Consider the following 162,315-nt stretch of genomic DNA (forward strand, 5'->3'; position numbering starts at 1 on the left):
GCCTCTGCCTCTGCCTCTGGCAAAGTATTGACCAGCGGGTGGCTGGTGGACGGCTGCGATGCCTCCACCACAGGTGAATCCCCACCACGCACGATCGGGGGCTGTGTCACCGCCTGCTCTTGCAGGGCAGGCTGCACCGTAGAAGCAGACATAGGAGCCGTGGTGAGCGGCATTTCCTCCAGTGCCTGCGTGGCATCAAACACTTCTTGACAACGCCCGCAGCGCACCCACCCTTCGGAGATGCGCAATTGATCGGCCACCACACGAAATTTGGTGCCGCAAGAAGGACAGCAGGTAATGAGGCTCATCGAGCGTCGATTGTAGGAGGAGCGGCAAGCAGCCAGTGCGTGCATCGACAGTTTCGACACACGCTGGGCTGCCCGCTACCTGCAGTGTTAGGCCTTGTGGGCCGTCATCAAAATCCAGCCGTCTTCGCTGTCGGCTACATCCAGCTTGATGTAGGGGGCATAGGCTTCTTTGAGCTCATCGGCCTGGCGCTCCAAAATGCCTGCCAGCACCAGATGGCCACCGGCTTGCACATGGCTTACCAGCAGCGGTGCCAGCATTTTCAGTGGCGTTGCCAAAATATTGGCCAGTACGGTCTGGTACTCGCCCACCGCCTTATCTGGCAAACCGGCCTTGAGCGTCACTTCATTGGCCTGCGCATTGAGCTCACACGATGTCACCGCATCTGGGTCGATGTCCACCGCATCAATATCGACGGCGCCGAACTTGGCAGCACCAATGGCCAAAATGCCCGAGCCACAGCCATAGTCCAGCGTGCGTCCCAGCGAACCTTGGGGCTGACGCGCAATCCAGCGCAAGCACATGCGGGTCGTGGGGTGGGTACCCGTACCAAAGGCCAGGCCAGGGTCCAAACGAATGCTGATCTTTGCGCCTTCAGGCAGCTCATGCCAGGTGGGCACGATCCAGAATTCGGGGGTGATGTCCACCGGCTGAAACTGCGACTGAGTCAAACGCACCCAGTCTTGAGGCTCTACCTCTTGAACGCCCAGCACCTGACAACCTTCGAAAAAGTCCTGCAATTGCAGCAAAGCTTGGGCTTGGCTGGCAGCTTCTTCGTTAGGAAATAGCGCCACGATGCGGCTGCGGTTCCAGCCTTCTTTGGGAGCAGACATGCCAGGCTCGCCGAACAACGGCTGCTCGGACTCGGTTTGTGCATCCATGTCCTCGACCGACACGCTCAGCGCATCCAGTGCATCGAGCGCATCGCTCACATCTTCCACCCGCTCTTCCGGGCACATTAGGCTGAGCTCATGCATGAGGCAGTTCCTTCAAGCTTTTAAAAACGAAATGCTGGCCCCCGTTTCCAAGGGCCAGCATAGCTGGTCAACAACGTCCGGAGATTAGCGCTTTTTGCGCTGTTCCAGCCAGTGTTCCAGATAGTGAATATTGGTGCCGCCTTCAGCAAAAGCGGCATCCACCATCAAGTCTTGGTGCAAAGGCACATTGGTCTTGATACCTTCGATCACCACTTCCGACAGCGCAGTGCGCATGCGGGCCAGCGCCTGCTCACGGGTGTCGCCGTGCACGATCAGCTTACCGATCATGGAGTCGTAGTTCGGTGGCACAAAGTAATTGCTGTACACGTGGGAATCTACGCGCACGCCGGGGCCACCAGGCATGTGCCACATATTCACGCGGCCAGGCGAAGGCATGAAGTTGTAGGGATCTTCCGCGTTGATACGGCACTCGATGGCGTGACCGCGCATCTGGTTGTTGATTTCACGCTGGGTGAAAGGCAGCTTCTCGCCCGCCGCAACCATGATCTGGGTGCGCACGATATCGACCCCGGTGATCATTTCGGTCACAGGGTGCTCCACCTGCACACGGGTGTTCATTTCAATGAAATAGAACTCGCCGTTTTCGTACAAGAACTCAAACGTGCCCGCACCGCGGTAATTGATCTTCTTGCAAGCAGCCACGCAACGCTCGCCCACCTTCTCCACCAAACGGCGAGGAATACCAGGCGCAGGTGCTTCTTCGATCACCTTCTGGTGGCGACGCTGCATGGAGCAGTCACGCTCGCCCAGATACACGGCGTTCTTGTGCGTATCAGCCAGCACTTGGATTTCGACGTGGCGGGGGTTCTGGAGGAACTTCTCCATGTACACCGCAGGATTGCCGAAAGCCGCACCAGCTTCTGCCTTGGTCATCTGCACAGCATTGACCAGCGCCGCTTCGGTGTGCACCACGCGCATGCCGCGTCCACCGCCACCGCCTGCGGCCTTGATGATCACAGGGTAGCCAATCGCCTTGGCAATGCGCTTGATTTGTGCGGGATCGTCGGGCAACTCGCCGTCCGAGCCGGGCACGCAAGGCACGCCAGCCTTGATCATCGCTTGCTTGGCCGATACCTTGTCACCCATGATGCGGATGGACTCAGCGGTCGGGCCAATGAACTTGAAGCCACTTTGCTCCACACGCTCGGCAAAGTCGGCGTTTTCCGACAGGAAACCGTAGCCGGGGTGGATGGCTTCTGCATCGGTTACCTCAGCTGCCGAGATGATGGCAGGCATGTTCAGGTAGCTCAAAGGCGAAGCTGCAGGGCCAATACACACGGCCTCATCGGCCAGTTTGACGTACTTGGCGTCACGGTCTGCCTCGGAGTAGACCATTACGGCCTTGATGCCCATCTCGCGGCAAGCGCGCTGGATGCGCAGAGCAATTTCGCCCCGGTTGGCAACCAAAATTTTCTTAAACATGGAAGTCCTCGTTGTTCACCGCCTCTGACGAGGCGAATCGTTCAATCTGAAAGCCCTTGTGCTATCGCAGGGGCTTGACCAGATATCACTCGATCACGAACAGCGGTTGGCCGTATTCCACGGCTTGGCCGTTGTCGGCCAGAATGCGGGTGACGGTGCCCGACTTATCAGCCTCGATCTCGTTCAAGATCTTCATGGCTTCGATAATGCACAGCGTGTCGCCTTCCTTCACGGTGTCACCCACCTCAACGAAAGGCTTGGCTCCAGGGCTGGCAGCGCGGTAGAAACTGCCCACCATGGGCGACTTCACTTGGTGACCGGAAGCTGCAGCAGCGGCGGCAGATGCGGCTGCTTGTTCTGCAGGGGTTGCAGCAACAGCAGGGGCAGCGGCGGCTTGCACGGGAGCAGCTTGCATGGGTGCAGCAACAAACTGCTGTACCACATTACCACCGCTCTTGACGATGCGGACTTTGCCCTCTGCCTCGGTGATTTCGAGTTCCGACACATTCGATTCGGACACCAAGTCGATAAGGGTCTTGAGTTTACGCAGATCCATGGAAGCTCCAACGGCTAAAACTAAATAAGGGCGCGAATTTACCCTAAATTCGCCCTTCTGCGCGCTTTGTGAGATATTTTTCGCTATCACTAAAGCGGTTTTTTGATCCAGCCCCTGGCTTTAGCGTTCCATGCGCTAGGCAAATGATGCCCATTGCGCAAGATCTTGCTCGGAAAGTTCGCCGATTTTACGCTGTTGCACTTGTCCCTGGGCATCGAACAAGATCGTGAACGGCAAGCCACCGCTGATGTTACCCAGCGTTCGCGTCATGCTGACGCCCCCTGCACCAGCCAGCACCACGGGAAATGCCAAGGGCTGGCGCGCGATCCAGCGGTTAACGTTGGCCGCTTGGTCCACAGCAATCCCCAGCACTTGCACCGCATGCGTGCCACGCGCGGCCTGGCTTTGGGCAAACTGGTTGAGAAGCGGCATTTCGCGCACGCAAGGCGGGCACCAGGTGGCCCAAAAATTCACCAGCACAGGCTTGCCGCGCAGTGGCGACAGCGCCATCTGCCCGCCATCGGGCTGCATCAGTTGCAAATCCCAAAACACTTGCAGCGCCTCATCATTGGTAGCCATGTCCCGGGTTTGCTCCCAAGCCACCCAAGCACCTGAGGCTGCAGCAGCCAACGCCACCCCACCCGCCAACCAGCGGCGGCGCTCGGCAGACATGGTGGAGTCGGTCATTGCGCATCCTCCATCTGCAACAGCTGGCGCAAGGCTTGGGTATCACCACGCTGAGTACGGCCTTGCGCGTCAGCCTTCAAAGCGCCACGTAGATCGTCATAGTCGTACACCATCAGGTGTACGCCAATGGTTTCACCCAGAGGTTGGCACAAGCTGCTGATACTCAAGGCATCCACCACTTCCCCGTTAAACCCCACCACCTCGGTCACGTCGTATTGCACGTTGTGGTTGATCAGGGCAATTTCGGCCGATTTGGAATCATCACAAAACAGCCCTATATAAATATCTGACATGCGCGTGGCCGTGCCGCGCCACACAGCGCCAGACAGGTGAGGGCGAAACTCCTGCAAACGCTCCATCCACGTCAGGGCCAACTCCCTCAAGGCGCGCAGCTCCTGCGGCTGGGTTTCAGCACAAAAAATTTCGATGTACTCCCGCACCGCCGCCTCCACAGCCTCGTTATCCGGCAGCGATGTGCGGGCGGGCAAGCCCAATTGTTTGACGGCGCGGCGCTTGGCCGGGCCCCACTCCAGCCCCTCCTCCACCACCATGCGGGCGGCGGTCTGAGCGATTTCCTGGGTCACAGACGATGGATACATGCCTTGTTCTAGCTTGAGCTCACAAGCCGCCATTATGGGAAAGATGGGCAGTGCAAGGCTTTTCCCAAAACCTGCCTGCGTACAGACTATTGCATTCATATAAAAACAAGAGCATTTAGCGCTCAATCACCAAAGTTTTGGCATACAAAAGTATTGCAAATACTTATAAATAAAGCGCAAAGCGCTCCTTTTATAGAGGCAAACGTGCTTTTGCACATACTCGCATCCCCCAGCCATGCCAACGCCAGCCACCGCCGTAGAATGCCCAGCCATGCATATTCATATCTTGGGCATTTGCGGCACGTTCATGGGCGGTGTCGCTGCGCTGGCACGCGAGGCGGGCCATACCGTGACTGGCTGCGATGCTGGCGTATACCCCCCGATGAGTGACCAGCTGCGCGCCCTGGGCATTGAGCTGATCGAAGGCTTTGGCGTGGAGCAACTGGCGCTCAAGCCCGATATGTTTGTGATTGGCAACGTGGTCAGCCGCCAGCACCTGGAAGACGGCAGCCCCAAGTTCCCCTTGATGGAAGCGATTCTTGATCAAGGCCTGCCCTACACCAGCGGCCCTCAGTGGCTGAGCGAGCATGTGCTGCAAGGCCGCCATGTACTGGCCGTGGCCGGCACGCACGGCAAAACCACCACCACCTCCATGCTGGCGTGGATTCTGGAATGCGCGGGTTTGACGCCCGGCTTCTTGGTGGGCGGCGTGCCCCTGGACTTTGGCGTCTCCGCCCGCCTGGGGGCAAAAGCCCCAGAGCAAGAACGCCCACTGTTTGTGATTGAGGCCGACGAATACGACACCGCCTTTTTCGACAAGCGCAGCAAGTTTGTGCACTACCGCCCACGCACGGCGGTGTTAAACAACCTGGAGTTCGATCACGCAGACATCTTCCCTGATCTCGCGGCGATTGAGCGCCAATTCCACCACCTGGTGCGCACCGTGCCTGCATCGGGCCGCGTGGTCATCAATGGTTTGGAAGAAGCCCTGAGCCGCGTGCTGCACCAAGGCTGCTGGAGCGAGCAGCGCACATTCGGCGCCGCTGTGAGCGACTTCACCGCCGTGGGCGAACACCATGCTTTTGACGTGCTGCAGCAAGGCCGCAAGGTTGGCCGCGTGGAGTGGGAGCTCAGTGGCGAGCACAACCGGCTCAATGCCTTGGCAGCGATTGCCGCGGCAGAACATGTGGGCGTTGCGCCTGCTGTGGCTGCGCAGGCGCTGGGCAGCTTTCACAACGTCAAGCGCCGCATGGAGCTGCGCGGCACTGTCGTTGGCATTACCGTGTACGACGACTTCGCCCACCACCCCACAGCGATCCGCACCACCCTGGACGGACTGCGCCAGCGCGTGGGCCAGCAGCAGCGCATCCTGGCCGTGTTTGAGCCGCGCAGCAACACCATGAAACTGGGCACCATGAAAGCGCAACTGCCCTGGTCGCTCAAGGAAGCCGACCTGGCTTTTTGCCACACTGCCGGACTGGACTGGAACGCGGCCGAAGCCTTGGAAGCCTTGGGCGATGCAGCCTTCACCACGGACAACATCGACACTTTGGTTCGCCAAGTTTTGGCCCATGTCCGCCCCGGCGATCACATCGTGTGCATGAGCAATGGTGGCTTTGGCGGCATCCACGGCAAGCTGCTCACGGCGTTGCAAGACCAATTTGCCACCACCTAAAGGCGGCCCCCATACCCCCATAAAAAAGCCGACTGCATACAGTCGGCTTTTTTGATAGTACTGCTGGCGTTGAAGGGCTGCCTACCAAGCCAACCCTTACCAGCCACTTTGCACGTGGCGATGCGCTCAGTAGCTCACCGTCATGGCGGCCACATCCACCTTGATCACGGGACGCCCCAGCACCGCATGCGCTGCGCGCGCATAGGTCTGAAACCAGGTTTCATCAGACAAACGGCGTTCACCCGCTTCACGCGCCACCACCAGCACCTTGTCAGCCAGCAATACCTTGCCACTGGGGCGCAAAGGCTCACACTCCAGCGCGGTGAACTGCTCATCAAGCCACCGGCGTGCCTCTTCATTGCCCATGGGCGCGAGCCGATCGACCGCAGCGCGGAATTGCTGTTCAGTACTCAATTGCACAATGACTTCACTGATCATGTTGGGCCTTTCGGGATAGCAAGCAATGCAAGAAAAACATGGCTACAGCTTAGCGACAGCAAGCCCCCGCGTTAAGAGGTGATGTACCTGAATCACCACATAAATCAGTGAAAAAATAAGAGCTACTCACGCAATGCCCATAAGCCCTGGAGGCAAAAGTCACCCCAAAGACATTTGTTGCCTGGTGGCGGGTCCTCTGACCCGCCCCAACCCAGGCTTACGCCACTGCTTCGGTCTGCAAGGCACCCGCCAGAGTGCGGCGCGCCTGCACTGCGCCTGACAGTTGTTCCAGCACATCCAGCGTGTCGTTCCAGCCGATGCATGCATCGGTAATACTCTGGCCGTAGTTCAAACCGCAGATGTCATCCTTGCCGGGCGTGAACTTTTGCGCGCCGGCTACCAAGTGGCTCTCCAGCATCACGCCAAAGATACGCTGCGAACCCGACGCGATTTGCGCCGCAATATCAGCTACCACCTGCTTTTGGCGTTCATGCTGCTTCAGGCTATTGGCATGGCTGCAGTCCACCATCAAACTGGCTGGCAAGCCCGCCTTCTCCAAATCAGCGCATGCGGCTTCCACACTGGCTGCGTCGTAGTTGGGCGCTTTACCGCCACGCAAAATCACATGGCAATCAGGGTTGCCCGTGGTGTGCACGATGGCCACTTGGCCGTTTTTATGGACCGACAAGAAGTGGTGCCCGTGGCTGGCCGACTGGATGGCGTCGGTCGCAATGCGGATATTGCCGTCTGTGCCGTTCTTGAAGCCAATCGGTGCCGAGATGCCGGAAGCCAACTCGCGGTGAATCTGGCTTTCGGTGGTGCGCGCACCAATAGCGCCCCAGCTGATCAAATCACCGATGTACTGGGGCGAGATCACATCCAAAAATTCGCTGGCAGCGGGCACGCCCAAGCGGTTGATGTCGATCAGCAACTGGCGCGCAATGCGCAGACCTTCATCAATGCGGTAGCTGCCATCCAGGTAGGGATCGTTGATCAGCCCCTTCCAGCCCACCGTGGTGCGGGGCTTTTCGAAGTACACGCGCATCACCACCTCCAGCGTGTCTTTGTACTGCTCACGCACATCAGCCAGACGGCGCGCATAGTCCAGCGCTGCCGCAGGGTCGTGAATGGAGCAAGGCCCGACAATCACCAGCAGGCGGTCATCACCACGGCCATGCATGACGTTGCGGATGGCACTGCGGGTTTGGGCAACCAGCGTTTCAACGGCTGTCGCATGGATGGGGAAAAAGCGGATGAGGTGTTCGGGAGGGGGCAGCACGGTGGTTTCCTGGATACGTTCGTCGTCGGTATGTCCTGTTTTGTGGTTGACCGAGCTGCGATACCAAGCTTCGCCATAGTTGTGTGCTGTCATGTCTGCCTCTTTGTGAGTGTGAAATCGTTGGGTATAAAAAAACCGCCGGGCTTTTCAGCTTCGGCGGTTTTTTGAAGAGGGTTTGTTCGTGTGTGCGAGCTATTGCCTCTCATCCGCCATGGACCGAGAACCAAAAGTAAAAATAGAAAGCGCTACGAACTTGCATAGCGAATGACTTTAACACCGTACATCTTGCACCGCAACACAGCACAACAACCTGCATTCAGGAAAATTCCAAAATAACCCACAAAAAAGGCTGATTCAAAAACATGAATCAGCCTTTTTCAATTTAAAAGCAAAATTCCTGCAAAACAAATCAATTTAAGCAGTACCACCGACCGTAAGCCCATCGATACGCATGGTGGGCTGGCCCACGCCCACAGGCACGCTCTGGCCTTCCTTGCCGCAAGTACCCACACCGCTGTCCAAACGCATGTCATTGCCAATCAGGCTGACTTTTTTCATGCACTCGGGGCCATTGCCGACCAAGGTAGCACCCTTGACGGGATATTGAATCTTGCCGTTTTCCACCCAGTACGCCTGGCTGGCCGAGAAGACAAACTTGCCGCTGGTGATATCTACCTGCCCGCCGCCAAAGTTGGTAGCGTACAAGCCCTTTTTGATAGAGGCGATGATTTCCTGCGGGTCTTTATCGCCACCCAGCATGTAGGTGTTGGTCATGCGCGGCATGGGCAAGCTGGCGTAGCTTTCACGGCGGCCATTGCCGGTGGGCTTCACGCCCATCAAACGTGCATTGAGCGCGTCTTGGATGTAGCCCTTCAAAATGCCATCTTCAATCAGCACATTGGCCTGGGTGGCGCAACCTTCGTCATCCACATTGAGCGAACCACGGCGATCTGGCAAGGTGCCATCATCCAAGATGGTGACGCCCTTGGCCGCTACGCGCTCGCCAATGCGGCCGCTGAAAGCGCTGGAGCCCTTGCGGTTAAAGTCCCCTTCCAAGCCATGTCCTACAGCTTCGTGCAGCAGCACACCGGGCCAACCGGGGCCCAGTACCACGGTCATTTCACCTGCTGGGGCCGGGCGCGAATCCAGGTTGATCAAGGCTTGCTCCACGGCCTCGTTCACGTATTCATTGATTTGCGCATCGCTGAAATAAGCCAAGCCAAATCGGCCACCACCACCGGATGAACCCACCTCACGGCGATCACCTTGCTCGGCAATCACGGTCACCGACAGGCGCACCAAGGGGCGCACGTCAGCCGCCAGCGTGCCATCGGCACGCGCCACCATCACCACGTCGTACTCACTGGCCAAACCAGCCATCACTTGCACGATGCGCGGGTCTTTGGCACGCGCCAGCGTTTCCACCTTGCCCAGCAGCTCGACTTTTTCCGTGCTGTTGAGCGTGGCAATCGGGTCTACGCCGGGGTACAGCGTGCGCGAAGGCGCAATAGTGGTCTTGGGAATGCGCACCTTGTGTTGCTGCTGCGCACCGGAGATGGCACGCACCGCGCGGGCGGCATCCAGCAAAGAAGCCTCGGAAATATCGTCGGAATAAGCGAAGGCGGTTTTCTCGCCGCTGACGGCACGCACGCCCACCCCTTGGTCGATGGAGAACGAGCCTGTCTTGACGATGCCTTCTTCCAAGCTCCAGCCTTCGGCACGGGTGTATTGGAAGTACAAGTCAGCATCGTCCACCTGGTTGGCGCGGATTTCCGCCAGCGCACGCGACAGGTGGGATTCATCCAAGCCAAAAGGCTCAAGCAGCAGTTGCCGGGCCGTGGCCAAGCGCTCGATGGTGGGTTCGCGAGAGATCATGGCAGCAATTGTAGGCACGCTGCCATGACCTCACCGCGCACTGGCTTGAGTGATAGCTGGATTTAGATAGCTGGATTTATTTAGCTGGCAGCGCTTTGGTCGTCCAGCACGGCGTCTGCTGCGTTTTTCATCACCGAAGCAACACCGTTGTCGCGTGCGGCCACCGAAGAATACATTTCGCTGTGACCAACGATGTGGCCATTGCCCGCTTTGAGGGTGAAGTAAGGCGAGCCGTCTTTGGCAACAAGCTTGTCAAAGTTGGTTTCGACCACGCCGCTCTTGCGTACCGACGCAATTCCATCCAAAGCATTCTGTACAGCGTCATACATTTCGCTGGTCAGAATGGGCTGCCCATTGGATGCCTGCAGATTGAAAAAGAATTTGCCGTTTTTGGCTTTTTTGAGCACGTACTTCGCTGCCATCACACACTCCTTGAAAAAATGAGGGGCAGACACAGCCTTCGCACTGAGCATTCGCACTGGCGCTGTGCCTACCCCCATTGTTCAGCGGATGTGCATCCAAAAACAACGCGTATTGATGGCTATCACCAATATTTACAAAGTATGTTTGGGCTCGGCAAGCGACTGCCGTTGCGAGCGCGCCACCGACATCAACACGCCCAGCGCCAGCCCCAGCGTCACCATGGCGGTGCCGCCATAGCTGATGAACGGCAAGGGCACGCCGACCACCGGCAAGATACCGCTGACCATGCCCATATTCACGAAGGCGTAGGTAAAGAAAATCATGGCCACCGCGCAGGCCATCAAGCGGCCAAACAAGGTTTGCGACTTGGCGGCAATGGCCAGGCCACGCCACACCAGCAGCAAGAATCCAACGATCAGGGCGAGATTGCCCAGCAGCCCAAACTCTTCGGAATAGGCGGCAAAGATAAAGTCGGTGGTGCGCTCAGGAATGAACTCCAGGTGGGTTTGCGTGCCGGCCATAAAGCCCTTGCCCCATACGCCACCCGAGCCAATCGCAATCATCCCCTGGATGATGTGAAAACCGCGGCCCAACGGATCACGCATGGGGTCCAGCAGCGTGCAGACCCGGGTGCGCTGGTAGTCGTGCAACAAGTACCAGCTTTGCCCATCCACGCACAGCCAGGGCTCGTTCCAGATCAGCCAGGTAATGCCCACCACGGCCAGCACCACCGGTGGCACCACCAGCTTCCAGGGCAGGCCGGCAAAAAAGATCACCGACAACCCCGCCGCCAGCACCAGCAGTGAGGTGCCCAAGTCCGGCTGCTTCATGATCAGCGCCACGGGCAAGGCCAGCAGCACAAAGGCGATCACAAAATCCATCGCGCGCAACGCCCCTTCACGGCGGTGAAACCACCAGGCCAGAATCAGCGGCGCCGCAATTTTCAAGATCTCCGAAGGCTGGATAACCACCCCCACATTCACCCAGCGCGTTGCCCCTTTTTTGGTAATGCCAAACAGCAACACCGCCACCAGCAGCGCCACGCCCAGGGCATACAAAGGCACGGCCACCATCATGAATTTTTGCGGCGGAATCTGCGCCACCACAAACAAAATGGCGGCGGCCAGCAGCATGTTGCGTCCGTGATCGACAAAACGTGTGCCGTGGTCATATCCTGCGGAATACATGGCCAGCAGCCCAATCCCCGCCAGCCAGGCAATGACGAGCAGCAAAATAGGATCAAAGCCGCGAAACATCGGCAAGATACGTTGAAGAATGTTGGGCTTATCAAATTCTGCGGGCATAGCGCGCAATTATCTGCTGAGCGCTGTGTCTGCCGAATGCGACCCATCTCCTGCCCCCGAAGTTTGTGAGGAACCCCACCACCATGCCCACCACCCACTTGTTGTATTTGCACGGCTTTCGCTCATCGCCACAATCCAACAAGGCCCGCACCATGGCGCACTACGTGCAGACCCAGCACCCCAATGTGACGTGGTGGTGCCCCCAGCTGCCGCCCTCCCCCAAAGCCGCCATGGAGATGGTGATGGACACCGTGCAAGCCTGGCCCAGCGCGCACATGGCGGTGGTGGGTTCATCGCTGGGCGGCTACTACGCCACGTGGGTGGCCCAGCACAAGCAATGCAAAGCCGTGTTGCTCAACCCCGCCGTGTTCCCCGACCAGACGCTGGAGCAATACATTGGCGAGCAAACCAGCTGGCACAACCCCGAGGAAGCATTTTTCTTTCGGCCTGAATACATCCAAGAGCTGCGCGACCTAAGGGCTGCATCCGATGTTGCCCCTGCGCCGCAACTGGGCATTTTTGCCAAAGGCGATGAATTGCTGGACTGGCGCCAGATGGTGGCGCGCTATCCGGAGGCCGAGCACGTGATTTTGGAAGGCAGCGACCACGCCCTCAGCGATTTTGAAACCCATATTTCGCGCGTGCTGGATTTTTTGGATTTGGCTTGAGCTGCGCACCCACCCCCAACCAGCACTCAAAAACAAGAGCTGCTAGCGCTTGATATTCATAGATTTCAAGCGTTTTATATATTCAAACCCTTATTGAACCTGCGCTAGCAGCTACATCTTTTAAACACCCCACCCTGTGCTGCGCGCTGGAGGCAAACACCTCCGGGGGAAATACGCGGCATGGGACAATCACCCCCCTATGCACGCATTGTTTGAAGATGCCGGTAAATTTTTGGCCGGCCGTATCCTGTCTGAGGCCGATGCCTCCTCCCAAATCGAGCTGGCCTCTGGCAAGCGCGTCAAGGTCAAGGCCGCCCACATCCTGCTCAAGTTTGACAAGCCCGAACCCGCAGAACTGATCGCCAAGGCCGAAGCCATTGCCGCCAGCATTGAGCTGGATTTGGCCTGGGAGTTCGCGCCTGACGAAGAATTTGGCTTTGCCGACATTGCGCGCGACTATTTCTCTGAGTCCGCCCCGCTGAGCGAGCAGGCCGGCATGCTGTTTGCGCTGTACGGCGCCCCCCACTATTTCCGCCGCGCGGGCAAGGGCCGCTTCAAAAAAGCACCCGCTGAAATCCTGCAGCAGGCCCTGGTGGCGATTGAGAAGAAAAAGCAGCTGCAGGCGCAGATTGACGCCTGGGCGCAAGAGCTGGTCGCAGGCGTCACGCCCCAGGCCATCCGCGACGAGCTGTACAAAATCCTGTTCAAGCCCGACAAGAACGCGCCCGAATACAAGGCCGTGGTCGAAGCCAGCCGCAGCGCCCAAAAAGCGCCGCTGGAGCTGCTGCAAGCCGCAGGCGCCATCGACTCGGCCTACCAGTTCCACTGGAAGCGTTTCCTGTTTGAGAACTTCCCCAAGGGCACCCGCTTCCCGGACGTGACCGCACCCCAGCCACCGGACGATTTGCCGTTGGCCGATGTGCAGGCCTACTCCATCGACGACTCCATGACCACGGAAATCGACGATGCGCTGTCCGTGCAAGGCCTGGGCACCGGCACTGTCACCGTGGGCATTCACATTGCCGCGCCCGGCTTGGCGATCACGCCCGGCTCTGAGCTGGACAAGCTGGGCCGCACCCGCCTGTCCACCGTCTACATGCCCGGCTACAAAATCACCATGCTGCCCGACGAGGTGGTGCAGATTTATACGCTGGACGAAGGCCGCGCCAACCCCGCCGTGTCGCTGTACGTGACCTATGACGAGGCTACGCTGGAAGTCAAAAACAAGGTCACCAAACTAGAGCGTGTGCCCGTGGCCGTGAACTTCCGCCACGACAAGCTGGACCACATCGTCACCGAAGAATGGCTGCACACCCCTTCGCTGCACGTGGAAGGCACGCCCCCGGAGCTGCAAGAACGCCGCAGCGAGCTGATGTTTTTGCACCGCCTGGCGCAGCAACTCAAAGCCGACCGCGAACAGGTGCGCGGCAAGCCCGAGAACTTCTCGCGCCCGGACTACACCTTCCGCCTGGAAGGCAATGACGGTGAAGAGCCGCAAGGCAACGAGATTGTCAGCATCACCACGCGTAAGCGCGGCGCGCCGCTGGATTTGATCGTGGCCGAAGCCGCCATCGTCGCCAACAGCACCTGGGGTGGGTGGCTGGCCGAGCTGGGCGTGCCCGGCATCTACCGCAGCCAGGCCAGCATGGCGCCCGGCGTGAAGGTGCGCATGTCCACCAAGGCCCTGCCCCACGCGGGCATGGGCGTCAAGAGCTATTCGTGGGCCACCTCGCCCCTGCGCCGTTATGTGGACCTGGTGAACCAATGGCAAATCATTGCCTGTGCGCGCCACGGTGCCACCGCTGCGCTGGCAGCGCCCTTCAAACCCAAGGATGCGGAGCTGTTTGGCATCATCAGCAGCTTTGACGGCGCCTACAGCGCCTACAACGGCTACCAGCAGGGCATGGAGCGTTTCTGGACGCTGAAGTATCTGGAGCAAAACGCCATCACCGAGCTGGACGGCGCCGTCATCAAAGACAACGGCCCCAACGGCGTGCTGGTGCGTGCCGACACGCTGCCGCTGGTCATCAGCGTGGCGGGCACCGCCGTGCCGCGTGGCGCCCGCGTGCGGGTGAAACTGGGTGATATTGATGAAATCACGTTGGATATTCACGGCACCGTGACCGAGCGGCTGGACGATCCCGACGATGCCAGCGATGATGCTCCGCTTGACGATGCAGCAGACGACGAGGAGGAAGGCGTGGCCGGCCCCATCGCGATTGCAGTAGATGTCAACGAAGCCGATAGCACCAGCGCTGATAATTCCAACCCGTGAAACTTCCTGCCGCGTTCCGCTCCATGTCCACCCTCACCCTCACCTTGGGGGTGTCGATTGCCATTCACGCCGTTTTGCTGACCGTGCGCTTTGTTGCGCCCGAGCAGTTCAACCGCGTCTTCCAAGACACGCCGCTGGAGGTGATCTTGGTGAATGCACACACGCAGGAGCGACCGGAAAAAGCGCAGGCCATTGCCCAGGCGGCCTTGGCCGGCGGCGGCGATGCCGCCCAGGGCCGCGCCACCAGCCCGCTGCCCTATTCGGCCCTCACCGCCATTGGCGATGATTTTGAAGAGCGGCAAAAAAAGCTGGATGCGCTGCAAGAGCAGCAAGCCGTCATGCTGACGCAGCTGCGCAAGCAAATCTCCACCATGCCGCAGTTTGATCCGCGCGAGCAATCGGCCCAGCAAGACCGCGAGCAGCAAGAGCAAAAGCGCAAGCAGCTCATCAAGCTGCTGGCCGAGATTGAAAAGCGCATCAACGAAGAAAATGCCCGCCCCAAAAAACGCTACATCAGCCCCGCTACGCGCGAGGAGGTGTATGCCGTCTACTACGACGGCCTGCGCCGTAAGGTGGAAGACAAGGGCACGGAGAACTTTCCAGAGCACAAAGGCCAAAAGCTCTATGGCGAGCTGGTCATGGTGCTGACCGTGAACCACGATGGCCGCGTGCTGGAGACCGAAATCGTGCAAGGCTCTGGCAACCGCCAGCTCGACACCCGCGCCCAGGCGATTGCGCGCGCGGCCGGGCCTTTCGGCCATTTTGGCCCGGCCATGCGCGCCAAGGCCGACCAGATTGCTGTGGTCTCGCGCTTTAACTTCACCCGTGAGCAGACGCTGGAGACCAACGTCCGCTAAGGCTTTCACCGCCCTCACGCCGCAGCCTGCGGCGTTTTGCTTTTACGACATGCCAAGTAACGCCACCGATTTGTACTGCGTCATGGGCAACCCCGTGGCCCACAGCCGCTCCCCGTGGATCCACGCCCGCTTTGCGCAGCTGACGCAGCAGCCGCTGATCTACCAGCGCCGTCTGGTGCCGCTGAACGGTTTTGCCGCAGACCTGCAGCAGTTGCTGCAGGCTGGCGGCAAAGGCTGCAACATCACCGTGCCTTTCAAGCTGGATGCCGCCCAGGCGGCGCACAGCCGCAGCCCGCGCGCGGCCTTGGCCGGTGCCGCCAACACCTTGGTGATTGGCGCAGATGGCCATATCCATGCGGACAACACCGATGGTCTGGGGCTGGTGGCCGACATCACCCGCAACGCAGGGGTAGCGATTGCTGGTAAAGCCATTTTGCTGGTGGGTGCCGGGGGCGCCGCCGCTGGCGTGCTGGGCCCGCTGCTGGAGCAGCAGCCGCGCCAAGTGGTGGTGTGCAACCGCACCTTCCACAAGGCGCAGGCCTTGGTGGATGCGCATGCCGCCCTCGCCCAATCACAAAAAGTAGAGCTGCTAGCGCAAGAGCAGCAAGGCTTGAGTGGCAATTTTGACATCATCATCAACGGCACCGCCGCCAGCTTGCAAGGCGCGGGCATTCCGGTGCCTGCCAGCGTCTTGCGCCCCGGCTCTCTGGCCTACGACATGATGTACGGCCACGCCGCACAGCCTTTTTTGGACTGGGCCCAGCAGCATGGCGCGGTCGGCCGTGATGGCTTGGGCATGCTGGTGGAGCAGGCTGCGGAATCGTTTGCGCTGTGGCGTGGCGTGCGCCCGCCCTCGCAGCAAGTGCTGCAGGAACTGCGCGCCGTGCTGGCCCAAGAAGCGCTGGCATGAAAGCCCTGGAGCGCTGGCTGCTGTTGGTGCTGTGCGCAGCCTTGGCGCTGCAGCTGTTTTTTGTGCTGCGCATTGCGCTGGCTGCGTGGTGGGACCCGCAATCGACCAGCTTGCAACGCTCTGAGATGTGGCGTATCTGGCAGCAAAGCGGCCTGCAACGCCCGTGGCAGCAGCAATGGGTGGATTACGCCCAGATCTCCCCCCACCTCAAGCGCGCCGTACTGACGGCCGAGGACGACGGCTTTGTGGAGCACGACGGCGTGCAGTGGGAAGCGATTGAACGCGCCTGGGAGCGCAACCAGAAAGCCCAGGAAAAAGCCCAGGCCCGCCCCAATGCCAAGCCACCCAAGATTTACGGCGGCTCCACCATCACCCAGCAACTGGCCAAAAATCTGCTGCTGTCGGGCGAGCGCAGCTTTTTGCGCAAGGGGCAAGAGCTGCTGCTGGCACGTACGCTGGAAGCGTTTTTGAGCAAGCAGCGGATTTTGGAGATTTACCTCAACAACGTGGAATGGGGCGAAGGCATTTTTGGTGCGCAAGCCGCAGCGCGCCACTACTTTCGCAAAAATGCCGCGCAGCTCACCCCAGCCGAGGCGGCACGCCTAGCCGTGATGCTGCCACGCCCGCGCTACTACGAGGTCAACCCCCAATCACGCTATTTGCAATCACGCACCCAGGCGATCGTGCGGCGCATGGCGGCAACCCCATTGCCATGACCTGGCGGCGCCCCTTGCCGCACTCCACGCCAAGCGGCGTATCATGGCCTGCCCACCCTGGGCTTGAGGCGTAGTGATGACCAGCCTTATTGCCCCCTAACGCTTATACAGACTGCGCAAGCAGCTCATTTTTTCTTCATGCGAATTCTTGGTATAGACCCTGGCTTGCAGACCACTGGCTTTGGCATCATTGAGCGTGATGGCCAGCAACTGCGCTATGTGGCCAGCGGCACCATTTGCACCACGCGCACCGAAGGGGTGGAGCTGGGCAATCTGCCGGCGCGCTTGAAGATTTTGTACGAGGGCATCAGCGAAGTCGTGGCACGCTACGAGCCGCAGGTGGCAGCCGTTGAAATCGTGTTTGTGAACGTGAACCCGCAGTCCACCCTGCTGCTGGGGCAAGCGCGTGGCGCAGCACTGACGGCTTTGGTCACCAAGGATTTGCCGGTGGCTGAATACACGGCGCTGCAGATGAAAAAAGCCATCACCGGCCATGGCCGTGCCGCCAAGTCGCAAATCCAGGAAATGGTCAAACGCATGCTCAGCCTGCCGGGCCTGCCGGGCACCGACGCGGCCGATGCCCTGGGCATGGCCATCACGCATGCGCACGCGGGCTCCATCCTGAGCAAGCTGGCAGCAGAATCCACGCTGCAACGCAGACAGCACGCCATGCTCAAAGGCGGGCGGGTGTATTGAGCAAGTTGCCACGGCGCATGCACACGCACGTACAGATGCATACGCCAACCAGTAAAAAACGCCTCTGACGAGGCGTTTTTTACTGCTGCACAGAGGCCTTGTGCGCTTCTATTTTGTGAGCTTGCAGCGCTTGATATTTATAGATTTCAGATATAAAACCATCTGAAACCATGAATCTAAAAGCGCTAGCAGCTCTGCTTTTTAACGCACTCCGTTGATGATGAGCTGCGTAATCACACCGGAAGCGATGGCCACCAGCATGTAGTCGCCGCCATACTGCACCCATTGGTAGCCACGCGGCGGCTGGTGCAAACGGTGACCTCGCCAGTTATGCACCACATAGCGGGGCGCGCGGTACTGCGGCGGCAAATAAGAGCCCCGCACCCAGTTATGCCGCGGGCCAGCGCCGCGGTAATGGTGCACGGCGGGCGGTGGTGGCCGGTGGCCGTAATACCCATGCGGCTGAGGGCGCGGACGCGGGCCATGCTGCCAGCCGGAGTGTGGGCCATGCTGCGGGCCTTGCGCATGCGGCGGTGGCCCATGGTGGCGCGGCCCGCCATGAGGCTGCGCTTGCGCCACAGCGCTAGCACCCAAGGTCAGGGCAGTCACCATGGCGATGGAAGAAGTGAGGCGTTGTAGTCGCATAGCGGCATCCTTTCTAAGAAACCCAGCAGCAATTTCTGCAGCTGATGGCCGTGATGATGCGAGATAAAAACGGCCCAAACACCCGAAAGCGCCCGGCTTTACCGTACTTTGCGCAAGCACGCCGCGCACTTTGCACCAGCTTTACAGATGCAATAACTTGCAGTGCGAACGGGCTAAATCATCAAAAAGCGCGACAGCCCCAGAACCGCAAAAAATGCCAGCCCGGCAATCACTGCCCACTTCAAGATCAGAAAACCCCAGTATTTGTAGTGGGGCCTGCCTGTACCCAGAAAGAAGACAAAGCACAATGCCGAGGCAATCAGCAAAATAAAAAGCAGCCAGCGAAAAATCAGCATGGCTGCTTTATACCGTGATTCAAGCCGGGCAAGGCCTGCTGCCTATTACCAAGCGAGTGCCGTCTGTGCAAAGCCTGCGGGTGCTTTGCGCTCATTTTCAAAAGTGACAAATTCCCAGTTGGCATCCTCTGCCAGGACGGCGCGAATCAACTGGTTGTTCATGCCGTGACCGGAGCGAAAAGCACTGTAGGCGCCCAAGATCGGGTGACCGATGACGTACAGGTCGCCAATCGCATCCAGAATTTTGTGCTTCACAAACTCATCGTCGTAGCGCAGGCCGTCGCTGTTGAGCACCTTGTAGTCATCCATGACGATGGCGTTGTCCAGCCCACCACCCAGCGCCAAGCCATTGGTGCGCAGCATCTCCACGTCTTTGGTAAAGCCAAAGGTGCGGGCGCGGGCAATATCGCGCATGTAGTTGCCCTCTCCCATATCGAACTCAAACGACTGGCCTGTGGAGTCCACCGCGGGGTGCGAGAAGTCGATATCAAACTTCAACTTAAAGCCATGGTAGGGGTCAAAGCGCGCCCATTTAAGGCTCTTGCCTTCGCCTTCACGCACTTCCACGGACTGCTTGATGCGGATAAATTTCTTGGCGGCGTTTTGCAGCTCAATGCCAGCACTTTGCAGCAAGAACACGAACGAGGAAGAAGATCCGTCCAAAATCGGCACTTCTTCGGCGGTGATATCTACGTACAAGTTATCAATACCCAAGCCGTACAGGGCCGACATCAGGTGCTCGATGGTGTGCACCTTGGCATTGCCCACACCAATGGTGGACGCCATGCGCGTGTCCACAATCGCTTGGGCATGGATGGGCATATCCACAGGCTCTGGCAAGTCCACGCGACGAAACACAATGCCCGTATCAGGCTGCGCAGGGCGCAGTGTCATCTCGACACGTTGGCCGCTGTGCAGGCCCATGCCGACGGCACGGGTGATGGTCTTGATGGTACGTTGCTGAAGCATGGCGTGATTTTACTGGTGAGGGGCTGTTTGCTGCCCTTAGAAGGTCTTGGAAATATCTATAACGCCGATTGCTAGAGACCGTTGACCCCTGCTTAGGCTGGTCTGTCACACATAAAAAAACCGGGCCACTAGGCCCGGTTTTTAGGCAGATTCGCTCAGCGCTTAATCGGCTTGCTTGCGCAAGAATGCGGGGATTTCCAGATCATCCATGCCGCCCGAAGACAAGGCATCCACGCGCGCAGCCGCTTGCGTGCGGTTGGTGCGCCACACGCTGGGCACGCTCACATCGCCGTAGCCACCGCCCATGCCTCCCGTGGCTGCACCCATGGTGGGCGCAACACCTGCAGCGCCCATGGTCACACCACCCATTGCATTGGTGGGCGAGCCTGCATAGGCGAAGTCGCCATCGGTACCGGTACGCAAACCACCTTGCACCACCGACATGGCCTGGCGTCGTGCCATGGGGCGTGACAAGCCGGTTGCCACCACGGTCACGCGGATGTCATCACCCAACGAGTCGTCGTAAGCCGCACCATAAATCACATGCGCTTCAGGCGAAGCGTAGGCATTGATGGTGGACATGGCCAGGCGCGATTCGGCCAGCTTGAGGCTGCCCTTGGCGGCCGTCACCAGTACCAGCACACCCTTGGCACCCGACAGGTCAATGCCTTCCAGCAAGGGGCAGGCCACGGCTTGCTCCGCAGCGATGCGGGCACGGTCAGGACCGGAAGCGCGGGCTGTCCCCATCATGGCCTTGCCAGGCTCACCCATCACAGTGCGAACGTCTTCAAAGTCGACGTTCACATGGCCGTATTCGTTGATGATTTCAGCGATACCGCCCACGGCGTTTTTCAGCACATCGTTGGCTTGCGCGAAAGCTTCTTCCTGGGTGATGTCATCGCCCAGCACTTCCAGCAGCTTTTCGTTGAGCACCACGATCAGCGAATCGACATTCGCCTCCAACTCGGCCAGGCCCCCATCAGCATTGGTCATGCGGCGGCCACCTTCCCATTCGAAAGGCTTGGTCACCACACCCACGGTCAAAATGCCCATGTCCTTGGCCACGCGCGCAATCACGGGCGCAGCGCCCGTGCCTGTGCCACCGCCCATGCCGGCGGTGATAAACAACATGTGCGCGCCTTCAATAGCAGCGCGAATGTCGTCCACCGCAGCTTCTGCAGCTTCACGCCCCTTGTCAGGCTTGCTACCAGCACCCAAACCACTTTGACCCAGTTGAATCGTGCGGTGTGCATTGCTGCGAATCAGCGCCTGTGCATCCGTGTTAGCGCTGACAAACTCAACGCCTTGAACGTTGCAGGCAATCATGTGTTCGACGGCGTTGCTGCCGCCGCCGCCGACACCGATCACCTTGATCTGTGTGCCCTGATTGAATGTTTCGGCTTCGATCATTTCGATGGTCATGTTGGTGCTCCTGGAAATTTTTTAACTGGGTTCGCTATAGCTGTATGGGGGGCTTCTCTTCGGCGTCGGTATCGAAAATCAGTGGGAGGACCCGTGATGCGCATGCGTCGAGAGCACATAGTTAGAAGTTTCCCACAATGAAGTCTTTAAATCGACCAAAAGCAGTCTTCACAGACCCACTCTTTTGTGCCACCTTGAAACCGCGCAACCTTCCTTGTCGCGCTTCTTCTAACAAGCCCATGACTGTGGCAGAACGGGGCTGCGCCACCATATCGGCCAATGCACTGGAATACTTGGGAACGCCACGGCGCACGGGCTTGAGGAAAATGTCTTCCCCCAACTCCACCATGCCCGGCATCACAGCACTGCCACCGGTGAGCACGATGCCCGAAGAGAGCACCTCTTCGTAGCCCGACTCACGAATGACTTGCTGCACCAACGAGAAAATTTCTTCCACGCGGGGCTCAATCACACCCGCCAGCGCCTGCTTGCTGATCATGCGTGGGCCACGGTCGCCCAAGCCAGGCACTTCCACCTGGCTATCGGGATCGGCCAGCATCTGCTTGGCATAGCCGCTTTCCACCTTGATGTCTTCGGCATCTTTGGTGGGGGTGCGCAGGGCCATGGCGATGTCGCTGGTGATCAGGTCGCCGGCGATCGGAATCACGGCGGTATGGCGGATTGCGCCACCGGTGAAGATGGCGACGTCGGTAGTGCCGGCGCCGATGTCGACCAAGGCCACGCCCAGGTCGCGCTCATCGTCGGTCAGCACAGCCTGGCTGGCTGCCAGCGGGTTCAGCAACAATTGCTCCACTTCCAAGCCGCAGCGGCGTACGCATTTGATGATGTTCTCCGCTGCACTTTGTGCGCCGGTCACGATGTGCACCTTGGCTTCCAAGCGAATACCGCTCATGCCCACAGGTTCACGCACATCCTGGCCATCAATCACAAACTCTTGCGGCTCCACCAACAGCAGTCGCTGGTCCGAAGAGATGCTCACGGCCTTGGCCGTTTCAATCACGCGCGCCACATCGGTGGGTGTGACTTCCTTGTCCTTGATCGCCACCATGCCGCTTTGGTTCAAGCCGCGAATGTGGCTGCCGGTGATACCGGTATAGACACGCTGGATCTTGCAATCCGCCATCAGCTCGGCTTCTTTCAGCGCTTGCTGGATGCTTTGCACGGTGGCTTCAATATTGACCACCACGCCGCGCTTGAGGCCATTGCTCGGCGCCACGCCAAGACCTGCCAGCTTGAGCTCGCCGCTGGGCATGACTTCGGCGACCACGGCCATGACCTTGGCAGTGCCAATGTCCAAACCGACGACGACGTCTTTGTACTCTCTTGCCATATCAGTGTCTGCCCTCAGTAGGTCGTGTTTTTTTACTATCCTGTTGTTGCGCTGCAGCTTGGCGACGCGCCATCTCCAGCGCCTTCTCGCGTGACACCGTCGTCACACCACGCAGTCGCAAGGCATAGCCATCGGGGTAGCGCAAATCCGCGTACTCCAAAGCTTCTGTTGTCCGTTGGTACTGCTGGGTAATTTGCGGCAAAGTGCGTACAAAGCGCTGAATGCGCTGCAGCACGTCTTGCTCCTTGCCGCCACCCAATTCAATCTGCGCACCATTGTCCAGTTGCACCAGCCAGCTGCCGCCATCGCGCAGCGTCAGGGCATCAATCGGTGGTGCGCCCATGTCTTTGAACGCAGGCTCCAGGGCATAGAACATGCGCAGCACATCCGCAGCCGAGCCCTGAGGACCAGAAAGGCGAGGTAAGCCTTCCCGCTCTACCTCGCCGACATTGGCCTCAAAAACTTCGCCCATGGTGTTCACCATGGAGGTGCCCGTGTCAGGCCCCCAATAGGCCTGGGCTTCATGCTCAAGCAAGATCACCCGCAGGCTGTTGGGGTACTCACGGCGTACCTCTGCTTGGCGTACCCAAGGTACCTGCTCGAAGGCCTCGCGCGCCTCTTTGAGATTGATGGTGAAGAAATTACCGGTGAGGTGCGGCGCCACATTCGCCCGCAAAGTCACGGCATTGTTGTGCACCAGCTCACCCTCTACGACGATGCGTGCAATCGAAAAAGCCGGGTGGCGCAGTGCCCACCAACTCACCACGGCCAGCAACAAGACGGCCACGCCCGCGAACATGGCCGTAGCGGTCACGTTCATGAGTTTGACGTCAAAAGGTGCTGACATGGAGTAGCTCATCAGATTGCGCGCTCCTGATGTAAATCGCTATCCAGCGATGCTTGCGCCACCAGATGCAGGCACAACTGCTCGTAGCTCATGCCTTGCGCGCGCGCAGCCATCGGCACCAGCGAGTGGCCGGTCATCCCTGGAGAGGTGTTGATTTCAAGCAAAAACGGCTGGCGATCGCTTTGGCGAATCATCACGTCTGCACGGCCCCAGCCACGGCAGCCCAGCGTGCGGAATGCTTTTTCCACGATCTGCTGAATGCGCAGCTCTTCCTCTGCAGGCAGGCCACTGGGGCAGTGGTACTGCGTGACATCGTTGAAGTATTTGTTCTGGTAATCGTAGTTACCATCGGGCGCCTCTATCCGAATCACCGGCAAAGCCTTGGCGAAACGGCCTTCGCCCAGCACCGCGCACGTGGTTTCTTCACCGGCAATGAACTGCTCACACAGCACTTCATCGTCGTATTTGGCCGCCAAGGCATAGGCTGCAGCGCACTGGCTGGCATCGGTCACCTTGGTCAAGCCCATGCTGGAGCCATCACGCGCAGGCTTGACAATCATGGGCGCACCCAAGGCAGCAAAGGCCTCGCAGGTTTCATCAGCGCTGGCCACCATGCGCCAGTCCGGCGTGGGCAAGCCTTCAAAGCGCCAGATACGCTTGGTCATGACCTTGTCCATCGCCATGCTTGAAGCCATCACACCAGAGCCGGTGTAGGGAATGCCCAGCAATTCCAAAGCACCTTGCACGGTACCGTCTTCACCAAAACGGCCGTGCAAAGCAATGAAACAGCGGTCAAAACCTTGGAGCTTCAAGGCGCCCAGCTCTTGCTCGGCGGGGTCAAATGCATGGGCATCCACCCCTTGCGAGCGCAAGGCGTCCAGCACCCCTTGCCCGGACATGAGCGAGACTTCGCGCTCGGACGAACGGCCTCCCATCAGCACCGCGACCTTACCCAAAGCGTGCACGTCGATATTTTTCATGTTTTTGCTCATAACGCAGACCCCTTCTGCGCTTGCAGCTCTTTTTTCTCTAGCATTTCAACCAGTTGCGCAGGCACAGCGCCAATCGATCCAGCGCCCATACACAGCACCACATCACCCGATCGCGCATTGTCCGCGATGACTTGGGGCAAATCGCTTATTTTCTCAATAAAAATGGGCTCTACGCGGCCCGCGACACGCACCGCGCGCGCCAAAGCACGGCCATCGGCAGCCACCACCGGCGCTTCGCCAGCTGCATACACCTCATTGAGCAGCACCACGTCCGCCTCTCCCACCACTTTGACAAAGTCTTCAAAGCAATCCCGCGTGCGGGTGTAGCGGTGCGGCTGGAACGCCAGCACCAGGCGTCGCCCTGGGAATGCACCCCGTGCAGCGGCCAGTGTGGCGGCCATTTCCACGGGATGGTGCCCGTAGTCATCAATCACGGTGAATGTGCCGCCTTGTGCGCACGGCAGATCGCCATAGCTTTGGAAACGGCGCCCCACGCCCTTGAAGCCCTCCAGGGCGCGCAACAAGGCGTCGTCCTCGATCTCCAACTCCATGGCGATTGCCACAGCCGCCAAGGCATTGAGTACGTTGTGCTCGCCCGCCAAACTCAATCGCACATCCAGAGCGGGATAGGTTTGGCCGTTTTGGCGCAGCACCTTAAAACACATCTGGCCGTTTTCAGCACGCACATCTACCGCACGCACTTGCACATCTTCGGCAAAACCGTAGGTGGTCACCGGACGTGCCAGCACGGGCAAAATATCGCGTACCGCAGGGCTTTCCGCGCACACAATCGCACGCCCATAGAAAGGCATGCGGTGCAGAAAATCGACAAAGGCTTGCTTGAGCTTGCCAAAGTCGTGCCCGTAGGTTTCCATGTGATCCGCATCAATATTGGTAATCACAGCCATCACGGGCAGCAAGTTCAAAAACGATGCATCGGATTCATCCGCTTCCACCACGATGTAGTCGCCATGGCCCAGCTTGGCGTTCGCACCCGCGCTGTTGAGTTTGCCGCCGATCACAAATGTGGGGTCCAGACCCGCTTCCGCCAAAACGCTGGTCACCAAGCTGGTGGTGGTAGTTTTGCCGTGGGCACCCGCAATCGCAATCCCTTGCTTAAAGCGCATCAACTCCGCCAGCATCAGCGCGCGCGGCACCACGGGAATTTTGCGCACACGGGCTTGCAGCACTTCAGGGTTATCCGCTTGCACGGCCGTGGAAGTGACCACCACGTCCGCTGCTTGCACGTGCGCTGCATCGTGCCCCACGAAAGTCTGAATACCCAGTGTCTGCAGCCGCTGCAAAGTGGCGCTTTGTGCCAAGTCAGAGCCGGAGACGGTATAGCCGAGGTTGTGCAAGACCTCAGCAATACCACTCATCCCAGAGCCACCCAGGCCCACAAAATGGATGTTTTGAATGGCGTGTTTCATGCGGCGAGCTCCTCGCACGCAGCAACCACTTCACGGGTTGCGTAAATCTTCTGCATCGTTTTAGCTTTAAGAGCAACGTTCAAGAGCGTTGGACGCTGCATATTCTGTAGCATTTCTGCCAGTTTTTGTGCATTCAGTGCAGGTTGTTGCAATAACCACCCACCGCCGGCTTCTACGATGAAGTTGGCGTTCGAGGTCTGGTGGTCATCCACCGCATGTGGAAAAGGCACATAAATGGCTGCAGCACCTACCGCAGCGATCTCTGTAACGGTGCTGGCACCTGCCCGGCAGATCACCACATCGGCGTCGGCAAATGCCTGCGCCGTGTCGTCAATAAAAGGGGTCAGTTCTGCTTGCACGCCGGCGGCTGCATAGTTCGCCCGCAAGGCCTCAATCTGCTTGGCGCCACTTTGGTGCACAACGCTGGGGCGCGATGCCTCTGGAATCAAGGCCAAGGCTTGGGGCACCACATCATTCAGCGCCTTGGCACCCAAGCTGCCCCCCACCACCAGCACCTTGAGCGGCCCTGTCCTGCCCTCAAAGCGCTGGATCGGATCGGGTTGCCGCAAAAATGCTTCACGCAGCGGGTTACCCACCCACTGCGCTTGCTTCAAGGCACCGGGGAATGCGCTAAAGACGCGATCCGCCACCGCAGCAAGCACTTTGTTAGCAGCACCTGCCACCGAGTTTTGCTCATGCAGCACGAGTTTTTTACCCGCCAGCACGCCCATCATGCCGCCGGGGAAGGTGATGTAGCCGCCAAAACCCACCAGCACATCGGGTTTGACGCGGCGTACCACCGCGAGCGCCTGCCAGAAAGCTTTGAGCAAACGCAGCGGCAGCAACGCCAGCGTCATCATGCCTTTGCCGCGTACGCCACCAAACTCAATGGTTTCCAGTGGGAAACCCTGCGGTGGCACCAGCCGCGACTCCATGCTCTCAGGCGCGCCCAACCAGTGCACGCGCCAGCCTTGCTCACGCAATGCTTGGGCCACAGCCAAGCCCGGGAAGATGTGCCCCCCCGTGCCACCGGCCATGATCAAAGCGACTTTATCTTTCATTACTTTCTCATCCTCGGGCTAAGCAACTTGTTTTCGTAGTCAACGCGCAGCACCACGGCAATCGCCACCAAATTCATCAAAATGGCCGACCCCCCAAAACTCATCAACGGCAAGGTCAGGCCCTTGGTGGGCAAGGCCCCCAGGTTCACCCCCATGTTGATAAAGGCTTGAAAGCCGAACCACAACGCCACCCCTTGCGCGACCAAGCCTGCAAACACCCGATCCAGTGCAATGGCTTCACGGCCAATCTCTGTAATGCGCCGGGTCAGCCATACAAAGGCGATGATCAAAGTGAGAATGCCGATAAAGCCAAACTCCTCGCCGATCACCGACAGCAAAAAGTCGGTATGCGCTTCAGGCAACCAGTGCAGCTTTTCCACACTGCGCCCCAGGCCCACGCCAAACATCTCGCCACGGCCAATCGCAATCAACGCGTGCGACAGCTGGTAGCCCTTGCCCAGCGCGTGATCGGCCGAAAAAGGATCCAGGTATGCAAAGATGCGCTCTCGCCGCCACGGGGAGAACGCAATCATCAACATGAAAGCGCCCACCACCAGCGCAGCCATCAGGAAGAACATGCGGGCGTTCACACCACCCAGAAACAGAATGCCCATGGAGATCACCACAATCACCATGAAAGCGCCCATATCTGGCTCTGCCAGCAACAGCACACCAACAAAGAAGACCGCCGCCGCCATGGGCAGCACAGCGCGAAAGAAGCGCTCTTTCACATCCATGCGGCGCACCATGTAGTCCGCGGCATAGACCAGCACCGCAAACTTGGCCAGCTCTGAGGGCTGGAAATTCATGATGCCCAGTGGCAACCAGCGCCGCGCACCATTGACCACCAGGCCAACCCCGGGCACCAGCACCATGACCAGCAAAAACAGCGCCAGCAAAAACATGGGGATCGCCAGGCGCTCCCAGGTCTTCATCGATATCTGAAACGCCAGTAACGCCGCCACAAAGCCCACGCCGAGCGCCAGCGCATGGCGCAGCAAGAAGTGGTAGTGCTCAATCTTGCCAAAGCGGGGGTTGTCCGGCATGGCAATCGATGCGGAATACACCATCACCAGGCCCCACGCCAGCAAGCCGATGACGACCCAGATCAGCGATTGATCCAAGCCCAGCGCCGTCGGGGGTAGCGCACGGGTTTTGCGGTATTCCGTGCCGCCCACGCGCACGGGCAAAACGTCCACGGGCTTGTCCACCGTTCCGCGGAACCAGCCTTGCACACGCTCGCGCACTTGGATCAGCTTGGCGTTCATCCCGCGTGGCCCTCCAGCACTTGGCCAGCGTCATCGGCCAGCGCTTGTACCGCACCGATAAAAGCCTGGGCACGATGGGCGTAGTCACGGTACATGTCCATGCTGGCGCAGGCAGGGCTCATAAGCACGGCATCACCTTCTTTGGCGTGGGCTGTGGCCAACTGCACGGCTTGCGCCATGTCGGCGGCATGGAGCAGGGGCACCCCCTCGCCTTGCAGCGCTTGCTGGATCAGGGGTGCATCGCGGCCAATCAGCACCACGGCGCGCACGTAGCGCGCCACCGGTGCGGCCAGCGGGGCAAAGTCCTGACCTTTGCCCAGTCCGCCCAAAATCAGCACGATGCGGCGGTCAGCGCCCAGCCCGGTAAGCGCGGCCACGGTAGCGCCCACGTTCGTGCCTTTGCTGTCGTCAAAGTACTCCACGCCGTTGACCATGCCGATGGGCTCGACCCGGTGCGGCTCGCCACGGTATTCACGCAAGCCATACAGCATGGGCGCCAAGGGCGCCCCTGCGGCCTGCGCCAAGGCCAGCGCCGCCAGTGCATTCGTGGCATTGTGGCGACCGCGAATGCGCAGCGCATCGGCAGGCAGCAAGCGCTGAATGACCAGGTCTTCCTGGGGATCACGGGATTTGCGGCCCGCGTTGTCCACATCCATGGCACGCACCAGCCAAGCCATTCCTGCGACCACTTCAATGCCAAAGTCACCGGGGTTGCGCGGCAGGTCTGCACCGAAGGTCAGGTGCGCACGCAACTGCGGCTTGTGTAGCTTGACCTTCACGGGTGGAGGCAGCATCTCCATCACCACACGGTCGTCGCGGTTGAGCACCATCAAGCCAGTCTCACCAAAAATGCGCGCCTTGGCTGCGGCATAGGCCTGCATGCTGCCATGCCAGTCCAGGTGGTCTTGGGTAATGTTGAGCACCACAGCCGCCGTGGGCTCAAAGCCCTGCACACCGTCGAGCTGAAAGCTGGACAACTCCAGCACCCAGGCCTGGGGCAAATCGTGCGCATCAATCCGGGCGCTCAGCGTATCGAGCAAGGTGGGGCCAATATTGCCTGCCACGGCCACGCTGATGCCCGCGTGTTCCAGCAATTTGCCGGTCAGCGATGTGACGGTGGTTTTGCCGTTGGTGCCGGTAATTGCCAGCACCTTGGGTGCGTAGCCGTGGGCCGAGGCCATGCCTTGCAAGGCAGCGGCAAACAAATCCAGCTCCCCGCCCACAGGCAGGCCGATGGCACGGGCCGCATCCACCACGGGCGCCATCACCTCAGGGGACAAGCCGGGTGAGCGGTAAACCGATGTCAGGTTCTGCCCCTGCACCAACGCCACCGACAGCGCACCACCGACAAAGTGTGCGTCAGGCATTTCGGCGTGCAGCGCGGCCAGTTGTGGCGGCGCTTCGCGTGTATCTGCAACCGTGACGTGCGCGCCCGCGCGTGTGCACCAGCGGGCCATGGCCATGCCCGATGCGCCCAATCCCACAATCAGCACACGCTGACCTTGCAGGTGCTGCGCCTGGCCCAGCGGCCATTGCGCAGGCACGGGGGGCAGCTCTACCTGGGGTTCTTGCGGCACCGCTTGCGCCGCAGTGACCGGTGCATCGGCCCCATCCGAAACACTGGGGTCGGTAAAAATTTGCGCCACGAAAGCCGCTGCGTCTTTGGCCGCACTCAAGGTGGCTACATCAGGCACTGGTGCGGCCCAGACTGCAGAAACTTCAGTTTTAGGAGCATCTTGCGCTTGCTCTTCCTTACCTTCAGCATCATTTAGACCTGAAACCAATGATTCTTCAGCGCTAGCAGCTCCTAAATTTTCAGCCTGCAACAGCGCTGCATCCGCGGCTGCCGCAGGCAGGTCTGCCAGTGGCATCTGGGGTGGGAAGTCTTCGGTCTGCATGGTGCTTACCTCAGCTTCAGTGTGGACAGGCCAATCAGGCACAGCAGCATGGTGATGATCCAGAAACGGATCACCACCTGCGTTTCCTTCCAGCCACTCTTTTCAAAGTGGTGGTGCAGCGGCGCCATCTTCAGCAAGCGGCGGCCTTCGCCGTAGCGCTTTTTGGTGTACTTGAACCACACCACCTGCAGCATCACCGAGACCGCCTCGGCCACAAAAATACCGCCCATGATGGCCAGCACAATCTCCTGGCGCACGATCACGGCAATCGTGCCCAGCGCGCCGCCCAGCGCCAGCGCTCCCACGTCACCCATGAAAATTTGCGCGGGGTGGGCGTTGAACCACAGAAAAGCCAGACCGGCACCGGCCATGGCACCGCAGAAAATCATCAGCTCGCCCGTGCCGGGAATGCTGGGGAAGTGCAGGTATTTGGCGTAATTGGCGTTGCCGGTCACATAGGCAAAAATGCCCAGCGCCGTGCCCACCATGATGACTGGCATGATGGCCAGGCCATCCAGTCCATCCGTCAGATTCACCGCGTTGCTGGCACCGACGATGACCAAGTAGGTCAGGATCACAAAGCCCAGCACGCCCAATGGGTAGCTGATCTCCTTGAAGAACGGCACTTGCAAACCGGCTTGGGGCGGCAAATCCATCGAAAAACCCGACTGCACCCAGGTCACAAACAGTTCAAACGCACGGCTGTTGGAGTTTTCCGAGATGCTGAAGACCAGTGCCACGGCGGCAATCAGGCCAATCACCGACTGCCAGAAGTACTTCTCGCGCGAGGGCATGCCTTCGGGATCTTTGTTGACCACTTTGCGCCAGTCGTCCACCCAGCCGATGGCACCAAAGCCCATGGTGACGATCATCACAATCCAGACAAAACGGTTGGACAGGTCAAACCACAGCAGGGTAGATGTGGCAATCGCAAACAGGATCAGCACGCCACCCATGGTCGGTGTGCCGTTTTTGACCAGGTGCGTCTGCATGGCATAGCCGCGCACGGGCTGGCCCATCTTCAGCGCCGTCAGCATGCGGATAGCCTTGGGGCCCACATACAAACCGATGGCCAGTGCCGTCACCGCAGCCATCACCGCACGGAAGGTGATGTACTGCACCACCCGCAAAAAACTAAAGTCAGCCGACAGAGACTGCAACCATTCCGCCAAGATCAGCAGCATGCTGCGCCCTCCCCACAAGCACGCTCCAGCGCCTGCACCACTTGTTCCATCTTCATACTTCTCGAACCTTTAACCAGCACACTGCCGGTTTGCCCCATATGGGCTTGCACCGCTGCGATCAACGCTGCCATATCTTCAAATTGTGTAGCACCCTGCCCAAATGCAGCAACGGCATGCTGCATTTGCGGGCCTAAGGCCATAAAAGTTTCAATACCCGCTTGCTGGGCACTGGCGCCGACTTCGGCGTGAAAGGCAGGGCCTTGGTCGCCCACCTCGCCCATATCACCCAGCACCAGCAGATGCGGCGCAGGCAACTCTGCCAGCACTGCAATGGCGGCTTGCACCGAGTCAGGGTTGGCGTTGTAGGTGTCATCCACCACATCAATGCGCCGACCCGCGCAGACCACCGAGGTCGAGCGCGAGCGACCTTTGACAGGGCTGAATGCACTCAAACCCCGCGCAATCGCCGCCAAGGGCACACCTGCAGCCAAGCCACACGCCGTAGCGGCCAGCGCATTGCGCACGTTGTGGCGGCCTGCGATGTGCAGCGCGCAGTCAAAACTGCCTTGTGGCGTTTGCACCTGCACCTGCCATGCGCTATCGGCCCATTGCGCCTTGGTGCTGCGCACGTCGGCCGCTTCGCCGCCAAAGGTCAGCACCTTGCGGCCTGCGGCCAGCTTGTGCCACAGCGGGGTAAATGCTTCATCGGCAGGAAAAACGGCCACGCCATCCTTGGGCAAAAAGCCCAAGACGCTACCGTTCTCTTCCGCCACCGCCTGCACGGTGTGCATGAACTCTTGGTGTTCACGCTGGGCGTTGTTCACCAGCGCCACCGTCGGCTGAGCAATGCGTGCCAGCTCGGCAATTTCGCCTGGGTGGTTCATGCCCAGCTCCACCACCCCCAGCTGGTGCGCGGCACTCAGGCGAAACAGGGTCAGCGGCACGCCAATCGCATTGTTGAAATTGCCTTGGGTGGCAAACGCCGCATCACCCGCTTGCGCGTGCAAGATGCTGGCAATCATTTGCGTGACCGTGGTTTTGCCATTGCTACCGGTCACGGCAATCAACGGCAGGCCAAACATGCTGCGCCAACCTGCGGCCAAAGCACCCAAGGCTTGGGTGGTGTCTGGCACTTCAATGCCAGGCAAACCTAAAGCGTCCAAACCGCCATGTGCCAACGCAGCCGCAGCCAAGCCCTGCGCCTTGACCTGGGGCAAAAATGCATGGGCATCCATGCGCTCGCCTTGGAGCGCCACAAACAAGTCACCACTTTGCAAAGTGCGGCTGTCCGTATGCACACGCAGCACGGGCGTAGCGCCATCCCCCACCAGCCGCGCCTGCGGCTGGAAGGCCTGGATCCACTGCCATGCCTGTTGCAAAGTCATCATTGCGTCTGTCCTTCTCGCTGGGCCAAGGCTTGGGACGCCTTGTCCATGTCAGAAAACGGGTGCTTCACACCCTGAATTTCCTGATAGTCTTCATGCCCCTTGCCTGCCAGCAGCACAACATCACGGTGTCCTGCCAGGGCAATAGCTTGCTCAATGGCCTGGGCGCGATCCACCACCACATGCACGCCCTGCAGCTGCATACCGGCTGTGATGTCTGCGACGATGGCCGCAGGCACCTCACCCCGGGGGTTGTCACTGGTGACCCAGACCACATCGGCTTGCCGCTGCGCGGCCTGGCCCATCAAGGGGCGCTTGGTGGCATCGCGGTTACCGCCGCAGCCAAACACGCAATGCAACTGGCCGCCCCGCGCTTGCGCTACGGGTTGCAAGCCTTTCAAGGCTTGCTCCAAAGCGTCCGGTGTATGGGCGTAGTCCACCACCACCAACGGCTGCTGTGCTTGGGCAATTTGCTGCATCCGACCGGGCACCGGATCCAAATCCATGCAGATGCTCACGGCATCTGCCAAGCTCACGCCCAGGGTGCGCAAGGTGGCAAGTACGCCCAGCATATTGCTCACGTTGTACTGGCCAATCAGCCCGGTTTCCATCGTGAAAACTTGGGTGCCTTCTTGCACTTCAAAGCTCAAGCCCCGCAAGCCATGGCGCACATGACGTGCTTGCAGACGTGCGGGGTTCTCTACCGCCACCGTCCACACATCCAAGTGGCTTTCAGCTTGCAGTTGGGCGGCCAAACCTAGGCCGTGCGCATCATCAACATTGATCACCGCTGCTTTCAAGCCTTGCCATGCAAACAACTTGGCCTTGGCTTGCCAGTAGGCCTGCATGCTGCCGTGGTAGTCCAAGTGGTCTTGGGTGAAATTGGTAAATATGGCTGTGTGAATCTGTGTGCCATCGAGGCGGTGTTCTTCTACACCAATTGAAGAAGCCTCGATCGCACACGCAGCGATGCCTTGCTGCACGTAGTCTGCAAAAGCGTACTGCAGGCACACCGGGTCAGGCGTGGTCATGCCCGTACTCACTACCATCGGCGGCACGCCAATGCCTAGGGTGCCCACCATGGCGCAGCCCTTGCGCGCTCCCTGCTGGTAGTGCGCCAAAGCATGCGCCAGCCACCATGCCGTCGATGTTTTACCGTTGGTTCCCGTCACGGCCAGCACTTGCAGCTGCGCCGAGGGATGATTGCACCAGAGGGCTGCGATCTCCGCCGTGGCAGCTTTCAAACCTAAAAAGCTAGCTACGGGCCCTTGCAAATCAAAGGCTTCCATGCCTTTGTGCTCTACCAGACATGCCACTGCACCACGTGCCAATGCAGATGCCACGTGCTCACGCCCATCCGTCACACCTCCGGGCCAGGCAATAAACCCGTCACCAGGCTGCACCAGGCGGCTGTCTGTACGCAGTTGCCCTGTCACGCGGGCACGCAGCCAAGCATGGGCTTGCTGCAGGTCATTTAATAATTCAGGCACGCTGCTCACAGCGACTCCTCCACAGGGTTGGCAACAATTTGGGGCTGTACCGCCATGTCAGGAGCCACACCCAAAAGTCGCAAACTCTGCTGAACCACCGTGCTAAAAACAGGCGCAGCCACAGCACCACCGTAGATGGTGCCGTTGCTGGGCTCATCGACCATCACCGCCACAATCACACGCGGATTCTCGATCGGCGCCATGCCGGTAAACCAAGCGCGGTATTTTCCTGCGGCATAGCTCTTGCCGACCTGCTTGCGAGCGGTACCCGACTTGCCACCGACGGAATAACCGACCGTCTGCGCGCGTTGTCCCGTACCACCGGGTCCTGTCGCCAAAGCCAGCATCTTGCGCACTTGCTCTGCCGTGCGCTCCGAAAAGACCGGCACGCCCACTGGCGGCTTGTCCAACTTCAGCATGGTGGCCGGAATGACGTGACCGCCATTGGAGAACACGGTGTAGGAGCGCGCCATCTGCAGCAAGCTGGCCGACAAGCCATAGCCATACGACATGGTGGCCTGTTCTACAGGGCGCCACGTCTTATAGGGGCGTAAACGGCCACTGGCCGCACCGGGGAAAGAAATTTGCGGCTTTTGACCAAAACCCACCGCAGAGAAAGTCTCCCACATCTCTTTGGCCGTCAGTTGCTGCGAAATTTTGGTGGTACCCACGTTGGATGACTTCTGAATCACCCCTTCCACGGTCAGCAGGCCGTAGTTTTTGGTGTCAGAGATGGTGGAGCCCGTGACATTGATGCGACCTGGCGAGGTGTCGATCGTCGTCGTTGGTCGCACCTTGCCGCTTTCCAGCGCTACACCCACAGTGATGGGCTTGATGGTGGAGCCCGGCTCAAACACATCCGTAATCGCACGGTTTCGCAATTGCTCACCCGTCAAGCGTTTGCGGTTGGAGGGGTTAAAGCTCGGGTAATTGGCCAGCGCCAAAAGTTCGCCAGTTTTGGCGTCCATCACCACCACCGTACCGCCCACGGCCTTGTGCGCAATCACTTGCTCTTTGAGCTTTTGATACGCAAAAAACTGGATTTTGCTGTCGATGGAAAGCTGAATATCGCGGCCATCAATCGGAGGAATTTCTTCCCCCACACCTTCTACCACGCGCCCCATGCGGTCCTTGATCACACGGCGTGAGCCAACCTTGCCTGCCAGGTCTTTTTCAAAGGCCAGCTCCATGCCTTCCTGGCCTTTGTCTTCCACATTGGTAAAGCCAACGATGTGCGCAGCAGCCTCACCTTCAGGGTACTGGCGCTTGTATTCACGAGACTGGTAAATGCCCTTGATGCCCAAGGCCTTGATCTGCATGCCCACGTCCCAGTCCAGCTGGCGCTTGATCCAAACAAAGCTCTTGTCCTCCGCCAACTTTTTCTTGAGTTGGTCCAAAGGCATATCCATCAACTTCGCCAGCTGGGGCAACTTGGCCAAATCTTCGGGCGAATTCTTCTCTACGTCTTCGGGGATCGACCAGATACTGGCGGCAGGCACGCTGGATGCCAGGATCAAGCCATTGCGATCCAAAATACGGCCGCGATTCGCGGACAGCTCCAAGGTGCGCGCAAAACGCACCTCACCTTGGCGCAAGAAAAAGTCGTTATCAATCACCTGCACCCAGGCCGCGCGTGCAGCCAAACCGACGAATGCAAACACCACGCAAGCCATCACAAACTTGCTGCGCCAAGCGGGCGTTTTGCTGGCCAGCAAAGGGCTGGATGCGTAATTCATGCCGCGCCTCACTGCACACCCCCAACTTGCTGGGTGTCATGCACATAGTGCGTGATAGCGGGCGAAGCGCCTTGCAAGCCCTGTGCAACCGCCAATGCTTCGATGCGTGAGGGCGAAGACTGGGCACGCAACTCCACCTGGAGACGCTGGTACTCCGTCTCCAAATTACGGGATTCATTGGTGGCGCGGTGCAGCTCTGTAAAAAGTCGGCGCGACTCATACTGGGTTTGCACCAGATAGAGCGCACTCAACATCACGGAGACCAGCAACAAGAAGTTCAGGCGCAGCATGCCACCCTCCTTGTCTGGCGCAGCCGTACACGGGTTGTCATGCAGGCACCTCGGTACGTTCAGCCACACGCATCACAGCACTGCGAGAACGCGGGTTGGCATCGACCTCCGCCTTGCTGGGCTTGATACGCTCCAGCGCCTTCAAGCGCATGGGCTTGGGTTCTGCAAATGGTGTGCGGCGGTCATACACCTCTTTGGAGTGCTCCGCGATGAACTGCTTGACGATGCGGTCTTCCAGCGAGTGAAAGCTAATGACCGCCAAACGCCCGCCCGGTTTGAGCACGCGCAAGCTGGCCGCCAGCGCCTCTTCCAGCTCCACCAACTCCGCATTGATGAAAATGCGCAGTGCCTGGAAAGTACGTGTGGCGGGGTTTTGACCATCGCGGCTTTTCACCACCTTGCCTACCAACTGCGCCAATTCAGTGGTGGTTTGCAAAGGGCCATGGGCCTCGCGGTGCGCCACAATGGCCTTGGCCACGGGGTAAGCGAGACGTTCTTCACCGTAATCACGGATGACATCCGTGATCTGCTGCACCTCGGCATCTGCCAGCCACTCGGCCACGCTTTGGCCCCGGGTGGTGTCCATGCGCATATCCAAAGGGCCGTCAAAGCGAAAACTGAAACCGCGATCAGCTTGGTCGATCTGGGGGGAACTTACCCCCAAATCCATCAAGATGCCATCTGCACTGGCATCTGGCAATTCGCTGATATTGCGAAACCCTTGGTGACGAATAGAAAAACGGGCGTCTTGGATACGCCCGGCTTCTGCAATCGCCAGCGGGTCTTTGTCAAACGCAATCAGCCGCCCCTGCGGGCTCAGCCTAGAGAGGATGAGCCGCGAGTGACCTCCACGGCCAAAAGTGCCATCGACATAAGTGCCATACGCAGCAGACGGATCATTTCCCAGCAAGGCGTCTACCGCCTCGTTCAGTAAAACTGTGATGTGTTGGAGGGGCTGATTCAAAGCGCACCCTTTAGAAAGCGAAATCTTGAAATACGTCGGGCATGGGCGCTTGCATGGCTTGCGCCTCATGGGCTTCATAAGTGGCTTTGTTCCAAAGCTCGAAGTGATTGCCCATGCCAAGCAAGATCACCTCTCGATCCAGGCCTACTGCTTGGCGCAACTCTGGCGAGACCAGCACGCGGCCCGTGCCGTCCATGTCCACATCCATGGCATTGCCCAAGAAGATGCGCTTCCACCACTGCGCCGACATGGGCAATTGGCCAATGCGCTCACGAAACAGCAGCCATTCAGAACGCGGAAAGAGCATCAGACATCCGTGGGGATGTTTGGTGATGGTGATCTGGCCTTGTGCTTGGGAAATCAGGGCGTCACGATGCCGGGTCGGTATAGATAACCGGCCCTTGCCATCGAGATTCAGCGAAGAAGCCCCTTGAAACACGATCGATCACACCCCGTTTACTTGGGCCTTGAGCGCCCTTCACAGGGCGTTTCAGGCAATTTGCACCACTTAATTGCACTTTTTTGCACTGTAGCAGCAAATTCAGGCCACGCTATTAGGGCCTTCACAAACATTTGCAATGAAATCAATGAGTTAGAAAGTTAAAAATCAACCAAAAAACCAAAAAGTCTTTTACTTTCAATCACTTAACCACTCATCAGCAGAACAATGCTGTCCTACAGCCCTTTTACGTTCTTTATCAAAACAAATCCCCCTTGGTGACAAGACGTCGCCAAGGGGGATGTGCGGGCAATGATTTGGTTACAGGATGTATCTCGACAAGTCTTCATCCTGGCTCAGCATTTGCAGTCGTGCATCCACATAGGCTGCATCAATCGTGACGGTCTGCCCTGCCAATTTGACGGCATCAAAACTCACCTCATCGAGCAAACGCTCCATTACCGTCGACAAACGGCGCGCGCCGATATTTTCCGTGCGCTCGTTCACGGTAAAAGCGGTGTAGGCCAAACGGGTAATGCCATCCGGGGTGAAGTGCAGTTGCACCCCCTCGGTCTCCAGCAGCGCTTGGTACTGCTTGGTCAGCGATGCATGGGTTTGCGTCAGGATGGCCTCAAAGTCTTGCACCGACAGCGATTGCAACTCCACGCGGATCGGAAAGCGCCCTTGCAACTCCGGAATCAAATCACTGGGCTTGGACAGGTGGAAGGCCCCCGAAGCAATGAACAAGATATGGTCAGTCTTGACCATGCCGTACTTGGTGGACACCGTCGTTCCTTCCACCAGCGGCAGCAAATCGCGCTGCACGCCTTGGCGTGAGATATCAGAGCCACTGGCTTCCTGGCGCGTCGCCACCTTGTCAATCTCATCGATAAAGACAATGCCGTTTTGCTCCAAGTTGGCAAGGGCGCGGGCCTTGGTCTCTTCTTCGTTAACCAGTTTGGCGGCTTCTTCGTCCACCAGTTGCCTCAAGGCATCTTTGATCTTGAGCTTGCGTGTTTTGCGGCGCTCTTGGCCCAGTTGGCTGAACATGCCGCGCAACTGCTCGGTCATCTCTTCCATGCCCTGAGGGCCCATGATCTCCAGCTGGGGCTTGGCTTCCGCCAAGTCGATTTCGATTTCTTTATCGTCCAACTGCCCCTCACGCAGCTTTTTGCGAAAGATCTGGCGCGTGCTGTTGTCTTCCACGGGTGCATCGCCCGTGCGCGCGGGGGGCAGCAGCACATCCAGCACACGGTCTTCGGCCGCATCTTCCGCCCGCATGCGCAGCTTTTTCATTTCGCTCTCGCGCGCTTGCTTGACGGCAATTTCCGCCAAGTCGCGAATGATCGAGTCCACGTCCTTGCCCACATAGCCCACCTCGGTGAACTTGGTGGCCTCCACCTTGATGAAAGGTGCATCGGCCAAACGTGCCAGACGGCGGGCAATCTCGGTCTTGCCTACGCCAGTGGGGCCAATCATCAAAATGTTTTTGGGCGTGATCTCTTGGCGCAGGCCATCCGCCACCTGCTGACGACGCCAGCGGTTGCGCAAGGCAATGGCCACGGCACGCTTGGCCGCTGACTGGCCCACGATGTGGTTGTCCAGCTCGGAAACAATTTCCTGGGGGGTCATGGAGGGCATAAGCAAATATCAGTCAAATCAGGCTCTAGCGCTTATGCAGCAAGCGCTAGCAGCTATTAATATTTCGCAGCCAATCAGCGCGGCGTGGTGGGCAACACCTCTAGGGTATGGTTCATGTTCGTGTAGATGCACAGCTCGCCCGCAATTTCCAGCGACTTTTTCACGATCTCCTCTGCGGACAAGTCGGTGTTATTGAGCAAGGCTTTGGCCGCCGAGTGGGCATACGCACCGCCCGAGCCAATCGCCACAATGCCTTGTTCGGGCTCCAGCACATCGCCGTTGCCCGTGATGATGAGCGAGGCGGAGTGGTCGGCCACGGCCAGCATGGCTTCCAGTTTGCGCAGCACACGGTCGGTGCGCCATTCTTTGGTCAGCTCAATGGCTGCGCGGGTCAGGTGGCCTTGGTGTTTTTCAAGCTTGGCTTCAAAACGCTCAAACAGGGTGAACGCATCGGCGGTAGCGCCGGCAAACCCTGCCAGTACCTTGCCGTGGTAGAGCTTGCGCACCTTGCGCGCGGTGCCCTTGACCACAATGTGCCCCAGAGTGACTTGGCCATCGCCGCCAATGGCGACTTGCACGCCCTCGGGGGTTTCGCGACGGATGCTGATGATGGTGGTGCCGTGATACTGTTCCATAGCCAATGCAGATAAGGGCTGCGCCTGTGAATACAAGCGCCCATTCTGCATTTTTTAGGCACTCAGGCGAGCGTCGCCTGCACGGTGGCGTGCTCGTGAATCCCAATCACGTGAAAAAACACCGCAACCAGCTGGTGCAACTGCGTAAAGCGCAGGATATAGCCTTGGTTTTGCATCTCTGCCGCCCAGTTGAGCAAACCACCAGCGGCCACAAAATCCAGGCGGATCAAGTTGTCGCACGCCACTTCCAGCACCTGGCCGGGCTTGGCCTGCGCAGTCAAGGCATCCAGCCACACTTGTGGGTCGCCTTCAATCACGCCTGCCAGCCCCTGCATGGCCGAAGCCACCGGAACGGGGACCAGACCTTTGGCCTGTCCATGGGCAGAGTGCAGCGAGGCCTCTTGCAAGATGGAGACATCCGCCTCCCCCTCTTCCTGCACCACACAATGGCATTGCGGCTTGGCCCATGATGGAGGAGACACCTCGTAGGTCACGCAATAATCCAGCGCCACCTGCTCGTAATCGTCCATGCGATCCATCATCCGCAGCACTGCCATGCGCAATGTCCACCACGCAGCGCAGATGGCGGCATTCCCCACAGGCGTGTGCCGCTCCAGCAGTTGCAAGAGTTTGCCCGCATCAGACAAGACGAACTGCCCTTCGCCGTCGGACCAAGCATTCAGCAATTGGGTCAACGGCGTCAGTGCAGCCTCATCCACGGACTGCAAGCGCAGCCACGACATGCTCCAGGGCTGCGGAGCCTCTGCCTGCGCCGCACGCAACGCCGTGACCGAGCCCACCGTCAACATCGAAGGGCAAGACCATTGGAACTGTCGTTTGAGCGCATGGGGCCGTGCCGCGCCATGCAAAGCAGGCAAGCCCATTCGCTCAGGAATCGACGACCACAGCGGGGCCGAACGCCCAAAATGCTCCGCATAGTCAATGGCCAGCGGCTCAAAAGCCTCTTCATCACCGGTCGCGCGGCACAAGTCCAGCACGGCATGCCACAGCACAGCGGCTTTGTCTTCATCCACCGCCTCCGTACTGAGCACCTGCACCAACTGCTCGAGCAAACGGGTGCGCGCACCGTCCATATCGCCATGGGCAAACAAGATGGCGGCTTCTTCCAAGTCGGGATGGGGCTGAAAAACGGGCAATGCAGCGGCAGGCGCTGCGGGCATAGGCACCGACGCATGCGAGGGCAGTGCAAGCGGCGCAGAGGCTGCGGGCTGCACCACGCTGTCCTCACCCAGCACGGGAATGTCACCCAGCGGGCGCGCCGGGGAAGGTCGCGGAGTGGCAGTTTTTTCTACCTTGGCGGCAGTTTGCGCAGAACTGCGCCACCACTGACCAGACATTTGTGCCTCAATGGCATCAATTTTTTGCAGGGTTTCGGTACTGCGGGTTTCCTGACCGAGCAGGGATGACAGTGCATCATCTTTGGCGGCTTGGCTGGCACTGACTTGCCCCCCGACTTCATTGCGCTGGCGCAGCAAGCGCAGCTGGGCAAACTCATGCAGGCGTATGGCCTCATTGCGGCGCTTGCGCACCATCGACTCTTGCAGCACTTCACGTGCACTCAGACTGTCGGGATCGATAGATGAAGCACTGGCAGCGGGGGTGCCGCGCACCATGTGCATCACCTTGTTGAAAAAACCACCTGATTTTCCGCTGTCTGGATGCATGTGCAGTTTTCAAAGCCGTGCAAATAGCACGGCACTCCCTCAATCGCCGAACATTTTTTGTTTGAGCTCACGGCGCTGCTGCGCTTCCAGCGACAGTGTCGCTGTCGGGCGTGCCAGCAAACGTGGCACACCGATGGGCTCACCCGTCTCATCGCAGTAACCATAGTCACCTGCGTCGATTCGAGCAATGGATTGTTCGATTTTTTTCAAAAGCTTACGTTCGCGGTCGCGCGTACGCAACTCCAGCGCATGCTCTTCTTCAATGGTGGCGCGGTCTGCGGGATCGGGCACCACCACGGTGTCTTCGCGCAGGTTTTCGGCGGTTTCACCCGCGTTTTGATGCATGTCTTGCTTGAGCTTGACGAGCTTGGCACGGAAGTACGCCATCTGTACATCGTTCATGTATTCGTCGTCAGGCATCGCAATGATTTCCGCATCGGTCAGCTCTTCCAAAGGCTTGGTCTTCCAGTTGTTAGCCAGCTTGGGGTCGCGTTTGGTCACAGAGGAAGTAGGCACAGAAGTTGTCGTTGGCATGGTGTTGTTTGAAACGGCCTTGGTAACTGCTGCTGGTGCAGCAGCGGCCTTGGTGGGTTCATGGGTCACAGCGCGGGATTTGCTGCCCGCTGTGGTTTTGGCGGCAGCAGCGCTGGGCTTGGCTGCAGTTTTTTCGCCTGCGGGCTTGCCCTTCTGCTCGGCGGTGGCGGCAACCACTTTAGGTGCGGCTTTTTTCTTGCTCGTCTCGACTGCTGTCACTTCCTGTCTCCTCACAGTACTAGCACGGCCCAGTCGGTTCACCCATTAGGTATGAAGTACCGGGTTCTTATCAGGGGCGCGATTGTATCGGTCAGACACGGCTTAACCCCTAAAGTTGTACATAACGCACAAGCTTGTCTGGTTTAACCCTGATTTGCGCAATGCTTTTCAGGGCCTCACCCCCTTATACCAAGCACTGATCCAGACCTTGGCGCAAGATATCTTGCGGCAAATCAATCCCGATGAAGACCATCTTGCTCTGACGCTTTTCGCCCTCTGCCCAGTCTGGACCCAAATCACTGCCCATCAACTGGTGAACGCCCTGGAAGATGACCTTGCGGTTCGTACCCTGCATGTGCAGCACGCCTTTGTAGCGCAGCATCTTTGGGCCGTAGATGTTCACGATGGCACCCAGAAAGTCTTCCAACTTGGCGGGATCGAAGGCTTTGTCCGCACGGTAAACAAAGCTTTTCACATCGTCGTCATGGTGGTGGTGATGCGGATGGTTGCAGTGTTCACCGTGCGCATGGTCATGGCCGCAGTCGTGGCCGTGTGCATGCTCGTGGTCGTGACCGCGGTCATGCCCTTCATGGCTGCAATGGCCGTGGTCATGGTCGCAGTGGCTGTGATCGTGGTCATGACCGTGGTCGTCCTCCTTGAGGAAGTCGGGGTCGATGTCCAGCTTGGCGTTGAGGTTGAAGCCACGCAGGTCAAACACCTCGTTCAGGGCCACATCGCCAAAGTGCACGGCCTTGATGGGGGCACGGGGGTTCATGTGCTTGAGGCGGTGAATCAGCGCGTCTTTTTCTGCTTCGGTCACCAGATCGGTCTTGGACAGGAAGATCTGGTCGGCAAAGCCGACCTGGCGGCGCGCTTCCTGGCGGTCGTCCAGTTGCTGGTTGGCGTGTTTGGCATCCACCAGGGTCAAGATGGAGTCGATCAGGTAGGTTTCCGCAATCTCATCGTCCATGAAGAAGGTTTGCGCCACGGGGCCGGGGTCGGCCAAACCGGTGGTTTCGATCACGATCCGGTCAAATTCCACCAGGCCCTTGCGGCGCTTGGCGGCCAGCAGTTGCAGCGCTTCGCGCAGGTCTTCGCGGATGGTGCAGCAGATGCAGCCGTTGCTCATCTGCAGGATTTGCTCGGTGGACTCGGTGCGCAGAATGTCGGTGTCGATGTTTTCTTCACCAAACTCGTTTTCAATCACAGCGATCTTCATGCCGTGCGACTCGCTGAGCACGCGCTTGAGCAGCGTGGTCTTGCCCGCGCCCAAAAAGCCGGTGAGGATGCTGACGGGAATGAGTGCCATGGAAGTACAACCTTGTCGCAATGTGCAAACTGCAGCCGTGCAGCTTGCTGATTAATCAAAGCCCAAGCGCTCAGCCGACGATGGCTGCGCGCCAGAGGCCGAAAGTGTAGCCAGTGCAGCAAGCACATGGCCCCAGCAGGGATGTGCCAGTTCTTGGTGTTTTAAGGCTCTAGCGCTTATAAATAAAGCGCTGACAGCTATCAATATTAATACACCCTCAGGCAACCACACGGTTTTCCAGCAGGCTGGCCATGGAGGCCAGGTTCAAGTCCCCCACCAAAACACCGGTAAAGCGCCCGCTGGTGCCGTACATCGGCACGGCAATGGTCAGGCAAAAGTCTTCGGTGGCGCTGGACAGGTAAATGGGGGAGACAAAAGCCTGCCCACTGTCTCGCACATGGGCAAAGTAGGACTGGCCGCTGCGGTTGGCCCCGGCACCGCCTGCGCGAATGCGGCCGTACATGGCGGGGTTGATCCAGTTGGCACAGGTTTGCACGCCCTGGGCATCCAGCTCAAACAGCACCTCAAAAAACGGGTAGGCCTTGAAGACATGGTCCAGCGCGCGGGCATCGCGCCCACGCGGCTCTTGCAGCAGGCGCTGCAAGATGTCGAGTACATGCGCCTCCCAGCCCGACATGTTGTCGCCTAGGGCTTCGGGGTGAATCACGCGCGGCGTTTGCGCCTCCACCACAATCACATTGCCGCCCGCGTTTTTGCCCACTTTTTTCAGTTTGGCCGCGCGTGCCGAGGCTTCCACACAGTCTTGCGGCATGCCGGTGCTGCCGTTTACGCACGACACCGACATGCTGGCCACGGGGTGGCTTTCCCCATCTTCGGTCACAAAATAGCCACGCTGCAGGTCCTCGGTGTCGTACAGGTGCTGCGCCAAGGTATGAAACTGCGCCATGGCGCGTTGCAGTTGGGGAATGAGCAAGGGGTCGGGCTGGTCAAACAGCACGATGAAATCGTCACCCCCAATGTGCCCGAGCATGCACTCCGTGCTCATCGCGAACACGTGGCGCAAAATTTCTGCCAGCGTGCGGATCATGGCGTCGCCGCGCACAAAACCATAGCGGTCGTTGAAGGCCTTGAAATGATCCAGGTCGATATAGACCAGCTCCAGATACCCATGCTTGCGGGCAATGCGCATTTCAATCGCCTGGCGCAGCGTGGGCCCGGTGGGCAACTGTGACAGCGGGTGCAGGCTGGCGCCATGCGCTTGCCGCGCCAGCAGGTGAGAGACCAGCATCATTGGCTCCAGCGTGCCGATGTAGCAGCCGTGCTCATCCACCACCGCCCAGGGCGTGCTCTCCATGCGCTCCAGGTACAGGCTGCGCGCCAAAGCCGTCAGGCCCATATTGAACGGCAGCATGCGCTGCAGCGGCTGCGCGCCCTGCGCCACCGTGCGGGTGTGCCGCGCCAGCGCACGCCCACGGGGCAACACGGCCACGGGGCGGCCTCCATCGGTCAGCATGCACCACGGCAGCTCTGGCGATTCCCGAAACGCTTGGCGCACCAGCGTCAGCGGGGCCTGGATATCAAATGCCGGCGGCGACTCGATCACATCGGTGATGCAAAAGCGGTCCACGCGCTGCACGGGCACACTTTTTTCGGCAGCGGGCACCCCCAGCTTGCCCGTTAATGGTGCATAACTGGGGCGCGCCAGCAAATAGCCTTGCACCAAATGAATGCCCAGCGAGCGGCAAAACGCCACATCTTCGGTGCGCTCCAAGCCCTCGGCAATCACGGTTGCGCCCAAGCGCTCGGCCATCGACACCAGCGCTTCCAGCAGCACCGAGCGCACCCGGCTGCCCCGCGCTTCGTGCACCAGCCCCCGGTCGACCTTGATGTAGTCAGAGCGCACCATGCCCAGCACCGACAGGCAGTTAAAGCCTGCGCCCATATCGTCCAGCGCAATGCGCAGCCCCTGACGGCGCAGGTCATCACAGCGCTGTGCCAGCCCGGCAGGGTCGACTTTTTCACTCTCCACCACTTCAATCACCAACTCCTGGTGGCCAATGCCCCAGTCACTCAGCCACTGCACAAACTGCGCGGGCCAGTGGGGCTGCATGAGCGTGGACGGCAGCACGTTCAAGAACAAGGTCATGCCCGGCTCCAAATCTGCGGCCTTGCGCTGCAAGGCTTTTTGCTGCAACGCAATATCCAGCGCATCCAGCCGCCCCAGGTGGCGCGCCAAGGTGAAGGTTTCATAGCCACTGAGCAATGCCCCGTCCGGGGTGCGCAAGCGGCACAGCGCCTCTTGGGCATGGATGCGCCCGCCATCCGCCAAATCGATGATGGGCTGAAAGTGCACGTCCACATATTTTTCGATGCCGCTTTGCAGCCACGGGTAGCGCAGGCGCGTCAACAGCACCATGAACGGCACGGCGTTATCCAGCAGCAGGGCGGGCGACTGCTGCGCGGCCACCTGCACTATGGCCACCAGCGTCAAGGCCAGCACTTGCTCGTCCACGTCTTGCGCCAGTTGCTGCATCAGCGCCAGCACAGCGTCTGGGTGTGGCAGCTTGAACACCCACACATTACGCCCCATGCGCATGCCCTGCAAACACTCCCAGCCAGGGGGAATGTGGTGTCCTTCGTATTTGAGCAATAACTCCATGGTGCTTGTCCCGCTCATTCGCTTGTATAAAAAAGTAACAAGCAATAAGCACACCATATCGCTGCACAAAAACAAGAGCGGCTAGCGTTGGATAAACAGGCTTTTCAGCACTAAAACAGTTTGAAAATATTTGCTGATCTGCGCTAGCCGCTCTTCTTTCAGAAGCAAGCAGCGTTCAAGGTTTTTTGCGTGCCCGGGGGTGGGCCTGCTCATAGGCCTGGGCCAAGTGCTGAAAATCCAACCGCGTATAGATTTGCGTGGTGGAGATGTTGGCGTGCCCCAGCAGCTCTTGCACCGCACGCAAATCGCCACTGGACTGCAGCACATGGCTGGCAAACGAATGGCGCAGCACGTGCGGGTGCACGGCCACCGGCAGGCCCGCTTGCTGGCTGCGCTGGCGCAAACGCAGCCACACCATCTGCGGCGTAATGCGCGCACCGCGCGCGCCCACAAACAGCGCAGGCTCGGCCCACTGCACGCCAAACCGGCTGGCGCGCAACGCCAACCAGCGTTGCAGCGCAGCTTTGGCGGGCGCCCCCACGGGCACACTGCGGCGCTTGCCGCCTTTGCCTGTCACATGCACCAAACCCGCCTGCAGATCCAGCCAGCCCAGCCCAGAGCCCGCTTGCACGTCCAGATGGGCCAACTCACTCACGCGCAAGCCACTGCTGTAGAGCAGCTCGGTCATGGCGGCATCGCGCGCTTCTTCCCACGGGTCTGCCGCAGCATTCACAAATGCGGCCAGCTGCACGGCCGCGTCCACACCCAGGGCTTTGGGCAAGGGTTTGGAAGTTTTCGGGGCGCGAATGCCCTCCACCGGATTGCGCTCTACCCAGCCCTGCCACGCCGCCCATTTAAAAAAACCACGCCAACACGACAGCCACAGCGCAATACTGCGCCCGTGGCGGCCTTTGGCATGCAAAGCAGCCACAAAACGGCGTATCTGCGGAGGTTGCAGAGCCAGCACCTCGTGCCCGGCTTGCGCAGCCATGGCCTGCAATTGCTGCAGGCCTTCGGTGTAGATGGCCACCGTGCGCGGGGCCAAGCGCCGCTCACTGGCGACATGCTGCAGATAGGCCTGCAGCTGTGGCGCAAGTGCAACCGCGTCTGGCATGTCAATGCTCGCGCCTAAGCGCCCATTAATTGCCCGAGGGCATCACGCGCAGACGCCCCAGCGCGGCGCTGGCCTGCTCGGCAATGCGCGAGAGGAATTCCGTGCCCATGGTGGCATCAAAACGCAGCGGATCGGGCGAGCCCAACACCAGCAGACCGAAAGCGGGGCTTTGGCTGTCGTTGGGGCCTTCGCGCAGCGTCAGCAGTGCCATGGACTGCACTTCGTTGGGGTTGGGCAGCCACGCGGTGGGCTCAAAACCGAGGTTGGGGCCGCAAAACGGCATGGTCAGCGAGGTGGCAAACGACTTGGCATCTTCGCTCACGCCCATGGTGAACAACTGGCCCACATAAGGCCCAGCCACATCCCACACACGGATGCCGACTTGCGGCACATCGAATTCTTTTTGAATGCCTTCAGCAATGGCGCGGGGCAGTTGGCGCACGTCTTGCACCGCAGCCAAATTGCAGCTCCAGCGGTGGATTTTGTGTGCAATGGCGGAGTTTTCACTGCTGTTGCGCACCATTTCCATGATGCGGCCTTCCAGGCCCTTGATTTTGTCGCGCAGCATTTCTGCCTGGCGCTCTTGCAAGCTCACAGCGCGCTGGCCGTGACCGCTGCTCAGGTGCACGGCCGTCAGCATTTCTGCATGGCGCTCAAAAAACTCTGGATGTTGCAGCAGGTACTCGGCAATGCTGGCTTCATTCATGGCGGGTGTTTCAATGCTGTTCATAGTTCTTCGGGAATGTGTATCTGACCTTCAAACACCGTGGTGGCAGGCCCCGTCATCATGACAGCGTCTTGCGCGCCCCCCGTCCATTCAATGGTCAGCAGACCCCCGCAAGTATGCACGTCTACGCGGTGGTCCAGCACCCCCAAAAGGATACCGGCAACCACTGCCGCGCATGCTCCCGTGCCGCAGGCCAGTGTTTCACCGGCGCCGCGCTCGTACACGCGCAGCTTGACTGCAGTGCGCGAGAGCACCTGCATAAAGCCTGCATTCACGCGCTGTGGAAAGCGTAGATGGTGCTCGATCTGTGGGCCGACGATGGCCACAGGGGCTGCTTCCACATCCTCCACCAGTTGCACCGCATGCGGGTTGCCCATGGACACGGCCACCACCTGCACCTGGTCGAGCGGCGCAGGGCCTTGCAAGGCCAAGGGCCACACCAGCGCTTGGGACTGGCGCTGTTGCGGCAGGCCCGATGCATCAAACGGCACGCGCGCTGGCTCCAGCACGGGCGCTCCCATGTTCACCGTGACGCGGCCATCCGCGGTGAGCTGGGGGGCAATCACCCCCGCTTGGGTCTGTACGCGAATCTCGGTCTTGGGCGTCAAGCCTTTGTCATGCACATAACGTGCAAAACAGCGTGCGCCGTTGCCGCACTGCTCCACCTCACCGCCATCGGCGTTGTGGATGACATATTCAAAATCCACCCCTGGCGCGGGGGAAGGGCGCACCGTCAAAATTTGGTCGGCCCCCACCCCAAAGTGGCGATCCGCCAGAAAACGGTAGTGCGCAGGCGTCAGGCCCAAGCGCCCCTGGGTCTCGTCCAGCACGACAAAGTCGTTGCCAGCGCCTTGCATTTTGGTGAATCGAACTTGCATAAGCAGTGCACAAAGAGCAAAGCCCAAAGCTTAGACCTTTTTTCCACGCTGCCGCACAAACTGGTGCTGCCTGTGTGCCCCGTGCGCAGATATTTTCTGCGGTGACACAGCAGCACTAAAAAATAAAAGCATAGCTAACAGCGCTTGATAAGTCTGCCTCAAACGCTTATTTGACACTGATAAAAAAAGACCGGCAGATGCCGGTCTTTGCACACAAACCTTGGAGCGATGCGCTATTTACATATTGATCTTGCTGATCTTGCTGCCATTGACCGAGACGCCGGCCTCCAGGCCCGTGTTATTCAACACATAGCTGCTGACGGGGGCATTGGCTGTGGTGGTGTCAATCGTGCCATTGGCGCCAGCCCTGCCCACCGCCACGTTGGCATCGGCACCTACCGACCAGCCATCGCTCTTGACGAATTTGTCATACGCATCTTGCGCGCTGAACACATAAATCACCGCTTTGGATTGACCGCCAGCCTGCCAGCCAATCGACGCTGCGGTGGTGCTGTAGTAGCCACGTGTGGTGCCGTTGGAGCGCAGCACGCACTTGCCGTGTTCTGCGCCAATCACAAAGCTGCCGCCGATCACCGCAGGGCACACCAGCACGCCCCTGGACTTGGCCACCAGCTCACGGGTGCCAGGCATGGCGCTGTACAAACGGTTCAGCGCTGCGGTCGACTGCGACTCCAGTTCAGCGCGGCTGCTGGGTGCCGAGCCCTTGCCCTGGGTGTTGCCAGTCGAAGTGCAGCCCGCCATCACCAGTGCAGCGGCCACCGCGCCAGAAGCCCAAACCACAGAACGCACAGAGAAAGTCTTTTGCATAGTCAGAACCCTCGAAAAAGTATGAATAAGCACATGCACAAGCTGCAAGACAGCAGCTGTGGCGCGTGGCTGAAAATCATCCTAGAGGGCTTGTCCACCCACGCCAACCCTGTTCAAACAGGTCTGGCCCCAGACCTACAGCAAACGTCAGATGCGCCTGCCCTCTGCATGCGCCGGTGCCCCACAAGCCAGTGGACTGCAACCGTTTCTCCCTGTTTTCCCACGGATTGAAAAAGCATTTTTTGTTTTACCCTGTGGCCTTATGAGCTTCTGGAAACACTTCTACCATCCCCATGCGGCCATGGTGCTGCTGCGCGTCACCTTGGCAGTGCTGATGCTGTTTCACGGCTGGGCCAAGATCACCAACGGTATCGGTGGCATTGAGAGCATGCTGATCAAAGCAGGCTTGCCCGGCTTTTTGGCCTATGCGGTGTTTCTGGGCGAAGTGGTGGCTCCGCTGTTTTTGCTGGTGGGGCTGTATGTGGTGCCTGCGGCACTGGTCGTGGCCATGAACATGCTGGTGGCCTTGGTGCTGGTGCACACCAATCACTTTTTGCAGCTGAGCAAATCGGGCGGCTGGGCGCTGGAGTTGCAGGCTTTTTTCTTGGTGACGGCCTTGGTCGTTGCCATGGGACACAGCAAGAGCAAATAGCCCCCAGCAGCTTCTGCGGCACCCGGCGCATGCATGCCCTAAGAAATGAAACATGAAAAAAGGCGCGAATTCCGCGCCTTTTTTCGTGGGGGCACAAGGCGCCTACAACCAGGTACGCCCCGCACTCGGACAATCAAGCGTTGCTTAAAAGCGCTCCCAAGGCATGAGGTAGCGCCACTGGCCTTCATCCAGTTTGGCCATGGAGATACGTCCCACGCGCAGGCGCTTGAGGCCCACCAGCTTCAACCCCACACCCCGGCACATAGCATCAATCTCTTCGGGGAAGATGCCTTTGAGGGCAAAACGCAGGCGGTTATCGCTTTGCCAGCTCACCTTGGTGCGTGGCAGGCGCTTGCCCGCGATGGCCGTGCCGTTGCACAGGCACTCCAACCCCTCCGCATCCAGACTGCCTTGCACATGGGCGATGCACTCCTGCTCGATATACAGCGCATCGTCTGTCAGCTTGCGCGCAATCCGGCGGTCTTGGGTCAGCACTGTCAGGCCGCTGGCGGGCACAGGCAGTGGCTCCAGGCACTCCAGATTCTGAAAATGCTTTTGCAGCATGCGAATCGGGGCCGGCGTATCGCCTTGGTGCCAGTTCTCGGGGGTGAGTAAATCCAAAGCATTGAGCTTGCCTGCGGCTTGCACCGAGTAGCCCGCAGGCTTGTGCAGCAAGATGGTGACAGGCGGAACATGCTCGGCCTTGGCACCTGCGGCCACGGTAATTACTTGCTGGGGCAGCACGCGGGCACCAGGGTGTTCCACGGTCACGCCGTCTATTTGGACGGCGCCGTTTTCAATATACAGCTCTGCTTCGGCGCGCGAGCAGGCCAGTTGCTCCGCCAGTCGCTTGGAGAGACGGACGCTGTTGTCGTTGTTCTTGGGGTGTTCAGTCGGTGACATGCAGCAAGCCTAAAGCACGAATGCGTTCCACGTGCGCAATCAGGCTTCTTTCCGCCAGTTTCCACAGGTTTTGCGGCGTGTCGGCATAAGCCAGCGCCACCCAGTCTTGCGGGCTGCCATCCGGCTGCGCCCGCATGGCTGCCATCACCTTGGCCTCGCGCGCCAACCGGTGGGCTTTGAGCTTGGCAATCACCTGGCGTGCATGGCCCAGCACATAGCCATGGGCGGGCAGGACAAACTCCACCCCTTCGGCGTGGCACAAGGTAGCCAGTTTGTCGAGGCTGTCAATGTAGTCACGCATATTGCCGTCGGGCGTGTCGATGATGGGGGTGCTGCCGTTCAAGATGTGGTCGCCACTGAACAGCAGCGCATCTTCTTGCAGCAGCAGGCACAGGTGGTTGGCTGCATGCCCCGGCGTGTATATGGCGCGCAAGGTGTGCGTCACATTCACAATGTTTTCGGCCTCTAGGGCTTGTGCAGCAAGCGTCAGTTGCTCTCCATCTTGAAGCACCACATCCGGCACAAAGTGGCTGTTGGCCCGCGCCGTGGGGGCCGAAGGCAGGCCATAAATCAGCGGCTTGGGCAAACCGCGCTGCACACACAGCGCCTGCAGCAAGAAAGCGCCGGGGGAATGGTCCGCGTGCGAGTGCGTGCAGACAATGTGGCGCACATCACCGCCTGCCGCTTCCAGCAGCCGCGCCACATGGCCGGCATCGGCAGGGCCGGGGTCGATGGCGATATAGCCCGTGGCAGGCTCACCCACCAAATAGCTGTTGGTGCCGGGGCCGGTCATGACGTTGGCGTTTGGTGCGGTCAGACGCAGCACGTTCTTGCGCAGCGGCACAGCGCGCTCGGTTTGCCACGCCAGCTCGTGCACCACCTGCCCATCGGGGCTGACCATGGCCGCCTCACCGTAGGCCGCATCGCTGTCGAGCAAGGAGCGCTCCTTGCCGTTTTCCAGCGCAAAGCGCGGCGCAAACTTCCACAGCGGGCCTTGGGCAACCGCCGCCAAAATGGCATCCACACTGGGGAACTGGGCCAAATACGTCAACGTGCGCACGGTGGGCAGCATCATGGGCATTTGCCGGGCTTTGTGCGCTGCCAGTGCCTGTTGCGGCTCTACCCAGACGGCTTCAAACTGCTCGCTGTTATCGGGCTCCGGCGTTTGCCCGTGCGGCATGCGGGCCACAAAAAACGGCACGGCAAAACGTTTGGGCAAATGCGGTGGGGCGGTGAAATGCCCCACTTGCCACAGCGCCGCCGCATCCAGCTTGAGCCCCTGGGCTGCCAGCTGGGGCCACAAGGCCGTGCTGCGGTCCAGCCCCTGCACCGCCGCAGGATCTACGGCTGCACCCTGCGCGTTCACCGCCAGCAGCACGCCCATCTCCTCCAGCGTTTCGCGCAAGGCTGCCACCGCGGCCGTGCGCATTGTGTCGTCCATATCGGCACGAAACTGCACCACATCGTGGCCTGCTGCGGCATCCTGGGCCTCAATCCCGCCACCGGGGAAGACATACATGCCAGGCGCGAAGCTGGCGCGCTCGGAGCGCCGAGAGATCAGCACTTCCCACCCGCCTGGTGCGCGGTCACGCAACAGCAGCAAAGTGGCCGCCAGCAAGGGCTGGGGCGGTGTGCACTGGGGATACAGGTATTGGTCAGAACGCAGCATGGGCCGCATTATTAATGCAGCCTTTGCCATCCTGCTGTCGCATCGGAGCAGGGCGCTGCCCATAAAAAAGGCTGGGTGCACGCACCCAGCCTTGGAAAGGCTGTAAGTGTGAAGTTCGCCGATAAGCCGGATTCTGTGCACAGCGGTTGCCCGCTGCGTGACTGCCATTACTCTGGGCCAGGAGTCGCCCCACTGGCTCGATGCTACCTACCCGCACACTCCGGGGGCCCCGTCAACGTGTGCCTACTTGGTATTGCTGCGCGTAGAGATTGCCCGTTTCACCCTGTCCGGTCTACCCTTGCGGGCACTCCTGACAGACTACGTCTCTGTTGCTCTGATCCTCACCTCACGGTGGACAGCTGTTAGCTGCTACGCTGCCCTATGCAGTCCGGACGTTCCTCCAGTGCCGTGTTTCCACGATCGCACCAGCGGCAGTCTGGCGAACTTCACGGGCGCAATTATCGTCCATGCCCCCGCAGTTTTCAGCGAAGTTCGGAAAGAACCCGAATGTCGTAGACGATCACGGCCATCAAGCCCAGCACTCCCAGCATCATGAGCACACCGCCAAAACGCGAGTCGCGGTACGAAAAGCCCACCAGCAAGGCCACGCACACGGCCGTCATGGCAGCCATATTGAAGTGCAAAAGTGACATAAAGAACTTCCCTTCTCTTTGAATTCTGTTTTGGAATGCATCAAAGTATCAACGATCACTGCCGCCATTTGAAGCAGCCCACAATGGCCCAATGAAACACTGCGCTTATCCGTGCCGTCCATATGCATATGGCGATACGTTGGAACAAGTGCGACAAAATGCCACCATCCGCACTCATTTCCGCCAAGGAGACGCCATGAAATTTGACAACGTCCTGCAGACCATTGGTAACACCCCCATCATCCGCATGAACCGCATTTTTGGCGCGGGCGCCAATGTCTGGATCAAGTCCGAACGCGGCAATCCCGGCGGCTCCATCAAAGACCGGATTGCCCTGTCGATGGTCGAAGCCGCTGAAAAGTCGGGCGCCCTGAAACCCGGCGGCGTCATCATTGAGCCCACCAGCGGCAACACCGGCGTAGGCCTGGCACTGGTGGCTGCCGTCAAAGGCTACCAACTGATTTTGGTGATGCCCGAAAGCATGTCGATCGAGCGCCGCCGCCTGATGCTGGCCTACGGCGCGAAATTCGATTTAACACCCAAAGAAAAAGGCATGAAGGGCGCGATTGCCCGCGCCGAAGAGCTGGCCGCGCAAACGCCCGGCGCCTGGGTGCCGCAGCAGTTTGAAAATCCCGCCAACGTGGCGGTGCATGAGGCCACTACGGCGCAAGAAATTCTGGCCGACTTCCCCGACGGGCTGGACGTGCTGATCACCGGCGTAGGCACGGGTGGCCACCTGTCGGGCGTGGCCAAGGTGCTCAAGTCCCAGTTCCCGCACCTGAAGGTGTATGCGGTAGAGCCTGCCGCTTCGCCCGTGATTTCAGGCGGCGCCCCGGCGCCCCACCCTATCCAAGGCATTGGTGCAGGCTTTATTCCCAAGAATTTGGATGTGAGTTTGCTGGACGGCGTGATTCAGGTGGAAGGCGAGCCCGCGCGCGAATATGCACGCCGCGCGGCCGCGCAAGAAGGGCTGCTGGTGGGTATTTCCTCCGGCGCGACGTTGGCAGCCATTGCGCAAAAACTGCCCGAGCTGCCCCCCGGTGCCAAGGTGCTGGGCTTTGCCTACGACACGGGCGAGCGCTATTTGTCGGTGGAAGGCTTTTTGCCCGGCGCTTAAACCGCTAGCCGCCCCACGCCCAGCCGCTGCGCGCAAGCCCAGCGGCTTTTTATTTGCAGCGCGAACTGCGCTTGCGCAACACCCTGATGGGGCAACCGCGCCATGCGGGCCCGCCGATAAAAAGCAACAAAACACCTTCTAACCCTTATCAGTATTGCGCCAACAGCTATCAATTTAAGCACCTATTGCCCGCGCTGCGCACAGGTCATGCCACTGGCCTACCATCGCCAGGGCAAGGAGAGTTGCCATCTTGTTTCGCTTTTTTGAAAACCGTATCCCCCCCTACCCTGCGGCCGAGCCCCAACAGCCCCCCGCAGGTTTTGCTGCTTTTTTGTGGTCCTGTACGCGCGGCATGCGCGGCTGGATTGTGCTGCTGACGCTAACCAGCGCCGCCCTGTCCGTCTACGAAGCATTTTTGTTTGCCGTGATGAGCCAGGTCGTGGACTGGCTGGCTACCACGCCCGTGGCGGACTTCTGGCAGCAGCAACGCGGCAGCATGCTCGGTATAGCGGCCATCTTGCTGGGCAGCATTGGGCTGCTGGCCCTGCACACCATGGTCATGCACCAGGTGCTGGCCATCAATTTTCCGATGCGCATGCGCTGGGTGTTCCACCGCCTCATGCTGGGGCAAAGCATGTCGTTTTATGCGGACGAATTTGCGGGCCGCATCACCACCAAAATCATGCAAACCGCACTGGCCGTGCGCGAGGTGATTTTCATTGTGGTGGATGTGCTGGTCGGCGTGGCCGTGTACTTCATCAGCATCTTGCTGCTGGCCGGCAGTTTTGATGCCTATTTGCTGCTGCCCTTTGGCATTTGGCTGCTGTGCTACGCCGCAGCATGCTGGTATTTTGTGCCGCGCCTGGGAGCGATTGGCAAAGCGCAGGCCGATGCGCGCTCGCTGATGACGGGCCGCGTCACCGATGCCTATACCAACATCACCACCGTCAAACTGTTTGCCCACACCCGCCGCGAAGCCGAATACGCACGCAGTGCGATGGACGACTTTAAAAAAACGGGCTATGCGCAAATGCGCCTGGTCAGCCTGTTTGAGCTGAGCAACCACACCCTCATCACCTTGCTGATACTGAGCAGCGCCAGCACCGCCTTGTGGCTGTGGACGCAAGGCCAGGTGGGCGCCGGCGTGGTGGCTGCCGTGATTGCCATGGCACTGCGCATTGCGGGCTACTCGCACTGGGTGATGTGGCAGATGACGGGCTTGTTCGAGAACGTGGGCACCATCCAGGACGGCATTACCACGCTGACCAAGCCGCGCACTATTACCGACGCCCCCAACGCCCAGCCTTTGCGCGTCACGCAAGGGGCGATTGCCTTTGAAAACCTGAGCTTTGGCTACAAAGACGGTGGCAAAAAAGTCATCGATGGGCTGAACCTGCAGATTCGCCCGGGCGAGCGCATTGGCCTGATTGGCCGCTCAGGCGCCGGCAAATCCACCCTGGTGAACCTGCTGCTGCGCTTTCATGAGCTGCAAAGCGGGCGCATCACCATCGACGGGCAAGACATCACCCAGGTCACGCAAGACAGCCTGCGCGGCGCCATTGGCATGGTGACGCAGGACACCTCGCTGCTGCACCGCAGCATGCGCGAGAACATCTTGTATGGCCGACCCGACGCCACCGAGGAGCAAATGCGTGCCGCCGCCGAACGCGCCGAGGCGGCCGAGTTCATCGACAGCCTGACTGACCGCCATGGCCGCAGCGGCTACGACGCCCAGGTGGGCGAGCGCGGTGTCAAGCTGTCGGGCGGCCAGCGCCAGCGCGTAGCGATTGCGCGTGTAATGCTCAAAGACGCGCCCATCTTGCTGCTGGACGAAGCCACCAGCGCGCTGGACAGCGAGGTCGAAGCTGCCATCCAGCACAGCCTGGACAGCTTGATGCAAGGCAAGACCGTGATTGCGATTGCCCACCGCCTGTCCACCATCGCAGCCATGGATCGCCTGATCGTGATGGACAAGGGCCACATCGTGGAAGAAGGCAGCCACCAGCAACTGCTGCAACTGGGCGGCATCTACGCCAAGCTGTGGGCGCACCAAAGCGGCGGTTTTTTGAGTGAACCCGGCGAGGGTCTGCTCTAAGCCCATGCGGGGATTGATGCAACGCAAACACTGCATCAATCCCTGTTGCGTGGCCGATAAACGGCACATTGCTTAGACCCGGTCTACCTAGCATGTGAGTCCGTTTGCGTGGGGCCTATCGCCGCCACGCAGACACAAGGACTCATACCTAGGAAGCCCTATGCACGCCACCATCGAACGCCCGCAGGCATCACACACCAGCGTTCCCGCGCAGCGCACCACGCCCTCCACACCCCGCACCCCACCGCCTTCCCCAGCTGCTTTCACACCAGCACAGCGCAGCATTGCGCCCCCGCCCATGGAGGCCTTGCGCGATGAGGAGTTTGTGGTGCCTGAGAGCGAATTGCTCATGTCCACCACGGACCAGGCAGGCCGCATCACCCACTGCAACGCCGCTTTCATCCACGTCAGCGGCTTCAGCACGGAGGAGTTGATGGACCAGCCCCACAACATCGTGCGCCACCCGGATATGCCTGCCGAAGCATTCAAGGATTTGTGGGCCACGATTGGCCACGGCCGCGCCTGGTCGGGCCTGGTCAAAAACCGCCGTAAAGATGGGCGCTACTACTGGGTGCGCGCCTACGTCACGCCCATCATGGAGGGGCGCAAACCCATTGGCTATATGTCGGTGCGCGTTAAGCCCTCCGAAGGCGAAGTACGTGCAGCCAGTGCGCTGTATGAAAGTTTGCGCAACGGCACCCAAGGCAATAAGTACCTGCATGCCGGAAGGGTGCGCCAACGGGGGCTGATGAACCAGCTGGGCAAGCTGCAACGCGCCTGCTTCACACAACGGCTGATGGCCTTGCTGGCACCGTTGTTGTTAGTAGCGCTGCTGTTTCCGCTGATGGGCTGGCATGCAGGCTGGCAAATCGGTGTGCAAGCAGCGCTACTGTTGGCTTTAACAGGCTTGGTGCTGTATCGCCAGCATATCCGCGTGACCCACCCCTTCCAGGACGTAGCTGCATTGGCGCGTGATATTGCAGGCTGCAAGCTTGACGGCCCTTTGCCTGCCTATTTAGGCCGCCACCCCATGGCGTTTTTGCTGGAGCGGCTCAAGCAAGTGCACATCAATTTGCGTGCGGTGGTGGGCGATGCACGGCATGAAATTGAAGGCTTTGCGATGCTGTCGCGCAACCTCACGCAAGGCGCGATCAATCTGGCAAGCCGCACCGACCGGCAAGCCCAGGATTTGCAGGAAACCGCCGCAGCCCTGGAAGAAATTTCCGCCACCGTCGCCAATGCCCAGCAAGCCACAGAAGAGGTGAAAAACCACAGCGAACAAAGCGCACAGCTGGCCGTGCAAGGCGGCAGGGCGATGGAAGAAGTCAGCACCTTGGTGCAAGATATGCACCAGTCATCGCAGCAAATGGGGCAAATTGTCTCGACGATTGAAAGCATCGCTTTTCAGACCAACATCTTGGCGCTCAATGCCGCCGTGGAAGCTGCGCGAGCCGGTGAGCAGGGCCGTGGCTTTGCCGTGGTGGCCGGCGAAGTGCGCACCCTGGCGCAAAACAGCGCCAAAGCCGCAGGTGAAATCCGCAACCTGATTGCCGCCACCAGCAACCAGATGGACCAAAGCGCACGCCACATGCAGCACGCCGGGGAGACCATCAAGCAAGCCGTTTCCTCGGTCACCCAGGTCAGCGCATTGATCCACAGCGTTGTCACCGCCACGCGGGAGCAAACCGTGGGCGTGGCCCAGGTCAATGATGCGCTGAACGATTTGGATGCCGTCACGCAGGACAACGCCCGCCTGGCCGAAGAGTCGGCCCACTCGGCCCAGGACATGAACACCAATGCAGGCATCTTGCGCCGCACCTTGGAAGTGTTTCGCATGTGATGCCGCCCCAGCCCAGCTTTAAAGCAAGCCACCTGCGGGTGGCTTTTTTGATAGCTGCCTGCGCTTGTTTTATCTAGGCTTCAGATAGAAAAGCATTCGAAATTCAAACAGAACAAGCGCAAGCAGCTCTTATTTTTTGATGCAGCCATGAGCGGCATCCAGCGCCACGCCTTAGCTTGCAAGGCAGATCTGCGCAGTTGTTGATGGACAGGCTAGACAAAACCGCGTGCCGCTTTTTAAGGTCGCTGCCTTCACTTCACTTTGTGCAGCATTTATGAACGCCACCACCACCTTGCCCGAGTACCTGATGATCTTTGGCGAAGAAGGCCCTGTGACCGTGGAAGTCCACGGCACCGACGGCCCCCTGGCCTTGCCAGCACGCCGCATCTGCGCCGAAGACATTGCCTGGCTGGTCAGCCTGGATGGCCAGCACCTGCGCACCGAGATGGCTTTTGACAGCCACATCCGGACATTGCTGCGCTGTGAGCTGCTTCCCGCACAGCAATGCATTCGGCTGCACGTGCAGTAAGCAGCCTTATTCCAGCCCAATGCCCTGCACAATGTCTTTTTCTTGCGCAAACGCCTGTTTGGCAAAGGCCGCATAGGCTTGGTGATCGCGGTAATCCGTGCGAATGCCGTAATTGCGCACCACCTGCTGAAAGGCCGGGTCTTGCATGGCGGTTTTGATGGCCTGGTCCAACTTTTTCACCACATCCAAGGGCATGCCCTTGGGCCCAGCAATGCCCAACGGCGAAGGCACATCAAATTCATAGCCCGCTTCGCGGAAGGTAGGCACATTGGCAAAGGCTTCGGGGCGGCGATCAGCCGCCGTGGCCAGCGCACGCACCTTGCCCGCTTGCACCTGCGGCAAGATGCTGTTGGCAAAAATAGCGGAAGTGATGTGCCCACCCGACAGCGCATTGATGGCCTCGGCATCCCCCTTGAAGGGAGCGTGGTTGAGTGTGATGCCGGTCTTTTTCTCCAGCAACGCCATCGCCACATGGTTGGCGGTGAATTTACCCGGCGTGCCGTAGCTCATCTGCCCCGGATTTTTCTTGGCCCACGCCACATAGTCTTGCACCGTCTGAATCGACGAATCGCTGGGCACCGTCAAAATAAAGTCGTAGGTCATGAAGGTGGCGATATAGGTCAAATCGCGCACCGGGTCATAAGCCACTTTCTGGATGTAGGGCTGGCGGAAAATGCCCACGGGCGCCAGCGTCAGGCGATAGCCATCGGGCCTGGCCGTCAGCATATCGACCACGCCCATTGCACCGGCCGCACCCGCCTTGTTTTCCACCACCACGTTTTGCCCCAAAGCTTTCCCCATACCCAGCCCCAAGGCACGCGCAATCACATCGGTCACCCCGCCGGGGCCATACGGCACGATGAGCGTGATGGGTTTGTTCGGGAAGGTTTCGCTTTGGGCGTGCACAGCGCCTGCTGCCAGGCTCGCCGCCATCGCCACCACGCCCCACATCCAAGCACGTCGCTGCATATCTGCCTCCTGATGTTTACCGTTGCACAGAGCTTCAATCTAAAAGGCATTGCACCGACCGCACTGCGGGTCTGCCCCCATATGTGCGCGATTTAGGGCAAACCACATCGTGCACCGCAACACAGACCCCCAAGGCGGCATGCCACGGGGCTTTGCACTGCATGCACCGGCTGCCGGCCTCTGCCGTCTAGCGCCCAATGCGTCATGCAGGAGACAGCTGGCGCACAGCGCATTGCGCCCAAGGGCCACCTGTTGCCAGGTCATCACCTGGCCCACGGCCTCGCTAAGATGCTTGTTTGGTTTTGAATTTTCGGTCTCAGCAGATCCCGTATGCGCATCCTCCACACCTCTGACTGGCACCTTGGCCAGAACTTCATGAACCACAGCCGCGAGCGCGAGCATGCTGTCTTGATCGACTGGGTGCTGGAGCAGGTCGAGGCACATGCGGTGGATGCCGTGCTGATTGCAGGTGATATTTTTGACACCGGCACCCCGCCCAGCTACGCCCGCGCCTTGTACTACCGCTTGATTGCGCAACTGCACCAGCTCAAAGTGGCCTTGCTGCTGCTGGGCGGCAACCACGACTCCGTCAGCGTGCTCAGCGAGAGCTTGCCCCTGCTGCACCACTTGAACACCTCCGTCATCGCTGCCACCGGTGACGCGGCCCAGCATGTGATCACCTTGCCAGTAAGAGGCAGCACGCAGCCCGGTTGCATTGTGTGTGCACTGCCTTTTATCCGGCCACGCGATGTGCTCACCAGCCAGGCCGGGCAAAGCGCTGAAGACAAACAGCGCAACCTACAAAGTGCCATCCAAGACACCTACGCCCAAGTGTTTGCGGCAGCGCAAGCCCTGCAAGCGCAGCTCCAAACAGCGCATGGCACACGCGTACCGATTGTGGTCACCGGCCACCTGACCACGGTAGGTGCCAGCAGCAACGAATCCGTGCGAGAAATTTATGTGGGTGCGCTGGAAGCCTTCCCGACCTCTGCCTTCCCGCCTGCGGACTACATCGCCTTGGGCCACATCCACAAACCACAGAAAGTGGGTGGACTGGAACACATCCGTTACTGCGGCTCACCGATTGCACTGGGGTTTGATGAAGCCAAGCAAACCAAAGAAGTACTGCTGGTCGACTTGAATGCGCACGGCCTGCAAGCCCTCACCCCTTTGGCTACGCCTGTGTGCCAAATTTTGGCTTCGCTCACCGGCAATCTGGCCAGTCTGCCCGTACAGCTGCAGGCCTTGGCAGCACAAAGCAGCGCAGAACACCCTGCGTGGCTGGAAGTGACGGTGCAAGAAGACGACTACCTGCCCGATGTGGCAGCGCGCATCGACGCCATGGCGCAAGGGCTGCCCTTGCAGGTGCTGCGCGTCAAACGCCAGCGCGGCACGGCGATGCCCCAGCTTTTTACCGAGCATGGTGAATCTTTGGAGGCCCTCACCCCCAGCGACGTGTTTGCGCGCAGATTGGCCCAAGAGACGGTGTCTGCCGATGTCCACCAAGCTCTGCACCTCCGCTACCAAGAGGTGCTGGCCAGCGTGCACGCAGGAGATGCCGCATGAAAATTCTGAGCCTGCGCCTGAAGAATCTGAACGCCCTCAAAGGCGAATGGACGATCGATTTTCGCCAGCCACCTTTCCTCGATAACGGCCTGTTTGCCATCACCGGCCCTACGGGGGCTGGTAAATCCACGTTGCTGGATGCCATCTGCTTGGCACTGTACCACCAGACACCGCGCTTAAGCAGTGTGGGCGGTGCCAGCAATGACCTGATGACACGCCATACCGCTGATTGCTTGGCCGAGGTGGAGTTTGAGGTCAAAGGCATTACCTACCGCGCGTTTTGGAGCCAGCGCCGCGCGCGCGACAAAGTCGATGGGGCTTTGCAATCCCCCAAGGTGGAACTGGCCCAGGTGGAGGCGGCCAGTGGTGAAGGGCACATCCTCACCACACACAGCAATGAAAAAATCAAACGCATCGCCGCCATCACAGGGCTAGACTTTGGCCGCTTCACCAAGTCCATGCTGTTGGCACAAGGTGGCTTTGCGGCATTTTTGAATGCCAGCGCCAACGACCGCGCGGAATTGCTGGAAGAGCTGACGGGCACCGAAATCTACGGGCAGATCTCTCAGGCGGTATTTGAGCGTGCACGCGATGCACGCCAAGCGCTGGAAAAGCAGCAAGCGCAGGCCCAGGGCATGCAATTGCTGGATGCCGCCACACGTATGGATCTGGCAACGCAGGCCCACCAGTTGCAAGCGACGCTGGCAGATCTGCAGCAGCAACATGTGCAGTTGCAAGCGATCCACCACTGGCAAAGCCAAACCGCGCGCACCCGCACCGAGGTAGCACAGGCACAGAACGCGCGTTCTGCAGCGCAAGAGGCCTTGGCGCAGGCCAGCGCTGATCTGCAGCGCCTGCAAGCCCACGCCCCCGCCCAAGCGATAGCACCGCTGCATAGCCAATGGCTGCAGGTGCAGCGAGAACATGCCTTGCAGCAAGTGCAAACGCAGCAGTTGCACACGGATGTATTGCAGCACCACTGCCTACATTGGCAGTTGCACGAACACGCCCAGCAACTGAGTGCCCAAACCCAAGATACAGCCCGCAGTGACTGGCAAGCGGCGGTGGATGCACACACTGCAACACAGCACTGGCTGCAAACCCATGCCAGCTACGCGCAGCTGGGGGCAGCCCTCAGTGGCTGGCAGGCGCAGTTGCAGCAGCAACAACAGCTGCAACAACAATGCGCTGTGGCCGTGCAAGAGCTTGCCACCCTGGAGAGCCGAACCCAGCAGTTGCAAGAGCAAGCCCACGTGCAAGCGCAGGCGGCCCAGCAAAGCCAAGCCCAAGTCGATCTCGCTGCCCAACAGCACGCTGCTGTACTGTATGCACAGCAGCAACGCTTGGCCAACCATGGTGGCCAGATACAGCCTCTGCGTGACCACTGGCAAGCCGCACAAGGCAAGCGGCAACACTGGCAGCACTTGCTGGAGCATGCGCAATTGCGCACTCCCTTGTCACAGCAACACACCCAGTGCGCACAGGCCTTGAATGAACGCCAGCAGCGCCTCCCCACGCTGGAACAACAGCTCACCAGCCTGCGCCAGCAGTACGTCGTGCTGCAAGAGCGCGTAAAAGACAAGCAAACCTTGCTGGCGCAAGAGCAGCGCATTCAAAGCCTGCAAGACCATCGCTACGCCCTGCAACCGGGCCACGCGTGCCCGCTGTGTGGATCGCTAGAGCACCCTGCAGTCAGCGCTTATGCGGCGCTGGATATATCCGCTACAGAAATGGCGTTGCGCGACTCCATCGCGCAACGGGATGCCCTGCAGCGCCAGGGTGAGCAGTTGAATGCCGAACTCGCGGGCTTACACGCCGAACTGCGCACGCTGCAAACACAGCACGAAGCGATTGCCCAAGACATTGACCGTTGGGAACAGCGCTGGAACGCACTGCGCAGCGCCAGCAGCACGCCGGTGCTCCCTGAAGCTTGGCAGGATTTGCGCAGCTTGGCGGATGCCCAGCACCATGCCGAACAAGCGGAGCAAGAGCTGCAGCGGATGCTGCATGCCGCCGAAGAAGGCGAGCGACAACTACAAGCCAGCCAAGCCGCATGGCAAGCTGCAATCTTGGCGCAACAACAAGCAGCGTTTGCCCACAGCAGTAGCGTGCAGGCCCTGCAAGCCCTACAAACCGAACATGAGCGCACGACCACGTCACTGGAGGCCTTGCAGCAGCAAGCCCAAGCGCTAGAACACCGTTTGCAAGCCAGCTTGCATGCTTTGGGCTATGCACTGCCCGCAAATGCAGCCACCGACAGTTGGCTGCAAGCACGCCAGCAAGAGGTGCAGCAATGGGCGCAGCAACAGCAGCAACTGCAAACCTTGGAGCGCCGCGTGGAGGTGCTGCGCACCCAGCATGCACAAGCCAATGAAGCAGCCGCGCACTGGCAAGCATGTGCGAAGGCTTTGCCAACCCTGCCCGCCAATGCCCCGTCCAGCCAGGTTCCACCCCCGCACAATTTGGAGGACTGCGCTACGCGCATTGCAGCCACCGCCCAAACCATCTCCCGCTTGCAAGGACAAATCACGCAAGCCGAGCAGCGCGGCTTGCAGCTGCAGCACGCCGTGCAAGAAGCTGAACAGGCATGGCAGCAGGCCTTACAGGCCAGTCCGTTTGCCCATGCAGAAGATTTTGCGGCGGCACTGCTGCCGCAGGAGACGTTCCAGCGCTTGCAAGCGCTCAGCGAACAGTTGCACGCACAGGTGCAGCGTGCGGATACGGTGCTGACCGATGCGCAGCAGCGCTTGGCCACCCTGCAAGCCCAGGCACTGTCCGATGCCACGCCCGAGGCTGTCGTGGCGCACATTGCCCAGATAGACGCCGAGCGTGCGCAATGCACGGAGCAGTTGGGCGCACACCGCGCCCGCTTGCAAGACGATGCGCAACACCGGGCCACACAGCAAGCGTTGCTCGCACAGATGGAGCAGCAAGCCCAAGACAGCGAAATCTGGCAACGTCTGGACGGCCTGATTGGTTCCGCCAAAGGCGACAAATTCCGCAAATTTGCCCAAGGTCTGACGCTGGACCACCTGCTTCATCTGGCCAATCAACACCTGCTGCGCCTGCATGGCCGCTACAGCTTGCAGCGCAAAGCCACGGGGGAGTTGGAGCTGGACATCGTGGACAGCTGGCAAGGCGATGCGGCGCGCGACACGCGCACCCTGTCTGGGGGGGAGTCGTTCTTGGTCAGTCTGGCACTGGCTTTGGCGCTGTCGGACTTGGTCAGCCGCAAAACCTCCATCGACTCGCTGTTCCTCGACGAAGGCTTTGGCACCTTGGATGGTGACACGCTCGAAACCGCTTTGGCGGCCCTCGACAGCTTGAATGCCAGCGGCAAGATGATTGGCATCATCAGCCATGTGGAAGCACTCAAAGAGCGCATTCCCGTGCAAATTCGCGTGGACAAGGCCGGTGGCGTGGGCCACTCCAAGCTGTCTTACTGATCGCGCTGGCGCGCCCAGGTGCGCTCGTGTTTGAGCCACTGCTTCAAGGTGTCGGGATCGTCTTCCAGCGCTTGCAGCAGCTGGCGCAAATAATCCACACCGGCTTGCAGTTGCTGCAGCCGCTCGCGCACCTGCGCCATCAGCTTGGCGGGCTGCAAGCGCTTGGTGGTATCCAGACCAAACTCCCGCGCAAACGATTGGGTACGCGCTTGCACATCGCGCTGCAGGTCGTTCCATTGCTCTTCCAGCATGCGGTTGTAAGGGGCCAAACGTGCATCGCTCAGCTGTGCGAGCTTGGCGGGGTCCATCTGCTCGGCTTCCCACTGCAGCTCCAGCAACTCCATCAAGCGACTGGCTTCATAGGCGATGTTGACCCGCTGCATCAGCGCCGTTTTGCGTGCGCGTTCCACCGGGTCTTGCTCGCGATCGGGGTGCAAGCGGCTGGCCAAACGGCGGTACACCTCCCGCAATGACTGGTTGGCCAATTCAGCCGCCGTCGGCCCCTTGGCTTTTTGGGCTTGCTGCGCTTTGCGTTGCTGGCGCTTGGCGTGGTGCTGCGCTCGGGCTCGCTCGGCCTGTGCCGCTGCAGCTTGCTCTTGGGCTTCCAAGAACTGCGCGACGGCTTCCGAGTCTTGCCAGTCAATGTCGTCACTGGCATTGGCAGCTTGCTCAGCGCTGGGCGCAGCCTGCGCCGCATCGTCTTCGGGCTCCTCGTCCTCTTCAGGGGCGTAGCGGCGTACCAGCTCTTCCATGGCGGCACGCTGTGCCGGTGTATCACTCAGATCGGCCACTTGCTGCGCGGACTCCAGCAAGCAGTTTTCCAGCAACTGGCGCTCCAACTTGGACAGCTTGCGGGCACTTTGCTGGTCCAGGTACAACGCCAAGGCCGCTTGTAGATCCAGGTACCGGGTGCGCAAAGGAACACCATCGCGTGCAAAGCGGGTGCGGCAGGCTTGTACGGCCTCATCCCAGGCCAGCAGCCAAGCTCGCTGCTCCGCAATGCGTTGTACCCAAGCGTTGAAAAGTTGCTGCTGCGCACTGAGAGGTGCTTGGTCAGCGGCTGCGTCGATGCTCAGCAAAGAAGTGGCCACAGTGGGCAAGCAAGAAGAGGCAATCACCGCGCCATTGTGCAGCATGGCTGCTTTCACCGTGCACCACAAGGTGTTGCTTTTTATAAGCGAAATTAGCATCTAGCCCTTATGCAGATTGCGCTGATAGCTCCTGAATTTAAATCCGTGAACACAGCCCCAGCACCCCTGCTACACACTGCGCGATGGGCCGGTTCCCGCTACGATCAGCGGCTTCTTATTGCTTGATCACTACAAGCCATGATTCGCCTCGCAGAACTCAAACTCCCTCTCTCGGCGCTGGAATACCACCCCGAGAACCACACCGAATTCCTTCCCGAAGCCCGTTTGCGCGCTTTGGCCGCAGAACGTCTGGGTATCGCCACCGACGCGATCGCGCAGTTGCACGTGTTCAAGCGCAGCTTTGACGCCCGCCAAAAAGCCGAATTGCTGGCGGTTTACATCGTCGACATCCGCTTGGCCGATGAAAGCCAAGAAGCCGCCTTGCTGGCGCAGTTTGCCGACCACTCGCACGTCAATCCCACGCCCGACATGACTTGGACGCCGGTAGGCCACGCGCCTGCGGATCTGAAACACCGTCCCGTCGTGGTGGGTTTTGGCCCTTGCGGCATGTTTGCTGCGCTGGTGTTGGCACAGATGGGCTTCAAGCCCATCGTGCTGGAGCGCGGCAAAACCGTGCGTGAACGCACCAAAGACACATGGCGCCTGTGGCGCAAGCGCGAACTGACACCCGAATCCAACGTGCAGTTTGGCGAAGGCGGCGCAGGGACGTTCTCGGACGGCAAGCTGTACAGCCAGATCAAAGACCCGCGCTACCTGGGCCGCAAGGTGCTGACCGAATTTGTGACCTATGGTGCGCCCGAAGAAATTTTGTATGCCGCCCACCCCCACATTGGTACGTTCAAGCTGGTCAAGCTGGTGGAAGGCATTCGCGAGGAAATCTGCCGTTTAGGCGGTGAGATTCGCTTTGAGTCCAAGGTGACCGACATCACCATCGAGGGCGAAGGCGATGCGCGCAAGGTGTCTGCGCTGCAGGTCTTGAACCAAGCCACCGGCGACAGCTACACGCTGACGACCGATCAGGTGGTGATGGCACTGGGGCACAGCGCACGCGACACCTTCACCATGTTCTACGAACGTGGCGTGTACATGGAAGCCAAACCGTTTTCGATTGGCTTTCGCATCGAGCATCCGCAAAGCGTGATCGACCAAGCCCGCTGGGGCAAGCATGCAGGCCACCCCTTGTTGGGAGCGGCCGATTACAAGCTGGTGCACCACGCCAAGAATGGCCGCGCGGTCTACAGCTTTTGCATGTGCCCTGGCGGCACCGTGGTGGCAGCGACCAGCGAGCCCGAACGCGTCGTCACCAACGGCATGAGCCAGTACTCGCGTGCCGAGCGCAATGCCAACGCGGGCATGGTGTGTGCGATTGAGCCATCGGACTATCCGCAAGACGCCAAATCGTTTGCATGGGCTTTTGACGGCAAAACTTTCGGCGTGGAAAACCAAGCCCCTGGCAGCTACCACCCGCTGTCAGGCGTGGTGTTCCAGCGCCAGCTGGAGTCCAAAGCCTATCTGCTGGGCGGGCGCAACTACAACGCCCCCGGACAACTGGTGGGCGACTTTGTAGCGGGCAATCCATCGGCCGATGTCGGCGGGGTGCCGCCTTCGTATAAGCCGGGCATCACCTGGGGCAATCTGCACCACGCACTGCCCGCTTTTGCAATTGAAGCCATGCGCGAAGCCCTGCCCGCCTTTGGCAAAAAGATTCGCGGCTACGACATGCACGATGCCGTGCTGACGGGGGTGGAAACTCGCACTTCTTCACCCGTGAAAATTGCGCGCGGCGCCAACTTCCAAAGCGTCAACACCCGAGGCCTCTATCCCGCCGGTGAAGGTGCCAGCTACGCGGGTGGCATTTTGTCTGCGGGTGTAGATGGCATCAAAGTGGGCGAGGCCGTGGCTGCCGCCATCTTGGGGGTGGAAGTGCCCTCTTCGGGCATGCGCAACTCTGGCGCTTACTAAAACGCAAAACGCAAGCACGCACAAGTACGGTGATGCATTACCCCCTCCCCCATCCCTCCCAAGTCTCTGTGGCCGTGCTGGCCATGGGACTGGTGGTGCTGTCGTCCAACATCTTGGTGCAATTTGCCATCAACGACTGGTTAACATGGGGCGCCATCACCTACCCTTTTGCGTTTTTGGTGACCGAACTGGTCAATCGCGCTTTTGGCCCGGCGCAGGCACGCCGCGTGGCATGGTTTGGCTTTGCGGTGGCGGTGGCGGCCTCTGCGGTGCTGGCCCCCGCGCGCATTGCAGCGGCTTCAGGGCTGGCCTTTTTGCTGTCGCAAATGCTGGACATCACCGTGTTTGACCGCCTGCGCCAAAGCCGCTGGTGGCGCGCACCACTGGTGGCCACCGTGCTGGCCGCCATTTTGGACACTTGCGTGTTCTGGGGCGTGGGCTTTGCGGGCGAAGATGTGCCGTGGGTGACTTGGGCGCTGGGCGATCTGGGCGTCAAGCTGGTCATGGCCGTATGCCTGCTGCTGCCTTTTCGGCTGCTGATTGGCAAGCGGGCTACCACCAACGCCCTGCCTCACGCCTAGCTGCGAGCGTTTTTTGACCCTGCAGCCCGGGCACGGAGAGATCAGTACTAACCCGCAACCGCTGCTGCCCAACGCTGGGCTTGCACTGTACAGGTCACAACTGTCATGACTTTTGGCATGGTTGCCTGCAAGCCATTTGCAAGCCTGCGTGAAAAAAAATCCCCATCATGACTGTCTACGCACATGCCATGCTCCAGCAGTTGCTGGCCTGCTGGCGTGACTCACCATGACCGGAGACCAACGTTGACCCCCTCCTCCAACCCGCGCTTGCATATTGCAGTGCTGGGCTGTGGCCTGATGGGCCTGCCCATGGCACGTCGTCTTTTGGCCGCCGGCCATGAGGTGCATGTCTGGAACCGCACCCGCAGCAAGGCCGAGCCTTTGCTGACCGAAGGTGCCTACGTGCATGACACGCCCCGCCAAGCCTGCATCAAGGCGGATTACGTCATCAGCATGCTAGAAAACGGCAAGATCGTGGGCGAAGTGCTGTTCGGCATGGGCCAGGACGCAGCCATCCACGGCATGCGGGAAGGCACGCTGGTGATCGACATGGCCTCCATCCAGCCGCGCGAAGCGCGCGATCACGCGGCCCGCCTTTCCGAGTGCCAATTGCGCCACCTGGATGCACCGGTGTCTGGTGGCACCGTGGGTGCAGAAGCCGGCACCCTGGCCATCATGGTGGGCGGCAAGGCCGAAGATTTTGAAGCCGCCCACCCTATTTTTGCCCCGCTGGGCCGCGCCACCCATGTCGGCCCCCACGGCGCAGGCCAGTTGGCCAAATTGGCCAACCAAATGATTGTGGGCATCAGCATTGGTGCCGTGGCCGAGGCGTTATTGCTGTGCGCCAAAGGCGGCGCTGACCCCGCCAAGGTGCGCGAAGCCATCACCGGCGGGTTTGCCGACAGCCGCATCCTGCAACTGCACGGTCAGCGCATGGTCGAGCGCGACTTCGCGGCGCGCGGCAAGATGACGGTGCAACTCAAAGACATGCGCAATGCCTTGGCGACGGCGCAGGAAATCGGTTTTGACGCCCCCATCACCGCGTTGTTCGAGCAGTTGTATGCCGATGGTGTGGCGCACGGCTTGGGTGAGTTGGACCACAGTGGCCTGTTTGTGGAGCTGGCCAGCCGCAACGCCATGCAATAAAAACCTGTAGCTGCACCCAGGAAAAAGCACGTACTTTCCCGTAGGCCGGAAAAAATTGGTGCATAATTGCGGCTTCGCTTCGTTGCAAGCGACAAAAAGTGGGCTCTTAGCTCAGTTGGTAGAGCAGCGGACTCTTAATCCGTTGGTCGAGTGTTCGAATCACTCAGGGCCCACCACTTTTTTGCTGGTTTGTTTTTCAACAAATTGGCACTTCGGAAACTTCCGAAGGGCTCTTAGCTCAGTTGGTAGAGCAGCGGACTCTTAATCCGTTGGTCGAGTGTTCGAATCACTCAGGGCCCACCAAATTTTCTTTCACTGCGTTGTGCATTGATTTTCCCGTTCAAGGGCTCTTAGCTCAGCTGGTAGAGCAGCGGACTCTTAATCCGTTGGTCGAGTGTTCGAATCACTCAGGGCCCACCACACAAAACCCGTCTTGGTAACAAGGCGGGTTTTTTTTGCCTGTACGCACCAAAAACAATAGCTGGCAGCGCTTGATCAACAACACATTCCCATAGGAAAGCACTGGAAATCATTAACAGAAAAGCGCCAGCAGCTATATTTTTCAATAACCCCATGCGCGACAGACACAAAAAAACCGGCATAAAGCCGGTTTTTTTGTGAGGCACCTGCAGCCTTTTCAGACTGCTGGAATGCCGTGCTTAACGGTCGCGCGAGAAGGTCTTGCGACGCTCGCCACCGAAGCCGCCGCGTTCGTCACGGCCACCCAAAGGCTTGGCTTCACGACGAGGTGCACCACCGAAACCGCCGCGATCGCCACGGTCTTCGAAGCGAGGACGATCACCACCGCCGCCGAAGCTGCGGGCTTCGCGCTGGGGGCGGTCACCACCACCAAAGCTGCGCTGCTCACGCTCGCCGCCACCGAAGCGGGGACGGTCACCACCGCCAAAGCCACCGCGCTCGGGACGATCACCAAACGCAGGCTTGCGATCCGCAAAACCACCTTCGCGACGCTGACCACCAAACACTGGGCGGTCACCACCGCGATCTTCAAAGCGGGGACGATCACCACCGAAACCACCGCGCTCAGGACGGTCACCACCACCAAAGCGAGGGCGATCACCACCAAAGCCACCGCCTTCGCGACGCTGGCCACCACCAAAGCCACCACGGTCGCCAAAGCCAGGCTTGCGGCCATAGCCTTCACCACCACGGCCACCACCACCGCCGCCGCCGAAGCTGCGACCACCACCGCCACCACCACGGCGGCCATCGCGCTCGCCGGCTGCGGGGAAGCGCTGCTGGGGTTCCAGACCAGGAATCACTTCGGAAGTGAATTGCTGGCGTGTGTAGGCTTCGATATCGAAGATGCGACGACGGTCACGGAACTCACCGAAAGTCACAGCGATACCGCTGCGGCCTGCACGACCGGTACGGCCGATACGGTGGGTGTAGTCTTCGGCCTTCATGGGCAAGCCGTAGTTGAACACGTGGGTGATCGTAGGCACGTCAATACCACGGGCTGCCACGTCAGTCGCCACCAACACTTGGATTTGGCCATTGCGCAGCGCCATCAGGCGGCGGTTACGCAAACCTTGGCTCAGCGCGCCGTGCAAAGCAGCAGCCGAGAAGCCTGCTTCTTGCAGATCTGTCGCCAAACCATCGCACTCGACCTGGGTCGAAGCAAACACAATGGCTTGGTTGATAGTTTCGTCACGCAACCAGTGATCCAACATCTTGCGCTTGTGCTGGGCGTTGTCGGCCCAGAACAGCACTTGCTTGATGTTGTTGTGCTTTTCCTGAGGGGTATCAACGGTCACCTTCTTCACGCCAGCACCGTTGTCATGCATCACACGCATGGCCAACTGCTGAACGCGGGGAGCGAAGGTGGCGCTGAACATCATGGTTTGCTTGCGCTGCGAAGTCATTTGGTTAACTTCAGCCAAGTCGTCCGAGAAGCCCAGGTCCAACATACGGTCGGCTTCGTCCACCACCAGGAACTGAACCTTGTCCAGCTTGATTTGCATGGAGCGCTGCAGATCCAGCAGACGGCCAGGTGTGGCCACGACCAGGTCAGCGTTTTGCAGCTTGGCGATTTGCAACTGGTAAGGGATACCGCCGACCACGTTGGCTACGCGCAGACCACGGCAGTGCTTGACCAGCTCGATCGCGTCGTGCGCAACCTGTTGGGCCAATTCACGCGTGGGGCACAAGATCAGGGCACCAGGTACGGCAGCCTTGAAGTTGCGGGCGTTGGTGGGATCCTTGCGCTTGGCGCGCTTGGGCAGGGGCTCACCCTTGGCCGCGGCTTCGGCGCACAGGCGGTCAAATTCCGCCTTGGCTTCAGCATCAGCCACAGCGCGTTGCTGGAGGATGGTGTTCAGCACGGGCAGCAAGAAAGCTGCAGTCTTGCCGGAACCGGTTTGGCTGGACACCAACAGGTCGATAAAACCGTTTTCGTCAGCGCCTTCGCCCATGGCTAAAGGAATGGCCTTCTTTTGCACAGCGGTAGGCTGGGTGTAACCCAGATCCGCCACAGCTTGCACCAGCTCAGGTGCCAGACCCAGCTCTACAAAGCCGTTCGGTTGTTCTTCAACAGCAGCTTCTTGCTCAACAGCAACAGCGTCAATAGATTCATCAATTACTGCCTCAGCAGCAACATTCAAAGTGGAAGCGTCCAAAGCAGTATCCGCAGCGGCCAGTTGGCCCTGCTCATTCAAAAAGTCGTTCATGTTTTCTCACGCGAAAAGCGGCCCAGCAAAGCAGGCATCGCTTTTTTGACGGTTATGGAAACATCAACCGTCAAACGATTCCAGCGGCGCGCACAGGGCTGCTGGTGGGCCATTCATTGCTACGGCGCTGTCGAAAACTTGAAGTTATCGTTGCAGCGGGTGGCGGGCCCGGTGAGTGATGGGAGATGCACAAGTGTTGCATCGCTACGCAAGCGCTAATCGCTTGAAACGTGCAAGACCGCAATTATCACACGTTCTGGATTTTTCCGCTCAACTGCAAGGTCAATGCCGCTACGTGCGGTATGCAAACCCATCGCCACAGAGGGATGGATGCTCTTGCGCACCACGCTGGGCGCAAGAGCGCACGCGCTTCACACTTAAGCCTGTGTCGCAGCCGCCGTAAGTTCTTCCTGCGCCGCAGGCAATGCCAGGAAATGCGCGCGGTAATGCTGCAACTCGTCAATGGACTCCAGCACATCGGCCAGCGCGGTATGGCGCTGCGCTTTCTTGAAGCTCGTGACCACCTCCGGCTTCCAGCGGCGTGCCAATTCTTTGAGGGTGCTGACATCCACATTGCGGTAATGCAGATAAGCCTCCAACTTGGGCATGTACCGCGCCAAAAAGCGGCGGTCTTGGCCAATGCTGTTGCCACACAAAGGCACCTTGCCCTTGGGCACGTACTTTTGCAGGAAAGCAATCAGCTGCGCCTCGGCCTGCGCCTCGGTCACTTCGGACGCTTTCACGCGCTCAACCAAACCGCTGCGCCCGTGCGTGCCTTTGTTCCATGCATCCATGCCTGCGAGCAACTCGTCGCTTTGGTGAATGGCAAATACCGGCCCTTGCACACGAATGTCCAGATGGGCATTCGTCACCACCACTGCAATTTCAATAATGCGGTCATGTTCAGGGTTCAATCCTGTCATTTCACAGTCAAGCCACACGAGGTTGAAATCTGACTTGGGTAACACAGGGGTTTCAGGGGCAGAGGCAAGAGACATCCTTAAATTGTCGCCTACACTCGCCGCCAATGCCCACAACAAATGCTCTTTCCCCCTCACTGGTGCTGACTCTGGCCTTTGCCGCAGCCTTGGCACTGCAGCTGCTGGTGCAGCTTTGGCTGAACACGCGCCAAGTGCGCCATGTAGCCCAACACCGCGACCAGGTGCCCGGCATATTTGCCAACCACATTTCTTTGGCGGCCCACCAGAAAGCGGCCGATTACACCTTGGCCAAAGCACGCCTCGGTTTGGCCCACATGGCCTGGGGTGCATTGATTTTGCTGGGCTGGACGTTGTTGGGCGGGCTCAACGCCTTGCAAACGGCGCTACTGCAATTCATGGCGCCGGGGATGGCGCAGCAACTGGTGTTGCTGGCAGCGTTTGCGTTGATCTCCGGTTTGCTGGATCTGCCTTTTTCGCTCTACCAAACCTTTGTGCTGGAGGCCCGCTTTGGGTTCAACAAAAGCACACCCGCGATCTGGCTGGGCGACCTGCTCAAGTCCACGGTGCTGGCCGCTGTGATTGGCCTTCCGATTACCTGGGTGATTCTGTGGTTTATGGGCGCCGCAGGCAGCCTGTGGTGGCTGTGGGCCTGGGGCATCTGGACGGGGTTTCAGCTGCTGCTGATGTGGATCTTCCCGACTTTTATCGCCCCTTGGTTCAACAAGTTTGAACCGCTGGCCGATGAAACTCTCAAAGCCCGCGTCACCCGCTTGATGCAACGCTGCGGCTTTGCGGCCAAAGGGCTGTTTGTCATCGATGGCAGCCGCCGCTCGGCCCACGCCAATGCCTACTTCACAGGCTTTGGTGCCAGCAAGCGCGTGGTGTTTTATGACACCTTGCTCCAGCAGCTCAACGCGGATGAGGTGGAGGCCGTGCTCGCGCACGAGCTGGGCCACTTCAAACACAAGCACATCACCAAACGCATGCTGGGCATGTTTGCACTGAGCTTGGCTGGATTTGCCGTATTGGGCTGGCTGTCGCAGCAAGTGTGGTTCTTCACCGGCCTGGGCGTTACCCCCAGCACCGCCATGGTGTTTGGCCAGCCCGCATACGACAATGCTTTGGCTTTGTTGCTATTCATGCTGGCCATGCCCGTGTTTACGTTTTGGGCTTCCCCGCTGTTGGCACACTTTTCGCGCCGCGATGAATTCGAGGCCGATGCCTACGCCATGCAGCAAGCCCAAGGCAGTGCCTTGGCCAGCGCCTTGCTCAAACTGTATGAGGACAACGCCTCCACCCTTACCCCAGACCCCGTCTATGCGCGCTACTACTACTCGCACCCGCCGGCAGTCGAGCGCCTTGCGCGCATGCCGGCCCCTGCAACCCCTCATTCAGCGAGTGCCGCATGAGCCGCAGACATAGCAAATCCGCAGCGGCATCTGCTGCCGCATCGACCGAAGGCTTGGTCGTCGGCAGCCATGGCCGCCATTGCATCGTGGAAACAGCGGACGGCGAGCGCCGCATCTGCCACCCGCGCGGCAAGAAAAGCCAGGCCGTCGTAGGTGACCGCGTGCTGTGGCAAGCAGCGCCACCCGGCCAAGGCGAAGAAGGCACGATCGAGCAAGTGCTGGCGCGCAGCAATTTGCTGTACCGCCAGGATGAAATACGCACCAAAACCTTTGCCGCCAACCTCGACCAGGTGCTGATCGTGATTGCCGCAGAGCCTGTGTTCTCGGAAAGCCAGTTGGCCCGCGCCTTAATTGCCGCGGAGGACGCCGGCATAACCCCCATCATTGCGCTGAACAAGTTTGACTTGGAAGAAGCCTTTGCCATGGCTTGGCAGCGGCTCGAGGCCTATCGCAGCATCCTCAATGCCGACGGCAGCGAGCGCTACCCCATCATTCCGCTGAACCTGACCAGCGATGACCCGGAGCAAAAAGCCGCCTTGATGGAGTTGCTGGCTGGCAAACGCACCTTTGTGCTGGGCCCCTCCGGCGTGGGCAAAAGCACACTGATCAACCTGCTGGTGCCCGGCGCGCAAGCTGCCACCAACGAAATCTCGCGGGTCCTCAATACTGGCAAGCACACCACCACCACCACCAGCTGGTACTGGATGGACGAAGCACGCACCACCGCCATCATTGACTCACCTGGCTTTCAGGAGTTTGGCCTGTACCACATCAAAGCGACGGACCTGCCCCGGTGCATGCCCGATATTGGCGCGCTGGCCGATCAGTGCAAGTTCTACAACTGCACCCACTTGCATGAGCCAGGCTGCGCCGTGATGGCCGAGGTAGACAACGAGTGCAGCCCGCACTACATCCACCCCAACCGTTACCGCATCTACACCGAGTTGTTTGAAGAGTTGAATGCGGGCTACAAGTACTAGGTCAACACTTTCGCCCACCCCAAAAAGCAAAAGCCTGCAGTTTTCACCGCAGGCTTTTTTATGTATCAAATATAGCTCTAGCGCTTATCCAGAAATCGCTAGCAGCTATCAAAACCATACTACCCGAGCAACCGCGCCAAGCTCAGTAGCGCCAGCAGCAGCATCCACACCACCACGCTGCGCCACACCAAGCCCACCACAGAGCGCAGGTGTCCCATCTCCGCCTCCCGGCCAGGCGTGACGCCCGGCTCTTGCCATGCGTCTTCATCGTCGTAAATCGGAGCTGTGGTGAGCTCTTCGCGCATCTTCAAGCCGCTGCCACCCAAACGCACATTGATGGCACCTGCCGTTGCAGCCAAGATCACACCATCGTTGTCATTGGGAAAGTGCTTGGTATGAAAGCGCCAGCCATCAATCGCCTCTTCAAAGCTTCCCACCACCGCAAAACCCAGCGCCGTCATCCGCGCAGGCAACCAGTCAATCACCAGCCACGCTTGCTTGGCCGACTGCTGCAGCCGCTCGCTCACCGGCGCGGCCCCAGCAATCGCGTTGCGCGACCAGTAACGCGACAGGTACTCTGCCACACGGTAGAGCACCGCCCCCGCAGGCCCCAGGCCCACGGCTGCGAGCAGCGCAAACCAAAACAGCACCCCAAACACATGGCGGTGCGCACTGATGACCGAATACTCAATCACATGCCGCACCACCTCGCTGCGCGGCACCTCGGCGGTCTCAACCTGGCGCCACTCGGCCAGTGCTTCGCGGGCCGCATGCTCATCGCCACTGTCGAGCGCATCACGGATGCGCGTGAAATGGTGGCTGAACTGGCGAAAGCCCAGCGTCACATAAAGCACCGCCACATTCCAGAGCATGGCGGCAGGCCAACCCACCCAGCGCATGAGCAGCCAGTACACCCCGACCACCAGCAGCACAGGCGGCACCACCGCCAACCCCCAGGCTACCCAGCCATGGTGCTCTCGCCCCGCATCAAAATTGCGGCGCACAGACACAGACCAAGCCCGAATACCTGCGTGCACCGGATTCTCGCGTGACAGCGGTCGGGCTTGCTCCAACAACAGGGCAAGCAAGATGGCAAAGAAACTCATAGGCTGATGATACTGGCAAGCATTCTCAACGCCACCCCAAACCCTTGCACTTTGGTTTAAGCAGCCATAAAACGGTAAAAGTTGCGCAACATCCCCGCAGTCGCACCCCAGATATAGCGCTCGTGCCCGCCATCGTCATAAGGCATGGACCACCATTCACGCTCCATGCCTTGCCAGTGCAGGCGATGCCGCTGATGGTGGGCCGGATCCAGCAAAAAGCGTAGCGGCACTTCAAACACCTCAGCCACTTCGTAGGGATTGGGCTTCAAAGCCACATCAGGCCGCACCAGGGCCACCACCGGCGTCACGATAAAAGCTGTCCCCGTTTCATATACCGGCAAACTGCCCAGCACTTCGGCTTGCGCCGCCTCCAAGCCGACTTCCTCATGGGCTTCACGCAATGCAGTAGCTACGGCATCCTGATCTTCCGGGTCTTGCTTGCCCCCAGGGAAAGCTACCTGCCCCGAATGGGTGGACAAATGCTGGGTGCGTTGCGTCAGCAACACCATCAACTCATCACGCACCACCAGAGGCACCAGCACGGCTGCCTGTGCAGGTACGCGATCTGCAAAGCGTGCTTCAGCGCGCACTTCAGGTTGCCACTGCGGCGGCCGCGCAAAGCGTGCGCGCAGGGCCTGCGGGGTTTGCGCAGCCCTGGGCACTGCCGGCAAATGCGCATCCACCCCCACCACGGGAACGGCGCGGGGATCAAAGTGCGGAATGCGTGCGGTCAAAGAACCCAACAACGGGGCCGCAGAACGGGAAGACGAAGGCAAGAATGCATCTCCAACAGGCATAAAAAAAGCCGCCACAGCGAACTGTAGCGGCTTTTGCCTGAAAGGCTTGACGCGTATTACGCAGCTGCGACAGCAGCCTTCTTGACGCGTTGTGGCAGCTTTTCCTTGATACGTGCCGACTTACCGCTGCGGTCACGCAGGTAGTACAGCTTGGCACGGCGCACGTCACCACGGCGCTTGACTTCAACACCAGCGATGATGGGCGAGTAAGTCTGGAATGTACGCTCCACACCTTCACCGGAGGAGATCTTGCGCACTGTGAAGGCGCTGTTCAAACCACGGTTACGCTTAGCGATCACCACGCCTTCGAAAGCCTGCACACGCTTGCGTGCGCCTTCCACCACGTTCACGGACACGATCACAGTGTCGCCAGGTGCGAAGGAAGGAATGGTCTTGTTCAGGCGAGCAATTTCTTCTTGCTCAAGAGTCTGGATCAGATTCATGATTTCATCCAACTCGATCGTGTCCGCGCCAGGATTGGCAAGCCTCGGGATTGAGGCGATGGCTGCATTCAAACCGATGCAGCGGCCGGATAGAGGATCGAAGAGCCGATGATTATAGCTTGGCTGCGTTTTTTGCCAAAAACCCTTCGTCTTTGGCGTTCAGCAGCCCTTGTGCGCGAGCTTGCTCCACCAATTCGGGGCGGTGTTGGGCCGTAATACGCAATCGCTGGTCTCGGCGCCAGCGTTCAATATTGCCGTGGTGGCCAGACAGCAGCGCTGCAGGCACTGCTTGCCCTTCCCACACTTCGGGACGGGTGTAGTGGGGGCAGTCCAGCATGCCGTCCAGCACCGGATTAAAACTGTCTTGCTGAAAACTGCCTTCGTCATTAAGCACCCCGGGCTGCAACCGGGTGATGGCATCCAGCAGCACCATGGCTGCTAGCTCGCCGCCCGACAACACAAAATCCCCCAGGCTCAATTGGTGGGTCACGTGCTTGTCGATAAAGCGTTGGTCAATACCTTCATAACGACCACACAGCAGCACCGCACCCTGGCTGCCTCCCCACTGCGCCACCACGTCATGCTTGAGGGTGGTGCCAATCGGTGAAAACAGCAGCACCGGAGCGGGTTGCTCCTCCCCCTGGGCTGCGCGCGCCGCTCGGATGGCATCGAGGCAGTGCTGCAATGGCTGCGCCATCATCACCATGCCAGGGCCACCGCCAAAAGGGCGATCATCCACGCGCCGGTAGTTCCCCTCGGCGTAGTCACGCGGGTTCCACAAATGCACCGCCACCTGCCCCGAGCCATATGCTCGCCTTGTCACGCCGCTTTCCAGGAAAGGGGCAAACATTTCAGGGAACAAAGTGATGATGTCAAAACGCATGGTGCTTGCCGCCAAAGTCAGCTTAGTAATCAGGCTGCCAGTCCGCAGTGATGGTTTTGCCAGGCAAATCCACATGGTCGATATAGGCATCGACAAACGGAATCATGCGCTCGCGCTCCTTACCACCTTCTTCGTAGCCCATCACCAAAGTGGTTTGCGGACCGGTCGCCAGCAAGTCTTTGACCATCCCCAAATCCACGCCTTCGCGGTTGACTACCCTCAACCCCATGAGGTCAACCCAGTAGTACTCACCATCATCGGTTTTGGGAAAATGTTCGCGCGCCACAAAAATGCGGGCACCGCGCAATGCTTCGGCCGCATTGCGATCTGGCACGGACGGCGACGTTGCCACAATCGTGTCCGAGTGCGGGCGCACCTGTTGGATGGGCAGCAGCACGGTGCCTGCAAAATTCTTGGCACCTTTTTCCGCGGGCAACAAAAACCACTGCTTGGCTGTGAACAAGGCCTCGGGGGCTGCGCTGTAAGCAATGACCTTGAACCAGCCTTTGATGCCCCAGGCATCGGCAATACGCCCCACTTCCACCGCGTCTTCAGGCAGTGCAACGGACTTTAGTTCAGGCATGTGACTCATGGTGATCTTGGCAAAGACGAGGAAAAGAAAAAACGGGTTCCGTCAGACTAGCCAACGGAACCCGTTTTCAATGGGGGTGCTAATTAAGCAGCAGCCTTAGCAGCGGCTTGCTTGACCAGGCGCTCAGCGGTGTCGCTGATTTGTGCGCCAACGCTCTTCCAGTAAGCCACGCGATCCAGGGCAACGCGCAGGCTTTCTTCAGCGCCACGTGCGGTAGGGTTGTAGAAACCCAGACGCTCAATGCACTCGCCATCACGGCGGGTACGCTTGTCAGTAGCGATGATGTTGAAAAACGGACGAGCCTTGGAGCCGCCACGGGAGAGTCGAATAACGACCATGATTTATCCTTCGGGTGGTTGCAGCAAATTGCTGCAATAGTTTTTCAGGCGTTTGAGACACGCGACATAGCCACCCGGCCAGCGACACGCCCAAAAGTAGACATTATATAGCGTTCTAATTTTCATGCCCACCATTCGCGCCAGCCACCCCTTGGATCTGCCTGTCATTACGGCCATTTACCGCCACCACGTGTTGTACGGCACAGGCACTTTTGAAAATGAACCGCCTTCGCTGACCGAGATGTCCGCGCGCCGCGACGATGTTCTGCGCAAAAACCTGCCCTGGCTGGTAGCCGAAGCTGAGGACGGCAGCATCGTGGGCTACGCCTATGCCAATTGGTTCAAACCCCGTCCGGCCTACCGCTTTTCCGCCGAAGACTCCATTTATGTTGCCAACCAGGCCCGCGGCCAAGGTATTGGCCGTTTGCTGCTGGATGCGCTGTGCCGCGAATGCGAAGCTTGTGGCGTGCGCAAAATGATTGCCGTGATTGGCGACAGCAGCAATGTCGGCTCGGTGGGCGTACACCGCGCTGCGGGTTTTGAACATGTGGGCACGCTGCGCAGCGTGGGCTGGAAATTTGGGCGCTGGCTGGATGTGGTGATGATGGAGAAGTCCCTAGGTGCAGGAGACACCACCTCGCCCGAATAATGGTCGGATGAAAAACAAGACTGCTGCGGCATGGCTGGCCTTTGTGGGCGGCCCTCTGGGTTTGCACCGTTTTTACCTGCATGGCTTGGGCGACACCTTGGGCTGGTTGCTACCCGTGCCCACCGCGCTGGGGCTGTACGGCATTCAGCGGGTGCAGCAGTGGGGTCAGGATGACCAACTCAGCTGGCTGCTGATTCCACTGCTGGGGTTCACCATCGCCGCCTGCGCCTTGGTCGCCATCTTGTACGGCTTGAGCAGCCCTGAAAAATGGAACGCCCGCTACAACCCGCACAGTGCCGACAGCGCTGCACCAGGCCAAACCAACTGGCTCACGATTGCTGCGATTGCCTTGGCCCTGATGGTGGGCGCGGCCGTGCTGATGGCCAGTTTGGCCTATAGCTTTCAGCATTACTTTGAATACCAGATTGAGGAAGCGCGCAAGATTTCGCAATGACCTTTCTGGCTGCCAAGCCGCACTGCCGCATACAGAAAAAAGATGAGCTGCTTGCGCACCAAACAAAAGGACTTCAAAGCAGTTTCACTTTGAAGTCCTTATTCTTACTGCGCTACACGCTCTCTTTTACATAGAGCGGACAGCGGCTATGCGGGCGAAGGCTTAGTACAGCTGCAAGCTCACCCAGTACGCAATCGCAGCCACAAAAGCGCTGGCAGGAATGGTCAAAATCCACGCCCACACAATATTGCCAGCAACACCCCAGCGCACAGCGCTCATGCGCTGAGTAGAGCCCACACCCACAATCGCCCCAGTGATGGTGTGCGTGGTCGACACCGGCACGCCCAGCATCGTGGCCGTGAACAGCGTGATTGCACCGCCGGTTTCTGCGCAGAACCCCCCTACAGGCTTGAGCTTGGTGATCTTCTGCCCCATGGTTTTCACAATGCGCCAGCCACCAAACATGGTGCCCATGCCGATGGCGGCGTAGCAGCTCACAATCACCCACAGCGGCGGCGAAGTGTCGCTGCTAGACATATAGCCCGTGGCCAGCAACAGCAGCCAGACGATACCAATCGTCTTTTGCGCATCATTGCCACCGTGGCCCAGCGAGTAGGCACCCGCAGAAACCAGTTGCAGACGGCGGAACCATTTGTCCACCTTGCTGGGGCGCGAGCGGCGAAACATCCACGCCACGATCACCATCAGCAGGGAGCCAAACAAAAAGCCCAGCATTGGCGAAATAAAGATAAACGCCACCACCTTCAAAATGCCGGTTGCCACCAGGGGAGCCGTGCCCGCCTTGGCCACCACCGCACCCACGATACCGCCGATCAGCGCATGCGAAGAGCTCGATGGGATGCCGTAGTACCAAGTGATCAGGTTCCACGCAATGGCACCTGCCAAGGCGCCAAACACCACGTGGGTGTCCACAATGTCAGGGGTCACAATGCCCTTGCCCACGGTGGCCGCCACACTCAGGTGGAACACAAAAATAGCAACGAAGTTAAAAAAGGCTGCAAACACCACGGCCTGCGTGGGCTTGAGCACGCCGGTGGAAACAACGGTCGCAATCGAGTTCGCCGCATCATGAAAACCATTCATGAAGTCGAACACCAGCGCCATTGCCACCAGCAAAATGACCACCCACAGGGCAGCTTGTACGGTTTCCATGGTCAGGATTTCCTGTGCTGATCGATCAGGAGTTCTCGAGGACGATGCCCTCAATCGTGTTGGCCACGTCTTCGCACTTGTCGGTGATGGTTTCCATCAACTCGTACACGGCCTTGAGCTTGATCAGCTCGCGCACATCTGCTTCTTCGCGGAACAGCTTGCTCATCGCGGCACGCAGCACGCGGTCAGCGTCGGACTCCAGGCGGTCGATTTCCTCGCATGTCTTGAGCGCTGCTTCCGCAGTGCCTGCGTCGGCAATGTGGCTCAGCATCTTGACGGCGTCACGCAGGCGCTCGCAGCACTTCAGACTCAGGTCCGCCAGGCGGTGGATTTCGTCCGTCATGCTGCGGATGTCGTACAGCGACATCGCTTCGGCCGAGTCCTGAATCAGGTCGGCCACGTCATCCATGCCATTGATCAGGCTGTGGATGTGTTCACGGTCGATCGGGGTGATGAAGGTCTGGTGCAGCGTCTTGCTCACTTCATGCGTTACACGGTCAGCAGCACGCTCGGCGTTGTCGACATCGCTGTAGTACTTTTCACGCAGGAGCGGGTCGCTGTAGTTCGACACCAACTGCGAAAAAGCACGTGCGGCTTCCACAATGCGGTCAGCATGTTGGTTGAACATTTCGAAAAAATTGCCTTCGCGGGGCAAGAGCTTGCCAAACAGCATGAGCGCTCCTTCAATGGGAGAGGGTTTGAATGGTCAACAGCCTACGCAGAACACTGCGCAGGCTGTAAAAATTTGGGATGAGCGGCAATACCGCCTGTGCCGCTCACTGCAGCCAGACCGCTTGCTACGCAACACTTTGCCAAAGGCAAAAAAGCACCGTCACCACCCTGGGCAACCGTGCATTTCCGGGAATTGTCCATGACAACGCCATGAAGATTTAATTAAATTTTTATGACAGTTGTGTGACATATCTTGTAAAAAACCACCGGACGTGAGCGCACGCTCTTTTCTTCAGGCTTTGGCTGTCTACGCCTGTGAAAAAACCGAAAAATGACGGCTATCACCCCTATTTTTGTTGCACTGCAACAACAAAATGCACCAAAAAGGGGACGTCAGGGTTTGCGCTTTTCTGCGGCCTCTGCATTGAGTTGCTGCAAATGCGCCAGCTTTTCCCCAATTTTGATCTCCAGGCCGCGCGGCACAGGCTGGTAGAAGTGGGGGTTGTCCATACCTTCCGGAAAGTAGTCCTCCCCGGCCGCAAAGCCGCCCTCTTCATCGTGCGCATAACGATAGCCTTTGCCCCAATCCAGATCTTTCATCATTTTGGTGGGCGCGTTGCGCAAATGCATGGGAATGGGGCGCGTGCCTTCGGTTTTGACCAAGGCCTTCATTTGGTTGTAGGCCTTGTAGCCGGCATTACTCTTGGGGGCCATGGCCAGGTAAATCACCGCCTGCGCCAGCGCCAGCTCGCCCTCGGGGCTGCCCAGGCGCTCGTACGTGGCTGCCGCGTCGTTGGCGATCTGCAAGCCGCGCGGGTCGGCCAGGCCAATGTCTTCCCAGGCCATGCGCACAATGCGCCGCGCCATGTAACGCGGATCGGCACCGCCATCGAGCATGCGTACCAGCCAGTACAGCGCGGCATCGGGATCAGAGCCGCGCACCGACTTGTGCAGCGCACTGATGGTGTCGTAGAACTGCTCGCCCCCCTTGTCATAGCGGCGCATGCGTTCGCCCAGCACTTGCAGCAACCAGGCATCGGTGATGGTGCCGATCTGCGCCTGCTCGGCCGTGATGGACAGCGTCTCCAGCGTGTTGAGCAAGCGCCGCGCATCGCCATCGGCATAGGCAATCAAGCGCTCCAGCGCTTCATCTTCCATAGCTGGAACCGCTTGCACCGCTTGGGCTTTGGCCACAATTTGCTTCAGATCCTCAGCCGTGAGGCTTTGCAGCACATATACGGCTGCACGACTGAGCAGCGCAGAGTTCACCTCGAAGGACGGGTTCTCCGTGGTCGCCCCGATGAAGGTAAACAAGCCGCTTTCCACGTGCGGCAAAAACGCGTCTTGCTGGCTTTTGTTGAAGCGGTGCACCTCATCCACAAACACGATGGTGCGCTGCGGCATCAGCCCACTGCGCGCCGCTTCGGCCTTCTCTACGGCTTCTCGAATGTCCTTGACCCCGCCCAGAACGGCACTGATGGCAATGAACTGCGCATCAAACGCATCGGCCATCAGCCGGGCGATGGTGGTTTTGCCCACGCCCGGTGGCCCCCACAAGATGCAGCTGTGCGGACGGCCTGACTCAAACGCCAGCCGCAGCGGCATGCCCGCGCCCAGCACCTGCTGCTGACCCACCACCTCCCCCAGCGTGCGCGGGCGCAAACGCTCTGGCAAAGGCTGGTGCAGTGCGGGGTGGTGACCACCGCCTTTGCGCTGGGACAAATCAACATCAGCCTGAGGGGTTGTTTTTGGAATAGCCATATAACAGAACTTTATCTGCATCAAAATAGGTGATTCAGCGGATCACTACACGCAATGCACGATGCTTACCAGCGCCGTTCATACCGCCTGTAGCTCTCTGTACCGAAGCCACAAGCTTAATCGGCACGGGAACCCTTCACCACTTGCGGCCACTGCAACCCTTGGTCAGCAAGCGCCTTGCCCCTGAGCGCGTCGACATCCGGCCCTCAGCGTATCCGCACGGAATCCGCATTCGTCGTTTGCAACAAAGTCTGTCTGCCCCTGTGCAGCAGCTTTCTGGTTTTAGGTTTTCCCATGACAACTCTCAAGACGCGGGACATTTTTGCCCTCGGCTTCATGACATTTGCGCTCTTTTTGGGCGCTGGCAACATCATCTTCCCACCCAGCGTGGGTCTGGCGGCTGGCGAATTCCAGTGGTCTGCAGCTTTGGGCTTTTTGCTGACCGGCGTGGGCCTGCCTTTGCTGGGCGTGGTGGCACTGGCCCGTGTCGGCGGTGGCTTGGACACACTGACCAGCCCCATCGGCAAAGCGGCAGGCACCCTGATGGGCCTGTCCATTTACCTGACGATTGGCCCCTTCTTTGCCACCCCGCGCACCGCGACGGTGTCGTTTGAAGTGGGCATGGCGCCGTTTACCGGCAACACGCCGCAAGCGCTGCTGATCTTCACGATTGCCTACTTTGCGCTGGTGATGGTGCTGTCGCTGTTCCCCGGCAAGCTGATGGACAACATCGGCAAGATCATCACCCCCGCATTGATTGTGGTGCTGGCCATCTTGGGCATTGCAGCGTTTGCGGCCCCCGCCGGCGAGATCGTAGCCACGCCCGCAGCGGAATATGCCTCAGCAGGCAAGGCACTGGCCCAAGGCTTTTTGCAGGGCTACCAGACCATGGATGCGCTGGCATCGCTGGTCTTCGGCATCATCATTGTGGCAGCCATCAAGGCCGCTGGCGTGACAGACACCCGCTTGCACACCCGCTACACCATTTATGCCGGCTTGATTGCCGCCACCGGCCTGGGGCTGGTGTATGTCTCGCTGGTCTATCTGGGCGGCATGAGCGGCACCGTGGTGGAAGCCGGCGCCAGTGGCGTCAACATCTTGAACCACTATGTGGACAGCACCTTTGGCACGGCAGGCATCTTCCTGCTGGCAGCCGTCATCTTGCTGGCCTGCCTGACCACCGGCGTGGGCCTGGTCAGCTCCTGCTCGGCCTACTTCAGCGAACTGCTGGGCATCCCATACCGCACGGTGGTGGTCATCATGTCGATCTTCAGCGCCGCCGTGGCCAACCAAGGCCTGGCGCAGCTGATTGCCGTGGCTGTGCCCGTGCTGGTGGGTATCTACCCGGTAGCGATGGCACTGATTGCACTGGGCCTGATGTCCAAGCTGTTCCACCACAAAGCCCGGGTCTTCATCCCCGTGATGGGCGTGGCCTTGGTCTTTGGCATTGTGGACGCCATCAAAGCTGCCGGCTTTGGCTCCCTCATCCCCACCGTGCTGGACAGCCTGCCCGGCAGCGCACTGGGGCTGGGTTGGTTGCTGCCTGTGACGGCCGTGCTGGTGGTGGCCACCGTGGCAGACCGCGTCCGCGCAGCCCACTAAAACCCCATTCACCGCCTGGGCGCCGCGTTTGCAAGGCGCCCACAAAAAAGCCCTGCGGCCATCAGCTGCAGGGCTTTTTTCATGGCGAAGGAAGCAGCGGTAAAGCGCAGTGCAGCGCCTTATTCATCAAAAAAAGAAGCTGCCAGCGCTTTATCTATCAAGCATTCAAGCACTTAAATGCCTGAAACCATTGATTGACCAGCGCTGCCAGCTATCCAATTCACCTTAAGCCACTCTGCAACATTACTGCTGCATGATGTCCGCGCCCACGGGCACTTCAAACTTGAAGTGGCTTGCGGGCAAAGAAGGCAACACCTTCAGCTGGTTGAAGCGAATCAGCGAGCGCTGACCAAAGCCATCCAAGATGTCCATGGCCGCCAAGGTGTCGCCCTGAAAACCCACGCGCACATTTTTCAGCTGACCATCGGCCGTCTTGGGCTTGGCTTCCACCCACTGCAAGCCATCGGCATCGGGCACAGACTTGAGCACAAAGTCTTTTTGCAGCCCCGCCAGATCATTGGCCGAGGCCAAAATCGCCGCAGGCGTGCTGCCCAGCGCATCGGCCTGCTTGCGCTGCGTGACCTGGTTCAAATCCACGTCATACAGCCACACGGTTTTGCCATCGGCGATGATGGTTTGCTCAAACGGCTTGGTGTAGACAAACTTGAACTGGCCCGGGCGCTGAAACTCAAACGTCCCGCTGCTGGTCTTGCTGCGGGCGTTTTGCCCTTCCTTGGCAGGCGCCGTCACCGTCTGCGTGAACTGGGCCTGCCCGGCCTTGGCGGTGCGCATAAAGTTTTCCAGGCTTTGTAGCCCATCAGCCCAGACCGCAACCGGCAAAGTGGCCAACGCAGCCAGCGCCAACAAAGACTTTTTCATCCATTTTCCTTTCGCCTTGCAGCCAAGGCTGCAAGGAATTACTCAGGGCGCGCAGGGACCAGCACTTCACGCTGACCACTGCTGGTGAGACTGCTCACCAAGCCCGCCTGCTCCATCTGCTCCAGCAGATTGGCCGAGCGGTTGTAGCCAATGCGCAGCTTGCGCTGCACGTACGAAATACTGGCCTTGCGGTCCTTCAAAACAATTTCCACGGCTTGGTCGTACATGGGGTCTTTTTCACCGCCTTCGCCACCTTCACCGTCCACACCACCGTCTTCCGAGGTGGCAGCCTCCAACACCCCTTCGAGGTAATCGGGCTCGCCTTGTTCCTTCAAATAACTCACCACACGGTGTACTTCATCGTCTGACACGAACGCGCCGTGCACCCGAATGGGCAGGCCGGTACCGCTGGCCATGTAGAGCATGTCGCCCATGCCCAGCAAGCTTTCGGCACCCATCTGGTCTAGAACGGTTCGGCTATCAATTTTGGATGACACCTGAAACGCAATACGTGTCGGAATGTTGGCCTTGATCAGGCCCGTGATCACATCCACACTGGGGCGCTGGGTGGCCAAAATCAGGTGGATGCCGGCTGCACGCGCCTTTTGCGCCAGGCGAGCAATCAGCTCTTCAATCTTTTTGCCCACCACCATCATCAGGTCGGCCAACTCATCGATCACGATGACGATGTGCGGCAGACGATCCAGGGGCTCGGGCGACTCCGGCGTCAAGCTGAAGGGGTTACCAATGATTTCGCCCTTTGCCTTGGCTTCACCAATCTTGACGTTGTAGCCCGCCAGATTGCGCACGCCCAGCTTGCTCATCAGTTTGTAGCGGCGCTCCATCTCGGCCACGCACCAGTTCAGGCCGTTGGCGGCCATCTTCATGTCGGTCACCACAGGCGCCAGCAGGTGCGGAATGCCTTCGTAGACCGACATTTCCAGCATCTTGGGGTCAATCATCAGCAGGCGCACGTCCTTGGCCTCCGCCTTGTACAGCAGCGACAAGATCATGGCGTTGATACCCACCGACTTGCCCGAGCCGGTGGTGCCAGCCACCAACACGTGCGGCATCTTGGCCAGATCGGCAACCACGGGCTTGCCCTCGATGTCCTTGCCCAGACCCATGGTCAGCAGGCTCTTGGCCTCGTGGTAGACCTGTGAGCCCAGCACCTCGGACAGGCGGATCGACTGGCGCTTGGCGTTGGGCAACTCCAGCGCCATGAAGTTCTTGCCGGGGATAGTCTCGATCACGCGAATCGACACCAGCGACAGCGAACGTGCCAAGTCTTTGCCCAGGTTCACCACCTGCGAGCCCTTCACACCGGTGGCGGGCTCAATCTCGTAGCGTGTGACCACGGGGCCCGGCGTGGCCTGCACCACGCGTACTTCCACGCCAAAGTCCTTGAGCTTTTTCTCAATCAGGCGGCTGGTCATCTCCAGCGTCTCGGGCGAGACGGTTTCTTGCTTGGCCGGTGCGGCATCCAGCAAATCCACCTGTGGCAACCCGGCTTCGGGCATTTGCGAATCCTTGAACAACGCATGCTGGCGCTCTTTGGCCACGCGTTCGCTGGGCACCGCAGGCGGCGCTTGCGGGGTAATGATCAGCACCGGCTCATGGTGACTGTCTTCGTGCTCAAAACGCTCTTCTTCCAACACCTTGGCGCGCTCTTGCGCCGCTTTACGGCCCTCGGCCACATCCTTGCCTTTTTCGCGTTTTTGCTGCCTCAGGCGTATCACACCTTCGATAAGCGCTCCTAATTTTTCAGCCGAGCGCCCCCAAGAGAAGCGAAACACCAGCCCCAAGGCCACCACCAGCAGCACAATGCCAATCAGGCCCGAGCCCGTAAAACCCAGCCAGCGCACCCCGGTCAGCCCCAGCGAATAGCCAATCACCCCGCCTGCATGGCCGGGCAATACATTTTCAAACCGGTACAGGCGCGACCACTCCAGTGCACAGCTCACGCCCACCAGCAAGAACACGCCAGCCCACCACTGCAAACGCTCTGCCACCGGCACATCCAGCATGCTTTGGCCGCGAATCCAACGCAACGCCGAGCGTGCCAGGGTATAGGCGGCAGTCACCACCAGCCACCACACCGACATGCCAAAGCCAAAGTAGCAAGCGTCGGCCACCAAGGCCCCCAAGCGCCCCATCCAGTTATTGACCAGCCCGCCATCACTGCTGCCCGAGGTGGACCAAGCAGGGTCAACGATGGAGTAGCTCACCATCGCCAGCAGCCAAAAAAACAGGCCTAACGACCCTGCGATCAAACAAATCTCGTGACCAAAGAGCGCCAGACCATTTCGGGGCGCGGTTTTGCTGGAATTTGCGTTCAATGCATTGGAGGAATAAGTCATACGCAGGCGGGAGCTTACCCTAGGCGCGCAGTGCCTTACACAAACGGTTGCAACACCAGTGCAAGCACTTGCAACAACCGCAGCCAGACGCCCCCGAATGCTCCACGCTGGCAGCAGCGTGGGTGAACGCTGCACGCGTCAGCTACCCATTCGCTACCCATTAGCTGCAAGCTATGGGCCTGTTTATAGATACGCATCCCAAGGACAACGCCAGCTTTCTACAATGCAAGACTGTCCTGCGCAAGCTGTCACGCCTGCCCAGCGGCTGCTTGAGTGTTCAACGGTGTTGCGCGCTGCGCGCTGCAACCATCTCTTCGAAAAGCAACATGTCCACTAACCAACACGCCAAAGTTTTGATTCTGGGCTCCGGCCCTGCCGGTTACACCGCAGCCATCTACGCTGCGCGCGCCAACCTCAACCCCATGTTGGTGACGGGCATGGCCCAAGGCGGCCAGCTGATGACCACCACCGAAGTGGACAACTGGCCTGCCGACGTCAACGGCGTGCAAGGCCCCGAGCTGATGCAGCGTTTCATGGAGCACGCCGAGCGCTTCAAGGCCCAGATGGTGTTTGACCACATCCACAGCGTGGATCTGTCCCAGCGCCCCTTCACCCTGACCGGCGACAGCGGCACCTACACCTGCGACAGCCTGATCATCGCCACCGGCGCATCGGCCAAATACCTGGGACTGCCTTCGGAACAAGCATTTATGGGCCGCGGCGTCTCCGGTTGCGCCACCTGCGACGGTTTCTTCTACCGTGACCAGCCTGTGTGCGTGGTGGGCGGCGGCAACACCGCCGTGGAAGAAGCGCTGTACCTGTCCAATATTGCCTCCAAAGTCACCGTCATCCACCGCCGCGACAAGTTCACGGCAGAGCCCATCCTCGTGGACAAGATGATGGAAAAGGTCAAGGAAGGCAAGATTGAGCTCAAGACCCACTTCACGCTGGATGAAGTCTTGGGCGACCAGTCTGGCGTGACTGGCATCCGCGTCAAGAGCACACAAGACGGCACCACCGAAGACATCGCCCTGCAAGGCTGCTTCATCGCCATCGGTCACTCGCCCAATACCGACATCTTCAAGGGCCAGCTGGAGATGGAAAACGGCTACATCGTCACGCAAGGCGGCCGCAAGGGCTACGCCACCCAGACCAGCGTGCCCGGCGTGTTCGCCGCCGGTGACGTGCAAGACGATGTCTACCGCCAGGCCATCACCAGCGCCGGCACGGGCTGCATGGCGGCCCTGGATGCCCAGCGCTTCCTGGACCAATAAACCACGCGCCGTATCGGGCATTGCAGGCATAAAACCCTGTTGGGCCACGCAATTTTTCACATAGCCCGTATAATCGCTGGCTTTGCTGCATTTAGCACTGGTGCCTGCCAGTTGCGGAGTGTGACAAATTTGGGCCACCGCCACCCTTTAACTGGCGAGGTGAGGCCTTCGACCCAGCTTTGCTGCCGCAAAGCGCTCGAGTCGCAGGCCGTTTCAACTATCGGAGTGTCCAAATGGCACGCGTATGTGAAGTTACGGGCAAGAAGCCCATGGTGGGCAACAACGTTTCCCACGCCAACAACAAGACCAAGCGTCGTTTCCTGCCCAACCTGCAGTACCGTCGTTTCTGGGTTGAAACAGAAAACCGTTGGGTGCGTTTGCGCGTTTCCAGCGCTGCTCTGCGTCTGATCGACAAGAACGGCATCGACTCCGTGCTCGCAGACATGCGCGCCCGTGGCCAAGCTTAATTTCCACTGAAGGAGAATCAACATGGCTTCCAAAGGCGGACGCGAAAAGATCAAGCTGGCTTCGACTGCTGGCACAGGTCACTTCTACACGACCACAAAGAACAAGAAGACGATGCCTGAAAAGATGTCGATCATGAAGTTCGACCCCAAGGCTCGCAAGCACGTCGAGTACAAGGAAACCAAGCTGAAGTAATTCAGCCGTTTCTTCGGACAAGAAACCGCCACAGCGCAAGCTGCAGGCGGTTTTTTGTTGCCTGCGCGACGTGTACGGACAAGCAGGCTGCCTACAATTGCCTTTGTCGCTTGCACTGCGTGCTGGCGACATACGTTCTCAGGGCGGGGTGTAATTCCCCACCGGCGGTAAGCTGCCTTGGCTGCAAGCCCGCGAGCGCTTGGGCAGCTGCGCCGCCCAAGGTCAGCAGATCTGGTGCAACTCCAGAGCCGACGGTCACAGTCCGGATGAAAGAGATACGTGAAGACCTGCCTTCCAGCCTGCCGCTGGGTCGGGGTGTGCCTGCCTTGGTGCAAGTGCGCTCAGGCCCTTGCACAGGTTGCATCTGCCTTCGCGCGCCCTGATTCATTGCTTGCACGTCTTGGAAAGACACACATGAATCAGACTTTGACCCCCTCCCAATCCCACAGCGCCACCCAGGCTGCACTGGCCACGGCCCGCATTGCCATCGTCAGCGCCAACTGGCACAGCGACGTGGTGCACCAGGCCCGCGACGCCTGTGCCCAGCGCCTGCAACACCTGGGCGCCGCCCCCGCGCGCATTCACTCCGTGGAAGTGCCCGGTGCGTTTGAGATCCCGCTCATGGCCCAAAAGCTCGCACAGTCCGGCCAATTTGATGCGGTGATTGGCTGCGCCGTGATTGTCAATGGCGGCATCTACCACCACGAATTTGTTTCCACCGCCGTGGTGGATGGCCTGATGCGCGTGCAACTGGACACCGGCGTGCCCGTGTTCTCCGTGGCACTGACGCCCTACAACTTCCAGCCTTCCGAAGACCTGCAGGGCTTTTTCCGCACGCACTTTGTGAAAAAGGGCGAAGAAGCGGCCAATGCCTGCGCCGAAACCTTGGCCGCGCATGCTGCGGTGGATGCGCTGCTGGGTGAAGCGGTCACTGCTTAAAGTTATGGGTGTTTGATGGCTCTAGCGCTTATGGATATTGCGCTGGCAGCTATCCAAACTATCTACTTCCCCCACGCTGCGCAAAACCCCTTGTCGTGAAGGACGGCTGCCGGGAGTTCACCCCAGTGGGCGCGTTGCTTGCTTGCCCGTGGTCAGCAAGCTCACTGCGCGATTTGACGTGAAACGGAACCCATCGCGCGCAGCAATCTGGCTGAGAGGCAAAGCAGCGCGCCTGCCGTAGTGCAAGGGCGCGCGGCGCTGCATCCAAACTGAAAAGCGTTTTGCGGAAGTTTTCCGCCAACGCTTCTTGCCTGCCCATGAAATTTCAGCCAAATCGGCTGCTAACGCTTACCCAGCCAGCGCAAGCAGCTATAAAAAGCAAAAGCCTGTTGCCCGCCATCCTGCAACAGGCTTTTCTGTTTTCAGCGCCATGACTGCTCAGAATCACCGCCCTTGCACCCAAGGAGCGCTTTATCGTTCATCCGTTCCACGGTGCTTTGGGTGCAGTGAGGTGCCAACGCGGTAGAGCCAGTAGACGGCCCCCACGCTGATCACCACCCAGGGCAGGTACTGGGACAAAGCGACAAATTTCCACAGTGCGCCTTCGCCCACGTACCCCGGGCTGTGCCGAATGGAGAGGTGCAATAGCAACGATGCGACCGTTGCGCCCCCGATGGCGGCAAGCATCATTTTTTCCGCCCAAGGCTTGAGGGCGTAGTGCAGGGCAACCACGGCAAAGAGCAGGTAAAAGCACAGTGACACCCAGGCCAACACCTCAAAGGCGGCAGAGTCCACAGGTGCTATGGCGTGTGCCCAAGCTGTGAAGGGGGCAAGGGCTGAGGTTGAATCAACGTGGGCTAGCGGCATACCGGCAGGAGGTTGTTGCGCAAAAAACTCTCCGCGAAGAGGAGTACAGGACTTGCTTGTCAGCGACCAGCACCAGCTTAGAAATCAGCGTCAAATCACCCTCTAACGCAATCCCAGCAAGCGCCAGCAGCTATCAAATCAATCAAACAAGCCCTTGGGCTTTTTGTCTTTTTTGTGCTCCAGCGGATTGGCCAGCAACCAATTGGCCGGATACGCCCGCATAAACTCGCGCGCTTTTTCTTGGCGGGTAGTCAGCCAGGCGTCGTAGGTGCCCTCACCCAAAATGGCGGGCATGCGGCGCTCCGCACCCTGCGGGCCATAGCGGCGCATCAGCGCGTGGCTGTTGGCGTTGAGGGTCAAGATGGCGTAGCTCAGCAACTCCACGCCCGTTTCCGGATCCGTCCAACGGCTCCAGACGCCCGCCGCGCCCATGGGCTGGCCGTCCACGCGGGCGATGCGTGTGGGAATGGCCTTGCCGGTGCGCACATCGTCCACATAAAACGCCTGCATGGGGATGATGCAGCGCTGCCCTGCCAGCCACGCATCGCGAAAGGCCTGTGTGGTGCTCACGGTTTCATTCAGCGCCACCAGTAACTTGGGGGCGCGCAGGTTGGCGTCTTTGACGGACTTGGCCTGCGGGGGAATAAACCCCCACTGGGCAGGCACCCATTCGCGCGCCACTTGGGGTGCGGTTTTTTTGCTGGGGGCAGGCACTGGTGCGCTGCCATCGCTTGCCGCTTCAGGGGCGGGCGCAGGTGCAGGGGCTGCAAGCTCCGGCGCTTGCGCAGCAGGCAATACCGTGCCGCGGATAAAGCCGGACATGCGGCGTGCGCGCATCTGGCGCTCTGCGGGCAGTTCGGCAGGGGTAACTTTGAAAAAGTCGTTCCACAGCTCGAGTGTGGCGAGGTTTTCGTATTGGGTGGTCATAATTGAATATCTAACTTTATCCGAACAAAAGTTAGCAGTTTTTTAATACAGAAAAGAGCGAAATGACTTATTCAGATTCAAGAGAAAAAACAACGATGACTCGTGCAGAAAGAGCGATGCAAGTTTGGCAAGTGTTGATTAGCGCAGCTCAAAATCGTCAAACACTCACCTACAAAATGCTCGCGAACCACCTTGAATTTGAGGGTGCTGGAGTATTTGCACATATTCTTGGAAGAGTCATGGTTTTCTGTGAGTCCAATGATTTACCTCCTCTTACTTGCCTTGTAGTAAATCAGACAACGGGGCTACCTGGAGCAGGTTTGACCACTATTGAAGACCTCCCGAAAGACAGAGAAGCTGTATACAACCACAATTGGTTTTCAATATTTCCTGTGCAAATTAGTGACTTTGAAGAACGCTAATCACTTCCGGTCGAATAAAAAATCCCCGCCGACTAAAAATTGGCAGGGATTTTTTTATGTACCAGTTTTCACAAACTAGTAACATTCATAACTTACTTTCGCTCCCACACCGCCGCAAAGAAGCCATCGGTTTGGTGGGTGTGCGGCCACAGGCGCACATAGCGCGTGCCGGTTTCACCCCCAGCGCACAGCCCTTCGGCGTGCTCTACCTTGAGCTTGGCCAAGGTTTCGCCTGCATCCAGCGGCACAAAGTCAGGGTGTGCCTTTTGGAAGGCTTCGGCAATGTGCTCGTTTTCTTCGGGCAGCACCGAGCAGGTGGCGTAGACCAGGCGCCCGCCCGACTTCACCATGCGCGCGGCGCTGGTCAGGATGGAGAGTTGCTTTTCATTCAACTCGGCCACGGCCTTTTCATCCTGGCGCCACTTCAGATCGGGGTTGCGACGCAAGGTGCCCAAGCCCGAGCAGGGTGCATCGACCAGCACGCGGTCAATCTTGCCCGCCAGGCGCTTGACGCGTTCATCGCGCTCATGGGCCAGCGCTGCGGGGTGCACGTTGGACAAACCGCTGCGCGCCAGACGGGGCTTCAAGGCTTCCAGACGGTGGGCCGATACGTCAAACGCGTACAGGCGGCCGGTGTTGCGCATCTGCGCGCCAATGGCCAGGGTTTTGCCGCCGGCACCGGCGCAAAAGTCCACCACCATCTCGCCGCGTTTGGCGTCCAGCAGCAGGGCCAGCAGTTGCGAGCCTTCGTCTTGCACTTCCAGGCGGCCTTCTTGGAAGGCGGCCAGCTTGGTCAGCGCAGGCTTGTCTTGCACGCGCAGGCCCCAGGGGGAATACGGCGTGGCAACCGCCTTGATGCCCGCTTGGGCCAGCTCTTTTTGCACCGCGTCGCGCTTGGCGTTCAGGGTGTTGACGCGCAGGTCCAGCGGTGCGGGCTCCAGCATGCTGGCGGCCAGGGCTTCAAACTGGTCACCCACCTGGGCTTGCAGAGCGTCTGCCATCCACTGGGGCAGGTTGTGGCGATGCTGGGCCATCAACTCTTCGGGCTGGATGGCGTCGCACTGCTGCAGCCACTTGATTTCTTGGTCGCTCAGCGCTGCCTGCAAGAAATTGCGCGGTGCGTGAAAGCCCAAAATGGCCAAGCGGCGCTCTTTGGGGCCGCTGCCACTGCGCGCCATGGCTTCAAACAAGGTTTTCTTGCGCAGCACGGTGTAGGCGGTTTCAGCCAGGGTGGCGCGCTCGCGCGGCCCCAGGTTGCGGTGGTCGCGGAAATAGCGGGACACCACGGCGTCGGCGGGGTGTTGGAATTGGAGGGTCAGCTTGACCAGTTCGGCGCAAGCGTCGAGAAGGGCTTTGGGATGCATAGCCCGTATTGTCCCACTGCCGCCAAATCCCGGTGGCGCGCTGGCTGCTGCAGCTGGGTACGATGGCGCTATGCCACGGCTGCAGGTTGACGTATTTCAAGCCTTTTAGGGATTAAACCCTTATGCAACCTACGCTAGCAGCTCTTATTTTGATAGATTGTTATGCACAACGACCACCTGCCCCCGCTGATCGTCACCCCGCCCGGCCAGTACCGCCACTACAAAGGCATGCTGTATGAAGTGATCGACACCGTGCGCCACAGCGAAACCCTGGAGCCGATGACGCTGTACCGCGCCCTGTATGGCGAGCGCGGCCTGTGGGTGCGCCCAGCGGCCATGTTCAATGAGACCGTGGTGATCGATGGCGTGCCGCAGCCACGCTTTACGCGGGTGGAAGCCACCAGCTAACTGGCCCCGCATGGCCGCGATGCTGCATCGTGGTGTGCCGTTTGTTTGTTTGGAGATGCCCATGTACATTCCCCCCGATTTTCAGGTGCAAGACCCTGAGCAGGCGCTGGCGCTGATCCGCGCGCACCCGCTGGGCATGCTGGTGCATGTGCACGCCGGTGGGCTGGATGCCAACCACATTCCGTGGGAGTTGGAGACGCTGGCGCCAGAAGACGGCGGCACCCGGCTGATTGGCCATGCGGCCCGGGCCAACCCGTTGGCACAGCAACTGTGCGATGGCGATGCGGTGCTGGTGGTGTTCCGGGCAGAGCATGCCTACATCTCGCCCAACTGGTACCCCAGCAAACACGACACCCATTTGCTGGTGCCCACCTGGAATTACCGCGTGGTGCACGTGCATGGCCGCGTGCGTGTGCATACCGACCAGCGTTTTTTGCTGCGCGTGCTGGGCAAGCTCTCGCGCACGCAGGAAAACCGCATCCACGAACAGATGCCCGACCCTGCCGGGCCTTGGGGCCCCAAGCACATGCCGCACGATGCCTTGATGGAACGGCTGCAGCACATCGTCGGGCTGGAGATTGCGGTGGAGCGGCTGGAGGCCAAGTTCAAGCTCAGCCAAAACCGCAGTGATGCAGACCGCTTGGCAGCGGCACAGAAAGTCAGCGCCGCAGGCGCGCCGGAGTTGGGCAGCGCCATGGCCGGCAGCCCAGCGCAGACATAGCGCAGCGTGCAGCTTTTATTTCGCACCACTCATCCTGCGTGGCGCGAAGCCGCGCCGCAGACATGGCTGCAGCAAGGCAAGGCGGAAGTGGCAGAGTGATGAAAGACTGAGCGCCCTGGAATCAGGCGGTAGCTGACGTGGCTTGCAGCAGGGCCGCTACGGCACGCGGGTAAATGATGTGCTCTTGCGTGAGTACGCGCGCGGCCAGCGTCTCGGCCGTGTCATCGGGCAGCACGGGCACAACGGCCTGCTCCAAAATGGGGCCGACATCCAGCTCCGCCGTCACACCATGCACGGTGCAGCCGGCAAACTTGCAGCCCGCATCAATGGCGCGCTGGTGGGTGTGCAAGCCGGTGAAGGCGGGCAGCAGCGAGGGGTGGATGTTGACCATGCGCCCCGCAAAATGCTGCACAAAGCCGGGCGTCAGAATGCGCATAAAGCCCGCCAGCACCACCACACTGGGGGTGTAGCGGTCAATCACTTGCGCCAACTGCGCATCAAAGGCTTCGCGGCTGTCAAACTGCTTGTGGTCCAGCACCTCGGTGGCGATGCCGTGCTCTTTGGCAAAAATCAGCCCTTTGGCATCGGCCTTGTTGCTGACAACCGCTGCCACGCGGGCACCATAACGGCGCTCCCAGTTCTGCTGCTTGGCTGCCTTCACAATGGCAGCCATATTGGATCCGCCGCCCGAGATCAAAATCACGATGTTTTTCATTGCGCCGCAATTATCCCTGCCATGACCTTCGACCATCAGAACCAGCCCCTGTCCCCGACTGAAGCACGTGTGCTTGCCACCCTCATGGAAAAAGCGCGCACCGTGCCCGACAGCTATCCGCTCACGCTCAACAGCCTGGCCAGCGGCTGCAACCAGAAAACCAGCCGCGAGCCAGTCATGAACCTGAGCGAGGCCGACATCCTCAGCGCCCTCGACAGCCTGCGCGACCGCCATTTGGTGATTGAAGTCAGCGGCCAGCGCGCCATGCGCTGGGAGCACAACTTTGAGCGCGTGCTGGGCGTGCCCAGCCAGGCCAGCGCCCTGCTGGGCTTGCTGATGCTGCGTGGCCCGCAAACGGCGGCCGAACTGCGCACGAATGCCGAGCGCTGGCACCGCTTTGCTGACACCGGATCGGTAGAGGCCTTTTTGGAAGAGCTGCAAGACCGAAGCGCAGACAAAGGTGGCGCGCTGGTGCAACTGCTGCCCAAAGCCCCGGGCGCACGCGAAGCGCGCTGGGCCCACCTGCTGTGCGGCGCACCCAGCTTGTCCGTACCAGGCGGCGCCAGCAGTGACCACAGCGCCCCAGCCCTCGACTGCGTCGATGCCCGCCGCATTGAAGCCCTGGAAGCCCGGGTGGAAATGCTAGAAGCCCAGGTACAGCGCTTGTGCGCTGCGTTAGGGGAGTAATCCCCCTACCGATCCAGGCAAGGCGTGCCGCGCCTGCGCAAGGCACGCCCTTTTACCCGCAGCAGCGACTCAGGCCTGCGTCAAAGCGTAGGCAGCGCCTGCATCGGTCGGTGGCTTGGCGCGGGCCACACTCACGCTGCCTCCGGCATCTTCCAACTTGAAGGCGGCCACCGCTTGCACCAGTTGCCGGGCTTGCTGGTTCAGGCTGTCTGCCGCCGAGGCGGACTCTTCCACCAAGGCCGCATTTTGCTGGGTGACTTGATCGAGCTGCATGACGGCATGACTGACCTGTTCAATCCCGGCCGTTTGTTCTGTGGCCGCCTCATTGATGTCGGAGATCAAGGTGCTGACTTGTTGCGCCTGGGTCACGATGTCCCGCATGGTGGTTCCGGCTTCGCCCACCAACTTACCGCCCGCCTCGACCTTTTGCACGCTGTCGCCAATCAAGGTTTTGATTTCCTTGGCGGCTTCCGCACTGCGCTGCGCCAAAGTACGCACCTCTCCAGCCACCACCGCAAAACCGCGCCCTTGCTCGCCCGCACGCGCAGCTTCCACCGCAGCATTCAAGGCCAAGATATTGGTTTGGAACGCAATGCCATCAATCACCCCGATGATGTCGGAGATCTTGCGTGAGGACGTATTGATGTCGTCCATCATGTCCACCACCTGCTCCACCACAGCGCCACCCTTGACCGCAACCTCGCTGGCGGACTTGGCCAGTTGCGCTGCATGCTGTGCCGTTTCCGCATTGATGCGCACGGTGCTGGACAACTCCTCCATCGAAGCGGCGGTTTCTTCCAGGTTGCTGGCTTGCTCTTCGGTGCGCTGTGACAGATCGGCATTGCCCATGGAGATTTGATTTGCACCCGTTGCAATGCTGTCGCTGCTGCTGCGCACGGCGCCCACCACTTGCCGCAGCGAGGCTTGCATCTGCTGCATGGCAAACACCACACTGCCTGGCTGAGCGCGGGACGTATCAATGGTGGTAGACAGATCGCCATCGGCAATCGCCGTCGCCGTGGCGGCCACGTCCACCGGCTCGCCGCCCAACTGCTTGGACAAGCCCCGGGTCAGCAAGACGCCAATCGCAATCCCCGCCAGCACACCCAGCACCGTCACACTGATCAGCAAAAAGCGAATGTCTGCATACACCTGGTCGGTTTGGGCACTCAATCTGGCGGCATTGTCTTTCTTGCGTGCCATCAGCTCCGACATCATGTCGTCGGCCTTGTCCGTGACGGGGCGCAGCTGCGTGAACACCATCTCGGTGGAATCGCGTTTATCGCTCAGCCCCTCCGTTTGCAGCTTGTCCAGCAACGTTTGCGTCATCGCATCAAAGGCTTGTACGGCTTTGAAGGCTTCATTCACCTGCGCTTTGCCGGCAGCGGTCACAAACAGTTTTTCTGCTTGCTGCAGCTTCGCATACACCTGCCCCACACGTTCCTTATAGACCTTGAGGCTGTAATTTCGCTCATCTGCCGTGTACGCCAAAATGGCATTGCGGGTAGCACGGCTGGCCGACACCAGTTGCACATTCGCTTCGGCGACATGACTGAGCCCCACCACCTCGTTGTCGTACATGGTCGACGCCATCTCACTGATTTGTGCCGACTTCAGAATCCCGAGCGTGCCAATCACAGCACCGATCGCAGCCACCACCAGAAAGCCGCCGATGAGCTTGACGCCCACCCGCAGGTTTGTAAACCAACTCATTTTTCGTCCTAAAAAATAGCTCTGAAAGCGCCGAATTTCGCTTTACAGCACCCAAATCCGTGTGATTTATGACCCGTGGAAGAAGCCTGCCTGCACCGTGAACAGCGTCCGCCATGCACCTCGGGGTCTGCACCTTGGATGCGACCTTTCACTGCGCTGGTTCCTGCTCCACCCCACATGTTTCAAATTGTATGCAACTGATACAAAGCATGCGCCTGCCGTCATACATGGGCTTAGGGGAATCCGCCGTTTTCAGCACTCCCCTCCAATGAGTGTCTTGAGCTGCGCGCACTGCAGGGGGGATAGGCATCTATCTACCGTCCTAGCGTCACTTCCTGAGATGCCCCCCTCGGCCATGCGCCATGCAGCACCTTGGTGACAGCTTCTGCGTATTCCCCCTGTTGCCGCAGCGCAGCAAAAGGCCCACGCTCGGTGGCATGGTGGGCCTTGTGTCCACCTTGCTACACAAGGAGAGCATTTGCATGGACTTGGCATACACGCCCGAAGAATTGGCCTTCCGCGAAGAAGTTCGCGCCTGGCTCAAAGACAACCTCAACCCCGCGCTGGCTGACAAGGTACGCAATGACCTGCGCCTGAGCCGCGAAGACATCCAAGGCTGGGCCAAGGTGCTGGGTAAAAAGGGCTGGCTGGCCAGCGGCTGGCCCAAAGAATTTGGCGGCCCCGGCTGGACCGCCGTGCAAAAACACCTGTTTGCCGAAGAATGCGCCCGCGCCTGCGCACCCGCTGTGGTGCCTTTTGGCCCGGTGATGGTGGCCCCGGTCATCATGGCCTATGGCACGCCCGAACAGCAGCAGCGCTTTTTGCCCGGCATTGCCAGCGGTGAAGTGTGGTGGAGCCAAGGCTATTCCGAACCCGGCTCCGGCTCTGACCTGGCCAGCGTCAAAACCCGTGCCGAACGCGTGGGTGACCATTACATCGTCAACGGCCAAAAAACCTGGACCACGCTGGGCCAGCACGGCGACTGGATGTTCAATCTGGTGCGCACCAGCAACGAAGGCAAGCCCCAGACTGGCATCAGTTTCCTGCTGGTGGACATGAAGAGCCCGGGCGTTACCGTGCGCCCCATCAAGCTGCTGGACGGCGAGTGCGAAGTCAATGAGGTGTTCTTTGACAACGTGAAAGTGCCCGCCGACCAGCTGATTGGTGAGGAAAACAAGGGCTGGACTTACGCCAAGCACCTGCTGGCACACGAGCGCACCAACATCGCCGATGTGAACCGCTCCAAGCGCGAGTTGGAGCGCCTCAAGCGCATCGCCAAGCAGGAAGGCGTCTGGGAAGACCACCGCTTCCGCGACCAGAACGCCCTGCTGGAGGTGGACATCATTGCGCTGGAAATGCTGGTGCTGCGCGTGCTGTCGGCCGAGAAAAGCGGCAAGAACTCGCTGGACATTGCGGGCCTGCTCAAGATCAAGGGCAGCGAGATTCAGCAGCGCTACACCGAGCTGATGATGCTGGCCGCAGGCCCCTACAGCCTGCCGTTCATTGAAGAAGCCATGGAAGCGGGCTGGCAAGGCAACTTCCCCGGCGGCACCGTGGGCAACGCACCGCTGGCCGGGGCCTACTTCAACTTCCGTAAGACCACCATTTACGGTGGCAGCAATGAAGTGCAACGCAACATCGTCGCTCAGACGCTGCTGGGCTAAGACTGGGAGAGACACATGGATTTCGATTTTTCTGACGACCAGCAACAACTGCGCGATGCCGCCCGCCGCTGGGTGGACAAGGCCTACACCTTTGAACACCGCCGCGCGGCAGTGGAAGCTGGCGGATTCAGCCGTGACACCTACCACGCCTTGGCCGAGCTGGGCCTGACGGCGCTGAACGTGCCAGAAGCCCACGGTGGCATGGGCATGGGCGCCGTAGAAGCGATGGTGGTGATGGAAGAAATGGGCCGTGGCATAGTGCTGGAGCCCTTGGCGCAAAGCTTTATGGCGGCCAAGGTGCTGAGCCACTACGCCCCCGAAGCAGTACAGGCCCACTGGCTGCCCCGCATTGCCAGCGGTGAAGCGCTGGTGGTGCTGGCCCACCAAGAGCGACGCGCTCGCTACCGTTTGGACAAATGTGAGTCAAAAGCGGCTCAAACGTCCAATGGATATACGCTGACAGCTCATAAAAGCATAGTTCCTGCAGGCGACCAAGCCGATGCCTTCCTCGTGCCCGCCCTCCTGGATGGCCAGCAAGCCCTGTTCTTGCTGGAGCGCAACGCCCCTGGCGTGACCACCCGGGGCTATATCACCCAAGACGGCAGCCGCGCCGCCGAGGTGGAAGCCGAGCACAGCCCGGCCACGCTGGTGACCACCGAAGGCCTGGCCGCGCTGGAACTGGCCGTGGACACGGGCAGCGCCGCCGTCTGCGCCGAGGCCGTGGGGGTGATGGACCAGGTACTGCGCATCACGGCCGACTACCTGAACCAGCGCAAGCAGTTTGGCGTGGCCATCGCCAGCTTCCAGGCCCTGCGCCACCGTTTGGCCGACATGAAGATGCAATTGGAGCTGGCACGCTCCATGAGCTACTACGCCAGCCTGCAACTGGACACGCCCGCCGAGCAACGTCGCCGCGCCATCGCACGCGCCCGCGTGCAACTGAGCCAGGCCATGCGCTTTGTGGGCCAGCAAGCGGTGCAGTTGCATGGCGGCATTGGCGTGACTGATGAATACATCGTCTCGCACCAGTTCAAAAAACTGACGCAACTGGAGATGACCTACGGTGACGGCCTGCACCATTTGGGTGAGGTCTCATCTCGCATGCAGGAAACCGCTGGCGTGGGCGACGCATAAAGCCATCGCGCGGATGGTCTGCGAAGCGGGTGCCTGGGAGTGTTCTCCCTGCGCACACGCCCCAGCATGAAGCAGGCACACCCGCGAAAGCACAAGGCCACCTCTGCGGTGGCCTTTTCTTTTGCTGCCTGCTATACGCTTGCAACAGGCAGCACGCGTTATGTGAGCTTGCTGTGTACCGGCTGCATGGGAGCGGGGATTTCCGTATCCCCGAGCAAATGCAGCAAATTCATCTCCATGCTGCGGCACATGGCATCCAGCGGCAAGTCATTGTTGTCGGTGCCAAAAGGCTCTTCCAGCTCGTCGCCCAAAGCATCCAGACCAAAGAAGGTGTAGGCCACAATCGCCACCACAAACGGGGTCATGAAGCCCGTTACGTCCACCAAACCAAATGGCAGCAAAAAGCAATACAGGTGCGCGGTGCGGTGCAGCAGCAAGGTGTAGGAAAACGGCATGGGCGTGTGACGCAGACGCTCGCACGAAGCCGCTGCAAACGTCATAAAAGTGAGCGTCTCGTCCATCTTGTTGTAGTTGATGGGATCAATACGCCCTTCGCGCATGCAATGCGCCAGATCGTTGGCGTTGGCTTGAACAATCGCATCGCCCCGGTAGTCCAGCGTCAGATTGCGCACCTTGTCCCAATCTTGCGCAGTGAGCCAGCGCTGCACCGCCCGGTCATCCATGTGGTTGCGCAGCTGCGCGCGCAGGGCATGCGCATGAGCCAGCGTGCGGTGCACCACGCGCACGCGCACATCGCCATCGCGGTTGTTCGGATCCAGGGGCTGCTCGGTGTGAATCAGGCTCAGGCACTGCCGTGCCATCACGCGGGCGCGGATATTCAAATCCCCCCACAGCTTGCGGCCTTCCCAGTAGCGGTCGTACGCGGTGTTGTTGCGAAAGCCCAGGAAAATCGCCAACGGCAGCCCAATCAGCGTAAAGGGAATGGGCGTCACGGTGATCTTGATGTCAAACAGATAACCGTGGGCAAATGTGACCAGCAGCGCCAGCAAGATGTTCAAGCAAAGCTTGCCACGGATGCGCTGCAAGATAGACCCCCTCAGCATGACAAAAAGGGTCAGCCCGTTGGGGCGCTCGTGAACAATCATGGCGGCAGGTGTAAAGGGTAAACCCTAGATTTCACCATGCCGCAAATGGCCAATTCAGGTATTGCTGCAATATTCAAACTCTGCCGCATGGTCTTTGGACATGGCCAACCGTGACGTCTTGGGCACATGCATGCGCAGAAACTCCATTTGGTCCGCCAAGATGCGGCGGTTGCGCAAAATAAAGTCTTCCCAGATGCTGGGCACATACGGTGCATACAGCAAGGGCATACGGGCTTGCTCTGGCGTGCGCGGGCCTTTGCGATGGTTGCAGGGCTTGCAGGCTGTGACCACATTCATCCATGTGTTCTGGCCTTTTTGGCAAACGGGCAGGATGTGTTCACGGGTGAGTGCATCGGCCTCAAAGCTTTTGCCGCAGTACGCGCACACATTGCAGTCACGGGCAAACAGCTTGGCGTTGGTCAGCCCCGGTTTCAAATCATGCGGGCTGACCCGAGGCACGCCGCGCGTACCAATGATGCTATGCACCTCGATGCACGATTGCAGACCGGTGGTTGCGTTGTGGCCGCCGCGAAACAGGGCCACCGAGGCGCCCAGGGTCCAGCGCACATCGTCCGCCGCATAGTGCAGCACAGCCTCTTCCAGCGTGATCCATGACTGGGGCAAGCCATGGGCGGACAGCTTCAAAACTCTCACGTTCGGCCTCCTTCCACGGGATGGGCAACTGCCTGAGCGCCCACCGTCGGGCTTGGTTCGCCGTCCATCTGCAGCACAATATACTTGCTTTCGGTGACAAACTGCTACCACAGCACATACAGCAGGTTTTACAAGCTATAAAAACCAAAGCACACAATGAAGATTTTTCGCGGATTCAAGCACCCCGGATTGGCTCCCCATTGCGCCGTCACGATTGGCAACTTTGACGGCGTGCACCGCGGGCACCAAGCCATGCTGGCGCTGCTGTCCGCCGAAGCCTCCCAGCGCCACATTCCTACGTGCGTGCTGACGTTTGAGCCCCACCCGCGGGACTACTTTGCGGAAAAATTCAAAAAGCCAGAGCTTGCCCCTGCGCGCGTAGGTACGCTGCGCGACAAGCTCTCGCAGCTGAAGCTGTGTGGCGTTGACCAGGTCATCGTGCTGCCCTTCAACGAAAAACTGGCCAGCCAGTCGCCAGACACGTTTATCCAAGAAGTCCTGCTCGATGGTTTGGGGGCGCAATATGTGCTGGTGGGCGATGACTTCAAATTTGGTGCCCAGCGCGCGGGCGACTACGCGATGCTGGACGCGGCAGGGCAGGCACAAGGCTTTGACGTGGCGCGCATGAACAGCTACGAGGTGCATGGCGAGCGCGTCTCCAGCACCACCGTGCGTGCGGCACTGGCACGGGGCGATATGGCGCTGGCCGCGCAGATGCTGGGCCACCCCTACACCATCTCCGGCCATGTGGTGCATGGCCGCAAGCTGGGCCGCCAATTGGCGGAATCCACCCCCGGTGCACAGGACGGTTTTCGCACCTTGAATCTGCGCTTTAACCACTGGAAACCAGCCGCCAGCGGCATCTTTGCCGTGCTGGTGCATGGCCTGGGCGCGCAGCCGCTGCGCGGTGTGGCCAACCTGGGCGTGCGCCCCTCGCTGGACCCCAACGACGTCAATGGCGGGCGTGTGCTGCTAGAGACGCACTGCCTGGATTGGCCGCTTCCACTCGGTGGCGAAGATGCCTACGGTAAAATCATCCGTGTGGAACTTTTGCACAAACTGCACGACGAGCTCAAATACGACAGTCTGGCGGCCCTCACTACGGGTATTGCCAAGGACTGCGATGACGCGCGCGCGTTATTCGCCTCGTACACCGAAACCCGTCGCCAAACCACGCGCGACCGAATTTGACGCTCGCTCCTGTCAGCTCGGGCGCCGGCATTGCGCTCGGTGCTCCATCCCCGCTTTTTACGCCCGGCCGATAAAGCCCGGTAAGTCCTCAAGGTTCCCCCATGTCTGAACAGAAATCGAACAAGCCCGAAGCGTCCGCCTACCGCGCCACGCTGAATATGCCCGACACCCCCTTCCCCATGCGCGGCGACCTGCCCAAGCGCGAGCCCGCCTGGGCCAAGGAGTGGGATGAGCAGGGCATTTACAAGAAGCTGCGCGATGCCCGCAGTGGGGCACCCAAGTTCATCCTGCACGACGGCCCGCCCTACGCGAATGGCAAGTTGCACATCGGCCATGCGGTGAACAAGATTTTGAAGGACATGATCGTCAAGAGCCGCCAGCTCGAAGGCTTTGACGCGCTGTACGCCCCCGGCTGGGACTGCCACGGCCTACCAATTGAAAACGCCATCGAAAAACTGCATGGCCGCAACCTGCCCCGCGACGAAATGCAGGCCAAGAGCCGTGCCTTTGCCACCGAGCAGATCGCACAGCAGATGGCGGACTTCAAGCGCCTGGGCGTGCTGGGTGACTGGGATCACCCCTACAAGACCATGAACTACGCGAACGAAGCCAACGAGCTGCGTGCGCTCAAAAAGGTCATGGAGCGCGGTTTTGTCTACCGCGGCCTCAAGCCCGTGTACTGGTGCTTTGACTGCGCCTCCTCGCTGGCCGAGTTTGAAATCGAATACGCCGACAAGCAGTCGCAGACGCTGGACGTGATGTTCCCTGCCGCCGACCCGGCCAAGCTGGCAGCGGCCTTTGGCCTGCCATCGCTGAACAAAGAAGCGTTTGTGGTGATCTGGACCACCACGGCGTGGACCATTCCCGCCAACCAAGCGCTGAACGTCAACCCCGATCTGGAATACAGCCTGGTCGATACCGAGCGCGGTCTGCTGGTGCTGGCTTCGGCACTGGTCGAAAAGTGCCTGGCACGCTGGAAGATTGAAGGCACCGTGGTCGCCACCGCCCAGGGCAAACAGCTCGACCACATGCCCTTCAAGCACCCGCTGGCGCACGTGGACAAGGGCTATGACCGCATCTCGCCCGTGTACCTGGCCGAATACGCCACCGCTGAAGACGGTACCGGTATCGTGCACTCGTCGCCTGCATACGGGGTGGACGACTTCAACTCCTGCGTGGCCAACGGGCTGGACTACAAGGACATCCTGAACCCCGTGACCGGCAACGGCGTGTATGCGGCTGATCTGCCCCTGTTTGGCGGCCAGCACATCTGGAAGGCTGTGCCCGTGATTCTGGACGCCCTGAAGGTGGCCAATCGCCTGATGGATACCACCGGCCTGACCCACAGCTACCCGCACTGCTGGCGCCACAAAACGCCCGTCATCTACCGTGCCGCCGCCCAGTGGTTCATTCGCATGGACGAGGGCGAAGGCGTGTTCACCGACCCTGCGCAAAAGCCCGAAAAAACCCTGCGCCAGATCGCGCTGGAGGCCATTGAAGCCACCAACTTCTACCCCGAAAACGGCAAGGACCGCCTACGCGCCATGATCGCGGGCCGCCCGGACTGGTGCATCTCGCGCCAGCGTTCGTGGGGTGTGCCCATCCCCTTCTTCCTGCATGTGGACACGGGCGCGCTGCACCCGCGCACCATGGAGATCATCGACCAGGCCGCTGCCATGATCGAGCAAGGCGGTATCGAGGCTTGGAGCCGCGTGACCACCGAGGAAATCCTGGGCGCTGAAGAAGCCAAGCTCTACACCAAGAGCACCGACATTCTGGAAGTGTGGTTCGACTCCGGCTCCACCTTCTGGCACGTGCTGCGCGGCTCGCACACCGGCCACCACCATGACCACGGCCCCGAGGCCGATCTGTACCTGGAAGGGCACGATCAGCACCGCGGCTGGTTCCACTCTTCGCTGCTGCTGGCCAGCGCCATCTTTGGCCGCGCGCCGTACCGCGGCCTGCTGACCCACGGCTTCACCGTGGACGGCCAGGGCAAGAAGATGTCCAAGTCGCTGGGCAACACCGTGGCGCCGCAGGACGTCTCCAGCAAAATGGGCGCAGAAATCATCCGCCTGTGGGTGGCCTCGACCGACTACTCGGGCGACCTGGGTATTGACGACAAGATCCTGGCCCGCGTCGTGGATGCCTACCGCCGCATCCGCAACACGCTGCGCTTTTTGCTGGCCAACACCAGCGACTTTGACGTTGCCACCGATGCCGTGGCTTACGACGACCTGCTGGAAATCGACCAGTACGCGCTGGCGCGTGCGGCCCAGCTGCAACAAGACATTCTGGGCCACTACAAGGTCTACGAATTCCACCCCGTGGTCGCCAAGATCCAGCTGTTCTGCTCGGAAGACCTGGGGGGCTTTTACCTGGACGTGTTGAAAGACCGCCTGTACACCAGCGCGCCTAAGAGTCTGGCGCGCCGCTCGGCACAGACTGCGCTGCACCAGATCACCCATGCGCTGCTGCGCTGGATGGCGCCCTTCCTGTCGTTCACGGCCGAAGAAGCGTGGAAGATCGTGGGCCACAGCGAATCCATTTTCCTGGAGCAGTTCACCACGCTGCCCGCTGGCGACGAAGCGCTGCTGGCCAAGTGGAACCGCATCTGCGAAATCCGCAACCAGGTCAACAAGGACATCGAAGTGGTGCGCGGCACCGGCGCCGTGGGCTCATCCCTGCAGGCCGAAGTCACGCTGACCGCCGAGCCCGAAGATCTGGCCCTGCTGCAGTCGTTGGGCGAGGACCTGAAGTTTGTCTTCATCACCTCGGCCGCGCAGGCGGTCGCCGGTGAGGCGCTGGCCACCAGCGTCCAGGCCAGCGAACACGCCAAGTGCGAGCGCTGCTGGCACTACCGTGACGACGTGGGCGTCAACCCCGCGCACCCCACCCTCTGCGGCCGCTGCGACAGCAATCTGCACGGCGAAGGTGAAGTGCGCACCAAGGCCTAAGCCTTGTGTGGGCTGCGGCGCTCTTTCAAAAAGGGAGCGCCTAGCGCTTGTATTTATTAGGTTTCAATATGTTTTTATATGAAAAGCCAATGGATACAAGCGCGATCAGCTATATTTTTCTGCCCTTACCTCTCAAAGGCACGCCATGCGTTCTCCGGCTTCTATCTCCCCTGGTATGACCCGCAAGCCTGCTTATTGGCCCTGGCTGGTCTGGGCAGCCCTGCTGGTGGGGCTCGACCAATTCACCAAACAGTGGATTTTGAGTTTCTTTGAATACGGTGACTGGACCCCGGTCACCAGCTTCTTCAACATCGTGCGTGCGCACAATACCGGTGCGGCGTTCAGCTTCTTGGCCGACCACGGCGGCTGGCAGCGCTGGCTGTTTGTGGGCATTGGCGCTGTAGCCACCGTGCTCATCATCTGGCAGCTGCGCAAACACCCGCAGCAAAAGTTTTTCTGCTTCTCGATTGCCAGCATTTTGGGCGGCGCCCTGGGCAATGTGATCGACCGCCTGCAGCACGGCTATGTGGTGGATTTCCTGGATTTTCACTGGCGCGGCGCCCACTACCCAGCCTTCAACGTGGCCGATATTGCCATTTGCATTGGCGCAGCCAGCCTGATCCTGGATGAAATTTTGCGTGCCCGCCGCGCCAAACAATAAGCACCCAAACATGTTTACATAGCCCGCTACTGCGGGCTTTTTTGCGCCTCGCCGTAAGACGCCCCACCGATTACGAAATATTTCAGTTTTGATACAAAGTGCCGAAATGCATTCAGGCCTGCTGCATACACATGTAGCAAGCTGAGTGCGCGCCGCATTGCGGCGATGTGGTTGCAACTTTCACGCAAGAGGTTCTCCCCCATGACTATGGGAATCAATACCAATCTTGCCTCGATCAATGCACAGAGGATGCTGAGCAGCAGTCAAAGCAGCTTAGCGACTTCCATGCAAAGGCTTTCTAGCGGGTTACGTGTGAACTCCGCCAAAGACGATGCTGCAGGCCTAGCCATCGCGGAGAGAATGAACAGCCAAATTCGAGGCATGAATCAGGCAGCAAGAAATGCCAACGATGGCATTTCACTGCTCCAAACAGCTGAAGGCGCCAGCAGCAAAATCACTGACATGCTGCAGCGTATGCGTGAAATTGCGGTGCAATCTGCCAATGCCACCAACTCGGCGCAAGACCGCAAGGCCCTGCAAGCTGAAGTATCTCAACTCAAACAAGAAATTGACCGGGTAGGTCTTACCACTAAGTTCAATGGACTGAAGGTGTTTGACCAAAGCCGCTCCCCTGTGGCTGGAGGCAATCCCGATGCGTATGTGGTGATGCAAAAACTCCGGGATGGCTGGCTGGCTCATGCCGAACAGTTAGTCAAAGACCGCTACGGGATTGAAGCCCCTGCGGGCGAAGGCATGCGCGTCAACCTGACCACTTTCACCGACGGCAAGTACAACGTGCTCGCCTCGGTAGGGTCTGCGGTTCCAACCAGTGGCCCTGGCAACAGCATTACGCTCAACATCGATTTGGCAGATTTCAAAGACATCGATGAAACCGAGGCTATCCAGACCATTGCCCACGAAATGGTGCATGCCGTCATGGCCAAAGGACAGAGCTGGGGCTCGCTCAAAGCAGGTAACAATACATGGCTGACCGAAGGGGTCGCTGAATTTGTCTACGGCGCTGACAGCCGCGTTCAAGGCATTGTGCAAAGTCCGGGGGGGTGGAACAACATCTCCAGCAAAAGCATCGCCGACACATGGGGCAGTGATAACAACAGCTATGGCTTTGGCTACATCGCCACCCGTGTGCTGCACGAAGAGCTCAAAGCCAATGGTGTCAGCGATGGTATTGCAGGGTTGCTGCAACAGTTACAGAACACCAACCACGTAACACTGGAGGCTGCGGTCCAGGCCACCATCTCATCGGCCAGTGGCACCACCTCCACCTACTCACTGACCACAGATCTGCAAGGAAAAATCACCGCCTTGTTTGCCGACCCAGTGGCCAGAGATGCATTGCTCAACCTCAGCAATGCAGACACTGGTGGCATCGGTGGCGCAGATGCAGATGGCGGCACGGTCAGAGCTGGGGCTAACAGCGTGGCGCCTGACTCTACGCTGAGCAGCAACACCATGAACCGGTTTGCAGCCAACTGGGAAAGCATTCCTTCAGGCACCAGCCTGGGGCAAGTCATGGGCTTCCAGGTAGGAGCAAATGCTGGCGACTTTGTCTACACCAATGTGGGCAGCATGAATTTGGGTTCTCTAGGGATTGAGTCCTTGGACGTAAGCACTGCCAGTAGCTCCAGATCCGCCATGGTGCTTCTGGACAATGCGATTGACTATGTCAGCAGCCAGCGCGGTTCGATGGGTGCCTTGATGTCTCGCTTTGAAAACATCATTGCTACCCTCGATATCAGTAGCGAAAACGCATCCGCCAGCCGCAGCAGAATCATGGATGCAGACTTTGCCGTTGAAACAGCCAACCTCAGCCGTACGCAAATCCTGCAACAAGCAGGAACGGCCATGGTTGCGCAAGCTAATCAACTCCCACAGCAAGTGCTTTCGTTATTGCGCTAACTGCGCTCCCATAAAAAAAGCAGGCACAAAGCCTGCTTTTTTTATGCCTACAGGAACACCCTGTATACAAATCGCACCCTGTCGTGCGTTATTGCATCTGAATCGCACTACGTTGCTGTATGCGGCGTATATTCCCAAGCTCCTTTGTCGAGCATCCATGAAGCATTTACTGAATCTTTTAGCCGCTATTGCCCTCTTGGTTTGGGGCACCCAACTGGTCCGCACCGGCGTTTTGCGCGTTTTCGGGGCGAATTTGCGCCAATTTATTTCGCGTGGGGTAAGCAACCGGCTCAAAGCAGTGCTTTCAGGGATCGGGGTCACTGCCATCGTGCAGTCCAGCACGGCAACGGCGCTGATCGTCTCGTCGTTTGTGGGCCAGGGCATGGTCTCCCTCACTGCGGCGCTGGCCGTGATGCTGGGCGCGGATGTGGGCACCAGCGTGATGGCTGTGGTTTTCTCGCTGGATTTGTCGTGGCTGTCACCGCTGTTTATTTTTGTGGGCGTGGTGATGTTCATCTCACGCCAGGACACCACCGCAGGGCGTGTAGGTCGTGTTTTTATTGGCCTGGGCTTGATGCTGCTGGCGCTGCGCCTGATCACTGAATCCACCACCGTCCTGACCCAAAGCCCCACCATGCTGACGCTGCTGGAGGCTTTGACCAGTGACATCACCATGGAGGTGCTCACTGGCGCCATCATCTCCATCATTTCTTATTCCAGCTTGGCCACCGTGCTGCTGGTGGCCACATTGGCCGCCTCAGGCGGTATTCCGGTGGATGTGGCCCTGGGGCTGGTGATTGGTGCCAACCTGGGCAGCGGTTTGCTGGCGGTGCTGACCACGCTGAAGGCCAATGTCCAAACCCGCCAAGTGCCCTTGGGCAATCTGATGTTCAAGATGGTGGGCGTGGTGCTGATGATCCCCCTGATTGGCCCCTGGCATACGTACATGCGCGCCGTGGCCCCCGATGTGGGCACCTTGGTGGTGCTGTTCCACCTGGCATTCAATACGGTGGTGGCCATGGTGTGCATTTTGCTCACCGGGCGCATCGCCTTCATCGTGGAAAAAATCTTGCCCGTGCAGGTGGCGTCGCCCTCTACCAGCCGCCCCCACCATCTGGATGCATCGGCGCTGAGCACCCCATCGCTGGCCATCTCGTGCGCGGCCCGTGAAGCACTGCACCAGGCCGACGTGGTCGAATCCATGCTGCTGGGCCTCAAGCGCGTGTGGCAAACCGATGACCAGAAGCTGGCTGAAGACCTGCGCAAGCTCGATGATGAAGTGGACGATTTGTACTCCGCCATCAAGTACTACATGACCAAAATTTCGCGTGCCGAACTGGACGAGAAGGAAGGCCGCCGCTGGACCGACATCATCAGCTTCACGATCAATATGGAGCAGGTGGGCGACTTGGTGGAGCGCGTGCTGCAGGACGTGGAAGACAAGAAGATCAAAAAGGGGCGCCAGTTTTCCCAAGCGGGGCTGGAAGAGATCAACCGCATGCACGACCACCTAGTGGCTAACTTGCGTCTGGCCATGAGCGTGTTCTTGAACGGTAATGTGCGCGACGCACAAAAACTGCTGGAAGAAAAGGCGCGCTTCCGTGATCTGGAGCTGGCCTACTCTGCCACCCACCTGGATCGCCTGTCGGACAACACGGTACAAAGCATTGAGACCAGCTCGCTGCACATTGACTTGATCAGTGACCTCAAGCGCATCAACTCACTGCTGTGCTCGGTGGCCTACCCGATTTTGGAATCCGCTGGCGCGCTGGCACCCAGCCGCCTGCGTGAGCCTTTGGAGCACCGTTAAACCCTCTCCGAGCAGCGCTTGCCCGCATGCGCTGCCACCAAAAAAGCCGCTGAATCAGCGGCTTTTTTTATGACGGCCAGGGCCGGCCGTGCAAGCAGCGTCACAAATCCAGATAGTCGGCCAGCACCAAGGTGGCTTCCGGGGTGAACAGGCCTTGCTCCAGCCACTGCATCAGGGTGGGCAGGTCAATGCACTGAAATTGCTGTACTTCACCATCTTGGTTGCGGGGCTCCAGGCCATCCGGCACCACAGCGCTGAACCAGTCAATGCGCTCACGCATGTAAGCCACGCCCCCTTTGACTTCATCGCTGGGGCAAGCAAACGCCACATGGCCGCCATGCCGCAATTGCTGCAGCTGCGCCACATCCAGGCCCGCCTCCTCATAGGTTTCGCGCGCCAGCGCTTGCTCCAGCGTGTCAGCGGCCGACACCATGCCGCCCATCAGCGTGTCCCATTTGTTGGGGTGGTTGGGCTTTTTTTTGCTGCGCTGCTGCACCCACATGCGCCCGTCAGCGGTCAAGCCCACCAGATGCACGGCATGCGTGCTCACACCCAGCACCCGCACGGCACCACGCTCGACGGTAGCCACGCGCTGCCCCTGGGGCGTGCAAACTGCAATTTGCTCATCGCGCCACGGGCCGCTGCGCCCTTTTTCACGCAGCAGCTGGGCCAAGGCGTTGAGGCCAAAACTGGCATCGGGTGCGACGAAGCTCCACGCCTCGCCCAGCCCGGGGGTTTTCTTGTGGGTGAAAGTAATGCGTTGCCCGCGCAGAAAATCTACGTCCACACTTTCCAAAAAGCCTTGCGCCACCGTGCCGATAACCTGCCCATTCCACAGCAGTGGCATGCGCGGCTGGGCCGGGGAGCGTTGGGCATCATCACGTAGTTTTTCCAACCAATTCATCATCTCTCCTGTGCTGACTCACACGGTCAAAATCGTGGAACCCGTGGTTTGCCGTGCCTCGAGTGCCTGGTGCGCAGCGCGCACCTCCTGCAAGGCGTAACGCTGCGCAATATGGATGTTGACCTTACCGCTGGATACAACTTCAAACAATTGGTCGGCCATGGCCTGTGTGGTTTCGCGGCTATGGGCATAGACAAACACGCTCGGGCGTGTCAGGTACAGACCCTTGGGCGCCAACGCGGCCACGCTAATCGGCGGCACCGGCCCCGATGCGTTGCCAAACGACACCATCAACCCAAAACGGCGCAGGCAAGCCAGCGAGCCTTCCCAGGTGTCTTTGCCCACGCTGTCATACACCACCTTCACGCCTTGCCCACCGGTAATTTCTTGCACCCTGGCGGCAAAGTCTTGCGTTCTGTAATTGATAGCGTGTGACGCGCCACTGAGTAAGGCCAACTGGCATTTTTCATCAGATCCGGCAGTGGCAATCAGCTTCAGGCCCAGTGCCTTGGCCCACTGGCAGGCAATCAGCCCGACACCGCCTGCCGCCGCGTGGAACAGCACATGGTCACCTGCCTGCAGCCCTTCCACCGGAATGCATTGCTTGAGCAGGTACTGCACCGTCAAGCCCTTGAGCATCATGGCGGCGCCGGTCTCAAAGCTGATGTGGTCGGGCAGCTTGCACACATGGGTGGCGGGCATGACGCGGCGCTCGCAATAGCTGCCCGGAGGGTTGCTGGCATACGCCACACGGTCACCTTTTTGAAGATGGGTCACGCCGTCACCCACGGCCTCCACCACCCCTGCGCCTTCCATGCCCAGCGCCAAAGGCAGGGGCAAAGCGTACAGGCCAGAGCGCTGGTACACGTCAATAAAGTTCAGCCCGATGGCGTGATGGCGCAACAAGATTTCTCCTGCGGCAGGTTGCCCCACTGCACGCTCTACCAGCTCTAGAACTTCCGCACCGCCATAGCGTGTGATTTGGACGGTTTTACTCACGGTGGCTGTCATATTGGTCTGTCTCCTTGTGGCTCTGATGCGCTGATCCGCTGGCTATCGTGCCAGGTTCATGTCACACCACGATGACACATGCGCGCTACCATTCCGAGAATGAGTTCCCCATTGACATTCAGCACGGTTGCCATGCTGACCTTGGCACCCCTGCTTTGGGCGGGCAATGCCATTGTTGGCCGCTTGGTGCATGACCTGATTTCCCCCTTTACGCTCAACCTGATCCGCTGGTGCCTGGCCTTTGTGGTGCTGCTGCCCGTGGCTGGTTACGTACTACGCAAAAACAGTGCCATGTGGCAATGCTGGAAGCAGTACGCCTGGCTGGGCATGCTGGGCATTGGCAGCTACAACGGCCTGCTGTATCTGGCGCTGAAAACCTCCTCGCCCATCAACGTCACGCTGGTCAGCTCCAGCATGCCGATTTGGATGCTGGTGATTGGGCGCGTTTGGTTTGGCATCACCGTCAACAGCCGCCAGATCACGGGCGCGCTGCTGTCGGTGCTGGGGGTGGCCGTGGTGCTCAGCCGGGGCGATGCGCAGCAGTTGCTGGGCTTGCACCTGGTGCCCGGCGACTGGTTCATGCTGCTGGCCACGATTGTCTGGTCCATCTACAGCTGGCTGCTGGCGCGCAGTGGCCAGACCATGCCCGGGCAAGCAGACATTCGCGGCAACTGGGCGGCGTTTTTGATGGCCCAGATGGTGTTTGGGATTGGCTGGTCGGCCGTGCTGGTCGGGGGCGAAGCTGCTGCGGGTGATTTTGTCTTTACCCCCAACGGGACGCTGGCCGCAGCCCTGCTGTTCATTGTGCTGGGGCCGGCGATTGCGGCTTACCGCTTCTGGGGCGAAGGCGTCAAACGCGCGGGCCCAGCCACGGCGGGTTTTTTTGGCAACCTGATTCCCCTGTTCACGGCCCTGCTGTCCATCGCAGTACTGGGGGAAGCGCCCCAGCTCTACCATGCGCTGGCGTTTGCACTGATTGTGGGCGGCATCATCGTCTCCTCGCGCCGCTGACAGCGGTGCACCAACGCGTTGGCATGGAAAAAGCCCCGCATTGCGGGGCTTTTTTCACCACAGTTGGTGGTGGCGGTAAGGCACCGCCAACTTCGCACCGGGTTTAGTAAGTACCGGGGTACAAACCGCCATCGGGCAAGATGTTCTGGCCTGTCATATAGCCTGCATGCACGCTGCACAGGAAGGCACAGATCGCCCCGAACTCTTCGGCCGTACCAAAACGCTTGGCAGGAATTTGTGCCGCCTGCGCAGCACGGATGGCATCCACCGCTTGGCCGGTCTTGCTGGCTGCAGCCTGGTGGGTGGCCACCAGACGGTCAGTATCAAACTTGCCGGGCAAGATGCTGTTGATGGTCACACCCTTGGCGGCAATGCCCGAGCGCGCCAGGCCCGCCACAAAGCCGGTCAAACCGCTGCGCGCGCCGTTGGACAAACCCAAAATATCAATCGGCGCCTTCACCGCGCTGGAGGTGATGTTGACGATGCGACCAAAACCGCGCGCCGCCATGCCGTCCACGGTGGCTTTGATCAGTTCGATGGGAGTGAGCATGTTCGCGTCCACCGCCTTGATCCAGGCCTCGCGGTCCCAATCGCGGAAATCACCGGGGGCCGGGCCACCGGCGTTGGTCACCACAATGTCGAAATCCTTGCCCGGGCCACCGGGGACGCTGAACACAGCATCGCGCCCCTCGGGGCTGGTGATGTCACAAGCCACGGCCAGCACTTGCGAAGGTTTTTGGCCTTTAGCGCTTGCCACGTCTGCGCTGATAGCTCGCAATTTTGCAGCTGCTTCTTGCAAGGCAGCCTCGGTGCGGGCGTTGATGACCACGTTCACACCGTCTTCCACCAAGGCCTTGGCACAGCCAAAACCCAGCCCCTTGCTGGCGCCACATACCAACGCCCACTTACCGGCAATTCCTAAATCCATGCGGATGCTCCTTCAATGTCACGGGTTGCGCGAAACGCCGGGCTTTTGGGCCCAGCGCGTAAATACAAAAATCCCCACCATCACCAAGCAGGTGCCTGCCACCATGAAGGCGTTGAGCTGCTCGTCCAGCAGCCACACGCCCATCAAGATGGTGGACAGCGGGCCAATCATGCCGGTCTGCGCTGTCATGCCGGGGCCAATGCGCTCAATCGCCATCATCACCATGAGCACAGGGGCGACGGTGCAGGCCGTGGAATTGAGCAGCGACAGCCACAGCACCTGCGGCGCCACCTGCATGGCCGACAGCGGGTGGGTCAGCAGAAACTGTGCAATGCAGAAGCAACACGCCACGCTGGATGCCAGCCCCACCAGGCGCAGGGCACCCAGGCGTTTCACCATCTCACCGCTGTACACCAAGTAAATGGCGTAGCTCACTGCACTGCCCAGCACCAGCAGCGCCCCCCAAACGGCATGCTTGCCCTGGGCGCCCACCTCATGGCCAAACACCAGCAGCACGCCGCAGTAGCTCAGCAGCATGGCGGCAAACTGCCCCCAGGTAATGCCGCGCCGGTAAACCACCCAGCCAAAGAGGACAACCAGCGTCGGGTTGAGGTAGAGAATCAGGCGCTCCAGCGCTGCAGAGATGTAGGCTAGCCCGGCAAAGTCCAGATAGCTGGCCAGGTAGTAGCCCGAAAAGCCCAGACCGATCACGCCCAGCACATCCTTGCGCGACAGCGGCGGCTGTCCCCGCCCGGCCCACCAGGCCATCAGCAAAAAGATGGGCAAGGCAAACAGCATGCGGTACATCAGCAGCGTGACGGCATCCACCCCATAGCGGTAAGCCAGCTTCACGATGATGGCCTTGCCGCTGAAAGCCATCGACCCCAGCACCGCCAAGGTCAGCCCCAGCGCTATGCCTTTGTTAGCTGCTTGCGCAGGCTTTTCCTTCACTTCAGACACTTTTCCATCTCAAACCATTGAAACACAAGCGCCAAACGCTCTTGTTTTTATATCTTTCTTCGCACCACCGACCGCACCCACACATCGCAGCGTTGCGCTGGAAACAAGGCCAGAGCAAAGGTGGTGTGTGCGGGTCTTAATGCTTGGAGCCAAACAATTTGTGGTGCAAACGGCGCAGCGACCACCACACACTGAACGCCACCACCGGGATGGCAATCGCTGCCGTGATTTCGGGCGACAGCGGCCAGCCCATTTTTTGTGCGCCCTTGGTCAGGTAGGTGATCAAGCCGGTGATGTAGTAGGTAATGGCCGCCACCGACAGCCCCTCCACCGTGGACTGCAGTTTCAGCTGCATGCCCTGGCGGTCATTCATCGTGGCCAGAATTTCCTGGTTGCTTTGGTGCTGCTCGATTTCCACGCGTGTGCGCAGCAAATTACTCATCCGCGACACCCGCTGCGACAGCGCGTTCTGGCGGTGCACGGCCCACTCACAGGTGCTGCGCGCGGGCGAGAGGCGCCGCTCCATGAACTCCTGGATGGTCAGCAGCCCCGACAAGCGCTCCTCGCGCAAATCGTGAATGCGTTTGTCCACCAGCTCAAAGTAGGCCTTGCTGGCCGAAAAGCGCGAGTGGGTGGCCGCGTATTCGCTCTCCACCTGCCCCGCCAGACGCGTCAGCCGATCCAGCAACTCGGGCTCGTCATCGCTCTTGGCCTCACGAATCGCTTGCGCCAGATCTGCCAGCTCTCGCTCGGCCGTCCCCAGCACCACCGCCGCCTTGCGTGCGGCGGGCAGGCCCAGCAGCGCCGCCATGCGGTAGGTTTCAATCTCCAGCACCCGTTGCACCAGGCGCCCCAGACGGCGGGCGCTGATGCTGTCCGAAGGTTTGACCAAGATGCGCGAATAGCCATCCGCATGGATGGCGAAATCGGTACACACCTCGGTATGCCCCATGTGCACGGCAGCACCGGCCAAGGTGTCGTCGTTGAGCATGTGCTTGACCACATGTCGCATGCCCTGACCATCGGATTGCGCATCTTTCAAGATCCACAGATGCACGCTGCTCAAACACTGCCCGGGCAAATCTTTGAGCCATTGCTGCGGCACTTCTTCAATCGCCGTCGAAGGGTTGCGTGCATTCAAGGGGGCGTCCGCAGCCAGCGGCACCATGAACGTCCAGCAGACAAACTCGGTGTGCAACTCCCAGCGCAGGCGGAATGCGCCAAAGTCCACCCGCAGGTGGGTGCAGTCGGCATCCGGCCCGGTGCGGTGGTGGTCATGCATCAAAGCCGACAGGTGCGCGCGGCTGGCCTCCCGCTGGGCGGGGTCCGTCAGCATCACCAAGTGGGTGATGGCGGCCGGGCCGCTCACCGGCTCCGCAGGGCGGGCATGCACTTCGTTGTGCAGCAAGGCACGCAATGGATGTTGGGTAGGCTGGGGCAAGACAGGCATAGGCGATGCAAAAGAGACAACGGCAAACAGTTGCTTATTGTGGGGCTTTCCCTGTGCAGCGAGACCGCACAAACAAAGTAGCCCCGCATCGCGGGGCTACGCAGCAGGGTGCCTGCACCACGCCGGGCACTTCCAGCGCCTGGCATGGTGCAGGCCTTAAAAGGTTTCCCAATCGTCTTCACTTTGCGCAGCAGCGGTGCGAGCAGGCTGCTTGGCGGGCAAACTGGGCGCATGCATCACGCGTTGCTTGGACTTTGCCGCCGCCGTTTTAGGTGACGGTGCGGGGGCTGTCGCAGAGGATGCGGCGGTTTGCCTAACGGCTGCGGCCCCCTGGGGCACAGTTGCACGGTCCGGCGCGCGGGCCACGGTATTGCTCACTGCCTGGGCGCCCACATTGAACGCAGCCATGGCTTGTAGCAAGCGCTGGGCTTGCGCATCCATCGCGTCGGCGGCTGCGCTCGACTCCTCAACCAGTGCCGCATTTTGCTGCGTCATTTGATCCAGATTGCTCACCGCCTGATTCACCTGGGCAAAGCCATCGCGCTGCTCACTCGAAGCGGCCGTGATCTCGCCAATCAAATCGGTCACGCGGCGCACACTGGCCACAATTTCCTGCATGCTGGCACCCGCTTGCCCCACTTGGGCAGAGCCAGCTTCCACATTGCTCACGCTGGCTTCAATCAATCCCTTGATTTCTTTGGCTGCTTCCGCGCTGCGCTGTGCCAGGGTGCGCACCTCACCGGCCACCACGGCAAAACCACGGCCTTGCTCCCCGGCACGCGCTGCTTCCACCGCAGCGTTCAAGGCCAGGATGTTGGTCTGGAATGCGATGCTGTCGATCACACCGATGATGTCGCTGATCTTGCTGCTAGAGCTATGGATTTGCGCCATGCTGTGCACCACCTGATCCACCACATTACCGCCACGCTCTGCGGCCTGCACCGCGGTCGTGGCCAATTGGGCCGCCTGGCGCGAGGTATCTGCAGACTGGTGCACGGTGGCAGTCAGCTGTTCAATGCTGGCGGCGGTTTCTTCCAAGTTGGCCGCCGTTTGTTCGGTGCGTGCAGACAGGTCTTGATTGCCACGGGCAATTTCTGAAGCCGCAGAGGACACTTCGTTCACACCACCGCGCACATCGACCACCACATCCCGCAGCCGCTGTGCCATGGCGTTGAGCGCCTGCAGCAGGTGACCAAACTCATCTTTGCGCTGGGTGTGGATCTGCACCGTCAAATCTCCCCCGCCAATGGCCTGGGTCAGCTGCACCGCTTGCAGCAGCGGACGCGTGATGGTGACCACCAGCCAGCGCGCCATCAGCACACCCGTCAGCAACAGCACAATGGTGACTACCCAGCCCACGAGAGCGCTAAGTTGGCGTTTTTCGGCAGCTTGTTTGAGCACCACATCCAGCTGGTTCACTTGGTACTGCATAAAGTCATCAAACGCTTGGGAATACTGCATACCCAAGGCGGCATATTCACCAAACGCAAAATTAGCGCGTGCGTTGTAATCGTCCAGATCCAGATTGCGCTCTGCCTCGGCACGGCGACCTTGGACCTTCGCACGGGCTTGCAACACGCGTTCAAACTGCGCACGGTCTTCTTCCGTTTGCAAGGCTTCCTGCATGGCATTCAACGCAGCAGTGGAGTTTTGTTGGCGCTGCTGAAAGCGCTTTTCCAGCTCAAGCTGCAAGCGGTTTTCATTGGTCGCAAACTGGGCAATCCCCAGCTCCAGCCCTGTCATGGCTGCGCCGCGCATATTCTGGGCCAGCGCAATCTTGCGCTCGATCTGCTGCACGTCTTCACGCGCCTGTTCCAGCGCCTGCTCGGTATTGCTGCGCACCCACAGATTGGACAGCAGCATCACGCTCAGCAAACCCAAAATAGTTACCCATAGCTTGGGAGCAACACGCATGTTGTGTAAATTCATAGTCTTGGTTTCTTTGGTGCCCATGCCCTCGCCCATGAGGGAGGTACTTCGGGGTTAAGCCAAGAGCTCACCACGCCAAACAACCATTGCAGTTGTTCGCAGTTATGTGGTGCAAATTGGTCTGCGCCAATCTCTAAGGTGTCTGTCTCGTGGCCCATGTCGCGACGCAAGCGCAGCAGGCCAATCACTTGGATGCACCTGGTTTTCAACCAGCAAGCTCTCAAAGCTGCAATTATCGTGTAACTATTTTTTACAAAGTGTGCCGCCGCGAATACCGTATGGCACATCGGGATAAAAAAAGCGCCCCGAAGGGCGCTTTTTTGCACGATGAGGGCGGAAGCTTATTCTTCAACGAAAGCTTCTTCGCGCTTGTTCTTCACTGCGGGCAGTGTCACGACGACCAGCAAAATCACCGCCAGCACCAGCATGGTGGCAGAGATAGGACGTGTCACAAACACCGACCAGTCACCGCGCGACAGCAGCAGAGCACGACGCAGGTTTTCTTCCATCATCGGGCCCAAGATAAAGCCCAGCAGCAGCGGTGCAGGCTCGGTACCCAGCTTGTAGAACAGATAGCCCACAAAACCGAAGATGCCCACCAACCACACGTCAAACTCAGAGTTCTTGGTGCCATACACACCCACCGCACAGAACAGCACGATGGCAGGGAACAACCAGCGATAAGGCACGGACAGCAGCTTGATCCACATGCCGATCATGGGCAGGTTCAAGATGATCAGCATCGCATTACCGATCCACATCGAGGCAATCAGACCCCAGAACAACTCAGGGTTGCTGGTCATCACTTGAGGACCAGGCTGGATGTTGTGGATGGTCATCGCACCCACCATCAGCGCCATCACAGCGTTGGGAGGGATACCCAGAGTCAGCAGCGGAATGAACGAAGTCTGCGAACCGGCATTGTTGGCCGATTCAGGTGCCGTCACGCCACGGATATTGCCTTGGCCGAAAGGTACTTCACCGGGCTTGAGCTTGGTCTTCTTTTCGATGGTGTACGAAGCAAAAGCCGACAACATCGCACCACCACCAGGCAAGATACCCAGGGCAGAGCCCAGCACAGTCCCGCGCACCATGGCAGGGAACATCAGCTTCAAGTCTTGCTTGGTGGGCATCAGGCCCTTGACCTTGGCCGTGAAGATTTCACGTTCGTCTTCAGGCTTGGACAGGTTGGCGATAATTTCACCGTAGCCAAACACACCCATGGCGATCACGACGAAGTCGATGCCGTCGGTCATTTCAGGGATGTCGAAGCTGTAACGCGCCACACCGGAGTTCACGTCGGTGCCGACCATGCCCAACAGCAGGCCCAGCACGATCATGCCCACGGCCTTCAGCAGCGAGCCGGAAGCCAGCACCACAGCACCGATCAGGCCCAGCACCATCAGCGAGAAGTATTCCGCTGGGCCAAACATGAAGGCCACTTCGGTCAGTGGAGGTGCAAAGGCGGCCAAGATGATGGTACCCACGCAACCCGCAAAGAAAGAGCCAATACCAGCAGCAGCCAGCGCAGGCCCTGCCCGCCCCTTCCGTGCCATCTGGTAGCCGTCAATCATCGTCACCACCGACGAGGACTCGCCCGGCAAGTTAACCAAAATCGCCGTGGTGGAGCCACCGTATTGTGCGCCGTAATAAATACCGGCCAGCATGATCAGCGCAGCCACAGGGGGCAGCGCATAGGTTGCGGGCAGCAACATCGCAATCGTGGCCACCGGGCCCAGGCCCGGCAAGATGCCAATCAGCGTACCCAAGATACAGCCGATCAAGCAGTACATCAGGTTCTGGGCGGTGAAAGCCACCCCAAAACCCAAGGACAAGTGTTCAATCAATTCCATGATTCAAATCTCCTGGTGGCGTTAACCAACGATGAAGGATGGCCACACAGGGAACTGCAAGTTCAGCGCCCAAACGAACACCGCATAGCTACCAATTGCCAACACAGTTGCCAACACCAAGCTTTCCTTGAAGTTCACTTCCTTGCGGCCGTAGCTAGCGATCAGCACCAGTGCATAAATGGCGACGATCAGGCCAAAACCGGGGATCCCAAGTGCAGGCACACCAACCAGCAAAATACCGAACGAGAAGTTGGCAGCCAGAACAAAGAAGATAGGACGCCATGCCCACTTGCCTATGGGGTCACCATCGCCAGGGCCAGCAACCGTAGCCTTGAAGGAAATCACTACACCGATGAAGGCCAGCAAGATACCCAAGATCATTGGGAAATAGCCAGGACCCATGCGCGCAGCAGTACCGACGTTGTACCCATAGGCGCCAATGGCAAAAGCGCCACCAACGACGAGATACATCAGACCTGCAAAAAAGTCTTTTTGACTCTTGATTTTCACGAAACGTCTCCCATGAGAGGATTTACGACCGATGGAATTCTGTAAGCAAAGTTAAAGCAAATTCATGTGGATTCCACCTACAAAAATGCCAATCGATGCGCCGACCTTTGACATTTGATAGGCGTTTACCCTTGAAAATGCGCAATGCAAGCGTTTACACACCCTTTGCTTGCCCGGCTTTCTGCCCAGAAAATGCGAATCCGCGCGATGGATTGCTGGATAGCAGGTAAGGGTGGCTGCGCTATCAACGCAGTGGTGGCGTGGCAGCCATGACCTCGGCCAAGGTCGTTACCCCCTCAGCCACGCGCAACGCACCTGACAGCCGCAGAGGGCGCATGCCGTCTTGCATGGCCTGCCGGCGCAGCGCCTCCATAGATGGACTGTGATTAATCTGCTGCTGCAAACTGTCGCTGCCCACCAGCAACTCATACAGGCCCATACGGCCCTTGAATCCCGTCATGCGACAGGCTTCACAGCCCACGGGCCGATAGGGTTTGAATGCACCCTGGAATTTCCAAGGGCTCATCACCTGAGCCAGTGCATCGGCGCCCAATTCGGCATCCGGCTGCTTGCACTGCGGGCACAGCACACGCACCAAGCGCTGTGCCAGCACCCCCAGCAATGTGGCATTGAGCAAGTAAGGGGGAATGCCCAGTTCCATCAGGCGACTGACTGCGCTGGGGGCATCGTTGGTGTGCAGCGTGGAAAACACCAAATGCCCCGTCAACGCTGCTTGCACTGCCATCTCAGCGGTGGCGGTATCTCGAATTTCCCCCACCATGATGATGTCGGGATCCTGGCGCATCAGCGCACGCAAGCCTTCGGTGAAGCCAAAATCCAGCTGGGGCTGTACCTGGGTTTGGTTAAAGGCAGGCTCAATCATCTCGATGGGGTCTTCCACCGTGCTGACATTGACCTCTTCCGTGGCCACCCGCTTGAGGGTGGAATACAGCGTGGTGGTTTTGCCCGAGCCTGTCGGCCCGGTGACCAAAATAATGCCGTGCGGACGCTGCACCAGTTGCTCCCAGCGCTGCGCGTCATGCGGCATAAAGCCCAGTTGATCAAGCTGTTTGACGGTGTTGTCCGGGTCAAAAATGCGCATCACCATCTTCTCGCCAAAGGCGGTGGGCAAGGTCGAGAGGCGCATCTCAATTTCTTCGCCGCGCGGATTGCGGGTTTTGATGCGGCCATCCAAGGGGCGGCGCTTTTCCACCACATCCATGCGCCCCAGCAATTTGATGCGCGCAATCATGGCGTTGAGCACCCCCATGGGCATGCGATAGACGCTGTGCAGCACGCCATCGATGCGGAAGCGAATCACCCCTTGCTCGCGCCGGGGCTCTAGGTGAATGTCGCTGGCCCGTTGGTCAAACGCGTACTGCCACAGCCAGTCCACCACGCGGATCACCCCCGTGTCATTGGCATCCAGCTGCTTGTTCGTGCGCCCCAACTCCACCAGCTGCTCAAAGCTGGCAGCCCCCGACGCGCCACCCAGCTTTTGGGCAGAACGCACCGAATTGGCCAAGGCAAAAAACTCGGCCGTGTAACGCTGAATCTCGAGTGGGTTGGCCATCACCCGACGCACCGACTTGCGCGTCTGGCGCTCAATTTCTGCCACCCAGTGCTGCACAAAAGGCTCTGCGGTCGCGATGACAATTTCGCTGTTGCCCACTTGCAGCGGCAGCACCTTGTGTCGCTGCGCATATTGGGCACTCATGGTATCCCCCACGCGGCCCACGTCCACCTTGAGCGGGTCAATCCGCTGGTAGCCCATACCCGTGGCAGATGCCACAAAAGCGGTCAGCGCCTCAATGTCCAAAGGCAGGCCATCGCTGGCACGCGCCACCCCCACACTGGCCAGACGTACCAAGGGGTGCTGCGTACTTTGTGCCACCGAACAACGGGCACGAATACGCTGTGCCTCGGCATCATCCACCACACCTTGGTCGTGCAGCCACTGCAGCACTTGCGCCCAGTCCAGCGCACGCTCGGGCTGGGGGTCTACCTTGGCTGCAGGGTTAGGGGTTCTGATGGGGTGCATAACGGGCAACAAAGAGTTCAAATGGCCCAGCTATTGTGCCGCCGGACGCCGTGCACGCTTTGTGCCCTCTCAGACATAGTTGGCCTAACCATGCCTGCCTGCTGGCGCACACACCAACAAAGCGCCCTGCACAAGCCTGCGCACAGTGCCGCTGCTAAGAGCCGGTGCCAGGCTCCACCTGTTTGAACACCTTGAGCCACTTGGTGGCAGGCAAGCCCCAACGGGCTTGCACCGCCTCTGCACGGGATTGGAGTTCCTCGCGCGACAAAGGCGTTGCCACGCGCTGCGCCAGCACAATCGTGTTGCCTTCCCGCGTGGGTTTAAAGGCCCAGACATTGCTGGCGCCAAAAGCGGCGCTGATTTTGTCCAGACTGCGCTGGTAACTGGAAGCTCGGCCAAACAGATTCACCGTCATTACCCCCTCTGGGGTGAGCATGTTGCGGCAATCGGCATAGAACTCCGCACTGTCGAGCACCGGCGCTGCAGCATTGTGGTCATACAAATCCACCTGCAGCGCATCCACCGCGCCTTGCCAGCGAGGTTTCAAAATTTCCAAGGAGGCATCGCCCAACACCACTTCCAGCATGTCGTTATCGGGCGGCAACTTGAACCAGTTGCGGCAGATATTGACGACCAGCGGGTTGATCTCAATCGCCGTGGTGTGCATCTTGAGTTTTTTGTAGTGGAACTTGGTCAGCGCGGCAGCGCCCAAACCTAGCTGCACTGCGGTGCGCTCGGCAATGCTGTCGGGCTCTGCAAACAGCAGCCACGCCATCATGCGCTGCACATACTCCAGGTCAATCTCAAACGGTTCTTTGAGCTTCATGGAGCCCTGCACCCAAGGCGTGCCCAAATGCAGGTAGCGCGAGATACCGTCGTCAGACACGCTGACTTGAGGCAGGTCTTCTTCGGTTGCGGTGCTGGAAATTCTCTTGCGTGCTGCCACGGCTTACTCTTTCTCTGTCTGAATGCCTGTGTGTACCAGGCCTGCGGCCTGCATCACTTCACGCCATGCGGTGAGTTTGCGCTCCCAACTCCATCCGGCATTGGCCGGACTGGTCGATGGCAACTTGTACACCGCCAGGCCCAATCCTGCGAGTTTGGCTGCGTGTTTAAAACTCTCTGCCCCGTTGTGGGCCACGGCCTGCAACTGCGGGCAACGCTGCTTTAACGCGGCAAAGTCATTGACTTGGGGAATGCGAATGGCGCTGTCCAGACTCCCTTGGCGCTCACAGCTGTCATACACATCCCACAGCCCCAGCCCTCGCTGCAGCAGCCATTCACAGCGTGCGGCGTAGTCCGCCCGGTCGGGCTGCTGCACCTGCGGCCACAAAGCCGCCAAGATGGGCCACAACTTGTTGTGCGGATGCGCGTAGTACTGCTGCGCCTGCAAAGACGCAACGCCGGGAAAGCTGCCCAAAATCAGCAAGCGCGTGCGCGCATCCGCCACAGGAGGCAGCCCTTGCAAACGCAGCAAAGCAGAATCCAAAGCCACTGTCATGGCTGGGCATTGTGCGTGCAAATCAATGCCGCTTGCCACGGATAGAGTTTTACAAGTTCATAGCTACCAGCGCTTACCAGATAAGCGCTAGAGCACTAAAAGGCTTTGAATGCAGGCAAACCCCGCAATGCCTTGCGCGCATTCTGGCTGGTCGCCTCGGCCAGTGCCTGCACGTCCATGCCGCGCAAATCGGCCACGGTGGCGGCTATGCTTGGTAGCTCGCCGGGGCTGTTGCGCCCTTGCGCCTGACCTTGGGCGCGTTGCTCTGCCGTGGTGTAGCACCAATGGGGGGGAATGTCGGGGGCATCGGTTTCCATGACGATGCTCTCTAGCGGCAACTGGCGCGCCAACTCACGCAACTTGAGCGCACGCTCATACGTCACCGCGCCCCCAAACCCCAGTTTGAAACCAAGCGCTATGAACGTCTGTGCCTGCTGCCAGCTGCCATTGAAAGCATGGGCAATCCCGCCCTCCACCGGGTAGGCACGCAAGGTTTTCAGCAAGCGGTCACTGCTTTTGCGCACATGCAAAATCACGGGCAAGCCAAATTCACGGGCCAGCAGTACCTGCTGCTCATAAAACCAAATTTGCCGCTGTGCATCCAAGCCCGGCACAAAAAAGTCCAGACCAATTTCTCCCACGGCGACCAAGTGCGGATCGCCCTGCACATCCTGCAGCAAGGTGCGCAGCGCGGCGACATCACCTTCTTGCGCCTGCGGTGTGTACAGGGGGTGAATGCCCAGCGCATAGCTGTCGCCGTGGCGGTGGGCCAGTGCCATCACGGCGCGCCAGTCGCTGCGTTGCACGGCTGGAATAACCAGATGCCCCACACCCGCTGCCCTGGCTGCAGCGCGCACGGCATCGCGGTCCGACTGAAATTCTGCGGCGTCCAGGTGGCAGTGGGTGTCAATCCAGAGGGTCACGGTCACCTCGGCTGTGCGTCGGCCCACTGCTGCAGCACGCGCTGCATATCACTCAGCACCTGCTGCAGGCCAAAGACCCGGGCATAGTCCAGTGCCACCCTGCCATCCACCATCAGACGCAACACCGGCAGGCTGAACACTCCGTGCTGGGCACAGGCCGCAGGCGCCTGCGCACAATCCACGCTGTACAGCGGCAGCTGCGGGAAATGCGCAGCCACCTGCTGCGCCAGCCGTGGCTTGATTGCCTGGCAGACACCGCAATGCGCCCCGCCCCAAAGCACCAGGGCCAGGGGCTGTTGCAATACCTGCTGCAAGGCGGCCCCATCAGCCACCGGCTGCCAGGATGGCGCGCTGGCAGCCCGCATCAGGCCAGCTGCCCTTTGACCAGCCGCACCATGCGGTCGCATTTGGCGGCCAGACTTTCGTCGTGCGTCACCATCACAAACGCCGTGCCTTGGGTACGCGCCAGCTCCAGCATCAGGGCGAACACCCCGTCGGCCGTGGAACGGTCGAGGTTGCCCGTGGGCTCGTCGGCCAATACACAGGCTGGCTGCGTGACCAAAGCGCGGGCAATCGCCACACGCTGACGCTCGCCACCCGACAGCTCTGCCGGGCGGTGCGCCATGCGCTCTTTCAGGCCCACGGCCTCCAGCATGCGCGCCGCTTGTGCTAGCGCGTGCTCTTGGGGATCACGGCGAATGCGCAGCGGCATGGCTACGTTGTCCTGCGCGCTGAACTCGGGCAGCAGGTGGTGAAACTGGTAGATAAAGCCCAGGTGCTGGTTGCGCAGCTCTCCCTGCTTTTTGGGGCTGAGCGTATGCAGCGGCTGCCCCATCAAATGCACTCTGCCCTCGCTGGGGCTGTCCAGCCCGCCCAGCAAATGCAGCAGCGTGCTTTTGCCCGAGCCCGAGGCACCGACAATCGCCAGCGTCTCACCGGCATGCACCTGCAAATTCACATCCTGCAGCACCTGCACATTCAGGTGCCCATCTTCAAAGCGCTTGGACAGGTGGCGCGCATCCAGAACAACTTGGTTACTCATAACGCAGCGCCTCCGCAGGGTTCACGCGGCTGGCGCGCCAGCTGGGGTAAATGGTGGCGACGAAGGCCAGAATCAAAGAAATGATGGCAATCGGCATGATGTCGCTGCTTTGTGGCTCGCTGGGCATCTTGCTGATCAGGTAAATGTCTTTGGGCAAGAAACTGGCCCCCAGTGCCTGCTCAATCGCCGGCACGATCACATCAATATTGCACGCCACCAGCAGCCCCAGCGCCAGCCCGGCAAACGTGCCAATCACGCCCACCATGGCGCCTTGCACCATGAAGATGCCCATGATGGAAGCGGGCGATGCGCCCAGCGTGCGCAAGATGGCAATGTCGGCGCGCTTGTCTGTCACGGTCATCACCAGCGTGGAGACCAGATTGAATGCCGCCACCGCCACGATCAGCGTGAGGATGATGAACATCATGCGTTTTTCCACCTGCACGGCGGCAAACCAGGTTTTGTTTTGCTGCGTCCAGTCACGCAGGTACAAAAACTCGGTAATCATGCCGGACAGCTCTTGCACCACCCGCGGTGCTTCGTGCAGATTTTTGAGCTTCAAACGAATGCCCGTCGGGCCTTCCAGGCGAAAGATGCGCTGGGCATCTTCATGGTGCAGCATGACCATGGCCGAGTCGTACTCATAGTGGCCCGAGTCAAACGTGCCCGCCACCGTCATCTGCTTGAGGCGCGGCACGACGCCCGCTGGTGTGACTTGTCCGCTGGGCGCAATCAGCGTCACGGTGTCGCCCACCTGCACGCCCATCTGGTGTGCCAGCTCCTGCCCCAGCACGATGTTGAACGAGCCCGGCGTGAGCTGCTGCAGCACCTGCGCATTGGCAGCGGCCAGATCGGTCACTTCGCCTTCGCGCTCCGGGTCAATCCCACGCACGATGACGCCTTTCATGTCTTCACCACGGGCAATTAAGCCTTGGGCCGCCACAAAAGGCGCGGCGCCTATTACCTCGGGGTGCTGCTTGGCCTGCCGCATGGTGGTGTCCACATCCTGCATGGCCTGCCCGTTGGGCGCAAAAATCTCCACATGCGACACCACGCTGAGCATGCGGTCACGCACTTCCTTCTGAAAGCCATTCATCACACTGAGCACGATGATGAGCGCGGCCACACCCAGCGCAATGCCCAGCATGGACACCCCAGAAATAAAAGAAATAAAACCGTTGCGCCGCGTGGCGCGGCCTGCACGCGTGTAGCGCCAGCCTAAAGCGAGTTCGTAGGGAATTTGCATACGTGGGCAGCATTGTGGCATTGCCATAAAAGCTGGCGTGTCATACGGGTCTGACGCAGCGGCCGTGGTTTAGGGACAATAGGCTGCTATGTCGCCTTCTGCCTTGCCTGTTTTGCCACTGCCGTTTGCTGCTCCGCCCCTGCAGACACGTGCCCGCCATATGCACCTGATCTTGCCGTATGCGGCCATGCCCTCGGACAGCTGTCAGCACGTCCTCCAAAATTTGGCACTGCCGCAGCTCGATCAGTTGCTGGCCATGCTGGACCCTGCCCACGCTGACGAAGGTACAGAAGACCACCCCATCCCCCCGCATGAACGCGCCGTCGCACGCGCCTGGGGGCTGAACCCTGATGCCCCTGCTTGGGCCGCCGTGGCACAGCCCCAGGCCTTGCCCGCGGCCAGCGCATGGATGACGCTGTGTCACTGGAGCGCTGGTGCCGACCAGGTGCGCATGGATGACCCCGCCAGCCTGCCCATCACGCAGGAAGATGCCCACGCCCTGCACGCAGTGCTGCAGCCGTGGTTTGCCGAAGATGGCATGCAACTGCAGGTCGTCGACCCCGGCCGCTGGCTGGTTACGGGCGCGCCCCTGCAAGATTTGCCCACCGCATCGCTGGACCGCGTGCTGCTGCGTGACGTCAGCACCTGGCTGCCGCACAGCAGCCACAGCCGCATGCTGCACCGCCTGCACAGCGAAGTGCAAATGCTGCTGTACAACCACGCTTTCAACGCCCAGCGGGCCCAGCGCGGGCTGCCGCCCATCAATGCATTTTGGCTGCACGGTGCGGGGCCGCTCAGCCCTGACAGCCTGCAGGCTGCGCACACCTTGCAAAAAGTCACCCCGATCTTGCTGGTAGACAGCCTGCGCCAAGCCGCACTGCGCCAAGACTGGCCCGCCTGGAAGGCGGCCTGGCTGGCCGCTGAAGCGGGCCCCATCGGCCAGGTGCTGGCCCATGTGCAGCTGGGTGGCACGGCCACCGTCACGTTCTGTGGCGAGCGCCATGCCCGCAGCTATACCAGCACCCACCGTAACTGGCTGGGCAAAATCAAGAACAATTTCAGCCCCCAGCGCTTTGCTGGCTTTCACCAAGCGCTATGAAGATTATTGAACGCGAGATTCCTGACGCCACCGTCCAAACGCTGGTGCAATCGGGCATCAACCCTTTGCTGGCCCGCCTGTATGTGGCGCGCGGCGTGCAGTCCATGGATGAGCTGGACACCGGGCTGGGCAAGTTGTTGCCGCCCTCAGGACTGCGGGGCATTCAAGAGGCGGCCTGCGTCTTGGCCGATGCGATTGCCCAGCAGCGGCGCATCTGCATCGTGGCCGACTATGACTGCGACGGCGCCACCGCCTGCGCCGTGGGCGTGCGCGGCCTGCGCATGCTGGGCGCCCAGCATGTCACATACGAGGTGCCCGACCGCATCAACGATGGCTATGGCCTGTCAGCGCCCATCGCCCGCCGCGTGCACGCCAAAGGGCATGAGTTGCTGCTCACGGTGGACAACGGCATTGGCAGCGTGGAGGGGGTGGCCGAAGCCATGCAGCTGGGCCTGACCGTGGTGGTCACCGACCACCACCTGCCCGGCGAGACACTGCCCACGCCCCACGCCATGGTCAACCCCAACCAGCCCGGCTGCACCTTTGCCAGCAAGCACCTGGCAGGTGTGGGCGTGATGTTTTACGTGCTGCTGGTGCTGCGCGCCGAGTTGCGCACACGGGGCATTTTCAACGCACAAAACCAGCCCAAGCTCGACACCCTGCTGCCGCTGGTGGCACTGGGCACGGTGGCCGATGTGGTCAAGCTCGATGCCAACAACCGCCGCCTGGTGGCCCAGGGCCTGCAGCGCATACGCAAAGGCCATATGCAAGCGGGCATACGCGGCTTGTACGAAGCGGCGGGCAAAACCTACGCACAGGCCACCACGTCAGACTTTGGTTTTGCCCTGGGCCCGCGCATCAACGCCGCCGGGCGCTTGGCTGACATGACGATTGGCATTGAATGCCTGCTGACCGACGACGACTCCAGAGCCCTGGAGCTGGCCCACGTCCTCACCCGCATCAACCGCGATAGGCAGGAGATGGAGTCCGGCATGCGCATGCAAGCCTTTGCGCTGGCCGATGAATTGTGGGAAGACGGCAGCACACCGCCTGCCGCCATCAGCGTGTTTGACCCCGATTTTCACGAAGGCGTGGTGGGCATCGTGGCCTCGCGCGTCAAAGACCGGCTGCACCGCCCCACCTTTGTGTTTGCGGCCAGCCAGGCCGAGGGCAAGGCGCACGAGCTCAAAGGCTCGGGCCGCTCCATACCCGGCTTTCACCTGCGCGATGCGCTGGACCTGGTGGCCAAACGCCACCCCGGCGTGCTGCTGCGTTTTGGCGGCCACGCAATGGCTGCAGGCTGCACGCTGGTGGAAGACCAGTTTCACACCTTTGAGCGCGCCTTTGCACAAGTCGCCCAGGAGTGGCTGGACGCCAAAACCCTCACGCGCTGCGTGGAAACCGATGGCCCGCTGGACCCCGCTTTCCGCCAGGCCGATGTGGTGGAGCGGCTGAATCTGGAAGTGTGGGGCCAGGGCTTTGCCGCCCCCACGTTCAGCGAAGATGTGGAGGTCATCTCCCAGCGCTTGGTCGCGGAAAAGCACCTGAAGCTGCAGCTGCGCCACCGGGGGGATGTGGTCGACGGCATCTGGTTTGGCCGCACCGCCCCGCTGCCCGACTGGGTACACATGGCATTTCGCCTCGACATCAACGAGTTCCGGGGCGAGCGCAAGGTGCAGTTTTTGGTGGAAGGCACCGAGGGCTGAAAAGCCCTTTGCATCAAAACCATAGCTGGCAGCGCTTTTGAATAATCCACTTCAAGGCGTTTTTATACGCGAATCCTTGCTTGACAAACGCTGGCAGCTATCAAAATAAAGAGTTAGAAAAACAACAAGGCCTGCATTGCAGGCCTTGTTGTTGGGGTGGCTACTGCCGCTGGCTGGCGAAAACCTCAGAAGCTTTCCCAGTCATCTTCCGCACCTGCTGCTACTGCAGGTGCGGTCTTGGACGCAGCCGTCAATTTGGGTGTGACCGTAGCCTTGGGCGCAGAGGCAGCCACAGGTGTTGATGCAGCAGGTGCCGACGCTCGCACAGAAGGCGGGCGCTTGGCAGCCTGCGCAGCAGGCGTTTGCGGTTTTTGAGCGGTCCGCGCAGCGGCCGCAGGCACGCTGGCCTGCGCTGCGCGCGTTGCAGCACCCAAAGGCGCTGGCATGGTTTGGGATGCGCCAGTGCCCACATTGAACACCGCCACCACCTCGGCCAAGCGCTGGGCTTGCTCATTCATGGACAGGGCTGCAGCGCTGGACTCTTCCACCAAGGCCGCGTTTTGCTGGGTCATCTGGTCAAGATTGCTCACCGCTTGGTTGACCTGTGCAAAACCATCGTGCTGTTCGTTGGCTGCGGCGCTCAGCTCGCCAATCAAGTCCGTCACGCGGCGCACGCTGGCCACAATTTCCTGCATGCTCTCGCCGGCCTGCGCTACCTGGCCTGTGCCGATGTCCACGTTGTGCACACTGGCGGTAATCAAGGCCTTGATTTCTTTGGCAGCCTCTGCACTGCGGCCCGCCAGGCTGCGCACCTCTCCGGCCACCACCGCAAAGCCACGGCCTTGCTCACCCGCCCGCGCCGCTTCTACAGCGGCATTGAGCGCCAAGATATTGGTCTGGAAAGCAATACCATCAATCACCCCGATGATGTCGCTGATCTTGCGGCTGGAGCTGTTGATCTGCTCCATGCTTTGCACCACCTGCTGCACCACGGCACCGCCACGCTCGGCCGCTTGCACTGCGGTGCTGGCCAGTTGATTGGCCTGGCGTGAAGTGTCGGTAGATTGCGTCACCGTGGCGGTCAACTCCTCCAGGCTGGCAGCAGTCTCTTCCAGGTTGGCGGCCGTTTGCTCGGTGCGCGATGACAAGTCCTGGTTGCCGGTTGCAATCTGGCCCGCCGCCGCAGAGACAGACTCCACGCCGCTGCGCACCTGGCCCACCACAGCACGCAGCTTCTCTGTCATTTCGTTCAGGCTGCGCAGCAAATGGCCCAGCTCATCTTTGCGATCGTCATGCACATCCACGGTCAAATCACCGGAGGCGATGGTGTCTGCCAAATGCACCGCTCGGTCCAGAGGACGTGTGATGGAGCGCACGATCATGCCCGCCAAGGCCATGCCAACCAGCACCACGGCCAAACAAATGGCGCCTACCCACCAGTAGGATTGGTGGCGCTGCGCTATGGCCTGCTCACGCATTTCCGTGCGCATCTGCTCTTGCATGCGCAGCAAATCGGCCTGCGACTTCACATACACCGCGATGGCAGGGCGCAGCTCGTTGGTAGCGGCTTGCGTGGCTTGCAACACATCCCCGGCTTCGCGGGCCTGGTTGATTTTGGCCACGGCTTCCAACGATTTGGCGCGATTCGCGGCGACGGTGCGCAGCTGTGTTTTCTCGGCCTCTGTCTCCACCAGGGCTTCAACCTGTTTTTGCAGCTCGGTGATCTGCGCAATTCCCTGGCTTGCCAGCGTCTTCATCTCTTGCACCAGCGGTGCTTCTGAAGACATGGCACTGACCACCACGCGCTCGACCGTAATCTGCGTCATGCCCATCCAGCGCATGGTGGCAGCAATACGCTGATCTGCCTGCTCCGTTTTGGCGTTCATGGCAATGGCCCGCTGCTCTGCCACCCATGTCAGCACGAATGCCAGCGACAGCATCGACACCATGGACCCCAGCACCACCCCCCACAGCTTGTACGCGACAGGCAGATTATTCAAACGCATGATGGCTCCCTCGAACTTATTGTGCTTGCTGTGTGCAGCAAGCTATGTGATTGCATAGCACCGTCTTGCCGTGGAGGTTCCACCATGCAAAACACCCTTTGGGTGAGATACACCAAAAGGGTGTTTTATTTTTTCACTGCCGGTCGTCGGAGACAGTGCTCGCTAACCCTGATGCGGATTGCGTATGCGGCATAAGGCGTGGCAAGCACCCGCCGGACCGGCAGCGTGGTCGCGCAGACAACGCAACCACGCAGTCAGCAGGCGATGGCGGCCTAAAAGCGCTCCCAGTCATCTTCCGCTGCAGTCACTGGCTGCTTTGCTGCAGGCGCCTCTCGCTCCTCTGCTGCGGCCACTGCTGCTGATCTTTGCTTCGGTGCGCGTGCAGAAGGCTTGGCGGCAGGCGGTAAGGCCTTGGCTGAGGCTGCCCCCGTTTTCACCCTCGCACCCGGCGCAGCCAAGGACTTGGCTACTAACATTCCCTCTTGTTGCCCTACGTTGAACACCGATACCACCTGTGCCAAACGCTGCGCCTGTTCGTTCATGGCCAGTGCGGCAGCGCTGGACTCTTCCACCAAGGCCGCGTTTTGCTGGGTCATTTGATCGAGGTTGCTCACTGCCTGATTCACCTGCGCGAAGCCATCGTGCTGCTCATTGGCGGCGGCACTGATCTCACCAATCAAGTCCGTCACGCGGCGTACGCTGGAGACAATCGCTTGCATGCTCTCGCCCGCTTGCGCCACCTGCGCCGATCCGGTGTCTACATTGCTCACACTGGCGGATATCAGCGCTTTGATCTCTTTGGCCGCCTCTGCGCTGCGCTGGGCCAGCGAACGCACCTCGCCCGCCACCACGGCAAAGCCACGGCCTTGCTCACCGGCACGGGCGGCTTCCACCGCTGCATTGAGCGCCAAGATATTGGTTTGAAACGCAATGCCATCGATCACACCGATGATGTCGGCGATTTTGTGGCTGCTGCTGGTGATTTGCTGCATGCTGCTCACCACCTGCTCCACCACATGGCCGCCACGTTCGGCCGCTTGCACGGCCGTGCTGGCCAGTTGATTGGCTTGGCGTGCGGTATCTGCAGACTGCGACACCGTGGCCGTCAGCTCTTCAATGCTGGCAGCGGTTTCTTCCAGGTTGGCGGCGGTTTGCTCCGTGCGCCCAGATAGATCTTGGTTGCCTGTGGCGATCTGTGACGCTGCGGAAGAAACCGAGTCAACGCCATTGCGCACTTCGGACACCACGGAGCGCAAGCGCTGGGTCATCGTATGCAAGCTGCGCAGCAATTTACCCAGCTCATCGCGGCGGTCATCATGCACATCTACCGTCAGATCCCCAGCAGCGATGGTGTCTGCCAGTGCCACCGCCCGATCCAGCGGCGCCGTGATCTGCCGCACCACCACCATTGACAGCAGCAACCCCATCACCACCACCAGCGCCACCGCTCCACCGCCCAGCCACATTGCCATGTCACGGGCCTGCTGCCCTTCAGCCAAAGACTGATCGCGCATGCGCTCTTGCAAGCTCACCAGATCCGTCTGGGTTTGGTTGTAGACCGATACGGCAGGCAACAACTGCGCCTCTAAGAAACTGCGTGCCTGCGCCATATCGCCGGCAGCACGCAATTTGCCGATGGCTGCCGTCGCCTCCAGCACTTGTGCTCGCGCTTGGGCAATTTTTTCGAGCTGCTGTCGGCCTTGCGGGTTGGTCAGCTCGCGCTCCATCGTTTGCTGCAGTGCAGTGGCGGCAGCGATCCCTTCCTGGGTCTTGCCCTGCGCATACGTACTTAGCGCTTCCTCACTCGACATTGCGCCCACCACCACATGGGATACCGCAACATCTGTCACACCGCGCCACTGCACGGCTTGGCGAATGCGGTTGTCATAGTCTTGCACCTCGACACGCTCTACCGCCTCCAAACGGCTGAGGTAGGCGGTCATGGCGAGACCTGCCACCAAAGTCAGCGCCATCACCCCCAGCAGCAAGCCCCAGATTTTTTTAGCCACCGATAAGTTTTTTAATTCCATACCCTCCCCTTTCATTTTTTCAGCGCCATACGGCGCCCATCACAACAACCCACTACAACCACTTCAGCACCTCACGGAGTATGGGTAAGTGCTAAAAAAATGCGTGTACAGACCTGATGCTCCTTGCGGAATCTCAAACACCGTTAACAATCTATACACCACCGCTTTGATTTTTTGTGCTGCATGCCACAGTGCTTGCACCCCTACTTTTTTATGCAACGTCCTTTCCATGCTGATCTGCACTGCCACTCCACTTTTTCGGACGGCACGCTCTCGCCCTCCGCCTTGGCACAGCGTGCCCAAGCCAACGGGGTGACGCTGTGGGCATTGACCGACCATGACGAAGTGGCGGGATTGCCTCAAGCGCAATCTGCAGCGCACGCGTGCGGGCTGGATTTTTTAACGGGTGTTGAAATCTCGGTCAGCTTTGCCAACACCACGGTGCACATCGTCGGACTGGGGTTTGAGCCAGACAACCCAAGCTTGCAACAAGGCCTGCATGCCTTGCGCAACAGCCGGGGACCACGCGCCCAGGAGATGGGCTTGCAACTGGCTGCGGCCGGCATTCCCAACGCGTATGAAGGCGCACTCAAGTACGTGGGAAATCCTGCACTGATTTCACGCACCCACTTTGCGCGCTACCTGGTGGAAGCCGGTGTTTGCCGAGACACCTACGAAGTCTTTAAGCACTACCTGGTCGAAGGCAAGCCGGGCTATGCGCCACAACGCTGGGCCTCCTTGGAGGAGGCAGTGGGCTGGATCACCCATGCACACGGAGTGGCCGTCATTGCCCACCCTGCGCGTTATGGTTTCAGTCACGCTGAGGAATACGCTTTTTTCAGCAGTTTCAAAAACTATGGCGGCCAGGCGCTAGAGGCCGTCACAGGCAGTCATGCAGCACACGAGTTCTCGCGTTACGCCCATTGGGCCAAAGAATTTGGCTTTGCCATTTCACGGGGCAGCGATTTTCACAGCCCGCAAGAATCGAAAATCGACCTGGGCACGCTGCCCTCTGACCCGGCGGGGGTTGCAGGCGTTTGGGAGTTGCTGGCAGACCGCATACACAGGGCCGGCACCACCGCCCCCTAGCCACACTCGCATGCGCGCACAATCCCATCTTGCGCAAGACAAAGGACACTCCCCATGGCACAGTACTTTGAGATTCACCCCGACAACCCACAGCCCCGCTTGCTCAAACAGGCGGTGGCCATTTTGCAAAAAGGTGGGGTGCTGGCTCTGCCTACTGACTCCAGCTACACACTGGTCTGCCAGCTGGACGACAAAAACGCCGTGGATCGTCTGCGCCGCATTCGCCAGGTCAATGACAAGCACCTCCTGACCTTGCTCTGCCGCGATCTGTCAGAGCTGGCCAATTACGCGGTGGTGGACAACCGCCAATACCGGCTGATGAAGCTGGGCACACCAGGACCCTACACCTTCATTTTGGACGCCACCAAAGAGGTTCCCCGGCGTGTCAGCCACCCCTCACGCAAAACCATTGGCTTGCGCGTGCCTGATCGCAAAGGCACCCAGATGCTGCTGGAATTGATGGGAGCACCTTTGCTGGCCACCACCTTGATTGCCCCCGGAGAAACCGAGCCCATGAATGACCCGCAGGCCATTCGCGAGCGTTTCGAACATGCCGTGGATGCCGTGGTCGATGCGGGCGCCTGTCCCTTAGAGCCCACCACCGTTTTGGATTTAACTCCCATGGCTGGCGGTGGAGACCCGGTGGTCATGCGCCAAGGTGCAGGGAGCTTGCAAGCGATTGGCTTGTAGCGTCGCCCCGGCGCAAGACAGCCTCAGCGATGTTTGCGACAATCGCTGCGTGCAAGAACTCATCCAAACCGTCCTCATCTATGCCCTGCCCGTGCTGTTTGCCATCACGGTGCACGAGGCAGCCCACGGCTATGCCGCTCGTTACTTTGGCGACCACACAGCGTCCATGCTCGGGCGCATCACACTCAACCCCATCAAGCACATCGACCCTATTGGCACCGTCTTGATGCCTTTGCTGCTGTACTTCTCCACCTCCGGTGCCTTCCTGTTTGGTTATGCCAAACCGGTACCTGTGAACTTTGGCAATCTGCGCCACCCCAAGCGCGACATGATCTGGGTGGCCTTGGCAGGTCCAGCGTCCAACTTCATCCAGGCGATTGGCTGGGCGGTGGCACTGGTCATCTTGGTGGCGATGGGCGTGCAAGAGCGCTTTTTCATGGAAATGGCCCGCGCAGGCATCTTGGTCAACCTGGTGATGTGGGCCTTCAATCTGTTTCCGCTGCCACCGCTGGATGGTGGCCGCATCCTGGTCGGCCTGCTGCCCACCAAGCAAGCCATCGCGGTCTCGCGCATTGAGCCTTACGGCTTTTTCATCGTGCTGGGCCTGGTGTTGCTCGGGGTGGTGGGCACCTACTGGCTGCGCCCGCTCATGAATGTGGGCTACGAGGTGATTGACTTGCTCATCACCCCCCTGCTGGCCCTGCTGCGCTAACCCTTTTGGCTGGCAGTGATGGCACTGCAAGCCCTGACTTTGAACTTGATAGAGCTATGAGCACCACCCGTTTCCTGACTGGCATTACCCCTTCCGGCACCCCGCACCTGGGCAACTACGCGGGTGCTATACGCCCCGCCGTGACCGCCAGCAGACAGCCCGGCGCAGACAATTTTTATTTTCTGGCGGACTACCATGCGCTGATCAAGTGCCAAGACCCGGCCCGTATCCACCGCTCTACCTTGGAAATTGCCGCCAGCTGGCTCGCTTGCGGCCTCAACCCGGAGCACGTGGTTTTTTACCGCCAATCCGATGTGCCAGAAATTCCAGAGCTGAACTGGTTTCTCACCTGTGTGACAGGCAAGGGGGTACTCAATCGCGCCCACGCCTACAAGGCATCCCAGGATAAAAATGCCGAAGCGGGCAAGGATCTGGACGACGGCGTCACGGCAGGGCTGTTCATGTACCCCGTGCTGATGGCCGCCGACATCTTGATGTTCAACGCCCACAGAGTCCCCGTGGGCCGTGACCAAATCCAGCACATTGAAATGGCACGCGACATGGCGTCCAGCTTCAACCACCTGTATGGCGAGCACTTCGTACTGCCCGAGGCGGCTATCGAAGAAAGCGTGGCCACCTTGCCTGGCCTCGATGGTCGCAAGATGAGCAAAAGCTACGACAACACCATCCCGTTGTTTGCGCCCCGCAATGAACTCAAGAAGCTGATCAGCAGCATCGTCACCGACTCGCGCGCGCCCGGTGAGCCCAAGGAGACCGAAGGCTCGGCACTGTTCCAGCTCTACCAGGCTTTTGCCACCCCTGAAGAAACCGAAACCATGCGCCAGGCTTTTGCCAACGGCATTGCTTGGGGTGAGGCCAAGACCATGCTGTTTGAGCGCATTGATGCCGAGCTGAGCCCCATGCGCGAGCGCTATGAAGACCTGATGGCCCACCCCGAGAAAGTGGAAGCCGCGTTGCAAATCGGTGCCGAGCGTGCCCGCGCACTGAGCCGTCCTTTTATTGCCAAGCTGCGTGCCGCCGTCGGCCTGCGCAGCCTGGCCAGCCAAGACGGCGGCTCTCACAAAGCCAAAGCGGCTAAAGTTGCCCTGCCCAGCTTCAAGCAATACCGCGAATCTGACGGCAAGTTCTACTTCAAGTTCATGGCGGCAGATGGTCAATTGCTGCTGCAAAGCACAGGTTTTGAACAGCCCAAGCAGGCGGGACAAAGCATCGCGCAGTTGCAGCAGCAAGGTGCTGACGCCTTGACGGTGCTGGCGCCCATGCTGAAATGGGCTGACGGCGTGACGCACAGCGACGTAGCGCAAGCGCTGCACAAACTGCAAGAGGCGGCAAAGGCTTAAAACACCGGCGCCGACCAACACAGACACAGAGGGGAGCATCTGCATGCGTATTGCTGTTTTGGATGATGATCGTCTGCTGCTCGAGATGATGGAGCGTGTGATCCAAGAAATGGGCAACACCTACCAGCTCTATGAGACAGGGCAAGCCTGTTTGCAGGACCTGCGCCGGGAAACGTTTGACATGCTGATCGTGGACTGGGAGCTGCCCGACACCAGCGGCCCCGAAGTCATTCGCTGGGCACGGCAACACCTGGATGCCTCCCTGCCTATCCTGTTCATCACGCACCGCAGCGAGGAGCGCGACATTGTTGAAGGCCTGCAATGCGGGGCGGATGACTTCATGACCAAACCCGTGCGGGTGGCAGAACTCAAAGCCCGCATGCATGCGCTGCTGCGCCGGGCGTACCCGGAATGCACCGATGATGTGCAAACCTTTGGCCCCTACACCTTCACACGCTCTTCGTTGAGCGTGACTTTTGGTGGCAAAGAGGTGGTGCTGACCTACCGTGAATTTGCCCTGGCGTTGCTGCTGTTTCAAAACGCTGGCCGCCTGATGTCACGCGATCATTTGCGCGAAGTCGTTTGGGGGCAGAACTCCGAGGTCCTGTCGCGCACGCTGGACACGCATGTATCGCGTCTGCGCCAGGTGCTGCAACTGCGCCCGGGCAACCGCTATTCGATTGCAGCCGTCTACGGCTTGGGCTACCGCTTGGACAGCCACGAGATCTAGCTTCGCCCTCACACCGATTGCCCCATGCACGCCTTCGCAACCCTATTTGTCCGACCGGCCAGTCTCGTTGCCTTGGCATGCACAGCCGCCGTATTTGCTGCCGCTGCACAAAACAACACCCCATTACTGCGCAGCAGCACCATCCAGCACAAGGTGCTGCAGGGGGACACGCTGGAACATCTGGCGCTGCGCTACTTGGGTGATGCCTCCTTATGGCCTGCTTTGCAAAGCCACAATCGCGTTGTCAGCCCCTACCGGCTGCAGCCCGGCTCGATACTGGAAATTCCCCGTCAGTTGCTGCGCGCGGCCACAGCGTCGGTGGACTATGTGCATGGCGATGCCCACGTGCAGCGCAGCGGCGCCACGGCCTCTGTGACACGCGGTATGGCCCTGCAAGAAGGCGACCGCATTACGCTGGCGCCGAATGCGTTTGTTGCAGTCAAGCTGGCCGATGGCAGCACCGTGCGCGTGCAGTCTGCCTCGCAGCTGGCACTGAGCCAGCTGCGCCGCCGTGGCCGTGCGGGCAGCCTGCAATCGGTGCTGGAGGTACAAAGCGGGGGCGTTGAAATCCAGGTTCCCGGCAAGCCTGACGCACAGCGGCAGCTTGAAGTCATCACCCCCGTGGCCGCCACCAGCGTGCGCGGCACGGTGTTTGATGTGCAGCTGTCGACGGAGGGCCGCACGACGGCAGCCGTGCTGCAAGGGCGCGTAGCGGTGCAGGCGCTGGCCGATGCCGGGCACCCCACACCGACTACGCTGCACAAGCACAGCGGCATTGCGGTGTCGGCCAATGGCCAAGCAGGCAGTGTCACCACGCTGCTGCCTGCGCCTTCTGCCCAAGACTTGCCAACGCTGAATGAAGATGCGCAATGGCTCCACCTTCCCATGCCGGCATGGGCACCCGCCAAGGGCTGGCGTGTCAGCGTCAGCCAGGACGCCCTAGGCCAGCATGTGCTGCGCAGCGGGCAATTTAGCGGCCCGCTGGCGCGTTTTGCGGCGCTGGAAGATGGCGATTATTTCTTGCATGTGCGCGCCATCGATGCGCAGGGCATCAGCGGCATTCCCGCCACGGTGCCGTTGCGCGTCAAGGCACACCCGGTACCGCCTTTGGTGCAAACACCCGCGCCCGCAGGTGTGCTGGCACAAGGCGAAGCCCAGCTGCAATGCACACCCGTAGATGGGGCCGTGCAATACCGCCACCAAGTCATTGCAATTGACAGCGTGCAATCTGCCGCGCCTGCCGCCGCATTTGCCCAGCCGTTGCTGCGCGGCCAGAGCGACGCCGAGTGCGCGATGGATTTGCGCAACCTGCCCGCAGGCAACTACGCTTGGCGCGCCGCCAGCGTGCGCATGGTCAAGGGCCGCGAAGACCAAGGCCCTTGGGCAGCGGCCCACACCTTTCAGATTGCAGCCAGGCCCCAGGCGCCTTCCTTGCAAGCGCTGCAGGTGCAGACGCAAGCGGGTATTTCCACCATCCACTGGCCTGCCGAACCAGGTCAGCGTTTCCGCCTGCAGGCTTTTGCCAGCACCGACAGCAACAGCCTGCCTGCCCTGGACACCGTGCTGGAGCAACCCCACTGGACCGCTGCCGACCTGCCCGCAGGTACATGGCATATCCGCATCCAGGTGCAAGACCCATCGGGCTTGCGCAGCGCCTTCTCGCCCCTGCGCAGCGTGCAAGTGCTGCCGCTGGTGCGCGCTGGCTTCGGCGCACCCGTCAGCTCTGGCACAGGGCTGGGGATTACGCACCAGTGATTATTCTTAAAAGAGAGCATGTAGCGCGCATGCAGAAAGGCTTTTCTATGCATTTTATATGGAAAGCTTTATTTATCGAGCGCCAGCAGCTCTCTTTTTCTTAGCAACACCCCCTGCGCATGCAACGTTCACTGTCTCTGGAGTGGCTCTGCATGGCCTCCGCCTTGCTGGCACTGACACTGTGGCTGTCTGGGCCGCAGCAGCTCGTGCGTGCCAACCTGTGGTTGCAAGACCTGTCACTGCGCCTGCACCAGCCTCCAGCCTCCCCCGACGTGGTGCTAGTTCTGGTGGATGAGCGCAGCCTGGCCAGCATTGGCCGCTGGCCCTGGCGCCGTGCTTTGCATGCCCATGTGATCCAGCACATCAACGCGGGGCAGCCCCAATCCATCGGGCTGGATTTTTTGCTGGCAGAGCCTGATCTCGACTACCCCGAAGACGATCTGGTGCTGGCCGAAAGCATGGCCCACAGCGGCCGCGTGGTACTTCCCGTGGTACGCGGCCTGGACGAGCACAGCGCCACCTTGCCACTGCCACTCTTTACCCAAGCCGCTGCGCGCCTGGGCCATGTGCATGTGCCACTGGACGAAGATGGCGGTGTGCGCCGCTTTTATGCCCGCGAAGGCCTGGGCCCCCAGCCGTGGTTGTATCTGGGGCTGTCCATGCTCTGCGTGACGGCGCCTGAGCGGCCAGATTGCCAGGCCACGCAGCACAAAGCCCCCGCCGAACCCGCACCCTGGCAACGCCAGGGACTGACGCACATTGCTTTGGCCCAAGGCCAGCCGCCATTTGCCATGTACGCCTACATCGATGTGTTGCGCGGCCAGATTCCTGCCTCGGCCTTTCGCAACAAACATGTGGTCATTGGCACGGCCGCCGCAGGCATGGGCACGGCGCTGGCTACGCCAAGCGGCCCCGACACCGCATCCGCCTACCACGCGCAGCTGCTGGGCCACATCCTCAGCGGTGCACAGCAAAACCAGCACACCACCAGCGCCAGCCTATGGGCCAACCGCTGGTTGAACATGGTGCCTGTCGCCCTGGGTTTGGTGGCACTGTGGGTGCTGGGCCCCTCGGCAGCCTTGCTCACCTGTGCAGGGCTGGCGCTGCTGACCTTGCTGGTTCACATGGCCGCGCCTGCGCTGTGGCACACCAGCTTTAGCCCCGCCGCCGCACTGCTTGCGCTGACGCTGGCCTACCCGCTGTGGAGCTGGCGCCGCCTGAACGCGGCCGCCCGCTTTTTGAACCAGGAGATGCAAGGGCTGCGCCTGCAGGGCCTGGGCACCCCCAGCCCGGCCGCCATCAGCGGTGACTTTTTGCAGCACCGCATTGCGGCAGTGGAACAAGCCTCCCAGCAATTGCGCCAGCTGCACCAGTTTGTGACCGAGACCTTGCTGCAACTGCCATCGCCCACCCTGGCCTGCAACCCGCAGGGAGCCATTGTGCTGGCCAACAGCGCCGCGCACCGCTATGCGCACAGCCTGGGCCGCACGCTGCAAGTGCAGCAGCCGATTGCAGACTTGCTGGAGGGCGCCATGGAGCGCGGCAGCCTGCTGCCCCTGTGGGACCGCAATGCACCACCACCGCTGACACAAACCATCCAGCGCGAAGGCATGGATGTGCGCCAAAACAGCCTGCTCATGCTGGCGCAGCCCTTTACCGTGACAGGGGAGAGGGGCTGGCTTGTCAGCTTGGTCGACATCAGCGCTTTGCGCCAGGCCATGGCACAGCGCGACCAGGCCATGCACTTTATCTCGCACGACATCCGCGCCCCTATCAGCGCCATCCTGACGGTCATCGAGATGGAGCAGCACTTTGGCGAACAACGCAGTGACACCCTATCCCCCCCCTTGCTGGAGCGCATCCAGCGCTACGCCCGCAGCGGCCTAGCACTGGCCGACGACTTTGTGCACCTTGCACGCGCCCAAAACACCACCGCACAGCGTGCCCCTGTGGAGCTGGGCGCCATCATTGACCAAGCGCTGGATGACACCTGGGCGGCGGCACATGAACGCTTGATAGAGCTGGACTGGATGCCCCAGGAAGAAGAAGCCTGGGTGCTGGGCGATGCCAGCATGCTGCGCCGCGCGTGTGTGAACCTGCTGAGCAATGCCATCAAATACGGCCCCATCGAAGGCACGGTATCTTGCAGCTTGGCGCTGGAAGGCAGTGACTGGTGCATCACCGTGCGCGATCAAGGCGAAGGCATCAGCCCCAGCGAGCAAGAGCGGCTGTTTGCGCCTTTCACCCGCCAAGCCCAGCATGAAAGCAGCAGCACTCCTGGTATCGGCTTGGGTTTAGCCTATGTACATACCGTGGCCGTGCAGCACGGCGGCAGCATTCACGTGCACAGCACAGTAGGCCACGGCACCAGCTTTACGCTGCGCCTGCCCCAGGCCAGCACTGCGGCCTGATACCCAGCGCTCAGCCTCGCACCGGGCTGATAAGGGCGGCACCAACGAAAAAGCCTCAGAACTTTGCAGTTCTGAGGCTTGTCGTTTTGGTGCGGCTGGCAGGAATCGAACCCACGACCCCTTGGTTCGTAGCCAAGTACTCTATCCAGCTGAGCTACAGCCGCGTAAGCCATGATTATAGGCACGTTTTTGGAATGCTTTTTCCAAAACCATGAAATTCCTTGAATTCTTGAGCGGCATGGCGAATACCACTGTACTCCCATACAGTTTTTAGCCATCAAAAGCACTCCCAAGCCTTAGAATTCGAGCGTTGCATGCTATCGGCCTACTAGCAGACAGCGGCCCCATTGCATGTTCCATGGCTACGCGTAAGAAGAAATCTCCCCCTCCTGTGACTTGGCTGCGCCGACTGCGCCAGCGCCTGACCAGCCGTATGGCTTGCTTTGTCTGTGGTGCGATTTTTGGCAATGCCATTTTGAGTCAGCCCATCCAGCCGCTGAATCTGATTCTGGAGCCGCCAGAAAACATGCTCAGCGCGGCATCTCGCCAGTGGCTGGATGCGCTGCGAGCGGGGATTCGCTCACTCAGCACCACCTTCACCGGCACCGCCGTGCAAGTGCTGCGCGAGCAAGCGACCGAGCTCATGCCTGCTGCCGCACCACCGGCCACGCCCCCTACCACCGCCCCCCAAGGCGAATTCGCAGCCTGTGCCGACCAGTTCCCCGCGCAGCGCCCGCTGCAAGTCTCCGCCATCAGCATGCAATGGGCACCGCTGGCCCTGTGCTCCGATGCTTTTGCCGTGCTGTACTCCGGGCTTACCAAAACCCCCATGGTAGTGGTCGAAAAGCTCAGCCGTTCGCGCCTGCTCCAGGCGGCCAGCATTGCGCGCAGCGACCAGTTCTACGCCGACAGCCGCATTCCGCAGGCATGGCGCGCCACTTTGAGTGACTACCAAAGTAGCGGCTTTGACCGGGGACACCTGTCCGCCGCCGCCAACCAGCCTTCGCAGGCTGCCATGGCGCAATCGTTTGCCCTGAGCAATATGGTGCCCCAAGACCCGACGCACAACCGCAAGCTGTGGTCCAAACTGGAGGCAGACACCCGCAAGTACGCGCTGCGCGCTGCTGGCAATGTGTATGTATTTTCCGGCCCCCTGCACGAAGGCAGCACCCAAACCGTGGGAAGCAACGCAGTGTGGATACCCAGCCACTTGTTCAAGCTGGTCTACGACGAAGCCGGGCAACGCGCCTGGGCCTACGTCTTGCCCAACCGGGCCGATGCCCAGATCACCCGCCCCATGGACTATGCCAGTTTTGTGCAGCGCACACGCTGGTCCTTGCTGGACGGTTTGCCGGTGACAGGCAGCTTGCGATAAAGCCCATGCAAAGGCTTGCAGGCACAAAAAAGCGCCTCGGTAGAGGCGCTTTTTAATAAGAATCCGGGGAAAGTAGCACGCTTGCGTCTGCAGCCTTTGGGAGCTGGCTTATGCCGCACCGCCTTGCAACTCCTGCGCGCTGCGGATGCGCACATGCATCCAAAACCCGCGGGGCTCCCCTTGTTTGACCAACCGCGTTTCCAGTTTGATGCGATTGAGCAGCGGCGTTGGAATTTCATACAGCGATGGGGTGCGCAAGATGGCTTCCTGGGAAGGCATCTTCCAGTATTGGTCGTAGCCCGCGTGGTAGGCCACGGCTTCGCACAAGCCCGCGCGGCGCAAATCTTCGGTCATCTTGCCGGTCAGCTCTTCGCCCTCGGCCACCCCCAGATCTGGCACCAGCAGCAAACGCTGGGTGGCAGGCTGTACGTGCAACCAGATCATGGACGGGCCTTCCAGCCCCTTTTCCACCACCACAGGTTCAGATGCAGATTCCGCGCCTTCACGGCCCATAAAGCGTGAACGCTTGCCGTCGCCCTCTGGCTCTGGGCTGGGTGTTTTGGCAGGCGCAGGGGCCGCAGCCTCTTCGTTGCCTGTCAATGTCGAAATCAACCGATCAAAAATGCTCACTGCGTTTTTTCTTTCAGATCAGCCTGTGAAGTACAGGCACTCACCACTCCATCAAAGTACTTATTGTGGCAAAAAGCCAGCGTCTTTGGCTTTTTCAAGGCCGCGATAACCTTGACCTTGCTACCCTTCTTTTTGCAATTGGACACTATCACCGCCAATATGACTTAGAGGCTTGATATTGATCAACGTCCACCGCCTACGGCGCCAGGGCCAGCACCACCGCAGATTCCGGCATGTGCACCCGCACTTTGCGCCCAGCACGCAAACCACTGCCTGGCACCGCAAAGCCCACCCACTGCACGCCGGCCGCCATGTGTACCGCCACCTCGTCGCCAATCGCACCCTGGGTGACGCGTGTAGCCTTGCCCGGCAAGGTGTTGCCAGCATGGCCTGCAATCGATGACGCCGCATTTTCGGCCACCACCTGCACCGCGGTGGCTTTGCACATGGCCAGCACCGCCATGCCCGCTTGCAAACCGAGCAACTGCGCACTTTCTGCGGTGATGCGGGCCGTCAGCAGCACATCACCATGCAGGCTTTGCACCTGCACCAAGGCCAGCGGCCCCGCCACTTCAACCTGCTGCACCACACAAGGCCACTGGTTGCGCATGCTGGTTTGAATACCCAGCCGCTGCACGGCCGCTGCGGGGCTGTGTGCTTGCAGCTGCTGCATGATGGCACCACGCGCCAGCGCCATGGCCTGCGCGGCGCGCAGCAATTCCTGCCCTGCCGCTGTCAATGTGGCCCCGCCGCCGCCAGCGCCACCCACCGATTTGACCACCACCGGCACGCCCGCCAAATTGCTCAAGGTGTCAATTGCCTGCCACGCGGCCTTGTAGCTCACGCCCACCGCGCGCGCAGCTTGCGAGATGGAGCCACATTCACCCAGCGCACGCAGCACCTGCAGACGCCGGTCGGACAGACTGTTGCCCAAGGCCTGCATCAAAGCGGGTTGCGCGGGTGCGGCGGCGGAGGGGCCAGTGACGGGCGATAAAGAATCAGGATGTGCTTGAGCCATGCCTACATCATGCCGCTATTCACCCAAGGGGTAGCGCTGTGGCTATACTTCGCTATTCACAAAAGGAATAGCGAATATGTGCATACCGTCTTACTTCCGTGTCTCTTTGATCACTGCAGCCTTTTGGGCCGGTGCTGCACATGCCGACACCATCTCGGTGGCCGTGGCCTCCAACTTCACCGCTCCGATGCAAAAGATTGCGGCCGAATTCGCCAAGGACACGGGCCATAAGGCCGTGCTGTCGTTCGGCGCCACTGGCAAGTTCTATGCGCAAATCAACCACGGCGCACCGTTTGGCGTGCTGCTGGCCGCCGACGACACCACGCCCGCCAAGATCGCCAGCGAGGGCAAGGGCGTGGCCGCCTCGCGCTTCACCTATGCCGTGGGCAAGCTGGTGCTGTGGAGCAAGCAGGACGGCTACGTCGACGCCCAGGGCGCGGTGCTCAAGACCGGTAAATTCCAGCACGTGGCGATTGCCAACCCTAAGCTGGCACCCTACGGCCTGGCTGCGGAGCAGACGCTGACCCAGCTGGGCCTGCTGGAGCAGATCAAGCCCAAGTTCGTGCAGGGTGAAAACATCGGCCAGACTTATCAGTTCGCCGCCACCGGCAACGCCGAGCTGGGCTTCGTGGCCCTGTCGCAGGTGATGGAAGACGGCAAAATCAAGTCCGGCTCGGCCTGGCTGGTGCCTGAAGCCATGCATGACCCCATCCGCCAGGATGCGATTATTTTGAACAATGCCAAAGACAACGCCGCCGCCAAGGCGCTGATGGATTACCTCCAAGGCGACAAGGCGCGCGCCATCATCAGCGCGTACGGCTACGCTTTTTGAAGCGCTTTGCGCTTGACTGGTAAGCACTTCAGCATGTTTTGATGCTGAAGCGTCTGTTTTACCTTCGCAAGCAGCTCACTTTTTAAGATTAAAGGCCATACCTTGAGCATGCTTTCCGCTGAAGACTGGGTCGCTATTAGCCTCACGCTGAAGCTGGCCAGCGTCACCACGGTGCTGCTGCTCGTGCTGTGCACCCCGCTGGCCTGGTGGCTGGCCCACACGCCTTCGCGCTGGAAGGGACCGATCGGCGCCGTCGTGGCACTGCCCCTGGTGCTGCCGCCCACGGTGATCGGCTTTTACCTGCTGGTCACCATGGGGCCCCACGGCCCCATCGGTCAGTTCACGCAATGGCTGGGGCTGGGGCGGCTGCCCTTCACCTTCGCCGGCCTGGTGGTCGGATCGCTGATCTACTCGCTGCCGTTTGCCGTGCAGCCGCTGCAACGGGCATTTGAAAACTTGGGCCAGCGCCCGCTGGAAGTGGCCGCCACCCTGGGTGCCAGCAAGCTGGACACCTTCTTCAGCGTGGTGCTGCCCCTGGCGCGCCCCGGCTTCATCACTGCCGCCGTGCTCAGCTTTGCGCACACCGTGGGCGAGTTTGGCGTGGTGCTTATGATTGGCGGCAACATCCCGGGCGTGACCCGCGTGGTGTCCGTGCAAATTTACGACCACGTGGAGGCCTTGGAATACGCCCAGGCCCACTGGCTGGCAGGTGGCATGGTGGCCTTTGCCTTTGGGGTGCTGGTGCTGCTGCACTGGCTGCAACCCCGCGCGCACCGCAACAGCTCTCCTTTGTAAGCGCCCGCCATGCACCCACGCACCATCTCCGCCCGCCTGCAACTGCAACGTGCCGACTTCACGCTGGACGTGGATTTGCAGTTCCCCGGCCAAGGCATTACCGCGCTGTTCGGGCCTTCGGGCTGCGGCAAGACCACCTGCCTGCGCAGCATTGCCGGGCTGGAGCGTGCGCGCGGCAACGTCACCGTCAACGGCCACGTCTGGCAAGACGATGCCCAGCAGCATTGGGTGCCCACGCACCAGCGCGGCCTGGGTTATGTGTTCCAGGAAGCCAGCCTGTTCCCGCACCTGAGCGTGCACGACAACATCCACTACGGTCTGCGCCGCACCCCCAGCGCGCGCCGCATAGTTGCACTGGAGCCGCTGCTGGAGCTGCTGGGCATCACCGCGTTGCTCGATCGCCAGCCCGCCACCCTGTCCGGCGGCGAACGCCAGCGTGTGGCCATCGCCCGCGCCCTTGCTACCAGCCCCCGCGTGCTGTTGATGGACGAGCCGCTGTCCGCGCTGGATGCCCAGCGCAAAGCCGAAGTGCTGCCGTACCTGGACAAGCTGCAGGCCCACCTGGACATTCCCGTGCTTTACGTCAGCCACGCGCTGGACGAGGTGGCACGTCTGGCCAGCCACCTGGTGCTACTGCGCGAAGGGCACGTGCTGGCCCATGGAGCGACGGCCAGCATGCTGGCGCGCCTGGATTTGCCGCTGACGGAGGGCGATACGGCGACCACCATCCTCACCGCCACGGTCACCGCGCACGACGCCGCCACCCACCTGAGCACCCTCGCTTTTGATGGCGGCGTGCTGCACCTCATCAACGCCCAGCCGCCCGCCTTGGGCAGCCAACGCCGCCTGCGCATTCAGGCACGCGATGTCAGCCTGAGCCTGCAGCCCCCGCAGCACAGCAGCATCCTCAACAGCCTGCCGGTCACGGTGCAGTCCGTGCGTGCAGACAGCCCCGGCTACGCCATGGTGGCCCTGCGCACGGGCAGCGCCACGCTGCTGGCGCGCATCAGCCAGCACTCTGCGCAGCAGCTGAACATTCAGGCGCAGCAGCCGGTTTTTATCCAGGTCAAAAGTGTGGCGCTGCTAGATTGACCGACACCCACCACCCGCAGCCTGGCTAGGCATCGGCATGGCCGTCTCTCTGCAGGGGGACAGCAGAGCCATCGCTACCCACCACGCCCTCACACACCTTTGCTAAAAAAGGAGCTGCTAGCGCTTGGATCAAGGGGGCTTGCACAACAAAAGATGTTGAAGCCAAGCATTGACCTGCGCTGGCAGCTCCTCTTTCCTGGCAAGCACCTGTACTACCCGCACGCACGCGGTGGCTGCTGCACTGCGGGGATAATCGCCTCATGACGTCTTCTGCTGCCGACACCTGCGCGCTCTCTGCCGCCCCCCGCATCGCTGCGCTGCACACGCAGTCAGTGCAGTGGCACCACGCCGAGCGCGGCGTACAGATGCAAGAGCGCGTGCTGGCCAGCGAGGTGCCGATTGCCCTGGTGTTCAACGGCATCGCTCACGCCGTGATGATGGGCACACCGCTGGATTTGGAAGATTTCGCCGTCGGCTTTGCGCTGAGCGAAGGCATTATTGACAGCGCCGCCGACTGTTATGGCGTGGAAGTAACGCCCGTGGCCGCTGCCGCCGCAGGCCTGCCCACCGGCATGGATGGCATGGAAGTGCAGCTGGAGATTGCGTCACGCTGCTTTGCCCGCCTGAAAGACCACCGCCGCAGCATGAGCGGGCGCACCGGCTGCGGCGTGTGCGGCGTGGAAAGCTTTGCCGCACTGGATTTGTCGTTTGATGCCCTGCCCGCACGCGATTGGCTGGCCCGGGTGGATTTGCCTACCGTGCTCCAGGTCATCAACAACCTACCCCCTCTGCAACGGCTCAACGCCCAGGCCGGGGCCATCCACGCCGCAGGCTGGGCCACGCTGGACGGGCAAGTCCACGACGTGGTGGAAGACGTGGGCCGCCACAACGCCCTGGATAAATTGCTGGGCCGCCTGGCCCGCACGGGCCGCCTGGCCGATCCCGGTTTTGTGGTGCTCTCCAGCCGCGGCAGCCATGAGCTGGTGCGCAAATGCGCCAAGCTGGGCATTGGCGCGCTGGCCACCATTTCGGCCCCCACCGCCATGGGCGTGCGCATGGCCGAACTCACCGGTTTGCGCTTTTGGGGCCTATGCCGCCCACCCCAAGCCACGCTGTATGCAGCAGGGGCAGGCCTGACGCTGACTTGACAGCGCCGGAACCCGAGCAGCCCGCCCCGTCACCCCGTCTTGCGTAGAATACGGCGCTCTGTCAGCCCCTGGATGAACACCATGAATCGCTGCTTGCTTTCTTCTTTGGTCGCCGCGCCCCTGCTCGCCGCAGCGATGACCTGCGCCGCCCAAACCACCTTGCCGCAAGTGCAAACGGCCGTGACCGCCCCCAAAGTCGGTCAACGCCCCTTTCCCAGCCATGCGCAGTTTGGCATTTTGCGTATCGACCAAGTGCCCAACGCCCAGATCAATGGGCAAGCCATTCGCACAGCCCCCGGTTTTCGTCTCTTCAGCCCTGACAACAAATTGATTTTTGCCCACACGGTGCAAAGCCAGGAACTGAAGGTGGCCTACGTGCTCGAAGCCAGCACCCAATGGCTGCTGACGGCCTGGATCCTCACCCCCGAGGAACTGGCCTCTTTCAAAGCCAAGCGCTAAAGCATTGCGCCGCGTACGTTGACACGCGCCCCGCCAAGGCGCTCTTATTTTTACCCCCATACCGCCCGCCCTGCTTGCCTGGGCGGCCGTTTTTACTTGAAAGCACAGCCGCATTCCGCGCTGCTGTGCGGTGACTACCATGAGCAAAAAAGTATTTATCAAAACCTTCGGCTGCCAGATGAACGAGTACGACTCGGACAAGATGGCCGACGTGCTGGGCGCCGCCCAAGGCTATGAAGCCACGCAAAACATGGAAGAAGCCGACCTGATTTTGTTCAACACCTGCTCGGTGCGCGAGAAAGCGCAAGAGAAGGTGTTCAGTGACCTGGGCCGCATCAAGCACCTCAAAGAAAAAGGCGTGCTGATTGGCGTGGGCGGCTGTGTGGCCAGCCAGGAGGGCGATGAAATCATCAAGCGCGCACCCTATGTGGACGTGGTGTTTGGCCCCCAGACCCTGCACCGCCTGCCCGAGCTGCTGAATGCCCGCGCTGCCAAGGCCAAGCCCCAGGTGGACATCTCCTTCCCCGAGATCGAGAAGTTTGACCACCTGCCGCCCGCGCGCGTGGAAGGCGCCTCGGCCTTTGTCTCCATCATGGAAGGCTGCTCCAAATACTGCAGCTACTGCGTGGTGCCCTACACGCGCGGCGAGGAAGTCAGCCGCCCGTTTGAAGACGTGCTGGTGGAAGTGGCCGGCCTGGCCGACCAGGGTGTGAAGGAAGTCACACTGCTGGGCCAGAACGTGAACGCCTACCAGGGCAAGATGGGCGACACCGCCGAAATTTGCGACTTTGCCCTGCTGCTGGAATACGTGGCCGAAATCCCCGGCATAGAGCGCATCCGCTACACCACCAGCCACCCCAACGAGTTCACGCCGCGCCTGATCGAGGCCTACGCCAAGATTCCTAAGCTGGTCAGCCACCTGCACCTGCCCGTGCAGCATGGCAGCGACAAGATCTTGATGGCCATGAAGCGCGGGTATACCGCTATGGAATATAAGAGCACGGTGCGCAAGCTGCGCGCCATCCGCCCTGATATGGCGATGAGCTCGGACTTCATCGTGGGCTTCCCTGGTGAGACCGAGGAAGACTTCCAGAAAATGATGAAGCTCATCCACGATGTGCGCTTTGACAACAGCTTCAGCTTTATCTTCAGCCCCCGCCCCGGGACACCGGCTGCCAACCTGCATGACGACACGCCGCACGAGGTGAAGCTGCGCCGCCTGCAAGAGCTGCAAGCCGTGATCAACCAGAACATCAAGGACATCAGCTTGGAGCGCGTGGGCACCGTGCAAAAAATCTTGGTCGAAGGCTTGAGCAAACGCGACAACGGTGAGTTGATGGGCCGCACCGAGTGCAACCGCGTGGTCAACTTCCCCGGCAACGAGCGCCTGATTGGTCAGCTGGTGGATGTCAAGATCACCGAAGCCATGACCTACACCCTGCGCGGTGAAGTTGCCATCCAAGGCTAAGCCATGCTGTAGCAGCCGGGCCTCACCTGCACAGGTGGGGCCCGTGCCTGCAGCACCCACAAGGCTACGCGCTGGGTTTATTTTGCTGCGCTTTTTGATAGCGGAAGACCACCCGTGCCAGCAGCAGCGCTGCCACTATCGCCAGGTAAACACCTACCTCCGCCAGATTGTTTTTGCCTGCGCGCATCCACCAAAAGTGCAGCACAGCCAACGCAGCTGCAGCGTACACCGCGCGGTGCAGCGCCTGCCAGCGCTTGCCCCCCAGCCGCCTGATCAGCGTGGGGATCGAGGTAATGGCCAGCACCAGCAAAATCAGCCAGGCCAGTGTGCCCACCAAGATGAAAGGCCGCTGGGCCAAATCATCCAGCACCGCTGCCCAGTCCAAGCCCATATCCAGCAGCACATAGCACACCCAGTGCAAGCTGGCGTAGGCAAACGCATACAGGCCCAGCATGCGGCGGTATCCTGCCAACCAGCGCCAGCGCAACCACACGCGCAGCGGCGTAACCGCCAACACCAGGCACACAAAACGCATAGCCCACAAACCCAGCGCGCGCAGCAAAGCCTCCGCAGGATTGGCCCCCAAACCATCCGTGCCTACCAAATACCCCAACCAGAGCGCAGGCAGCAGGCACAAGCCGTGCAGTGCTATGCGTTGCAGGCTTTTTCCAGAAAACGGCATACCTATCATTCAGAAGTTCTTGCGCAAATCCATGCCCGCATACAGCTGCGCCACCTGTTCCTCGTACCCGTTGAACAGCTGGGTTTTGCGCTTGGGTGCCAGCAAGCCACCCTCACCAATACGGCGCTCGTTGGCCTGGCTCCAGCGAGGGTGCGGCACCTCTGGATTCACGTTGGAATAAAAGCCATATTCATTGCGTGCGGCCTTGTTCCAGGCCGTGCGTGGCTCACTTTCCACCAAGCGAATCGCAACAATGCTCTTGGGACTTTTAAAGCCGTATTTCCAAGGCACCATGACACGCACCGGAGCACCATTTTGTTTGGGCAGCTCATGGCCGTACATGCCAAAAGTGAGCAGTGTCAACGGATGCATCGCCTCGTCCAAGCGTAGACCTTCTGTATAAGGCCAACTCAACACCGCACGGCGCAACCCTGGCATGGACTGCGGATCGGCCAGCGTGACGAACTCCACATACTTCGCACTACCCTGGGGCTCCACCTGAGCCAGCAGTTTGGAGAGCGAGTAACCGACCCAAGGAATCACCATCGACCAGCCTTCCACACAACGCAGCCGGTAAATACGCTCCTCTTGCGCACTGAGCTTTTGCAGCGCGTCCAGATCCAAGGTTTGGGGTTTGTTCACCAACCCTTCCACACGTACCGTCCAAGGCCGCACCGGCATGACCTGCGCATTGCGCGCTGGGTCTTCTTTGCCCAGTCCAAATTCGTAGAAATTGTTGTAGCTTGAAGCATCTGCAAACGGTGTGAGCTTGTCCGTTGCTCGCGCACCTGACACCGTCGATGCCACTGCCGACACCGGCTTGAGCCCCGCAAAGGCACTGTTTTCTGCCCATGCTGCACCCGATGCCAAAGCCACGCCACTGGCAGCCCCCCATCGCAAAAATTCACGCCGCTGCAAATACGCGGCTTCTGGGGTGATTTCGCTGCTGTGGGGATGGATAAAACCCGATGCGCCAGTTTGAATCAACATATTGAGGTCCTTGAATCAGGTGCGCCTAAAAGTTTTGCGCCATCTTCATGAGGAGTCACACACTACTGCCGAAGTTCCCCGCCTCCCCCGTGCTGCTGATGTACCAATACTGCCCGCATGGAAAAATGTTCCATATACCCTGCAGCACCTCCATCAAGCACCGGAAGCCCCGAAGCCCCGAAGCCCCGAAGCCCCGAAGCCCCGAAGCCCCGAAGCCCAAGCTACCCGACAAAAAAAGCCTGCTACGCAAAACGAAGCAGGCTTTCCTTTATTTGACTGGTAGGGCGTGACAGACTTGAACTGTCGACCAAAGGATTATGAGTCTCAGCCAATAGGCAGCATTAGATCCACTTCCCCCATCAAATCAAGCAGTTAGAAGGAGTAAAAGCAGCTCTATCCCAGCTCTATCCCGCATCCATGTTGACAGTTGGTTGCCACGTTTCATCAACTAAGAATCGTGAACACAGATCCTTGTAGGCCCCCTAACCCACTTTTCGTGTCACGGAATAGTCAGCAATGTTCATCGCAACCTTCTATCCAAAATTCCCTGACTCACTGAACCCCCAGTCACCAAAATATATTTAACAAAAAATGGCCTGATATCAGCGATTGCACCATTTTTATTAAGAAATTTGATCCAAGAAGCAGTTTTCCGATAGATCGAATTGCTTCCAGCCGTATAAGTATTGGAATATCGGCTCAAAAGGCTTCGTACTTAGCATATAACGGAGTAAAGCAAACATGGCACAGATGAGCAGTATTTCGGTGATAGTCGATAGCGATCTAAAGCAGTGCTTTTTTGCGACCGCGCATGAACATGGATGCAGCGGCACAGCCCTAATTCGCGCTTTTATGCAAGCTTTCGCTGACGGTAGCCGTGACTTGGACAGCCTGCAGGATCAGGTCCACGCAGATCTCGAACACCCAGCGCAGGTGAATACGCCAACAGCCGCATTCCAACTCGTGCGCCGGATCGCAAACGAGATGCTTACCGTCAACCGATGAACAACCAGTTGCCTTTTCTAAAGTATCTGTCTTCCTGGACGCGCAACATGCAACAGCTCTGCGCAAGCTAGGCATCACGCGGACAAGCCCCATGCTTTGCAAGAGCTGCGGAAAGCCACAATTCCCAGGAATCCGGGCACTGGATGCATCAGGTGCTGATATCAGAGGCGATGCCCCGCCCCCAGGTTCGGCGGCTGATCAAGCCACCATCAATGGTGGTACGAGAGGTTCTTTAGTTAGGGTACGCTAAATCTGTCTTGCGTATCTGAGCAAACTCGACTAGGCCGACTATTTCACACGCTGCGCCTGCAGTACAAGCAAGATCTCAGCACCAGACGCTTCATGGCCTCGGGTGTGCAAGAAGTCGGGCAAGAATGAAAACCCATCGCGACTGGTAGAGGTCTTGTCTTCAGCAAGGCCTCCCAGCACTATCACATCGCCATCCTGTAAACCCACCGTGGTCTTCAGCTCTCGCTTGGTCAACGTCGGACTATTGTTCACTCCAGTGGTGGTCTTAATGAAGTCTGAAAGCTGCTGACTGATCGCCATTTCAATCACGCAATCGCGCACCGTGGGCCTAATATCGAAGATCACGCCTGAGCTACGGTATTCGACTGACTGCACGGCCTGGCCGGCTCCTTGTGGAAACGACAGCGCCCCCAGCACAGGCACCTCCTGGCCGACAGAAAAAATGCCACGCGCACCCGACTGGATACGCAGCGATGGTGACGAAATCACTTTGAAGCGGCTATCCGTCTCCAACATGGAATACACAGCATCGAGCGCTGTATTTTTGAGCTGAATGAAGTTGCCCAGGTTACCTGCAGCCGAGCCGATACCTAGATTGAGCTTGCCACCTAAAAGGTTCGCTAACAGTCCAAAAGCCGAGCCAGATTTGTCGGTACGACTGACCTCGTAGACCAGTCCACGCACAAGCACTTCACCGGTAGCCACATAGATCTGTGGCAGCAGCTCTTGTAACTTCTCTATCTCGGGCTGGTTCCCAGAGAACAGCAGCACGTCAGCATCCTGGTCGATCAATGCGGCGGCCGAACCGTTGGGCACATCCCCCTCAGGCATGGACTGACCCGAGGCCCGAATGCTGCGATTGACAGAAAACGCACCTTTGAACAACGGAGCCAGCACACGCGCCAGGTAGGCCACATCGCGGTATTGCGGCCGATAGAGGTGCAAACGTGCTTCTGGCATCGGAGCCTCTTCGGTCTTGCGCTTTCGCACAAAATCCACGCCTCCCTTGCGCTCCACGGTGTAGCCCAAGCTTTCAAGAAAGCCACTCACAAAGGTTTGCAGATCACCTTGCCCATGCTTGTAGCGGAAGGACACCAATCGGGTATCGCCCAACACCTCGGGATCAAGCACATAGGGCGTGCTCATGACCTCTCCATAGAGCAGCTGCAGCACCTCGGACACATTCGCACCCTGTAGATCGAAGCTGGCAGCCATGGGCGCGGCCTGTGCAGGCAGGGTCAGTGATATAGCGAGGCATGCAGCTGCAAGGTATTGGCGCATGCGCCTTCCGGCAGCAAGCCCCTGCAGCTCTCGCGTAGTAATAGCACTACGACTATTACCGCGTCCTGAATGGTGACAGTTCACCAGCCTGGCCAGGTTCAATTTGTTGCTAATCATTCCTGCCTCTTCCGACTTGAAGGAGCGCTACCGCTCCACGCTGTCACTCTCTGCCCGTCCACCTCGCCCACCATCACCGCGCCGGTATTCACGAAGGCCGATGGATGTTCCAGACGAATGCGACCGCCTTGGCTTTCGATAACCACGAAATGCTTGCCCTGGGCCTGAAATGTGCCAACCAAACGCCAGACGTTGGAAACTTGAGCTCCATTTGGTTGCGCTGAATTTGTCTTGAGGCTGCTGTCCGGAGCAGCCTGTGGGAGCGCTGAAACTATCTTGCTGGGTTCGCTTTTTCCATCTCCCGCCTTGGCCCGCGTACCATTGAAAAATCCCAGAATGGTGTAAACGCCCCAGCCGAACAGCACCACCACACCCACGGCCAGCAACCACAGCTTGGGGTTGCGCAGTACGTTCTGGCGGCTGTCCACCTGAAGCTCTTTACCCGTGCCTCCGGTGTAGCTGCTGTACAGCGGAAATATCTCGGTGTCGTAGCGCTTGTTCTCGACCGACACCCGCCCTTTGGCAGTGAGCTTGTAGCCTTCCCACATCTCGACGCGGTAGGTCTTTTGCCAGCCCAACGTCTTGATCTTGGTGGTGCGAAACGTGACCTCGACGACCACGCGCAATGTGCGGTGCAGGTCGGTGATGTCCTGCACCATCAGCACCAGGTCACAGCAAACCTTGGTATCGGGGTGCACAAAGTGCCTGTGCTCACGGAAGAACACCTTGTGCTCCTGCAACAGCTTGCAGTCGGTGCCCCAGAAGCGCCAAGCCTCGTCAATGCAGATGATGTCGCCTGGCTTGCAGAAGGTATCCACGTCCTGGCCATGTGGCAAAAAGCTGGCTTTGGGCACATCGTCGTTGGTGCAATGCACGACCTCGCCAAGCTGTTCCATAGGCACACTGAATTTGTCTTGGCAGTAAGCCCGTATGGCATCGCTATCGATGCCATCCACATTGGTGACCACGCGACGCCCTGCTTTGACGGCAGGGACAATCACCGAGGACACGCATTCATAGGATTTTCCCGAACCCATCAGGCCGGTGTAGGTGTTGATGGGCATGGCTTACCCAATCACTGGCATGCGACGGATGATGAAGCGTGTGGCGTAGGCCGACACCAGAGCAGAGATGCCCATGGGCAGCTGGAAAGCATCAAGAAAAAACCAGGTGCCTGTCGTGATGCTAGACAGCGCACCATTCATAGAGCTGGCATTCGGCAGCAAGGCGGCGATAAAGCCCACGAACTCGCTGGTAACGAAGTACAGTCCAAAAAAAAGCGCGAACTTGACTAGCAGCGAACGAAATACCCAGGCCAGGACGGAATTGAGGGCTGAAAGCAGGATGCCAAACATAGCTCGCCCTTCACGCTGACAACACGATGAACAAAGCCATCGCCGCCCAGGCAAAGGCCATGGCCAGCTGTAGCACCTGCTTGTTGTCCTCGATCAGCATGCAATGGGCATCGAGCACATGGGTGCCATACAGCTCGATAGTGGCCCTTGGACAGACTCCAGCTTGGCCGCTAGCCTGGAAACCTCGCAGGTCAGGAGCTAGTTGCAAGATGGGATCAATGATCTGCTGAGCAGTAGGTGTTGCTTCTAAAACAGGAGCACCAATCCCAGGGTCTGCGCCCAAATTCGTTTCAGGGCTAGATGCAGCAGGGTTTGTAGTTCCTGCATTCGGTATAACCGGCTGGATGACAGGAGCTTTAGGATTCGAAGGAATTGCCCAAGGGTTTGGATTCGTGGTCGATGGTGGATTAGGAGCAACAAAGTCCTGAACCGTAGGTGCAAGTTCTGGATTAGCTTGCAACCAGGGTTGCACATCTACTGCAGTCACAGGGTTTGACACTTGGTAGGGAAGTCCGTCATACCCAGGCTGACTTGCAGCCTCCTGCCAAGCACGATCTGTTAATGCAGCAATGATTTGGGGGTTCAACCCTTTTCCTAGTTCACTGCTTGGAAGCGCATTCACAGCCTGTTGCGGTGTTTGCCCAATGACGGTTGGTGCTCCAGTTGGTGCAGTGAATCCATATGGTGAACAAAGGCCAGCTACCCAAAATGATCCTTTGGGACATGCTCCTGGTGGGCCATCTGCAATCAATGTGGAAATAGAATTTCCGCAAATTGCTGACTTGCCACCTGCAGCAAAAGAGCAAGAAGGGGTATTGGGCGTGAATCCATTCACAGAACGATAGCTAGCCTCTGCCTGGCGCGCGACGGCAAATCCATCGCCACCCCAAATCTCTTCAGTTGTTGATTTCGTTACCCATTGCTTTGCACGCCATGCTGGAACGCCTGGAAGAATTCCAGCAGATGTGTCTTTATCTAATTCATTGCCTGATTGGTCAATCTTTCCATCCGTGCGAAACAGCCAATTCACAGCGGCGTCTACAGCAAGGCCAACTGCATAGGAAATAACCGCACCAACACCGATAGCTATTGCTCCAGTAACCCAGCCCGGGGCCGTAACTGCGCCAACGGTGATAACGGCTGCACTTCCTGCTATTCCTTGTAATGCAGGAGACATTCGAGCTAAGGTATTTGCAACTCTTGGATCATTAGCTGCAAAACCACGTTTTGCCATGACATCGGCCATAGTTCCAGAGATAGCACGATTGACATTGTCCGGTTGAGGAGATGGCAGCGCCTGCGACCAAGCAAACATAGGCAGACCAAACAGAACAAAAGCTATTAGAAGGAGCAGCTGCTTGAAGATCGTCATTCCAGGCCCTTTATGAGCGCCCAAGCACAAACAATGCCCCAGGCGAAAATGAACAGATACCAAAGTGAAGTCATATGAGAAATCAATTCAAGCGGGTTGATCAGGCCCGCCCGAAACGCTTTAGATACGGTCTATGACTGGCGTCA

144 protein-coding genes, 4 tRNA genes, 1 other RNA gene and 1 riboswitch are annotated in these 162,315 nt (G+C 59.8%); of the genes, 58 read left to right on the forward strand and 91 right to left on the reverse strand.

What is annotated here, in order from left to right:
• From B3R00_RS13250 to B3R00_RS13275, 6 genes are all read right to left on the reverse strand, one after another.
• Positions 1-308 (reverse strand): zinc-ribbon domain-containing protein (locus B3R00_RS13250; protein WP_286999406.1); only part of this gene is annotated, 308 nt, incomplete at its 3' end.
• 87 nt (positions 309-395) lie between these two features.
• Complete coding sequence (gene prmA / locus B3R00_RS13255) at positions 396-1,283, reverse strand: 50S ribosomal protein L11 methyltransferase (protein WP_286999407.1); 888 nt, start codon at positions 1,281-1,283, stop codon at positions 396-398.
• A gap of 84 nt (positions 1,284-1,367) precedes the next feature.
• Positions 1,368-2,726 carry an acetyl-CoA carboxylase biotin carboxylase subunit gene (gene accC, locus B3R00_RS13260; RefSeq protein ID WP_286999408.1) on the reverse strand — a complete coding sequence of 453 codons (1,359 nt, stop codon included), beginning with the start codon at positions 2,724-2,726 and terminating at the stop codon, positions 1,368-1,370.
• Positions 2,727-2,811: 85 nt separating this feature from the next.
• Positions 2,812-3,282, reverse strand: a complete 471-nt coding sequence (accB, locus tag B3R00_RS13265) for an acetyl-CoA carboxylase biotin carboxyl carrier protein (protein ID WP_174863630.1) — start codon at positions 3,280-3,282, stop codon at positions 2,812-2,814.
• Between the two features lie 135 nt (positions 3,283-3,417).
• On the reverse strand, positions 3,418-3,969 hold the full coding sequence (locus tag B3R00_RS13270; RefSeq protein ID WP_286999409.1) for a TlpA family protein disulfide reductase: 552 nt from the start codon (positions 3,967-3,969) through the stop codon (positions 3,418-3,420).
• A complete protein-coding gene (locus tag B3R00_RS13275) occupies positions 3,966-4,568 on the reverse strand; it encodes a hypothetical protein (RefSeq protein ID WP_284213357.1) in 603 nt (200 codons plus the stop codon). Before B3R00_RS13275 ends, B3R00_RS13270 begins: the two co-directional genes overlap by 4 nt.
• Before the next feature lie 271 nt (positions 4,569-4,839).
• Here B3R00_RS13275 and mpl point away from each other — a divergent pair, with 271 nt between their 5' ends.
• Positions 4,840-6,243 carry a UDP-N-acetylmuramate:L-alanyl-gamma-D-glutamyl-meso-diaminopimelate ligase gene (gene mpl, locus B3R00_RS13280; protein WP_286999410.1) on the forward strand — a complete coding sequence of 468 codons (1,404 nt, stop codon included), beginning with the start codon at positions 4,840-4,842 and terminating at the stop codon, positions 6,241-6,243.
• 126 nt (positions 6,244-6,369) lie between these two features.
• Here the strand turns inward: mpl and B3R00_RS13285 are convergent, their stop codons facing one another.
• The 5 genes from B3R00_RS13285 to rodA form a co-directional block, all read right to left on the reverse strand.
• On the reverse strand, positions 6,370-6,681 hold the full coding sequence (locus tag B3R00_RS13285; RefSeq protein ID WP_219163921.1) for a hypothetical protein: 312 nt from the start codon (positions 6,679-6,681) through the stop codon (positions 6,370-6,372).
• 217 nt (positions 6,682-6,898) lie between these two features.
• Positions 6,899-8,053 (reverse strand): 3-deoxy-7-phosphoheptulonate synthase, encoded by a 1,155-nt coding sequence (locus B3R00_RS13290; RefSeq protein WP_219163920.1) that lies wholly within the window; start codon positions 8,051-8,053, stop codon positions 6,899-6,901.
• A gap of 321 nt (positions 8,054-8,374) precedes the next feature.
• Complete coding sequence (tldD, locus tag B3R00_RS13295) at positions 8,375-9,835, reverse strand: metalloprotease TldD (RefSeq protein ID WP_286999411.1); 1,461 nt, start codon at positions 9,833-9,835, stop codon at positions 8,375-8,377.
• A gap of 80 nt (positions 9,836-9,915) precedes the next feature.
• On the reverse strand, positions 9,916-10,257 hold the full coding sequence (locus B3R00_RS13300) for a YegP family protein (protein ID WP_286999412.1): 342 nt from the start codon (positions 10,255-10,257) through the stop codon (positions 9,916-9,918).
• 132 nt (positions 10,258-10,389) lie between these two features.
• Positions 10,390-11,562: a rod shape-determining protein RodA gene (gene rodA, locus B3R00_RS13305; protein ID WP_284213360.1), complete on the reverse strand. Its 1,173-nt coding sequence runs from the start codon at positions 11,560-11,562 to the stop codon at positions 10,390-10,392.
• Positions 11,563-11,645: 83 nt separating this feature from the next.
• On the opposite strand from rodA, the gene B3R00_RS13310 reads away from it, so the two are divergent.
• The 6 genes from B3R00_RS13310 to ruvC all read left to right on the forward strand — a co-directional run bounded on the left by B3R00_RS13310 (position 11,646) and on the right by ruvC (position 17,684).
• The gene (locus tag B3R00_RS13310) at positions 11,646-12,230 is read left to right on the forward strand and encodes a YqiA/YcfP family alpha/beta fold hydrolase (RefSeq protein WP_286999413.1); all 585 of its coding nucleotides are present in this window, start codon (positions 11,646-11,648) and stop codon (positions 12,228-12,230) included.
• A gap of 199 nt (positions 12,231-12,429) precedes the next feature.
• Positions 12,430-14,505, forward strand: coding sequence for a ribonuclease catalytic domain-containing protein (locus B3R00_RS13315; protein WP_286999414.1), 2,076 nt, complete (start codon positions 12,430-12,432; stop codon positions 14,503-14,505).
• A complete protein-coding gene (locus tag B3R00_RS13320) occupies positions 14,502-15,362 on the forward strand; it encodes an energy transducer TonB (RefSeq protein WP_219163914.1) in 861 nt (286 codons plus the stop codon). Before B3R00_RS13315 ends, B3R00_RS13320 begins: the two co-directional genes overlap by 4 nt.
• 49 nt (positions 15,363-15,411) lie before the next feature.
• Positions 15,412-16,272 (forward strand): shikimate dehydrogenase, encoded by an 861-nt coding sequence (aroE, locus tag B3R00_RS13325; protein WP_286999415.1) that lies wholly within the window; start codon positions 15,412-15,414, stop codon positions 16,270-16,272.
• Positions 16,269-16,988, forward strand: a complete 720-nt coding sequence (gene mtgA / locus B3R00_RS13330; RefSeq protein ID WP_286999416.1) for a monofunctional biosynthetic peptidoglycan transglycosylase — start codon at positions 16,269-16,271, stop codon at positions 16,986-16,988. The genes aroE and mtgA overlap by 4 nt, the downstream gene beginning before the upstream one ends.
• 138 nt (positions 16,989-17,126) lie before the next feature.
• Positions 17,127-17,684: a crossover junction endodeoxyribonuclease RuvC gene (gene ruvC / locus B3R00_RS13335; protein WP_286999417.1), complete on the forward strand. Its 558-nt coding sequence runs from the start codon at positions 17,127-17,129 to the stop codon at positions 17,682-17,684.
• A gap of 201 nt (positions 17,685-17,885) precedes the next feature.
• On the opposite strand, the gene B3R00_RS13340 is transcribed toward ruvC, so the two are convergent.
• The 28 genes from B3R00_RS13340 to B3R00_RS13475 all read right to left on the reverse strand — a co-directional run bounded on the left by B3R00_RS13340 (position 17,886) and on the right by B3R00_RS13475 (position 49,601).
• Positions 17,886-18,329, reverse strand: a complete 444-nt coding sequence (locus tag B3R00_RS13340; protein WP_286999418.1) for an RcnB family protein — start codon at positions 18,327-18,329, stop codon at positions 17,886-17,888.
• Positions 18,330-18,502: 173 nt separating this feature from the next.
• Entirely contained in the window at positions 18,503-18,685 is a 183-nt protein-coding gene (locus B3R00_RS13345; protein ID WP_286999419.1) for a hypothetical protein, read from the reverse strand.
• Positions 18,686-18,730: 45 nt separating this feature from the next.
• Entirely contained in the window at positions 18,731-19,654 is a 924-nt protein-coding gene (gene lpxC / locus B3R00_RS13350) for a UDP-3-O-acyl-N-acetylglucosamine deacetylase (protein WP_286999420.1), read from the reverse strand.
• Positions 19,655-19,816: 162 nt separating this feature from the next.
• On the reverse strand, positions 19,817-21,076 hold the full coding sequence (gene ftsZ, locus B3R00_RS13355; RefSeq protein ID WP_286999421.1) for a cell division protein FtsZ: 1,260 nt from the start codon (positions 21,074-21,076) through the stop codon (positions 19,817-19,819).
• Positions 21,077-21,197: 121 nt separating this feature from the next.
• Positions 21,198-22,427: a cell division protein FtsA gene (ftsA, locus tag B3R00_RS13360; RefSeq protein WP_174863648.1), complete on the reverse strand. Its 1,230-nt coding sequence runs from the start codon at positions 22,425-22,427 to the stop codon at positions 21,198-21,200.
• 1 nt (position 22,428) lies between these two features.
• Positions 22,429-23,286 (reverse strand): cell division protein FtsQ/DivIB, encoded by an 858-nt coding sequence (locus B3R00_RS13365; protein ID WP_174863650.1) that lies wholly within the window; start codon positions 23,284-23,286, stop codon positions 22,429-22,431.
• Positions 23,286-24,266, reverse strand: a complete 981-nt coding sequence (locus B3R00_RS13370; protein WP_286999422.1) for a D-alanine--D-alanine ligase — start codon at positions 24,264-24,266, stop codon at positions 23,286-23,288. Before B3R00_RS13370 ends, B3R00_RS13365 begins: the two co-directional genes overlap by 1 nt.
• Entirely contained in the window at positions 24,263-25,696 is a 1,434-nt protein-coding gene (gene murC / locus B3R00_RS13375) for a UDP-N-acetylmuramate--L-alanine ligase (protein WP_286999423.1), read from the reverse strand. The genes B3R00_RS13370 and murC overlap by 4 nt, the downstream gene beginning before the upstream one ends.
• A complete protein-coding gene (murG, locus tag B3R00_RS13380; RefSeq protein WP_286999424.1) occupies positions 25,693-26,757 on the reverse strand; it encodes an undecaprenyldiphospho-muramoylpentapeptide beta-N-acetylglucosaminyltransferase in 1,065 nt (354 codons plus the stop codon). Before murG ends, murC begins: the two co-directional genes overlap by 4 nt.
• Entirely contained in the window at positions 26,757-28,025 is a 1,269-nt protein-coding gene (gene ftsW / locus B3R00_RS13385; protein WP_219163905.1) for a putative lipid II flippase FtsW, read from the reverse strand. The genes murG and ftsW overlap by 1 nt, the downstream gene beginning before the upstream one ends.
• On the reverse strand, positions 28,022-29,923 hold the full coding sequence (gene murD / locus B3R00_RS13390) for a UDP-N-acetylmuramoyl-L-alanine--D-glutamate ligase (RefSeq protein ID WP_286999425.1): 1,902 nt from the start codon (positions 29,921-29,923) through the stop codon (positions 28,022-28,024). The genes ftsW and murD overlap by 4 nt, the downstream gene beginning before the upstream one ends.
• Positions 29,924-29,928: 5 nt before the next feature.
• Entirely contained in the window at positions 29,929-31,107 is a 1,179-nt protein-coding gene (gene mraY / locus B3R00_RS13395) for a phospho-N-acetylmuramoyl-pentapeptide-transferase (protein ID WP_286999426.1), read from the reverse strand.
• A complete protein-coding gene (locus B3R00_RS13400) occupies positions 31,098-32,495 on the reverse strand; it encodes a UDP-N-acetylmuramoyl-tripeptide--D-alanyl-D-alanine ligase (RefSeq protein WP_286999427.1) in 1,398 nt (465 codons plus the stop codon). The genes mraY and B3R00_RS13400 overlap by 10 nt, the downstream gene beginning before the upstream one ends.
• Positions 32,492-33,991, reverse strand: coding sequence for a UDP-N-acetylmuramoyl-L-alanyl-D-glutamate--2,6-diaminopimelate ligase (locus B3R00_RS13405; RefSeq protein WP_286999428.1), 1,500 nt, complete (start codon positions 33,989-33,991; stop codon positions 32,492-32,494). The genes B3R00_RS13400 and B3R00_RS13405 overlap by 4 nt, the downstream gene beginning before the upstream one ends.
• Positions 33,988-35,718: a peptidoglycan D,D-transpeptidase FtsI family protein gene (locus B3R00_RS13410; RefSeq protein ID WP_376747653.1), complete on the reverse strand. Its 1,731-nt coding sequence runs from the start codon at positions 35,716-35,718 to the stop codon at positions 33,988-33,990. The genes B3R00_RS13405 and B3R00_RS13410 overlap by 4 nt, the downstream gene beginning before the upstream one ends.
• An 8-nt stretch (positions 35,719-35,726) precedes the next feature.
• Positions 35,727-36,008, reverse strand: coding sequence for a cell division protein FtsL (gene ftsL, locus B3R00_RS13415; RefSeq protein WP_174863659.1), 282 nt, complete (start codon positions 36,006-36,008; stop codon positions 35,727-35,729).
• Between the two features lie 37 nt (positions 36,009-36,045).
• Entirely contained in the window at positions 36,046-36,972 is a 927-nt protein-coding gene (gene rsmH / locus B3R00_RS13420) for a 16S rRNA (cytosine(1402)-N(4))-methyltransferase RsmH (RefSeq protein ID WP_286999430.1), read from the reverse strand.
• A gap of 10 nt (positions 36,973-36,982) precedes the next feature.
• Positions 36,983-37,411, reverse strand: a complete 429-nt coding sequence (gene mraZ, locus B3R00_RS13425; protein WP_286999431.1) for a division/cell wall cluster transcriptional repressor MraZ — start codon at positions 37,409-37,411, stop codon at positions 36,983-36,985.
• Between the two features lie 321 nt (positions 37,412-37,732).
• Complete coding sequence (gene hslU, locus B3R00_RS13430; RefSeq protein WP_286999432.1) at positions 37,733-39,052, reverse strand: ATP-dependent protease ATPase subunit HslU; 1,320 nt, start codon at positions 39,050-39,052, stop codon at positions 37,733-37,735.
• A gap of 74 nt (positions 39,053-39,126) precedes the next feature.
• The gene (hslV, locus tag B3R00_RS13435) at positions 39,127-39,687 is read right to left on the reverse strand and encodes an ATP-dependent protease subunit HslV (RefSeq protein WP_219163897.1); all 561 of its coding nucleotides are present in this window, start codon (positions 39,685-39,687) and stop codon (positions 39,127-39,129) included.
• Between the two features lie 62 nt (positions 39,688-39,749).
• Positions 39,750-41,321, reverse strand: coding sequence for an STAS domain-containing protein (locus tag B3R00_RS13440; protein WP_286999433.1), 1,572 nt, complete (start codon positions 41,319-41,321; stop codon positions 39,750-39,752).
• Between the two features lie 90 nt (positions 41,322-41,411).
• Entirely contained in the window at positions 41,412-42,125 is a 714-nt protein-coding gene (gene dksA, locus B3R00_RS13445) for an RNA polymerase-binding protein DksA (RefSeq protein ID WP_286999434.1), read from the reverse strand.
• Positions 42,126-42,309: 184 nt separating this feature from the next.
• Positions 42,310-43,434 carry a CobW family GTP-binding protein gene (locus B3R00_RS13450; RefSeq protein ID WP_286999435.1) on the reverse strand — a complete coding sequence of 375 codons (1,125 nt, stop codon included), beginning with the start codon at positions 43,432-43,434 and terminating at the stop codon, positions 42,310-42,312.
• Positions 43,435-43,651: 217 nt separating this feature from the next.
• Positions 43,652-46,054, reverse strand: a complete 2,403-nt coding sequence (locus tag B3R00_RS13455) for an EAL domain-containing protein (RefSeq protein ID WP_286999436.1) — start codon at positions 46,052-46,054, stop codon at positions 43,652-43,654.
• A 175-nt stretch (positions 46,055-46,229) separates the two neighbouring features.
• On the reverse strand, positions 46,230-47,168 hold the full coding sequence (locus tag B3R00_RS13460; protein ID WP_286999437.1) for a tyrosine recombinase XerC: 939 nt from the start codon (positions 47,166-47,168) through the stop codon (positions 46,230-46,232).
• A 25-nt stretch (positions 47,169-47,193) separates the two neighbouring features.
• Positions 47,194-47,898 carry a DUF484 family protein gene (locus tag B3R00_RS13465; protein WP_286999438.1) on the reverse strand — a complete coding sequence of 235 codons (705 nt, stop codon included), beginning with the start codon at positions 47,896-47,898 and terminating at the stop codon, positions 47,194-47,196.
• Positions 47,895-48,773, reverse strand: a complete 879-nt coding sequence (dapF, locus tag B3R00_RS13470) for a diaminopimelate epimerase (RefSeq protein WP_286999439.1) — start codon at positions 48,771-48,773, stop codon at positions 47,895-47,897. Before dapF ends, B3R00_RS13465 begins: the two co-directional genes overlap by 4 nt.
• Positions 48,774-49,010: 237 nt before the next feature.
• On the reverse strand, positions 49,011-49,601 hold the full coding sequence (locus B3R00_RS13475; RefSeq protein ID WP_286999440.1) for a BPSL1445 family SYLF domain-containing lipoprotein: 591 nt from the start codon (positions 49,599-49,601) through the stop codon (positions 49,011-49,013).
• Positions 49,602-49,863: 262 nt separating this feature from the next.
• Between B3R00_RS13475 and B3R00_RS13480 the strand changes: the two genes are divergently transcribed.
• Positions 49,864-50,253: a DoxX family protein gene (locus tag B3R00_RS13480; protein ID WP_286999441.1), complete on the forward strand. Its 390-nt coding sequence runs from the start codon at positions 49,864-49,866 to the stop codon at positions 50,251-50,253.
• Between the two features lie 144 nt (positions 50,254-50,397).
• Here the strand turns inward: B3R00_RS13480 and B3R00_RS13485 are convergent, their stop codons facing one another.
• The 4 genes from B3R00_RS13485 to B3R00_RS13500 form a co-directional block, all read right to left on the reverse strand.
• Positions 50,398-51,156, reverse strand: a complete 759-nt coding sequence (locus B3R00_RS13485; protein ID WP_286999442.1) for an RNA pseudouridine synthase — start codon at positions 51,154-51,156, stop codon at positions 50,398-50,400.
• Positions 51,143-52,825, reverse strand: coding sequence for an MBL fold metallo-hydrolase (locus tag B3R00_RS13490; RefSeq protein ID WP_286999443.1), 1,683 nt, complete (start codon positions 52,823-52,825; stop codon positions 51,143-51,145). Before B3R00_RS13490 ends, B3R00_RS13485 begins: the two co-directional genes overlap by 14 nt.
• A gap of 106 nt (positions 52,826-52,931) precedes the next feature.
• Positions 52,932-53,273, reverse strand: an RNA gene (gene rnpB / locus B3R00_RS13495) — RNase P RNA component class A.
• Positions 53,274-53,307: 34 nt separating this feature from the next.
• On the reverse strand, positions 53,308-53,478 hold the full coding sequence (locus B3R00_RS13500) for a hypothetical protein (protein WP_174863670.1): 171 nt from the start codon (positions 53,476-53,478) through the stop codon (positions 53,308-53,310).
• Positions 53,479-53,674: 196 nt separating this feature from the next.
• Between B3R00_RS13500 and cysK the strand changes: the two genes are divergently transcribed.
• The 4 genes from cysK to B3R00_RS13520 all read left to right on the forward strand — a co-directional run bounded on the left by cysK (position 53,675) and on the right by B3R00_RS13520 (position 59,059).
• Positions 53,675-54,595, forward strand: a complete 921-nt coding sequence (cysK, locus tag B3R00_RS13505) for a cysteine synthase A (protein ID WP_286999444.1) — start codon at positions 53,675-53,677, stop codon at positions 54,593-54,595.
• A 250-nt stretch (positions 54,596-54,845) separates the two neighbouring features.
• Positions 54,846-56,690, forward strand: a complete 1,845-nt coding sequence (locus B3R00_RS13510; RefSeq protein ID WP_286999445.1) for an ABC transporter ATP-binding protein — start codon at positions 54,846-54,848, stop codon at positions 56,688-56,690.
• Positions 56,691-56,850: 160 nt separating this feature from the next.
• Positions 56,851-58,530, forward strand: coding sequence for a methyl-accepting chemotaxis protein (locus tag B3R00_RS13515; RefSeq protein WP_286999446.1), 1,680 nt, complete (start codon positions 56,851-56,853; stop codon positions 58,528-58,530).
• Positions 58,531-58,804: 274 nt separating this feature from the next.
• A complete protein-coding gene (locus B3R00_RS13520; protein WP_286999447.1) occupies positions 58,805-59,059 on the forward strand; it encodes a hypothetical protein in 255 nt (84 codons plus the stop codon).
• A 6-nt stretch (positions 59,060-59,065) separates the two neighbouring features.
• On the opposite strand, the gene B3R00_RS13525 is transcribed toward B3R00_RS13520, so the two are convergent.
• On the reverse strand, positions 59,066-60,028 hold the full coding sequence (locus tag B3R00_RS13525) for a tripartite tricarboxylate transporter substrate binding protein (protein WP_286999448.1): 963 nt from the start codon (positions 60,026-60,028) through the stop codon (positions 59,066-59,068).
• Positions 60,029-60,358: 330 nt separating this feature from the next.
• On the opposite strand from B3R00_RS13525, the gene sbcD reads away from it, so the two are divergent.
• Together sbcD and B3R00_RS13535 are read left to right on the forward strand one after the other, a co-directional pair.
• Positions 60,359-61,594 (forward strand): exonuclease subunit SbcD, encoded by a 1,236-nt coding sequence (sbcD, locus tag B3R00_RS13530; protein WP_286999449.1) that lies wholly within the window; start codon positions 60,359-60,361, stop codon positions 61,592-61,594.
• Positions 61,591-65,040 carry an AAA family ATPase gene (locus B3R00_RS13535; RefSeq protein WP_286999450.1) on the forward strand — a complete coding sequence of 1,150 codons (3,450 nt, stop codon included), beginning with the start codon at positions 61,591-61,593 and terminating at the stop codon, positions 65,038-65,040. Before sbcD ends, B3R00_RS13535 begins: the two co-directional genes overlap by 4 nt.
• On the opposite strand, the gene B3R00_RS13540 is transcribed toward B3R00_RS13535, so the two are convergent.
• On the reverse strand, positions 65,034-66,131 hold the full coding sequence (locus tag B3R00_RS13540) for a J domain-containing protein (RefSeq protein ID WP_286999451.1): 1,098 nt from the start codon (positions 66,129-66,131) through the stop codon (positions 65,034-65,036). The genes B3R00_RS13535 and B3R00_RS13540 overlap by 7 nt on opposite strands.
• Positions 66,132-66,368: 237 nt before the next feature.
• Between B3R00_RS13540 and B3R00_RS13545 the strand changes: the two genes are divergently transcribed.
• The 6 genes from B3R00_RS13545 to B3R00_RS13570 all read left to right on the forward strand — a co-directional run bounded on the left by B3R00_RS13545 (position 66,369) and on the right by B3R00_RS13570 (position 70,300).
• Entirely contained in the window at positions 66,369-68,153 is a 1,785-nt protein-coding gene (locus tag B3R00_RS13545; protein ID WP_286999452.1) for an NAD(P)/FAD-dependent oxidoreductase, read from the forward strand.
• A gap of 32 nt (positions 68,154-68,185) precedes the next feature.
• Positions 68,186-68,734 (forward strand): VUT family protein, encoded by a 549-nt coding sequence (locus B3R00_RS13550; protein ID WP_286999453.1) that lies wholly within the window; start codon positions 68,186-68,188, stop codon positions 68,732-68,734.
• Positions 68,735-68,977: 243 nt separating this feature from the next.
• The gene (locus tag B3R00_RS13555; protein WP_286999454.1) at positions 68,978-69,880 is read left to right on the forward strand and encodes an NAD(P)-dependent oxidoreductase; all 903 of its coding nucleotides are present in this window, start codon (positions 68,978-68,980) and stop codon (positions 69,878-69,880) included.
• A 100-nt stretch (positions 69,881-69,980) separates the two neighbouring features.
• Positions 69,981-70,056 (forward strand) — tRNA-Lys (locus tag B3R00_RS13560).
• A gap of 51 nt (positions 70,057-70,107) precedes the next feature.
• Positions 70,108-70,183 (forward strand) — tRNA-Lys (locus tag B3R00_RS13565).
• Between the two features lie 41 nt (positions 70,184-70,224).
• Positions 70,225-70,300 (forward strand) — tRNA-Lys (locus B3R00_RS13570).
• A gap of 239 nt (positions 70,301-70,539) precedes the next feature.
• Here the strand turns inward: B3R00_RS13570 and B3R00_RS13575 are convergent.
• Entirely contained in the window at positions 70,540-72,570 is a 2,031-nt protein-coding gene (locus B3R00_RS13575) for a DEAD/DEAH box helicase (protein ID WP_286999455.1), read from the reverse strand.
• Between the two features lie 377 nt (positions 72,571-72,947).
• Entirely contained in the window at positions 72,948-73,568 is a 621-nt protein-coding gene (gene orn, locus B3R00_RS13580) for an oligoribonuclease (RefSeq protein ID WP_286999456.1), read from the reverse strand.
• A 29-nt stretch (positions 73,569-73,597) separates the two neighbouring features.
• Here orn and B3R00_RS13585 point away from each other — a divergent pair, with 29 nt between their 5' ends.
• Positions 73,598-74,920 carry a M48 family metallopeptidase gene (locus B3R00_RS13585; protein WP_286999457.1) on the forward strand — a complete coding sequence of 441 codons (1,323 nt, stop codon included), beginning with the start codon at positions 73,598-73,600 and terminating at the stop codon, positions 74,918-74,920.
• A complete protein-coding gene (gene rsgA / locus B3R00_RS13590) occupies positions 74,917-75,900 on the forward strand; it encodes a ribosome small subunit-dependent GTPase A (protein WP_286999458.1) in 984 nt (327 codons plus the stop codon). Before B3R00_RS13585 ends, rsgA begins: the two co-directional genes overlap by 4 nt.
• 119 nt (positions 75,901-76,019) lie before the next feature.
• On the opposite strand, the gene B3R00_RS13595 is transcribed toward rsgA, so the two are convergent.
• The 6 genes from B3R00_RS13595 to rpsP form a co-directional block, all read right to left on the reverse strand.
• Complete coding sequence (locus B3R00_RS13595) at positions 76,020-77,006, reverse strand: CobD/CbiB family protein (RefSeq protein ID WP_286999459.1); 987 nt, start codon at positions 77,004-77,006, stop codon at positions 76,020-76,022.
• 56 nt (positions 77,007-77,062) lie between these two features.
• Positions 77,063-77,803, reverse strand: coding sequence for a CoA pyrophosphatase (locus B3R00_RS13600; protein WP_286999460.1), 741 nt, complete (start codon positions 77,801-77,803; stop codon positions 77,063-77,065).
• Between the two features lie 56 nt (positions 77,804-77,859).
• Positions 77,860-78,246, reverse strand: a complete 387-nt coding sequence (rplS, locus tag B3R00_RS13605; RefSeq protein WP_219163872.1) for a 50S ribosomal protein L19 — start codon at positions 78,244-78,246, stop codon at positions 77,860-77,862.
• 112 nt (positions 78,247-78,358) lie between these two features.
• The gene (gene trmD, locus B3R00_RS13610; RefSeq protein ID WP_286999461.1) at positions 78,359-79,129 is read right to left on the reverse strand and encodes a tRNA (guanosine(37)-N1)-methyltransferase TrmD; all 771 of its coding nucleotides are present in this window, start codon (positions 79,127-79,129) and stop codon (positions 78,359-78,361) included.
• 22 nt (positions 79,130-79,151) lie between these two features.
• Positions 79,152-79,721, reverse strand: coding sequence for a ribosome maturation factor RimM (rimM, locus tag B3R00_RS13615; RefSeq protein WP_286999462.1), 570 nt, complete (start codon positions 79,719-79,721; stop codon positions 79,152-79,154).
• Between the two features lie 83 nt (positions 79,722-79,804).
• Positions 79,805-80,059: a 30S ribosomal protein S16 gene (rpsP, locus tag B3R00_RS13620; protein ID WP_219163869.1), complete on the reverse strand. Its 255-nt coding sequence runs from the start codon at positions 80,057-80,059 to the stop codon at positions 79,805-79,807.
• A gap of 124 nt (positions 80,060-80,183) precedes the next feature.
• Between rpsP and B3R00_RS13625 the strand changes: the two genes are divergently transcribed.
• Both B3R00_RS13625 and B3R00_RS13630 read left to right on the forward strand, forming a co-directional pair.
• Positions 80,184-80,708: a GNAT family N-acetyltransferase gene (locus B3R00_RS13625; protein ID WP_286999463.1), complete on the forward strand. Its 525-nt coding sequence runs from the start codon at positions 80,184-80,186 to the stop codon at positions 80,706-80,708.
• Positions 80,709-80,715: 7 nt separating this feature from the next.
• Positions 80,716-81,162, forward strand: a complete 447-nt coding sequence (locus B3R00_RS13630; RefSeq protein ID WP_286999464.1) for a hypothetical protein — start codon at positions 80,716-80,718, stop codon at positions 81,160-81,162.
• A gap of 162 nt (positions 81,163-81,324) precedes the next feature.
• Here the strand turns inward: B3R00_RS13630 and B3R00_RS13635 are convergent, their stop codons facing one another.
• From B3R00_RS13635 to B3R00_RS13645, 3 genes are all read right to left on the reverse strand, one after another.
• Positions 81,325-82,335: an inorganic phosphate transporter gene (locus B3R00_RS13635; RefSeq protein ID WP_286999465.1), complete on the reverse strand. Its 1,011-nt coding sequence runs from the start codon at positions 82,333-82,335 to the stop codon at positions 81,325-81,327.
• Positions 82,336-82,360: 25 nt separating this feature from the next.
• Entirely contained in the window at positions 82,361-83,008 is a 648-nt protein-coding gene (locus B3R00_RS13640; RefSeq protein ID WP_286999466.1) for a DUF47 domain-containing protein, read from the reverse strand.
• Between the two features lie 392 nt (positions 83,009-83,400).
• A complete protein-coding gene (locus B3R00_RS13645; RefSeq protein WP_286999467.1) occupies positions 83,401-84,768 on the reverse strand; it encodes a replication-associated recombination protein A in 1,368 nt (455 codons plus the stop codon).
• 294 nt (positions 84,769-85,062) lie between these two features.
• Between B3R00_RS13645 and brnQ the strand changes: the two genes are divergently transcribed.
• Positions 85,063-86,370, forward strand: coding sequence for a branched-chain amino acid transport system II carrier protein (gene brnQ, locus B3R00_RS13650; RefSeq protein WP_286999468.1), 1,308 nt, complete (start codon positions 85,063-85,065; stop codon positions 86,368-86,370).
• Between the two features lie 243 nt (positions 86,371-86,613).
• Here brnQ and lolA read toward each other — a convergent pair whose 3' ends face one another.
• Together lolA and B3R00_RS13660 are read right to left on the reverse strand one after the other, a co-directional pair.
• Complete coding sequence (lolA, locus tag B3R00_RS13655; protein WP_286999469.1) at positions 86,614-87,249, reverse strand: outer membrane lipoprotein chaperone LolA; 636 nt, start codon at positions 87,247-87,249, stop codon at positions 86,614-86,616.
• A 38-nt stretch (positions 87,250-87,287) separates the two neighbouring features.
• On the reverse strand, positions 87,288-89,609 hold the full coding sequence (locus tag B3R00_RS13660) for a DNA translocase FtsK (RefSeq protein ID WP_286999470.1): 2,322 nt from the start codon (positions 89,607-89,609) through the stop codon (positions 87,288-87,290).
• Positions 89,610-89,935: 326 nt separating this feature from the next.
• On the opposite strand from B3R00_RS13660, the gene trxB reads away from it, so the two are divergent.
• The 4 genes from trxB (at position 89,936) to B3R00_RS13680 (ending at position 92,482) form a co-directional block, all read left to right on the forward strand.
• Positions 89,936-90,883: a thioredoxin-disulfide reductase gene (gene trxB, locus B3R00_RS13665; protein ID WP_219163860.1), complete on the forward strand. Its 948-nt coding sequence runs from the start codon at positions 89,936-89,938 to the stop codon at positions 90,881-90,883.
• 233 nt (positions 90,884-91,116) lie between these two features.
• Positions 91,117-91,350, forward strand: a complete 234-nt coding sequence (rpmB, locus tag B3R00_RS13670; protein WP_066539714.1) for a 50S ribosomal protein L28 — start codon at positions 91,117-91,119, stop codon at positions 91,348-91,350.
• 22 nt (positions 91,351-91,372) lie between these two features.
• Positions 91,373-91,543: a 50S ribosomal protein L33 gene (gene rpmG, locus B3R00_RS13675; protein WP_120966500.1), complete on the forward strand. Its 171-nt coding sequence runs from the start codon at positions 91,373-91,375 to the stop codon at positions 91,541-91,543.
• A 130-nt stretch (positions 91,544-91,673) separates the two neighbouring features.
• A riboswitch (FMN riboswitch) is annotated at positions 91,674-91,826 on the forward strand.
• Positions 91,827-91,957: 131 nt separating this feature from the next.
• On the forward strand, positions 91,958-92,482 hold the full coding sequence (locus B3R00_RS13680; protein WP_286999471.1) for a 6,7-dimethyl-8-ribityllumazine synthase: 525 nt from the start codon (positions 91,958-91,960) through the stop codon (positions 92,480-92,482).
• 471 nt (positions 92,483-92,953) lie between these two features.
• Here the strand turns inward: B3R00_RS13680 and B3R00_RS13685 are convergent, their stop codons facing one another.
• Both B3R00_RS13685 and B3R00_RS13690 read right to left on the reverse strand, forming a co-directional pair.
• The gene (locus B3R00_RS13685; RefSeq protein ID WP_286999472.1) at positions 92,954-93,277 is read right to left on the reverse strand and encodes a hypothetical protein; all 324 of its coding nucleotides are present in this window, start codon (positions 93,275-93,277) and stop codon (positions 92,954-92,956) included.
• A gap of 210 nt (positions 93,278-93,487) precedes the next feature.
• Positions 93,488-94,276, reverse strand: a complete 789-nt coding sequence (locus tag B3R00_RS13690; RefSeq protein WP_286999473.1) for an SOS response-associated peptidase — start codon at positions 94,274-94,276, stop codon at positions 93,488-93,490.
• A gap of 62 nt (positions 94,277-94,338) precedes the next feature.
• On the opposite strand from B3R00_RS13690, the gene B3R00_RS13695 reads away from it, so the two are divergent.
• Complete coding sequence (locus B3R00_RS13695; RefSeq protein WP_286999474.1) at positions 94,339-94,698, forward strand: hypothetical protein; 360 nt, start codon at positions 94,339-94,341, stop codon at positions 94,696-94,698.
• Between the two features lie 92 nt (positions 94,699-94,790).
• Here the strand turns inward: B3R00_RS13695 and B3R00_RS13700 are convergent, their stop codons facing one another.
• On the reverse strand, positions 94,791-96,062 hold the full coding sequence (locus tag B3R00_RS13700) for an RsmB/NOP family class I SAM-dependent RNA methyltransferase (protein ID WP_219163856.1): 1,272 nt from the start codon (positions 96,060-96,062) through the stop codon (positions 94,791-94,793).
• 162 nt (positions 96,063-96,224) lie between these two features.
• On the opposite strand from B3R00_RS13700, the gene B3R00_RS13705 reads away from it, so the two are divergent.
• Together B3R00_RS13705 and B3R00_RS13710 are read left to right on the forward strand one after the other, a co-directional pair.
• Positions 96,225-96,470 (forward strand): DUF1653 domain-containing protein, encoded by a 246-nt coding sequence (locus tag B3R00_RS13705; protein ID WP_219163855.1) that lies wholly within the window; start codon positions 96,225-96,227, stop codon positions 96,468-96,470.
• 61 nt (positions 96,471-96,531) lie between these two features.
• On the forward strand, positions 96,532-97,191 hold the full coding sequence (locus B3R00_RS13710) for an FMN-binding negative transcriptional regulator (RefSeq protein ID WP_286999475.1): 660 nt from the start codon (positions 96,532-96,534) through the stop codon (positions 97,189-97,191).
• A gap of 121 nt (positions 97,192-97,312) precedes the next feature.
• On the opposite strand, the gene purN is transcribed toward B3R00_RS13710, so the two are convergent.
• Complete coding sequence (gene purN / locus B3R00_RS13715) at positions 97,313-97,906, reverse strand: phosphoribosylglycinamide formyltransferase (RefSeq protein WP_286999476.1); 594 nt, start codon at positions 97,904-97,906, stop codon at positions 97,313-97,315.
• A 21-nt stretch (positions 97,907-97,927) separates the two neighbouring features.
• Between purN and B3R00_RS13720 the strand changes: the two genes are divergently transcribed.
• Positions 97,928-98,593, forward strand: a complete 666-nt coding sequence (locus B3R00_RS13720; RefSeq protein WP_286999477.1) for a YceH family protein — start codon at positions 97,928-97,930, stop codon at positions 98,591-98,593.
• Positions 98,594-98,662: 69 nt separating this feature from the next.
• Here the strand turns inward: B3R00_RS13720 and B3R00_RS13725 are convergent, their stop codons facing one another.
• Entirely contained in the window at positions 98,663-100,306 is a 1,644-nt protein-coding gene (locus tag B3R00_RS13725) for a methyl-accepting chemotaxis protein (protein ID WP_286999478.1), read from the reverse strand.
• 482 nt (positions 100,307-100,788) lie between these two features.
• On the opposite strand from B3R00_RS13725, the gene B3R00_RS13730 reads away from it, so the two are divergent.
• Both B3R00_RS13730 and B3R00_RS13735 read left to right on the forward strand, forming a co-directional pair.
• Positions 100,789-101,970 carry an acyl-CoA dehydrogenase family protein gene (locus tag B3R00_RS13730; RefSeq protein ID WP_286999479.1) on the forward strand — a complete coding sequence of 394 codons (1,182 nt, stop codon included), beginning with the start codon at positions 100,789-100,791 and terminating at the stop codon, positions 101,968-101,970.
• Between the two features lie 15 nt (positions 101,971-101,985).
• Positions 101,986-103,104, forward strand: a complete 1,119-nt coding sequence (locus B3R00_RS13735) for an acyl-CoA dehydrogenase family protein (protein ID WP_286999480.1) — start codon at positions 101,986-101,988, stop codon at positions 103,102-103,104.
• A 158-nt stretch (positions 103,105-103,262) separates the two neighbouring features.
• On the opposite strand, the gene B3R00_RS13740 is transcribed toward B3R00_RS13735, so the two are convergent.
• Positions 103,263-104,210: a bestrophin family protein gene (locus B3R00_RS13740; RefSeq protein ID WP_286999481.1), complete on the reverse strand. Its 948-nt coding sequence runs from the start codon at positions 104,208-104,210 to the stop codon at positions 103,263-103,265.
• A 54-nt stretch (positions 104,211-104,264) separates the two neighbouring features.
• Positions 104,265-104,864: an HNH endonuclease gene (locus B3R00_RS13745; RefSeq protein ID WP_219163849.1), complete on the reverse strand. Its 600-nt coding sequence runs from the start codon at positions 104,862-104,864 to the stop codon at positions 104,265-104,267.
• 156 nt (positions 104,865-105,020) lie between these two features.
• Here B3R00_RS13745 and B3R00_RS13750 point away from each other — a divergent pair, with 156 nt between their 5' ends.
• The 5 genes from B3R00_RS13750 to B3R00_RS13770 all read left to right on the forward strand — a co-directional run bounded on the left by B3R00_RS13750 (position 105,021) and on the right by B3R00_RS13770 (position 113,403).
• Positions 105,021-106,055, forward strand: coding sequence for a bifunctional riboflavin kinase/FAD synthetase (locus tag B3R00_RS13750; RefSeq protein WP_286999482.1), 1,035 nt, complete (start codon positions 105,021-105,023; stop codon positions 106,053-106,055).
• A gap of 101 nt (positions 106,056-106,156) precedes the next feature.
• On the forward strand, positions 106,157-109,012 hold the full coding sequence (gene ileS / locus B3R00_RS13755) for an isoleucine--tRNA ligase (RefSeq protein ID WP_286999483.1): 2,856 nt from the start codon (positions 106,157-106,159) through the stop codon (positions 109,010-109,012).
• 145 nt (positions 109,013-109,157) lie between these two features.
• On the forward strand, positions 109,158-109,673 hold the full coding sequence (lspA, locus tag B3R00_RS13760) for a signal peptidase II (protein WP_286999484.1): 516 nt from the start codon (positions 109,158-109,160) through the stop codon (positions 109,671-109,673).
• A gap of 201 nt (positions 109,674-109,874) precedes the next feature.
• Positions 109,875-111,593, forward strand: a complete 1,719-nt coding sequence (locus B3R00_RS13765) for a flagellinolysin (protein ID WP_286999485.1) — start codon at positions 109,875-109,877, stop codon at positions 111,591-111,593.
• A gap of 157 nt (positions 111,594-111,750) precedes the next feature.
• Positions 111,751-113,403, forward strand: coding sequence for a Na/Pi cotransporter family protein (locus tag B3R00_RS13770; RefSeq protein WP_219163845.1), 1,653 nt, complete (start codon positions 111,751-111,753; stop codon positions 113,401-113,403).
• Between the two features lie 100 nt (positions 113,404-113,503).
• Here B3R00_RS13770 and B3R00_RS13775 read toward each other — a convergent pair whose 3' ends face one another.
• Together B3R00_RS13775 and B3R00_RS13780 are read right to left on the reverse strand one after the other, a co-directional pair.
• Positions 113,504-114,307, reverse strand: coding sequence for an NUDIX hydrolase (locus B3R00_RS13775; RefSeq protein WP_284213424.1), 804 nt, complete (start codon positions 114,305-114,307; stop codon positions 113,504-113,506).
• Positions 114,308-114,325: 18 nt separating this feature from the next.
• Positions 114,326-115,306 (reverse strand): quinone oxidoreductase family protein, encoded by a 981-nt coding sequence (locus tag B3R00_RS13780; RefSeq protein WP_286999526.1) that lies wholly within the window; start codon positions 115,304-115,306, stop codon positions 114,326-114,328.
• A 111-nt stretch (positions 115,307-115,417) separates the two neighbouring features.
• On the opposite strand from B3R00_RS13780, the gene B3R00_RS13785 reads away from it, so the two are divergent.
• A complete protein-coding gene (locus B3R00_RS13785) occupies positions 115,418-116,329 on the forward strand; it encodes a DMT family transporter (RefSeq protein ID WP_286999486.1) in 912 nt (303 codons plus the stop codon).
• A gap of 103 nt (positions 116,330-116,432) precedes the next feature.
• Here the strand turns inward: B3R00_RS13785 and B3R00_RS13790 are convergent, their stop codons facing one another.
• The 13 genes from B3R00_RS13790 to B3R00_RS13850 all read right to left on the reverse strand — a co-directional run bounded on the left by B3R00_RS13790 (position 116,433) and on the right by B3R00_RS13850 (position 130,712).
• Entirely contained in the window at positions 116,433-117,257 is an 825-nt protein-coding gene (locus B3R00_RS13790) for an SDR family oxidoreductase (protein WP_286999487.1), read from the reverse strand.
• Positions 117,258-117,275: 18 nt separating this feature from the next.
• Entirely contained in the window at positions 117,276-118,217 is a 942-nt protein-coding gene (locus tag B3R00_RS13795; protein WP_286999488.1) for a DMT family transporter, read from the reverse strand.
• A gap of 136 nt (positions 118,218-118,353) precedes the next feature.
• Positions 118,354-119,667, reverse strand: coding sequence for a DUF3422 family protein (locus tag B3R00_RS13800; protein WP_286999489.1), 1,314 nt, complete (start codon positions 119,665-119,667; stop codon positions 118,354-118,356).
• A gap of 156 nt (positions 119,668-119,823) precedes the next feature.
• Positions 119,824-121,596: a methyl-accepting chemotaxis protein gene (locus B3R00_RS13805; RefSeq protein WP_286999490.1), complete on the reverse strand. Its 1,773-nt coding sequence runs from the start codon at positions 121,594-121,596 to the stop codon at positions 119,824-119,826.
• Between the two features lie 341 nt (positions 121,597-121,937).
• Positions 121,938-123,449 carry a tripartite tricarboxylate transporter permease gene (locus B3R00_RS13810; RefSeq protein ID WP_286999491.1) on the reverse strand — a complete coding sequence of 504 codons (1,512 nt, stop codon included), beginning with the start codon at positions 123,447-123,449 and terminating at the stop codon, positions 121,938-121,940.
• A 21-nt stretch (positions 123,450-123,470) separates the two neighbouring features.
• Positions 123,471-123,959: a tripartite tricarboxylate transporter TctB family protein gene (locus B3R00_RS13815; protein WP_286999492.1), complete on the reverse strand. Its 489-nt coding sequence runs from the start codon at positions 123,957-123,959 to the stop codon at positions 123,471-123,473.
• Positions 123,960-124,203: 244 nt separating this feature from the next.
• A complete protein-coding gene (locus tag B3R00_RS13820; RefSeq protein ID WP_286999493.1) occupies positions 124,204-126,000 on the reverse strand; it encodes a GspE/PulE family protein in 1,797 nt (598 codons plus the stop codon).
• A gap of 154 nt (positions 126,001-126,154) precedes the next feature.
• Complete coding sequence (locus B3R00_RS13825; RefSeq protein WP_286999494.1) at positions 126,155-126,946, reverse strand: spermidine synthase; 792 nt, start codon at positions 126,944-126,946, stop codon at positions 126,155-126,157.
• 3 nt (positions 126,947-126,949) lie between these two features.
• Positions 126,950-127,501, reverse strand: a complete 552-nt coding sequence (locus B3R00_RS13830; protein ID WP_286999495.1) for a DNA-deoxyinosine glycosylase — start codon at positions 127,499-127,501, stop codon at positions 126,950-126,952.
• 95 nt (positions 127,502-127,596) lie between these two features.
• The gene (locus B3R00_RS13835) at positions 127,597-128,424 is read right to left on the reverse strand and encodes a TatD family hydrolase (RefSeq protein ID WP_286999496.1); all 828 of its coding nucleotides are present in this window, start codon (positions 128,422-128,424) and stop codon (positions 127,597-127,599) included.
• 2 nt (positions 128,425-128,426) lie between these two features.
• The gene (locus tag B3R00_RS13840; protein WP_286999497.1) at positions 128,427-128,726 is read right to left on the reverse strand and encodes a thioredoxin family protein; all 300 of its coding nucleotides are present in this window, start codon (positions 128,724-128,726) and stop codon (positions 128,427-128,429) included.
• A 62-nt stretch (positions 128,727-128,788) separates the two neighbouring features.
• Positions 128,789-129,466 carry a lipoprotein-releasing ABC transporter ATP-binding protein LolD gene (lolD, locus tag B3R00_RS13845; protein ID WP_286999498.1) on the reverse strand — a complete coding sequence of 226 codons (678 nt, stop codon included), beginning with the start codon at positions 129,464-129,466 and terminating at the stop codon, positions 128,789-128,791.
• Entirely contained in the window at positions 129,459-130,712 is a 1,254-nt protein-coding gene (locus B3R00_RS13850) for a lipoprotein-releasing ABC transporter permease subunit (protein WP_286999499.1), read from the reverse strand. The genes lolD and B3R00_RS13850 overlap by 8 nt, the downstream gene beginning before the upstream one ends.
• Before the next feature lie 88 nt (positions 130,713-130,800).
• Here B3R00_RS13850 and B3R00_RS13855 point away from each other — a divergent pair, with 88 nt between their 5' ends.
• Positions 130,801-131,811: a phosphoglycerate mutase gene (locus tag B3R00_RS13855; protein ID WP_286999500.1), complete on the forward strand. Its 1,011-nt coding sequence runs from the start codon at positions 130,801-130,803 to the stop codon at positions 131,809-131,811.
• Positions 131,808-133,517 carry a single-stranded-DNA-specific exonuclease RecJ gene (gene recJ / locus B3R00_RS13860; RefSeq protein WP_286999501.1) on the forward strand — a complete coding sequence of 570 codons (1,710 nt, stop codon included), beginning with the start codon at positions 131,808-131,810 and terminating at the stop codon, positions 133,515-133,517. Before B3R00_RS13855 ends, recJ begins: the two co-directional genes overlap by 4 nt.
• 185 nt (positions 133,518-133,702) lie before the next feature.
• On the opposite strand, the gene B3R00_RS13865 is transcribed toward recJ, so the two are convergent.
• Both B3R00_RS13865 and B3R00_RS13870 read right to left on the reverse strand, forming a co-directional pair.
• Complete coding sequence (locus tag B3R00_RS13865; protein WP_286999502.1) at positions 133,703-135,523, reverse strand: methyl-accepting chemotaxis protein; 1,821 nt, start codon at positions 135,521-135,523, stop codon at positions 133,703-133,705.
• A 272-nt stretch (positions 135,524-135,795) separates the two neighbouring features.
• On the reverse strand, positions 135,796-137,553 hold the full coding sequence (locus B3R00_RS13870) for a methyl-accepting chemotaxis protein (protein ID WP_286999503.1): 1,758 nt from the start codon (positions 137,551-137,553) through the stop codon (positions 135,796-135,798).
• A gap of 213 nt (positions 137,554-137,766) precedes the next feature.
• Between B3R00_RS13870 and B3R00_RS13875 the strand changes: the two genes are divergently transcribed.
• The 7 genes from B3R00_RS13875 (at position 137,767) to B3R00_RS13905 (ending at position 146,301) form a co-directional block, all read left to right on the forward strand.
• Positions 137,767-138,642 carry a PHP domain-containing protein gene (locus B3R00_RS13875; protein WP_286999504.1) on the forward strand — a complete coding sequence of 292 codons (876 nt, stop codon included), beginning with the start codon at positions 137,767-137,769 and terminating at the stop codon, positions 138,640-138,642.
• A gap of 54 nt (positions 138,643-138,696) precedes the next feature.
• On the forward strand, positions 138,697-139,332 hold the full coding sequence (locus B3R00_RS13880) for an L-threonylcarbamoyladenylate synthase (protein WP_286999505.1): 636 nt from the start codon (positions 138,697-138,699) through the stop codon (positions 139,330-139,332).
• Between the two features lie 49 nt (positions 139,333-139,381).
• The gene (locus tag B3R00_RS13885; RefSeq protein ID WP_286999506.1) at positions 139,382-140,044 is read left to right on the forward strand and encodes a site-2 protease family protein; all 663 of its coding nucleotides are present in this window, start codon (positions 139,382-139,384) and stop codon (positions 140,042-140,044) included.
• A gap of 56 nt (positions 140,045-140,100) precedes the next feature.
• Entirely contained in the window at positions 140,101-141,405 is a 1,305-nt protein-coding gene (locus B3R00_RS13890; protein ID WP_286999507.1) for a tryptophan--tRNA ligase, read from the forward strand.
• Between the two features lie 43 nt (positions 141,406-141,448).
• Complete coding sequence (locus B3R00_RS13895; protein ID WP_286999508.1) at positions 141,449-142,135, forward strand: response regulator transcription factor; 687 nt, start codon at positions 141,449-141,451, stop codon at positions 142,133-142,135.
• A 24-nt stretch (positions 142,136-142,159) separates the two neighbouring features.
• A complete protein-coding gene (locus B3R00_RS13900) occupies positions 142,160-143,890 on the forward strand; it encodes a FecR family protein (RefSeq protein ID WP_286999509.1) in 1,731 nt (576 codons plus the stop codon).
• 119 nt (positions 143,891-144,009) lie between these two features.
• On the forward strand, positions 144,010-146,301 hold the full coding sequence (locus tag B3R00_RS13905) for a CHASE2 and HATPase_c domain-containing protein (protein ID WP_286999510.1): 2,292 nt from the start codon (positions 144,010-144,012) through the stop codon (positions 146,299-146,301).
• An 87-nt stretch (positions 146,302-146,388) separates the two neighbouring features.
• Here B3R00_RS13905 and B3R00_RS13910 read toward each other — a convergent pair.
• Positions 146,389-146,465, reverse strand: a tRNA-Arg gene (locus B3R00_RS13910).
• 194 nt (positions 146,466-146,659) lie between these two features.
• Here B3R00_RS13910 and B3R00_RS13915 point away from each other — a divergent pair.
• Positions 146,660-147,676: a DNA/RNA non-specific endonuclease gene (locus B3R00_RS13915; protein ID WP_286999511.1), complete on the forward strand. Its 1,017-nt coding sequence runs from the start codon at positions 146,660-146,662 to the stop codon at positions 147,674-147,676.
• A gap of 108 nt (positions 147,677-147,784) precedes the next feature.
• Here the strand turns inward: B3R00_RS13915 and B3R00_RS13920 are convergent, their stop codons facing one another.
• Both B3R00_RS13920 and B3R00_RS13925 read right to left on the reverse strand, forming a co-directional pair.
• Positions 147,785-148,306: a hypothetical protein gene (locus B3R00_RS13920; protein WP_174862858.1), complete on the reverse strand. Its 522-nt coding sequence runs from the start codon at positions 148,304-148,306 to the stop codon at positions 147,785-147,787.
• A 196-nt stretch (positions 148,307-148,502) separates the two neighbouring features.
• A complete protein-coding gene (locus B3R00_RS13925) occupies positions 148,503-149,324 on the reverse strand; it encodes a TOBE domain-containing protein (RefSeq protein WP_286999512.1) in 822 nt (273 codons plus the stop codon).
• Positions 149,325-149,400: 76 nt separating this feature from the next.
• On the opposite strand from B3R00_RS13925, the gene modA reads away from it, so the two are divergent.
• The 6 genes from modA (at position 149,401) to miaB (ending at position 155,118) form a co-directional block, all read left to right on the forward strand.
• Entirely contained in the window at positions 149,401-150,156 is a 756-nt protein-coding gene (modA, locus tag B3R00_RS13930) for a molybdate ABC transporter substrate-binding protein (protein WP_286999513.1), read from the forward strand.
• Between the two features lie 108 nt (positions 150,157-150,264).
• Positions 150,265-150,951 (forward strand): molybdate ABC transporter permease subunit, encoded by a 687-nt coding sequence (gene modB, locus B3R00_RS13935; RefSeq protein WP_286999527.1) that lies wholly within the window; start codon positions 150,265-150,267, stop codon positions 150,949-150,951.
• Between the two features lie 9 nt (positions 150,952-150,960).
• Positions 150,961-152,043 (forward strand): molybdenum ABC transporter ATP-binding protein, encoded by a 1,083-nt coding sequence (gene modC / locus B3R00_RS13940; RefSeq protein ID WP_286999514.1) that lies wholly within the window; start codon positions 150,961-150,963, stop codon positions 152,041-152,043.
• 260 nt (positions 152,044-152,303) lie between these two features.
• Positions 152,304-153,191 carry a formate dehydrogenase accessory sulfurtransferase FdhD gene (gene fdhD, locus B3R00_RS13945; protein ID WP_286999515.1) on the forward strand — a complete coding sequence of 296 codons (888 nt, stop codon included), beginning with the start codon at positions 152,304-152,306 and terminating at the stop codon, positions 153,189-153,191.
• 81 nt (positions 153,192-153,272) lie between these two features.
• Positions 153,273-153,650: a hypothetical protein gene (locus tag B3R00_RS13950; RefSeq protein ID WP_286999516.1), complete on the forward strand. Its 378-nt coding sequence runs from the start codon at positions 153,273-153,275 to the stop codon at positions 153,648-153,650.
• Between the two features lie 139 nt (positions 153,651-153,789).
• Entirely contained in the window at positions 153,790-155,118 is a 1,329-nt protein-coding gene (gene miaB, locus B3R00_RS13955) for a tRNA (N6-isopentenyl adenosine(37)-C2)-methylthiotransferase MiaB (RefSeq protein WP_286999517.1), read from the forward strand.
• A gap of 64 nt (positions 155,119-155,182) precedes the next feature.
• Here the strand turns inward: miaB and B3R00_RS13960 are convergent, their stop codons facing one another.
• Positions 155,183-155,800: a sulfite oxidase heme-binding subunit YedZ gene (locus tag B3R00_RS13960; RefSeq protein WP_286999518.1), complete on the reverse strand. Its 618-nt coding sequence runs from the start codon at positions 155,798-155,800 to the stop codon at positions 155,183-155,185.
• A 9-nt stretch (positions 155,801-155,809) separates the two neighbouring features.
• On the reverse strand, positions 155,810-156,790 hold the full coding sequence (gene msrP / locus B3R00_RS13965) for a protein-methionine-sulfoxide reductase catalytic subunit MsrP (protein ID WP_286999519.1): 981 nt from the start codon (positions 156,788-156,790) through the stop codon (positions 155,810-155,812).
• A gap of 741 nt (positions 156,791-157,531) precedes the next feature.
• On the opposite strand from msrP, the gene B3R00_RS13970 reads away from it, so the two are divergent.
• Positions 157,532-157,795 (forward strand): hypothetical protein, encoded by a 264-nt coding sequence (locus tag B3R00_RS13970; RefSeq protein WP_286999521.1) that lies wholly within the window; start codon positions 157,532-157,534, stop codon positions 157,793-157,795.
• A gap of 288 nt (positions 157,796-158,083) precedes the next feature.
• On the opposite strand, the gene B3R00_RS13975 is transcribed toward B3R00_RS13970, so the two are convergent.
• The 4 genes from B3R00_RS13975 to B3R00_RS13990 all read right to left on the reverse strand — a co-directional run bounded on the left by B3R00_RS13975 (position 158,084) and on the right by B3R00_RS13990 (position 162,169).
• Entirely contained in the window at positions 158,084-159,259 is a 1,176-nt protein-coding gene (locus B3R00_RS13975) for a type II secretion system protein GspD (RefSeq protein ID WP_286999522.1), read from the reverse strand.
• A gap of 179 nt (positions 159,260-159,438) precedes the next feature.
• On the reverse strand, positions 159,439-160,506 hold the full coding sequence (locus tag B3R00_RS13980) for a zonular occludens toxin domain-containing protein (protein WP_286999523.1): 1,068 nt from the start codon (positions 160,504-160,506) through the stop codon (positions 159,439-159,441).
• A 3-nt stretch (positions 160,507-160,509) separates the two neighbouring features.
• Complete coding sequence (locus B3R00_RS13985; protein WP_286999524.1) at positions 160,510-160,797, reverse strand: DUF2523 family protein; 288 nt, start codon at positions 160,795-160,797, stop codon at positions 160,510-160,512.
• 10 nt (positions 160,798-160,807) lie between these two features.
• On the reverse strand, positions 160,808-162,169 hold the full coding sequence (locus B3R00_RS13990; protein ID WP_286999525.1) for a hypothetical protein: 1,362 nt from the start codon (positions 162,167-162,169) through the stop codon (positions 160,808-160,810).
• Positions 162,170-162,315: the final 146 nt, after the last annotated feature.

Source organism: Comamonas sp. UBA7840, from assembly GCF_002501455.1.
In the GTDB taxonomy this organism is placed as follows: Bacteria; Pseudomonadota; Gammaproteobacteria; order Burkholderiales; family Burkholderiaceae_C; genus Comamonas; species Comamonas jiangduensis.

What these genes read in the sequence shown, in the direction of transcription:
- prmA (WP_286999407.1), bottom strand. Translation starts at nt 1,283, where the DNA reads ATGCATGAGCTCAGCCTAATGTGCCCGGAAGAGCGGGTGGAAGATGTG.
- accC (WP_286999408.1), bottom strand. Translation starts at nt 2,726, where the DNA reads ATGTTTAAGAAAATTTTGGTTGCCAACCGGGGCGAAATTGCTCTGCGC.
- accB (WP_174863630.1), bottom strand. Translation starts at nt 3,282, where the DNA reads ATGGATCTGCGTAAACTCAAGACCCTTATCGACTTGGTGTCCGAATCG.
- B3R00_RS13270 (WP_286999409.1), bottom strand. Translation starts at nt 3,969, where the DNA reads ATGACCGACTCCACCATGTCTGCCGAGCGCCGCCGCTGGTTGGCGGGT.
- B3R00_RS13275 (WP_284213357.1), bottom strand. Translation starts at nt 4,568, where the DNA reads ATGTATCCATCGTCTGTGACCCAGGAAATCGCTCAGACCGCCGCCCGC.
- mpl (WP_286999410.1), top strand. Translation starts at nt 4,840, where the DNA reads ATGCATATTCATATCTTGGGCATTTGCGGCACGTTCATGGGCGGTGTC.
- B3R00_RS13285 (WP_219163921.1), bottom strand. Translation starts at nt 6,681, where the DNA reads ATGATCAGTGAAGTCATTGTGCAATTGAGTACTGAACAGCAATTCCGC.
- B3R00_RS13290 (WP_219163920.1), bottom strand. Translation starts at nt 8,053, where the DNA reads ATGACAGCACACAACTATGGCGAAGCTTGGTATCGCAGCTCGGTCAAC.
- tldD (WP_286999411.1), bottom strand. Translation starts at nt 9,835, where the DNA reads ATGATCTCTCGCGAACCCACCATCGAGCGCTTGGCCACGGCCCGGCAA.
- B3R00_RS13300 (WP_286999412.1), bottom strand. Translation starts at nt 10,257, where the DNA reads ATGGCAGCGAAGTACGTGCTCAAAAAAGCCAAAAACGGCAAATTCTTT.
- rodA (WP_284213360.1), bottom strand. Translation starts at nt 11,562, where the DNA reads ATGCCCGCAGAATTTGATAAGCCCAACATTCTTCAACGTATCTTGCCG.
- B3R00_RS13310 (WP_286999413.1), top strand. Translation starts at nt 11,646, where the DNA reads ATGCCCACCACCCACTTGTTGTATTTGCACGGCTTTCGCTCATCGCCA.
- B3R00_RS13315 (WP_286999414.1), top strand. Translation starts at nt 12,430, where the DNA reads ATGCACGCATTGTTTGAAGATGCCGGTAAATTTTTGGCCGGCCGTATC.
- aroE (WP_286999415.1), top strand. Translation starts at nt 15,412, where the DNA reads ATGCCAAGTAACGCCACCGATTTGTACTGCGTCATGGGCAACCCCGTG.
- mtgA (WP_286999416.1), top strand. Translation starts at nt 16,269, where the DNA reads ATGAAAGCCCTGGAGCGCTGGCTGCTGTTGGTGCTGTGCGCAGCCTTG.
- ruvC (WP_286999417.1), top strand. Translation starts at nt 17,127, where the DNA reads ATGCGAATTCTTGGTATAGACCCTGGCTTGCAGACCACTGGCTTTGGC.
- B3R00_RS13340 (WP_286999418.1), bottom strand. Translation starts at nt 18,329, where the DNA reads ATGCGACTACAACGCCTCACTTCTTCCATCGCCATGGTGACTGCCCTG.
- B3R00_RS13345 (WP_286999419.1), bottom strand. Translation starts at nt 18,685, where the DNA reads ATGCTGATTTTTCGCTGGCTGCTTTTTATTTTGCTGATTGCCTCGGCA.
- lpxC (WP_286999420.1), bottom strand. Translation starts at nt 19,654, where the DNA reads ATGCTTCAGCAACGTACCATCAAGACCATCACCCGTGCCGTCGGCATG.
- ftsZ (WP_286999421.1), bottom strand. Translation starts at nt 21,076, where the DNA reads ATGACCATCGAAATGATCGAAGCCGAAACATTCAATCAGGGCACACAG.
- ftsA (WP_174863648.1), bottom strand. Translation starts at nt 22,427, where the DNA reads ATGGCAAGAGAGTACAAAGACGTCGTCGTCGGTTTGGACATTGGCACT.
- B3R00_RS13365 (WP_174863650.1), bottom strand. Translation starts at nt 23,286, where the DNA reads ATGAGCTACTCCATGTCAGCACCTTTTGACGTCAAACTCATGAACGTG.
- B3R00_RS13370 (WP_286999422.1), bottom strand. Translation starts at nt 24,266, where the DNA reads ATGAGCAAAAACATGAAAAATATCGACGTGCACGCTTTGGGTAAGGTC.
- murC (WP_286999423.1), bottom strand. Translation starts at nt 25,696, where the DNA reads ATGAAACACGCCATTCAAAACATCCATTTTGTGGGCCTGGGTGGCTCT.
- murG (WP_286999424.1), bottom strand. Translation starts at nt 26,757, where the DNA reads ATGAAAGATAAAGTCGCTTTGATCATGGCCGGTGGCACGGGGGGGCAC.
- ftsW (WP_219163905.1), bottom strand. Translation starts at nt 28,025, where the DNA reads ATGAACGCCAAGCTGATCCAAGTGCGCGAGCGTGTGCAAGGCTGGTTC.
- murD (WP_286999425.1), bottom strand. Translation starts at nt 29,923, where the DNA reads ATGCAGACCGAAGACTTCCCACCCCAGATGCCACTGGCAGACCTGCCT.
- mraY (WP_286999426.1), bottom strand. Translation starts at nt 31,107, where the DNA reads ATGCTGCTGATCTTGGCGGAATGGTTGCAGTCTCTGTCGGCTGACTTT.
- B3R00_RS13400 (WP_286999427.1), bottom strand. Translation starts at nt 32,495, where the DNA reads ATGATGACTTTGCAACAGGCATGGCAGTGGATCCAGGCCTTCCAGCCG.
- B3R00_RS13410 (WP_376747653.1), bottom strand. Translation starts at nt 35,718, where the DNA reads ATGAATTACGCATCCAGCCCTTTGCTGGCCAGCAAAACGCCCGCTTGG.
- ftsL (WP_174863659.1), bottom strand. Translation starts at nt 36,008, where the DNA reads ATGCTGCGCCTGAACTTCTTGTTGCTGGTCTCCGTGATGTTGAGTGCG.
- hslU (WP_286999432.1), bottom strand. Translation starts at nt 39,052, where the DNA reads ATGCCCTCCATGACCCCCCAGGAAATTGTTTCCGAGCTGGACAACCAC.
- hslV (WP_219163897.1), bottom strand. Translation starts at nt 39,687, where the DNA reads ATGGAACAGTATCACGGCACCACCATCATCAGCATCCGTCGCGAAACC.
- B3R00_RS13440 (WP_286999433.1), bottom strand. Translation starts at nt 41,321, where the DNA reads ATGGTGCGCGGCACCCCCGCTGCCAGTGCTTCATCTATCGATCCCGAC.
- B3R00_RS13450 (WP_286999435.1), bottom strand. Translation starts at nt 43,434, where the DNA reads ATGGCACTCATTCCCGTCAGCATCCTCACCGGCTTTTTGGGCGCGGGC.
- B3R00_RS13455 (WP_286999436.1), bottom strand. Translation starts at nt 46,054, where the DNA reads ATGGAGTTATTGCTCAAATACGAAGGACACCACATTCCCCCTGGCTGG.
- B3R00_RS13460 (WP_286999437.1), bottom strand. Translation starts at nt 47,168, where the DNA reads ATGCCAGACGCGGTTGCACTTGCGCCACAGCTGCAGGCCTATCTGCAG.
- B3R00_RS13465 (WP_286999438.1), bottom strand. Translation starts at nt 47,898, where the DNA reads ATGAACAGCATTGAAACACCCGCCATGAATGAAGCCAGCATTGCCGAG.
- dapF (WP_286999439.1), bottom strand. Translation starts at nt 48,773, where the DNA reads ATGCAAGTTCGATTCACCAAAATGCAAGGCGCTGGCAACGACTTTGTC.
- B3R00_RS13475 (WP_286999440.1), bottom strand. Translation starts at nt 49,601, where the DNA reads ATGCAAAAGACTTTCTCTGTGCGTTCTGTGGTTTGGGCTTCTGGCGCG.
- B3R00_RS13480 (WP_286999441.1), top strand. Translation starts at nt 49,864, where the DNA reads ATGAGCTTCTGGAAACACTTCTACCATCCCCATGCGGCCATGGTGCTG.
- B3R00_RS13485 (WP_286999442.1), bottom strand. Translation starts at nt 51,156, where the DNA reads ATGTCACCGACTGAACACCCCAAGAACAACGACAACAGCGTCCGTCTC.
- B3R00_RS13490 (WP_286999443.1), bottom strand. Translation starts at nt 52,825, where the DNA reads ATGCTGCGTTCTGACCAATACCTGTATCCCCAGTGCACACCGCCCCAG.
- B3R00_RS13500 (WP_174863670.1), bottom strand. Translation starts at nt 53,478, where the DNA reads ATGTCACTTTTGCACTTCAATATGGCTGCCATGACGGCCGTGTGCGTG.
- cysK (WP_286999444.1), top strand. Translation starts at nt 53,675, where the DNA reads ATGAAATTTGACAACGTCCTGCAGACCATTGGTAACACCCCCATCATC.
- B3R00_RS13515 (WP_286999446.1), top strand. Translation starts at nt 56,851, where the DNA reads ATGCACGCCACCATCGAACGCCCGCAGGCATCACACACCAGCGTTCCC.
- B3R00_RS13520 (WP_286999447.1), top strand. Translation starts at nt 58,805, where the DNA reads ATGAACGCCACCACCACCTTGCCCGAGTACCTGATGATCTTTGGCGAA.
- B3R00_RS13525 (WP_286999448.1), bottom strand. Translation starts at nt 60,028, where the DNA reads ATGCAGCGACGTGCTTGGATGTGGGGCGTGGTGGCGATGGCGGCGAGC.
- sbcD (WP_286999449.1), top strand. Translation starts at nt 60,359, where the DNA reads ATGCGCATCCTCCACACCTCTGACTGGCACCTTGGCCAGAACTTCATG.
- B3R00_RS13535 (WP_286999450.1), top strand. Translation starts at nt 61,591, where the DNA reads ATGAAAATTCTGAGCCTGCGCCTGAAGAATCTGAACGCCCTCAAAGGC.
- B3R00_RS13545 (WP_286999452.1), top strand. Translation starts at nt 66,369, where the DNA reads ATGATTCGCCTCGCAGAACTCAAACTCCCTCTCTCGGCGCTGGAATAC.
- B3R00_RS13550 (WP_286999453.1), top strand. Translation starts at nt 68,186, where the DNA reads ATGCATTACCCCCTCCCCCATCCCTCCCAAGTCTCTGTGGCCGTGCTG.
- B3R00_RS13575 (WP_286999455.1), bottom strand. Translation starts at nt 72,570, where the DNA reads ATGAACGACTTTTTGAATGAGCAGGGCCAACTGGCCGCTGCGGATACT.
- orn (WP_286999456.1), bottom strand. Translation starts at nt 73,568, where the DNA reads ATGTCTCTTGCCTCTGCCCCTGAAACCCCTGTGTTACCCAAGTCAGAT.
- B3R00_RS13585 (WP_286999457.1), top strand. Translation starts at nt 73,598, where the DNA reads ATGCCCACAACAAATGCTCTTTCCCCCTCACTGGTGCTGACTCTGGCC.
- rsgA (WP_286999458.1), top strand. Translation starts at nt 74,917, where the DNA reads ATGAGCCGCAGACATAGCAAATCCGCAGCGGCATCTGCTGCCGCATCG.
- B3R00_RS13595 (WP_286999459.1), bottom strand. Translation starts at nt 77,006, where the DNA reads ATGAGTTTCTTTGCCATCTTGCTTGCCCTGTTGTTGGAGCAAGCCCGA.
- B3R00_RS13600 (WP_286999460.1), bottom strand. Translation starts at nt 77,803, where the DNA reads ATGCCTGTTGGAGATGCATTCTTGCCTTCGTCTTCCCGTTCTGCGGCC.
- rplS (WP_219163872.1), bottom strand. Translation starts at nt 78,246, where the DNA reads ATGAATCTGATCCAGACTCTTGAGCAAGAAGAAATTGCTCGCCTGAAC.
- trmD (WP_286999461.1), bottom strand. Translation starts at nt 79,129, where the DNA reads ATGCGTTTTGACATCATCACTTTGTTCCCTGAAATGTTTGCCCCTTTC.
- rimM (WP_286999462.1), bottom strand. Translation starts at nt 79,721, where the DNA reads ATGAGTCACATGCCTGAACTAAAGTCCGTTGCACTGCCTGAAGACGCG.
- rpsP (WP_219163869.1), bottom strand. Translation starts at nt 80,059, where the DNA reads ATGGTCGTTATTCGACTCTCCCGTGGCGGCTCCAAGGCTCGTCCGTTT.
- B3R00_RS13625 (WP_286999463.1), top strand. Translation starts at nt 80,184, where the DNA reads ATGCCCACCATTCGCGCCAGCCACCCCTTGGATCTGCCTGTCATTACG.
- B3R00_RS13630 (WP_286999464.1), top strand. Translation starts at nt 80,716, where the DNA reads ATGAAAAACAAGACTGCTGCGGCATGGCTGGCCTTTGTGGGCGGCCCT.
- B3R00_RS13635 (WP_286999465.1), bottom strand. Translation starts at nt 82,335, where the DNA reads ATGGAAACCGTACAAGCTGCCCTGTGGGTGGTCATTTTGCTGGTGGCA.
- B3R00_RS13640 (WP_286999466.1), bottom strand. Translation starts at nt 83,008, where the DNA reads ATGCTGTTTGGCAAGCTCTTGCCCCGCGAAGGCAATTTTTTCGAAATG.
- B3R00_RS13645 (WP_286999467.1), bottom strand. Translation starts at nt 84,768, where the DNA reads ATGGCTATTCCAAAAACAACCCCTCAGGCTGATGTTGATTTGTCCCAG.
- brnQ (WP_286999468.1), top strand. Translation starts at nt 85,063, where the DNA reads ATGACAACTCTCAAGACGCGGGACATTTTTGCCCTCGGCTTCATGACA.
- lolA (WP_286999469.1), bottom strand. Translation starts at nt 87,249, where the DNA reads ATGAAAAAGTCTTTGTTGGCGCTGGCTGCGTTGGCCACTTTGCCGGTT.
- B3R00_RS13660 (WP_286999470.1), bottom strand. Translation starts at nt 89,609, where the DNA reads ATGACTTATTCCTCCAATGCATTGAACGCAAATTCCAGCAAAACCGCG.
- trxB (WP_219163860.1), top strand. Translation starts at nt 89,936, where the DNA reads ATGTCCACTAACCAACACGCCAAAGTTTTGATTCTGGGCTCCGGCCCT.
- rpmB (WP_066539714.1), top strand. Translation starts at nt 91,117, where the DNA reads ATGGCACGCGTATGTGAAGTTACGGGCAAGAAGCCCATGGTGGGCAAC.
- rpmG (WP_120966500.1), top strand. Translation starts at nt 91,373, where the DNA reads ATGGCTTCCAAAGGCGGACGCGAAAAGATCAAGCTGGCTTCGACTGCT.
- B3R00_RS13680 (WP_286999471.1), top strand. Translation starts at nt 91,958, where the DNA reads ATGAATCAGACTTTGACCCCCTCCCAATCCCACAGCGCCACCCAGGCT.
- B3R00_RS13690 (WP_286999473.1), bottom strand. Translation starts at nt 94,276, where the DNA reads ATGACCACCCAATACGAAAACCTCGCCACACTCGAGCTGTGGAACGAC.
- B3R00_RS13695 (WP_286999474.1), top strand. Translation starts at nt 94,339, where the DNA reads ATGACTTATTCAGATTCAAGAGAAAAAACAACGATGACTCGTGCAGAA.
- B3R00_RS13700 (WP_219163856.1), bottom strand. Translation starts at nt 96,062, where the DNA reads ATGCATCCCAAAGCCCTTCTCGACGCTTGCGCCGAACTGGTCAAGCTG.
- B3R00_RS13705 (WP_219163855.1), top strand. Translation starts at nt 96,225, where the DNA reads ATGCACAACGACCACCTGCCCCCGCTGATCGTCACCCCGCCCGGCCAG.
- B3R00_RS13710 (WP_286999475.1), top strand. Translation starts at nt 96,532, where the DNA reads ATGTACATTCCCCCCGATTTTCAGGTGCAAGACCCTGAGCAGGCGCTG.
- purN (WP_286999476.1), bottom strand. Translation starts at nt 97,906, where the DNA reads ATGAAAAACATCGTGATTTTGATCTCGGGCGGCGGATCCAATATGGCT.
- B3R00_RS13720 (WP_286999477.1), top strand. Translation starts at nt 97,928, where the DNA reads ATGACCTTCGACCATCAGAACCAGCCCCTGTCCCCGACTGAAGCACGT.
- B3R00_RS13725 (WP_286999478.1), bottom strand. Translation starts at nt 100,306, where the DNA reads ATGAGTTGGTTTACAAACCTGCGGGTGGGCGTCAAGCTCATCGGCGGC.
- B3R00_RS13730 (WP_286999479.1), top strand. Translation starts at nt 100,789, where the DNA reads ATGGACTTGGCATACACGCCCGAAGAATTGGCCTTCCGCGAAGAAGTT.
- B3R00_RS13735 (WP_286999480.1), top strand. Translation starts at nt 101,986, where the DNA reads ATGGATTTCGATTTTTCTGACGACCAGCAACAACTGCGCGATGCCGCC.
- B3R00_RS13740 (WP_286999481.1), bottom strand. Translation starts at nt 104,210, where the DNA reads ATGATTGTTCACGAGCGCCCCAACGGGCTGACCCTTTTTGTCATGCTG.
- B3R00_RS13750 (WP_286999482.1), top strand. Translation starts at nt 105,021, where the DNA reads ATGAAGATTTTTCGCGGATTCAAGCACCCCGGATTGGCTCCCCATTGC.
- ileS (WP_286999483.1), top strand. Translation starts at nt 106,157, where the DNA reads ATGTCTGAACAGAAATCGAACAAGCCCGAAGCGTCCGCCTACCGCGCC.
- lspA (WP_286999484.1), top strand. Translation starts at nt 109,158, where the DNA reads ATGCGTTCTCCGGCTTCTATCTCCCCTGGTATGACCCGCAAGCCTGCT.
- B3R00_RS13765 (WP_286999485.1), top strand. Translation starts at nt 109,875, where the DNA reads ATGACTATGGGAATCAATACCAATCTTGCCTCGATCAATGCACAGAGG.
- B3R00_RS13770 (WP_219163845.1), top strand. Translation starts at nt 111,751, where the DNA reads ATGAAGCATTTACTGAATCTTTTAGCCGCTATTGCCCTCTTGGTTTGG.
- B3R00_RS13775 (WP_284213424.1), bottom strand. Translation starts at nt 114,307, where the DNA reads ATGAATTGGTTGGAAAAACTACGTGATGATGCCCAACGCTCCCCGGCC.
- B3R00_RS13785 (WP_286999486.1), top strand. Translation starts at nt 115,418, where the DNA reads ATGAGTTCCCCATTGACATTCAGCACGGTTGCCATGCTGACCTTGGCA.
- B3R00_RS13790 (WP_286999487.1), bottom strand. Translation starts at nt 117,257, where the DNA reads ATGGATTTAGGAATTGCCGGTAAGTGGGCGTTGGTATGTGGCGCCAGC.
- B3R00_RS13800 (WP_286999489.1), bottom strand. Translation starts at nt 119,667, where the DNA reads ATGCCTGTCTTGCCCCAGCCTACCCAACATCCATTGCGTGCCTTGCTG.
- B3R00_RS13805 (WP_286999490.1), bottom strand. Translation starts at nt 121,596, where the DNA reads ATGAATTTACACAACATGCGTGTTGCTCCCAAGCTATGGGTAACTATT.
- B3R00_RS13810 (WP_286999491.1), bottom strand. Translation starts at nt 123,449, where the DNA reads ATGGAATTGATTGAACACTTGTCCTTGGGTTTTGGGGTGGCTTTCACC.
- B3R00_RS13820 (WP_286999493.1), bottom strand. Translation starts at nt 126,000, where the DNA reads ATGCACCCCATCAGAACCCCTAACCCTGCAGCCAAGGTAGACCCCCAG.
- B3R00_RS13830 (WP_286999495.1), bottom strand. Translation starts at nt 127,501, where the DNA reads ATGACAGTGGCTTTGGATTCTGCTTTGCTGCGTTTGCAAGGGCTGCCT.
- lolD (WP_286999498.1), bottom strand. Translation starts at nt 129,466, where the DNA reads ATGAGTAACCAAGTTGTTCTGGATGCGCGCCACCTGTCCAAGCGCTTT.
- B3R00_RS13850 (WP_286999499.1), bottom strand. Translation starts at nt 130,712, where the DNA reads ATGCAAATTCCCTACGAACTCGCTTTAGGCTGGCGCTACACGCGTGCA.
- B3R00_RS13855 (WP_286999500.1), top strand. Translation starts at nt 130,801, where the DNA reads ATGTCGCCTTCTGCCTTGCCTGTTTTGCCACTGCCGTTTGCTGCTCCG.
- recJ (WP_286999501.1), top strand. Translation starts at nt 131,808, where the DNA reads ATGAAGATTATTGAACGCGAGATTCCTGACGCCACCGTCCAAACGCTG.
- B3R00_RS13865 (WP_286999502.1), bottom strand. Translation starts at nt 135,523, where the DNA reads ATGCGTTTGAATAATCTGCCTGTCGCGTACAAGCTGTGGGGGGTGGTG.
- B3R00_RS13870 (WP_286999503.1), bottom strand. Translation starts at nt 137,553, where the DNA reads ATGGAATTAAAAAACTTATCGGTGGCTAAAAAAATCTGGGGCTTGCTG.
- B3R00_RS13875 (WP_286999504.1), top strand. Translation starts at nt 137,767, where the DNA reads ATGCAACGTCCTTTCCATGCTGATCTGCACTGCCACTCCACTTTTTCG.
- B3R00_RS13880 (WP_286999505.1), top strand. Translation starts at nt 138,697, where the DNA reads ATGGCACAGTACTTTGAGATTCACCCCGACAACCCACAGCCCCGCTTG.
- B3R00_RS13890 (WP_286999507.1), top strand. Translation starts at nt 140,101, where the DNA reads ATGAGCACCACCCGTTTCCTGACTGGCATTACCCCTTCCGGCACCCCG.
- B3R00_RS13895 (WP_286999508.1), top strand. Translation starts at nt 141,449, where the DNA reads ATGCGTATTGCTGTTTTGGATGATGATCGTCTGCTGCTCGAGATGATG.
- B3R00_RS13900 (WP_286999509.1), top strand. Translation starts at nt 142,160, where the DNA reads ATGCACGCCTTCGCAACCCTATTTGTCCGACCGGCCAGTCTCGTTGCC.
- B3R00_RS13905 (WP_286999510.1), top strand. Translation starts at nt 144,010, where the DNA reads ATGCAACGTTCACTGTCTCTGGAGTGGCTCTGCATGGCCTCCGCCTTG.
- B3R00_RS13915 (WP_286999511.1), top strand. Translation starts at nt 146,660, where the DNA reads ATGGCTACGCGTAAGAAGAAATCTCCCCCTCCTGTGACTTGGCTGCGC.
- B3R00_RS13925 (WP_286999512.1), bottom strand. Translation starts at nt 149,324, where the DNA reads ATGGCTCAAGCACATCCTGATTCTTTATCGCCCGTCACTGGCCCCTCC.
- modA (WP_286999513.1), top strand. Translation starts at nt 149,401, where the DNA reads ATGTGCATACCGTCTTACTTCCGTGTCTCTTTGATCACTGCAGCCTTT.
- modB (WP_286999527.1), top strand. Translation starts at nt 150,265, where the DNA reads ATGCTTTCCGCTGAAGACTGGGTCGCTATTAGCCTCACGCTGAAGCTG.
- modC (WP_286999514.1), top strand. Translation starts at nt 150,961, where the DNA reads ATGCACCCACGCACCATCTCCGCCCGCCTGCAACTGCAACGTGCCGAC.
- fdhD (WP_286999515.1), top strand. Translation starts at nt 152,304, where the DNA reads ATGACGTCTTCTGCTGCCGACACCTGCGCGCTCTCTGCCGCCCCCCGC.
- B3R00_RS13950 (WP_286999516.1), top strand. Translation starts at nt 153,273, where the DNA reads ATGAATCGCTGCTTGCTTTCTTCTTTGGTCGCCGCGCCCCTGCTCGCC.
- miaB (WP_286999517.1), top strand. Translation starts at nt 153,790, where the DNA reads ATGAGCAAAAAAGTATTTATCAAAACCTTCGGCTGCCAGATGAACGAG.
- B3R00_RS13960 (WP_286999518.1), bottom strand. Translation starts at nt 155,800, where the DNA reads ATGCCGTTTTCTGGAAAAAGCCTGCAACGCATAGCACTGCACGGCTTG.
- msrP (WP_286999519.1), bottom strand. Translation starts at nt 156,790, where the DNA reads ATGTTGATTCAAACTGGCGCATCGGGTTTTATCCATCCCCACAGCAGC.
- B3R00_RS13970 (WP_286999521.1), top strand. Translation starts at nt 157,532, where the DNA reads ATGGCACAGATGAGCAGTATTTCGGTGATAGTCGATAGCGATCTAAAG.
- B3R00_RS13975 (WP_286999522.1), bottom strand. Translation starts at nt 159,259, where the DNA reads ATGGCTGCCAGCTTCGATCTACAGGGTGCGAATGTGTCCGAGGTGCTG.
- B3R00_RS13980 (WP_286999523.1), bottom strand. Translation starts at nt 160,506, where the DNA reads ATGCCCATCAACACCTACACCGGCCTGATGGGTTCGGGAAAATCCTAT.
- B3R00_RS13985 (WP_286999524.1), bottom strand. Translation starts at nt 160,797, where the DNA reads ATGTTTGGCATCCTGCTTTCAGCCCTCAATTCCGTCCTGGCCTGGGTA.
- B3R00_RS13990 (WP_286999525.1), bottom strand. Translation starts at nt 162,169, where the DNA reads ATGACGATCTTCAAGCAGCTGCTCCTTCTAATAGCTTTTGTTCTGTTT.